The organism is Citrobacter sp. XT1-2-2, from assembly GCF_023516235.1.
GTDB classification, from domain to species: domain Bacteria; phylum Pseudomonadota; class Gammaproteobacteria; order Enterobacterales; family Enterobacteriaceae; genus Citrobacter; species Citrobacter werkmanii.
In genome coordinates this window covers 4,079,552-4,310,237 of the sequence record NZ_CP097324.1, presented here as the reverse complement: position 1 = coordinate 4,310,237, position 230,686 = coordinate 4,079,552, and the positions used below count along the sequence as shown (strand labels likewise).

General features: G+C 53.3%; 211 protein-coding genes, 3 tRNA genes, 2 pseudogenes, 1 riboswitch and 1 other annotated feature (2 of these 218 cut by a window edge). Of the genes and pseudogenes, 122 read left to right on the top strand and 94 right to left on the bottom strand.

The genetic code is table 11. The features are described from left to right. The 3 genes from mdtM to M4I31_RS20500 all read right to left on the bottom strand — a co-directional run. A protein-coding gene (gene mdtM, locus M4I31_RS20510; RefSeq protein WP_038636916.1) for a multidrug efflux MFS transporter MdtM crosses the window boundary here: on the bottom strand, positions 1-432 show its start. The gene continues 810 nt to the left of window position 1, outside the view; only the first 432 of its 1,242 coding nucleotides appear in the window; it begins with the start codon at positions 430-432; its stop codon lies beyond the left edge, outside the window. Positions 433-757: 325 nt separating this feature from the next. After that, positions 758-1,408 carry a LysE family translocator gene (locus M4I31_RS20505; RefSeq protein ID WP_085048372.1) on the bottom strand — a complete coding sequence of 217 codons (651 nt, stop codon included), beginning with the start codon at positions 1,406-1,408 and terminating at the stop codon, positions 758-760. 48 nt (positions 1,409-1,456) lie between these two features. Beyond that, the gene (locus M4I31_RS20500; RefSeq protein ID WP_085048371.1) at positions 1,457-2,272 is read right to left on the bottom strand and encodes an AraC family transcriptional regulator; all 816 of its coding nucleotides are present in this window, start codon (positions 2,270-2,272) and stop codon (positions 1,457-1,459) included. Positions 2,273-2,457: 185 nt separating this feature from the next. Here M4I31_RS20500 and M4I31_RS20495 point away from each other — a divergent pair. Beyond that, positions 2,458-2,859: pseudogene (locus M4I31_RS20495) on the top strand (ISNCY family transposase); the annotation flags it as partial. A gap of 51 nt (positions 2,860-2,910) precedes the next feature. Here the strand turns inward: M4I31_RS20495 and M4I31_RS20490 are convergent. After that, entirely contained in the window at positions 2,911-4,323 is a 1,413-nt protein-coding gene (locus M4I31_RS20490; protein ID WP_069324124.1) for a PLP-dependent aminotransferase family protein, read from the bottom strand. Between the two features lie 176 nt (positions 4,324-4,499). Between M4I31_RS20490 and M4I31_RS20485 the strand changes: the two genes are divergently transcribed. The 4 genes from M4I31_RS20485 to M4I31_RS20470 all read left to right on the top strand — a co-directional run bounded on the left by M4I31_RS20485 (position 4,500) and on the right by M4I31_RS20470 (position 7,405). Next, complete coding sequence (locus M4I31_RS20485) at positions 4,500-4,664, top strand: DUF1127 domain-containing protein (protein WP_069324123.1); 165 nt, start codon at positions 4,500-4,502, stop codon at positions 4,662-4,664. 148 nt (positions 4,665-4,812) lie between these two features. Next, the gene (locus tag M4I31_RS20480; RefSeq protein ID WP_085048370.1) at positions 4,813-5,277 is read left to right on the top strand and encodes a MarR family winged helix-turn-helix transcriptional regulator; all 465 of its coding nucleotides are present in this window, start codon (positions 4,813-4,815) and stop codon (positions 5,275-5,277) included. A gap of 6 nt (positions 5,278-5,283) precedes the next feature. Beyond that, the gene (locus M4I31_RS20475) at positions 5,284-6,351 is read left to right on the top strand and encodes an HlyD family secretion protein (RefSeq protein ID WP_085048369.1); all 1,068 of its coding nucleotides are present in this window, start codon (positions 5,284-5,286) and stop codon (positions 6,349-6,351) included. After that, the gene (locus M4I31_RS20470) at positions 6,341-7,405 is read left to right on the top strand and encodes a DUF2955 domain-containing protein (protein ID WP_085048368.1); all 1,065 of its coding nucleotides are present in this window, start codon (positions 6,341-6,343) and stop codon (positions 7,403-7,405) included. The genes M4I31_RS20475 and M4I31_RS20470 overlap by 11 nt, the downstream gene beginning before the upstream one ends. 99 nt (positions 7,406-7,504) lie before the next feature. Here M4I31_RS20470 and yjiA read toward each other — a convergent pair whose 3' ends face one another. The 4 genes from yjiA to M4I31_RS20450 form a co-directional block, all read right to left on the bottom strand. Then, positions 7,505-8,461 (bottom strand): GTPase, encoded by a 957-nt coding sequence (yjiA, locus tag M4I31_RS20465; protein WP_085048367.1) that lies wholly within the window; start codon positions 8,459-8,461, stop codon positions 7,505-7,507. Between the two features lie 12 nt (positions 8,462-8,473). After that, entirely contained in the window at positions 8,474-8,668 is a 195-nt protein-coding gene (locus M4I31_RS20460; protein ID WP_003830038.1) for a YbdD/YjiX family protein, read from the bottom strand. 50 nt (positions 8,669-8,718) lie between these two features. Continuing rightward, on the bottom strand, positions 8,719-10,869 hold the full coding sequence (btsT, locus tag M4I31_RS20455; protein WP_038636946.1) for a pyruvate/proton symporter BtsT: 2,151 nt from the start codon (positions 10,867-10,869) through the stop codon (positions 8,719-8,721). Between the two features lie 289 nt (positions 10,870-11,158). Further along, positions 11,159-11,701, bottom strand: a complete 543-nt coding sequence (locus tag M4I31_RS20450) for a hypothetical protein (protein WP_069324113.1) — start codon at positions 11,699-11,701, stop codon at positions 11,159-11,161. A 190-nt stretch (positions 11,702-11,891) separates the two neighbouring features. Between M4I31_RS20450 and tsr the strand changes: the two genes are divergently transcribed. Continuing rightward, entirely contained in the window at positions 11,892-13,553 is a 1,662-nt protein-coding gene (gene tsr / locus M4I31_RS20445; RefSeq protein WP_038636951.1) for a methyl-accepting chemotaxis protein, read from the top strand. A 39-nt stretch (positions 13,554-13,592) separates the two neighbouring features. On the opposite strand, the gene M4I31_RS20440 is transcribed toward tsr, so the two are convergent. The 3 genes from M4I31_RS20440 to M4I31_RS20430 form a co-directional block, all read right to left on the bottom strand. Next, positions 13,593-14,108: a GNAT family N-acetyltransferase gene (locus M4I31_RS20440; protein WP_085048366.1), complete on the bottom strand. Its 516-nt coding sequence runs from the start codon at positions 14,106-14,108 to the stop codon at positions 13,593-13,595. 52 nt (positions 14,109-14,160) lie between these two features. Next, complete coding sequence (locus tag M4I31_RS20435) at positions 14,161-15,522, bottom strand: MFS transporter (RefSeq protein ID WP_038636957.1); 1,362 nt, start codon at positions 15,520-15,522, stop codon at positions 14,161-14,163. A gap of 214 nt (positions 15,523-15,736) precedes the next feature. Next, positions 15,737-16,651 (bottom strand): GntR family transcriptional regulator, encoded by a 915-nt coding sequence (locus tag M4I31_RS20430; protein WP_038636960.1) that lies wholly within the window; start codon positions 16,649-16,651, stop codon positions 15,737-15,739. A gap of 137 nt (positions 16,652-16,788) precedes the next feature. Here M4I31_RS20430 and M4I31_RS20425 point away from each other — a divergent pair, with 137 nt between their 5' ends. After that, positions 16,789-17,811: a zinc-binding alcohol dehydrogenase family protein gene (locus tag M4I31_RS20425; protein WP_069324110.1), complete on the top strand. Its 1,023-nt coding sequence runs from the start codon at positions 16,789-16,791 to the stop codon at positions 17,809-17,811. Positions 17,812-17,824: 13 nt separating this feature from the next. Then, the gene (locus M4I31_RS20420) at positions 17,825-19,270 is read left to right on the top strand and encodes a tagaturonate reductase (RefSeq protein ID WP_085048365.1); all 1,446 of its coding nucleotides are present in this window, start codon (positions 17,825-17,827) and stop codon (positions 19,268-19,270) included. Positions 19,271-19,313: 43 nt separating this feature from the next. Here M4I31_RS20420 and opgB read toward each other — a convergent pair whose 3' ends face one another. From opgB to M4I31_RS20390, 6 genes are all read right to left on the bottom strand, one after another. Next, the gene (opgB, locus tag M4I31_RS20415) at positions 19,314-21,605 is read right to left on the bottom strand and encodes a phosphatidylglycerol--membrane-oligosaccharide glycerophosphotransferase (RefSeq protein WP_085048364.1); all 2,292 of its coding nucleotides are present in this window, start codon (positions 21,603-21,605) and stop codon (positions 19,314-19,316) included. A gap of 230 nt (positions 21,606-21,835) precedes the next feature. Next, positions 21,836-22,327 carry a DUF2501 domain-containing protein gene (locus M4I31_RS20410; protein WP_038636977.1) on the bottom strand — a complete coding sequence of 164 codons (492 nt, stop codon included), beginning with the start codon at positions 22,325-22,327 and terminating at the stop codon, positions 21,836-21,838. 70 nt (positions 22,328-22,397) lie between these two features. Beyond that, on the bottom strand, positions 22,398-23,135 hold the full coding sequence (gene dnaC / locus M4I31_RS20405; protein ID WP_038636979.1) for a DNA replication protein DnaC: 738 nt from the start codon (positions 23,133-23,135) through the stop codon (positions 22,398-22,400). 2 nt (positions 23,136-23,137) lie between these two features. Continuing rightward, a complete protein-coding gene (dnaT, locus tag M4I31_RS20400; protein ID WP_006686572.1) occupies positions 23,138-23,677 on the bottom strand; it encodes a primosomal protein DnaT in 540 nt (179 codons plus the stop codon). 121 nt (positions 23,678-23,798) lie between these two features. Then, a complete protein-coding gene (locus M4I31_RS20395; RefSeq protein ID WP_038636981.1) occupies positions 23,799-24,272 on the bottom strand; it encodes a threonine/serine exporter in 474 nt (157 codons plus the stop codon). Beyond that, positions 24,263-25,039 (bottom strand): threonine/serine exporter ThrE family protein, encoded by a 777-nt coding sequence (locus M4I31_RS20390; protein ID WP_085048363.1) that lies wholly within the window; start codon positions 25,037-25,039, stop codon positions 24,263-24,265. The genes M4I31_RS20395 and M4I31_RS20390 overlap by 10 nt, the downstream gene beginning before the upstream one ends. A 452-nt stretch (positions 25,040-25,491) precedes the next feature. Here M4I31_RS20390 and M4I31_RS20385 point away from each other — a divergent pair, with 452 nt between their 5' ends. Next, positions 25,492-26,217, top strand: a complete 726-nt coding sequence (locus tag M4I31_RS20385; RefSeq protein ID WP_038636985.1) for a response regulator transcription factor — start codon at positions 25,492-25,494, stop codon at positions 26,215-26,217. Then, positions 26,178-26,855, top strand: a complete 678-nt coding sequence (gene bglJ / locus M4I31_RS20380) for a DNA-binding transcriptional activator BglJ (RefSeq protein WP_085048362.1) — start codon at positions 26,178-26,180, stop codon at positions 26,853-26,855. The genes M4I31_RS20385 and bglJ overlap by 40 nt, the downstream gene beginning before the upstream one ends. Before the next feature lie 57 nt (positions 26,856-26,912). Here bglJ and M4I31_RS20375 read toward each other — a convergent pair whose 3' ends face one another. Next, on the bottom strand, positions 26,913-27,371 hold the full coding sequence (locus M4I31_RS20375; RefSeq protein ID WP_038636987.1) for a YbaK/EbsC family protein: 459 nt from the start codon (positions 27,369-27,371) through the stop codon (positions 26,913-26,915). 235 nt (positions 27,372-27,606) lie between these two features. On the opposite strand from M4I31_RS20375, the gene M4I31_RS20370 reads away from it, so the two are divergent. Beyond that, positions 27,607-27,747 (top strand): hypothetical protein, encoded by a 141-nt coding sequence (locus tag M4I31_RS20370; protein ID WP_170973693.1) that lies wholly within the window; start codon positions 27,607-27,609, stop codon positions 27,745-27,747. After that, a complete protein-coding gene (locus M4I31_RS20365; RefSeq protein WP_032940335.1) occupies positions 27,737-29,080 on the top strand; it encodes a PTS sugar transporter subunit IIC in 1,344 nt (447 codons plus the stop codon). Before M4I31_RS20370 ends, M4I31_RS20365 begins: the two co-directional genes overlap by 11 nt. A 29-nt stretch (positions 29,081-29,109) precedes the next feature. Here M4I31_RS20365 and fhuF read toward each other — a convergent pair whose 3' ends face one another. After that, the gene (gene fhuF, locus M4I31_RS20360; RefSeq protein WP_038636988.1) at positions 29,110-29,898 is read right to left on the bottom strand and encodes a siderophore-iron reductase FhuF; all 789 of its coding nucleotides are present in this window, start codon (positions 29,896-29,898) and stop codon (positions 29,110-29,112) included. A 108-nt stretch (positions 29,899-30,006) separates the two neighbouring features. Continuing rightward, on the bottom strand, positions 30,007-31,083 hold the full coding sequence (locus M4I31_RS20355; RefSeq protein ID WP_085048361.1) for a GGDEF domain-containing protein: 1,077 nt from the start codon (positions 31,081-31,083) through the stop codon (positions 30,007-30,009). Between the two features lie 251 nt (positions 31,084-31,334). Here M4I31_RS20355 and M4I31_RS20350 point away from each other — a divergent pair, with 251 nt between their 5' ends. Then, complete coding sequence (locus M4I31_RS20350) at positions 31,335-31,571, top strand: DUF1435 domain-containing protein (RefSeq protein WP_074458506.1); 237 nt, start codon at positions 31,335-31,337, stop codon at positions 31,569-31,571. 36 nt (positions 31,572-31,607) lie between these two features. On the opposite strand, the gene M4I31_RS20345 is transcribed toward M4I31_RS20350, so the two are convergent. The 4 genes from M4I31_RS20345 to rsmC form a co-directional block, all read right to left on the bottom strand. After that, positions 31,608-31,693 (bottom strand) — tRNA-Leu (locus M4I31_RS20345). 32 nt (positions 31,694-31,725) lie between these two features. Then, positions 31,726-31,812, bottom strand: a tRNA-Leu gene (locus M4I31_RS20340). 28 nt (positions 31,813-31,840) lie between these two features. Continuing rightward, positions 31,841-31,927: transfer RNA gene (locus M4I31_RS20335), tRNA-Leu, on the bottom strand. A gap of 222 nt (positions 31,928-32,149) precedes the next feature. Beyond that, the gene (gene rsmC, locus M4I31_RS20330) at positions 32,150-33,181 is read right to left on the bottom strand and encodes a 16S rRNA (guanine(1207)-N(2))-methyltransferase RsmC (RefSeq protein ID WP_085048360.1); all 1,032 of its coding nucleotides are present in this window, start codon (positions 33,179-33,181) and stop codon (positions 32,150-32,152) included. A gap of 103 nt (positions 33,182-33,284) precedes the next feature. Here rsmC and holD point away from each other — a divergent pair, with 103 nt between their 5' ends. From holD to M4I31_RS20290, 8 genes and pseudogenes are all read left to right on the top strand, one after another. Continuing rightward, positions 33,285-33,698, top strand: a complete 414-nt coding sequence (gene holD, locus M4I31_RS20325; RefSeq protein WP_038636992.1) for a DNA polymerase III subunit psi — start codon at positions 33,285-33,287, stop codon at positions 33,696-33,698. After that, positions 33,667-34,113, top strand: coding sequence for a ribosomal protein S18-alanine N-acetyltransferase (gene rimI / locus M4I31_RS20320; protein WP_085048359.1), 447 nt, complete (start codon positions 33,667-33,669; stop codon positions 34,111-34,113). The genes holD and rimI overlap by 32 nt, the downstream gene beginning before the upstream one ends. 14 nt (positions 34,114-34,127) lie before the next feature. Then, entirely contained in the window at positions 34,128-34,808 is a 681-nt protein-coding gene (gene yjjG / locus M4I31_RS20315) for a pyrimidine 5'-nucleotidase (protein ID WP_008786125.1), read from the top strand. Between the two features lie 92 nt (positions 34,809-34,900). Continuing rightward, on the top strand, positions 34,901-36,490 hold the full coding sequence (gene prfC / locus M4I31_RS20310) for a peptide chain release factor 3 (protein ID WP_006686587.1): 1,590 nt from the start codon (positions 34,901-34,903) through the stop codon (positions 36,488-36,490). A gap of 306 nt (positions 36,491-36,796) precedes the next feature. Then, positions 36,797-37,414 (top strand): molecular chaperone OsmY, encoded by a 618-nt coding sequence (gene osmY, locus M4I31_RS20305; RefSeq protein WP_085048358.1) that lies wholly within the window; start codon positions 36,797-36,799, stop codon positions 37,412-37,414. A gap of 127 nt (positions 37,415-37,541) precedes the next feature. Beyond that, positions 37,542-37,703: a DUF1328 domain-containing protein gene (locus M4I31_RS20300; protein WP_003019081.1), complete on the top strand. Its 162-nt coding sequence runs from the start codon at positions 37,542-37,544 to the stop codon at positions 37,701-37,703. Positions 37,704-37,824: 121 nt separating this feature from the next. Further along, positions 37,825-38,898: a patatin family protein gene (locus M4I31_RS20295; protein ID WP_085048357.1), complete on the top strand. Its 1,074-nt coding sequence runs from the start codon at positions 37,825-37,827 to the stop codon at positions 38,896-38,898. After that, positions 38,849-39,673, top strand: a pseudogene (locus M4I31_RS20290) (metal-dependent hydrolase). Before M4I31_RS20295 ends, M4I31_RS20290 begins: the two are co-directional and overlap by 50 nt. A gap of 64 nt (positions 39,674-39,737) precedes the next feature. On the opposite strand, the gene M4I31_RS20285 reads toward M4I31_RS20290, so the two are convergent. Together M4I31_RS20285 and M4I31_RS20280 are read right to left on the bottom strand one after the other, a co-directional pair. Next, a complete protein-coding gene (locus M4I31_RS20285) occupies positions 39,738-40,601 on the bottom strand; it encodes a YjjW family glycine radical enzyme activase (protein WP_085048355.1) in 864 nt (287 codons plus the stop codon). After that, the gene (locus M4I31_RS20280) at positions 40,573-42,123 is read right to left on the bottom strand and encodes a YjjI family glycine radical enzyme (RefSeq protein WP_069324100.1); all 1,551 of its coding nucleotides are present in this window, start codon (positions 42,121-42,123) and stop codon (positions 40,573-40,575) included. Before M4I31_RS20280 ends, M4I31_RS20285 begins: the two co-directional genes overlap by 29 nt. Positions 42,124-42,384: 261 nt before the next feature. Between M4I31_RS20280 and deoC the strand changes: the two genes are divergently transcribed. The 4 genes from deoC to deoD all read left to right on the top strand — a co-directional run bounded on the left by deoC (position 42,385) and on the right by deoD (position 46,699). After that, the gene (gene deoC, locus M4I31_RS20275) at positions 42,385-43,164 is read left to right on the top strand and encodes a deoxyribose-phosphate aldolase (protein ID WP_201746098.1); all 780 of its coding nucleotides are present in this window, start codon (positions 42,385-42,387) and stop codon (positions 43,162-43,164) included. Between the two features lie 107 nt (positions 43,165-43,271). Next, positions 43,272-44,594, top strand: coding sequence for a thymidine phosphorylase (gene deoA / locus M4I31_RS20270; protein ID WP_069324099.1), 1,323 nt, complete (start codon positions 43,272-43,274; stop codon positions 44,592-44,594). 51 nt (positions 44,595-44,645) lie between these two features. Beyond that, positions 44,646-45,869: a phosphopentomutase gene (deoB, locus tag M4I31_RS20265; protein ID WP_042312511.1), complete on the top strand. Its 1,224-nt coding sequence runs from the start codon at positions 44,646-44,648 to the stop codon at positions 45,867-45,869. Between the two features lie 110 nt (positions 45,870-45,979). Next, a complete protein-coding gene (gene deoD / locus M4I31_RS20260; protein WP_000224864.1) occupies positions 45,980-46,699 on the top strand; it encodes a purine-nucleoside phosphorylase in 720 nt (239 codons plus the stop codon). A gap of 87 nt (positions 46,700-46,786) precedes the next feature. Here deoD and lplA read toward each other — a convergent pair whose 3' ends face one another. Further along, on the bottom strand, positions 46,787-47,803 hold the full coding sequence (gene lplA, locus M4I31_RS20255; RefSeq protein ID WP_085048353.1) for a lipoate--protein ligase LplA: 1,017 nt from the start codon (positions 47,801-47,803) through the stop codon (positions 46,787-46,789). A gap of 15 nt (positions 47,804-47,818) precedes the next feature. Beyond that, entirely contained in the window at positions 47,819-48,454 is a 636-nt protein-coding gene (locus M4I31_RS20250; protein WP_038637011.1) for a YtjB family periplasmic protein, read from the bottom strand. A 116-nt stretch (positions 48,455-48,570) separates the two neighbouring features. Here M4I31_RS20250 and serB point away from each other — a divergent pair, with 116 nt between their 5' ends. From serB to nadR, 3 genes are all read left to right on the top strand, one after another. After that, the gene (gene serB / locus M4I31_RS20245; RefSeq protein ID WP_038637014.1) at positions 48,571-49,539 is read left to right on the top strand and encodes a phosphoserine phosphatase; all 969 of its coding nucleotides are present in this window, start codon (positions 48,571-48,573) and stop codon (positions 49,537-49,539) included. A gap of 60 nt (positions 49,540-49,599) precedes the next feature. Beyond that, positions 49,600-50,982 carry a DNA repair protein RadA gene (radA, locus tag M4I31_RS20240; RefSeq protein WP_003829944.1) on the top strand — a complete coding sequence of 461 codons (1,383 nt, stop codon included), beginning with the start codon at positions 49,600-49,602 and terminating at the stop codon, positions 50,980-50,982. A gap of 140 nt (positions 50,983-51,122) precedes the next feature. Next, a complete protein-coding gene (nadR, locus tag M4I31_RS20235; RefSeq protein WP_085048352.1) occupies positions 51,123-52,355 on the top strand; it encodes a multifunctional transcriptional regulator/nicotinamide-nucleotide adenylyltransferase/ribosylnicotinamide kinase NadR in 1,233 nt (410 codons plus the stop codon). A gap of 81 nt (positions 52,356-52,436) precedes the next feature. Here the strand turns inward: nadR and ettA are convergent, their stop codons facing one another. Beyond that, positions 52,437-54,104 (bottom strand): energy-dependent translational throttle protein EttA, encoded by a 1,668-nt coding sequence (gene ettA / locus M4I31_RS20230; RefSeq protein ID WP_038637020.1) that lies wholly within the window; start codon positions 54,102-54,104, stop codon positions 52,437-52,439. 207 nt (positions 54,105-54,311) lie between these two features. On the opposite strand from ettA, the gene sltY reads away from it, so the two are divergent. Then, the gene (gene sltY, locus M4I31_RS20225; RefSeq protein ID WP_085048351.1) at positions 54,312-56,249 is read left to right on the top strand and encodes a murein transglycosylase; all 1,938 of its coding nucleotides are present in this window, start codon (positions 54,312-54,314) and stop codon (positions 56,247-56,249) included. Between the two features lie 89 nt (positions 56,250-56,338). Then, on the top strand, positions 56,339-56,665 hold the full coding sequence (gene trpR, locus M4I31_RS20220; protein ID WP_003837292.1) for a trp operon repressor: 327 nt from the start codon (positions 56,339-56,341) through the stop codon (positions 56,663-56,665). Between the two features lie 55 nt (positions 56,666-56,720). On the opposite strand, the gene yjjX is transcribed toward trpR, so the two are convergent. Next, a complete protein-coding gene (gene yjjX, locus M4I31_RS20215) occupies positions 56,721-57,236 on the bottom strand; it encodes an inosine/xanthosine triphosphatase (RefSeq protein ID WP_038637026.1) in 516 nt (171 codons plus the stop codon). A gap of 52 nt (positions 57,237-57,288) precedes the next feature. Here yjjX and gpmB point away from each other — a divergent pair, with 52 nt between their 5' ends. After that, entirely contained in the window at positions 57,289-57,936 is a 648-nt protein-coding gene (gene gpmB / locus M4I31_RS20210; RefSeq protein ID WP_069324097.1) for a 2,3-diphosphoglycerate-dependent phosphoglycerate mutase GpmB, read from the top strand. Here the strand turns inward: gpmB and robA are convergent. Next, entirely contained in the window at positions 57,933-58,802 is an 870-nt protein-coding gene (gene robA, locus M4I31_RS20205; RefSeq protein ID WP_061382877.1) for an MDR efflux pump AcrAB transcriptional activator RobA, read from the bottom strand. The two genes, gpmB and robA, sit on opposite strands and share 4 nt — an antisense overlap. Positions 58,803-59,013: 211 nt before the next feature. Here robA and creA point away from each other — a divergent pair, with 211 nt between their 5' ends. From creA to creD, 4 genes are read left to right on the top strand one after another with little or no spacing between them, the layout of a single operon-like run. Next, positions 59,014-59,487 carry a protein CreA gene (gene creA, locus M4I31_RS20200; RefSeq protein WP_038637033.1) on the top strand — a complete coding sequence of 158 codons (474 nt, stop codon included), beginning with the start codon at positions 59,014-59,016 and terminating at the stop codon, positions 59,485-59,487. Between the two features lie 12 nt (positions 59,488-59,499). Next, on the top strand, positions 59,500-60,189 hold the full coding sequence (creB, locus tag M4I31_RS20195) for a two-component system response regulator CreB (protein WP_085048350.1): 690 nt from the start codon (positions 59,500-59,502) through the stop codon (positions 60,187-60,189). Next, positions 60,189-61,613 (top strand): two-component system sensor histidine kinase CreC, encoded by a 1,425-nt coding sequence (creC, locus tag M4I31_RS20190; protein WP_085048349.1) that lies wholly within the window; start codon positions 60,189-60,191, stop codon positions 61,611-61,613. Before creB ends, creC begins: the two co-directional genes overlap by 1 nt. 57 nt (positions 61,614-61,670) lie before the next feature. Next, on the top strand, positions 61,671-63,032 hold the full coding sequence (gene creD / locus M4I31_RS20185; RefSeq protein ID WP_085048348.1) for a cell envelope integrity protein CreD: 1,362 nt from the start codon (positions 61,671-61,673) through the stop codon (positions 63,030-63,032). 60 nt (positions 63,033-63,092) lie between these two features. On the opposite strand, the gene arcA is transcribed toward creD, so the two are convergent. Beyond that, positions 63,093-63,809, bottom strand: a complete 717-nt coding sequence (gene arcA / locus M4I31_RS20180; RefSeq protein ID WP_001194359.1) for a two-component system response regulator ArcA — start codon at positions 63,807-63,809, stop codon at positions 63,093-63,095. A 95-nt stretch (positions 63,810-63,904) separates the two neighbouring features. Between arcA and yjjY the strand changes: the two genes are divergently transcribed. From yjjY to thrC, 6 genes are all read left to right on the top strand, one after another. After that, on the top strand, positions 63,905-64,045 hold the full coding sequence (gene yjjY, locus M4I31_RS20175) for a protein YjjY (RefSeq protein ID WP_042998021.1): 141 nt from the start codon (positions 63,905-63,907) through the stop codon (positions 64,043-64,045). 398 nt (positions 64,046-64,443) lie between these two features. Further along, on the top strand, positions 64,444-65,130 hold the full coding sequence (locus M4I31_RS20170) for a tRNA/rRNA methyltransferase (RefSeq protein ID WP_085048347.1): 687 nt from the start codon (positions 64,444-64,446) through the stop codon (positions 65,128-65,130). A gap of 206 nt (positions 65,131-65,336) precedes the next feature. Further along, positions 65,337-65,463 (top strand) — a sequence feature (Thr leader region). Then, complete coding sequence (gene thrL, locus M4I31_RS20165; RefSeq protein ID WP_032337689.1) at positions 65,342-65,407, top strand: thr operon leader peptide; 66 nt, start codon at positions 65,342-65,344, stop codon at positions 65,405-65,407. (Overlaps the previous feature by 66 nt.) 23 nt (positions 65,464-65,486) lie before the next feature. After that, entirely contained in the window at positions 65,487-67,949 is a 2,463-nt protein-coding gene (gene thrA / locus M4I31_RS20160) for a bifunctional aspartate kinase/homoserine dehydrogenase I (protein WP_085048346.1), read from the top strand. Between the two features lies 1 nt (position 67,950). Next, positions 67,951-68,880, top strand: coding sequence for a homoserine kinase (gene thrB / locus M4I31_RS20155; RefSeq protein ID WP_038637046.1), 930 nt, complete (start codon positions 67,951-67,953; stop codon positions 68,878-68,880). 3 nt (positions 68,881-68,883) lie between these two features. Continuing rightward, positions 68,884-70,170: a threonine synthase gene (thrC, locus tag M4I31_RS20150; RefSeq protein WP_069324092.1), complete on the top strand. Its 1,287-nt coding sequence runs from the start codon at positions 68,884-68,886 to the stop codon at positions 70,168-70,170. Between the two features lie 84 nt (positions 70,171-70,254). Here the strand turns inward: thrC and yaaA are convergent, their stop codons facing one another. Together yaaA and M4I31_RS20140 are read right to left on the bottom strand one after the other, a co-directional pair. Further along, positions 70,255-71,028 carry a peroxide stress protein YaaA gene (yaaA, locus tag M4I31_RS20145; protein ID WP_085048345.1) on the bottom strand — a complete coding sequence of 258 codons (774 nt, stop codon included), beginning with the start codon at positions 71,026-71,028 and terminating at the stop codon, positions 70,255-70,257. A 77-nt stretch (positions 71,029-71,105) separates the two neighbouring features. Further along, positions 71,106-72,536 (bottom strand): sodium:alanine symporter family protein, encoded by a 1,431-nt coding sequence (locus M4I31_RS20140; RefSeq protein WP_085048344.1) that lies wholly within the window; start codon positions 72,534-72,536, stop codon positions 71,106-71,108. A gap of 274 nt (positions 72,537-72,810) precedes the next feature. Between M4I31_RS20140 and tal the strand changes: the two genes are divergently transcribed. The 3 genes from tal to M4I31_RS20125 all read left to right on the top strand — a co-directional run bounded on the left by tal (position 72,811) and on the right by M4I31_RS20125 (position 75,894). Continuing rightward, on the top strand, positions 72,811-73,764 hold the full coding sequence (gene tal / locus M4I31_RS20135) for a transaldolase (RefSeq protein WP_005124064.1): 954 nt from the start codon (positions 72,811-72,813) through the stop codon (positions 73,762-73,764). A gap of 110 nt (positions 73,765-73,874) precedes the next feature. Beyond that, positions 73,875-74,462, top strand: coding sequence for a molybdopterin adenylyltransferase (mog, locus tag M4I31_RS20130; RefSeq protein ID WP_003018973.1), 588 nt, complete (start codon positions 73,875-73,877; stop codon positions 74,460-74,462). Between the two features lie 124 nt (positions 74,463-74,586). Beyond that, the gene (locus M4I31_RS20125) at positions 74,587-75,894 is read left to right on the top strand and encodes an MFS transporter (RefSeq protein WP_038637058.1); all 1,308 of its coding nucleotides are present in this window, start codon (positions 74,587-74,589) and stop codon (positions 75,892-75,894) included. A 34-nt stretch (positions 75,895-75,928) separates the two neighbouring features. Here the strand turns inward: M4I31_RS20125 and satP are convergent, their stop codons facing one another. The 3 genes from satP to M4I31_RS20110 form a co-directional block, all read right to left on the bottom strand. Beyond that, on the bottom strand, positions 75,929-76,495 hold the full coding sequence (satP, locus tag M4I31_RS20120) for an acetate uptake transporter (protein ID WP_006686623.1): 567 nt from the start codon (positions 76,493-76,495) through the stop codon (positions 75,929-75,931). A 148-nt stretch (positions 76,496-76,643) separates the two neighbouring features. Next, positions 76,644-77,357 carry an acidic protein MsyB gene (msyB, locus tag M4I31_RS20115; RefSeq protein WP_038637060.1) on the bottom strand — a complete coding sequence of 238 codons (714 nt, stop codon included), beginning with the start codon at positions 77,355-77,357 and terminating at the stop codon, positions 76,644-76,646. Positions 77,358-77,389: 32 nt separating this feature from the next. Then, positions 77,390-77,794 carry a DUF2541 family protein gene (locus tag M4I31_RS20110; protein ID WP_085048343.1) on the bottom strand — a complete coding sequence of 135 codons (405 nt, stop codon included), beginning with the start codon at positions 77,792-77,794 and terminating at the stop codon, positions 77,390-77,392. Between the two features lie 384 nt (positions 77,795-78,178). Between M4I31_RS20110 and dnaK the strand changes: the two genes are divergently transcribed. From dnaK to nhaR, 4 genes are all read left to right on the top strand, one after another. After that, positions 78,179-80,101, top strand: coding sequence for a molecular chaperone DnaK (gene dnaK, locus M4I31_RS20105; protein ID WP_038637064.1), 1,923 nt, complete (start codon positions 78,179-78,181; stop codon positions 80,099-80,101). Positions 80,102-80,188: 87 nt separating this feature from the next. Further along, the gene (dnaJ, locus tag M4I31_RS20100; protein WP_032940353.1) at positions 80,189-81,322 is read left to right on the top strand and encodes a molecular chaperone DnaJ; all 1,134 of its coding nucleotides are present in this window, start codon (positions 80,189-80,191) and stop codon (positions 81,320-81,322) included. A gap of 208 nt (positions 81,323-81,530) precedes the next feature. Further along, positions 81,531-82,697 (top strand): Na+/H+ antiporter NhaA, encoded by a 1,167-nt coding sequence (nhaA, locus tag M4I31_RS20095; protein WP_038637066.1) that lies wholly within the window; start codon positions 81,531-81,533, stop codon positions 82,695-82,697. 38 nt (positions 82,698-82,735) lie between these two features. Then, positions 82,736-83,635 (top strand): transcriptional activator NhaR, encoded by a 900-nt coding sequence (nhaR, locus tag M4I31_RS20090; RefSeq protein ID WP_085048342.1) that lies wholly within the window; start codon positions 82,736-82,738, stop codon positions 83,633-83,635. Between the two features lie 58 nt (positions 83,636-83,693). On the opposite strand, the gene rpsT is transcribed toward nhaR, so the two are convergent. Further along, a complete protein-coding gene (gene rpsT, locus M4I31_RS20085) occupies positions 83,694-83,957 on the bottom strand; it encodes a 30S ribosomal protein S20 (protein ID WP_038637070.1) in 264 nt (87 codons plus the stop codon). Between the two features lie 105 nt (positions 83,958-84,062). On the opposite strand from rpsT, the gene M4I31_RS20080 reads away from it, so the two are divergent. From M4I31_RS20080 to M4I31_RS20040, 9 genes are all read left to right on the top strand, one after another. Further along, the gene (locus tag M4I31_RS20080) at positions 84,063-84,278 is read left to right on the top strand and encodes a DUF2575 family protein (RefSeq protein ID WP_071888087.1); all 216 of its coding nucleotides are present in this window, start codon (positions 84,063-84,065) and stop codon (positions 84,276-84,278) included. Positions 84,279-84,285: 7 nt separating this feature from the next. After that, complete coding sequence (gene ribF / locus M4I31_RS20075; protein ID WP_038637072.1) at positions 84,286-85,224, top strand: bifunctional riboflavin kinase/FAD synthetase; 939 nt, start codon at positions 84,286-84,288, stop codon at positions 85,222-85,224. Positions 85,225-85,261: 37 nt separating this feature from the next. Beyond that, positions 85,262-88,078: an isoleucine--tRNA ligase gene (gene ileS / locus M4I31_RS20070; RefSeq protein WP_069324086.1), complete on the top strand. Its 2,817-nt coding sequence runs from the start codon at positions 85,262-85,264 to the stop codon at positions 88,076-88,078. Beyond that, positions 88,078-88,575, top strand: coding sequence for a signal peptidase II (lspA, locus tag M4I31_RS20065; RefSeq protein WP_003018932.1), 498 nt, complete (start codon positions 88,078-88,080; stop codon positions 88,573-88,575). Before ileS ends, lspA begins: the two co-directional genes overlap by 1 nt. A gap of 117 nt (positions 88,576-88,692) precedes the next feature. Then, the gene (gene fkpB / locus M4I31_RS20060; protein ID WP_038637078.1) at positions 88,693-89,142 is read left to right on the top strand and encodes an FKBP-type peptidyl-prolyl cis-trans isomerase; all 450 of its coding nucleotides are present in this window, start codon (positions 88,693-88,695) and stop codon (positions 89,140-89,142) included. A 1-nt stretch (position 89,143) separates the two neighbouring features. After that, a complete protein-coding gene (gene ispH, locus M4I31_RS20055; RefSeq protein ID WP_038637079.1) occupies positions 89,144-90,094 on the top strand; it encodes a 4-hydroxy-3-methylbut-2-enyl diphosphate reductase in 951 nt (316 codons plus the stop codon). A gap of 65 nt (positions 90,095-90,159) precedes the next feature. Then, on the top strand, positions 90,160-91,074 hold the full coding sequence (rihC, locus tag M4I31_RS20050) for a ribonucleoside hydrolase RihC (RefSeq protein ID WP_085048341.1): 915 nt from the start codon (positions 90,160-90,162) through the stop codon (positions 91,072-91,074). Positions 91,075-91,171: 97 nt separating this feature from the next. Then, the gene (locus M4I31_RS20045) at positions 91,172-91,735 is read left to right on the top strand and encodes a glucose-6-phosphate isomerase family protein (RefSeq protein WP_085048340.1); all 564 of its coding nucleotides are present in this window, start codon (positions 91,172-91,174) and stop codon (positions 91,733-91,735) included. Then, a complete protein-coding gene (locus M4I31_RS20040) occupies positions 91,728-92,510 on the top strand; it encodes a glucose-6-phosphate isomerase family protein (RefSeq protein ID WP_085048339.1) in 783 nt (260 codons plus the stop codon). The genes M4I31_RS20045 and M4I31_RS20040 overlap by 8 nt, the downstream gene beginning before the upstream one ends. 111 nt (positions 92,511-92,621) lie before the next feature. Here M4I31_RS20040 and M4I31_RS20035 read toward each other — a convergent pair whose 3' ends face one another. Genes M4I31_RS20035 through M4I31_RS20015 form a run of 5 tightly spaced genes read right to left on the bottom strand, consistent with a single transcriptional unit; the run spans position 92,622 to position 96,932 of the window. Next, positions 92,622-93,440: a PTS system mannose/fructose/sorbose family transporter subunit IID gene (locus tag M4I31_RS20035; RefSeq protein WP_016151643.1), complete on the bottom strand. Its 819-nt coding sequence runs from the start codon at positions 93,438-93,440 to the stop codon at positions 92,622-92,624. Then, the gene (locus M4I31_RS20030; protein ID WP_085048338.1) at positions 93,440-94,237 is read right to left on the bottom strand and encodes a PTS sugar transporter subunit IIC; all 798 of its coding nucleotides are present in this window, start codon (positions 94,235-94,237) and stop codon (positions 93,440-93,442) included. Before M4I31_RS20030 ends, M4I31_RS20035 begins: the two co-directional genes overlap by 1 nt. 10 nt (positions 94,238-94,247) lie before the next feature. After that, the gene (locus M4I31_RS20025) at positions 94,248-94,742 is read right to left on the bottom strand and encodes a PTS sugar transporter subunit IIB (protein ID WP_042312435.1); all 495 of its coding nucleotides are present in this window, start codon (positions 94,740-94,742) and stop codon (positions 94,248-94,250) included. 11 nt (positions 94,743-94,753) lie between these two features. After that, positions 94,754-95,182, bottom strand: coding sequence for a PTS sugar transporter subunit IIA (locus tag M4I31_RS20020; protein WP_085048337.1), 429 nt, complete (start codon positions 95,180-95,182; stop codon positions 94,754-94,756). Between the two features lie 4 nt (positions 95,183-95,186). Then, positions 95,187-96,932 (bottom strand): class I mannose-6-phosphate isomerase, encoded by a 1,746-nt coding sequence (locus tag M4I31_RS20015; RefSeq protein WP_085048336.1) that lies wholly within the window; start codon positions 96,930-96,932, stop codon positions 95,187-95,189. Positions 96,933-97,120: 188 nt separating this feature from the next. On the opposite strand from M4I31_RS20015, the gene M4I31_RS20010 reads away from it, so the two are divergent. The 5 genes from M4I31_RS20010 (at position 97,121) to caiF (ending at position 104,600) form a co-directional block, all read left to right on the top strand. Beyond that, positions 97,121-98,128, top strand: a complete 1,008-nt coding sequence (locus tag M4I31_RS20010) for a LacI family DNA-binding transcriptional regulator (RefSeq protein ID WP_085048335.1) — start codon at positions 97,121-97,123, stop codon at positions 98,126-98,128. Positions 98,129-98,261: 133 nt separating this feature from the next. Further along, the gene (gene dapB, locus M4I31_RS20005; RefSeq protein WP_038637087.1) at positions 98,262-99,083 is read left to right on the top strand and encodes a 4-hydroxy-tetrahydrodipicolinate reductase; all 822 of its coding nucleotides are present in this window, start codon (positions 98,262-98,264) and stop codon (positions 99,081-99,083) included. Positions 99,084-99,538: 455 nt separating this feature from the next. Next, positions 99,539-100,687 (top strand): glutamine-hydrolyzing carbamoyl-phosphate synthase small subunit, encoded by a 1,149-nt coding sequence (gene carA / locus M4I31_RS20000; RefSeq protein WP_038637089.1) that lies wholly within the window; start codon positions 99,539-99,541, stop codon positions 100,685-100,687. 18 nt (positions 100,688-100,705) lie between these two features. Beyond that, positions 100,706-103,930, top strand: coding sequence for a carbamoyl-phosphate synthase large subunit (carB, locus tag M4I31_RS19995; RefSeq protein ID WP_085048334.1), 3,225 nt, complete (start codon positions 100,706-100,708; stop codon positions 103,928-103,930). 274 nt (positions 103,931-104,204) lie between these two features. After that, positions 104,205-104,600 carry a carnitine metabolism transcriptional regulator CaiF gene (caiF, locus tag M4I31_RS19990; RefSeq protein ID WP_038637093.1) on the top strand — a complete coding sequence of 132 codons (396 nt, stop codon included), beginning with the start codon at positions 104,205-104,207 and terminating at the stop codon, positions 104,598-104,600. A gap of 76 nt (positions 104,601-104,676) precedes the next feature. Here caiF and caiE read toward each other — a convergent pair whose 3' ends face one another. From caiE to caiT, 6 genes are all read right to left on the bottom strand, one after another. Beyond that, positions 104,677-105,273, bottom strand: a complete 597-nt coding sequence (gene caiE, locus M4I31_RS19985; RefSeq protein ID WP_085048333.1) for a carnitine operon protein CaiE — start codon at positions 105,271-105,273, stop codon at positions 104,677-104,679. 60 nt (positions 105,274-105,333) lie between these two features. Then, a complete protein-coding gene (gene caiD, locus M4I31_RS19980; RefSeq protein ID WP_085048332.1) occupies positions 105,334-106,119 on the bottom strand; it encodes a crotonobetainyl-CoA hydratase in 786 nt (261 codons plus the stop codon). A 53-nt stretch (positions 106,120-106,172) separates the two neighbouring features. Then, on the bottom strand, positions 106,173-107,726 hold the full coding sequence (caiC, locus tag M4I31_RS19975) for a crotonobetaine/carnitine-CoA ligase (RefSeq protein ID WP_085048331.1): 1,554 nt from the start codon (positions 107,724-107,726) through the stop codon (positions 106,173-106,175). A gap of 62 nt (positions 107,727-107,788) precedes the next feature. After that, positions 107,789-109,006, bottom strand: coding sequence for an L-carnitine CoA-transferase (caiB, locus tag M4I31_RS19970; protein ID WP_038637101.1), 1,218 nt, complete (start codon positions 109,004-109,006; stop codon positions 107,789-107,791). An 82-nt stretch (positions 109,007-109,088) separates the two neighbouring features. After that, the gene (gene caiA, locus M4I31_RS19965; protein ID WP_003018898.1) at positions 109,089-110,231 is read right to left on the bottom strand and encodes a crotonobetainyl-CoA dehydrogenase; all 1,143 of its coding nucleotides are present in this window, start codon (positions 110,229-110,231) and stop codon (positions 109,089-109,091) included. A gap of 34 nt (positions 110,232-110,265) precedes the next feature. Beyond that, positions 110,266-111,783 (bottom strand): L-carnitine/gamma-butyrobetaine antiporter, encoded by a 1,518-nt coding sequence (gene caiT, locus M4I31_RS19960; RefSeq protein ID WP_038637104.1) that lies wholly within the window; start codon positions 111,781-111,783, stop codon positions 110,266-110,268. Positions 111,784-112,263: 480 nt separating this feature from the next. On the opposite strand from caiT, the gene M4I31_RS19955 reads away from it, so the two are divergent. The 9 genes from M4I31_RS19955 to folA all read left to right on the top strand — a co-directional run bounded on the left by M4I31_RS19955 (position 112,264) and on the right by folA (position 120,592). Further along, positions 112,264-113,034 carry an electron transfer flavoprotein FixA gene (locus tag M4I31_RS19955; protein ID WP_085048330.1) on the top strand — a complete coding sequence of 257 codons (771 nt, stop codon included), beginning with the start codon at positions 112,264-112,266 and terminating at the stop codon, positions 113,032-113,034. Positions 113,035-113,049: 15 nt separating this feature from the next. Next, a complete protein-coding gene (locus M4I31_RS19950) occupies positions 113,050-113,991 on the top strand; it encodes an electron transfer flavoprotein subunit alpha/FixB family protein (protein WP_085048329.1) in 942 nt (313 codons plus the stop codon). Positions 113,992-114,040: 49 nt separating this feature from the next. After that, complete coding sequence (locus M4I31_RS19945; protein ID WP_038637107.1) at positions 114,041-115,327, top strand: FAD-dependent oxidoreductase; 1,287 nt, start codon at positions 114,041-114,043, stop codon at positions 115,325-115,327. Next, the gene (fixX, locus tag M4I31_RS19940; protein ID WP_000203731.1) at positions 115,324-115,611 is read left to right on the top strand and encodes a ferredoxin-like protein FixX; all 288 of its coding nucleotides are present in this window, start codon (positions 115,324-115,326) and stop codon (positions 115,609-115,611) included. The genes M4I31_RS19945 and fixX overlap by 4 nt, the downstream gene beginning before the upstream one ends. A 146-nt stretch (positions 115,612-115,757) precedes the next feature. Continuing rightward, the gene (locus tag M4I31_RS19935; RefSeq protein WP_085048328.1) at positions 115,758-117,101 is read left to right on the top strand and encodes an MFS transporter; all 1,344 of its coding nucleotides are present in this window, start codon (positions 115,758-115,760) and stop codon (positions 117,099-117,101) included. A gap of 90 nt (positions 117,102-117,191) precedes the next feature. Then, entirely contained in the window at positions 117,192-117,425 is a 234-nt protein-coding gene (locus M4I31_RS19930) for a YgdI/YgdR family lipoprotein (protein ID WP_003018880.1), read from the top strand. A gap of 103 nt (positions 117,426-117,528) precedes the next feature. Then, positions 117,529-118,059 (top strand): glutathione-regulated potassium-efflux system oxidoreductase KefF, encoded by a 531-nt coding sequence (gene kefF / locus M4I31_RS19925; RefSeq protein WP_038637110.1) that lies wholly within the window; start codon positions 117,529-117,531, stop codon positions 118,057-118,059. Beyond that, on the top strand, positions 118,052-119,914 hold the full coding sequence (gene kefC, locus M4I31_RS19920) for a glutathione-regulated potassium-efflux system protein KefC (RefSeq protein WP_085048327.1): 1,863 nt from the start codon (positions 118,052-118,054) through the stop codon (positions 119,912-119,914). Before kefF ends, kefC begins: the two co-directional genes overlap by 8 nt. Before the next feature lie 198 nt (positions 119,915-120,112). Then, the gene (folA, locus tag M4I31_RS19915; RefSeq protein ID WP_003018873.1) at positions 120,113-120,592 is read left to right on the top strand and encodes a type 3 dihydrofolate reductase; all 480 of its coding nucleotides are present in this window, start codon (positions 120,113-120,115) and stop codon (positions 120,590-120,592) included. Positions 120,593-120,682: 90 nt separating this feature from the next. Here folA and apaH read toward each other — a convergent pair whose 3' ends face one another. From apaH to lptD, 6 genes are read right to left on the bottom strand one after another with little or no spacing between them, the layout of a single operon-like run. Continuing rightward, positions 120,683-121,531, bottom strand: a complete 849-nt coding sequence (gene apaH, locus M4I31_RS19910) for a bis(5'-nucleosyl)-tetraphosphatase (symmetrical) ApaH (RefSeq protein WP_038637114.1) — start codon at positions 121,529-121,531, stop codon at positions 120,683-120,685. Positions 121,532-121,541: 10 nt separating this feature from the next. After that, complete coding sequence (gene apaG, locus M4I31_RS19905; RefSeq protein ID WP_038637116.1) at positions 121,542-121,919, bottom strand: Co2+/Mg2+ efflux protein ApaG; 378 nt, start codon at positions 121,917-121,919, stop codon at positions 121,542-121,544. Between the two features lie 2 nt (positions 121,920-121,921). Then, on the bottom strand, positions 121,922-122,743 hold the full coding sequence (rsmA, locus tag M4I31_RS19900; RefSeq protein WP_005124503.1) for a 16S rRNA (adenine(1518)-N(6)/adenine(1519)-N(6))-dimethyltransferase RsmA: 822 nt from the start codon (positions 122,741-122,743) through the stop codon (positions 121,922-121,924). Further along, positions 122,736-123,728 carry a 4-hydroxythreonine-4-phosphate dehydrogenase PdxA gene (pdxA, locus tag M4I31_RS19895; RefSeq protein WP_085048326.1) on the bottom strand — a complete coding sequence of 331 codons (993 nt, stop codon included), beginning with the start codon at positions 123,726-123,728 and terminating at the stop codon, positions 122,736-122,738. The genes rsmA and pdxA overlap by 8 nt, the downstream gene beginning before the upstream one ends. Beyond that, a complete protein-coding gene (surA, locus tag M4I31_RS19890) occupies positions 123,728-125,014 on the bottom strand; it encodes a peptidylprolyl isomerase SurA (protein ID WP_038637121.1) in 1,287 nt (428 codons plus the stop codon). Before surA ends, pdxA begins: the two co-directional genes overlap by 1 nt. Positions 125,015-125,066: 52 nt before the next feature. Then, entirely contained in the window at positions 125,067-127,424 is a 2,358-nt protein-coding gene (gene lptD, locus M4I31_RS19885; protein WP_085048325.1) for an LPS assembly protein LptD, read from the bottom strand. 255 nt (positions 127,425-127,679) lie between these two features. Between lptD and djlA the strand changes: the two genes are divergently transcribed. Beyond that, positions 127,680-128,495: a co-chaperone DjlA gene (djlA, locus tag M4I31_RS19880; RefSeq protein ID WP_003845702.1), complete on the top strand. Its 816-nt coding sequence runs from the start codon at positions 127,680-127,682 to the stop codon at positions 128,493-128,495. 173 nt (positions 128,496-128,668) lie between these two features. Here djlA and rluA read toward each other — a convergent pair whose 3' ends face one another. The 3 genes from rluA to polB form a co-directional block, all read right to left on the bottom strand. Then, a complete protein-coding gene (gene rluA / locus M4I31_RS19875) occupies positions 128,669-129,328 on the bottom strand; it encodes a bifunctional tRNA pseudouridine(32) synthase/23S rRNA pseudouridine(746) synthase RluA (RefSeq protein WP_038637129.1) in 660 nt (219 codons plus the stop codon). A gap of 11 nt (positions 129,329-129,339) precedes the next feature. After that, positions 129,340-132,246 carry an RNA polymerase-associated protein RapA gene (gene rapA, locus M4I31_RS19870; protein ID WP_038637132.1) on the bottom strand — a complete coding sequence of 969 codons (2,907 nt, stop codon included), beginning with the start codon at positions 132,244-132,246 and terminating at the stop codon, positions 129,340-129,342. A 176-nt stretch (positions 132,247-132,422) separates the two neighbouring features. Beyond that, entirely contained in the window at positions 132,423-134,774 is a 2,352-nt protein-coding gene (polB, locus tag M4I31_RS19865; RefSeq protein WP_085048324.1) for a DNA polymerase II, read from the bottom strand. A 597-nt stretch (positions 134,775-135,371) separates the two neighbouring features. Between polB and M4I31_RS19860 the strand changes: the two genes are divergently transcribed. Then, positions 135,372-135,755: a DUF4751 family protein gene (locus tag M4I31_RS19860; RefSeq protein ID WP_069324070.1), complete on the top strand. Its 384-nt coding sequence runs from the start codon at positions 135,372-135,374 to the stop codon at positions 135,753-135,755. Positions 135,756-135,797: 42 nt separating this feature from the next. Here the strand turns inward: M4I31_RS19860 and araD are convergent, their stop codons facing one another. From araD to araB, 3 genes are all read right to left on the bottom strand, one after another. After that, positions 135,798-136,493 carry an L-ribulose-5-phosphate 4-epimerase gene (araD, locus tag M4I31_RS19855; protein ID WP_085048323.1) on the bottom strand — a complete coding sequence of 232 codons (696 nt, stop codon included), beginning with the start codon at positions 136,491-136,493 and terminating at the stop codon, positions 135,798-135,800. A 97-nt stretch (positions 136,494-136,590) separates the two neighbouring features. Next, positions 136,591-138,093 (bottom strand): L-arabinose isomerase, encoded by a 1,503-nt coding sequence (araA, locus tag M4I31_RS19850; protein ID WP_069324068.1) that lies wholly within the window; start codon positions 138,091-138,093, stop codon positions 136,591-136,593. A 10-nt stretch (positions 138,094-138,103) separates the two neighbouring features. Further along, positions 138,104-139,813 (bottom strand): ribulokinase, encoded by a 1,710-nt coding sequence (gene araB, locus M4I31_RS19845; RefSeq protein WP_085048322.1) that lies wholly within the window; start codon positions 139,811-139,813, stop codon positions 138,104-138,106. 340 nt (positions 139,814-140,153) lie between these two features. Between araB and araC the strand changes: the two genes are divergently transcribed. Together araC and M4I31_RS19835 are read left to right on the top strand one after the other, a co-directional pair. Next, complete coding sequence (araC, locus tag M4I31_RS19840) at positions 140,154-140,999, top strand: arabinose operon transcriptional regulator AraC (protein WP_006686679.1); 846 nt, start codon at positions 140,154-140,156, stop codon at positions 140,997-140,999. A 119-nt stretch (positions 141,000-141,118) separates the two neighbouring features. After that, complete coding sequence (locus tag M4I31_RS19835; RefSeq protein ID WP_085048321.1) at positions 141,119-141,886, top strand: DedA family protein; 768 nt, start codon at positions 141,119-141,121, stop codon at positions 141,884-141,886. Positions 141,887-141,924: 38 nt separating this feature from the next. Here the strand turns inward: M4I31_RS19835 and thiQ are convergent, their stop codons facing one another. The 4 genes from thiQ to sgrR all read right to left on the bottom strand — a co-directional run bounded on the left by thiQ (position 141,925) and on the right by sgrR (position 147,141). After that, positions 141,925-142,632, bottom strand: coding sequence for a thiamine ABC transporter ATP-binding protein ThiQ (gene thiQ, locus M4I31_RS19830; RefSeq protein WP_085048320.1), 708 nt, complete (start codon positions 142,630-142,632; stop codon positions 141,925-141,927). Beyond that, positions 142,616-144,226 carry a thiamine/thiamine pyrophosphate ABC transporter permease ThiP gene (gene thiP, locus M4I31_RS19825; protein WP_038637161.1) on the bottom strand — a complete coding sequence of 537 codons (1,611 nt, stop codon included), beginning with the start codon at positions 144,224-144,226 and terminating at the stop codon, positions 142,616-142,618. Before thiP ends, thiQ begins: the two co-directional genes overlap by 17 nt. Then, positions 144,202-145,185, bottom strand: a complete 984-nt coding sequence (gene thiB, locus M4I31_RS19820; protein WP_085048319.1) for a thiamine ABC transporter substrate binding subunit — start codon at positions 145,183-145,185, stop codon at positions 144,202-144,204. The genes thiP and thiB overlap by 25 nt, the downstream gene beginning before the upstream one ends. A gap of 30 nt (positions 145,186-145,215) precedes the next feature. Further along, positions 145,216-145,438, bottom strand: a riboswitch (TPP riboswitch). Between the two features lie 47 nt (positions 145,439-145,485). Next, positions 145,486-147,141, bottom strand: coding sequence for an HTH-type transcriptional regulator SgrR (sgrR, locus tag M4I31_RS19815; RefSeq protein ID WP_038637166.1), 1,656 nt, complete (start codon positions 147,139-147,141; stop codon positions 145,486-145,488). A 99-nt stretch (positions 147,142-147,240) separates the two neighbouring features. Between sgrR and sgrT the strand changes: the two genes are divergently transcribed. Together sgrT and M4I31_RS19805 are read left to right on the top strand one after the other, a co-directional pair. Continuing rightward, positions 147,241-147,363 carry a glucose uptake inhibitor SgrT gene (sgrT, locus tag M4I31_RS19810; protein WP_016151681.1) on the top strand — a complete coding sequence of 41 codons (123 nt, stop codon included), beginning with the start codon at positions 147,241-147,243 and terminating at the stop codon, positions 147,361-147,363. A gap of 115 nt (positions 147,364-147,478) precedes the next feature. Beyond that, positions 147,479-148,657, top strand: coding sequence for a sugar efflux transporter (locus tag M4I31_RS19805; protein ID WP_085048318.1), 1,179 nt, complete (start codon positions 147,479-147,481; stop codon positions 148,655-148,657). Positions 148,658-148,697: 40 nt separating this feature from the next. On the opposite strand, the gene leuD is transcribed toward M4I31_RS19805, so the two are convergent. From leuD to leuL, 5 genes are all read right to left on the bottom strand, one after another. Then, a complete protein-coding gene (gene leuD / locus M4I31_RS19800; RefSeq protein ID WP_085048317.1) occupies positions 148,698-149,303 on the bottom strand; it encodes a 3-isopropylmalate dehydratase small subunit in 606 nt (201 codons plus the stop codon). Between the two features lie 10 nt (positions 149,304-149,313). Further along, the gene (gene leuC, locus M4I31_RS19795; RefSeq protein ID WP_085048316.1) at positions 149,314-150,714 is read right to left on the bottom strand and encodes a 3-isopropylmalate dehydratase large subunit; all 1,401 of its coding nucleotides are present in this window, start codon (positions 150,712-150,714) and stop codon (positions 149,314-149,316) included. A gap of 2 nt (positions 150,715-150,716) precedes the next feature. Continuing rightward, complete coding sequence (gene leuB, locus M4I31_RS19790; protein ID WP_006686687.1) at positions 150,717-151,808, bottom strand: 3-isopropylmalate dehydrogenase; 1,092 nt, start codon at positions 151,806-151,808, stop codon at positions 150,717-150,719. Further along, a complete protein-coding gene (gene leuA / locus M4I31_RS19785; protein ID WP_085048315.1) occupies positions 151,808-153,379 on the bottom strand; it encodes a 2-isopropylmalate synthase in 1,572 nt (523 codons plus the stop codon). The genes leuB and leuA overlap by 1 nt, the downstream gene beginning before the upstream one ends. Before the next feature lie 89 nt (positions 153,380-153,468). Beyond that, positions 153,469-153,555 carry a leu operon leader peptide gene (leuL, locus tag M4I31_RS19780; protein ID WP_048998978.1) on the bottom strand — a complete coding sequence of 29 codons (87 nt, stop codon included), beginning with the start codon at positions 153,553-153,555 and terminating at the stop codon, positions 153,469-153,471. A gap of 654 nt (positions 153,556-154,209) precedes the next feature. On the opposite strand from leuL, the gene leuO reads away from it, so the two are divergent. The 23 genes from leuO (at position 154,210) to mutT (ending at position 181,412) form a co-directional block, all read left to right on the top strand. Beyond that, positions 154,210-155,157, top strand: a complete 948-nt coding sequence (gene leuO, locus M4I31_RS19775) for a transcriptional regulator LeuO (RefSeq protein WP_038637183.1) — start codon at positions 154,210-154,212, stop codon at positions 155,155-155,157. A gap of 318 nt (positions 155,158-155,475) precedes the next feature. Continuing rightward, positions 155,476-157,200: an acetolactate synthase 3 large subunit gene (gene ilvI / locus M4I31_RS19770; protein WP_071888094.1), complete on the top strand. Its 1,725-nt coding sequence runs from the start codon at positions 155,476-155,478 to the stop codon at positions 157,198-157,200. A 2-nt stretch (positions 157,201-157,202) separates the two neighbouring features. Continuing rightward, positions 157,203-157,694, top strand: a complete 492-nt coding sequence (gene ilvN / locus M4I31_RS19765) for an acetolactate synthase small subunit (protein ID WP_003829566.1) — start codon at positions 157,203-157,205, stop codon at positions 157,692-157,694. 255 nt (positions 157,695-157,949) lie between these two features. Then, positions 157,950-158,954, top strand: a complete 1,005-nt coding sequence (cra, locus tag M4I31_RS19760) for a catabolite repressor/activator (protein WP_038637189.1) — start codon at positions 157,950-157,952, stop codon at positions 158,952-158,954. 613 nt (positions 158,955-159,567) lie between these two features. Then, positions 159,568-160,026, top strand: a complete 459-nt coding sequence (mraZ, locus tag M4I31_RS19755; RefSeq protein WP_038637194.1) for a division/cell wall cluster transcriptional repressor MraZ — start codon at positions 159,568-159,570, stop codon at positions 160,024-160,026. A gap of 1 nt (position 160,027) precedes the next feature. Beyond that, positions 160,028-160,969: a 16S rRNA (cytosine(1402)-N(4))-methyltransferase RsmH gene (rsmH, locus tag M4I31_RS19750; protein WP_042312345.1), complete on the top strand. Its 942-nt coding sequence runs from the start codon at positions 160,028-160,030 to the stop codon at positions 160,967-160,969. Continuing rightward, positions 160,966-161,331 (top strand): cell division protein FtsL, encoded by a 366-nt coding sequence (gene ftsL, locus M4I31_RS19745; protein WP_006686695.1) that lies wholly within the window; start codon positions 160,966-160,968, stop codon positions 161,329-161,331. The genes rsmH and ftsL overlap by 4 nt, the downstream gene beginning before the upstream one ends. 15 nt (positions 161,332-161,346) lie before the next feature. Next, complete coding sequence (gene ftsI, locus M4I31_RS19740) at positions 161,347-163,113, top strand: peptidoglycan glycosyltransferase FtsI (protein WP_038637202.1); 1,767 nt, start codon at positions 161,347-161,349, stop codon at positions 163,111-163,113. Next, positions 163,100-164,587 carry a UDP-N-acetylmuramoyl-L-alanyl-D-glutamate--2,6-diaminopimelate ligase gene (gene murE / locus M4I31_RS19735; RefSeq protein WP_085048314.1) on the top strand — a complete coding sequence of 496 codons (1,488 nt, stop codon included), beginning with the start codon at positions 163,100-163,102 and terminating at the stop codon, positions 164,585-164,587. Before ftsI ends, murE begins: the two co-directional genes overlap by 14 nt. Continuing rightward, entirely contained in the window at positions 164,584-165,942 is a 1,359-nt protein-coding gene (murF, locus tag M4I31_RS19730; protein WP_085048313.1) for a UDP-N-acetylmuramoyl-tripeptide--D-alanyl-D-alanine ligase, read from the top strand. Before murE ends, murF begins: the two co-directional genes overlap by 4 nt. After that, positions 165,936-167,018, top strand: a complete 1,083-nt coding sequence (mraY, locus tag M4I31_RS19725) for a phospho-N-acetylmuramoyl-pentapeptide-transferase (RefSeq protein WP_016151694.1) — start codon at positions 165,936-165,938, stop codon at positions 167,016-167,018. The genes murF and mraY overlap by 7 nt, the downstream gene beginning before the upstream one ends. Before the next feature lie 2 nt (positions 167,019-167,020). Next, complete coding sequence (murD, locus tag M4I31_RS19720; protein ID WP_085048312.1) at positions 167,021-168,337, top strand: UDP-N-acetylmuramoyl-L-alanine--D-glutamate ligase; 1,317 nt, start codon at positions 167,021-167,023, stop codon at positions 168,335-168,337. Next, complete coding sequence (ftsW, locus tag M4I31_RS19715) at positions 168,337-169,581, top strand: cell division protein FtsW (protein WP_038637214.1); 1,245 nt, start codon at positions 168,337-168,339, stop codon at positions 169,579-169,581. The genes murD and ftsW overlap by 1 nt, the downstream gene beginning before the upstream one ends. Next, entirely contained in the window at positions 169,578-170,645 is a 1,068-nt protein-coding gene (gene murG / locus M4I31_RS19710) for an undecaprenyldiphospho-muramoylpentapeptide beta-N-acetylglucosaminyltransferase (RefSeq protein WP_038637216.1), read from the top strand. The genes ftsW and murG overlap by 4 nt, the downstream gene beginning before the upstream one ends. A gap of 51 nt (positions 170,646-170,696) precedes the next feature. Then, positions 170,697-172,172 carry a UDP-N-acetylmuramate--L-alanine ligase gene (gene murC, locus M4I31_RS19705; RefSeq protein ID WP_085048311.1) on the top strand — a complete coding sequence of 492 codons (1,476 nt, stop codon included), beginning with the start codon at positions 170,697-170,699 and terminating at the stop codon, positions 172,170-172,172. Beyond that, entirely contained in the window at positions 172,165-173,085 is a 921-nt protein-coding gene (locus tag M4I31_RS19700; RefSeq protein WP_085048310.1) for a D-alanine--D-alanine ligase, read from the top strand. Before murC ends, M4I31_RS19700 begins: the two co-directional genes overlap by 8 nt. 1 nt (position 173,086) lies before the next feature. Then, a complete protein-coding gene (ftsQ, locus tag M4I31_RS19695; RefSeq protein WP_038637223.1) occupies positions 173,087-173,920 on the top strand; it encodes a cell division protein FtsQ in 834 nt (277 codons plus the stop codon). Next, positions 173,917-175,179, top strand: a complete 1,263-nt coding sequence (gene ftsA, locus M4I31_RS19690) for a cell division protein FtsA (RefSeq protein WP_003018755.1) — start codon at positions 173,917-173,919, stop codon at positions 175,177-175,179. Before ftsQ ends, ftsA begins: the two co-directional genes overlap by 4 nt. 62 nt (positions 175,180-175,241) lie before the next feature. Further along, complete coding sequence (gene ftsZ / locus M4I31_RS19685; RefSeq protein ID WP_003018753.1) at positions 175,242-176,393, top strand: cell division protein FtsZ; 1,152 nt, start codon at positions 175,242-175,244, stop codon at positions 176,391-176,393. Between the two features lie 100 nt (positions 176,394-176,493). Beyond that, the gene (gene lpxC / locus M4I31_RS19680; RefSeq protein ID WP_085048309.1) at positions 176,494-177,411 is read left to right on the top strand and encodes a UDP-3-O-acyl-N-acetylglucosamine deacetylase; all 918 of its coding nucleotides are present in this window, start codon (positions 176,494-176,496) and stop codon (positions 177,409-177,411) included. A gap of 282 nt (positions 177,412-177,693) precedes the next feature. Beyond that, a complete protein-coding gene (gene secM, locus M4I31_RS19675; protein ID WP_038637228.1) occupies positions 177,694-178,200 on the top strand; it encodes a secA translation cis-regulator SecM in 507 nt (168 codons plus the stop codon). A 60-nt stretch (positions 178,201-178,260) separates the two neighbouring features. Further along, on the top strand, positions 178,261-180,966 hold the full coding sequence (secA, locus tag M4I31_RS19670; RefSeq protein ID WP_038637231.1) for a preprotein translocase subunit SecA: 2,706 nt from the start codon (positions 178,261-178,263) through the stop codon (positions 180,964-180,966). 56 nt (positions 180,967-181,022) lie between these two features. Next, positions 181,023-181,412: an 8-oxo-dGTP diphosphatase MutT gene (gene mutT, locus M4I31_RS19665; RefSeq protein WP_038642991.1), complete on the top strand. Its 390-nt coding sequence runs from the start codon at positions 181,023-181,025 to the stop codon at positions 181,410-181,412. Between the two features lie 90 nt (positions 181,413-181,502). Here mutT and yacG read toward each other — a convergent pair whose 3' ends face one another. Genes yacG through coaE form a run of 3 tightly spaced genes read right to left on the bottom strand, consistent with a single transcriptional unit; the run spans position 181,503 to position 183,070 of the window. Further along, positions 181,503-181,697: a DNA gyrase inhibitor YacG gene (gene yacG / locus M4I31_RS19660; protein ID WP_003018740.1), complete on the bottom strand. Its 195-nt coding sequence runs from the start codon at positions 181,695-181,697 to the stop codon at positions 181,503-181,505. A 9-nt stretch (positions 181,698-181,706) separates the two neighbouring features. Continuing rightward, complete coding sequence (zapD, locus tag M4I31_RS19655; protein ID WP_038637234.1) at positions 181,707-182,450, bottom strand: cell division protein ZapD; 744 nt, start codon at positions 182,448-182,450, stop codon at positions 181,707-181,709. Next, entirely contained in the window at positions 182,450-183,070 is a 621-nt protein-coding gene (gene coaE, locus M4I31_RS19650; RefSeq protein WP_038637237.1) for a dephospho-CoA kinase, read from the bottom strand. The genes zapD and coaE overlap by 1 nt, the downstream gene beginning before the upstream one ends. 225 nt (positions 183,071-183,295) lie before the next feature. Here coaE and M4I31_RS19645 point away from each other — a divergent pair, with 225 nt between their 5' ends. After that, positions 183,296-184,339: a GMP reductase gene (locus M4I31_RS19645; protein WP_085048308.1), complete on the top strand. Its 1,044-nt coding sequence runs from the start codon at positions 183,296-183,298 to the stop codon at positions 184,337-184,339. 34 nt (positions 184,340-184,373) lie between these two features. Here M4I31_RS19645 and hofC read toward each other — a convergent pair whose 3' ends face one another. The 4 genes from hofC to nadC form a co-directional block, all read right to left on the bottom strand. Next, positions 184,374-185,576, bottom strand: coding sequence for a protein transport protein HofC (hofC, locus tag M4I31_RS19640; RefSeq protein ID WP_085048307.1), 1,203 nt, complete (start codon positions 185,574-185,576; stop codon positions 184,374-184,376). Further along, the gene (gspE, locus tag M4I31_RS19635; RefSeq protein ID WP_085048306.1) at positions 185,566-186,948 is read right to left on the bottom strand and encodes a type II secretion system protein GspE; all 1,383 of its coding nucleotides are present in this window, start codon (positions 186,946-186,948) and stop codon (positions 185,566-185,568) included. Before gspE ends, hofC begins: the two co-directional genes overlap by 11 nt. Before the next feature lie 9 nt (positions 186,949-186,957). Further along, positions 186,958-187,395, bottom strand: coding sequence for a prepilin peptidase-dependent pilin (gene ppdD / locus M4I31_RS19630; protein WP_085048305.1), 438 nt, complete (start codon positions 187,393-187,395; stop codon positions 186,958-186,960). A 224-nt stretch (positions 187,396-187,619) separates the two neighbouring features. After that, a complete protein-coding gene (gene nadC, locus M4I31_RS19625; protein ID WP_085048304.1) occupies positions 187,620-188,513 on the bottom strand; it encodes a carboxylating nicotinate-nucleotide diphosphorylase in 894 nt (297 codons plus the stop codon). 87 nt (positions 188,514-188,600) lie between these two features. Here nadC and ampD point away from each other — a divergent pair, with 87 nt between their 5' ends. Beyond that, positions 188,601-189,164 (top strand): 1,6-anhydro-N-acetylmuramyl-L-alanine amidase AmpD, encoded by a 564-nt coding sequence (gene ampD, locus M4I31_RS19620; protein WP_038637254.1) that lies wholly within the window; start codon positions 188,601-188,603, stop codon positions 189,162-189,164. Then, entirely contained in the window at positions 189,161-190,015 is an 855-nt protein-coding gene (gene ampE / locus M4I31_RS19615) for a beta-lactamase regulator AmpE (protein ID WP_069324048.1), read from the top strand. Before ampD ends, ampE begins: the two co-directional genes overlap by 4 nt. Before the next feature lie 91 nt (positions 190,016-190,106). Here ampE and M4I31_RS19610 read toward each other — a convergent pair whose 3' ends face one another. The 3 genes from M4I31_RS19610 to aroP all read right to left on the bottom strand — a co-directional run bounded on the left by M4I31_RS19610 (position 190,107) and on the right by aroP (position 193,994). Beyond that, positions 190,107-191,057 (bottom strand): family 43 glycosylhydrolase, encoded by a 951-nt coding sequence (locus tag M4I31_RS19610; RefSeq protein ID WP_085048303.1) that lies wholly within the window; start codon positions 191,055-191,057, stop codon positions 190,107-190,109. Continuing rightward, positions 191,057-192,463: a glycoside-pentoside-hexuronide (GPH):cation symporter gene (locus M4I31_RS19605; RefSeq protein ID WP_038637261.1), complete on the bottom strand. Its 1,407-nt coding sequence runs from the start codon at positions 192,461-192,463 to the stop codon at positions 191,057-191,059. Before M4I31_RS19605 ends, M4I31_RS19610 begins: the two co-directional genes overlap by 1 nt. A gap of 157 nt (positions 192,464-192,620) precedes the next feature. Continuing rightward, complete coding sequence (gene aroP / locus M4I31_RS19600; RefSeq protein WP_087857667.1) at positions 192,621-193,994, bottom strand: aromatic amino acid transporter AroP; 1,374 nt, start codon at positions 193,992-193,994, stop codon at positions 192,621-192,623. Between the two features lie 565 nt (positions 193,995-194,559). Here aroP and pdhR point away from each other — a divergent pair. From pdhR to traT, 6 genes are all read left to right on the top strand, one after another. Next, a complete protein-coding gene (pdhR, locus tag M4I31_RS19595) occupies positions 194,560-195,324 on the top strand; it encodes a pyruvate dehydrogenase complex transcriptional repressor PdhR (protein ID WP_003018699.1) in 765 nt (254 codons plus the stop codon). A 162-nt stretch (positions 195,325-195,486) separates the two neighbouring features. Next, positions 195,487-198,150 (top strand): pyruvate dehydrogenase (acetyl-transferring), homodimeric type, encoded by a 2,664-nt coding sequence (gene aceE / locus M4I31_RS19590; RefSeq protein ID WP_038637266.1) that lies wholly within the window; start codon positions 195,487-195,489, stop codon positions 198,148-198,150. Between the two features lie 14 nt (positions 198,151-198,164). Continuing rightward, positions 198,165-200,057 (top strand): pyruvate dehydrogenase complex dihydrolipoyllysine-residue acetyltransferase, encoded by a 1,893-nt coding sequence (aceF, locus tag M4I31_RS19585; RefSeq protein WP_085048302.1) that lies wholly within the window; start codon positions 198,165-198,167, stop codon positions 200,055-200,057. Between the two features lie 175 nt (positions 200,058-200,232). Further along, complete coding sequence (gene lpdA, locus M4I31_RS19580; RefSeq protein WP_003018686.1) at positions 200,233-201,657, top strand: dihydrolipoyl dehydrogenase; 1,425 nt, start codon at positions 200,233-200,235, stop codon at positions 201,655-201,657. A 269-nt stretch (positions 201,658-201,926) separates the two neighbouring features. Beyond that, positions 201,927-202,211 (top strand): hypothetical protein, encoded by a 285-nt coding sequence (locus M4I31_RS19575; protein WP_060855471.1) that lies wholly within the window; start codon positions 201,927-201,929, stop codon positions 202,209-202,211. Between the two features lie 208 nt (positions 202,212-202,419). Continuing rightward, on the top strand, positions 202,420-203,151 hold the full coding sequence (gene traT / locus M4I31_RS19570) for a conjugal transfer complement resistance protein TraT (RefSeq protein WP_038637274.1): 732 nt from the start codon (positions 202,420-202,422) through the stop codon (positions 203,149-203,151). Between the two features lie 61 nt (positions 203,152-203,212). Here traT and M4I31_RS19565 read toward each other — a convergent pair whose 3' ends face one another. Together M4I31_RS19565 and M4I31_RS19560 are read right to left on the bottom strand one after the other, a co-directional pair. Beyond that, positions 203,213-204,007, bottom strand: coding sequence for a DUF2950 family protein (locus tag M4I31_RS19565; RefSeq protein ID WP_085048301.1), 795 nt, complete (start codon positions 204,005-204,007; stop codon positions 203,213-203,215). 10 nt (positions 204,008-204,017) lie between these two features. Further along, complete coding sequence (locus M4I31_RS19560) at positions 204,018-205,619, bottom strand: DUF3300 domain-containing protein (protein WP_085048300.1); 1,602 nt, start codon at positions 205,617-205,619, stop codon at positions 204,018-204,020. A gap of 448 nt (positions 205,620-206,067) precedes the next feature. Here M4I31_RS19560 and acnB point away from each other — a divergent pair, with 448 nt between their 5' ends. From acnB to M4I31_RS19530, 6 genes are all read left to right on the top strand, one after another. Next, a complete protein-coding gene (gene acnB, locus M4I31_RS19555; protein ID WP_085048298.1) occupies positions 206,068-208,665 on the top strand; it encodes a bifunctional aconitate hydratase 2/2-methylisocitrate dehydratase in 2,598 nt (865 codons plus the stop codon). Between the two features lie 174 nt (positions 208,666-208,839). Continuing rightward, positions 208,840-209,202, top strand: coding sequence for a protein YacL (yacL, locus tag M4I31_RS19550; protein WP_038637284.1), 363 nt, complete (start codon positions 208,840-208,842; stop codon positions 209,200-209,202). Positions 209,203-209,382: 180 nt separating this feature from the next. After that, positions 209,383-210,336: a 2-keto-3-deoxygluconate permease 1 gene (locus M4I31_RS19545; protein ID WP_038637287.1), complete on the top strand. Its 954-nt coding sequence runs from the start codon at positions 209,383-209,385 to the stop codon at positions 210,334-210,336. Beyond that, complete coding sequence (locus tag M4I31_RS19540) at positions 210,333-211,604, top strand: D-threonate kinase (protein ID WP_085048297.1); 1,272 nt, start codon at positions 210,333-210,335, stop codon at positions 211,602-211,604. The genes M4I31_RS19545 and M4I31_RS19540 overlap by 4 nt, the downstream gene beginning before the upstream one ends. Continuing rightward, positions 211,594-212,577: a D-threonate 4-phosphate dehydrogenase gene (locus M4I31_RS19535; protein WP_085048296.1), complete on the top strand. Its 984-nt coding sequence runs from the start codon at positions 211,594-211,596 to the stop codon at positions 212,575-212,577. Before M4I31_RS19540 ends, M4I31_RS19535 begins: the two co-directional genes overlap by 11 nt. Before the next feature lie 9 nt (positions 212,578-212,586). Continuing rightward, the gene (locus tag M4I31_RS19530) at positions 212,587-213,354 is read left to right on the top strand and encodes a DeoR/GlpR family DNA-binding transcription regulator (protein WP_038637298.1); all 768 of its coding nucleotides are present in this window, start codon (positions 212,587-212,589) and stop codon (positions 213,352-213,354) included. A gap of 10 nt (positions 213,355-213,364) precedes the next feature. Here M4I31_RS19530 and M4I31_RS19525 read toward each other — a convergent pair whose 3' ends face one another. After that, complete coding sequence (locus M4I31_RS19525) at positions 213,365-213,712, bottom strand: YacC family pilotin-like protein (RefSeq protein WP_003018667.1); 348 nt, start codon at positions 213,710-213,712, stop codon at positions 213,365-213,367. Positions 213,713-213,865: 153 nt separating this feature from the next. Between M4I31_RS19525 and cueO the strand changes: the two genes are divergently transcribed. Both cueO and M4I31_RS19515 read left to right on the top strand, forming a co-directional pair. Further along, on the top strand, positions 213,866-215,476 hold the full coding sequence (cueO, locus tag M4I31_RS19520; RefSeq protein WP_085048295.1) for a multicopper oxidase CueO: 1,611 nt from the start codon (positions 213,866-213,868) through the stop codon (positions 215,474-215,476). Positions 215,477-215,598: 122 nt separating this feature from the next. Beyond that, positions 215,599-216,120: a hypothetical protein gene (locus M4I31_RS19515; protein WP_085048294.1), complete on the top strand. Its 522-nt coding sequence runs from the start codon at positions 215,599-215,601 to the stop codon at positions 216,118-216,120. 35 nt (positions 216,121-216,155) lie between these two features. Here the strand turns inward: M4I31_RS19515 and M4I31_RS19510 are convergent, their stop codons facing one another. Beyond that, the gene (locus tag M4I31_RS19510; RefSeq protein ID WP_085048486.1) at positions 216,156-218,546 is read right to left on the bottom strand and encodes a glucose/quinate/shikimate family membrane-bound PQQ-dependent dehydrogenase; all 2,391 of its coding nucleotides are present in this window, start codon (positions 218,544-218,546) and stop codon (positions 216,156-216,158) included. A gap of 203 nt (positions 218,547-218,749) precedes the next feature. On the opposite strand from M4I31_RS19510, the gene hpt reads away from it, so the two are divergent. Further along, a complete protein-coding gene (hpt, locus tag M4I31_RS19505) occupies positions 218,750-219,286 on the top strand; it encodes a hypoxanthine phosphoribosyltransferase (protein ID WP_042312274.1) in 537 nt (178 codons plus the stop codon). 93 nt (positions 219,287-219,379) lie between these two features. Here the strand turns inward: hpt and can are convergent, their stop codons facing one another. Beyond that, complete coding sequence (gene can / locus M4I31_RS19500; RefSeq protein ID WP_038637306.1) at positions 219,380-220,042, bottom strand: carbonate dehydratase; 663 nt, start codon at positions 220,040-220,042, stop codon at positions 219,380-219,382. Positions 220,043-220,150: 108 nt separating this feature from the next. Here can and M4I31_RS19495 point away from each other — a divergent pair, with 108 nt between their 5' ends. From M4I31_RS19495 to M4I31_RS19480, 4 genes are all read left to right on the top strand, one after another. Next, the gene (locus tag M4I31_RS19495) at positions 220,151-221,077 is read left to right on the top strand and encodes an ABC transporter ATP-binding protein (protein WP_038637310.1); all 927 of its coding nucleotides are present in this window, start codon (positions 220,151-220,153) and stop codon (positions 221,075-221,077) included. Beyond that, positions 221,074-221,844, top strand: a complete 771-nt coding sequence (locus M4I31_RS19490; protein ID WP_038637314.1) for an ABC transporter permease — start codon at positions 221,074-221,076, stop codon at positions 221,842-221,844. Before M4I31_RS19495 ends, M4I31_RS19490 begins: the two co-directional genes overlap by 4 nt. A gap of 103 nt (positions 221,845-221,947) precedes the next feature. Beyond that, entirely contained in the window at positions 221,948-222,388 is a 441-nt protein-coding gene (locus M4I31_RS19485) for a PTS sugar transporter subunit IIA (protein ID WP_038637318.1), read from the top strand. Between the two features lie 66 nt (positions 222,389-222,454). Next, on the top strand, positions 222,455-223,684 hold the full coding sequence (locus M4I31_RS19480) for a polysaccharide deacetylase family protein (protein WP_085048293.1): 1,230 nt from the start codon (positions 222,455-222,457) through the stop codon (positions 223,682-223,684). Between the two features lie 6 nt (positions 223,685-223,690). Here M4I31_RS19480 and panD read toward each other — a convergent pair whose 3' ends face one another. The 9 genes from panD to thpR form a co-directional block, all read right to left on the bottom strand. Next, positions 223,691-224,071, bottom strand: coding sequence for an aspartate 1-decarboxylase (panD, locus tag M4I31_RS19475; RefSeq protein WP_023178331.1), 381 nt, complete (start codon positions 224,069-224,071; stop codon positions 223,691-223,693). Positions 224,072-224,165: 94 nt separating this feature from the next. Further along, complete coding sequence (gene panC / locus M4I31_RS19470; RefSeq protein WP_085048292.1) at positions 224,166-225,020, bottom strand: pantoate--beta-alanine ligase; 855 nt, start codon at positions 225,018-225,020, stop codon at positions 224,166-224,168. Between the two features lie 11 nt (positions 225,021-225,031). Next, the gene (panB, locus tag M4I31_RS19465) at positions 225,032-225,823 is read right to left on the bottom strand and encodes a 3-methyl-2-oxobutanoate hydroxymethyltransferase (RefSeq protein ID WP_023993177.1); all 792 of its coding nucleotides are present in this window, start codon (positions 225,821-225,823) and stop codon (positions 225,032-225,034) included. A 120-nt stretch (positions 225,824-225,943) separates the two neighbouring features. Beyond that, positions 225,944-226,435, bottom strand: coding sequence for a 2-amino-4-hydroxy-6-hydroxymethyldihydropteridine diphosphokinase (gene folK, locus M4I31_RS19460; protein ID WP_085048291.1), 492 nt, complete (start codon positions 226,433-226,435; stop codon positions 225,944-225,946). A 110-nt stretch (positions 226,436-226,545) separates the two neighbouring features. Beyond that, a complete protein-coding gene (gene pcnB / locus M4I31_RS19455; protein WP_204525718.1) occupies positions 226,546-227,940 on the bottom strand; it encodes a polynucleotide adenylyltransferase PcnB in 1,395 nt (464 codons plus the stop codon). Between the two features lie 71 nt (positions 227,941-228,011). Next, the gene (gene gluQRS, locus M4I31_RS19450; protein ID WP_085048290.1) at positions 228,012-228,908 is read right to left on the bottom strand and encodes a tRNA glutamyl-Q(34) synthetase GluQRS; all 897 of its coding nucleotides are present in this window, start codon (positions 228,906-228,908) and stop codon (positions 228,012-228,014) included. Between the two features lie 70 nt (positions 228,909-228,978). Next, complete coding sequence (dksA, locus tag M4I31_RS19445; protein WP_003018625.1) at positions 228,979-229,434, bottom strand: RNA polymerase-binding protein DksA; 456 nt, start codon at positions 229,432-229,434, stop codon at positions 228,979-228,981. A 177-nt stretch (positions 229,435-229,611) separates the two neighbouring features. Continuing rightward, complete coding sequence (sfsA, locus tag M4I31_RS19440; protein ID WP_038637342.1) at positions 229,612-230,316, bottom strand: DNA/RNA nuclease SfsA; 705 nt, start codon at positions 230,314-230,316, stop codon at positions 229,612-229,614. Between the two features lie 15 nt (positions 230,317-230,331). Further along, on the bottom strand, positions 230,332-230,686 hold the 3' portion of the coding sequence (thpR, locus tag M4I31_RS19435; RefSeq protein WP_038637344.1) for an RNA 2',3'-cyclic phosphodiesterase. 176 nt of this gene lie beyond the right edge of the window; only the last 355 of its 531 coding nucleotides appear in the window; its start codon lies beyond the right edge, outside the window; its stop codon occupies positions 230,332-230,334.

Here is a 230,686-nt window from a genome sequence, read left to right as displayed (position 1 = left end):
TACCGCCATCAGCTTAATAGCCTTTGTTTGCCCAAATGCCTCCTGCACCGTGACATAGCCGACGGTGGCGATAAAACAGATGCTGGTGCCCTGCACAAAACGGGCGACCAGAAATTGCGTCATCGAGGTGGTGAACAATGTGGCAGCGCAGGCGAGCGTAAAAATTAGCGCTCCCGCAATCAGTACCGGACGGCGGCCAATCCGATCGGAAAGCGGTCCTAACAACCATTGCAGCGCCATACCACCAGCCAGATAGAGACTGACCGCCGCGGGCGCCAGACTGACATCGGCGTTGAAATCGCGTACGACATTAATGATGCCGGGCTGGATCAAGTCCGTCGACAGATAGGCGGCGAAATCATACAAAATCAACGCAATAGGAAAAAATAGCGTCGTAGCGCGTTGGGAGAAAAACGCGAGAATCCGTTGCATAAAACAGCTCCTTGTCGGGAGAAAACCCTCAACGGGAATAGCGAAATTCAATACCGTCTTTGAGACGTCAGGCCGATGACAGAATAAAAGCAGACTGCAAATGTACTGAATTTCATGTAATCAAAAACGCTGTCGGCGTGAAGCGCAAACAGGAGAAACGCTCACTAACGCAGGGTCAGAAAGCGTAACGATTACAGGTAACAATCAGCACATCGCACCTCAAGAAGAGTAAGTTGAACGGGTAGCAACCATTTGCAGTGTAATGTGGATTGGATATTAATTAAACGAGTTTATCCGGTTTATTTGCAGATAATCGCCACGTTTATCAGAGTAAGATGTTTTGCAAAAAACGCAGCGCGATGGCACAACCGAAGATGATCAGCACGCCGCCGGCGATACGCTCTACCCACAATATTCCTCTGGTTAAGCGTCGCTGGATCTGCGGTAAACCGATGAACATGACGATCAACAGATCCCAGAACAGCACCACGCTGGTCATCCATATCCCGCTCATGCTTTGTTGCAGCAACGTCACCGACGGGCCGAGCAGGGCGGTCATTAGCGCCAGATAAAACAACGCATTTTTAGGGTTGAGTAGTGACGAAGCTAACCCCAGCAGCAGCTGTTTGCCAAATCCTGGGCAGGTCGACTGGGCGTCTGCTCCGGTCAGAGTTTGTGGGCGGCTGCGTATCAGCAGACTGCCAATCCACAATAAATAGAGTGCGCCCAATAGCTCAATAACTGTAAACAGCAGAGGAAGCTGACGCAGGATCCCCCAACCGATAATCGCCAGCAGGATATACAGCCCGTTGCCGATGGCGATCCCCACGCACAGCCCGGCGCTGCCGCGCATCCGGTAACGTACGGCATAGCCGACCAGTAAAAAGAAGTCCGGACCCGGGCTGAGGAGTGCGACAAAATGCGCCAGCGCCAGCGCGGGAAACGCAGACGGAAAAAGTTCAGCAAGCAGTGACATAGTGACCTCAGAGCAGGAATCCGAGTTCACCCTACGCCTGATGCCGCGCTAATTATTGTCTGATATTGATCGTCCTAATGCATACTGACGCGGTGTAGCCGCGGTGTAGCGCACAAAGGTGCGATGGAAATGGCTTTGGTCGGCAAACCCGCTCTGGTAGCCGACATCCGCAATTTCGTCCCCGGCCCGCAGCCGCTGGCGGGCATAGTTAACTCTCAGGATATTCAGATAACTCCCCGGCGTCAGGCCGGTGTCCTGCTTAAAGTTACGGATCAGCGTCTCTTTACGCATGTGGCATTCATAAGCCAGATCGTCCAGCGAGGGGGGCGCAAACAAACAGGACTGCAACCGTTCACGCAGATACGCGCTGGCAGCGCTAAGGTTTTCCGCTTTTACCGATTGCAAGGGCAGCGAGCGCAGCAGTGCCTGCGCGGCATCGGTTATCTGTGTCGTTTGTTGCCGCTGCATGAGCGCCACGAGGCGCAAATAGCGCTGGAATAATTGCGGATCGCGGATAACGGGATTACGTGGGTAAAGCTGCTGATTGCTGCTCAGCGCAGGCAGATGGGCCAGGCACCACCGGGCATCAAGATAGAGCATATGGTAACTGCGAAACCGCCCATTAACGGGGTTACAGCTGTGAGGTGCCAGCGATGGGATCACAATGAGGTCGCCTGAGCTCAGGAGGTATTCTTTGCCATCACACTGGCAGCACGTCTCACCTTCAAGAATTGCTCCAACCGAGAGCTGAGAATGATGATGACGTTTATAGGCTTGATGACTACGCCAGGTGCTGCGCAGCTCCAGCCACGGCAACTGCGCGTCACGCCAGAACGATTGTGGAATATCCCGGGTATGCGTCACATCGCGCCCTCCATGAAAGTGATGATTTGTTATAGCACAGGGCGTGCGATGAAAAAGCGGGAATGTGCATTGAGGTCGTGATTCTGCGTGATACGTTCCAGATAAATGCGGACGTTACAAAGGGACGTTTTTATCTCTGAAATCGCCTCGCAAAGAAAGAAAGTTGCAGGTGAGGGGGTGGCGTCCTTATGGGGCTTGTTGAACAAATTGTTTCCCTGCTACTTACTGGACTGACTAATGACAGCCAGATAAAGACGCTGTTTAATTATATTTTGCAAACTGGCGATGCACCTCGATTCAGTGAGTTTATTCGTGGGGTTGCCGAACGTTCACCGCAACATAAGGAGCATTTGATGACGATCGCGGACAGATTGCATGAGGCAGGTTTTCAAAAAGGATGGCTAAAAGGTCTGCAGGAAGGTAAACAAGAAGGTAAACAGGAAGGTAAACAAGAAGGGCTGATAGAGGGGCAGCGAACTGAGGCGCTCCGTATTGCTTGCACCATGCTGGCAGATGGCATCGATATCAGCACGGTACAAAAAATTACCCGACTTTCCGCTGAGGATATCCAGGGGTTAAGCCATTAGAGATGACTTAAACCGTGCATTCGCCTGCCCAGCAGCATCGGGTATACCGACTTACTCTATCGCCACCTTTACCGCCTCGCCGAGCTTTTGCATGACTTCCCGATGCTTCTCGTCTGGCGGCAACGCACAATTGATGCGTACGCAGTTGCGGTATTTACCGGATGCGGAGAATAGCGAGCCAGGCGCGACCTGGATTTTCAGGCGACAGAGCTGTTTGGCGACGCAGACCATATCGACCTGCTGTGGTAATTCAACCCACAGCATAAAGCCACCTTTCGGCCGGGTGACGCAGATCCCGCAGGGGAAATATTCCCGTACCCAGCAGGTATAGATCTCCATATTCCGCTGGTAGATCTGACGCATACGGCGAACATGACGATGATAATGCCCCTCGCGCACGAAGGTGGCGGCCGCCAGCTGTGTAGCAGGAACGTTAGTGCCGATGACGGCATATTTCATATGCAGAAATTTATCATGATAACGACCGGGAATAACCCAACCGACGCGCAATCCCGGCGCCACGGATTTGGTAAATGAGCTGCACAGTAGCACCCGACCGTCGCTGTCCCAGGAATGGATTGTGCGCGGACGTGGATATTCTGTAGCCAGCTCTCCGTACACATCATCTTCAAAAATAACAATATCGTGCTGCTGGGCGAGGGCGAGCACAGCGCGTTTACGCGCATCCGGCATAATAAAGCCGAGCGGGTTGTTGCAGTTAGGAACCAGGATCACCCCTTTAATCGGCCACTGATCCAGCGCCAGTTCCAGCGCTTCAATGCTGATCCCGGCATCCGGATCGGTCGGGATCTCAATAACTTTGATCCCTAATCCGCGTAGCAGCTGCATTGTGCCGTAGTAGGCGGGAGATTCAACGGCGACAATATCGCCAGGCTGGCAGACCGTTAGCAGCGCCAGCGACATTCCGCTCTGGCTGCCATTAGTGATCACAATATCATCCGCATTGACGATCGAACCGCCGTCCAGCATGAGCCGGGCAATCTGTTGACGCAATTCCCGACAGCCAGGTAATTCATCGTAGCCCAGAACCGCCTTGAGATTATGCTGCGCCACGCGGCTGAGTTCGCGCCACAGTGGCTTCAGGCTGGGTTGATTGATATCGGGCACGCCACTGCTAAAAGGGATTATCGATTTGTCCGCATGACCTGCCAGCATGTCCAGCACCTGATCCCACTGGGTTATCTCGACCGGACGCTGCACCGGACGCGACATCGGCGGCACCGGCGGTTGTGCTTTTTGTGGCGCGACAAAATAACCGGAACGCGGCTGCGGCGTGATCAGCTGTAGTTGTTCCAGCGTCTGATAGGCCTGCTGGACGGTACTGATACTGACCCCATGCTCCTGACTCAGGCTGCGCACCGAAGGCAATTTTTCGCCATGGCGATACAGCCCCTGCTCAATGCGTTCGGCCAGCAGATTGGCCAGATGTTGGTAACGCGTCATGCTGTATCCCTCATGGGTACCATACAGATAAAAAAACCAGTACAGATTGGCGTGAAAAAAGCGATGCAGAACTCTTTTTAACCAATCTGTATGTTAAATAAAAGTACTTTGTGAGTCTGTATTGTTCAGGCCCAAATCCGTGAAGATAAAGCCTCTGGCAAGGCGGGAGGCAAGGTATGGAATTTCATGAGAATAAAGCAAAGCAGCCGTTCATTGGGTTTGTACTGATCTGGCGGGCATACAAAGCATGGCGGCTACGGGCGCAAACTCGGTGTCTGTTGCAACAGATGAGCGATGAGCGGCTGCGTGACGTCGGGCTGCGACGCGATCAGGTGGAGTAATTATTTTCTATCGACAGAGGCCGGGTGTTAGCGCATTCGGCCTCTTTTATATTCACGGTGTTTATCAATTTATGCTTGTTGATAGTCTGTTTCTTGATACTTACCATGATAAGTATTATTTTCTTCTCAGCAATGAGGAAAAAGAAACATGACTGAAGATGAACTGTTTGCCCGCCGTCCGATGGGGATGCGCATGGCGATGGTGGTACGCCAGTGGCGGGCCATTATTGATGCTGCCATCACCGATACAGGCCTGACGCAATCAAGCTGGACGGTATTGATGCAGCTGTATCAACTGGGAGACAACGTCTCGGTCAGTGAACTGGCCCAGGTGCAGGGCATTGAACTGCCGCCGCTGATGCGTACCCTCACGCTACTGGAAAAGCAGGGCTACCTGCTGCGTTCCACATCGCCTTATGACAAACGCATCCGACTGTTAACGCTGACCGCGCAGGGCCGCACAAGGCTTGAAGTACTTAACCGGGTGATTGAGACATACCAGTATCGCGTCACCTGTACCATTCCTGAAGCGGAGCTTGCCGCCTTCAGCGCGACGTTAAATCAACTCGCCTGCAATTTGCGGACAATCCGCGAAGAAGACAATCAACACTAAAAAACTATGATGACCCCAGAACAAAAATTTGCCCGTTGGGTAAGGGTGAGTATTGCCGCTTTCCTGGTAATATTCGCCTGGTTTATCGTTGCCGATATCTGGATCCCGCTGACGCCGGACTCCACGGTGATGCGCGTGGTAACACCCGTTTCCTCACGCGTTTCCGGCTATGTCTCGCAGGTGCATGTACATAACAATAGCCGGGTCAAAAAGGGCGATTTGCTGTACGAACTGGATCCGACGCCGTTTATCAATAAGGTCGAGGCGGCGCAGATTGCCCTTGAGCAGGCGAAGCTGAGCAACCAGCAATTAGATGCGCAGATCGCCTCTGCGCGTGCCAACCTGCGCACCGCGCAATTCAACGCCCGTAACGATAAGACCACCTTTGACCGCTATCAACGCCTGAGCGCCATGCAGAATGTGTCGCAATCCGATCTCGACAAGGTGCGCACCGCCTGGCAGACCAGCGAGCAGTCGGTGGCGGCGCTCAACGCCAGTATTCAGAACCTGCTGATCCAGCGCGGCGAGCGCGATGACAAGCGCAACGTGACGCTGCAAAAATACCGTAACGCGCTGGAAGAGGCGCAACTGAACCTTGGCTGGAGCAAAGTGTATGCAGAAACTGATGGCACGGTAAGCAATCTCCAGCTTAGCCCCGGACTGTACGCCACCGCCGCCACGCCGCTGCTGGCGCTGGTCAGCCACCAGACCGATATCGTGGCCGACTTTCGCGAGAAAAGCCTGCGCCATACTCGCGTGGATACCGATGCCGCCGTGGTGTTCGACGCCATGCCGGGCAAGGTTTTTTCTGCCCGCGTTACCAGCAGCGATGCCGGTATTCTGGCGGGCCAGGAGCAGGTTAACGGCCAGCTGTCGCAGCCGGAACAGTCAACCCGTTGGGTGCGCGATGCCCAGCGTATGCGTATTCATGTGGCGCTGAACGAACCGCTCGACACGCCGTTACCGACCGGCGCGCGCGCCACGGTACAGCTGTATAACAGCGAGGGGATGTTCGCCCGTACCTTTGCCGGGGCGCAAATCCACCTCGTTAGCTGGCTGCATTATGTCTATTAACACGCTGGCCCATGTCTTTACGCCGCACGGGAATATTGTCTACACCGCCAATGATTTTCGCCAGACCCTGCGTATCTCCGTTGCCGGGACAATCGCGCTGAGCATCTCAACCTTCTACAACGTGCAGTACGGCGTATTTTTTGTGGTTTATCCGCTGATGCTGCTGTCGCTGGTGCCGGTATTCAACCGCCATGTGGCAACACAGTTTGTGTTCAGCGCGGCAGTAAACTGTGTTGAAATGGTGCTGATCGTCGGCTATCTCTCACAGTGGCCGCTGATCATGACGCTGGTGGCGTTCGGCCTGTACGTGATGCGTTTTCGTTTTATGAGCAAAGGGCCACTGTTTCTGCTCGGTTCGATGGGCGTGGTATGCCAGAGCACGATGCTCAATTTTATGAGCTATCCCACCACCAACTGGCATACGCTGATGTTCTCCAATATGGAGGCCTGCGTCATGGCGGTGGCGCTGAGCGCGCTGCTGCATTATCTGATCCCGGACGTGGAACCCCGCCAGCCGCCGCCGCGCATTGAAAAAGATGCCGCCCGGGTGCGCCACGAGTCGCTGCTTTCCGGCACGGTGGCGACGATGATTTTTGTGGTCTTCCAGATCTGCGATTTGAGTGATTCGCTGTCAGCTCTGATGGCGGGCATTTTGATCCTGTTTCCGATGCACTATCGCGGGGCGGTGATTAGCTCGATCTGGCGTGTGGTCGGCGTGGTGCTGGCCTGTCTGTATATTCTGCTGGTGCAACTGCTTATCTATGATTTCAGCAACCATATGCTGCTGATGATGCCGCTGATCGGTCTCGGGCTGGCGTTCAGCGCCCGCCTGCACGTCATGGAAAAAGTCGGCGCGGGCGTGGGGTTTGCCAGCATCACCACCATCGGCATTATGTTTGGCCAGAACCTGCACCCGGATCAGGACCTGGTGTTCAGCGATCTGTACCGCATCACCTCCGTCACCGTCGCGCTGGTGGCAACGTTAACCATGGTGTTTCTGGTGCACCGGGTGTTGAACTGCTTTGCCGCGACACGGTTTGTGATTACCGAGTGAGTAGGGGAATGCCGGATGGCGGCTACGCCTTATCCGGCCTACGAGGAGCGGGATTTCCAGGCCCGGTCACATCGCGTCACCGGGCAATTCAGCAGGGGATTACTTCTTCAATCCCGCAAATGCGGCTCTGATCTCATCTTCCGGCAACTGAATGCCAATAAACACCAGCAGGCTGTGCGGCGTTTCGTCGCCCCACGGGCGGTCCCAGTCGGCGCTGTACAGGCGCTGGACGCCCTGGAACAGCAGGCGGTTGGGCTCGCCTTCAATCCACAGCATGCCTTTGTAGCGCAGCAGCTTCTCGGCGGATTCCAGCAGCAGGTTTTCCATTACGCGCGACACGTCGCTGATGTTCACCGGATAATCCAGTTCGACGACGATCGAGGAAATATCGTTTTGCTTGTCAGCGATAAAGTGGAAGCGCGGTTTGGCGCTGATCACGTTCTCTTCCAGCATAAAACCGTTGGTGTCGAACAGCAGCGAAAGATCGATGTCGCCATGCGTCACGGTGTAAATCGGCGCACGGGCGTTGATGCGCGTCAGGCGCTCACGCAGTTTCTCGCTTTCACCTGCGACGTCGGTTTTGGTCAGCAGGATGCGGTCAGCATAGCCGACCTGCGACTGGGCGATGGTGAACTGGTTCATCTGATCGTCAGCATGCACCGCGTCAACCAGCGCAATCACGCCGTCCAGCAGGTAGCGTTCGCAAATCACTTCATGGGAGAAAAAGGTCTGGATAATCGGGCCGGGGTCGGCCATGCCGGTGCACTCGATCACCAGACGGTCAAAATTGATAGTGCCTTTGTCGAGGTTGTCGAGCAGGTCTAACAAGGCATCTTCCAGCTCACTGGAGCGGGTACAGCAAATGCAGCCGTTGGTCAGGGTCTTAATCTGCGTGGCGCGGTCGCCGATCAGCTGATCGTCCACTGAGACTTCGCCGAATTCATTTTCGATAACGGCAATCTTGTAACCGTGCTGCTCGTTGAGAATATGGCGTAGCAGGGTGGTTTTACCCGCGCCAAGAAAACCGGTGAGTAGGGTAACTGCAATCGGGGTCATTTACTTCTCCTTCTAACAGCAACTGCTTCCGCCGCTACCGTAGCGGGCTTCCTGGCGCTCGCGGAAGAATTCTTCGTAGGTCATGTACGGCTTATCGGGATGGTTGGTCTTCATGTGCTCGACGTAGTTGTCGTAGTCCGGAATGCCAATCAGCATCTTCGCCGCCTGACCGAGATATTTTTTAGCTTGCCCTAAAGTACCAAACATAAACAATCCTGATAAGCGAAAAGCCCCGCCGAAGCGGGGCTGAATACGTCTTAGTGGTGTGACGAGGTCTTCACGCCGCCTTCCGGCACCGGTACATACGGCGTCTCTTTATCGGAGCGGCCGTTGATGGCGCGGGCTTTCTGCCAGGTACGGAACCCGTAGAAAATGATGCTGTACACCACCACCAGGAACAGAATACTCAGACCTGCGTTGGTGTAGTTGTTGACGACGATATGGTTCATATTGGCAATCTGCTGAGCGGTCAGTTCGCCGCCGTTAGCAATCTTCTCTTTGTACTGATTCGCCATAAAGAAGAAGCCTTCCATCTGCGGGTTGGTGCTGAACAGTTTCAGACCCAGCGCCCAGGTGGTGCAGATCAGCAGCCATACTGCCGGAACCACGGTAACCCAGATGTATTTGGTGCGCTGCATTTTAACCAGCACCACGGTGCCGAGAACCAGCGCCACGGCAGCCAGCATCTGGTTAGAGATACCGAACAGCGGCCACAGGCTCTTAACGCCGCCCAGCGGGTCAACCACGCCTTGATACAGCAGGTAACCCCACAGGCCTACGCAGCCTGCAGTACCGATGACACCCGCCACCAGAGAGTCGGTTTTCTTCAGGAACGGGACGAAGTTACCCAGTAAATCTTGCAGCATAAAGCGGCCAGAACGGGTACCGGCATCCAGTGCGGTCAGGATGAACAGTGCTTCAAACAGAATACCGAAGTGGTACCAGAAACCCATGTCAGCCATCGGCAGTACTTTGTGGAACACGTGAGCGATACCCACAGCCAGCGTCGGCGCGCCACCTGCGCGGTTCAGAACGGACGGTTCACCGATGTCTTTCGCGGTCTGCAGGATCTGCTCAGGCGAAATCACGAAGCCCCAGGAGCTGACGGTCGCCGCCGCATGTGCGGTGACGTCTTTCAACTGCGCCATAATCAGTGGCGCGTTCTCACCGCTCATTTCATGCAGGTTCGGCATGGTGATGCCAAGGCCCGCAGGCGGGGTGTTCATCGCGAAGTACAGACCCGGTTCGATGATGGAGGCGGCAACCAGCGCCATAATCGCCACGAAGGATTCCATCAGCATTGCGCCATAGCCAATGAAACGCGCGTCGGTTTCACAAGCCAGCAGCTTCGGCGTGGTACCGGAAGCAATCAGCGCGTGGAAGCCAGATACCGCACCACAGGCGATGGTGATGAACAGGAACGGGAACAGTGCGCCTTTCCACAGCGGGCCAGTACCATCAACGTACTGCGTCATCGCCGGCATTTTCAGTTCCGGGTTGAGGATAACAATCCCCACCGCCAGGCCGACGATAACGCCGATTTTCAGGAAGGTCGCCAGATAGTCGCGCGGGGCGAGGATCAGCCATACCGGCAGCAGCGCAGAGATAAACGCGTAACCGATCAGGGTAAAGGTGATGGTGGTGTCTTTAAAGGTTAGCGCCGGGCCCCAGAACGGATCGTGCGCAATCACGCCGCCGAAGTAGATTGAAGCTACCAGCAGCACAATACCAATTACCGACACTTCGCCCACACGGCCTGGGCGCAGGAATCGCATGTAGATCCCCATAAACAGCGCAATCGGTACGGTTGAGCAGACGGTGAAGACACCCCACGGGCTTTCCGCCAGCGCTTTCACCACGATCAGCGCCAGTACCGCCAGGATGATGATCATGATTAAGAAGCAGCCGAACAGGGCAATGGTTCCCGGGATTGGGCCCATCTCTTCTTTGATCATCTCGCCCAGAGAGGCACCGTTACGGCGGGAAGAGATAAACAGCACCATGAAGTCCTGTACCGCACCGGCCAGCACGACGCCTGCCAGCAGCCATAGCGTACCGGGCAGGTAGCCCATCTGCGCAGCCAGTACCGGTCCGACCAGCGGACCTGCACCTGCGATAGCGGCAAAGTGGTGCCCAAACAATACGTTACGGTTAGTAGGAACGTAGTTCAGACCATCATTGTTGATGACCGCTGGCGTAGCGCGCGTCGGGTCAAGTTTCATCACTTTCTGGGCGATGTACAGACTGTAGTAACGATAGGCCACCAGATAAACAGAAACTGAGGCCACCACGATCCACAGGGCACTAATGTGCTCACCCCGACGTAATGCCACTACCGAGAGGCAGAATGCACCGATGATTCCGAGAATCACCCAGGGTATGTGCTTGAATATCTTTTTCGTATCCATAGTAAAACCTGGTATCTAATTAATAATTGGCCGAAGCCGCGTGGGTTTGATCTTGTGTTTGAGGAGGTAAATTGACTGCTATGTTGGAGGGATCTTGCCAGAGAATTACGCGCGTAAAGTAAGGTAAATAAGTGAGCGGTTGTATGTCAGCTTAAGCGGTCTCAAATGTCAGTGAGCGGTTAGCAATGAGGGTGAATGGGGGAGTTTATGTGATTGAGATCACGGCATTATAGTGTTCGCTTGCCTAAATGCCGTGTTTCCCCACTGACACAGTATCTGACTGAGATACTTAGATGACGATATAACAGTAAGGCGTTTGTTCGATGTCTCTTAACAACACATGTTTCTTACGTGATTTAGTCAGGTAATATTTTTCATCCAGATAGTGGTCAATAAGTTCATCGAGGCGCTCTTTGTCTATGCGGGGTGTTACCCCGAGCGTCCAGAAGCTACGCAGCTCTAATTCTGAACGTTTGATTTTGGCGCTTTTAACCAAATCCGCAATCATATTTCTGACGCAACTTGTCGGATCCTGGTTCTGCTTGAGTTCAAGTGCAATGTAGCTGTCCTGAGTCCAGCCTTTTTTCCGCAACAAGAAATCTGCACGTACAGACAAACGCTGTGGATTTTTCCGCAGATCGCAGGCGAGAGTTTGTTCACGCCACCATTCATGACCCGTCGAAGCCAAAAGATTGGCAAATTCTATCTGCATCCAGACTTCCCAACCGGAGATGTTGTACTGATCGATGATATTAAGTTTTTGGCGAATATCTTCACGTTCAAAAAAGTGGTGCGCGAGGGTGGATAGGTGATCAAAATCGCGATTCAACATACAAGCATCCTTTCCTTAAAAACGGGAATCCTACACCTAAGACGCAATGGAACGAGTAATTTTTTGCGTAATTTGTCATAGGGAACGAAATTTAATGCGGAAACGATAATTATGTAGCAATTGCTGGCACCATAAAGTTTTCTCTTTCCAGGCCGAAAACCAGAGTATCTGTCTAGCGGAAAGAGAAAACATGTTAAAACGAATGAAGATTGTTACCAGCTTACTGCTGGTATTGGCGCTATTTGGCCTTTTACAGCTCGCCTCAGGCGGCTTGTTTTTTAACTCACTGAAGAATGACAAAGAGAACTTTACCGTTCTGCAAACCATTCGCCAGCAGCAGTCTGCGCTGAACGCTACCTGGGTTGAGCTACTGCAAACGCGTAATACCCTGAACCGGGCGGGGATTCGCTACATGATGGATCAGAGCAACATCGGCAGCGGCGCGACCGTTGCAGAACTGATGCAGGTGGCGAGCAATGCCCTGAAGCTGACCGAAAAAAACTGGGCGATTTACGAGTCGCTTCCGCGCGATCCGCGTCAAAGCGAAGCCGCGTTCCAGGAGATCAACCGCACCTATGACATCTATCACGGCGCGCTGGCGGAGCTGATCCAGTTACTGGGTGAAGGCAAGATCAACGCGTTTTTTGATCAACCGACTCAGAGCTATCAGGACGGTTTTGAGAAGCAGTACATGAGTTACATGCAGCAGAACGATCGCCTGTATGACATCGCGGTTGAGGACAATAACGCTTCCTATAGCCAGGCGATGTGGGTGCTGGTGTGTGTACTGATTACCGTGCTGGCCGCTATCGTTGCGGTGTGGTTTGGTATCAAACTGACGCTGATCTCTCCGATGAACCGCCTGATTGAAAGCATTCGTCATATCGCCAGCGGCGATTTGGTGAAGCGTATTGAGGTGGAAGGTTCCAACGAGATTGGACAGCTGGCGGAAAGCCTGCGTCACATGCAGGGTGAACTGATGAACACCGTGGGTGACGTGCGTAACGGCGCTAACGCGATTTACAGCGGCGCCAGCGAGATTGCGATGGGCAACAACGATCTCTCCTCGCGTACCGAGCAGCAGGCGGCTTCTCTGGAAGAAACGGCGGCCAGCATGGAACAGCTGACGGCGACCGTGAAGCAGAACGCCGAAAACGCGCGTCAGGCCAGCCATCTGGCGCTGAGCGCTTCAGAAACCGCGCAGAAAGGCGGTAAAGTGGTTGATAACGTGGTGCAAACCATGCGCGACATCGCTTCCAGTTCGCAGAAAATCGCCGATATTATTAGCGTTATCGACGGTATTGCCTTCCAGACCAATATTCTGGCGCTCAACGCCGCGGTAGAAGCCGCACGTGCGGGCGAGCAGGGGCGTGGTTTTGCAGTGGTTGCGGGTGAAGTGCGTAACCTGGCCCAGCGTAGTGCGCAGGCCGCGCGCGAGATCAAGAGCCTGATTGAAGACTCGGTCAGCCGTGTGGATGTGGGGTCTACGCTGGTGGAAAGCGCCGGTGAAACCATGGATGAGATCGTCAATGCGGTAACCCGCGTGACCGATATCATGGGTGAAATTGCCTCCGCCTCTGATGAGCAGAGCCGCGGCATCGACCAGGTGGGTCTGGCCGTTGCAGAGATGGATCGCGTGACGCAGCAGAACGCCTCGCTGGTGGAAGAATCCGCCGCTGCCGCCGCGGCACTGGAAGAGCAGGCCAGCCGTCTGACCCAGGCCGTAGCCGTGTTCCGTATTCAGCATGACCAGCAGCGCGCGCGCGACGTTGCCGCCGCTAAACCAGTTTCAACGGTCCAGCCGCGTAAAGCAGCGGTAACTGATGCCGGGGATAACTGGGAAACGTTCTAAGCCTGTGATGCCCGATAAGGCGTAGCCGCCATCGGGCAATCAACGCAGCATCAGGCGCATGGCGCAGCGTCGTTCGTACGTCTGCCCGTGCGCCACCTCTTCAGCTCTTTTTTCGCGCAATTCCGGCGAAAGCGTCTCGTCAGCCAGCATTTCAAAACCCAGTCGCGCATACAATGGCGCATTCCATGGCACATCGCGGAAAGTGGTCAGCGTCAGTGACGTATAACCTTTCTCGCGAGCCTGCTCGGCAACATAGCCAATCAATCTGCGCCCAATTCCTTTTCCCTGCCACTCCAGATGCAGCGACAGTTCAGCAATAAACAGCGATGACCCCAGCGTTTCGGCTACCAAAAAACCGACCGGATGCTCATCGACCTGCGCCAGCCAGCTCATGCCAGCGGCAGCAAATGCCCGATGCTGAGCAGCCGATATAATCTGGTCGTCAGCAATCCACGCCAGGTCGGGGATGAGTAAAAAACGTTGCCCCGCAGATCGTTCGATGGCGGGAAGAGCGGCAGTTTCTGCCAGAGTCGTGGCGCGCAAGATAATGTTCATACGTGGAGCATAACATGCCCGATAAGCGCGGTGTTATCGGGCATCTGGAGGATTAATCTTTACGCGGATCGCTAATGGGCTGGCGCACCAGGATGATGTAGGCGAGGGCGCCCACCATGGTGACGCAACCGCAGATAATCAGCGCCAGGCGGAAAGAGTTAGTGGTATCCACAATAAAGCCGGTAACGATCGGCGCGAAGGACGCGCAGATAAAACTGGCAAAGTTCTGGATACTGCCTACGGAGGCGGTCATACGTGAGGCGACGGCGACGTGGATCAAGCCCCAGCAGGAGGTTCCGGCGAAGTGGATACAGAACAGCGCCATACCGATCAGTAACACCGCGGTCATTGACGTTGTCGCCTGCGGTACCACGAAGGTGAAGGCTGCAGAGCAGAACATCCCGGCGATAATACAAATCTTCCGGCTCTTAATCGGTGCCATACCGCCTTTCACCAGCCAGTCGGTGACAAAACCGTTAATCAGCATGCCAGCTGCGCCAAACAGGAACGGAATGGCCGCCATTAAGCCGGTGCTTTTTAAATCCAGATTGTAGGAGGTCTGCAGGTAGCCCGGCAGCCAGGCCAGGTATAACCATGCGGTGTAGTTGATGCCGCTAAAGCCCAGCATCATGCCCCACATGGTACGGTTGCGGAACAGGCTGCGCCATTCGGCAAAGCTCAGCGGATCGCGGCGGGCATTGACGCTGCCGGCGTTCAGGTAAGCCTGTTCTGTGGCGCTCAGATCAATCTGCTCGCGGTTGCGATACAACATGTACCAGCCGATGGCGAGGAAAATGCCCAGCACGCCGATGGTAATAAACATCCAGCGCCAGCCCATAACCAGCATCATTGCAGCCAGAATCGGTGGACTAATGGCGACGCCGATGGTGGAGGCGGCGTTAAATAAACCCATGGGGCGGCCGCGCTCTTTGATGTTAAACCAGTCGTTGATGACTTTTACGCCGCACGGGTTCATGGGCGCTTCGCCGATCCCCATGCCAATACGCACCAGCACAAACTGAGTGAAGCTGTGTACCATCCCGGACAGCGCCTGAAACAGCGACCAGAAGAACATCCCGAGTCCTAACATAATGCGCGGACCCTTGCGATCCAGCAGCGGGCCGCAGGGCAGTTGTGCAATACCGTAAGCGAGAGAGAAGACCGACAGCAGGACGCCGATTTGCGTGGCGCTCAGCCCCAGTTCTTCCCGAATTGTTAAGTTGGCGACTGATAATGAACTACGGTCGAGGTAATTAATCACCGCAGCAAAAAATAATAAAATCATAGCTGTGGTCTGAATACGTTTAATTCGGCTACTGCGTTGTACCATGCCCTCAGGCGGAACATTAATATCCGCTGATGACGACGTGTCAAACGAAGAACTCGGGTCGAGGGTAATATTATTTTTTTCCACGCCGGACTCCTGAACCTCAATAATTTATTTTCACACAGCAGTGGGCTGTGCAGTATTGAAAAAATACCAGTGATGAATCAATTTACTCATCACCGCTCACAAAAGTTTTTAATGCAGTCGACTTAGCGTGAGCATAGGCAAGAGGTATTTTTCAGGGGTTTATATTTTTATAAAATCGTGCTCCCGGTAATGGTTTGCTGTTTTTTATCGGTACTTAATGCGCGGCAGCGCTACTTTGATTGATGGAGCGGATCATCGATTGTTTGGCTGTATTCAAATGGTTACATAGCGCCAGGGTGGCATCCAGGTCGCTGCGGCAGATCAGCGCGCTGAGGATAGTCATATGCTCATCGATGGCAATGATATTGCGCTGTTTAAGATCGCTTTCATCCCACTGATAGTGGAAGTGGAAAATCACGGAGATGATTTCAAGTGATTGATTAAAAAATATATTGTCGGCAGCAGAGAGCAGTAAAGCATGAAACTCACGGTCTAACTGCGAGAACATACGAAAGCTGCTGCCGATGCTGTCGCGCAGGATGCGATGGCGCTCCAACAGCGTTTTGGCCTGCAGCCAGCGCGGGTCATCATCGGGCAGATTGAGGAAATGCTGTAAAGAATGGGTCTCAAGCATTTCTCTGAGTTCAAACAGCTGTTCCGCATAGGCCTGATCGAACTGCTTCATGCTCCACTGACCGCGTTTTTCGTTTTTAATCAGGTTGTAACGTTCGAATTTTAAAAGATATTCCCGCACAACTACCGGACTGACGCCTGCGGCTCTGGCAAGCTGCAGTTCGGAGAAACTTTCGCCTGCGCGCAGTTGGCGCTGGTTGATCATGGTGAAAAAAGCCTGCTCGAAGATCCGGTTTTGCTCGGTCATGGAGGCGGTGGTGCAGGCAAAACCGTCGTCATGGTCAGGTTTACGCACGATGACATAGTGGCTGCCGACCTGCGTCAGTACGCCGCATTCGCTTAAATGGCTCAGCATATGGCGCACGGTGGTGCGACTGATGTTGTACATCTCGGCCAGCGCGCTTTGCGACGGAAGTGGGGAAGGGATATGACCACGCGCCATATCATCGATTATTTGGTTAATCACATTGTGGCGTAAGTTCTGTGAACGGCTCATGGCGTCTCCTTTTTCGCTATTAAAACCCGATTTAAAACATTTTTATGCGCTGAGATTCACAGATTACGTTTCCGCTTTCTCCGGTTTTTTTATTTTCGTCGATATCTGAGGCAACAAAAAAACAGGAGAGCAGAATCATGTCTACGATGAATACGTTGATTTGCCAGGAACCTAAAAAATTAGTCTGGAAAGAGCGTGAAATACCTGTTCCGGGTGAGGGTGAGGCATTAATTAAAATTAAGTCGGTGGGGATTTGTGGCACCGATATTCATGCCTGGGGCGGCAATCAACCTTTTTTCAGCTATCCACGTGTATTAGGCCATGAAATATGTGGGGAAATTGTCGGGCTGGGTAAAAATATACAAAATCTGAAAAATGGCCAGCAGGTGGCGGTTATTCCTTACGTGGCCTGTCAGCAGTGTCCGGCATGCCAGAGCGGGCGCACCAACTGCTGCGAGAATATTTCAGTGATTGGCGTGCACCAGGATGGCGGCTTCAGCGAATACTTGTCCGTGCCGGTGACCAACCTGCTGGATGCGCAGGGCATTGACCCGCAGGCGGCGGCGTTGATTGAGCCTTATGCCATCAGCGCACATGCGGTACGTCGGGCGGCGGTAGCGCCGGGTGAGCAGGTGCTGGTGGTCGGTGCCGGTCCGATTGGTCTGGGCGCGGCGGCGATTGCCAAAGCCGATGGCGCGCAAGTGGTGGTGGCGGATACCAGCCCCGCGCGCCGGGAGCATGTGGTTTCCCGACTGGATCTTCCGGTTATCGATCCGTCTGCTGAAGATTTTGATGCGCAATTGCGCGCTCAGTTTGGCGGCTCGCTGGCGCAAAAGGTCATTGATGCCACGGGGAATCAGCATGCGATGAACAACACGGTGAATTTGATTCGCCATGGCGGCAGCATCGTTTTCGTTGGGCTGTTTAAAGGCGATTTACAGTTCTCCGATCCTGAGTTCCACAAGAAAGAGACCACCATGATGGGCAGTCGCAACGCGACCCCGGAAGATTTTGCCAAGGTGGGCCGCCTGATGTCGGCAGGCAAACTGACCGCCGACATGATGCTCACGCACCGTTACGCGTTTGCCCAACTTGCAGAGATCTACGAGCGGGACGTGATTAACAACCGGGAACTGATTAAAGGCGTGATCACGTTCTGAGAGGATAAGTGTGATGAAAACATTGAATCGACGTGATTTTCCGGGGGCGAGCTACCCAACGCGCGTAATCCAGTTTGGTGAAGGTAATTTTCTGCGGGCGTTTGTCGACTGGCAACTGGATATCCTTAATGAGAAAACGGATCTCAATGCTGGCGTGACCATCGTTCGCCCGATTAATACCGATTTTCCGCCGTCGCTGAATGCTCAGGATGGGTTATATACCACGCTTATTCGTGGGTTGAACGAGCTGGGCGAGGCGGTAAGCGAGGCGCGGCTGATTCGTTCGGTGAATAACGAAATCAACCCGTACAAGGATTTCGCGGCGTATCTGACGCTGGCGCACAATGCGGACATCCGCTTTGTGTTTTCGAACACCACTGAAGCCGGGATTAGCTATCACGCGGCGGACCGTGTGGATGATGCCCCGCCGGTGAGTTTTCCGGCCAAACTGACGCGACTGCTGCTGGAGCGCTTTAACCATTTTGCGGGGGCGGTGGATAAGGGCTGGGTGATTATTCCTTGCGAACTGATCGACTATAACGGCGATGCGCTTAAAACGCTGGTGCTGCAGTATGCGCAGGACTGGCAGCTTCCTGCGGCGTTTGCCGATTGGGTGGAAACGGCGAATACCTTCTGTTCCACGCTGGTTGACCGCATTGTTACCGGCTACCCGCGCGAAGAAGCCGCCGCGCTGGAAGCTACGCTTGGCTATCACGATGCATTTCTCGATACCGCGGAACACTTTTATCTGTTCGTGATTCAGGGACCTGTATGGCTGGCTGAAGAGTTAAAGCTGGCGCAATGCCCTCTGAATATCCGAGTAGTAAACGATATTAAGCCGTACAAGGAACGTAAGGTCGCGATTCTGAACGGCGCGCATACGGCACTGGTGCCGGTTGCCTGGCTGTGCGGGCTGGATACCGTTGGCGAAGCGATGCAGGATGCCGATGTCCGCCGTTTTGTCGAGCGGGCGATTAGCGAGGAAATTATACCGGTATTGGATCTCGATGCCGATGAACTGCGAGAATTTGCCGGTGCGGTGAGCGGGCGTTTTCAGAACCCCTACATTCGCCATCAATTACTTTCCATCGCGCTTAACGGCATGACCAAATTCCGCACCCGTATATTGCCGCAGCTGCTGGCGGGCCAGCAAAATGGATGTTGGCCTGTGCGCTTAACCTTCGCTCTGGCCGCGCTGTTGGCGTTTTATCGCGGTGAACGGGCCGGGGAAGGCTATCCATTGCAGGATGACGAGCAGTGGATAAATCTGTATGCCAGCCTGTGGCCGCAAGTTGGCAATGATTTAACGCTGCGGGAACTGGTGAATGCAGTGCTCGGCGAGGCCGCGCACTGGGGGGAAGATTTAACGTTATTGCCAGGTCTTGCTGAGCAGGTGACAGCCAACCTGGAAATGATTCTGGTGCAGGGTATGCGTCAGGCGGTGAACTGTCTGGAATAAGGTTGCCATGCAGCGCCCGGAGTGGTGTTGGGCGCTGTTTTTTTTAACCCTGAGCTGCCACCACTTTGATTTCAACCATCCCGATCCCCAGCTTCCGCGGCGAGTGGCCGAGAATATTGCCCTCGTTGGTGGCAACCGGATCGGGTGGGATAATCACCAGCGTATTGGCATCTGCCGGGTTTTCAAAATGTAAGGTAGTGGTGCTGATATCATGGCTTAACACCAGCGTCTGTTCTTCATTGCCAACGCGCACGGGTATCGGGCGATTGGCGTTATCGCCATAGGCTTTGGCGGTGATGACCAGATCGAATTTTTTCGGCAATGGCGCTTTGTATTCGATTTTTACCTCTTCACTGAGCTGCGCATTGGACCAGCGTCCCCAGGATTCGGGGCGTGAAATACCACTAAATTGTTTCACCTCTTCCGGCGCGCCCGCCACGTTAAAGACGAAGCTGTCGGCTTTGTAGCGAATATCGTTATCGACAATTTTCAGCGTATCGACGTTTCCTTTGTAGCGCTCCATGTCGATCACCGTGTCTTTAAAGACGGTTTTGCTTTTCCATTTGGCTTTGTCAACGTGCTGCACAATTTGTTGCCCGCCCAGTTGCCCCTGAGAGACGCACCAGTCGGTGGAAAGCGCCAACTCCGGCGCCCACAGCTGCGCCATTTTGTAGCAGCGATCGACCCAGACAAAGTTATCGCGCGGCGCGAAATCCGCCAACTGGAAGCGCAACGGCGCCGAGTATTCGCTTTCTGGTAGTGGTTCGACGCGTTTATCCGATACGCGCAGCAGCAGTGGCAGGCGGAAATGACTGCCGGAGAACGCGATCATGTTCTTGTCCTGGTCAATGGTGAACTCTTTCATCTCTTTCGGGAAATTCCACAGGCGGATGATATCGGGCTTCCACGCCAGCATTTTTTCTTTGATGTTGAGGAACACTTCCGACACGGATTCGCCCGACAAACTGCTGCGGCCAAGGCCGATAAAGTTATCGCCGCCCAGAATATCCAGCACCGTTGCGCCGTTATCCATCGTGTTACGTTTCACCGCCAGCGTATCCTGTTGCGGTTGGTCGCCGCGTAGCACGAAGAACAGGTTGTTGCGGTCCTGCTTGTTCAGATACTTCCAGGCGGTGTTGTTCATTGCCAGATGATCGGAAGAAACCACGATCACGGTATCTTTAAACCACGGGGATGCTTTGATTTTATTAATAAATTCAGCGATGTTTTCCTGACTGCAGCTCACCGCGCTGAAGGACTGATTGGCCTTACCGTCGATGTCATAACGTTTACGGTTACAGCTACGAGAGATAAAACCATCCGGATGATGGGTATCCACGGTCAGGGTAAACAGTGAAAAACGTTGTCCTGAACGCGATAGTTCTTCAAATTTTTTCCATGCTTCGTCCAGCACGGTGTCATCGTAAAAGCCCCAGTCGTTACGATATGCGGGATCCGCTACCACGCTTTTTAACTCTTCTGCGCCGTACAGATGATCAAACCCGTGAGATTTCAGGAACACATCCTTCCCGGCAAAGCGCAGGTTGGCCCCCTGCACAAAGTAGTTTTGGTAGCCGGAGTTTTTCAGGATATCGCCGAGACAGATATTGTTGGGGAAAAAGCTGGAAACCGATGCCGAGGCGTTGCCTTCAAATGGCGCAAATAACGGGATGCCACATTGCGAAGCGACCATGCCAGCGATGGTGTAATCCGTCCCTGGTAGCTGCATGGTGTTGCTGAAATCCATGCCTTCGTTTTTCAACGCACCGAGCTCCGGGGTCAGATCCGGGAACGCCTCGTTATTAAAGTAGGTGCGTTCGAGACTTTCGCCGTAGATATAAACCAGGTTCAGCTTCGGATGAGGGATGGTTTTCGACGGCTCTTTATAATAGGTCAGGAAATCCGGATCGCCATCGCGCGACTGAGATTTCACCAGTTCAGTTATCTGGTGAAACGCCGGGCTGGCGTCAACGGAGGCCAGCGCCAGCAGCAGGGCCAGTAGGCTGTAACCCACGTGATGCGGGTGATGGCGACGGCGGCGAAGGATCCAGCCGAGGGCGACGAAGACGGTTGTCAGCGCCAGCGCAATGCCGACGCCAGGCAGAATATATTTCCCGATACCTGCGCCGGTCAGGCTGTTGGTCAGAGTATAAAGCACCGCGTCGTTGATTCCGTCGCCGGTGAAATAGTCACTGGCATACAGTGTGATATTCAAGACAATAAAAATCCCCAGCACCGTTAACGTGGCGGCAAACCACCAGGTATTGCGACCCGCTTTCCAGGCATAAATCAGCACTGAAGCGAGAAACAGAGTGATGGAGATTAATTCTGACACGGTCGATCCTCAGTAAACCGGGCACATGCCTGGCAGGCTAATCATTTGGTGAGAGAACAATGTAATAGCGTTGTTATATTGCTGCAATTGTAGTGACATTAAATTACGTTGTTATTCAGAATTGGTTTAGATATGCGCGTTTTTGGCGGGTAATTACGGCTTTCGTGATGGCGGTCTGTATCGGCAGGAATAGGGGGATGCCGCGCAGGGGATACGCGGCATTTAATGCCTCAGGAAATGAAGTTCATACCCTGTTTTAACACCAGATCGCAGGCCTTGGTTTTTACCTGCTTCGCCAGCGAGCTATTACCAATCGTGTTCAGGTCCAGCTGTTGGCCATCTTTGGCGTTGAGCAGGCCCTGAATGCCGTCCATGTAATTGGTGTCTTGTTTCTGCTCTGGGGCACTGAGGCCGAGTTTATCCAGCACCTGGTTTTTGACGTTTTGCGCGTCGGTGACCGAGGCCAGTTTCTGTTTGGCGCAATAGTCCAGGATCCCGGCGGCGTTATTCATGCTGCTTGAGGTCAGTGACTGATTGCTGCCATTCAGCAGACTGGTCAGGGAGGAGAGCGACGAGCTGCCCTGCGAGCCGGAGCTTTGTTTGCTCAGTTCGCTGGCCGCGCTGGAGAGCGAGTCCTGCCAGGAGGCGGCAAAAACGCTGGTGGAGATGAGCGTACTGGCGGCAAGCGCACAGCACAGCAGACGTTTGGTTGTTTTCATCATTATATGCAACTCGTGTTATGCCTTTTCAGCGCAGTATAGCGCTGGCAGCTTTATGAGTGGTCCTAATACGTTAATACTCTTTTCCTGTTACCCGGCTACGGTAGCTGTCCCAGTTAAAAATCACCCACAGGCTGTTACCGAGACGCATGCGATCCATCACGCGCTCACCCAGCAGTTTGTTCATTTCATCCATATTGCTGTTGGTTAACATACCGGTCGGGCGTTTTGAGGACGATCGGCGATCGACGATCTGATTGATGATCACTTTTTCATAGCGGGATTCGGTCTGCATGCCGATCTCATCGATCACCAGCAGATCTACATTGCTAAGATCGTTGAGCAACTGTTCTTCGCTGGTTTCACGGTTACTAAAGGTTTCTTTCATCGCCGACATGATATCAGCCACGGTAATGATCAGTACCGACTTACCGCGGAGCAGCAGTTCGTTGCAGATAGCTGCCGCCAGATGGTTTTTGCCGGTGCCGGGTTTGCCCGAGAAAATAAAGCTGGCGATGTTGCCGTCAAACTCATCAACGTACTGGCGGGCTTTGCTCAGGGCGTTCATCTGACCTTCGCATTCCACCCGATAGTTATCGAATGAACAGTTTTGGTGCAGCGGACGGATACCGGAGCGGTTGAATGTGCGCTGCATTTTCATGGCCCGGTTTTCGCGGGCCAGCGCTGCGGCACGAATTTCACCTTGCTCTTTTTGCCATGCCAGTAGCTCTTCGCCCGTTTTAAAGGCAGGCTCGACATTGGGCGGCATCATTTTTTGCAGACGTTTCATCAGATCGCCAACGTTTTTCATCGTTATCCTCTAAAACCTGGTGGAATATGGCTGTCAGGTTCGCTGACACTGTTCACATCGCGCTTTGGCATTCCGCCATTGCTGGCCCGGCCAATCTGGATGCTACGCGCCAGTTTTTGCTGCCACTGAATATGGTGAAAGACTTTGCCTTCGGCCTGCCAGTAGGCGACGAATGAGGCCAGTTCCTCGGCGGTGACCGGTTCTCTTAACGCCACGCCCCACAGAGCGGCCTGGCGCTGAAAGTCGGCATCGGGCTGCCAGTCAGCGTACATCGCAAATTTCCCCATTGGCACGGCCACGGGCGCAGCTTGCGGCTCTTCATAAAATTGCGCATCCAACGTCACATCGCTTCCTGGACGTGACAGCTTCTCTTCAAGCGCCAACAACTGAGCCAGTCGCGCAGGCGTCAGCGCGTAAAACGCTGGCGCATTGTTGGCGAATACCGCTACGGCGCCACCCGCAGACTTTGCCAGTACCGCGTGGTGATCGTGTAGTAAGGCGTCAATGCTGATGACGTCCGGCGTCAAAATTTTGCAGGGCATAATGTTTCTCAAAACTGAACAACAACCGAGAAGGGACTGCTTTTATAGTAACACAGAGAACCAGGAGAGCAGCAGATGAGGGGGAGATTCCCCCTCTGCGAGGCGCTAAGAAATTACCGCGCTAGACGCGTGGGCGTTTGCGATACAGCCATAAGCCTGGTACGGATAAGCCGATAGAGAGCGCGCCGACAATCGATGAAGCTTTCAGGAAATTGGTCAACAGGGTGATCATCAGCGCTTCGCTGTAGCCGAAATGGCCGATTTTTACCGCGGAGATCATGGCGGTGTAGGCGGAGATCCCGGGAAACATCGGGATCACAGCCGCAACGGTGAAGACCTTAGGATGCGCCAGATACCAGCGCGACCACTGGATCCCAATGCAGCCAATCAGCAGCGACGCCATGAAGGTTGACCATTCAATATTAAACCCTGCGCTCATCATCACCATTCGTGAACCGTGGCCCAGCGCGCCGAGTAACGCACACCAGGGAAGCGCGCGGTGCGGGACGTTAAACACCATGGCAAAGCCCAGAGCCGGGATCGCCGACAGGATCATGTCCTGTATCAGCGCCAGAATGAAATCGATCACGCCCATCCGCGCAGCCCCCATAAGGTCATCGACATAACCACCCCAATGCAGGTTGCCAACGTCAGGAGACTGGCAATGGCCCAGCGAGCGAGCCCGGTATTAATGTGCCCCTTAAACATATCCGCGACAGAGTTGATCAACGGAAAACCCGGAACCAGCAGCAGCACGCTGGCAGCCATGGCGATGGTTGGGGTGTGATTAAAGGTCGGCAGCGTCAGCAACAGGCCGGATATTGTGGTCGCCACAAAGGCGGTGATACAAAAGTTGATTTGCGGGTGCAAATGCCGTGACGCCAGAATCTGGCGGATATACATCGCCACCATGCTGGCGAAAAAGGTGATCACCGCGCCGTCCCATCCGCCGTTATTGAGTTTGCAAAAGCAGGCGCAGGACAAACCGACCATCAATGCGACCAGCCATCTTGGATAGCGTAGCGGCTTAATCTGGCTGAAGCGCTTCTCAACGCCTTTTATATCCAGTAGTTTGTGTTCCGCTAAAATAACGATGTGCTGCACTTCCGTCACGACGTGCATGTTAATGCCGCGATCATGATTTTTTCGGGTCGACGTCAGGCATTGTCCATCTTTAATGGTGGTCAGGACAATCGCGTTAGAGGAGATGGCGCTTTCTACGCTATCCATGCCAAGCGCCAGGCCGAGGCGAGTGGATAGCTCGTCAACCAGCGCGCTTTCTGCACCATGCTGGAGTAAAAAAAGCCCACATTGTATACATAACCGTGTAACCGTTCGCTGTGACGACTGCTCTGTTTGCATGGTTCGCTCTGACTGAAAAGGATCTCATTGAATAGTGAATGTCTTCTTTTTATCATGAAGCATGAGCCAGTTGGCTCTGGCAAGATCAATCTTTGTGTTGAAAAAAGACGCAGGTCGTACTCGCTTACATGCCTTACCTGCTAATCAATAAAAACAGTATCACATGATAAGATAGTTTTATTTATCAGGATGGCAAATACGTAAGCAATTCTAACGTTCTATTTTAGTTCTTTTAATTGTACATAGAATGTATTTATGCGTAATTTTGTAATAACGGTTCAATAGTTTGACGCTATTGGGATTATAGCGCCATTATTTTAATGTTTGAATGAAATCCAAGGATAAACAATTCACCTCGTCTATTGTTTAGGGTTTTCCTGTTAATTAATACGTTTAATTTATCAGGGATCTTCTAATAAATGCGAATACGGACTGGTGAATGTGGAGGGGATATGTTGCCAGGACGCTGCAAAAACGCAATTATTATTAGCAAATTACCGATCGTACAAACTGGGCTTAAAGGTGTAATGCAAGAACAGTTTGCTGATTACGAATTGACTTACTGTCGTTCTGTTGAAGAACTAACATTGTTGCAGTTGCGGTGCGCTGATTTGGTGATTGCTGATTTATCAGCAGACTGCAATCATCCTCGCTCAGTTTGCGAACAATTTTATTCTTTATTATCTCAATACCGTGATATTCATTGGGTGTTTCTTGTATCTCGTGTTTTTTACCCTCTCGCCATCGAACTGCTGATGTGCCCGATCAGTTCGCTGTTATCTGATGCTGAGCCGATTGAAAGTTTAGTGAATGTAATTCACGCGGGAAATACCCGAGCTGAGAGGATAAGTAAATCTCTGATTTCCCCTCCCGTAATGCCAGAGTTGGCTGACAATAGCGCCCGCTCAATTGCACTTACTCTCTCGGAGAGGAAAGTGCTGAGACTCCTGGGAAAAGGTTGGGGAATTAACCAGATTGCATCGTTACTTAAGAAAAGTAATAAAACAATCAGCGCCCAAAAGAACAGCGCCATGCGTCGCTTATCAATACATAGCAATGCAGAAATGTACGCATGGATAAATAGTTCTCAAGGATCGCGAGAACTGAATTTACCTTCAGTATATGGGGAGACCACGGAATGGAAAGCAGAAGCATTAAAAGAAACGTCGCACTTGTAGAAAAATGTGCGATGAGTCGCGTGGGTATTGAGAGTTTATTTAATACCATGCCGGATGACCAATACGCACTTCATCCCTTTTCGAACCAGCCTGCCTTTAGTCAGGCGATGTTAAAAATGTCATTTTCGGCAGTAATTTTTTCTCTTTCTGCTATCAGAACCGATCGCAGAGCAGGACTCGCCTATCTGACGGAGATGGCGATAAATTTTCCTCGCATCAGGCGTGTGGTGATTGCCGATGACGATGCTGAGGCACGTTTAATTGGCTCTCTGTCACCATTGCCGCTGGATGGGGTCGTTAGCAAAGCCTCTTCGTTAACTGTGCTGCAGGAAGCTTTGTTTACGTCGTTGAATTGCCCTACCCGGACAACCGAAAGCGCGAAAAACCATTGGTTTATCAATCAAAGCCGTGTGCTTAGCCCCACAGAACGAGAAATACTGCGTTTTATGTCAAATGGCTATTCGATGCCGCAGATTGCCGTTCAGCTTGAACGGAATATTAAAACCATTCGGGCGCATAAATTTAACGTAATGTCCAAGCTGGGCGTGAGCTCAGATGCGGGTTTACTGGATGCTGCCGATATCCTGCTGTATCTGCGTGCAGGCGAACCGACACCCATTCTTCAAGCGGCGTCGTGACGGTCAACGTAGACGTATTTTGTGTCGGGTTCAGTCACCGACCCGGGGCGTGAAACATCATTGGCACACATCAACCCAGGTGGCTGACGTTAGCTCAGCCATCCTTTCCGGCGTGATGCGAACCGCGCTGTGAATGGCTCCTGCCGCAGGCAGCACTTCAGCATAGTGCTTCAGAGAGACATCGCAATAAACCGATATCGGTGTTTCCAGCCCGAAAGGACAAACGCCGCCAACGGGGTGACCCGTCGCATTCACGACCTCATCACTACTCAGCATACGGGCTTTGGCGCCGAATGTGCTCTTTAGCTTTTTATTATCCAGCCGGGCATCGCCTTTGGCGACGACCAGAATGATGTCGTTCTTTACTTTTAGCGAAAGTGTTTTCGCGATCTGACCGGGTTCGACATTATGGGCTTTTGCTGCCAGCTCGACGGTTGCCGTGCTCTGATCTAATTCGATGATCTCAATATCTGGGGCATGTTGCGCCAAAAATTGGCGTACTGATTGCAAACTCATTCTTCTCTCCAAATCGCCTACGGGCAGCTCCATACAGCAGAAAACCGCATGGCGTAATTTGTCATAGGGGCAAGCTCGCTGTAAATATTTTATTGTAACAACATGGCAACATTGGCAGTTTTTCGATCATCTTCACAATCAAAGAAACCGGTTACAGTAACCGGTTGCAGAATGTTGAAATGACGATTAATACTGAAGTTGTCACTTCCTCTGTATCACATAATAAGAGCCATCTATGAAACTTAACTCAAAATGCAGTAGCGCTGGTGTTCTTCCCGGCACGGTTGCGAAAAAGTGTAATGAGCTTTGCGTGGTGGTGTTGATGCCTGCATGGCCGCAGGGTTTTGCGCAACGGGAGAGCGGCTATGTCTACTAATCATGCTGTGTTTAATGTGATTTTCCGCTTTGTTGAAAACTACGTCAGCCCTGTCGCCGGACGAATCTCTTCACAACGTCATGTGATGGCAATCCGTGATGGGTTTATTTCGGCTATGCCCTTTATGATCGTCGGTTCATTTCTGCTGGTTTTCGCCTACCCGCCATTTTCTCCTGATACCACATGGGGATTTGCCCGTGCATGGCTGGATATGGCAAAACAGTTTGAAGGCCAGATCCTCACTCCGTTTGATATGACGATGGGGATCATGTCGGTCTACATCTGTGCGGCTATCGCTTATAACCTGGGTAAGCACTATGTGAAGTCGCATCAGTTAGATCCGTTTATGTGCGCAATGCTGTCCATCATGGCTTTTTTGCTGATTGCTGCGCCGAAAACCAAAGGCGCGATGCCCGTCGATAGCCTGGGTGGGACGGGGATTTTCACTGCTATCCTCGTGGCGATTTACTGTGTGGAAATGATGCGTTTCCTGAAGGCGCACAACATCGGCATCCGTTTACCCGATCAGGTGCCGCCAATGATCAAAAACTCCTTCGATCTGCTGATCCCGGTGCTGGTGGTGGTGCTAACGCTGTACCCTCTGAGCCTGGTGATACAGTCGCAGTTTGACATGCTAATTCCGCAGGCCATTATGGCCATCTTTAAACCACTGGTATCCGCTGCTGATTCTCTCCCGGCGATACTACTGGCCGTGCTGATTGGTCATCTACTGTGGTTTGCTGGGATCCATGGTGCGGCGATTGTGTCGGGGATGCTGCAAATGTTCTGGCTAACCAATCTCGGAATGAATCAGTCGGCGCTGGCACAGGGCGCGCCTTTGCCACATATCTTTATGGAAGCATTCTGGACGTTTTTCATCGTGGTTGGTGGGTCCGGCGCGACGATGGGGTTAGTGATTTGCTATCTGCGCAGCCGTTCGGCTCATTTACGCTCGATTGGGCGTTTGAGTGTGGTCCCCAGCATTTTTAATATTAACGAACCGGTGATTTTCGGTACGCCGATTGTTATGAACCCGGTGTTCTTTATCCCATTCCTGCTGGCCCCGATGGTGAATGCGGTGCTGGCCTGGGCGGCGATGAAGCTGGATTTAATTGGACGGGTGATTTCCGTCGTTCCCTGGACGGCCCCGGCACCGGTTGGCGCGGCATGGGCGTTAGGCTGGGATTATCGCGCGGCCATCCTGGTCGTCCTGCTGGCGTTGGTGTCGGCGATCATCTATTTCCCATTCTTTAAGGTCTATGAAAAGCAGCTATTGGCGCAGGAAAAAGAAGAAGCACAGCGTATAGAAGAGGAAAACCAGCAGGTTGCATAAATTGTTGACGAGGGGCTACGGCTCCTCGCTTACTTCAGCGTACAGTCACCGCATTGCTGAACGTCGGGCAGGCGGTAACGCTGGCAGCAGGTTCTGCGCACCAGTAATCCTTCGCGTGGAACAACGGTACGCCACAACGGATTATCCTGACCGCAGGAGAGTTGTTTCTCAAAAAAGCAGGTTTGCCGCAGTGAGTTCAGCAGCTCTTCACCTAACAATGGCTTCATTTCCGTTAAATACCAGTGAATTAAATATCCGGTATTGCTCCAGATAAGCCTGGCGTTGATCTCGCCCGTTGCTTCCAGCGCCTGCACAACCGGCGTTAGTGCCGAGAGAATCAGCGTTTCCATGCGTTGTTGAGGCGACAGGGCTGTAGTCTGGTGATCCTGGTGGACGTCAATCCAGAAGCAGGCTGCACGGCCCGTTTCGTGAAACTCAACGCGCATGTGTTCCGGTGAGACGTCAATGGCCTCTTTTTGTGTTAGCAGGGCTACCATGAGTGGGGGCATCATCAGCCCGATATACCATTGCGCCCAGAGAGAAATCAGCGGCTTATTTTCGCGTGTCAGCGTGGGCTGGTTGCGATAGATATGGTCTGAATAAACGGCCAACAGCGAACTGAGCGTCGCTGGTTGCGTCCATTCATGTAGCGTCATCGCGCCCGGTACGGGGATTTCGTCAAGACGAATAAAGTCCAGCAGGTGCTCACGAGTTTGGGCTATCGTTTCGCGTACAGCAGCAGCCAGCGAGGGCATCTTTGCTGGAAGGTGGCTACGCCAGATGACATCTTCAACGATCGGTGCGGAACGATAAGCCATGGGAATATAAGGATGTTAATCTAAATGATAATGATTTCTAATCCTATAGTTGACGATGAACGATGGCAAGATCTTTGTCGCGATGACGGATGCCACCGCACAGATAGCTCAGAGTGAAGGGCGGTTTACCCTCAGCTCATCGCTGACCAGCGTGTTGTTACGCCCAAGATTTTTCGCCTCGTACAGGGCTTTATCCGCTCTGGCGATAGCGGCCTCAATATCCTGCTCTACCAGCGGCGCAATGCCGATACTGACGGTCACGTTGGTTGCCACGTTTTCGTTAAACATGTGGGGGATTTTAAGGTCGTACACTTTCTGACGAATACGCTCGGCGGCGGCCTGTGCCTGCTGCGGATCGATCGCGGTCAGCAAAACCATGAATTCTTCGCCGCCGAATCGCGCCACCACATCCCGGGAGCGTACGGAATCACGAATGGCGGCTGAGACGCGGATCAGCGCCTGGTCGCCCATCATATGCCCGTAATGATCGTTATAGGCTTTGAAGTGGTCGATATCCAATAACAGCACGTAGTGTTTCGAGTTGCTCAGCGCCAACAGCGTATCGAGTCTGTGTTGCAGTCCCCGGCGGTTATACAAACCGGTAAGCGGGTCAAGCATGCTGAGTCCGTTGAGCGTTTCCCGTTCCTCAAGCAGTTTGTACATCAACTGCTGGGCGAAACCATCGTAGCGCTTTTGTATCACATGTTGGATGGCGATCCCGGCCATCGGTAACGCCATAAAATAGAAAATTCGTAAACTATGCTCGTTGCCGCTAAGCCATAAACAGACGGCGACGGAGGGGAGAGAATGAAGCGTAAACGCGATGATATTATTGGCGAAAGCAATAGATCCAATAAACAGCACGCTGAGCAGTGCGATTAACAGAAAATAATAGTCATTATGACCGAGTGAGGAATATTTCTGAAAAATATGGAATGCCCATAACAAGCCAAAGATTATTGAAATAAAAGGGAGATTAATTTTTTTATCCGTGTATTTCCCATGCCATATAAGCAGCAGCGTACTGGTGATCAGTATCAGCAGAGCCGGTACAGATAAGGCTTTGACGGCAAAAAGTGGGAAAAAAAGCGTAAACAGCGCGGAGACTGCGTTGAGAAGCAGAAACAAACGCAAAGAGAGTTGATATTTTTTAGTGCGCAGAGTTCGCCAGGATTGTACTGTCATAGTAAATATTGTTAGTTATCTGTAATATACGAAGATGTGTTGGTAAATAAAACAAATAACGAACGGGGTATCATTCGCTGAGGTCTTTATTTTTAGTTGAAGCGTTAACCGGCGAGCAATTTATCACCTTAGATTATTCATGTCATCAATCGTTAAGTAAAACTCATATAATTGATAGTGCCTCCCAGCTGACAAATGAGAAAATATATCATATGATATTGGTTATCATTATCAATGTCGTAGGTGGAACCATGTTGCAACGTACGCTGGGCAGTGGATGGGGAGTTCTGCTGCCGGGGATACTCATTGCCGGGATGGCATTTACCGACCTGTCGGTCAATGTATGGAAGGTAATGATTGTATTAGGATTACTATTGACTTCGCTCATGTTATACCACAAGCGCTTACGGCATTTTATTCTGTTACCTTCATGTGCAGCGCTGATTGGCGGCATTGTGCTGGTAATGATGAACTGGAATCAGGGATAAGCAAAACAGGGGAAAAAGAGAAGGAAATAAGATAATTGGTGCGAGGGGGGGGACTCGAACCCCCACATCCTAAGGACACTAACACCTGAAGCTAGCGCGTCTACCAATTCCGCCACCTTCGCACAGTCATCTTATTTTTTTGATATCGCCTCGTTGGTGCGAGGGGGGGGACTTGAACCCCCACGTCCGAAAGGACACTAACACCTGAAGCTAGCGCGTCTACCAATTCCGCCACCTTCGCCCAGTGCGAGCAATATCAACGTGGATTATGGTGCGAGGGGGGGGACTTGAACCCCCACGTCCGAAAGGACACTAACACCTGAAGCTAGCGCGTCTACCAATTCCGCCACCTTCGCATACCATCGACACTCAAAAAGTATCGTTACCACGGAGGCGAATTCTAGAGATTTTATGCAGGGCGTCAACAGTTAATTATCGAACTTAACGTGATTGCCGAAAAAAAAGGCGTTTCTACGGTTTTTGGCGTTTTATCCAGGCCGGATAAGCAATAGCGCTATCCGGCGTTGCTCAGTGTCACGTCTGGCGGCAGCGTAAATGCCTGATCCAGCCTTGATCAGTTAGGCTTTTTTCGCCTGACGCGTCATGATGGTGCGATAGACCTTGAAGCGTCCGGTCTGTGCGATAACTTCATGGAATCCGAATACCTCATCCAGCACTTTCGGATAGGGCAGGAAGGCGTTCGCCACGATACGCAGTTCACCGCCGCTGTTGAGATGACGCACCGCGCCGCGAATCAGCGTTTGCGCGGCATCGAGGCTGGTCTGCATCCCATCATGGAACGGTGGGTTGGAGATGATCATATCAAAGCGGCCCGTAACGTCAGAAAAAACGTTGCTGGCGATCACATCACCTTCAATACCGTTGGCGGCAAGCGTGGCGCGGCTGGCTTCAACAGCGGCTGCACTTACATCACACAGGGTTAAGCGGACTTTGGGCGAATGGCTGGCTAAAGCGACGGAGAGTACGCCTGCGCCACAACCGACATCCAGAACTTTACCTTTGGTATGCGGCGTCAGTGTGGAGAGCAGCAATTGGCTGCCAACATCCAGGCCGTCACGGCTGAATACGCCCGGCAGCGTTTTGATGGTCAGATTATCAACCTGATATTCATCCCAGTATTTTTCTGCATCAAAGACCGGCTGTTTTTCCAGACGACCGTGGTACAGGCCACAGCGACGCGCGCTGTCGACTTTATTCAGCGGTGCGTATTCGGCCAGCATCTGCTCTGCGCTACGTACGCCGCTGCGGTTCTCACCCACAACAAAAACATCGCTGCCCACCGGTAACAGCGACAAAATGTTCATCAGCTGGAACTGCGCTTCCGGCTTATTCTTCGGCCAGTAGTAGATTAGCGTATCGCTATCGGCAACGTCATCGGCCTTAGCGACGAGGCTGAAACGGACGTTGTCACCCATCTGGCGGTTCAGCACCTGCCAGTGGTGAAGTTGTTGAGTGTGCGCACGGCGGGCGGCGCTTTCGAAGTGGGCAGGCAGATCATCCTGCAAATCACCGGCAAACAGAATACGGCTTTGTTCGAAATCATCACTGTGGCGCAGCAAGACTTCACTTGCCGGGGTAAAAGCAGACATGGAGTGCTCCTTAAATTGTACAGCCGGGGATTATAGTTGTTTGATGGCACGGATTCGACAAATTTGCTATATTTGCGCCCCTGATAGACAGGAGTGTTTCGCTATGACATCCCGACGAGACTGGCAGTTACAGCAACTGGGCATTACGCAGTGGTCGCTGCGTCGTCCTGGCGCACTGCAGGGCGAAATCGCGATCTCCATTCCTGCGCATATCCGTTTAGTGATGGTTGCTGCACAGCTACCCGCGCTAACCGAACCGTTAATGAGCGATATTTTACGCGCAATAACCGTCAGCCCGGATCAGGTTTTACAATTGACGCCTGACCGTGTCGCCATGCTGCCGCAGGGCAGTCGCTGTAATAGTTGGCGGCTGGGAACCGAAGAGCCACTGCTGCTGGAAGGCGCTCAGGTCGAGAGTCCTGCGTTTAATGAATTACGGGAAAACCCCGCGGCCCGCGCCGCGTTATGGCAACAAATCTGCGCATATGAACACGATTTCTTCCCTCGAACCGACTGATTTACCTGCAGCATTTCAGATTGAAAAACGCGCCCACGCTTTTCCGTGGAGTGAAAAAACATTTGCCAGCAACCAGGGCGATCGCTACCTCAATTTTCAGTTGAGGGTTGACGACGTGATGGCCGCCTTTGCGATTACGCAGGTGGTGCTGGATGAAGCTACGCTGTTCAATATCGCCGTCGATCCTGACTTTCAGCGCCAGGGCCTGGGGCGCGAGCTACTGGAGCACCTGATCGATGAGCTGGAAAAGCGCGGCATTTTGACGCTGTGGCTGGAAGTGCGCGACTCAAATGCTGCCGCTATCGCGCTGTATGAAAGCCTGGGCTTTAACGAGGCGACGATCAGGCGCAATTATTATCCGACGGCCGATGGTCATGAAGACGCCATTATCATGGCATTGCCAATCAGCATGTAAGACAAGGTGTAATGATGAAGAAGTGGGACTGGATTTTCTTTGATGCCGACGAAACGCTGTTTACGTTTGACTCGTTTACCGGCTTACAGCGGATGTTTCTCGACTATAGCATTACCTTTACCGCTGAAGATTTTCAGGACTACCAGGCCGTGAATAAACCGCTATGGGTGGATTATCAAAACGGCGCGATTACGTCATTACAATTGCAGCATGCCCGTTTCCAGAGCTGGGCTGAACGCCTGAAGGTCGAACCAGGCCAGCTTAATGACGCATTTATCAATGCGATGGCTGAGATCTGCTCGCCGTTGCCAGGGGCGGTCTCTCTGCTCAATGCGATTCGTGATAAAACGAAAATTGGCATCATTACTAACGGCTTTACGGCGTTGCAGCAAATCCGCCTTGAGCGGACGGGGCTGCGCGACTATTTCGATCTGCTGGTGATTTCTGAGCAGGTTGGGGTGGCAAAACCCGATCCCCGTATTTTTGACCATGCGCTGGAGCAGGCGGGCAATCCTGACCGTTCCCGCGTGCTGATGGTGGGCGATACCGCAGAGTCCGATATTCTTGGCGGCATTAACGCCGGGCTATCCACCTGCTGGCTAAATACGCACCATCGCGAGCAGCCAGCAGGCATTCAGCCGACCTGGACGGTCGCGTCATTAAGCGAACTGGAGCAGCTCCTGTGTAAACACTGATTGCCTCCCCCCCGTTGATGGGTAAAATAGCCGCAATTTTTCGTATTCAACTTGCACGGCCCGTTGCCGTGCTTACCTAAGAAGATTTGACTATGACGTTGTCTCCTTATTTGCAAGAGGTGGCCAAACGCCGCACTTTTGCCATTATTTCTCACCCGGATGCCGGTAAAACGACCATTACTGAAAAGGTGCTGTTATTCGGACAGGCGATTCAGACCGCCGGTACGGTAAAAGGCCGTGGCTCCAGCCAGCATGCGAAATCTGACTGGATGGAGATGGAAAAGCAGCGTGGTATCTCCATTACCACCTCTGTGATGCAGTTTCCATATCACGACTGCCTGGTGAATCTGCTGGACACCCCGGGGCACGAAGACTTCTCCGAAGATACTTACCGTACCCTGACGGCGGTGGACTGCTGTCTGATGGTTATCGACGCCGCGAAAGGCGTTGAGGATCGTACCCGCAAGCTGATGGAAGTTACCCGTCTGCGCGATACGCCGATCCTGACCTTTATGAACAAACTCGACCGTGACATCCGTGACCCGATGGAGCTGCTGGATGAAGTCGAGAACGAGCTGAAAATCGGCTGTGCGCCGATCACCTGGCCGATTGGCTGCGGGAAGCTGTTCAAGGGCGTTTATCACCTTTATAAAGACGAAACTTACCTGTACCAGACGGGTAAAGGCCACACCATTCAGGAAGTGCGCATTGTTAAGGGGCTGAATAACCCGGAACTCGATGCCGCCGTGGGCGAAGATCTGGCGCAGCAACTGCGCGACGAGCTGGAGCTGGTGCAGGGCGCGTCTAACGAGTTCGACCATGATCTGTTCCTCGCGGGCGAAATCACCCCGGTCTTCTTCGGTACCGCGCTGGGTAACTTTGGCGTTGACCATATGCTGGACGGCTTAGTGGAGTGGGCGCCTGCGCCGATGCCGCGTAAAACTGATACCCGCACCGTGGAAGCCTCAGAAGAGAAGTTCACCGGCTTCGTGTTTAAAATCCAGGCCAACATGGATCCGAAACACCGTGACCGCGTGGCGTTCATGCGCGTGGTTTCCGGTAAGTACGAGAAAGGCATGAAAATGCGTCAGGTGCGCATTGGTAAAGACGTGGTGATCTCCGATGCGTTGACCTTTATGGCCGGTGACCGTTCTCATGTGGAAGAAGCGTATCCGGGCGATATTCTCGGTTTGCACAACCATGGCACTATTCAGATCGGCGATACCTTCACCCAGGGTGAAATGATGAAGTTCACTGGTATTCCGAACTTCGCGCCGGAGCTGTTCCGTCGTATTCGCCTGAAAGATCCTTTGAAGCAGAAACAGCTGCTGAAAGGGCTGGTTCAGCTGTCGGAAGAGGGGGCGGTGCAGGTCTTCCGTCCAATTGCTAATAACGATCTGATCGTGGGCGCTGTTGGTGTGCTGCAGTTCGACGTGGTGGTTTCGCGTCTGAAGAGCGAGTACAACGTTGAAGCGATTTATGAGTCGGTCAACGTGGCGACCGCGCGCTGGGTAGAATGTTCTGACGTGAAAAAATTCGAAGAATTTAAGCGTAAAAACGAAGTTCAGCTGGCGCTGGACGGCGGCGATAACCTCACCTATATCGCACCGACCATGGTTAACCTGAATCTCACCCAGGAACGTTACCCTGACGTTCAGTTCCGCAAAACGCGCGAACACTAATCGCCTCCCAGGGCACGGTATTCGCCGTGCCCTGCAACTTTCCCTGTCTTTTAAATCCCTTGCGGAATGTTCTTAAAACCTCTCGTTTTTCTGTTGTTTGCCTGTTTTTTAGTCAATCCGGACTGCGATCACGAAATCCTGAACTATATTTAACAATGTGATGACATAAATATCGGCGTTAAATGCTTTTTAGGCTGCCTGTTGCAGCTTCTATTGCTGATATTTATTCCACTTACAAGATTAGTTGCTGGTTAACGCCGTTTACGGCAGACCATCGCTTTTAGCAAAACATACAGGAATACATCGATGACAATGACAGGACTTAAGATTTCTAAAACGCTGCTGGCCGTGATGCTGACCTCCGCTGTTGCAACGGGTTCTGCTTTTGCAGAAAACGTCACGACGGATAAAGCGCAATCTGGTGTCGAAAGTGCGGGGCAGAAAGTCGATAGCTCTATGAACAAAGTCGGTAATTTCATGGATGACAGCACTATCACAGCAAAAGTAAAAGCTGCGCTGGTGGATCACGAAAGCATCAAGAGCACCGATATTTCTGTGAAAACAGACCAGAAAGTGGTGACGTTAAGCGGGTTTGTTGAAAGCCAGGCACAGGCTGAAGAAGCCGTGAAAGTGGCCAAAGGCGTTGAGGGCGTAACCTCAGTGAGCGACAAACTACACGTACGCGACAGCAAAAGCACATCCGTAAAAGGCTATGCGGGCGACACGGCAACCACCAGCGAAGTTAAAGCAAAACTGCTGGCTGATGACATTGTCCCTTCCCGTAAAGTGAAAGTAGAGACCACTGATGGAGTGGTTCAACTTTCCGGCACCGTTGACTCAAAAGCACAAAGCGATCGTGCTGAGAGCATCGCCAAAGCCGTTGATGGCGTGAAAAGCGTCAAAAACGACCTTAAAACTCAGTAATTCGACTTAATTCGTCCTCCTGACGTTTGTCGGGAGGCGTGTTGTGCACCACACTAAAAATATCGCCGATGAGCAGCCTGAGCGCTCATAACAAGCGGTGACATTAACTATGGTAAAGGAGAAGCGCATGTTTCGATGGGGCATCATATTTCTGGTTATCGCGTTAATTGCCGCCGCACTGGGTTTTGGTGGACTGGCTGGTACCGCTGCAGGCGCAGCGAAAATTGTTTTCGTGGTGGGGATCATTCTGTTTCTGGTCAGCCTGTTTACAGGGCGTAAACGACCCTAGTCAGTAAACCGTAAAGATAACTTGCTACCAAGCCAGTCCAGTGGACTGGCTTTTACGGTTTTAGCGTCAGGCAATTTGCGTTACTTTGTTGTTCCAGTACAAAAATAACAGGAAGGCAGAGGTGGGGCAGAGAATACCCGTCACGCTCGGTAATATTGCGCCGTTATCGTTACGTCCGTTTCAACCAGGCAGTATGGCGCTGGTGTGTGAGGGTGGGGGACAAAGAGGAATCTTTACCGCTGGCGTACTGGATGAGTTCATGCGTGCGCAGTTCAATCCCTTTGACCTTTACTACGGGACGTCCGCCGGGGCGCAAAACCTTTCAGCCTATCTGTGTAACCAGCCCGGTTACGGACGTAAAGTCATTATGCGTTACACCACCCGCCGTGAGTTTTTTGACCCGGTGCGCTTTGTGCGCGGGGGAAACTTAATCGATCTCGACTGGCTGGTGGATTCGACCTCATCCCAGATGCCGCTGGCGATGGATAACGCCGAGCGTCTGTTTGCCTCTGGGAAAGCGTTTTATATGTGCGCCTGCCGGGGTGATGATTATACGCCTGGTTATTTTTCGCCAAACCGGCAAAACTGGCTCGATCTCATTCGCGCCTCCAGCGCTATTCCGGGATTCTACCGCACTGGCGTTGCGCTGGACGGTGTGAACTATCTGGACGGGGGAGTCAGCGATGCCATACCCGTACAGGAAGCGGCGAAGCATGGCGCAAAAACGCTGGTGGTGATCCGCACTGTGCCTTCGCAAATGTACTACACCCCGCAGTGGTTCAAACGTATGGAGCGCTGGCTGGGCGAAAGCAGTCTGCAACCGTTGCTGAATTTGGTCCAGCACCATGAAGCCAGCTATCGCGCGATCCAGAATTTTATTGAAAAGCCTCCGGGTAAGCTGCGAATCTTTGAGATCTATCCGCCTAAACCGCTCCACAGCATGGCGCTGGGAAGCCGTATTCCGGCGCTGCGAGAAGACTATAAGACCGGGCGTTTGTGTGGTCGTTACTTCCTGGCCACCGTCGGCAAGTTGTTGGCGAAAAACGCGCCATTGCCTCGTCAGACGCCGAAGATTGTCGTGCCGGGACCGGTGGTGGTTCCTCCCGCACCGGTGGCCAACGATGCCCACGCGCCCGTGGTGACCAATGCGCCTCAGGCTAACGATACAACGTTTGATAGCGAGGATCTGGCGTGAGTTTTCGTTCATTGATACACATTGTCACTTTGATTTCCCGCCGTTTACCGATGATGAGCCCGCCAGCATTCAACGTGCCGCGCGCGGTCGGTGTGAAATTGCATCATTGTTCCGGCGACGCAGGCGGCAAACTTTTCCCCGCGTACTGGCGTTAGCGAAAAGTATCCGCCGTTGTTTGCTGCTTTGGGTCTGCATCCCATTGTTATTGAACAACACGGTGATGACAGTCTGGACCAACTGCAGCAGGCGCTGGATACGCGCCCGCAAAAGCTGGTAGCCGTAGGCGAGATTGGACTGGACCTTTATCGGGACGATCCCGCAATTTGATAAACAAGAACGGGTGCTGGACGCGCAGCTTAAACTGGCGAAGCGTTACGAACTGCCGGTGATCCTGCATTCGCGACGGACTCACGACAAGCTGGCGATGCATCTGAAACGCCATGCTCTGCCACGAACCGGCGTGGTGCATGGTTTTTCCGGGAGTCTGCAGCAGGCGCAACGCTTTGTGCAACTGGGGTACAAAATTGGCGTTGGCGGCACCATTACCTATCCACGCGCCAGTAAAACCCGTGAGGTGATGGCGCAATTGCCGCTGGAATCACTCCTGCTGGAAACCGATGCGCCGGACATGCCGCTCAATGGTTTTCAGGGGCAGCCCAATCGCCCCGAGCAGGCCCTCAGAGTGTTTGAGACATTATGCGAACTGCGTCAAGAGCCTGCGGACATGATAGCAGATGCGCTGTATCGCAATACGACCGCGTTGTTTAATGTGTGATTGTTGGGCCCGGATGGCGGCTGTGCCTTATCCGGCCTACCTATGATGTCGTCGCATTCGGTAATCACAGATACAGCGCCGGGAAAATCAGGTTATCCACCCCACGCTCGCGCAATCCTGCCGCCAGTTGCTCCACATCCTCTGGCGTTGCGCTCGGCCAGTCTTTTGCTTCGCCATACACCCCATGCGCATGAAAGGCATTCAGTCGCACCGGTACCTCGCCTGACTGCTTAATGAACGCCGCCAGCGCATCAATATGCTGCAAATAATCCACCCGATCGGGGATCACCAACAGGCGTAGCTCAGCAAGCTTGCCCTGCCTTGACAGAAAGGTAATGCTTTGTTTAATCAGCGTATTATCTCGACCGGTAAGCTGGCGATGGCACGTGCTATCCCAGGCTTTTAAATCGAGCATTACCCCGTCGCACACCGGCAATAGTTTTTGCCAGCCGGTTTCGCTCAGCATGCCGTTGCTGTCGACCATGCAGGTCAGATGTTGCAGCAGAGGATCGCTTTTGAGCGCGGTAAACAGCGCCACAATAAACGGCAACTGGGTAGTCGCTTCACCACCGCTGACCGTAATTCCCTCAATAAACAGGGCTGCCTTGCGAATATGCTGCAGCACCTGATCAACGCTCATGGTTTGCGCCATCGGCGTCGCCTGCTGCGGGCACAGGCGCAGGCAGGTGTCGCACTGCTGACACACATCGGACTGCCACCATACTTTTCCTGCACTCAGGCTTAGCGCTTCATGCGGGCAATGCAGCACACATTCTCCGCAGTCGTTGCAGCGCCCCATCGTCCATGGATTGTGGCAGTTCTTACAGCGCAGATTACACCCTTGCAGGAACAGAGCCAGGCGGCTGCCCGGCCCGTCGACGCAGGAGAAAGGGATCAGTTTACTTACTGAAGCGCATCTGCTGTTCATGGCTTATCACACGAGGTTGTCGTTCCAGAATGCGCGTATTGCGTGCGGCCTCTTCACCAAGCCAGGTGGTGTTAGTGCGAGATCCTTCGGCACGATATTTTTCCAGATCCGACAGGCGCACCATATAGCCCGTGACGCGGACCAGATCGTTGCCGCTCACGTTGGCGGTGAATTCACGCATTCCGGCTTTAAACGCGCCGAGGCACAGTTGCACCAGCGCCTGTGGATTACGCTTGATGGTTTCATCCAGCGTCAGGATATCGCTGATCCCGGCGTGATAATATGCGTGATGCGGCGCGACGGTTTGCAAGTGGGTGATCGGGTCAGGTTCATCACCATAAGGCAGACGCGCGCCGGGCGTGGTGCCGATGTCAGAACTGATCCCCGACTGTGCATGCAGCATCGCGCGCTGCTGCCAGCCATACTTCACCGGCGTGCGTTCGACAAACTCCGCCAGTTGGGCGCTAATGCGATACCCGAGCTGATTGGCGAACGCATCTTTCCCGTAGCGGGCGCTTTGTCCTGCCTTTTCGCACAGCAGGTTTACCGCTTCCGCCAGACCATACATCCCGAACATCGGCACAAAACGTTCGGGATCAATCAACCCTTCCTGCACGAGGAAGCTATTCTCAAAGAAATGTGATTTCGTGTAGAGGAATTCACATCGTGAATCAATGATGGCGATTTGCTGCTGGCAGTAGTGCGGTAGGGTGCGTGTAAAGAAGTCATCGACAGAGGTGCTGCGCTCTGCGATGGCTTTCAGATTGAGCCTGACCAGCGTGCTGCCGCCCCCGGCGAGCGGTAAAGAGTTGTAACAACTCACGACGCCATACTGACCTTTTGTGAAAATTTTATCATTTACGGGGCCGTTGGATATGTGCGGCTTACTGCACTCGCAGATATTTTGCGCCACGTTGAGCAGCAGATCATCAGGGGTAATTTGCGGATCATAAATGAATGTCAGATTCGGTGAAACCTGCTTTAACTCTGCATCTGCACGTAAAATTGCGCGGGTGACTGGCGTATCGGCAGGGCCGATATTGGCATGCATAAACGCGTCTGGCAGGGTTCTGTCGAGATAACGCCAGAAACGTTTTATTCGAATATCGATCTCTTCTTGTGTTAGAATTCTAACATACGGTTGCAACAGAGCGTCGAGCTGACCGAGGTAGACCGGCATCGAGGTCACTGACGGAACGTGGTGGTACAGGATGGTGAGCAAGGACAGCGCATCATCAAGGTCGCTGGCGCCTTCAAGCTCCAGCCATGAGGAACCGTTGGCCAAAAAACGCGCGTAATCAGGCAGCACATAGCGCGGTTTGAACGGGGCATGACCTTCGTACATATCGCAGATCACCCCGTCATCCAGCGCCTGGCGGGCCTCAGCGGACAGTGGCGGATAAGGCAGCGCGTTTTCAGCCTCCAGCGCCAAAAAGTGGCGTTTCTGCTCAGGGCTGAGCGTCGGGCTGGTCACGATTTGTTGGCACCGCTGTTGCAGCGCGAATTCGCTTGAAGTGGGCATCGTTGGTTCCTTTATGTGCCGAAGGTATAGCGCCATTGTAGAAAGCTATGCCGCCGCAACCTTTGATCCGGATGCGTCTGATGCCACCGCACCTGCTGTGTAAAGGTGAATTATTTGAAGCAGATCTCATTAGAGTAATGCAAATCTGTATGTGGTTTTCATTAACTGTGATGTATATCGAAGTGTAATCGCGAGCGGATGTTAGAATACTAACAAACTCGCAAGGTGAAATTTTATACGGCGATGCCGTTGGAGAATGTTATGACCGATTTAACAGCAAGCAGCCTGCGTGCACTGAAACTGATGGATCTGACCACCCTGAATGACGACGACACCAATGAAAAAGTGATCGCGCTGTGTCATCAGGCGAAGACCCCGGTTGGCAATACGGCAGCAATTTGCATCTATCCACGTTTCATTCCTGTTGCGCGTAAGACCCTGAAAGAGCAGGGCACACCGGATATCCGTATTGCCACCGTCACCAACTTCCCGCACGGCAATGACGACATTGAGATCGCGCTGTCTGAAACCCGCGCGGCGATTGCCTACGGTGCTGACGAAGTTGACGTGGTGTTCCCGTATCGTGCGCTGATCGCGGGTAATGAGCAGATTGGTTTTGATCTGGTTAAAGCCTGTAAAGATGCATGTGCGGCAGCAAATGTGCTGCTGAAAGTGATCATCGAAACTGGTGAGCTGAAAGAAGAAGCCCTGATTCGCAAAGCGTCTGAAATTTCTATCAAAGCGGGTGCTGATTTCATCAAAACGTCTACCGGTAAAGTACCGGTCAATGCGACGCCGGAAAGCGCACGCATCATGATGGAAGTGATCCGTGATATGGGCGTTTCTAAAACCGTTGGTTTCAAACCCGCTGGCGGCGTGCGTACTGCAGAAGATGCACAGCAGTTCCTGGCGATTGCTGACGAACTGTTTGGTGCTGACTGGGCAGATTCCCGCCATTACCGTTTTGGCGCATCCAGCCTGCTGGCGAGCCTGCTCAAAGCGCTGGGTCACGGCGACGGTAAGAGCGCAAGCAGCTACTAAGTTTGAATTGCCCATCGTAGGCCGGATAAGGCGTAAGCCGCCATCCGGCATCAATACGACTAGCCGGGGAGCGCACTGCTTACCCGGCCCATAATCGGGAGGTTACCGTGTTTCTCGCACAAGAAATTATTCGTAAAAAACGTGATGGTCATGCGCTGAGCGATGAAGAAATTCGTTTCTTTATCAATGGGATTCGCGACAACACCATCTCTGAGGGGCAAATCGCCGCCCTGGCGATGACCATTTTCTTCCACGATATGACAATGCCTGAGCGAGTTTCGCTGACCATGGCAATGCGTGATTCAGGAACCGTGCTGGACTGGAAAAGCCTGCAACTGAACGGCCCGATTGTGGATAAACACTCTACCGGCGGCGTGGGCGACGTAACGTCGCTGATGTTAGGCCCGATGGTGGCAGCCTGTGGCGGCTATATTCCGATGATTTCCGGGCGCGGCCTGGGTCATACCGGCGGTACGCTCGATAAACTGGAAGCGATTCCTGGGTTTGATATCTTCCCGGACGACGCGCGTTTCCGTGAAATTATTAAAGACGTGGGTGTGGCGATTATTGGGCAAACCAGCTCGCTCGCACCGGCGGATAAACGTTTTTATGCCACCCGCGATATTACCGCGACGGTGGATTCCATCCCGCTGATTACCGGCTCTATCCTGGCGAAAAAGCTGGCGGAAGGGCTGGATGCGTTGGTGATGGATGTGAAAGTAGGCAGCGGCGCGTTTATGCCGACCTATGAACTTTCTGAAGCCCTTGCCGAAGCAATTGTCGGCGTGGCGAACGGGGCGGGTGTACGTACCACCGCGCTGTTAACCGATATGAACCAGGTGCTGGCTTCCAGCGCAGGTAACGCGGTAGAAGTCCGTGAGGCTGTCCAGTTCCTGACAGGTGAATACCGTAATCCACGTTTGTTAGATGTCACCATGGCGCTGTGCGTGGAAATGCTGATCTCCGGCAATCTGGCGAAAGATGACGCCGAAGCCCGTGCGAAATTGCAGGCGGTGCTGGACAACGGTAAAGCGGCGGAAATTTTTGGCCGTATGGTTGCGGCGCAGAAAGGCCCGACCGACTTCGTCGAAAACTATGCGAAGTATCTGCCGACGGCAATGCTCAGCAAAGCGGTATATGCTGATACTGAGGGCTTTGTCAGCGCGATGGATACCCGCGCGTTGGGTATGGCAGTCGTTTCCATGGGCGGTGGACGCCGTCAGGCATCGGATACCATCGATTACAGCGTCGGCTTTAGCGACATGGCCCGTTTGGGCGACAGCGTAGACGGACAGCGTCCGCTGGCAGTGATCCACGCGAAAGATGAAGCCAGTTGGCAGGAAGCGGCGAAAGCGGTCAAAGCGGCAATCAGCCTTGACAATAAAGCGCCAGAAATTACACCGACAGTCTATCGTCGTATAACCGAATAACTGTATACTGATCTGATCGCTTTTTTGCGGCGCAGATGTATGGAGAACAAGATGAAACGTGCATTTATTATGGTGCTGGACTCCTTTGGTATTGGTGCGACTGAAGATGCGGATCGCTTTGGCGACGTAGGCTCAGACACTATGGGACACATTGCAGAAGCCTGTGCGAAAGGTGAGGCTGACAATGGTCGCAAAGGCCCACTGAATCTGCCTAACCTGACCCGTCTGGGCCTGGTGAAAGCTCACGAAGGTTCTACCGGTAAAATTGCTGCTGGTATGGACGGTAATGCGGAAGTCATTGGCGCCTACGCATGGGCGCATGAACTCTCTTCCGGGAAAGATACGCCGTCTGGCCACTGGGAAATCGCCGGAGTGCCGGTTCTGTTTGACTGGGGTTACTTTAGCGACCACGAAAACAGCTTCCCGCAGGAACTGCTGGATAAGCTGGTAAAACGTGCCAACCTGCCGGGTTACCTCGGTAACTGCCACTCTTCCGGTACCGTGATTCTGGATCAACTGGGCGAAGAACATATGAAAACCGGGAAGCCGATTTTCTATACCTCCGCTGACTCCGTGTTCCAGATTGCCTGTCATGAAGAGACCTTTGGCCTGGATAAACTCTACGAGCTGTGTGAAATCGCGCGTGAAGAGCTGACCGAGGGTGGTTACAACATCGGTCGTGTTATCGCGCGTCCGTTTATCGGTGATAAAGCCGGTAACTTCCAGCGTACCGGTAACCGTCACGACCTGGCCGTTGAGCCGCCAGCGCCGACCGTGCTGCAGAAACTGGTTGACGAGAAAAAAGGTCATGTTGTCTCTGTCGGTAAGATCGCGGATATTTACGCCAACTGCGGTATCACCAAAAAAGTGAAAGCGACCGGCCTGGATGCGCTGTTCGACGCCACGATTAAAGAGATGAAAGAAGCGGGTGACGAGACCATTGTCTTCACTAACTTCGTGGACTTCGACTCTTCCTGGGGGCACCGCCGCGACATTGCGGGCTATGCTGCTGGTCTGGAACTGTTTGACCGTCGTCTGCCGGAGCTGATGGAACTGGTGGGTGAAGATGACATTCTGATCCTCACCGCCGACCACGGCTGCGACCCGAGCTGGACCGGTACCGACCATACCCGTGAGCACATTCCGGTGCTGATCTACGGTCCGAAAGTGAAACCGGGCTCTTTAGGTCACCGTGAAACCTTCGCGGATATCGGCCAGACGCTGGCGAGCTACTTCGGTACGTCGCCAATGGACTACGGTAAAAACATGCTGTAATGCCCGTTGCCGGATGGTGCTACGCTTATCCGGCCTACCAGGAATCGTTTGTAGGCCGGATAAGGCGCAGCCGCCATCCGGCAAAAACAACAATGTAAAAGGAACTGAAGATGGCAACTCCACATATTAATGCAGAAATGGGTGATTTCGCTGACGTCGTATTGATGCCGGGCGACCCGCTGCGTGCAAAACATATTGCTGAAACTTTCCTCGAAGATGTTCGTGAAGTGAACAACGTTCGCGGCATGTTAGGTTTCACCGGTACTTACAAAGGCCGTAAGATTTCTGTTATGGGCCACGGTATGGGTATCCCATCCTGCTCCATCTACACCAAAGAGCTGATCACCGATTTCGGCGTGAAGAAAATCATTCGCGTCGGCTCCTGCGGCGCTGTGCGTATGGACGTCAAACTGCGCGACGTGGTGATCGGTATGGGCGCCTGCACCGACTCCAAAGTGAACCGTATCCGTTTTAAAGATCATGACTTTGCGGCTATCGCTGACTTTGACATGGTACGTAACGCGGTTGATGCGGCAAAAGCGCTGGGCGTTGACGCGCGCGTAGGCAACCTGTTCTCCGCTGACCTGTTCTACTCTCCGGACGGCGAAATGTTCGACGTGATGGAAAAATACGGCGTACTGGGCGTGGAAATGGAAGCGGCGGGCATCTACGGCGTTGCTGCTGAGTTTGGTGCGAAAGCGCTGACCATCTGCACCGTGTCCGACCATATTCGTACCCACGAGCAGACCACGGCCGCTGAGCGTCAGACGACCTTCAACGACATGATCAAGATCGCGCTGGAATCTGTTCTGCTGGGCGATAAAGAGTAAGACTGTGTGATGCCCGGTGGCGCTGCGCTTACCGGGCCTCGCGATCGTAGGCCGGATAAGGCGTAGCCGCCATCCGGCTTTTTTTTATTAACGCACCGCTCCGGCAATCCACGCCGACAGTTCTTGTAGTTCTTTTTCTTGCTCCGGGAAATCAACCAGCAGCGCCTCGCACTCCTGTTGCAGCATATCCGCGCGATACAAACACCCTTGCAACCGCCCCGCCAGCGCTTCCAGTGGCGCGGGATTGAGGCTGTCGGTAAAGACCTGTGCACGGGTGATATGACCTTTTTCGACGTCGAAGTGTAGCTCGACGCCGCCCCAGGTGAAACGCTCGTCCAGCAGATGGCTGAACGCTGGCGCCTGGCCGAAATTCCACTCCCAACTGCTCTGGCGCGCAAAGGTTTCGGCAAAATTCGGCAGATCCGGCGTTTTATCCGGGGATATTACTTCTGCTTCGACGCGCTCGCCGTAATGGGCGAAAAAGGCGTCCGTGACCGCCTGACAGACCTGTTCATGGGTGATGCCCGGTAATAGCTCGGTAAGATTGGCCACGCGGGAGCGAACGGAGGTAATCCCTTTCGCCGCGAGTTTCTTTTTATCCGGATTCAGATAGTTCGCCAGGCGGCTGAGGTCTGCATTCAGCAGCAGCGTACCGTGATGGAAGCCGCGATCTTTGGTTTCGCGATAGGCTGAACCAGAGACTTTGCGATCGCCGTCCGGCGTTTTCACCACCAGATCGTTGCGTCCCGAAGCATCGGCCATAACGCCCAATGAATTCAGTGCATTGAGTACGATAGCGGTAGAGATAGTTTTGTCGTATTCCGGTTTGCCGGCCATAAAGGTAAAGCAGGTATTGCCTAAATCATGGAACACCGCGCCGCCGCCGCTGCTGCGACGGGCGAGCCGCACGTTATCCTCTTCCATACGACGGGTATTACACTCTTTCCATGGGTTTTGCGCCCGGCCAATCACCACCGTATCGGCGTTACGCCATAAGAACAGAACGCGTTGCGTAGCGGGCATCTGGCGAAATATGCACTCTTCAACCGCCAGGTTAAACCACGGATCGTAAGAGTCTGAGATAAGCAGGCGCAGGGTAGTCATAGCGATTTCCTTTTCTTAATCATCTTTATCTTCTTCCTGCACCGGTTTGTTGGCGGTAAGCAGGAACGGCGATTGTTGCCAGCGGGTGCGCTTACCTTGCAGTAAGGTGCGGGTCAGCACCACGCCAATCGCCAGTGACAGGAGCAGCATAAGGCGTAGAATGTTGGTGGTGTTATCCACCTGTTTGGCCTCGGTGGCGAGCGTGTGGGTATCCAGCGTCAGGCGCAGATAGCCCAGTGGACCATTTTTGCCTTGAATGGGTTCGACAATCTGCTGGTTAAAATAGCCCCCGGCTTTTTTACCGTCCAGCGCCAGTCGGTCACGAACGTTGACGCTCTCACCGGTACGAGTAATCAGGTCTCCCTGTTCATCGTACACGCCCGCATCCAGAATACGGCTGCTTTCCGTCAGTTGCGTGAGCACTGCTTTAATGCGCTTTTCATCCGGCGTTTCGGTATGCATCAGCGGCGCGACGTTTAATGCGACCTGACGTGCCAACGTACGGGCCAGCTCTTCCAGTTGCGGATTACGTTGTTGCTGGTGGCTTTGACTAAACCAGGATGCGCCCTGCATCAGGGCGACGAGCAGCGCCAGGCAGGACAATACAATCACTGCACGATGTAGTCGGAATTTCAGTTTTGTGCGAGCCATATTCCACCTGCTGAAAATTTGAGACTTAATGTTGCCAGAAGCGCTGGTTACAGGGTAGCCTCATGCGTTATTTTCCCCTGGATGATTCCGACCCGAACGATTTTACAGGAGCTTTAATGCCTAACATTACCTGGTGCGATCTACCTGAAGATGTCTCTCTGTGGCCAGGTCTGCCCCTCTCTTTAAGTGGCGATGAAGTCATGCCGCTGGATTACCACGCGGGCCGTAGTGGCTGGCTGCTGTATGGTCGCGGGCTGGATAAACAACGTCTCACGCAATACCAGAGCAAACTGGGCGCGGCGATGGTGATCGTGGCCGCCTGGTGCGTTGAGGATTATCAGGTGATTCGCCTGGCGGGTTCGTTAACGCCGCGTGCGGCAAAACTGGCGCATGATGCCAAACTGGATGTTGCGCCACTCGGCAAGATTCCACATCTGCGTACGCCGGGTTTGCTGGTGATGGATATGGATTCAACGGCGATCCAGATCGAGTGCATTGATGAAATCGCGAAGCTGGCCGGCACCGGCGAGATGGTTGCCGAAGTCACTGAACGTGCGATGCGCGGTGAACTGGACTTTACCGCCAGCCTGCGCAGCCGTGTGGCAACGCTGAAAGGCGCGGATGCCAATATTTTGCATCAGGTACGCGAAAATTTACCGCTGATGCCTGGTCTGACTCAACTGGTGTTGAAGCTGGAAACGCTGGGCTGGAAAGTGGCTATCGCCTCCGGCGGGTTTACCTTCTTTGCGGATTATCTGCGTAATAAGTTACGTCTGACGGCGGCTGTAGCAAACGAGCTGGAGATCATGGACGGGAAATTTACCGGCAATGTGATTGGCGATATCGTCGATGCGCAATACAAAGCCAATACGCTGACCCGTCTGGCGCAAGAGTATGAGATCCCGATGGCGCAGACGGTGGCGATCGGCGACGGCGCGAACGATCTGCCGATGATTAAAACCGCAGGGTTGGGCATTGCGTATCATGCCAAACCCAAAGTGAATGAAAAGACAGAGATTACTATCCGTCACGCCGATCTGATGGGGGTGTTCTGCATTCTCTCCGGCAGTATGAACCAGAAATAGTGTTGATGCCGGATAAGCGTCAGCGCCATCCGGCAAAAGCGTTAACGAAAGAGGTAAAACGTGGCAAAAGCTCCAAAACGCGCCTTTGTTTGTAATGAATGCGGGGCCGATTACCCGCGCTGGCAGGGGCAATGCAGCGCCTGTCAGGCCTGGAACACCATTACCGAGGTGCGCCTTGCCGCGTCGCCGACGGTGGCGCGTAACGAGCGGCTCAGCGGCTATGCCGGGAATGCGGGTGTCGCAAAAGTGCAGAAGCTGTCTGACATCAGCCTTGAGGAATTGCCGCGTTTTTCTACCGGATTTAAAGAGTTTGACCGCGTGCTGGGCGGTGGGGTGGTACCTGGCAGCGCTATTCTGATTGGCGGTAACCCTGGCGCGGGCAAATCGACGTTGCTGCTGCAAACGCTGTGCAAGCTCGCCGAGCAGATGAAAACGCTGTACGTCACCGGCGAAGAGTCGCTACAGCAGGTGGCGATGCGCGCGCATCGGCTTGGCCTGCCGACGGCGAATCTGAACATGCTGTCGGAAACCAGCATCGAACAAATTTGCCTGATTGCCGAAGAAGAACAGCCGAAGCTGATGGTGATCGACTCCATTCAGGTGATGCACATGGCGGATATTCAGTCTTCGCCGGGCAGCGTGGCGCAGGTGCGCGAAACGGCCGCTTATCTGACGCGCTTTGCCAAAACGCGCGGCGTGGCGATTGTGATGGTAGGTCATGTGACGAAAGACGGATCGCTGGCCGGGCCAAAAGTGCTGGAGCACTGTATCGACTGCTCGGTGCTGCTCGACGGCGATGCCGACTCCCGTTTCCGTACCCTGCGTAGCCATAAAAACCGCTTTGGCGCGGTGAATGAGCTGGGCGTCTTTGCCATGACCGAGCAGGGCCTGCGTGAAGTCAGCAACCCTTCCGCTATCTTCTTAAGCCGTGGCGATGAGGTCACTTCCGGTAGTTCGGTGATGGTGGTCTGGGAAGGTACGCGTCCGCTGCTGGTAGAGATTCAGGCGCTGGTCGATCACTCAATGATGGCGAACCCGCGTCGCGTGGCGGTCGGTCTGGAACAGAACCGTCTGGCGATTCTGCTGGCGGTGCTGCATCGTCACGGCGGCTTGCAGATGGCGGATCAGGATGTGTTCGTCAACGTGGTCGGTGGTGTCAAAGTCACCGAAACCAGCGCCGATCTGGCGCTGCTGCTGGCAATGGTCTCCAGCTTACGTGACAGACCGCTACCGCAGGATTTAGTGGTCTTTGGCGAAGTGGGACTGGCGGGCGAGATTCGCCCGGTGCCGAGCGGCCAGGAACGTATTTCTGAAGCGGCGAAGCATGGCTTCCGTCGGGCGATTGTGCCTGCCGCCAACGTCCCGAAAAAAGTGCCGGAAGGGATGCAGGTTTTTGGCGTTAAAAAGCTTGCAGATGCGTTAAGCGTGTTTGACGACTTATAATCCTCTGTATGCAGTGATGTTGTATAATTTGCCGGATGGCGACGCAATGCGTCTTATCCGGCCTACGGATTGATGTTGTAGGCCTGATAAGCGAAGCGCCATCAGGCAGTGTTACGCGATTTTTCCAGCAGGAGGCTCTTGTGTCATCGTTCGACTATCTCAAAACCGCCATAAAGCAAAAGGGCTGTACCCTGCAACAGGTGGCGGATGCCAGTGGCATGACCAAGGGATATTTAAGCCAACTGCTGAATGCCAAAATCAAAAGCCCCAGCGCGCAAAAGCTGGAGGCGCTGCACCGTTTTCTCGGGCTGGAGTTTCCGCGCCAGCAGAAAAATATCGGTGTGGTATTCGGTAAGTTTTATCCGCTGCACACCGGCCACATCTATCTTATCCAGCGTGCCTGTAGTCAGGTCGATGAGCTGCATATCATCATGGGTTATGACGATACGCGCGATCGCAGCCTGTTTGAAGACAGCGCCATGTCGCAACAGCCGACGGTGCCCGATCGTTTACGTTGGCTGCTGCAAACATTTAAATATCAGAAAAATATCCGAATTCATGCCTTCAACGAAGAGGGCATGGAGCCGTATCCGCACGGTTGGGATGTGTGGAGCAACGGCATCAAAACGTTTATGCAGGAGAAGGGGATCCTGCCAAACTGGATCTACACCTCTGAAGAGTCAGATGCCCCGCAGTATCTGAAACATCTGGGGATCGAAACGGTGCTGGTGGATCCGAAACGGACGTTTATGAGCATCAGTGGCGGGCAAATCCGCGAAAACCCGTTTCGCTATTGGGAGTATATTCCCACCGAAGTGAAGCCGTTTTTCGTGCGCACCGTGGCGATCCTTGGCGGGGAGTCGAGCGGAAAATCCACGCTGGTGAACAAGCTCGCCAATATCTTTAACACCACCAGTGCGTGGGAATACGGGCGTGATTACGTCTTCTCCCATTTGGGCGGCGACGAGATGGCGTTGCAATATTCCGACTACGATAAGATTGCCCTCGGACAAGCGCAATACATTGATTTTGCTGTCAAGTATGCCAATAAAGTGGCGTTTATCGATACCGATTTCGTGACCACTCAGGCATTCTGTAAAAAGTACGAAGGGCGTGAACACCCGTTTGTGCAGGCGCTGATTGATGAGTACCGTTTTGACCTGGTGATCCTGCTGGAAAACAACACCCCATGGGTGGCGGATGGTTTGCGTAGCCTTGGCAGCTCGGTTGACCGAAAAGCGTTTCAGTCGCTGCTGGTCGAGATGCTGCAGGAAAACAATATCGATTTCGTGCACGTTCAGGAACCTGACTACGATGGTCGATTCCTGCGCTGCGTGGAGCTGGTGAAAGAGTTGATGGGCGAGCAGAGATAGGTTAAATGCCGGATAGCGCCGCGCTTATCCGGCCTGGAAGTTGCATTAACCTCGTAGACCGGATACGGCGCTTAACGGTAATTACTTAGAAATACGCTTGTACTTGATACGCTTCGGCTCCAGAGCATCGGCGCCCAGCGTGCGTTTCTTATACTCTTCGTATTCGGTAAAGTTACCTTCGAAGAACTCAACCTTACCTTCATCCTGGTAGTCCAGAATGTGGGTGGCGATACGGTCGAGGAACCAACGGTCGTGCGAGATAACCATCGCGCAGCCCGGGAACTCCAGCAGGGCGTTTTCCAGCGCGCGCAGGGTTTCGATATCCAGGTCGTTGGTCGGTTCATCGAGCAGCAGCATGTTGCCGCCAACCTGCAGTAGCTTCGCCAGGTGCAGACGACCGCGCTCACCGCCGGACAGTTCGCCCACGCGTTTACCCTGATCCACGCCTTTGAAGTTAAAGCGGCCTACGTAGGCGCGGCTTGGCATTTCGGTGTTGCCGATCTTCATGATATCCAGCCCGCCGGAAACTTCTTCCCACACGGTTTTGCTGTTATCCATTGCGTCACGGAACTGGTCAACGGAGGCCAGCTTCACGGTTTCGCCCAGCGTGATGGTGCCGCTGTCAGGCTGTTCCTGGCCGGACATCATGCGGAACAGCGTCGATTTACCCGCGCCGTTCGGACCGATGATGCCGACGATAGCGCCTTTCGGTACCGAGAAGCTCAGGTCGTCGATCAGCACGCGATCGCCGTAGGATTTACGCAGATTGCTGACCTCAACGACTTTATCGCCCAGACGAGGTCCAGGTGGAATAAACAGTTCGTTGGTTTCGTTACGCTTCTGGTATTCGGTGTTATTCAGCTCTTCAAAGCGCGCCAGACGGGCTTTGCCCTTAGACTGGCGGCCTTTCGCGCCCTGACGCACCCACTCCAGCTCTTTCTCGATAGATTTACGACGAGCGGCTTCCTGAGAAGCTTCCTGCGCCAGACGCTGATCTTTCTGCTCCAGCCAGGAGGAGTAGTTGCCTTCCCATGGAATACCTTCGCCGCGGTCCAGCTCCAGAATCCAACCCGCAACATTGTCGAGGAAGTAACGGTCGTGGGTAATCGCCACGACGGTACCCTCGAAGTCGTGCAGGAAGCGTTCCAGCCAGGCGACGGATTCGGCATCCAGGTGGTTGGTTGGTTCGTCGAGCAGCAGCATGTCTGGTTTTTCCAGCAGCAGGCGGCACAGCGCGACGCGGCGGCGTTCACCACCGGAAAGGTTCTCGATTTTGGCATCCCAGTCCGGCAGACGCAGGGCGTCAGCGGCACGCTCGAGCTGCACGTTCAGGTTATGGCCGTCGTGCGCCTGAATAATCTCTTCAAACTTGCCCTGCTGCGCGGCCAGTTTATCGAAGTCGGCGTCCGGTTCTGCGTACTTGGCATACACTTCATCCAGGCCTTTCAGGGCGTTAACGACTTCGGCCACCGCTTCTTCAACAGACTCACGGACGGTGTGTTCCGGGTTCAGTTTTGGTTCCTGCGGCAGGTAGCCGATTTTAATGCCCGGCTGTGGGCGAGCTTCGCCTTCGATTTCGGTATCAATGCCGGCCATGATGCGCAGCAGGGTAGATTTACCCGCGCCGTTCAGACCGAGTACACCGATTTTGGCGCCAGGGAAGAAGCTCAGTGAGATGTTTTTAAGAATATGACGTTTCGGCGGAACGACTTTGCCGACACGATGCATGGTATAAACGAATTGAGCCACGTGGACTTCGCCTCTTTTATAGTGATGAATAGAGTTATCAAAAGCGAAGTGTAGCCTTTTTCATTGCCCAATCCCAGCCAGCAGATCTCACTCGCAACAAAAGTAAAAAAGTGTCCGTGACGTGGCGCATTCTGCAATGTCTGGTTAGCATGAATGAATTAAGCGGCATGATGCTGCACAGACGTAACATGACAAGAGGAAGAGCTTGTGGACAAAGCCAAACAATTTACCTGGCGCCTGCTGGCGGCCAGCGTATGTCTGCTGACGGTCAGTCAAGTGGCGCGAGCCGATTCCCTGGATGAGCAGCGCAATCGCTATGCGCAAATTAAGCAGGCCTGGGACAACCGACAGATGGATGTCGTAGAGCAGATGATGCCCGGCCTGAAGAACTATCCTCTGTATCCCTATCTGGAATATCGTCAGATTACTGACGATCTGATGAATCAGCCGACCATTACCGTCACCAATTTTGTGCGCGCCAACCCGACGCTGCCCCCGGCGCGTACTCTGCAATCGCGTTTTGTGAATGAACTGGCGCGACGGGAAGACTGGCGTGGACTGCTGGCGTTTAGCCCGGAAAAACCGGGCACCACGGAAGCGCAATGTAACTATTACTTCGCGAAATGGAGTACCGGACAAACCGAAGAGGCCTGGCGGGGCGCGAAAGAGCTGTGGCTGACCGGGAAAAGTCAGCCGAACGCCTGTGACAAATTATTCGGCGTGTGGCGCGCCTCAGGCACTCAGGATCCGCTGGCTTATCTGGAGCGTATTCGTCTGGCGATGAAAGCGGGCAATACGGGGCTGGTCACCGCGCTGGCCGGGCAAATGCCTGGGGAATATCAGACGATTGCGTCGGCAATCATCGCGCTGGCTAACGATCCAAACACCGTAATGACCTTTGCGCGCACCACTGGTGCAACGGATTTCACCCGGCAGATGGCGGCGGTGGTTTTTGCCAGCGTGGCGCGTCAGGATGTCGAAAACGCCCGCCTGATGATCCCCTCTTTGGTGCAGGCGCAGCAGTTAAATGACGAGCAGACTCAGGAGCTGCGCGACATCGTCGCCTGGCGTCTGATGGGCAATGACGTCACCGACGAACAGGCGAAATGGCGTGATGATGCGATTATGCGCTCAAATTCCACCTCGCTTGTGGAGCGTCGCGTGCGGATGGCGCTGGGAACTGGCGATCGTCGCGGCCTGAATACCTGGCTGGCGCGTCTGCCGATGGATGCAAAAGAAAAAGACGAGTGGCGCTACTGGCAAGCGGATCTGCTGCTGGAGCGCGGACGCGAGGCAGAAGCGAAAGAGATCCTGCATCAACTCATGCAGCAACGCGGTTTCTACCCGATGGTGGCGGCGCAACGCCTCGGTGAAGAGTACGAGCTGAAGGTGGATAAAGCGCCAGCGAACGTTGACTCTGCGCTGACTCAGGGACCGGAAATGGCGCGCGTACGCGAGCTGATGTATTGGAATCTGGATAATACCGCGCGCAGTGAATGGGCAAATCTGGTCACCAGCCGCACCAAGTCCGAGCAGGCGCAGCTGGCGCGCTACGCGTTTAACAATCATTGGTGGGATCTGAGCGTACAGGCGACGATCGCCGGTAAACTGTGGGATCATCTGGAAGAGCGCTTCCCGCTGGCCTATAAAGATCTGTTTACCCGCTATACCAGTGGGAAAGATATTCCGCCAAGTTATGCGATGGCGATCGCGCGTCAGGAAAGCGCCTGGAACCCGAAAGTGAAATCGCCGGTTGGCGCCAGTGGGCTGATGCAGATTATGCCGGGCACCGCGACGCACACGGTGAAAATGTTCTCGATTCCGGGTTACAGTAGTCCGAGTCAACTGCTGGATCCTGATACCAACATCAACATTGGCACCAGCTATTTGCAGTATGTTTATCAGCAATTTGGCAATAACCGCATCTTTGCATCGGCGGCCTATAACGCCGGACCGGGGCGCGTGCGCACCTGGCTGGGCAATAGCGCAGGTCGGATCGATGCCGTGGCGTTTGTCGAAAGCATTCCGTTCTCAGAGACGCGTGGTTATGTGAAGAATGTGCTGGCTTACGATGCGTACTATCGTTATTTCCTTGGCGATAAACCGGAGCTGATGAGCGACGCAGAATGGCAACGTCGTTACTGATCGTATCGGTTGTGTTATGCTATTGTACTCGTTAAAGAGTACAAAAGGGGGAGGCAAGCACGCTTCCCCCACAACGATGGCGATATCTTATGACTCAGCAATCACCCTATTCAGCAGAGATGGCAGAACAGCGTCACCAGGAGTGGTTACGTTTTGTCGACTTACTTAAACACGCCTATGAGCAAGATTTACATCTGCCGCTACTCAATTTGATGTTGACGCCGGATGAGCGCGAAGCGTTGGGCACGCGCGTGCGTATCATTGAAGAGCTGTTGCGCGGCGAGATGAGCCAGCGCGAGCTGAAAAATGAGCTTGGGGCGGGCATCGCCACCATTACGCGCGGTTCGAACAGCCTGAAATCCGCGCCGGTGGATCTGCGCCAGTGGCTGGAGCAGGTACTGCTCGGGAAAAATTGATCCGCCGGATGCGGCTTTGCCTTATCCGGCCTACGATTGAACATCCGGCACAATGCTATAAATACACCGCGTTATGAAACGGACTAAGCGCCAGAATGACCGCCTGATGGTAAACGCTTGAGCGCGTCAGCTTACCCGCGGTAAATACGCCAATCGCGCCCTCTTTACGACCAATCTCATCAATGCCTGTGTACTGCGACATCACCGGGCCAAGCGCTTCCCCCTGGCGGACTCTATCGAGAATAACGGCGGGCAGCGGCAGCGTGGCCGATCGCGCTTCACCGCGCTGAACGCCGTTATCAATCACCACCCAACTGAAAGTGGCGTCATCGTCAATTCCAGCTTCGATGGCTACCCAGAAATCAGCTTGTGGATGCAGGCGGCGCGCATTATCCACGCGATTTCGTGCGCCAGTGCGCGTTTCCTGGCTTCCAAAAGGCTGTTCCGGTACGCCGCTCTCGACGGCGACGGGTTCGATATGGCAGGATCCTTCCCCGAAAATCTCTTCAAATGCCCGGAGAATTGCCTGAATTTTGGCAGGATTGGTGGTAGCAGAGATAACCTTGTGCATAATAAAGCTCAGTTTGAAAATTCATCGCATCGCAGTATAACGGAAAAAAAGCATGTTACAGGTATACCTTGTTCGCCATGGTGAAACGCAGTGGAACGCCGAGCGACGTATTCAAGGCCAGTCAGACAGCCCACTGACCGCTAAAGGTGAGCAGCAGGCCATGCAGGTTGGTGAACGCGCCCGCTCGTTGGGTATTACGCATGTCATCAGTAGTGATTTAGGTCGTACACGACGCACAGCAGAAATCATCGCTCAGGCTTGTGGTTGTGATATCACTTATGACTCCCGGCTGCGTGAACTGAATATGGGCGTGCTGGAAAAACGTCATATCGACACGCTGACGGCTGAAGAAGAGGGCTGGCGTCGTCAGTTGGTGAACGGTACGGTTGATGGGCGTATTCCGGAAGGGGAATCGATGCAGGAGTTGAGCGATCGCGTCAACGCGGCGCTGGCAGCCTGCCTGGACCTTCCGCAGGGGAGCCGCCCACTGTTGGTGAGCCACGGGATCGCGCTGGGCTGCCTGGTGAGTACGATTCTGGGATTGCCGGCATGGGCCGAACGTCGCCTGCGTCTGCGCAATTGCTCTATTTCCCGCGTTGATTACCAGGAAAGTTTATGGCTTGCGCCGGGATGGGTGGTTGAAACGGCAGGGGACATCTCACATCTGGACGCCCCTGCGTTGGATGAGCTGCAGCGTTAGCGGCGAATTGGTATCAGGAATTCGCAGCGCAGGTTGATCGGGCGATCTCCCGCTTTGGCATCTTCTGCCGGGTAGTATCGCTCGATATCCTGCCCTTTACGGCGGGTCAGGTTTAGCATCGGCATGCAGGTGCCGTACACCGTCAGGATAAACTCCTGTACGCCGGTCCCCAGCCCTTCATAGGTAAACATTACGTACTCGCCGCCCTGCAGCAGGATAGGCTGCGCCGCCGGTACATAGCCATTGGCTTGTTCCGGCGTCAGTGCCGTGGTGTAAAACACTTCCTGTTCGTCGTCCTTTTCAATGCTCGGACGCGTTTCGTTCAGCCCGTACAGCACCGGCGGGATTGAAGGCGCATGGCCAAGGAAGTCGCGCCAGAACTGAATACGCATTTCATGACGGAAATCTGAAATCTGTTCCAGCGAGCAGGAATAGCTTTGCGTGGTGCCCAGCAGTTGCGTATCTTCCAGCGTCACAAACTCGTGCGCAGGCATAGCAAATTCACCGAGTCGCATTGGCGGGCGAATACCAAAAGCGCTCCATTCCGGCGAGCGGCGATACAGCGCTGGCGTCTGAGAAAACTGTTTCTTGAACGCGCGGGTAAAGGTTTGTTGAGAGTCGAAGCGGTATTGCAGGGCAATATCCAAAATAGGGCGCGCAGTCAGGCGAAGCGCCACTGCGGATTTCGATAAACGACGGGCGCGGATATAGGCGCCAATAGCATGGCCCGTCACGTCCTTAAACATTCTCTGCAGGTGCCACTTGGAATAGCCTGCTTTTGCCGCCACATTGTCAAGCGACAAAGGCTGATCCAGATGACCTTCCAGCCAGATTAATAGGTCGCGAATAATGCCAGCCTGATCCATAAAATATCCTCATCCTTTCAACAACGAGTACCTGACGTCAGGTATGAGGATAATAGCATTTTTTGTTGTTTTAGCATTCAGTGTTTTTTTTGCTCATAAATGCTTTTTTTGGACATTCGAAAGCGTGATTATTGTAATCCTGTGATCTGTATACGTTTTATCTTAGAATGTCGAATAATTACCCAGAGTAACTTTTAAGAATGGTAACAATATGAAATATAAGAGCTTAGCCATTTCCTCAATTTTGCTGATGTTGGCGCAAGTCGCCCATGCGGAGCAGATTGGATCTGTCGATACGGTGTTCAAAATGTTTGGACCGGACCATAAAATTGTGGTCGAGGCGTTTGACGATCCGGATGTGACCAATGTGACCTGCTACGTGAGTCGTGCCAAGACCGGCGGCATCAAAGGTGGGTTGGGGCTGGCTGAAGATACCTCTGATGCCGCTATCTCCTGCCAGCAGGTAGGACCGGTGGAACTGAGCGACAGAATCAAGAACGGTAAAGCACAAGGCGAAGTGGTGTTTAAAAAACGGACCTCGCTGGTGTTTAAGTCCTTACAGGTCGTACGTTTTTATGACGCAAAACGTAATGCGCTGGCCTATCTGGCCTATTCAGATAAAGTGGTTGATGGATCGCCCAAAAATGCCATCAGCGCTGTGCCCATTATGCCGTGGCGGCAATAACAAGGAAGCAAAATGCAACAGCCGTTGATCTGGTTGGTTGAGGATGAGCAGGGCATCGCGGATACGCTTATTTACATGCTGCAGCAGGAAGGCTTTCGCGTAGAAGCGTTTGAGCGCGGGCTGCCGGTGCTGGAAAATGCGCGCCAGAGATGCCCCGATGCGATAATTCTGGACGTCGGCCTGCCGGATATCAGTGGTTTTGAGCTGTGTCGACGCCTGCTGGAACGTCATCCGGCGCTGCCGATCCTTTTTCTCACCGCGCGCAGCGATGAAGTGGACCGCCTGCTGGGGCTGGAGATCGGCGCGGATGATTATGTTGCCAAACCCTTCTCGCCGCGTGAGGTGTGCGCCCGCGTACGTACACTGCTGCGGCGGGTGCAAAAATTCGCCTCTCCTTCCACAACGACGCGCTGCGGGGATTTTGAGCTTAATGAGCTGGCCGCGCAGATTACCTGGTTCGGTATACCGTTAACTCTGACGCGCTATGAATTCCTGTTGCTGAAAACACTGCTGATGTCGCCGGGGCGCATTTACTCTCGCCAGCAATTGATGGATTTAGTCTGGGCCGATGCGCAGGACACCTTCGACAGAACGGTCGATACCCACATCAAAACGCTGCGAGCCAAACTACGGGCGATCAACCCTGATATCTCGCCCATTAATACGCATCGCGGTATGGGATACAGCCTGAGGAGCGTCTGATGCGCATTGGTATGCGTTTGCTGCTCGGCTATTTCCTGATTGTCGCCGTTGCCGCCTGGTTCGTGTTGTCGATCTTTGTGCAGGAAATTAAGCCTGGCGTCCGCCGGGCGACTGAAGGCACATTGATTGATACCGCCACGTTGCTGGCTGCGCTGGCGCGTGATGATTTACTCTCTGACGCTCCCGCCAACGGTAAGCTGGCGCAAGCATTTTCCCAACTGCATAACCGCCCATTCCGTGCCAATATCAGCGGCATTAACAAAGTGCGTAATGAATACCATGTCTATATGACGGACGCGCAGGGTAAGGTGCTGTTTGATTCCGCTAACAAAGCGCTCGGCCAGGACTATTCCCGTTGGAATGACGTGTGGTTAACGTTGCGTGGGCAGTATGGCGCCCGCAGTACGTTGCAAAATCCGAACGATCCGGAAAGTTCGGTAATGTACGTTGCCGCGCCGATCGTTGACGGCGGGCGTATTATCGGGGTGCTTAGCGTTGGCAAACCCAATGCAGCGATGGCGCCGGTGATTAAACGCAGTGAACGGCGGATGCTGTGGGCCAGCGCGGTATTGCTGGGGATCGCCTTAGTGATTGGCGCGGGGATGGTATGGTGGATCAACCGTTCTATTGCCCGACTGGCGCGCTATGCCGATTCCGTTACTGAGAATCGCCCCGTCCCACTACCTGATTTAGGCAGCAGTGAGCTACGTAAACTGGCGCAGGCGCTGGAAAGTATGCGTCTGAAGCTGGAGGGCAAGAATTATATTGAGCAGTACGTTTATGCGTTAACGCATGAACTCAAAAGTCCTCTGGCGGCCATTCGCGGCGCGGCGGAAATTTTGCGCGAAGGCCCGCCGCCGAACGTGGTGGCGCGTTTTACCGATAATATTCTGGTACAAAATGCGCGCATGCAGGCGCTGGTTGAAACCTTGTTACGCCAGGCGCGCCTGGAGAATCGCCAGGACATTACGTTGACGCCGGTGGCGGTAGATGCGCTGTTTGCCCAGCTTAAAGAGGCCCGGAGCGTGCAACTGGCGGCAAAAAACATCACGCTGACCATTATGCCTTCATCGCTTAGCATTGATGCCGATCCCGCGCTGCTGGAGCAGGCATTGGGGAATTTGCTCGACAACGCCATCGACTTTACGCCACAGGACGGGACGATTGTGCTCAGTGCGCATCAGCACGAGGATCAGGTCACGTTGCAGGTTACCGACAGCGGCAGCGGGATCCCTGACTTTGCGTTGCCGCGTATTTTTGAACGCTTCTACTCGCTGCCCCGTGAAAATGGGCTTAAGAGCAGTGGATTGGGACTGGCGTTTGTCAGTGAGGTTGCGCGACTGCATGCTGGCTCGGTGACCTTACGCAATCGACCGGAAGGTGGGGCCCAGGCTTCGTTTACGCTTCACCGTCACTTCACATAACTTCAAATTCCCCGCACATAGCTGTTCTACCTTGCTGGTATTGCAAAGGAGAACGCTATGTTGAAATCACCCCTGTTCTGGAAAATCGTCACCTTAGGTGGCGCCATGCTGTTGCTGTTAATTCCCCTGACAATGGTCAGGCAGATAATCGTTGAGCGATCGGACTATCGCCATGACGTTGAAGATGCAATCCGCCAGAGCACCAGCGGACCGCAAAAGATGGTCGGCCCGTTGATTGCCGTTCCGGTGACGGAACTTTATACCGAGCTGGAAGAGGGGAAAGAGGTCCAGCGTAAACGCAGCTATATCCATTTCTGGCTACCGGAATCGTTGGTCGTCGAGGGAAGCCAAAACGTTGAAGCGCGTAAAATTGGTATTTATGAAGGCCAGGTCTGGCATAACGATTTGGCGGTGAAAGCCGAGTTTAACGCTGAACGTTTGAGTGATTTAAACCATCCTAATGTCAGTATCGGCAAACCGTTCATAGTGGTGGGCGTGGGGGATGCGCGTGGGATCGGCGTGGTGAAATCCCCCATGGTTAACGGCACGTCGCTGGTCGTGGAGCCAGGAACGGGTCTGGCGGGTCGTGCTCAGGGGATCCATATTCCGCTACCCAACGCGAGCTGGGCAGCGCAAAATCTCAGCATGGCGCTGTCGCTTAATTTGAGCGGAACCGGCGACTTCTCCGTCGTTCCGGTTGGCCGTAACAGTGAAATGACCTTAACCAGCAATTGGCCGCATCCCAACTTTCTTGGAGATTTTCTTCCGGCTAAGCGCGAAATCAGTGAGTCTGGATTCAATGCCCAGTGGCAAAGCAGTTGGTTTGCTAATAACCTCGGCGAACGCTTTGACGGCGAAAAGATTGGCTGGGAGGGAATGCCTGCATTTAGCGTTGCTGTCGCCACGCCTGCGGATCAATATCAATTGACGGACAGGGCGACAAAATATGCCATTTTGCTGATTGTGCTGACCTTTATGTCTTTCTTTGTGCTTGAAAGCATGACCAGCCTTCGACTGCACCCGATGCAGTACCTGCTGGTGGGGTTATCGCTGGTGATGTTTTATCTGTTGCTGCTGGCGTTGTCAGAACACATTGGTTTTACCGCCGCGTGGATTACGGCAAGCCTTGTGGGCGCATTGATGAACGGTGTATATCTGCAGGCGATATTACAGGGTTGGCGCAAGAGTATTTTGTTCACCGTAGCGCTGCTGGGGCTGGATGGCGTGATGTGGGTGTTGCTCCGTTCGCAGGACAGTTCTTTACTGCTTGGCACCAGCGTGCTGTTATTCGCGCTGTGTGGCGTGATGTTCCTGACGCGTCATCTTGACTGGCACTCGCTGGCGCAGCCAAAACCAACGTCGAAAGCGCTTCCTGAGCCGCAACCCGATGAGAGTGATGAATTACGTATATGGAAATAGCGGAGCGGTGAAATGAAAAACGGCGCATAAAGCGCCGTTTTTATACATGTAAGGATCGAATTAATCCTGCAGGTCGCCGCAGAAACGGTAGCCTTCACCGTGGATGGTAGCGATGATTTCTGGCGTATCCGGCGTTGATTCGAAATGTTTACGAATGCGGCGGATAGTCACGTCAACGGTACGGTCATGTGGCTTCAGTTCGCGACCGGTCATTTTTTTCAGCAGTTCTGCGCGAGACTGGATTTTGCCAGGATTCTCACAGAAGTGAAGCATGGCGCGGAATTCGCTGCGTGGCAGTTTATACTGCTCGCCATCAGGACCAATCAGAGAGCGGCTGTTGATGTCCAGCTCCCAGCCATTGAACTTGTAGCTCTCGACGCTACGGCGTTCTTCGCTGACGGTACCCAGATTCATGGTACGCGACAGCAGGTTACGAGCACGGATAGTCAGTTCGCGCGGGTTAAACGGTTTGGTGATGTAATCGTCGGCGCCGATTTCGAGGCCGAGAATTTTATCGACTTCGTTATCACGGCCCGTCAGGAACATCAGCGCAACGTTAGCTTGTTCGCGGAGTTCGCGTGCTAACAGAAGGCCATTTTTCCCAGGCAGATTGATATCCATAATCACAAGGTTGATGTCATATTCAGAGAGAATCTGATGCATTTCCGCGCCATCTGTCGCTTCGAATACATCATAGCCTTCTGCTTCGAAAATGCTTTTCAACGTGTTGCGTGTTACTAACTCGTCTTCAACGATAAGAATGTGCGGGGTCTGCATGTTTGCTACCTAAATTGCCAACTAAATCGAAACAGGAAGTACAAAAGTCCCTGACCTGCCTGATGCATGCCGTAAATTAACATGATCGGCGTAACATGACTAAAGTACGTAATTGCGTTCTTGATGCACTTTCCATCAACGTCAACAACATCATTAGCTTGGTCGTGGGTAGTTTCCCTCTGGACCCGACAGTGTCAAAAACGGCTGTCATCCTAACCATTTTAACAGCAACATAACAGGCTAAGACGTACCGGACACCCAATAAAACTACGCTTCGTTGACATATATCAAGTTCAATTGTAGCACGTTAACAGTTTGATGAAATCAACGCATCCAAATGTTTGCTTTCATCACAAAATTGCAATATTACAACTAGTTGCACGAGCTAATTAATAAATGTAATGAATCCAACCAATGCTATCCATTTTAAATTAAATTATCATGGATAAACAGCAGGATATGCAACTTCTGTTAACATAAAAAGCAATAGTACAGGTTGGAAATAGTTTAGCATTTTTTATTAGATGCGAAATCCTTTTTCAGTGATTTCTGTTAAAAATATGTAAATTCGCGCTGCGTAATATGTTGATGTGCGTCACATTATTACCTGCCGACTGGCCAAAAGAGTATCGAAATGCGTTTAACAATTATTCTGGTTGCCCCTGCCAGAGCGGAAAATATTGGTGCGGCTGCCCGCGCGATGAAGACCATGGGATTCACTCAATTGCGGATCGTGGACAGCGAGGCCCACCTGGAGCCAGCAACGCGATGGGTCGCACATGGATCGGGCGACATTATTGATAATATTAGCGTTTTTCCAACGCTAGCCGAAGCGTTGCACGATGTTGATTTTACCGTTGCGACCACGGCGCGCAGTCGGGCGAAGTTTCATTATTACGCCACGCCGGTCGAACTCGTTCCTCTGTTGCAGGAAAAATCCGCGTGGATGGATCACGCCGCGCTGGTGTTTGGGCGCGAAGATTCCGGGCTGACCAACGAAGAATTAGCGCTGGCGGATATCCTTACTGGGGTACCAATGGTGGCTGACTACCCTTCACTCAATCTGGGGCAGGCGGTGATGGTGTATTGCTATCAATTAGCAGGTTTAATACAACAACCGGCCAAAAATAATGAGGTGACGGATGAACTTCAGTTGCAGGCGTTGCGCGCGCGCGTTTTACGTTTATTAGCCACGCTGAACGTTTCTGACGACATCAAACTCACCGACTGGCTGCAACAGCGAATGGGCTTATTAGGGCAGCGTGACACGGCAATGCTGCACCGTTTTTTACATGATATAGAAAAAAACATAACAAAATAAAATGCTGGTTAATGTTTTATCATTGGCTTTTTGTTTTGGTTTCAAGTGGGTCGGACATGCTGTATTGGTTGAAAGTAAAAGGGCAAGCAGTGGCTCATGAACAAGTTTCGGAATGTGATCAATTTAAAAATTTATTGACTTAGGTCAGCAGATACTTTAACCCTAAAAGAATACAAGACAGACAGATAATAATTACAGAGCACACAACATCATGAAACGCATCAGCATCACCATTACCACAACCATCACCATTACCACAGGTAACGGTGCGGGCTGACGCGTACAGGAAACACAAGAAAAAGCCCGCACCTAAACAGTGCGGGCTTTTTTTTCGACCAAAGGCAATGAGGTAAACCATGCGAGTGTTGAAGTTCGGCGGTACATCAGTGGCAAATGCAGAGCGATTTCTGCGGGTTGCCGACATTCTGGAAAGCAATGCCAGACAGGGGCAGGTCGCGACCGTTCTCTCTGCCCCTGCCAAAATTACCAACCATCTGGTGGCGATGATTGAAAAGACCATCGGTGGTCAGGATGCTTTAGCCAACATCAGCGATGCCGAACGCATTTTCTCAGAGCTTTTAGCTGGTCTTGCCGCCGCGCAGGCGGGTTTCCCGCTGGCTCCGCTCAAAGCCTTGGTTGAACAAGAATTTGCTCAGATTAAGCACGTCTTGCACGGTATCAGCCTGTTGGGGCAGTGCCCGGACAGCATCAATGCCGCGCTTATCTGCCGTGGCGAAAAAATGTCGATCGCCATCATGGCTGGCCTGCTGGAAGCGCGCGGGCACAACGTGACGGTCATCGACCCGGTTGAGAAACTGCTGGCGGTTGGCCATTACCTCGAATCTACTGTTGATATCGCCGAGTCTACGCGCCGCATTGCCGCCAGCCGTATTCCAGCGGACCATATGATTCTGATGGCCGGATTTACCGCCGGGAATGAAAAAGGTGAGTTAGTGGTGCTGGGGCGTAATGGCTCTGACTACTCCGCCGCCGTACTGGCCGCCTGTTTGCGTGCGGACTGTTGCGAGATCTGGACCGATGTCGACGGCGTATATACCTGCGATCCGCGTCAGGTACCCGATGCCCGACTGCTGAAGTCGATGTCTTATCAGGAAGCGATGGAGCTTTCTTACTTCGGCGCTAAAGTACTACATCCGCGCACCATTACCCCTATTGCCCAGTTCCAGATCCCGTGCCTGATTAAAAATACCGGCAATCCGCAAGCGCCCGGTACGCTGATCGGTGCCAGCAGTGATGACGATGACTTGCCGGTAAAAGGCATTTCTAACCTCAATAACATGGCGATGTTTAGCGTCTCCGGCCCAGGAATGAAAGGTATGGTGGGCATGGCGGCGCGCGTTTTCGCCGCGATGTCGCGTGCAGGCATCTCGGTGGTGCTGATCACGCAATCCTCTTCTGAATACAGCATCAGCTTCTGTGTCCCGCAGGGCGACTGCGCGCGTGCGCAGCGCGCGATGCAGGATGAATTCTATCTCGAGCTGAAAGAAGGTCTGCTGGAGCCGCTGGCGGTGACTGAGCGTCTGGCTATCATCTCGGTGGTTGGCGATGGTATGCGCACGTTGCGCGGCATCTCGGCGAAATTCTTTGCCGCGCTGGCTCGCGCGAACATCAATATCGTGGCGATCGCCCAGGGGTCTTCTGAGCGTTCTATTTCGGTGGTGGTAAACAACGACGACGCCACCACCGGCGTACGCGTGACCCATCAGATGCTGTTCAACACCGACCAGGTGATTGAAGTGTTTGTGATTGGCGTCGGTGGGGTGGGCGGTGCGCTGCTGGAGCAGCTTAAACGTCAGCAAACCTGGCTGAAAAACAAGCATATCGATTTGCGCGTGTGCGGCGTGGCGAACTCGAAGGCACTGCTGACCAACGTCCACGGTCTGAATCTGGAAAACTGGCAGTCTGAGCTGGAGTGTGCGAAAGAGCCTTTCAACCTTGGGCGTTTAATTCGTCTGGTGAAAGAATATCATCTGCTCAATCCGGTGATTGTCGACTGTACCTCAAGCCAGGCGGTGGCGGATCAGTATGCCGACTTCCTGCGCGAAGGCTTCCATGTGGTCACCCCGAACAAAAAGGCCAATACGTCGTCGATGGATTACTACCATCAACTGCGTTTTGCTGCGGCGAAGTCGCGACGTAAATTCCTGTACGACACCAACGTGGGCGCGGGCTTGCCGGTTATTGAAAACCTGCAAAACCTGCTCAGCGCAGGCGATGAACTGCAACGATTCTCCGGCATCCTTTCCGGTTCGCTGTCGTTTATTTTTGGCAAGCTGGATGAAGGCATGAGCTTCTCGCAGGCGACCACTATGGCGCGTGAGCTGGGCTATACCGAGCCCGATCCGCGTGATGATCTTTCCGGTACAGATGTGGCGCGTAAGCTGCTGATCCTGGCCCGTGAAACCGGCCGTGAGCTGGAGCTGTCTGACATTGTCATTGAACCGGTCCTGCCAACAGAATTTGATGATTCCGGTGATATTCCCGCGTTTATGGCGAAGTTGTCGCAACTGGATGACGCCTTTGCCGCGCGCGTGGCGAAAGCTCGTGATGAGGGGAAAGTATTGCGCTATGTTGGCAATATTGAAGAAGACGGTGTCTGTCGCGTGAAAATTGATGCAGTAGACGGCAACGATCCGCTGTTCAAAGTGAAAAACGGTGAAAACGCGCTGGCGTTCTATAGCCATTACTATCAGCCGTTACCGTTGGTGCTGCGCGGATACGGCGCAGGTAATGACGTAACGGCGGCGGGCGTATTTGCCGACCTGCTACGTACCCTTTCATGGAAGTTAGGAGTCTGACATGGTAAGAGTTTATGCCCCGGCTTCCAGCGCCAATATGAGCGTCGGATTTGATGTTCTCGGGGCGGCGGTAACCCCCGTAGACGGTTCGCTATTGGGTGATGTGGTCTCTGTTGAGCCAGCCGACCAGTTCAGTCTGAATAATCTTGGGCGCTTTGCTGACAAACTGCCTTCTGAGCCGCGAGAAAATATCGTCTATCAGTGCTGGGAGCGGTTCTGTCAGGAGCTGGGTAAAACCGTTCCGGTGGCAATGACGCTGGAAAAAAATATGCCGATTGGCTCCGGGTTAGGTTCCAGCGCCTGTTCCGTTGTGGCGGCGTTAGTCGCCATGAACGAGCACTGTGGGAAACCGCTCAACGACACGCGCCTGTTGGCGATCATGGGAGAGCTGGAAGGACGTATCTCCGGCAGTATTCATTACGATAATGTTGCCCCGTGCTTTTTGGGCGGTATGCAGTTAATGATCGAAGAAAACGGCATTATCAGCCAGCAGGTGCCAGGCTTTGATGAGTGGCTGTGGGTACTGGCGTATCCGGGGATTAAAGTGTCGACGGCGGAAGCGCGGGCCATTTTACCTGCGCAGTATCGCCGTCAGGACTGCATCGCCCACGGGCGGCATCTGGCAGGGTTTATCCATGCCTGCTATTCCCGTCAGCCTCTTCTGGCCGCGAAGCTGATGAAAGATGTCATCGCTGAGCCGTATCGTACCCGCTTGCTGCCAGGCTTCAGCCAGGCGCGTCAGGCGGTAGCGGAAATCGGCGCGTTGGCCAGCGGGATCTCCGGGTCAGGACCGACGCTGTTCGCCTTGTGCGATAAGCCGGATACGGCGCAGCGTGTTGCAGACTGGCTGGCTAAACATTATCTGCAAAATCAGGAAGGCTTTGTTCATATTTGCCGGTTGGACACGGCAGGCGCACGGGTACTGGGATAATCAATGAAACTCTATAATCTGAAAGATCATAACGAACAGGTCAGCTTTGCGCAGGCCGTCACGCAAGGGCTTGGCAAGAATCAGGGGTTGTTTTTTCCGCACGATCTGCCGGAATTCAATCTGACAGAAGTGGATGAGATGCTGAACCAGGACTTCGTTAGCCGCAGCGCTAAGATCCTTTCCGCATTTATTGGCGACGAGATCTCGCAGGAGATCCTGGAAGAGCGCGTACGCGCGGCGTTTGCGTTCCCGGCGCCGGTTGCTCAGGTTGCAGCGGACATTGGCTGTCTGGAGCTGTTCCACGGTCCTACACTGGCATTTAAAGACTTTGGCGGGCGCTTTATGGCGCAGATGCTGACGCACATCAGCGGCGACAAACCGGTAACGATTCTGACGGCGACCTCCGGCGATACCGGTGCTGCGGTGGCGCATGCGTTTTATGGTCTGCCGAACGTTCGCGTGGTGATCCTCTACCCGAACGGCAAGATCAGCCCATTACAGGAAAAACTGTTCTGTACGCTGGGCGGTAACATTGAAACCGTCGCTATTGATGGTGATTTTGATGCTTGCCAGGCGTTGGTGAAACAGGCGTTTGATGACGAAGAACTGAAGGTAGCGCTGGGGCTGAATTCGGCTAACTCAATCAATATCAGCCGTCTGCTGGCGCAAATCTGTTACTACTTTGAAGCTGTGGCTCAACTGCCGCAAGAAGCGCGCAACCAGCTGGTTATTTCCGTTCCCAGCGGCAACTTTGGCGATCTGACCGCCGGACTGCTGGCGAAATCGCTGGGCTTGCCGGTGAAGCGCTTTATTGCGGCGACCAACGTCAACGATACGGTTCCACGCTTCCTTGCAGAAGGCGAGTGGGCGCCGAAGGCGACGCAGGCGACGTTATCCAACGCGATGGATGTCAGCCAGCCGAACAACTGGCCGCGTGTGGAAGAACTGTTCCGCCGTAAAATCTGGCGTCTGAATGAGCTGGGGTATGCCGCCGTTGACGATGCTACCACTCAGGATACGATGCGCGAGCTGCATGAAATGGGGTACACCTCAGAACCGCATGCGGCGGTGGCTTACCGTGCGCTGCGTGACCAGTTGAATCCTGGCGAGTATGGCTTGTTCCTCGGCACCGCGCATCCGGCGAAGTTTAAGGAAAGCGTTGAAGAGATTCTTGAGCTTACGCTGGCTCTGCCAAAAGAGCTGGCGGAGCGCGCTGATTTGCCGCTGCTCTCTCATCACCTGCCTGCTGATTTTGCTGCGCTGCGTAAGCTGATGATGACCCGCGGTTAAAGGTGGTGCCCGCTGGCGCTGTGCTTAGCGGGCCTGCAAAACCTGTAGGCCGGATAAGGCGTTAGCCGCCATCCGGCATGTACACTACTGCTCGTGGCGTTTAAACACCAGTTCGCCATTCCCTGACGCTTCTTCATCAAAGAAATAGCCTTCACTGGTAAATGCCGTCAGTTGCTCTGGCTGAGTTAAGCGATTTTCAATGATGTAGCGGCTCATCAGGCCACGCGCTTTTTTGGCATAAAAGCTGATGACTTTGAACTTACCGTTCTTCTCATCGAGGAAGACTGGTTTGATAAGTTCGGCGTTCAGCTTTTTCGGCTTCACAGATTTAAAATATTCATCTGATGCGAGGTTAATCACCACGCTGTCGCCTTGCGCTTCCAGCGCTTCGTTAAGTTTGTCGGTGATGGTATCGCCCCAGAACTGGTAAAGATCTTTCCCCTTTGGATTGGCCAGACGAATGCCCATCTCCAGACGGTAAGGCTGCATCAAATCCAGCGGACGCAACACGCCGTACAGCCCGGACAACATGCGTAAATGCTGCTGAGCGAAGTCAAAATCCGCTTCGCTGAAGGTTTCAGCCTGCAGCCCGGTATAAACGTCGCCTTTAAACGCCAGAATAGCCTGACGCGCATTCTCCGGTGTGAAATCGGGCTGCCAGTCATGGAAACGGGTGGCGTTCAGATCCGCCAGCTTGTCGCTAATTCCCATCAGCTTGCCAATCTGCGGCGCGGAGAGTTGTCGCGCCACGTGAATAAGCTGCTGCGAGTGATCCAGCAGTTCGGGCAGCGTGTGGCGTGTGGTTGCCAGAGGACTTTGGTAGTCGAGCGTTTTTGCAGGTGAAATCAGAATCAGCATATCCAGTCCTTGCAGGAAATTTACTGCGACTTTAGCAAAAAAATGGACAGAATTGATCGATGGTTGCGATTGCCGCGTTAATCACGCGGCGTTTCATCCCAGCTTTCGGGCGCAAGCTGCTGCCTGATATCAGGATAACGGCGCGGATCAAATTCCGGGCGCACCCCGAGTTTACGCTGGCGCAGATAGTCGCTGGCGAGGGTATGGACAACCGGTGAGAGCAGTAAAATCGCCGTCAGGTTAGTGATGGCCATACAGGCCATGATGATGTCAGCAAGTTGCCAGAGCAGCGGGAAGCTGAGTAATGTGCCGCCGACAACGGTGCTCACGGTCGCGATACGTAATAGCCAAATTACCCGGATATTGTCCAGCTTCAGGAAAATAAGGTTGTTTTCCGCATAGATGTAGTTGGCGACGATAGAGCTAAAGGCAAACAGGATCACAATAAAGGCGACGAATCCGGCGCCCCATTCACCCGTCAGCGAGACCATCGCTCTTTGCAGCAACTGGATGCCTTCAATGGGTATAGAACTGGTGCCATTACCCGCCAGCAGAACGATCATCGCACTGGCCGTACAAAGAATCAGCGTATCGCCTAAAACACCGATCATTTGCACAATGCCTTGTGCCGCAGGATGCGGAGGCCATGACGCAGCCGAGGCGGCGGCGTTCGGGGTTGAGCCCATTCCGGCCTCATTCGAGAACATACCGCGTTGAAAGCCGCTGGCAATGGCCTGGCTTAGCGTATACCCGGCGGCGCCGGCGGCGGCTTCCTGCCAGCCAAAGGCACTTTTAACGATGGTTATGATAATGTCGGGAAGCTGAGCGAAATGCCAAAGGCAGATGACGAGGCTACAACCGACCCACAACAGAGCCATCACCGGAACAAACCATTGCATCAGACGGGCAACGCCTTTAATACCGCCGACGATGACCAGTAATGATGCGATAGCCAGGGCGATACCGGAGAAGAGAGGAGGGATATCGAAAGCAAAAGCAAGTGCGCGCGAGACCGAGTTTGCCTGCACGCTGTTAAAAATCAGTCCATATGCGATGAGTAAAAAGATGGCAAAAAGCACGCCCATCCAGCGCATACCCAGTCCACGCGCCATATACCACGCAGGACCGCCGCGAAACTGTCCCTTGCTGTCGCGTTCTTTATACAGTTGCGCAAGTGAGCATTCGGCAAACGAGGTTGCCATCCCAATGACTGCCGAGACCCACATCCAGAAAACGGCTCCCGCGCCGCCTGCGGCGATTGCCAACGCCACGCCCGCCAGATTTCCGCTGCCGATCCGCGCGGCAAGACTGGTGCATAAAGCCTGAAAGGAAGTTAAACCGCCCGGTTGCGGGCTGATGCTGTTTTTAAGACTTCTGCCAAACTGGCGAATGTAGCGAAACTGGATGAACCCCGTACGCCAGGTGAACCAACATCCTGCGCCAAGCAGGAGGTAGATCATTACCGAGCCCCAGAGTATTTCATTAATAAATGCGAAAAAATCAGGCATTAACATCCCTCTTGTTGATGCCGGTAAGCGCGAATAATCCCATGTAAGCGCTACCAATTATCGACCAGTATATACCTTCTAAGTAGATTGATTACGCGAGTTTATCATAACAACAGGTATATCCCTTAATTGCGCATCTCAGGCTTTGAGCTGCGTAATCAGGGCTGAGCGGCAGGTCGGACAATACAGGCGGTTGCGCTGAGAGTGCGTCGTGCTATCATCAGGGAAGATCGGTTACATCCCCCTAACAAGCTGTTTAAAGAGAATCACTATCATGACGGACAAATTGACCTCCCTTCGTCAGTTCACCACAGTAGTGGCCGACACCGGAGACATCGCGGCAATGAAGCTGTATCAGCCTCAGGATGCCACAACTAACCCTTCTCTCATTCTTAACGCAGCGCAGATCCCGGAATATCGCAAGCTGATTGATGACGCTGTAGCCTGGGCTAAGCAGCAGAGCAACGACCGCGCGCAGCAGGTCGTCGACGCGACCGACAAACTGGCGGTAAACATTGGTCTGGAGATCCTGAAACTGGTCCCGGGTCGCATTTCCACAGAAGTTGACGCTCGCCTGTCCTACGACACCGACGCATCCATCGCGAAAGCAAAACGTCTGATTAAACTGTACAACGATGCTGGCATCAGCAACGATCGCATTCTGATCAAACTGGCTTCAACCTGGCAGGGCATTCGTGCCGCTGAGCAGCTGGAAAAAGAAGGCATCAACTGTAACCTGACTCTGCTGTTCTCTTTCGCGCAGGCGCGCGCTTGTGCAGAAGCTGGCGTATACCTGATTTCTCCGTTCGTTGGTCGTATTCTTGACTGGTACAAAGCCAACACCGACAAGAAAGAGTATGCACCGGCAGAAGATCCGGGCGTGGTTTCCGTAACGGAAATCTACGAGTACTACAAACAGCACGGTTACGAAACCGTAGTTATGGGCGCGAGCTTCCGTAACATCGGTGAAATCATCGAGCTGGCGGGCTGCGATCGTCTGACGATTGCACCGGCGCTGCTGAAAGAGCTGGCGGAAAGCGAAGGCGCTATCGAACGTAAACTGTCCTTCTCTGGCGAAGTGAAAGCGCGTCCTGCACGTATCACTGAAGCTGAGTTCCTGTGGCAGCACAACCAGGATCCAATGGCTGTAGACAAACTGGCGGACGGTATCCGTAAGTTTGCTGTAGACCAGGGCAAACTGGAAAAAATGATCGGCGATCTGCTGTAATCATTTCGGCGTGGCCCTGACAGGGGTCACGCTACCTCTTCTGAAACCTGTCTGTCCTTCCTTTCGCAGTGTATCATTCTGTTTAACGAGACTGTTTAAACGGAATAATCATGAATACTTTACGCATTGGCCTGGTGTCCATTTCTGATCGTGCTTCCAGCGGCGTTTACCAGGATAAAGGTATCCCGGCCCTTGAAGAGTGGCTGGCATCAGCCCTAACAACCCCTTTTGAGCTGCAAACACGGCTGATCCCGGATGAACAGGCGATCATCGAACAAACCTTATGCGAGCTGGTTGATGAAATGAGCTGTCATCTGGTACTGACGACCGGCGGAACGGGGCCGGCACGTCGCGACGTAACGCCAGACGCTACGCTGGCCGTAGCCGACCGCCAGATGCCTGGTTTTGGTGAGCAAATGCGCCAGATAAGTCTGCACTTTGTGCCAACCGCAATCCTTTCCCGTCAGGTTGGCGTGATTCGCAAACAGGCGCTGATCCTGAATCTGCCTGGGCAGCCGAAATCGATCAAAGAAACGCTGGAAGGCGTGAAAGATGCCGATGGTAAGGTCATCGTGCCAGGCATTTTTGCAAGTGTACCGTATTGTATACAGCTGTTAGATGGGCCTTATGTCGAGACTGCACCGGCAGTAGTAGCATCTTTTCGCCCTAAAAGCGCGATCCGCGATACAAATGCCTGAAAGTAGCCTGGTCGTGATATAAGTAACAATGAAGGTGGAGTATTGAATTGTTTACGATATAGTAATTTTTGATTTACATATATCGACAGACATATTCAATTACTCCACTGACTCATGGTTTGCTATGTCACAACACACTCGACCCCTGAATCGCCAGGATTATAAAACCCTTACGCTTGCTGCCCTCGGCGGGGCGCTTGAGTTTTATGATTTCATTATCTTCGTCTTCTTTGCCGCGGTTGTTGGCGAACTTTTCTTCCCGGCCGATATCCCTGAATGGCTACGTCAGGTTCAAACTTTCGGCATTTTTGCCGCCGGATACCTGGCGCGTCCATTGGGCGGCATCATTATGGCGCATTTTGGCGACCTGGTCGGACGCAAGAAAATGTTTACCCTGAGCATTTTGTTGATGGCGATACCGACGCTGGCGATTGGCTTGTTGCCTACCTATGCCTCAATGGGGATCCTCGCGCCGTTACTGTTATTACTGATGCGCATTTTGCAGGGCGCAGCCATTGGGGGCGAAGTGCCGGGGGCGTGGGTGTTCGTGGCGGAACACGTACCGGAGCGTCGCATCGGTATCGCCTGCGGCACGCTGACTGCCGGGCTTACTGTGGGGATTCTGTTGGGGTCGGTTGTTGCAACGCTGGTGAACACCAGCCTGACGCAGCAAGCGGTGCATGACTACGGCTGGCGTATTCCTTTCCTGCTGGGCGGCGTGTTTGGGCTGGTGGCGATGTATCTGCGCCGCTGGCTGCAGGAAACGCCCATCTTCCTCGAAATGCAGCAGCGTAAGGCGTTGGCGCAAGAGCTACCGGTAAAGTCGGTGGTGAGCAAACATAAAAAAGCGGTGGTCATTTCCATGCTGCTGACCTGGCTGTTATCGGCCGGGATCGTGGTGGTGATCCTGATGTCGCCAGTCTGGCTGCAGAAACAGTATGGCTTTGCGCCAGCATTGACATTACAAGCCAACAGTGTCGCGACCATTATGCTGTGCGTCGGTTGTCTGCTGGCCGGGTTTATTGTCGACCGGGTTGGCGCCAGCAAAACCTTTATTGTCGGTAGCCTGCTACTGGCCTGTTCGAGCTGGCTTTTCTATCATCTGACCGGTAGCCATCCTCAGCATTTGTTCTTGTTGTATGGGCTGGTGGGCTTGTGCGTTGGCGTGGTGGGGGCTGTGCCTTATGTCATGGTACGAGCGTTTCCAGCGGAAGTCCGCTTTACCGGCATCTCGTTTTCTTACAACGTTTCGTACGCCATTTTTGGTGGTCTGACGCCAATCGCTGTGACGATGTTAATGAGCGTGTCGCCAATGGCTCCTGCCTGGTATGTACTGGCGTTATCGCTGGTGGGGTTAGGGCTGGGGATTTGGCTGCGACAGGATATTTATCATCGCGATACCAGCGTGCAGGGAGAGTTACAGCGCTTGTAAGGAATATCCCCCCGTCCGGGGGGATAGCGTCAGATTAGTGCGCTTCACCAATCGGCAGGATGGTACGGCCAAACTGTTCGTTCAGCACTTCGCCCATCGCCAGGTAAATGGCGCTTGCACCACACACTAAGCCAACCCAGCCAGCAACATGGATGATCGCTTCGTTACCTGCAATGTTGCCTACGGCCAGCAGCGCGAACAGCACCGTCAGGCTCAGGAAGACAAACTGCAGCGCACGCGCAGCTTTCAGCGTGCCGAAGAACATGAACAGTGTGAACACGCCCCACAGACCCAGGTATACGCCCAGGAACTGGCCGTTGGTTGCATCCGCCAGGCCCATTTTCGGCATGATCAGGATCGCAACCAGCGTCAGCCAGAACGAGCCGTAGGAGGTAAAGGCGGTTAAACCGAAGGTGTTGCCTTTTTTATATTCCAGCAGCCCGGCAAAAATTTGCGCGATACCGCCGTAGAAAATGCCCATCGCCAGAATAATAACGTCAAAGGCGAAGAAACCCGCGTTATGCAGGTTAAGCAGAATGGTGGTCATGCCAAAGCCCATCAGGCCCAGCGGTGCCGGATTAGCCAACTTAGTGTTGCCCATAATTCCTCAAAATCATCATTGATTGAATGGTGAAATAGTTTCCCCGAATAACGATCACTGTCTTCGGGGCGCGGCATGATAATCAGGGGAAAGCGGACTGTCTATGATCTAACAAAGGGAAAATGAATTATTTTCCCTGTGATGGACATCACGCTTGTGTGTTGTTGATCATTCTTCGCAGACAGGCGATTTGTAGCACCGCCGGAATCGTCACGCGATAGGCGCTGCCGCTCACCGCTTTAACCCCGTTTAAAGCCGCGCCGACCGGGCCGCCAAGCCCTGCGCCGCGTAGCAATCCATGCCCGATGACGCTAACTGCGGCATGGGTACGCAGGATCTGCGTAAGCTGACCGGAGAGCAAATGAGCAACGCCAGTCGCCAGATGGCGATCCTTCATTAATAGCGGCAGTAACTCTTCCAGTTCAGAGACTTTTGCCTCAACGGCCTGCAAAAATTCCTGCTTATGGTCCGCATCCATTTTTTGCCAGGCATTCCGTAGAAAGTGTTCCAGCAAATACTGTTCAATTTCATACGTGGGCATCGCTTTGTCGGCTTTAAGCTTCAGGCGCTTCGAAACATCCAGCAAAATCGCCCGATACAGCTTTCCATGGCCACGAAGTTTATTGGCAATGCTGTCGCCACCATAATGCTGAAGTTCGCCGGCGATCAGTTGCCAGTTGCGGCGGTGCTGTTCCGGGTGTCCTTCCATCGATTTAAATAATTCGTTGTGGCTCAGAACGCTCGACAGACGGGCTTTCCCTTTTTCATTATGCGTTAACAGGCGAGTAATCGTGGCGAGTTGTTCCTCACTGCAATGCTGCAGAAAGTCGAGGTCGTCGTCATGCAAATACGTGACATTCATGTTTTCTATGGCTTCTGAATAAAAGGGCGGAATTAGTCGTCGCCGATGACTTTAAGCGTCGCCATGTCAGAGGAGTTTACCGACTGGCCTGAAAAAGTGATTTTGGATACGCAGCGTTTATTGTCGTTGTCGCTATTAATATTGATCCAATTAGTGGTTTGTCCCTCTTTAATGGATGACGGGACGTTCAGGCTTTGGCTGGAGGTGCGCGCAGCTTTGAAGTAAACGGATGCGCCGTTAAGGTTAATATCGCCTCGATCGGCGGTGAGTTGAATACGCTTCACCACCCGACAAACGGGAATTTTGAGCGTGAGATCGTTAGTTGCGTTGCGCGGCATCGCAATCATCCCCAGAACTTTATGATCGTTAGCGTGAGCGGCGCTGCTCAACAGCAGGCCCATAAGCAGGGTGGCGGAAAGGGTTAAAACGGATTTCATGAAATTTCTCTTTGACGGCTGCAAAAGTGCGTGGCTTCGCGCTAGTTTACCGCCGACAGAAAAACGATTCATTCACGTAATCTTTTCTTTTTATTACAATTTTTATGTGAATAACAGCGCTTTATTAATTGGTTTTATGAATTAATTTTGATTGGCGATTATTCATTTTTTGTAGTTTTGTGCCTTTTTTCGGCAAATTTATTGCTTCTGCGCTAAAAAAATTTTTCATGCCCCCCTTGATGAAGTGGGTTACGACCCCACTTAGTAGTCAACCGCAGTGGTGAGTCTGAAAAAAAACGATTCAGGGTAGTTGAAACCGCACGTTTCGCCCTTATTACAGATTCACAACCACATGATGACCGAATTTTTAGTGGAGACGTTTAGATGGGTAAAATTATTGGTATCGACCTGGGTACTACCAACTCTTGTGTAGCGATTATGGATGGCACTACTGCACGTGTGCTGGAGAACGCCGAGGGCGATCGCACCACGCCTTCTATCATTGCTTATACCCAGGATGGTGAAACTCTGGTTGGTCAGCCGGCTAAACGTCAGGCAGTGACAAACCCGCAAAACACCCTGTTTGCGATTAAACGCCTGATTGGCCGCCGCTTCCAGGACGAAGAAGTACAGCGTGATGAAGCCATCATGCCGTACAAAATCATCGGTGCTGACAACGGTGATGCCTGGATTGACGTAAAAGGTCAGAAAATGGCACCGCCGCAGATCTCTGCAGAAGTGCTGAAGAAAATGAAGAAAACGGCTGAAGATTACTTGGGTGAACCGGTAACTGAAGCGGTTATCACCGTACCTGCATACTTTAACGATGCTCAGCGTCAGGCAACCAAAGACGCCGGCCGTATCGCAGGTCTGGAAGTAAAACGTATCATCAACGAACCAACCGCAGCTGCACTGGCTTACGGTCTGGATAAAGAAGTCGGCAACCGTACTATCGCGGTTTATGACCTCGGTGGTGGTACTTTCGATATCTCTATTATCGAAATCGACGAAGTTGACGGCGAAAAAACCTTCGAAGTTCTGGCAACCAACGGTGATACCCACCTGGGTGGTGAAGACTTCGACAGCCGTATGATCAACTACCTGGTTGACGAGTTTAAGAAAGATCAGGGTATCGACCTGCGTAATGACCCGCTGGCGATGCAGCGTCTGAAAGAAGCCGCTGAGAAAGCGAAGATCGAGCTGTCTTCCGCTCAGCAGACCGACGTGAACCTGCCGTACATCACTGCAGACGCGACTGGTCCGAAACACATGAACATCAAAGTGACCCGTGCGAAACTGGAAAGCCTGGTTGAAGACCTGGTTAACCGTTCTATCGAGCCGCTGAAAGTTGCTCTGCAGGACGCTGGCCTGTCTGTTTCTGATATCAACGACGTTATTCTCGTTGGTGGTCAGACGCGTATGCCGATGGTGCAGAAGAAAGTTGCTGAATTCTTCGGTAAAGAGCCGCGTAAAGACGTTAACCCGGACGAAGCCGTGGCAATCGGTGCTGCCGTTCAGGGTGGTGTATTGACGGGTGATGTGAAAGACGTACTGCTGCTGGACGTTACCCCGCTGTCTCTGGGTATCGAAACCATGGGCGGCGTGATGACGCCACTGATCGCGAAAAACACCACCATCCCGACCAAGCACAGCCAGGTGTTCTCTACCGCTGAAGACAACCAGTCTGCGGTAACCATCCATGTGCTGCAGGGTGAACGTAAACGTGCTGCCGATAACAAAGATCTGGGTCAGTTTAACCTGGATGGTATCAGCCCGGCTCCGCGCGGTATGCCGCAGATCGAAGTTACCTTCGATATCGATGCCGACGGTATCCTGCACGTTTCCGCGAAAGACAAAAACAGCGGTAAAGAGCAGAAGATCACCATCAAGGCTTCTTCTGGTCTGAACGAAGAAGAAATCCAGAAAATGGTTCGCGAAGCAGAAGCGAACGCAGAGTCTGACCGTAAGTTCGAAGAGCTGGTTCAGACTCGTAACCAGGGCGACCATCTGCTGCACAGCACTCGTAAGCAGGTTGAAGAAGCAGGCGACAAGCTGCCGGCTGACGACAAAACTGCCATTGAGTCTGCACTGACCGCGCTGGAAACGTCTCTGAAAGGCGAAGACAAAGCGGATATCGAAGCGAAAATGCAGGCGCTGGCTCAGGTTTCCCAGAAACTGATGGAAATCGCGCAGCAGCAGCACGCACAGCAGCAGGCTGGTGCAGCAGGCGCTGATGCTTCTGCAAACAATGCGAAAGATGACGACGTTGTCGACGCTGAGTTTGAAGAAGTGAAAGACAAAAAATAATCGCCCTGATGCAGGGTAGTTAATCGGCACGGGCGTAGAGGTTTCCTCTTCGCCCGTGCTTGTATGTTAAGGGGCTTAAAAAAACCAATGGCAAAGCAAGACTATTACGAGATTTTAGGCGTTTCCAAATCAGCGGAAGAGCGTGAAATCAAAAAGGCCTACAAGCGCCTGGCCATGAAATATCACCCGGATCGCAACCAGGGTGATAAAGAGGCTGAAGCCAAGTTTAAAGAGATCAAAGAAGCGTACGAGATCCTGACCGATGCGCAAAAACGCGCGGCTTACGATCAGTACGGTCATGCCGCGTTTGAGCAAGGCGGCATGGGCGGCGGCGGCGGTTTTGGCGGCGGGGCTGACTTCAGCGATATCTTTGGTGACGTGTTTGGCGATATCTTTGGCGGCGGTCGTGGTCGTCAGCGCGCCTCACGTGGTGCTGATTTACGTTACAACATGGATCTCACTCTGGAAGAAGCCGTGCGTGGCGTCACCAAAGAGATCCGTATTCCGACGCTGGAAGAGTGTGACGTCTGCCATGGCAGCGGCGCGAAGTCAGGTACTCAGCCGCAAACCTGTCCAACCTGTCACGGTTCCGGCCAGGTGCAGATGCGCCAGGGCTTTTTTGCCGTACAGCAGACCTGTCCACATTGTCAGGGTCGCGGTACGCTGATCAAAGATCCGTGCAACAAATGTCACGGTCATGGTCGCGTTGAGAAAAGCAAAACGCTGTCCGTCAAAATCCCGGCAGGCGTTGATACCGGCGACCGTATTCGTTTAGCAGGTGAAGGTGAAGCCGGTGAGCATGGCGCGCCAGCAGGCGATTTATACGTTCAGGTGCAGGTAAAACAGCACCCAATTTTTGAGCGTGAAGGCAATAACCTGTACTGCGAAGTACCGATTAACTTTGCGATGGCAGCGCTGGGCGGCGAGATTGAAGTCCCGACGCTGGACGGTCGCGTGAAGTTGAAGATTCCGGGCGAGACGCAGACCGGCAAACTGTTCCGCATGCGTGGAAAGGGCGTCAAGTCTGTACGCGGTGGCGCTCAGGGCGATCTGCTGTGTCGTGTCGTTGTTGAAACCCCAGTGGGTCTGAACGACAAGCAGAAGCAGTTGCTGAAAGACCTGCAGGACAGTTTTGGCGGCCCGACCGGCGAGCAAAACAGCCCGCGCTCCAAAAGCTTCTTCGACGGCGTGAAGAAGTTCTTTGACGATTTGACCCGCTAATTCTCTCGACTCAATATTTGATAAAAAGCCTGGGACTGAAAAGTTTCAGGCTTTTTTATTTCTGTTTTCCGTTCGGAAAATCTTTTTTAATTTCAGTCTATTTGTTCGTAAAAACCGATCTATCTATCATGAATAATCTAATTTTAACGAGCTTTTTGAGGGTGTAAGATAGTATTTACGAAGTATTCACCCAATAGAGAGAATAAAAGTGAAACATCTGCATCGTTTTTTTAGTAGTGATGCCTCGGGGGGCATCATCCTGATCATCGCAGCCGTCATCGCTATGTTGATGGCAAATATCGGGGTCACCAGTGGATGGTACCATGCCTTTCTGGAAACGCCCGTTCAACTGCGGGTTGGCGCGCTTGAGATCAACAAAAATATGCTGCTGTGGATCAACGACGCGTTGATGGCGGTGTTCTTCTTGTTGATTGGTCTGGAGGTAAAGCGCGAGTTAATGCAAGGCTCGCTGGCCAGTCTGCGTCAGGCGGCATTTCCGATCATTGCCGCTATCGGGGGGATGATTGTCCCGGCGCTGCTGTATCTGGCATTCAACTATGCTGACCCTATTACCCGTGAAGGGTGGGCGATCCCGGCTGCAACGGATATCGCTTTTGCATTAGGCGTGCTGGCACTGTTGGGCAGTCGTGTTCCATTGGCGCTGAAAATCTTCCTCATGGCGCTGGCGATTATCGATGATCTTGGCGCTATCGTGATCATCGCGCTGTTCTACACCAGCGATCTCTCGCTGCTGTCGCTGGGCGTTGCCGCGTGTGCCATTCTCGTCCTGGCGGCCTTGAATCTGTGTGGCGTGAGACGTACCGGGATTTATATTCTGGTGGGCGTGGTGCTGTGGACGGCAGTTCTGAAGTCCGGTGTGCATGCGACGCTGGCGGGCGTGATCGTCGGTTTCTTCATTCCGTTAAAGGAAAAACACGGACGTTCACCGGCAAAGCGTCTGGAGCATGTTTTGCATCCGTGGGTGGCATACCTGATCCTGCCGCTGTTTGCCTTCGCTAACGCGGGTGTTTCACTGCAGGGTGTCACCATTGATGGGCTGACCTCCGTATTACCGCTGGGGATTATTGCAGGTCTGTTGATCGGTAAACCGCTGGGTATCAGCCTGTTTTGCTGGCTGGCGTTACGCTTAAAGCTGGCGCAATTACCTGAAGGAACGAATTTCCAGCAGATCATGGCGGTCGGGATTCTGTGCGGTATTGGCTTTACGATGTCGATTTTCATCGCCAGCCTGGCGTTTGGTAATGTCGATCCTGAGCTGATTAACTGGGCGAAACTGGGGATCCTGATTGGCTCCTTGCTGTCGGCGGTAATTGGTTATTGCTGGTTACGCACCCGGTTAAACGCATCCGCCTGACAGGATAACCCTTTCGTGACAATTTTCAGGGAGAGAGTATGTCTCATATAAATTACAACCACCTGTATTACTTTTGGCATGTCTATAAAGAAGGTTCGGTGGTTGGTGCAGCAGAAGCGCTTTATCTGACACCGCAGACCATTACCGGGCAGATCAAAGCGCTTGAAGAACGTTTACAAGGAAAGTTGTTCAAGCGGAAGGGGCGTGGGCTGGAGCCAAGCGAGTTAGGCGAGTTAGTCTTTCGTTATGCGGATAAAATGTTCACGTTAAGCCAGGAAATGCTGGATATCGTGAACTACCGCAAAGAGTCTAACTTGCTGTTTGATGTCGGCGTGGCGGATGCGCTATCCAAACAGTTGGTCAGCCGTGTGTTGAATGCCGCGGTGGTGGAAGATGAACAAATCCATCTGCGCTGTTTTGAATCAACGCACGAGATGCTGCTGGATCAACTCAGTCAGCATAAGCTGGATATGATTATCTCTGACTGTCCGATTGATTCTACGCAACAGGAAGGGTTGTTCTCGGTGCGCATAGGCGAATGCGGCGTAAGTTTTTGGTGCACCCAGCCTTTGCCTGAGAAGCCGTTTCCGGCCTGTCTGGAAGAGCGCAGATTGCTGATCCCTGGACGTCGTTCGATGCTCGGTCGTAAGCTGTTGAACTGGATTAACTCACAAGGCTTGCATGTTGAAATCCTCGGCGAATTTGATGACGCAGCACTGATGAAAGCTTTTGGTGCAACGCATAACGCTATTTTCGTTGCCCCGACGCTCTATTCGAACAATTTCTATGCCGACGATTCAATTGTGGAGATTGGGCGCGTGGAGAATGTGATGGAGGAATATCACGCTATATTTGCGGAAAGAATGATCCAGCATCCGGCGGTGCAGCGTATTTGTAATGCGGACTACTCGGCGCTCTTTACGCCAATGAACAAATGACAGCCATAAAAAAACCCGCTTGCGCGGGTTTTTTCACAAAGCGACAACAAGCAGGTGATTAAGCCAGTTTGTTGATCTGTGCAGTCAGGTTTGCTTTATGACGTGCAGCTTTGTTTTTGTGGATCAGACCTTTAGCAGCCTGACGGTCCACGAGTGGTTGCATTTCGTTAAATGCTTTCAGTGCAGTAGCTTTGTCGCCAGCTTCGATAGCTGCGTATACTTTCTTGATGAAAGTACGCATCATAGAGCGACGGCTAGCGTTGTGCTTGCGGGCCTTTTCAGACTGAACGGCGCGCTTCTTAGCTGATTTGATATTAGCCAAGGTCCAACTCCCAAATGTGTTCTATATGGACAATTCAAAGGCCGAGGAATATGCCCTTTTAGCCTTCTTTTGTCAATGGATTTGTGCAAATAAGCGCCGTTTAAATTGCAGCACTCGTTGCGTAGTGATGGCGCAGGATTCTACCAGCTTGCGTGGCGTGAATACAGCTTTTCCACGAGAAAAATTGCATTGGATTGCCCGTTAAGGTCTGCAATTTGTTTCATAACAATGAAAACCATCCTCTTTCTGTTTCGGAGAAACAATCGCCGGTTAACCTTGACCGCGGTACAGGGTATACTTTCACGATTTTCACTGTTTTGAGCCAGACATGAAGCTGATACGAGGCATACATAATCTCAGCCAGGCCCCGCACGGGTGTGTGCTGACTATTGGTAATTTCGACGGCGTGCACCGTGGTCACCGTGCGTTGCTGCAGGGCTTACGGGAAGAAGGGCGCAAACGCAATTTGCCGGTGATGGTGATGATTTTCGAGCCACAGCCATTAGAGCTGTTTGCAACGGACAAGTCACCTGCGCGCCTTACTCGCCTGCGAGAAAAACTGCGTTATCTGGCGGAGTGTGGCGTAGATTACGTATTGTGCGTGCGTTTTGACAGGCGCTTCGCGGCATTAACGGCGCAGACTTTTATCAGCGATCTGCTGGTTAAGCGCCTTGGTGTACAATTTCTCGCCGTTGGCGATGATTTCCGCTTTGGCGCTAGCCGTGCGGGCGATTTCTTGTTATTACAGGAAGCGGGCGCTGAGTATGGCTTTGATATCACCAGTACCCAAACCTTCTGTGAAGGCGGTGTTCGTATCAGCAGCACCGCGGTACGTCAGGCGCTGGCTGAAGATAACCTGCAGTTGGCCGAAAGCCTGCTTGGGCACCCTTTTACCATCTCAGGACGGGTGGTGCATGGTGACGAGTTAGGACGCACCATTGGCTTTCCGACGGCAAACTTACCGCTTCGTCGCCAGGTTTCTCCGGTGAAAGGGGTTTATGCGGTTGAAGTTATGGGGCTGGGTGACAAACCTTTTCCCGGTGTTGCCAACATCGGCACCCGCCCGACGGTAGCCGGCGTACGTCAGCAGTTGGAAGTGCATCTACTGGACGTTGTAATGGACCTCTATGGTCGCCATATAGATGTAGTGCTGCGTAAAAAAATTCGCAGCGAGCAGCGATTTGCTTCGCTGGATGAACTAAAAGCGCAGATTGCGCGTGATGAGTTGACTGCCCGCGATTTTTTTGGGCTAACAAAACCGGCTTAATGCCTATACGAGTTTTAAATACGGAACCGAGAATCTGATGAGTGACTATAAATCAACCCTGAATTTGCCGGAAACAGGGTTCCCGATGCGCGGCGATCTCGCCAAGCGTGAACCGGGAATGCTGGCGCGTTGGACTGATGATGACCTGTACGGCATCATTCGTGCGGCCAAAAAAGGCAAAAAAACCTTCATTCTGCATGATGGCCCTCCTTATGCGAATGGCAGCATTCATATTGGTCACTCGGTTAACAAGATTCTGAAAGACATTATCGTGAAGTCCAAAGGACTCACGGGCTATGACTCGCCTTACGTTCCGGGCTGGGACTGCCACGGTCTGCCGATCGAGTTGAAAGTAGAGCAGGAATATGGCAAACCGGGCGAGAAGTTCACCGCCGCTGAGTTCCGCGCTAAATGCCGTGAATACGCTGCTACACAGGTTGACGGTCAGCGTAAAGACTTTATCCGTCTTGGCGTGCTGGGCGATTGGTCGCATCCGTACCTGACCATGGACTTCAAAACCGAAGCCAACATCATTCGCGCGCTGGGTAAAATCATCGGCAACGGTCACCTGCATAAGGGTGCGAAGCCGGTGCACTGGTGCGTTGACTGCCGTTCCGCGCTGGCGGAAGCGGAAGTTGAGTATTATGACAAAACCTCCCCGTCCATCGACGTGGCGTTCCACGCCGCCGATCAGGACGCGGTGAAAGCGAAATTTGCCGTTTCTGACGTTAACGGCCCGATCTCGCTGGTTATCTGGACCACCACCCCGTGGACGTTGCCGGCGAACCGCGCGATCTCCCTGGCGCCTGATTTTGACTATGCGCTGGTGCAGATCGACGGCCAGGCCGTGATTCTGGCGAAAGATCTGGTTGAAAGCGTCATGCAGCGCATTGGCGCGGCTGACTACACCATTCTGGGCACCGTTAAAGGCGCTGAGCTGGAACTGCTGCGTTTTACCCATCCGTTTATGGGTTTTGACGTACCGGCGATTCTGGGCGATCACGTCACGCTGGATGCAGGTACCGGGGCGGTACATACCGCGCCTGGCCACGGCCCGGACGACTATGTCATCGGTCAAAAATACGGTCTGGAAGTGGCGAACCCGGTGGGTCCGGACGGCGCTTATCTGGCGGGCACCTACCCGACCCTGGACGGTGTGAACGTCTTTAAAGCCAACGATATTGTTGTCGCTCTGCTGAGCGAAAAAGGCGCGTTGCTGCACGTCGAGAAGATGCAGCATAGCTATCCGTGCTGCTGGCGCCACAAAACGCCGATCATCTTCCGGGCGACCCCGCAGTGGTTCGTGAGCATGGATCAGAAAGGCCTGCGCGCGCAGTCCCTGAAAGAGATCAAAGGCGTGCAGTGGATCCCTGACTGGGGCCAGGCGCGTATCGAATCCATGGTTGCCAACCGTCCTGACTGGTGTATCTCCCGTCAGCGTACGTGGGGTGTGCCGATGTCTCTGTTCGTTCACAAAGACACCGAAGAGTTGCATCCGCGCGCTATCGAACTGATGGAAGAAGTGGCTAAACGCGTTGAAATTGACGGCATCCAGGCGTGGTGGGATCTCGATCCGAAAGATATCCTCGGCGACGAAGCTGACCAATATGTCAAAGTCCCGGATACGCTGGACGTTTGGTTTGACTCTGGTTCCACCCACTCATCTGTCGTAGACGTGCGTCCTGAATTTGCCGGTCACGCAGCGGATATGTATCTGGAAGGCTCTGACCAGCACCGTGGCTGGTTCATGTCATCTCTGATGATCTCCACCGCGATGAAAGGCAAAGCGCCGTATCGCCAGGTACTGACTCACGGTTTCACCGTGGATGGTCAGGGCCGTAAGATGTCCAAGTCTATCGGTAACACCGTTTCTCCGCAGGACGTGATGAACAAACTCGGCGCGGATATTTTGCGTCTGTGGGTGGCGTCTACCGACTACACCGGTGAAATGGCGGTTTCTGACGAAATTCTGAAACGTGCTGCCGACAGCTATCGTCGTATCCGTAACACCGCACGCTTCCTGCTGGCGAACCTGAACGGGTTCGATCCGGTAAAAGACATGGTGAAACCGGAAGAGATGGTGGTGCTGGACAGGTGGGCTGTTGGCTGTGCGCAAGCGGCACAGGAAGAGATCCTGAAAGCTTACGAAGCCTATGACTTCCACGAAGTAGTGCAGCGCCTGATGCGTTTCTGCTCCGTCGAAATGGGTTCGTTCTATCTCGACATCATCAAAGACCGCCAGTACACCGCGAAAGCGGAAAGCCGGGCGCGTCGTAGCTGCCAGACTGCGCTGTTCCATATCGCAGAAGCGCTGGTTCGCTGGATGGCGCCGATCATGTCCTTCACCGCGGATGAAATCTGGGGTTACCTGCCGGGCGAACGTGAAAAATACGTCTTTACCGGTGAATGGTACGAAGGCCTGTTTGGCTTAGGTGAAACCGAAGCGATGAACGATACCTTCTGGGACGAGCTGCTGAAAGTACGCGGCGAAGTGAACAAGGTCATCGAGCAGGCGCGTGCGGATAAGAAAGTCGGTGGTTCTCTGGAAGCGGCAGTCACCCTGTACGCTGAACCAGAACTGGCGGCGAAATTGACCGCGCTCGGCGAAGAGTTGCGCTTTGTGCTGCTGACCTCTGGTGCGAGCGTTGCGGAGTTTGCCGAGGCGCCAGCTGATGCTCAGCAGAGCGAATTGCTCAAAGGTCTGAAAATCGTACTGAGCAAAGCCGAAGGTGAGAAGTGCCCGCGCTGCTGGCATTACACTACCGACGTCGGCCAGGTGGCGGAACATGCAGATATCTGCGGACGCTGTGTCAGCAACATCGCCGGTGATGGCGAACAACGTAAGTTTGCCTGATGAGTAAGCCTCTTTGTTCAACAGGACTACGCTGGCTGTGGCTGGTGGTAGTCGTGCTGATTATCGATTTAGGCAGCAAGTACCTGATCCTCCAGAATTTTGCTCTGGGGGATACGGTATCGCTGTTCCCGTCGCTTAATCTGCACTACGCGCGAAACTATGGCGCGGCGTTTAGCTTCTTAGCCGACAGCGGCGGCTGGCAACGTTGGTTTTTTGCCGGTATCGCTATTGGTATCTGCGTCATCCTGATGGTGATGATGTATCGCTCGAAGGCGACGCAGAAGCTGAACAACATCGCGTATGCGTTAATCATTGGCGGTGCGCTGGGCAATCTGTTCGATCGCCTGTGGCACGGCTTCGTGGTTGATATGATTGACTTTTACGTTGGCGACTGGCATTTCGCGACATTCAATCTGGCTGATACGGCAATCTGTATCGGCGCGGCATTGATTGTTCTCGAAGGCTTCTTACCGTCGAAAGAGAAAAAAGCCGCATAAAAAAATGCCGGATGGCGCTATGCTAATCCGGCTTACAATCTATCGCGAACCTTGTAGGCCCGGTAAGCGTAGCGCTACCGGGCAAACAGGCGGCAGCAATTTTAAAGAGCAACCTGCATGTCTAAATCAGTACAGAGTAACAGTGCGGTGCTGGTGCACTTCACCCTTAAGCTCGACGATGGCTCCACCGCAGAGTCAACCCGCAATAACGGCAAGCCTGCGCTGTTTCGCCTGGGCGATGGTTCTCTGTCTGAAGGACTGGAACAACACCTGCTGGGGCTAAAAGAGGGTGATAAAACCACTTTTTCCCTGGAGCCGGATGCCGCCTTTGGCGTGCCAAGCCCGGACTTGATTCAGTATTTCTCGCGTCGGGAATTTATGGACGCGGGCGAGCCAGAAATTGGCGCTATCATGCTCTTTACCGCAATGGACGGCAGTGAGATGCCTGGCGTGATTCGTGAAATCAACGGTGACTCGATCACGGTTGATTTCAACCATCCGCTGGCCGGGCATACCGTTCATTTTGATATTGAAGTGCTGGAAGTCGAACCAGTACTGGAGGCGTAAAATGCAGATCCTGTTGGCTAACCCGCGCGGTTTTTGCGCTGGCGTAGACCGCGCTATCAGCATTGTAGAAAACGCGCTGGCTATTTATGGCGCGCCGATTTATGTCCGTCATGAGGTGGTGCATAACCGCTATGTGGTGGATAGCCTGCGCGAGCGCGGCGCTATTTTTATTGAGCAAATCAGTGAAGTGCCTGACGGCGCGATCCTGATCTTCTCCGCCCACGGTGTCTCTCAGGCGGTACGTAACGAAGCCAAAGGTCGTGATCTCACGGTTTTCGACGCCACCTGTCCGTTAGTCACCAAAGTGCATATGGAAGTGGCGCGCGCCAGCCGTCGCGGTGAAGAGTCAATTCTGATTGGTCACGCCGGGCACCCGGAAGTCGAAGGCACAATGGGCCAGTACAGTAACCCACAGGGGGGGATGTATCTGGTTGAATCACCGGAAGATGTACTGAAACTGACCGTGAAGAATGAAGGTAAATTGTCCTTCATGACACAGACCACGCTTTCCGTTGACGACACTTCTGACGTCATTGACGCGCTGCGCCAACGCTTCCCGAAAATTGTCGGGCCGCGCAAAGATGATATCTGTTATGCCACCACCAACCGTCAGGAAGCGGTTCGCGCGCTGGCGGAACAGGCTGATGTGGTGCTGGTGGTCGGCTCGAAAAACTCCTCTAACTCCAACCGTCTGGCTGAACTGGCCCAGCGAATGGGGAAAGCGGCGTATTTGATTGACGATGCGACCGACATCCAGGAAGCGTGGGTAAAAGACGCTAAGTGCGTAGGCGTGACGGCCGGAGCCTCGGCGCCGGATATCCTGGTGCAAAACGTGATCGCTCGCCTGCAGGAACTTGGCGGTGGAGAGGCTATCCCACTGGAAGGCCGTGAAGAAAATATTGTTTTCGAAGTGCCCAAAGAGCTGCGTGTGGATGTTCGTGAAGTAGAGTAAGTCTTTCACGATACGATTATGAGAAGATGCCAGACTTAACGTCTGGCATTTTTTATGGAGAAACCATGCGCTTACCGATCATTCTTGATACCGATCCCGGCATTGATGATGCCGCCGCTATTGCCGCCGCGCTGTTTGCCCCTGAGCTGGATCTGCAACTCATGACCACGGTAGCAGGCAATGTTTCGGTGGAAAAAACCACCCGTAATGCGTTGCAACTGCTGCACTTCTGGAGCGCGGATATTCCGCTGGCGCAAGGGGCATCAATGCCGCTGGTGCGACCGCTGCGTGACGCCGCTTCCGTCCACGGTGAGTCCGGTATGGAGGGGTATGAATTTGTCGAACATGACCGTCAGGTAATGGCAAAACCTGCCTTCCAGGCGATTCGCGATGTGCTGATGCATGCCCCACAGCCCGTGACGCTGGTGGCGATTGGTCCGCTGACCAACATTGCGCTGCTGCTGACCCATTATCCTGAATGCATATTCAATATTCACCGTCTGGTGATTATGGGCGGCTCAGCCGGGCGCGGGAACTTTACGCCAAATGCCGAATTTAATATTGCTATCGATCCCGAGGCCGCCGCGAAAGTTTTCCAGAGCGGGCTGGAGATCGTGATGTGTGGGCTGGATGTCACTAATCAGGCCATGCTGACGCCGGAGTATCTGGCGACGCTTCCCGCGCTCAATAAGACCGGCAGCATGCTGCACGCACTATTTAGCCATTACCGCAGCGGCAGTATGAATACAGGACTGCGGATGCATGATCTGTGCGCGATTGCCTGGCTGGTGCGCCCGGAACTCTTTACTCTGCAGCCGTGCTTCGTGGCGGTGGAAACTCAGGGGGAATATACCTCGGGTACCACGGTGGTGGATATTGAAGGGCGTTTGGGGCATCCGGCAAATGCCCAGGTTGCACTGGATCTTGACGTTGAGGGGTTCCAGCAGTGGGTGGCAGAGGTGCTGGCGCTGGCGCCTTGAGGCTGTGATCCGGCCCGCAATATGCAGACAGAATTAGCAGGTTAATCGATTAATCTGCTAATCTTATTCTGTTGTTCTCCTCGGGCCGGAGACACATATGAACCTTTCTTTTATCCAGCCACCGCAGGTGGCGTGGGCAAGCGGCGCATTAGCCGATGGCCCATTATTGCGTAAATCCACCCGCATTCAGGATCTTACTGACGTTTTTGCCGATGAAAAGGCCCGCCAGCAACTGTCAGGCGAGCAGGTCGTATATGATGTTGAGATGCTGGATTCGTCCCCCGCAGAAGGCGAACTCTACACCGGCGTTACCCATCTTTATCCTGGCCGGATCGGCAGCGAGTATTTTATGACCCGTGGGCATTTCCATGCGCGTCGCGAACAGGGTGAGGTTTATTTTGGTCTGCGCGGCACGGGTTTACTGCTGTTGCAACCTGAGCAGGGCGAGGCGCGACTGGAAAAGGTATTTGCCGGATCCGTCCACATTATCCCCGGCTTTACCGCACACCGGTTAATTAATACTGGGGAAGAAATTCTGTCGGCGCTCGCCGTATGGCCTGGGATTGCAGGCCATGATTATGCGGCGCTGTCCAGGGGGTTCAGAATAAGAGTCTTTGAGGAAAATAAGACGATTCAGGCGAAGGAGGTACAGAATGGCTGATTTAGCACATTCTTACGGCCTGGATATGAGGGTTCATCACCATCCGCTTGGCTTTAGCTATGGGGATGAGGTCACAGGGCCGATGCCGGAGATTCGCCGACTCGATCACATTCGCCCCTCACTGCGCGATCCGCATTGTGACGGGCCGGAAGAAGTGTATGCCATTGCAATGGATGTGGCACGAATGCAGGATCGCGAAGAGCTGAAAAAGCGGATGTTGTTGTTTGGCGTGGTGACTTATGCGGCGGGGCAGTTGGGGGAAGAGCCGGTGCGTAGCCAGGGGCATATTCATCGTATCAGCCAGCACAGCGGCTGGTCCCCGCCGGAGCTTTACGAAATCTGGCAGGGAAAAGCAATAATCTATATGCAGGAGTATGTCGAGGACGATCCCGGGCGTTGTTTTGCTGTGATTGCCGGCCCCGGTGAAAAAGTGCTGGTTCCGCCCGGTTGGGGGCATGCGACTATATCCGCAGACCCGAATGTACCGTTAACTTTTGGCGCGTGGTGCGATCGTGAATATGGTTTTGAGTACGAGGCCGTTCGTGCGCATAAAGGGTTGGCGTGGTACCCGTTATTACAGGGCAACCATGTTATCTGGCAGCATAATTCGCGGTACATTCCCGGAAGATTACACGCCGTTACGCCCCGACAATATACGGAATTCTCGATTACTTCCGCCCCTGTTTACCAGCAATTTATCGAGGACCCGGCGCGTTTTCAATTTATCTCACGCCCGGATAAATGTGCTGAGTTGTGGCAAAACTTCCATCCATAAAGAGCCGGGGCCATAGCCCCGGTACTGGTTTTGCCTGGCCTACAAACTGAAAAACTCGGTACAGTACAGTAGGCCGGATAAGCGTATGCGCCATCCGGCAAATGACAGGCACTACCCTGCAAACAGGCCTGTCGCAACGCCGAGCGCCGCCAGTATCAACAGTAAAATCATCGCTTTTACTGGCGACACACCACGCTTGGCCATCAGATACCAGGTGCCCAATACAACAATCAGCGGCAATAGCTGCGGGAAGATTCCGTCCAGCATCTGTTGCACATGAATATTTACCCCATCCTTGGTGATAAATTCCAGCCCGGTGCCAAGTTTAACGTAGCTCGCCGCTACGCCACCCATAACAAACACACCCAACAATGATAACGCTTCACGCAGGCGGGCAGATTTACTGCTCACCAGCATTTCCACCGAACCGGACCCCATTTTGTAGCCTTTGAGGAACAAAAACCATGAGCCAGGAATAATGATTGCCAGCCAGGCGACGGTATAAAACAGCGGTCCCAGAATGTTACCGCCAGCCGCCAGGGCCATACCGATACTGAGCAGGATTGGGATCAGCATGCCCGGGATCATCGAATCGCCGATCCCGGCTATAGGGCCCATCAGTCCAACCTTCAGGGTATTGATCGTTTCCCCATCGATCGGCTCACCGTTCGCTTTTTTCTCTTCCAGCCCCAGCACCATGCCATTTACGATCGCGCCTATCTGCGGCTCCGTATTATAAAACGAGGCGTGACGGCGCAGCATTTCAGTACGTTGGGCGGCGTCGGGATAGAGCTTTTTCGCCACCGGGAGCATACTCAGGCAAAAGCCAAAAGATTCCAGACGTTCAAAGCTCATGGATGACAAGTTGTGCATCATCCATGCACGCCAGCAGCGGCGAAGATCTTTACGCGTAAGTGTACGTTCTTCCATCAGAATTCATCCTCATCATCAACGACCGACTGTGCATGCGTAGTCTGTGGCGGTTCTGGTTTGTAGTTGTAATGGATCAACGCCAACAGCGAACCGACGATCACCAGCGCGACCATGTTGAGTTTTAAAAAGACGATGCAGACAAAACCGACGAGAAAGTAGATCAGCATGGTGTAGTTTTTGATGATCTGCTTAAGCAAAATCGCGATCCCGACGGCGGGTAAAATGCCGCCCAGTACGTTCATCGTCGACAGGACAATTTTCGGTAAACTGTCCATGAAACCGCTGATGTACTGCGCTCCAAAGTAGACCGCAATGAAGGTTGGTACAAAACGCAGGACAAAGTTTGTCACCTGCGGCCAGATAGCGCTGTTCAGGTAAATGCCGCGTTCATCGCCCCGTTCCAGCGCCACGTCGGCCCGGTGATTCCAGAAGGAGTTCAGTACCATCATCGCGTTAAATAAAATGGTCCCGGCAATACCGATGGTTGCCGCCAGCGCGACCGCCACCTCTGGGCCTTTTCCCGAAAGGATCCCTAAAGCAATTGCCGGGTAAGCAACAAAGTTGAGGTCAGCCGGCATGGAGCCGCCGGGCGTTACCATCGCGATATAGACCGCCTGAACCGCGACGCCAATCATGATCCCGGTTTTAATGTCGCCAAGGATAATCCCGACCAACATTCCGGAAATCAGCGGACGGGTGATCAGATACCAGCCGCCAGTCAGTCCCAGCATCCAGGGGCTGCTGAGGGCGCCGAGATAGCAAAGTATGCCAATCAACGTAGCTTCGATAATCATCGTGCGCTCCTTATTTCAGCTTCTGACGTGCGTCCTGCCAGCTGTAGCAACTGGCGTCAGGGACCAGGCGAAACTCTACCAGGTGCCCATGTTGCGTCAACCAGTCAAAGGCGGCTATTTCCTCGCCATTCACCGACTGATTTGGGCCGATGGTAGTGGTATCGGCACGGGCGCTCATCGGACCTACATTAATCTTGCCGTTGGCATTTTTCAGGCTGATGCCAGCTTCTTCAATGCGTTTTAGCGTGACGGGCGATTTACCAATGACGAAATAACGCTTCTCGCTGGCAATGACTTTCGGCAGTTTTTCAATCGCGGTGGCGGTATCAAACAACCAGACTTTTGTGTCCTGCACGGCGCCTTTCATCACCGAAGAGAGCAGAGGGTCGGCCGCGACGGCGTCGTCTATCGCGACAATTCCGTCACAGGGCAGCTCTTTGGCCCAACGTGTCACGAGCTGCCCATGGATTACGCGGTCATCGATACGTACAAAAGAAATACTCATAGTGGTTTCCTTTAAAAATCGTCGGACTGAACGGATAAAACCGGGGCGGCTTTAATCAGCGTAGGTACCGTCAACGCCAACAGCTCGACGGCTGCGGCGTGAACATCCGTTAAATGGCAGATCTCCTCGCTTTGTAACAGCATCGGGAAGTTGACACCCGCGACAACGGCAACGGGAGGAACCGTTTGTGCAGAAAACGCATGGTGGCAGGCGACATTCCACGGCGTACCGCTTTGCATGTCACATAGCACCAGAACGCCGTCAGCGTCTTTCCCGGCACTTGCGAGAACATGAGAGAACGTCTGTTTAAACCCTTCGATACCCGCCTGTTCACTCAGCGTGACGGGGTAAACATGCGGTAATTCTCCGTAAACCATGCGACCGCTGGCGAGAAGCGCTTCTGCCAGGGGACCATGGGTGGCAACAATAACGTTAATCATGCGCTTATCCTCTAACCCAGGCTTTAATCGTGGCAAGCTGTTGGCCGATACCCTTGCCAAACGGCGAAATGCGGTACTCTCCAACGGCGGCCGGGATAATAAAGGTTTCTGCATAGTTGACGACAAACGGGGCAAATGCGCCGCTCGGGCTTTCAACAACGGCCTGCGCACCTTCGACCAGGTTCAGGACGTTTACGCCGCCATGGGTATGGTGTGTGACCGGTGCCGTAAACCAATGGCGGCGCGTTTCAATAAACTCGCGCTCGTGCATTCCGGTTCTTTCTTCCCGCCAACCTTCCCCTTCGGCGATAGGTTCAATACGGTTGACCAGGTTGTCATGTACCCATTGCGTGTCACGCTGCCAGTCAATCACCTGCTGACCGTGATCCAGATGGACCGGGCGCGGTAAGCCGTCTAGCCCTAAACGTCCCCAATCCCACAGTTTAAAGGTGAAGATATAGGGCGTTGCGCTGATCTCCAGCACCATGGTTCCTGCACCCGAGCAGTGGACGGTTCCTGCGGGGATCAGAAAGTGATCGTGTTTATGCGCAGGGATCTGATTAACGAACCGCGTATCATCAAAGGTTTTTTCACCACGGCCCGCGGCTCGGAGCTCGTCGAGCATGTCCTGTGGCGCGATCCCGGTTTTAGTGCCGAGATACACCACGGCGTCCGGCTCGGCTTCGAGAATGTAATAGCTCTCATCCTGGGTATAGTGCATACCAAACTGTTGCTGAATGTACTCAGTGAGCGGATGAACCTGAAAGCTCAAATTCTGGCCGCCAATGGTATCAAGGAAGTCAAAACGAATCGGGAATTCCGCACCAAAACGTGCGTGAACTTTCTCGCCCAGCAGGGGGCGGGGATAGGTTAGCACCAGATCCTGAGAGGGGATCTCGATCCGCACGTTGCCAAAACGCAGTAACAGGCTGTTTTCCTCGGGCACGCAATCAAAACACCACGCGTAATTGGGGGCTGAGGGATCGAGATCGAAGTGTTGTTTCATCCATTGCCCACCCCAAACGCCTGGGTCGAAGAAAGGGGCAACGCGAAACGGTTGTTTAGTCGTTTGTTGCAAACCGGCGCGCAACGCGTCGCCGCTGACCATTGCGGGATGATTTTCTACAGTGGTATCAAGCAAATAATCGGTGCGTTTGAGTAACGGCGTTTTGTGCCGGTCGAAGACTCGCCATTCAATGAAGAAAGCGCGTTTGTACCGACGAAGAATATCTTCATCCTGGTTTTTCGCCCCCCAGTTCCCCAACCCGTCATGGCGCATACGCTGTTGAATTTCCCAACGCGGAAGATCGGCATAAACCAGTATGTCACCCGGGTGTGCCAGCGTCGCGCCGGGTCCGTACACCACGACCAGACCTTCGGCAACGGCATCAATCTGTTGGCGGAGCTGACTGAGCTTGTCACTATCAAAAAACTCATTCAGGTGATGGCAGGAAAGGACGCCGAATACGCGATCGTCGGTAAGGTTTCGCGCCAGTAACTCATGCAGAGCCTGCTCATCTCTGCGGGCGGATTCAATATTCAGCACCAGCGCGGTATCTAACGTCGTGACAAGCTGTTGTTCCAGTTCTTCAAGCCGCACGCCCGGATAGCAATCCACGATCAATACGGTTTTGGCTGCTGCAGAAACCCTGGTGTTAAGCACAGAATGGATCGCCGCCCAACCCTGCCAGGCATGCTCGTCATAGCCCTGAACGTTAACCTCAGGGAATTTATTATAGGTTGTCGTCATTTTCTTTCTCCGTGTTGGCTAATTTAAGATTAATCGATTAACCTTATTTTCATAGTGTGGTTAACGCGATTAACCCGGCATATTCAGAATCAAAAGCGGTGAAAAGCGCGTTAGCGTGATGTGAATCACACGTATAAAGGCAATATTTCGGTTATTCGATTAACCTTCGATAAAAATCAGGAGCAGGTATGACCACAGTCACGTTGGCGCAGGTAGCTGAGCGCGCGGGAGTCTCCACGGCGACCGTGTCGATGGTATTGCGTAACCGGGGGCGAATTTCTCAGGCTACACGCGAACGGGTGCTTAAAGCGCTGGATGATGCTGGCTATGTATATAATCAAACCGCCGCTAATCTGCGTAACCGGAGCAGTAATCAGGTTGGATTGTTGCTCCACGATATCACCAACCCTTTTTACGGCGAGATGACTGCAGGGCTAAGCCATGAGATGGAACGGCATGACCTGTTGTTGTTTCTGGCAAATAGCGAAGAGTCAGGAGAACGGCAGCAAAAATTTGTCGACTCGTTGATGCGCAATAATGCTTGCGGCATGGTGCTCTGCGCGGCGCGCGAGACGCCGTCATCCTTTTTTGAAGCGCTGAAAAGGCGCAATATTCCCGCCATTATGGTCGTCCGTCCGCTAAGCGATCCTGATTTTGATTTTGTCGGAACCGATAACTTTCTCGGTACGCAAATGGCCACCACCCATTTAGTCAAAATGGGGCACAAGAATATTGCGTTTATTGGGGGGACGCCTGGTTCCGGCAGTCGGACACAGCGCATTGGTGGTTTCACCAGCACATTGCTGGAGCACGGAATATCGCCGAATCCAGAATGGATCGTGGCTACGCAGGCCAGCCAAATTGATGGCGCAAAAGTAGCGGAGTCTCTTCTTCTGCGTTACCCGCAAATTACCGCCGCCGTATGTTATCAGGATATTGTTGCGCTTGGGGTCATGCAGGCGCTACGTAAAATGGGGCGGGAACCTGGGCGGGATTTTGCGCTGGTGGGGTTTGATGACATCACCGAAGCGGCGCTGGTACAACCTGCGCTTACCACCGTGTCGGTGGCGGCAAAAGAGATCGGTCGTAAGGCCGGAGAGCTGCTCTATAGCCGTATTCAGGGAAATGACGAACCGCCGAAACGTATTATCCTGCCGCCAGCGCTGGTAGTCAGAGAATCATGTGGTTTTTGCTGATCGTCATGCCTTTTACTGATATCTCTGCCTGTTTATCATTAAATTCTAATTATCGACGTTTTCGGCTGGCGGCGCAGCGATGCGCTGGTTACTCTGAAAACGATTTACGCAAAATTAACAAAAGAGAATAGCTATGCATGATGCACAAATCCGCGTTGCCATCGCGGGAGCCGGAGGACGCATGGGGCGTCAGTTAATTCAGGCCACACTTGGCATGGATGGCGTACAGCTTGGCGCGGCGCTGGAGCGCGAAGGCTCTTCCTTACTGGGAAGCGATGCCGGAGAGTTGGCGGGAGCCGGGAAAACGGGTGTTACCGTACAAAGCAGCCTTGAGGCGGTGAAAGATGATTTCGATGTTTTCATCGATTTCACGCGACCGGAAGGTACGCTGACGCATCTGGCGTTTTGCCGCCAGCACGGTAAGGGAATGGTGATTGGTACCACCGGGTTCGATGATGCCGGTAAACAGGCTATTCGCGATGCCGCGCAGGAGATTGCTATCGTCTTCGCTGCGAATTTTAGCGTCGGCGTTAACGTCATGCTGAAACTGCTTGAGAAAGCAGCAAAAGTGATGGGGGACTACACCGATATTGAGATTATCGAAGCGCATCACCGCCACAAAGTGGACGCCCCATCGGGGACCGCGCTGGCGATGGGTGAGGCGATCGCCGGAGCGTTGGATAAAGATCTGAAAGACTGCGCTGTCTACTCGCGCGAAGGTTATACCGGCGAGCGTGTGCCGGGCACTATTGGTTTTGCGACCGTACGCGCCGGTGACATTGTCGGCGAACATACCGCGATGTTTGCCGATATTGGCGAGCGTATTGAAATCACCCATAAAGCGTCCAGCCGCATGACTTTTGCCAATGGCGCAGTGCGATCAGCGGTTTGGCTGAAATCTAAGTCAAATGGTCTTTTTGATATGAAAGATGTACTTGATTTACGCAGTTTATAGATTTTATTACCCTTCGTGATGTGGTTATGGTAATCATAATTATTTGATTACATGGGGCAATATTTTATTGCCCTTTAATTTTTTGGCTTTTGGTTTTATTTTTTATCTAAGCTGGTTTTTATATATGTTTTTATGCTTCATTTTGTTATATGAATGTAAATTTTGACCAAGTGGTCCACTTTTCTCTCTCGCTGCTCCCCTTTTTACACTCTTTATCTACCGCAAGCGTTTTCCACCCTGAGTTAGCTGATCTTTTTGCCTGTTAAATCGAGTGATTTATCCCAGTGGCGTAAAATAATAATAAAAATTGCCCTTTTGGGTAGACTTTTACGTGGGCTATCTCTAGAATGCCGCCGTTTGCCAGAAATCCATAGGTAAGCAAATTTGCATTGATTCATGAGGTGTTAATGAATTAATATGCAAATAAAGTGAGTGAATATTCTCTGGAGGGTGTTTTGATTAAGTCAGCGCTATTGGTTCTGGAAGACGGAACCCAGTTTCACGGTCGGGCCATAGGGGCAACAGGTTCGGCGGTTGGGGAAGTCGTTTTCAATACTTCAATGACCGGTTATCAAGAAATCCTCACTGATCCTTCCTATTCCCGCCAAATCGTCACTCTTACTTATCCTCATATCGGTAATGTCGGCACCAATGAAGCCGATGCAGAATCTTCTCAGGTACATGCGCAAGGCCTGGTCATCCGCGACCTGCCGCTGATTGCCAGCAACTACCGCAACACCGAAGACCTCTCTTCTTACCTCAAGCGCCATAATATTGTGGCGATTGCCGATATCGATACCCGTAAGCTGACGCGACTGCTGCGCGAGAAGGGTGCTCAGAACGGCTGCATCATTGCAGGCGATAATCTGGATGCTGCGCTGGCCTTAGAAAAAGCCAAAGCGTTCCCGGGCTTAAATGGGATGGACCTGGCAAAAGAAGTGACCACCGCTGAATCCTACAGCTGGACTCAGGGTAGCTGGACGCTTTCGGGTGACCTGCCGGAAGCCAAGTCTGCAGAAGAGCTGCCGTTCCACGTGGTGGCCTACGATTTTGGCGCCAAGCGCAACATTCTGCGTATGCTGGTGGATCGCGGCTGCCGCCTGACGGTGGTACCGGCGAAAACCTCTGCGGAAGACGTTCTGAAGATGAATCCGGACGGTATCTTCCTGTCTAACGGCCCAGGTGACCCGGCCCCGTGCGACTACGCCATCGAAGCGATTGAGAAATTCCTCCAGACCGACATTCCGGTATTTGGCATCTGCCTCGGCCATCAGTTGCTGGCGCTGGCGAGCGGTGCGAAGACCATCAAGATGAAATTTGGTCACCACGGTGGTAACCACCCGGTGAAAGACATGGATAAGAATGTGGTGATGATTACCGCGCAGAACCACGGCTTTGCGGTGGATGAAGACTCGCTGCCAGCCAACCTGCGCGTGACCCACAAGTCCCTGTTCGACGGTACCCTGCAAGGGATTCACCGTACCGATAAACCGGCGTTCAGCTTCCAGGGCCACCCGGAGGCGAGCCCAGGCCCGCATGATGCGGCGCCGCTGTTCGACCACTTTATCGAGCTTATTGAGCAATACCGTCAGTCCGCGAAATAATCAGGAGTAATAAAAGCCATGCCAAAACGTACAGACATAAAAAGTATCCTGATTCTGGGCGCGGGCCCGATTGTTATCGGTCAGGCGTGTGAGTTTGACTACTCCGGCGCCCAGGCGTGTAAAGCGCTGCGCGAAGAGGGTTACCGCGTTATTCTGGTGAACTCTAACCCGGCAACCATTATGACCGACCCGGAAATGGCCGATGCGACCTACATCGAGCCGATCAATTGGGAAGTGGTACGCAAAATCATCGAAAAAGAGCGTCCGGATGCGGTTCTGCCAACCATGGGCGGCCAGACCGCGCTGAACTGCGCGCTGGAGCTGGAGCGTCAGGGCGTGCTGGAAGAGTTCGGTGTAACCATGATTGGTGCGACCGCTGATGCGATTGATAAAGCAGAAGACCGCCGTCGTTTCGACGTGGCGATGAAGAAAATCGGCCTCGACACCGCGCGTTCCGGTATCGCGCACACCATGGAAGAAGCGCTGGCGGTTGCCGCTGACGTGGGCTTCCCGTGCATCATCCGTCCATCTTTCACCATGGGCGGCACCGGCGGCGGTATCGCCTACAACCGTGAAGAGTTCGAAGAAATCTGCGAACGCGGCCTGGACCTCTCGCCAACCAACGAGCTGCTGATTGATGAATCGCTGATCGGCTGGAAAGAGTACGAGATGGAAGTGGTGCGTGATAAGAACGACAACTGCATCATCGTCTGCTCTATCGAAAACTTCGATGCGATGGGCATTCACACCGGTGACTCGATCACTGTTGCTCCGGCGCAGACCCTGACCGACAAAGAATACCAAATCATGCGTAACGCCTCGATGGCGGTACTGCGTGAAATCGGCGTAGAAACCGGTGGTTCCAACGTTCAGTTCTCGGTGAACCCGAAAGATGGTCGTCTGATCGTTATCGAAATGAACCCGCGCGTCTCCCGCTCCTCGGCGCTGGCTTCCAAAGCCACCGGCTTCCCGATTGCCAAAGTGGCGGCCAAACTGGCGGTGGGTTACACCCTCGACGAACTGATGAACGACATCACCGGTGGCCGTACTCCGGCCTCCTTCGAGCCGTCTATCGACTACGTTGTCACCAAGATTCCACGCTTTAACTTCGAAAAATTCGCTGGCGCTAACGACCGACTGACCACGCAGATGAAATCCGTCGGCGAAGTGATGGCGATTGGCCGCACGCAGCAGGAATCTCTGCAGAAAGCGCTGCGCGGCCTGGAAGTGGGCGCCACCGGCTTCGACCCGAAAGTCAGCCTCGACGATCCGGAAGCGCTGACCAAAATCCGTCGCGAGCTGAAAGACGCGGGCGCCGAGCGTATCTGGTACATCGCTGATGCCTTCCGCGCCGGTCTCTCCGTCGACGGTGTCTTCAACCTGACCAACATCGACCGATGGTTCCTGGTACAAATCGAAGAGCTGGTGCGCCTGGAAGAGAAAGTGGCGGCAGTGGGCATCAACGGCCTCGACGCTGATTTCCTGCGTCACCTGAAGCGTAAAGGCTTTGCCGATGCGCGTCTGGCTAAGCTGGCGGGCGTGCGCGAAGCGGAAATCCGCAAGCTGCGCGACCAGTACAACCTGCACCCGGTCTACAAACGCGTGGATACCTGCGCGGCGGAATTCGCCACCGATACCGCTTACATGTACTCCACCTATGAAGAAGAGTGCGAATCTAACCCGTCCGTTGACCGCGACAAAATTATGGTCCTCGGCGGCGGCCCGAACCGTATCGGCCAGGGTATCGAATTTGACTACTGCTGCGTCCATGCCTCGCTGGCGCTGCGCGAAGACGGTTACGAGACCATCATGGTCAACTGTAACCCGGAAACTGTCTCTACCGACTACGACACCTCCGACCGTCTGTACTTCGAGCCGGTAACGCTGGAGGACGTACTGGAAATCGTGCGCATCGAGAAGCCGAAAGGCGTCATCGTGCAGTACGGCGGCCAGACCCCGCTGAAACTGGCGCGTGAACTGGAAGCCGCAGGCGTACCGGTTATCGGTACCAGCCCGGACGCGATTGACCGCGCGGAAGACCGTGAACGCTTCCAGCACGCGGTTGACCGTCTGAAGCTGAAACAGCCAGCCAACGCCACCGTGACCGCCATTGAACAAGCGGTTGAGAAGGCGAAAGAAATTGGCTACCCGCTGGTGGTGCGCCCGTCCTACGTACTGGGCGGCCGCGCGATGGAAATCGTCTACGACGAAGCCGACCTGCGTCGCTACTTCCAGACCGCGGTTAGCGTCTCCAACGACGCGCCGGTGCTGCTGGACCGCTTCCTCGACGATGCCATCGAAGTGGACGTTGACGCCATCTGCGACGGCGAAATGGTGCTGATTGGCGGCATCATGGAGCACATCGAGCAGGCGGGCGTACACTCCGGCGACTCCGCCTGTTCTCTGCCAGCCTACACGCTGAGCAAGGAAATTCAGGATGTGATGCGCCAGCAGGTGCAGAAGCTGGCCTTCGAACTGCAGGTGCGCGGCCTGATGAACGTGCAGTTTGCGGTGAAAGACAACGAAGTCTACCTGATTGAAGTCAACCCGCGTGCGGCGCGTACCGTACCGTTCGTCTCCAAAGCCACCGGCGTACCGCTGGCGAAAGTGGCGGCGCGCGTGATGGCTGGCAAATCGCTGACCGAGCAGGGCGTGACCAAAGAAATTATCCCGCCGTACTACTCGGTGAAAGAAGTGGTGCTGCCGTTCAACAAATTCCCGGGCGTTGACCCGCTGTTAGGGCCAGAAATGCGCTCTACCGGGGAAGTGATGGGCGTGGGCCGTACCTTCGCGGAAGCGTTCGCCAAGGCACAGCTGGGCAGTAACTCCACGATGAAGAAACAGGGCCGTGCGCTGCTCTCGGTTCGCGAAGGCGACAAAGGGCGCGTCGTGGACCTGGCCGCTAAGCTGCTAAAACAGGGCTTCGAGCTGGATGCGACTCACGGTACCGCGATTGTGCTGGGTGAAGCCGGTATCAACCCGCGTCTGGTGAACAAGGTGCATGAAGGTCGTCCGCACATTCAGGACCGTATCAAGAATGGCGAATATACCTACATTATCAACACCACCGCAGGTCGTCAGGCGATTGAAGACTCCAAGCTGATTCGCCGCAGCGCCTTGCAGTACAAAGTGCATTACGACACCACCCTGAACGGCGGTTTCGCAACGGCCATGGCGCTGAATGCGGATGCCACCGAGAAGGTGACCTCGGTGCAGGAAATGCACGCGCAGATCAATAAATAATAAACAGAAGGTCCGGTGATATTTGCGTTAACCGGATCTGCAATATAAATTTGAAACGGTTCCTGAGAAGGAGCCGTTTTTTTTACCCTATCAGGTCATCCCTGGAGATGTCCGTTTCCTTAACCACATTTTCAATGTAATAAGCACGATATTGCTCACACTAATCAACATTCAAGTCGCATACTATCTTTATATCCACAATTTTAATATGGCTTAGTTTTTATTAATTTGGACAGGCCGTAGCCAGATTTTTAATTTGTGAAATGGTGTGCTTATGTGTGAAAAATATGTTGAAAGACCGCTTTATTTGTTAATTGCTGACTGGATGATGGCAGAGGACCGATGGATCACTGCCAAGGAGATTTCCCGTCAATTTGATATTGAACACTGCAAAGCAATTAATACGCTCTCCTATATTCTGTCAGAAGTTGGGGAAATTGTTTGTGAAGTGAAGATGATCCCTAACCAGATTGCAGGACGAGGCTGTCAGTGCCAGCGTCTGGTGAAAGTCGTGAGTATTGATTCTCATCTCTATCGCCGATTGAATCATAATTTGCAGGAAAGAAAAGTGAGTGTGGCGAAAGCGCCGCGACTGTCTGCCGTTCCCCCAACAGAGCTCAACCGTGAGCAGAAATGGCAGATGATGCTGTCAAAAAGTATGCGTCGCTAATGGTTAGTTTGCCTGATGGCAGCGTTAACGGGGATTGACGCGTAGGCCGGATAAGCGTCAGCGCATCCGGCATCAATTATTGGGCTGATTTTGGCTTCACGTCCGTCGTGCCTTTCAGGCGCGGCCGGTTTTTTTCGACCTGGGTTAACGGCTTCGTTTCAGATAGTCCCGTTCGACAGCGGACCGCAAGATCCTGATATTCTTTGGTGTTGAGGCGTTTCCAGTGCAGCTCCTGTTCTGTGACCTGGCGTAGTACTCGCGCAGGTGAACCCACCAGCAGTTGCCTTGCCTCACCCTGAAATCCGGCTTTGACGAAACTCATGGCGGCGACAATGCTCTCTTCGCCAATCACTGCGCCGTCCATAATCACGCTGTTCATGCCGACCAATGCGTCCCGGCCCACCACGCAGCCATGCAAAATAGCGCCGTGGCCGATATGGCCGTTCTCATGCACGACGGTATCGGTATCGCAGTAGCCATGCATAATGCAGCCATCCTGCAGATTAGATCCTGCCTTAAGGAGCAGGCGCCCATAATCCCCACGCAATGACGCGAGTGGGCCAATATAAACACCAGCACCCACGATGACATCGCCAATCAGCACGGCGCTGGGATGGACAAACGCGTCCGGGTGTACCACCGGGATCAGTCCTTCAAAGGCGTAATAGCTCATGGTTGTACCTCGGTTTTTTTGCCGGACGACGGCGTAAACACCTTATCCGGCATAGTCACATTAACGACCTTTCCACACCGGATCGCGTTTTTCGGCAAATGCCTGCGGTCCTTCGAGCGCATCTTCCGAATGCAGTACCGACGGATAATGCTTCAGTACGCCGCTGCGGATGTAGCGGTAGCCTTCTTCTACCGGCATTTCGCTAGTCGCACGATAAATCTCTTTCAGCGCCGCGATCGCCAGCGGGGCGCTATTAACCAGTTGTTGCGCCAGTTCGCGCGCGCTATCCATCAGTTCGCTCTGGCTGACAACGCGGTTCACGATCCCCCAACGCAGCGCTTCTTCGGCGCTCATTCGTCTACCGGTCATCACCATTTCGTTGACGATAGCCGGTGGCAACAGCTTAGGCAGGCGCAAAACGCCGCCGCTGTCAGGCACGATGCCGAGCTTGGCTTCCGGTAGCGCGAAGCTGGCGTTTTCCGCGCAGACAATAAAGTCCGCTGCCAGCGCCAGCTCAAAACCGCCGCCAAACGCATAGCCGTTTACCGCGGCGATGACCGGCTTATCCAGATCAAATATTTCAGTTAAACCGGCAAAGCCGCCGGGACCAAAATCGGCATCCGGCGCTTCACCTTCCACTGCCGCTTTTAAGTCCCAGCCAGCAGAAAAGAATTTCTCCCCGCCGCCAGTAATGATTGCTACGCGTAATTCCGGATCGTCACGGAAATTAAGAAAAGCCTGGCCCATTGCAAAGCTGGTTTTGGCGTCAATGGCATTGGCTTTAGGTCGGTCGAGGGTAATTTCCAGGATCGGGCCATTACGGGTCAGATGTAATGATTCACTCATGGTTCATCTCCAGATAAATAGTTTCCCGGCGGGAGGGATTCCTGCCGGAAGGTTTATTTCAGATTTTTTTTGATTATTTTTCCTGAACAGTTGCGCGGCAGGTCGGTTCTGATCTCCATAAAAGAGGGAACCTTGAATTTCGCCATATTGTTTTCGCAGAAGCTGAAAAACTCGGCTTCGCTTAATGTTTCACCTTCATTAAGGACAATAAACGCTTTAATGGCTTCATCACGGATCGCGTCTTTAATACCAACAACCACAATGTCCTGAATTTTCGGATGCGCAGAAATAATATTTTCCAGCTCGACGCAGGAGACATTTTCCCCGCCGCGTTTAATCATGTTGCAGCGTCTGTCGACAAAATAGAAATAGCCATCCTCATCCTGGTAACCCGAATCACCGGTATGTAACCAGCCCTCTGGTTCCAGCGCCCTGGCGGTTGCTTCCGGCTGCATGTAATACTCTTTGAAGATGGTCTTGCCGGGGACGCCTTTAATACAGATTTCGCCAATTTCTCCGGCGGGGAGCGGGCGATTTTGATCGTCGCGAATTTCAGCTTCATAGCTAAATCCCACGCGACCAATGGAAGGCCAGCGTCGTTTGTCTCCGGGACGGTCGCCAATAATTCCGACAATGGTTTCAGTCATACCATAAGAGGTCAGCAGCCTGACGCCAAAGCGTTCGATAAAGGCGTCTTTTTCCTGCGCGGATAGATTGAGATAGAACATCACTTCGCGCAGCTGATGCTGCCTGTCCGTTGGCGCGGCGGGCTGGACCATCAGCGTGCGGATCATCATCGGGATGCACTCGGTCACCGTCGCCTGATATTTACGTACCTGATCCCAGAATGCCCGGGCGCTGTACTTCTCCAGGAGCACAAAGGTGCTGCCGGCGGAAAAGGCCGGCATTGCGGCGGTACACTGACAGTCGATATGAAAAGCGGGCATCACCGTCATGTATACGTCATCATCGCGCAGGGCGATTTGCCAGGCAGAGTAATAGCCCGCAAAGCGCAGGTTATAATGGGTAATCACCACCCCTTTTGGACGCGAGGTGGTACCGGAGGTAAACAGAATTTCCGCCGTATCGTCAGTGGATAACGCAGGCGTATAGCACAGGGTGGTCGACTGACGAGCCTGCAGTTGGGTAAAGTGGCTCACGCCATCGTCAGCCGGAAGCTGCTCGCCAATCAGACAGATATGATTAAGCGGAGTGCTATTTTCCTGGCGTATTTCACGGTACATAGGATAAAACTGGGCGCTGGTAACCAGCAGGCTCACCTGGCTGTTTTGCAGGATCCAGGCACTTTCTTCGCCCAGTAAGCGAGCATTAATCGGCACCATAATGGCGCCGATTTTTGCCAGTCCAAACCAGCAAAAGATGAATTCCGGACAGTTATCCAGATGCAGTGCGACCCTATCGCCCTTGCGGATCCCTAAGGAATGAAAAAGGTTCGCCGTGCGATTAATCTCTTCATTGAGCGAGGCATAGCTAAATTGCCGAACGATTCCTTCACAGGATTCGAAAATTAACGCCGTTTTATTTCCGTACACCCCGGCCAGGTCGTCCCACATCTGACGTAAGTTTTGTCCGCCAACGATATCCATATTGCTTTATCCACTGAAATCAGGCGTGAGCGCTAACCCACGAGCGGGTTAGCGCGTCGCGTTTATTCCTCAACCCTGGCCAGGCCTTTGCCGACCAGCTCATTTATGTCTGCTTCGCTATAACCAATGTTTTTCAGAATGGCGGCGGTATCCATGCCGTGTGATGGCATGCCACGCCAGATTTTCCCCGGGTTGTTTTTAAATTTCGGCATGATGTTCGGCCCTTTGCAGGTGCGGCCGTCCATTGTTTGCCACTGAGTAATGGATTCGCGGGCAACGTACTGCGGATTGCCTTCCAGTTCCGGAATGGTTAGCACCTTCGCACAGGCGATATTCAGCTCAGCAAAGCGCGCCTGGACTTCGGCGATGGTATGCGCTGCCAGCCAGGCGTCCAGTTTCTCTTCGACGAGCGGGCCGTAAGGGCATTCCACGCGATGGATTAGCTGCGTGCCTTCCGGAACTTCCGGCGTACCGAGAATGTGGGCCAGGCCTATATCTTTAAAACACTCGTTGATTTGCGTGATGCCGACCAACTCCATGACGATGTAACCATCGGCGCATTTATACAGGCCGCAACCGGCGTAGTAGGGATCTTTCCCTTTCGTCATACGTGGACAGATTTCGCCGCCGTTGAAGTAGTCCATCATGAAGTACTGACCCATGCGCAGCATCACTTCGTACATGGCGATATCGATGCTTTCACCTTTACCCGTTTCGCGCACTTTGTGCAGGGCCGCCAGCGCCGCTGTCGTTGCGGTCATCCCGGAGAAGTAATCCGCGGTATACGGGAAGGCTGGCATCGGTTGGTCAACGTCGCCGTTTTGGATCAGATAACCACTGAACGCCTGCGCGATAGTGTTATACGCCGGAAGATTGGTGTACTCCTCCGTACCAAACTGGCCAAAACCGGAAAGGTGGGCAATGACCAGTTTCGGGTTATGTTCCCACAGCACTTCATCAGTAATACCGCGGCGTGCAAAGGCCGGGCCTTTACTGGCTTCAATGAAAATATCGGTGGTTTCCATCAGTTTCAGAAACGCTTCCCGACCTTCATCTTTGAAAATATTGAGCGACAGGGCGTGCAGGTTGCGGCGTGAGAGCTGCGGGTAGTTAGGCTGTACGCGGATGGTATCGGCCCATGCGACGTTTTCAATCCAGATAACCTCGGCGCCCCATTCGGCGAACATCTGTCCGGCGAACGGACCGGCGATTTCGATCCCTGAAAAAACAACGCGTACTCCAGCAAGAGGGCCAAAGGTTGGCATTGGTAAATGATTCATAATTTTTCTCCTGGCATTTATGGGGGCCACGTAGGCCGGATGGCGACGCGAGCGTCTCATCAGGCCTACAGGTTGCGCCGTTCTATCGGTATTGCTTGAGTACCGCACGGCCTAACGTCAGGATCTGCATTTCATCAGAACCACCAGAAACGCGGTCAACACGCAGGTCACGCCAGAAACGCGTGATGCGGTGGTTGCCCGCGATACCAACACCTCCCAGTACCTGCATGGCGGTGTCTACCACTTCAAACGCGGCGTTGGCGCAGAAGTATTTGCACATTGCCGCGTCGCCGGAGGTAATAGTGCCGTTATCTGCTTTCCACGCGGCTTCCAGCAGCATGTTTTTCATGGAGTTCAGTTTGATCGCCATATGCGCAAACTTCTCCTGAATCAGCTGGAAACGGCCAATAGTTTCACCAAACTGCACGCGCTGATTAGCGTAACGCGCGGCATCTTCAAAAGCGCACATTGCGGTGCCGTAGTTGGTCAGCGCGACGAGGAAGCGCTCATGGTCAAACTCTTCTTTCACGCGGTTGAAGCCGTTACCTTCCCGACCGAACATGTCTTTTTCGTCCAGTTCAACGTCGTCAAAGGTGATTTCACAGCAGCTATCCATGCGCAGACCGAGTTTCTCCAGTTTGTTGACCTTGATACCCGCTTTGCTCATGTCGACAAACCATTCGGTGTAAACAGGCTTATCCGGCGATGCACCGTCTCTCGCCATGACCACGATGTACGGGGTATAGGCGCTACTGGTGATAAAGCACTTACTGCCATTAAGGTAAACCTTACCATTTTTGCGTGTATAAGTGGTTTTCAGACTGCCGACATCCGATCCCGCTCCCGGTTCGGTGATAGCAGAGTTCCACATCTGCTTACCGGTACCCTGGAACGCCATGATTTTATCAATTTGCTCCTGAGTCCCTTCACGCAGGAAAGTGTTAAAACCTCCCGGCAATTGGTACAACACGTAAGTTGGTGCGCCAAGACGTCCCAGCTCCATCCAGACGGCGGCGACGGTAACAAAACCCGCTTCCAGACCGCCATGTTCTTCCGGGATCAGCAGGCTATCAATGCCCATATCCGCCAGCGCTTTTACAAAACGCTCAGGGTAGACGCTGTCACGATCGCACTCGGCAAAATAAGCTTCCCAGTTCTCACTGGCCATCAGTTCACGAATACCGGCGACAAACAGTTCCTGCTCGTCATTTAAGTTGAAATCCATCTTTCAGCCTCTTGATCAATTGGGTTAATAAGAATTACTTGTCTTTCCAGTGCACTTTGGCGTCTTTAATAAAGGACAGCGTCACCATAATGTTGACGAAGAACAGCGGGCATCCTCCGGCGATAATTGCGGTCTGAATCGGCTTCAACCCACCCAGCGCCAGCAGAACGATACCGATGATGCCGACCAGCACCGACCAGCCGATACGCACTAACAGAGGCGGTTCTTCACCATCGCGAACTTCGCGACAGGTGGACATCGCCAGGGTGTAAGAGCAGGCGTTAATCAGCGTTACGGTGGCGATAAAGCAGAGGATAAAGAAACCCCACATGGTGGCGGTGCTGAGCGGTAAGGCGGCCCAGGTTTCGATAATGGCGCGCGCCACGCCGTGTTGTTCAATCAACTGCGGAATGTTGAGGATGTTTTTATCCATCAGCAGCAGCGTGTTGCTGCCAAGGACAGTCCACAGGATCCAGGTAGACGCGGTCAGGCCCAGTACCATCCCGAAGCACAGTTCGCGTACGGTGCGACCACGAGAAATACGGGCCAGGAAGATACTCATCTGGATGGCGTAAATTACCCACCACGCCCAGTAGAAAACGGTCCAGCCCTGCGGGAAGCCGCCTTTACCGATGGCATCGGTATAGAACAGCATCCGTGGCAGATGCATCAGCAACATCCCGACGGAGTCGGTGAAGTAGTTCATGATGAAGCTGGCGCCGCTGACGATAAACACCCAGCCGAGCATCAGGAAGCTCAGATAACTACGTACGTCACTGGCGATCTTGACCCCTTTTTGCAGGCCACAGGCCACGCAAATGGCGTTCAGAATGATCCAGCAGGTAATGATGATGGCGTCGAGTTGCAGCGTATGTGGAATACCGAACAGGTACTGCATACACTCGGTGACCAGCGGGGTAGCCAGACCGAGGCTGGTGCCCATTGCGAAGATCAGCGCCACCAGGTAGAAGTTATCAACGATGGTACCGAACAACCCTTTCGCATGTTTCTCACCGACGAGCGGTACCAGCGTGGAGCTGGGACGGATGACATCCATCTTACGTACAAAGAAGAAGTAGGCGAAGGCTACAGAAAGGAAGCTATAGGTTGCCCACGGCAGCGGCCCCCAGTGGAACAGGCTGTACGCCAGACCTATCTCTTTCGCGCCCGTGGAATTTGGTTCCAGGCCGAACGGCGGTGTGGAGATATAGTAGTAGATCTCAATAGAGCCCCAGAACAGCACCGCAGCGGATGTACAGGACGCGAACATCATAAAAATCCAGCTGGCGGTGCTAAACTCCGGTTTTTCGTCACCTAATCTCTTTTTGGCATAGGGGCCAAAAACCAGCCAGAACCAGCCGAATAGCATGATGACCATATACCATTCAAATGCCCATCCCCAGACGTTGGTGACATAACTGAATACCGCATTAATAACGACGTTAGCGGCATCAAGATCTCTTACTGTTAGCCAGCAAAGTATTCCGACAATTATTAATGGCGGAAAAAAAACCTTCGGTTCAATTCCCGATTTTCTCTTTTCATTTTTCATAAGTGAATTCCAGTGTGAAAACGAAATTTATTTAGCGTGCCCGTTTTTGAACGTTTGTTTATTTATTATTAATGGTTTGTTGATAACTTATTAACCTCTGGGACACCTCAACGAGTAACTCATAATGGGTATTCATTTCGCGTGATTCTGTTACTTTGATCACACTTTTTGGTGCTGGTTATTTTGTCTTGAAATGTCTATTTTTTGTTTATAAATCATATAGTTGACATTGGTTTTTTAACTTTTTTAAGTGTCTGGTGTTCAATATTGTTGAACCAGCAAGCAATATTGAAAATTTTCATATTTGACGTGTTTCTTTCAATATTGGTGAGGCATGTAACACTATTGAAAGTTACGAATTTCAATGTGTGACATTTTCAATATTGGTGATTAAGGTTTTATTTCCGAATTAAAGAGCGTGATATCTGTATTTAACACCGCCGATATAAATACGTTTCCTTCATGATTTCTGGAGATGCAATGAAGATAATTACTTGCTACAAATGCGTACCTGATGAACAGGATATTGCGATTAATAATGCTGATGGTTCACTCGATTTCAGCAAAGCGGATGGCAAAATCAGCCAATATGATCTGAATGCAATTGAAGCAGCTTGCCAGTTAAAACAGCAGGTGGGAGAAGCTCAGGTTGTCGCCATGAGCGTTGGCGGCAAAGCGCTGACTAATGCAAAAGGGCGCAAAGATGTTCTTTCTCGTGGCCCTGATGAACTGATTGTGGTGATTGACGATCAATTTGAGCAGGCGCTGCCGCAACACACCGCTACCGCGCTGGCCGCCGCGGCGCAAAAATCAGGTTTCGATCTGCTTATTTGCGGCGACGGTTCTTCCGATCTTTATGCTCAGCAGGTTGGTTTGCTGGTAGGCGAAGCGCTGAACGTTCCGGCGATTAACGGCGTGAGTAAGATCCTCTCTCTTACTGACAGTACGCTGACGGTAGAACGCGAACTGGAAGATGAAGTTGAAACGCTGAGCATCCCGCTCCCGGCGGTGATCGCGGTTTCCACCGACATCAACACTCCACAAATCCCTTCGATGAAAGCCATTCTTGGCGCGGCGAAAAAACCGGTTCAGGTCTGGTCGCCTGCGGATATCGGGCTGAACAGCGTACCCGCGTATTCCGTACAACAGGTTGCCGCACCGAAGCAGCGCGAGCGTCAGCGTGTGGTGATTGAAGGTGACGGTGAAGAACAAATCGCCGCGTTTGTCGAGAATCTGCGCAAAATCATTTAATTATCAGGGGATGTTATGAACAAATTTTCCAGTGTCTGGGTATTCAGCGATACCCCTTCTCGTCTGCCCGAACTGATGAGTGGCGCGCAGGCTGTAGGTGAAAAAGTTAACGCGTTCGTACTGAACGAAGCGGATAGCGCGACAGCATGTCATTTGGGCGCGGATCATGTCTGGCTGCTCAGCGGCAAACCAGAAGACCGCATGATCGAAGACTACGCTGATGTGATGGCTGAGACTGTTCGTCAGCATAGCGAGGGCGGCGCGGTACTGCTGCCGAATACGCGCCGGGGCAAACTGTTGGCGGCAAAGCTGGGCTTTCGCTTGTCGGCTGCGGTTTCCAACGACGCCAGCGAAGTCGCCCTGCAGGATGGAAAAGCGGCGGTTAAGCATATGGTCTACGGCGGTCTGGCGATAGGGGCAGAAACCATTGCTTCGCCGTTTGCCGTGATCACGCTCAGCAGCGGAACGTTTGACGCACAAGACCCGGACACTTCTCGCAGCGGTGAGATGCACACCGTGCAGTGGCAGGCTCCGGCCAATGCTGTGACCCGCACCGCAACCCAGGCACGTCAGAGCAACAGCGTCGATCTCGATAAAGCGCGTCTGGTGGTCAGTGTGGGACGCGGTATAGGCAGCAAAGAGAATATCTCGCTGGCCGAAGCGCTGTGCCAGACGATTGGCGCTGAGCTGGCCTGTTCTCGCCCGGTAGCGGAAAACGAGAAGTGGATGGAGCACGAGCGCTACGTCGGTATCTCCAACCTGATGCTCAAGCCTGAACTGTATCTGGCGGTGGGGATCTCCGGGCAGATCCAACACATGGTCGGCGCCAACGGCGCGCAGACGATTTTCGCCATCAATAAAGATAAAAATGCGCCGATCTTCCAGTATGCGGATTTTGGCATCGTTGGCGATGCGCTGAAGATCCTGCCTGCGCTGACGGCTGCCTTAGCGCGATAAATCATTTCGGGCAGGATGCGAAGGTATCCTGCCGCTGACAGGAGTACGTATGTCCGAAGATATCTTTGATGCCATCATCGTGGGTGCAGGTCTGGCCGGTTCGGTTGCGGCGCTGGTGCTTGCTCGCGAAGGTGCACAGGTGCTGGTTATCGAGCGCGGCAATTCTGCTGGCGCGAAGAATGTCACCGGTGGGCGTCTGTATGCGCATAGCCTGGAACGCATCATTCCCGGCTTTGCGGATCAGGCCCCCATTGAACGCATGATCACCCACGAAAAACTCGCCTTTATGACCGACAACGGGGCGATGACTATCGATTACTGCAATGGTGAAGAGGCCGCCGCGTCGCAGGTTTCTTATTCCGTCTTGCGCAGTAAATTTGACGCCTGGCTGATGGAGCAGGCCGAAGAGGCGGGGGCGCAACTGATCACCGGTATTCGCGTCGATAACGTCGTTCAGCGCGAGGGTAAAGTCGTGGGCGTGGAAGCCGATGGCGATATTCTGGAAGCCAAAGTCGTGATCCTCGCCGACGGGGTGAATTCTCTGCTGGCTGAAAAGCTGGGCATGGCCAAGCGTGTTGAGGCATCGCATGTTGCCGTCGGCGTGAAGGAACTGATCGAATTGCCGAAGTCGGTAATTGAAGATCGTTTCCAGCTACAGGGCAACGAAGGCGCCGCCTGTCTGTTTGCCGGGGCGCCAACCGATGGTCTGATGGGCGGTGGCTTCCTGTATACGAATGAAACAACACTTTCTCTGGGGCTGGTCTGCGGTCTTCATCATCTGAAAGACGCGAAAAAATCGGTCCCGCAAATGCTGGAAGATTTCAAACAGCATCCGGCAGTCGCTCCGCTGATCGCTGGTGGCAAGCTGGTGGAATATGCCGCGCACGTTGTACCCGAGGCGGGAATGAATATGCAGCCTGAACTGGTGGGCGATGGCGTACTGATTGCCGGCGACGCTGCCGGTATGTGTATGAACCTCGGCTTTACCATCCGTGGTATGGATCTCGCCATATCCGCAGGCGAAGCGGCGGCGAAGACGGTGCTTTCGGCGATGAAGCGCGACGATTTTAGCAAGCAGTCGCTGGGTGAATACCGTCAGCATCTGGACGAAGGTCCGATGCGCGATATGCGCATGTATCAGAAACTGCCGGCTTTTCTTGATAATCCCCGCATGTTTACCGCTTATCCCGAAATGGCGGTCAGTATCGCGCGCGACCTGTTCACCGTGGATGGCTCCGCTCCGGTGCCAATGCGTAAAAAAATCCTGCGCCATGCGAAGAAAGTGGGCTTCATCAACCTGATGAAAGATGGCCTGAAAGGAGTGACCGTATTATGACATCTCCCGTCAATGTGGACGTCAAACTGGGCGTCAATAAGTTCAATGTGGATGAAGATAGCCCACACATCATTCTCAAAGCCGATCCTGATAAACAGGCGCTGGAGGTGCTGATTAAGGCCTGTCCGGCGGGACTGTATAAAAAGCAGGACGACGGTAGTGTTCGTTTTGATTACGCCGGGTGCCTGGAGTGCGGAACGTGCCGGATCCTCGGCCTTGATACGGCGCTGGAGAAATGGGAATACCCACGCGGGACGTTTGGCGTGGAGTTCCGCTACGGCTAATAAGTACGAGGTTGTGCACCCGTAGGCCGGATAAGATGCGGTAGCATCGCCATCCGGCAATCATGTGGTGCCATGCCGGATGGCGGCGTAAACGCCTTATCCGGCCTACAGATGACGCTTTGCCCGTGTTGAAACAGGACATCACCATGCAGCAGCCCAGGAACTTTGATGACATCAAATTTACCTCTATTCACCGCAGGATAATGCTATGGGGAAGCGGTGGGCCGTTTCTGGATGGTTATGTGCTGGTAATGATTGGCGTGGCGCTGGAACAACTCACGCCAGCATTGAAACTGGATGCTCAGTGGATTGGCTTGCTGGGTGCGGGCACGCTGGCCGGACTGTTTGTTGGTACGTCGTTGTTTGGCTACATTTCCGATAAGGTCGGGCGGCGAAAAATGTTTATTATCGATATCATCGCCATTGGCGTGATATCGGCAGCGACCATGTTCGTTACCTCGCCCGTTGAACTCCTGGTGATGCGTGTGTTGATCGGCATTGTGATTGGCGCCGATTACCCGATCGCCACCTCGATGATTACCGAATTTTCCAATACCCGCCAGCGTGCCTTCTCTATCGGTTTTATCGCGGCTATGTGGTATGTCGGCGCAACCTGTGCCGATCTGGTCGGTTACTGTTTGTATGATGTTGAGGGCGGATGGCGCTGGATGCTAGGTAGCGCGGTGATCCCTTGTATTTTGATCCTGATTGGACGCTTCGACCTGCCTGAATCGCCGCGCTGGCTGCTGCGTAAGGGGCGGGTGAAAGAGTGCGAGGCGATGATGATCAAGCTGTTCGGCGAACCGGTGGTGTTCGATGAAGAAGCGCCGCAGGAGACGCGTTTTCTCCAGCTGTTTAATCGTCGTCATTTCCCGTTTGTGCTGTTTGTTGCCGCCATCTGGACCTGTCAGGTGATCCCGATGTTCGCCATCTATACCTTTGGCCCGCAGATTGTTGGGCTACTGGGACTGGGTGCCGGGAAAAGCGCCGCGTTGGGCAACGTGGTGATTAGCTTGTGCTTTATGCTGGGGTGTATTCCGCCGATGTTTTGGCTCAATAGCGCGGGGCGGCGACCGCTGTTGATTGGCAGCTTTATTATGATGACGCTGGCGCTGGCCGTACTGGGGTTAATTCCTGATATGGGGGCGTGGCTGGTGGTGCTGGCCTTTGCCGTATACGCATTTTTCTCTGGTGGTCCGGGGAATCTGCAGTGGCTATATCCCAACGAACTGTTTCCTACCGATATTCGCGCGTCTGCCGTCGGGGTGATTATGTCGTTAAGCCGCATCGGGACCATTGTTTCCACCTGGGCGCTACCGGTGTTCATTAGCAAATACGGCATCAGTAATGTCATGCTGATGGGGGCCGGGATTTCGCTGATTGGCCTGCTCGTGTCCATTGCTTTTGCACCAGAAACACGCGGCCTGACGTTGTCTCAAACCAGTCAGATGACGATTCGCAGTAAGCCCGTGACCAGGGCAGGCTATTAGGAGTGTTCTGTATTTTCCCTGTAACTCAGTCAGTTAGCCTACAGTTAATCTATATTTCACTGAAAACGACTGAAAAGCAGGGAGAACACCATGCAAAAACATATCCTGATCACCTCTATTTTTACCGCAGCAGCACTGTTTACCGTCGCCGGTTGTTCCTCAAACCAGGCGGTGAAAACCACCGACGGCAAAACCATCGTTACCGACGGCAAACCGCAAGTGGATGATGATACTGGCCTGGTGTCATATAAAAATGCGCAAACAGGTAAGACGGAGCAGATTAACCGCGACCAGGTTAAAGATATGAGTGAGCTGGACAACTAACTCAGATTTTTCCATTTATCTACTCAATAATATTGACTGTTAGCCTGTGGATTAACTGACTAAACTCACTGTTATTACAATAATGCAGTGACACAGGCTAATCATGATTCTCATCATTTATGCGCATCCCTATCCGCAGCATTCGCATGCGAATAAGCGGATGCTTGATCAGGCAAGGACGCTGGAGGGTGTGGAGATCCGCTCGCTCTACCAGCTCTACCCCGATTTCAATATCGATATTGCCGCTGAACAGGATGCGTTGGCACGCGCTGATTTAATTATCTGGCAGCATCCTATGCAGTGGTATAGCACGCCTCCGTTACTCAAATTGTGGATGGATAAAGTCCTCTCTCACGGCTGGGCCTATGGCCATGGCGGAACAGCGCTGCACGGTAAACATCTGCTGTGGGCTGTGACGACCGGCGGCGGTGAAAACCACTTTGATATCGGCTCCCATCCTGGCTTTGATGTACTTTCTCAGCCCCTACAGGCAACGGCTTTATATTGCGGCCTCAAATGGCTGCCGCCGTTTGCGATGCACTGTACGTTTATTTGCGATGATGAAACGCTGCAGGCGCAGGCGCGCCACTATAAACAGCGTCTGCTGGAGTGGCAGGAGGTGCATCATGGATAGTCATACGCTGATACAGGCGCTGATTTACCTCGGTTCGGCGGCGCTGATTGTCCCCATCGCCGTACGGCTGGGCTTAGGGTCAGTGCTGGGCTATCTCATCGCCGGGTGCATCATCGGTCCTTGGGGCTTGAGGCTGGTGACAGATGCCGAATCAATCCTCCATTTTGCCGAGATCGGCGTGGTGCTGATGCTGTTTGTCATCGGCCTGGAACTGGATCCGCAACGTTTGTGGAAGCTGCGAGCCTCGGTGTTTGGCGGTGGTGCATTACAAATGGTGGTTTGCGGGGGGCTGATCGGTCTGTTCTGTATGTTCCTCGGCCTGCGCTGGCAGGTAGCGGAACTGATCGGCATGACGCTGGCGCTTTCCTCAACGGCCATCGCTATGCAGGCGATGAATGAACGTAACCTGATGGTGTCGCAACTCGGACGCAGCACATTTGCCGTGCTGCTGTTCCAGGATATCGCCGCTATTCCACTGGTCGCGATGATCCCATTACTCGCGGCGAGCGGCGCATCGACAACGCTTGGGGCGTTTGCGCTCTCTGCGCTTAAGGTGGCGGGGGCACTGGTGCTGGTGGTGCTGTTAGGTCGCTATGTGACGCGTCCCGCCTTACGTTTTGTTGCCCGTTCAGGCCTGCGGGAAGTGTTTAGCGCCGTCGCGCTATTCCTCGTTTTTGGCTTCGGTCTGCTATTGGAAGAGGTCGGACTGTCGATGGCGATGGGGGCGTTCCTGGCCGGTGTGCTGCTGGCCAGTTCTGAGTATCGCCACGCGCTGGAAAGCGATATTGAACCGTTCAAAGGACTGTTGCTGGGACTGTTCTTCATCGGCGTGGGGATGTCTATCGATTTTGGCACGCTGGTAGATAACCCATTACGCATCGTTATTCTGCTGGTCGGTTTCCTGGTTATCAAAACCGTCATGCTGTGGCTGATAGCGAAACCGTTGCAGGTGCCGAATAAGCAACGTCGCTGGTTTGCCGTATTATTAGGGCAGGGCAGTGAATTTGCCTTCGTGGTGTTTGGCGCGGCGCAAATGGCAGACGTGCTTGATCCTGATTGGGCGAAATCGCTGACCCTGGCTGTCGCGTTGTCGATGGCGGCGACGCCGATTTTACTGGTGATTTTGACACGACTGGAAAAATCAGCGACCGGTGAAGAGCGGGAAGCGGATGAAATCGACGAAGAACAACCGCGAGTGATCATCGCCGGGTTTGGGCGATTTGGTCAGATTACCGGTCGTTTACTGTTGTCGAGCGGCGTCAAAATGGTGGTTCTTGATCATGACCCGGACCATATCGAAACGCTACGTAAATTCGGCATGAAGGTTTTCTATGGCGATGCGACCCGGATGGATCTGCTGGAGTCTGCAGGGGCGGCTAAAGCTGAAGTCATTATTAACGCCATTGACGATCCGCAAACCAGCCTGCAATTAACCGAAATGGTGAAGGAGCATTTCCCTCATCTGCAAATTATTGCCCGCGCGCGCGATGTGGATCATTACATTCGCCTGCGCCAGGCAGGGGTGGAAATGCCGGAACGTGAAACCTTTGAAGGCGCGCTGAAGACCGGGCGTCTGGCGCTGGAAGGTCTTGGGCTTGGTCGCTATGAAGCGCGTGAGCGGGCCGACGTATTCCGCCGCTTCAATATGCTCATGGTTGAGGAGATGGTGAAAGGGGAAAATGACGCGATTTCCCGCGCAGCGGTTTATAAACGCACCAGCGCAATGCTGAGTGAAATTATTGCGGAAGATCGCCAACACTTATCGTTAATTCAACGCCATGGCTGGCAAGGCACGGACGAAGGTAAACATACGGGCGACGTCGCCGATGAGCCGGAAGTGAAACCGTCAGCATAGAGTAAAAAATGTGATGTTCTGCAAACTTTACTGCTAATTGGCTGTTTTTGAACTACTGTAATGCTGGCGTACCACCTTAAATAGGTCGGTTCGCCAGCAGAACGGAAAATTTTCATGCTCATCCTCTTTCCGCCAGTCGACGAAAGATTGCGCTTTCCGTATAGTGGCGACAATTTTTTTGTATCCGGGAAACATTCAATGATCAGTCTGATTGCGGCGTTAGCGGTAGATCGCGTCATCGGTATGGAAAACGCCATGCCATGGAACCTACCTGCCGATCTCGCCTGGTTTAAACGTAATACCTTAAACAAGCCGGTTGTCATGGGACGCCATACCTGGGAATCCATCGGGCGACCGTTGCCAGGGCGTAAAAATATTGTCATCAGCAGCAAGCCAGGCACCGACGATCGCGTGCAGTGGGTGAAGTCTGTTGATGAAGCAATAGCGGCCTGCGGCGATGAACCTGAAATTATGGTGATTGGCGGTGGACGCGTGTATGAGCAGTTCCTGCCGAAAGCGCAAAAACTGTATCTGACACACATTGATGCGGAAGTTGAAGGGGATACGCATTTCCCGGACTACGAACCGGACGACTGGGAATCGGTGTTTAGCGAATTTCACGATGCCGACGCACAAAACTCCCACAGCTACTGCTTCGAGATTCTGGAACGTCGTTAATACCGTAAGCGCCGGATGGCGGCGAAACGCCTTATCATCCAGCTAATGTAGGCCGGATAAGGTGCGAGCACCGCATCCGGCAAACGACTATCAGGCGTTGACCGCCTCGCCGGGATCCAGATTCAGATGGCGATTTGATGGCTGTACAAAGTACCGTTTGTCTTCCCAGCGCAGACAGGTGAGGTCTCCCCCCCAGCAACATCCCGTATCCAGCGCGTAGATACCTTCAGGCGTGCCTTTCCCCTCCAGCGATGCCCAGTGCCCGAAAGCAATGCTATAGGCTTCACTGACCGGTCCAGGAATGGCAAACCAGGGCTTCAGTGGGGCTGGCGCATCTTCTGGCGACTCTTTGCTGTACATATCCAACTGACCGTTGGGGAAGCAGTAGCGCATGCGGGTAAATGCGTTGGTAATAAAACGCAGGCGCGCCAGTCCCGTGAGTTCCGGTGTCCAGTTGTTTGGCATGTCGCCATACATGGCGTCGAGGAAGAAGGGATAAGAGTCGCTCGACAATACGGCTTCAACATCGCGGGCGCAATTCCTCGCTGTCTGCAGATCCCATTGTGGGGTAATACCGGCATGCGCCATCACCAGCTTCTTCTCTTCATCAATCTGCAAGAGCGGCTGGCGGCGTAACCAATTAAGTAACTCATCCGCGTCCGGTGCTTCGAGCAGCGGTGTGAGCCGGTCTTTCGGTTTGTTACGACTGATACCGGCAAATACGGCCAGCAGGTGCAAATCGTGATTGCCAAGGACTAACCGCACGCTATCGCCCAGCGATTTCACGTAGCGTAAAACGTCCAGAGAGCCCGGCCCACGCGCGACCAGATCGCCAGTGAGCCATAGGGTGTCTTGTTCGGGGTTGAAGTCTACCTGGTGCAGCAAGGCGATCAGTTCATCGTAACAACCGTGAACGTCGCCAATAAGGTATGTCGCCATAGTTATTGTTTTAGTGAATGAGTGTTGGAACGGCGAGCCGAAACACGGGAATGTCGATGGTAAAGGCGATGCCTTGTTCATCGATCATTTCGTAATGACCCTGCATGGTGCCCAGCGGTGTTTCAATTACCGCTCCGCTGGTGTACTGATACTCTTCGCCAGGTGCGATGTGGGGCTGAACGCCAACCACACCTTCGCCCTGAACTTCGGTTTCGCGGCCATGACCATTAGTGATCAACCAATAACGCCCCAACAGCTGCACAGGCGCTCGCCCCAAATTGCGGATAGTCACGGTATAAGCAAAAACGTAACGTTCATCATCAGGTGAGGATTGCGCCTCAATGTAGACGCTTTGTACCTGAATGCACACTCGGGGCGAATTGATCATCTTTAACTCTCCTTCGATGGCGCGTTTTCTGACAGATAGTTAGCCATCCGGCAGTATTGCGCGACAGAGATATTTTCCGCTCGCATCGCCGGATCAATACCCAGCTCGGTCAGGACCTCAACGCTAAACAGGTTGCCGAGGCTGTTACGTACCGTTTTACGGCGCTGATTAAACGCTTCGGTGGTAATACGGCTCAGCACGCGGACATCTTTAACCGGGTACGGCATCGTCGCATGAGGAACCAGACGCACAACGGCGGAATCGACTTTAGGCGCAGGCGTGAATGCGGATGGCGGTACTTCGAGTACCGGGATCACATTGCAATAATATTGCGCCATGACGCTTAATCGACCATACGCTTTACTGTTTGGCCCTGCAACCAGACGATTGACCACCTCTTTTTGCAACATGAAATGCATGTCGGCAATGGCATCAGTATAGGTAAAAAGATGGAACATCAGCGGCGTGGAGATATTGTACGGCAGGTTACCGAAAACGCGCAGCGGCTGGCCCATCGTTTGTGCGAGTTCGCCGAAGTTCATCGTCATGGCATCTTGCTGATAAATCGTCAGCTTTGGCCCTAAAAACGGGTGAGTTTGCAGGCGCGCGGCAAGGTCCCGGTCCAGTTCAATGACCGTGAGCTTGTCCAGACGTTCGCCTACTGGCTCGGTCAATGCTGCCAGGCCCGGGCCGATTTCGACCATTGCCTGACCCTTCTGCGGATTGATAGCAGAGACAATACTTTCGATCACAAACTGATCGTTAAGGAAGTTTTGCCCGAAACGTTTACGGGCTAAGTGGCCCTGATGGACTCGATTATTCATTAGTATTAACAATCATTTTGATGGCGAGATTAAGCGCCGTAATAAAACTGCCGACATCTGCTTGCCCACGACCCGCAAGTTCAAGCGCGGTGCCGTGATCGACAGATGTGCGAATAAAGGGCAGGCCCAGCGTGATATTCACCCCGCGACCAAATCCCTGGTATTTTAGCACGGGGAGGCCCTGATCGTGGTACATTGCCAATACGGCATCCGCGTGGTCGAGATATTTGGGCTGAAACAGCGTATCTGCTGGCAGTGGGCCGTTTAGTTTCATCCCCTGCGTACGCAGTGCATCGAGGACGGGAATGATGGTGTCTATCTCTTCCGTCCCCATATGACCGCCTTCACCAGCATGCGGGTTAAGACCACACACCAGAATATGCGGATCGGCAATGCCGAACCTGGTGCGTAAATCATGATGCAGAATGCTGATCACTTCCTGCAACAGGGCGGGCGTAATGGCGTCGGCAACGGCTCTGAGCGGCAAATGCGTGGTGGCCAGCGCCACGCGCAGCTCCTCCGTCGCCAGCATCATCACCACTTTCTTCGCCTGTGAGCGCTCTTCAAAAAACTCGGTATGCCCGGTAAACGGCACGCCAGCGTCATTGATTACGCCCTTGTGGACCGGACCGGTAATCAGCGCCGCGAATTCACCTTGCAGACAACCATCACAGGCGCGAGCCAGCGTATCCACGACATATTGCCCATTTTCTACCGCCAACTGACCTGCGACTACAGGCGCTCGTAGCGCAATCGGTAACAGCGTCAACGTACCTGCTGATTGCGGTCTGGCTGGAGTATCTGAAGAGTAGGGGAGGAGTGAAAGCGGTAAACCGAGCATCGCTGCCCGGTCACTGAGAAGAGCGGCATCCGCACAGACGACGAGTTCTACGGGCCACTCACGCTGTGCGAGCTGAACCACGAGGTCTGGGCCAATCCCGGCGGGTTCGCCGGGAGTGATGACAACGCGTTGAATACGAGTCATTAGTTGCTCAGAATTTTAACGTATGCGCTGGCGCGCTGTTCCTGCATCCAGGTCGCTGCTTCTTCCGAGAATTTACGGTTCATCAGCATACGGTAGGCACGGTCTTTCTGCGCTGCGTCAGTTTTATCCACATTACGCGTGTCCAGCAGTTCGATCAGATGCCAACCGAAAGAGGAATGCACCGGGGCGCTCATCTGGCCTTTGTTAAGTTTGGTCAGCGCATCGCGGAAAGCAGGATCGAAAATATCCGCTGCAGCCCAGCCCAGATCGCCGCCCTGGTTGGCAGAACCGGGATCCTGAGAAAACTCTTTTGCTGCTGCCGCGAAGGTGGTTTTACCACTCTTAATATCTGCCGCGATTTGTTCCAGCTTCAGACGCGCCTGTTGATCGGTCATGATCGGCGATGGCTTCAGCAGAATATGGCGGGCGTGCACTTCAGTCACGGAGATGCTCTGGCTTTGACCACGCATGTCGTTGACTTTCAGGATGTGGAAACCCACGCCTGAACGAATAGGGCCGATGATATCGCCTTTCTTCGCGGTGCTTAACGCCTGAGCAAAGATGCCCGGCAGTTCCTGAATACGTCCCCAACCCATCTGGCCACCTTTCAGCGCCTGCTGATCGGCGGAGTAAGTGATGGCCAGTTTGCCGAAATCGCTACCGTTACGCGCTTCATCAACAACAGAGCGTGCCTGGCTTTCAGCCGCGTTTACCTGCTCTGACGTTGGGTTTTCCGGTAATGGGATCAGAATGTGGCTCAGGTTCAGCTCGGTGCTGGCATCGTTTTGGTTGCCAACCTGCTGCGCCAGGGCATCCACTTCCTGCGGCAGAATGGTGACGCGACGGCGAACTTCGTTGTTACGCACTTCGGAGATGGTCATTTCTTTGCGGATCTGGCTACGATAGGTCGAATAGCTCAAGCCATCCTGTGCCAGACGGCTGCGCATCTGATCCAGCGTCATGTTGTTCTGCTTGGCGATGTTGGCGATAGCCTGATCCAACTGCTCGTCAGAAATTTTCACCCCCATCTTCTGACCCATCTGCAGGATGATTTGATCCATGATCAAACGTTCCAGGATCTGATGACGCAGCGTGGCGTCGTCTGGTAACTGCTGACCAGCTTGACCCGCATTAAGTTTTACTGACTGCATTAAGCCATCGACGTCGCTTTCCAGAACGACGCCGTTATTGACGACGGCTGCGACTTTATCGACTACCTGTGGGGCAGCGAAACTGGTATTCGCGATCATGGCGATACCGAGAAGCAGCGTTTTCCAGTTCTTCATACTTTTTCCATTTCAATTAACCGCAATGCGGATTACGTGTAAATTAATCAGATCATAAAGCGCTTTGATACGGCAAAATGTTCGAACGCAACATTTGGTTGGTGCCGAGACCGTAGTTGGAGCTCAGGCCGCGGAGTTCGATATTAAAGCCGATCGTGTTGTCATAAATTGCATGTTGCTGGGTGTTATCCCAACCGTTCAGCTTACGTTCGTAGCCGAAGCGAATGGCGTAACAGCAGGAGTTGTACTGTAAGCCCAGCATAGAGTCTGCTTCTTTGTTCACGTTGGTATCGAAGTAGTAAGCACCGACAATCGACCAGCGATCGGCGATCGGGAAGCTTGCCACTGCGCCCACCTGCGAAATCCCGTTCTTATACTGATCGGCCGTCGAGTAGTAAGAAGGCAGGGTTGCCTGGATATACTCTGAACTGGCATAACGGTAGTTCAACTGCAGCATACGGTTTTCGTCGCGGCGGTATTCGATACTGCTGCTGCTGGTGGCGATGCTATCCAGACGCGTGTCGTACTGAATCCCACTACGCAAACCCCAGCGATCGGAGATGCGCCAGTAGGTGTCTCCCGCCCAGACCAGCGAACCCGTTTTGTCGTCATTCTCCCATTTAATGTTGTCATCGCCAGTGCGAGACTCAGTGAAATAGTAGATTTGACCCACAGAAATATTAAAACGTTCAACGGCCGCGTCATCATAAACGCGAGATGTGACCCCGGTCGTTACCTGGTTAGCGGAAGCAATACGGTCCAGACCGCCATAAGTACGGTCACGGAACAGGCCGCTGTAGTCAGATTGCAGCAGGGACGAGTCATAGTTATAGATATGGCTTTGGTCGCGATACGGGACGTACAGGTACTGGGCGCGCGGCTCCAGCGTCTGGGTATATCCCGGCGCCAGCATTTGCATATCACGCTCGAATACCATCTTGCCGTCAACTTTAAACTGCGGCATGACGCGGTTGGCGGAATCATCCAGCTTGGTGTTTTGCGGGTTACTGTTGTACCAATCCAGATTGGTCTGCTGATAGTGCGTAGCCAGCAGTTTCGCTTCGGTATTGATACTGCCCCAGTTATTCGACAACGGCAGGTTGATGGTCGGTTCAAGGTGAACACGCGTTGCTTCTGGCATGTTGTCATTGGTGTTAACGAAATGGACCGCCTGGCCATAAATACGGGTATCAAACGGACCGACGTCATTCTGGTAATAGTTGACGTCTAACTGCGGCTGCGCAGAGTAACTGTTACTGTTTGCGGAATCGAAGACCTGGAACTGCTTGGTCGAAACCGTGGCGTCAAAGTTCTGTACCGCATAGCCGACGCTGAATTTCTGCGTGGCGTAGCCGTCGGTACTGGAGCCGTATTTGTTATCAAAATCATTAAAGTAACTGGTGTCGCTGACCTTGGTGTAGTCGACGTTGAAACGCCACACCTGGTCCATGACGCCAGAGTGCTGCCAGTAGAACAGCCAGCGGCGTGAGTTGCTGTCCTTCGGATTATCATCTTCGTACACTTTATCGGAGTTCAGATAGTCGAACTCCATCAGGCCTGCGCCCGCCTGGGTGAGGTAGCGGAATTCGTTCTCCCACATGATGCCGCCACGACGGTGCATATAATGCGGCGTGATGGTGGCGTCCATATTGGGCGCAATGTTCCAGTAGTACGGGAGGTAGAACTCAAAATAGTTATTAGTAGAGTATTTTGCGTTCGGGATCAGGAAACCGGAACGGCGCTTATCGCCGACGGGCAACTGTAAATAGGGGCTGTAAAAGACCGGAACCGGACCCAGTTTAAACCGGGCGTTCCAGATTTCCGCGACCTGTTCTTCACGATCGTGGATGACTTCGCTACCGACGACGCTCCAGGTATCCGAACCGGGCAGACAGGAGGTAAAACTACCGTTTTCCAGAATGGTATAACGGTTTTCCCCACGCTGTTTCATCAGATCGGCTTTCCCGCGTCCCTGACGACCTACCATCTGGTAATCCCCCTCCCAGATATTGGTATCTTTGGTATTCAGATTAGACCAGCCCTTCGGTCCCTTCAGAATCACCTGATTGTCATCGTAATGAACATTACCCAACGCATCGACGGTTCGTACTGGCTCCGGCTGGCCTTCTGCTTGCTTCTGGTGAAGCTGAACTTCGTCGGCCTGCAGGCGGCTATTACCCTGCGCAATATCCACGTTGCCGGTAAACACCGCGTCATCCGGGTAATTCCCTTTCGCGTTGTCGGCATTAATGGTGACGGGTAATTCATTGGTTTCGCCCTTCACCAGAGGACGGTTATAGCTCGGCACGCCCAGCATACACTGTGAGGCGAGATCGGCTGCCAGGCCCTGTTGGCTATAAAGGGCGCTGGCAATCATGGTGGCCAGAAGAGTGGGAATACGTTTTTTCATACGTTGTATTTATTGTTCCATCATCGGTAGCGTCGCGCGTGACAAACGGTCACAGCCTAACTTATCTCATCTTCACTGCGCTAGTGTTAATCCTGCCCATTTAGGCATCCGTGGTGTTAGGCACGGCATTGAATGACAGGTATGATAATGCAAATTATAGGCGATGTCCCACAATTGACCGCAGCCGTAAAACGGTAAAAGCAGCTTATATTGTGGGACATAGCCTGGCTGAGAGCACAAAGATTTGGGGAGTCTATGCAGTATTGGGGAAAGATAATTGGTGTAGCCGTGGCTTTAATGATGGGCGGCGGCTTCTGGGGTGTGGTTCTGGGCCTGTTAGTCGGCCACATGTTCGACAAAGCCCGCATGCGCAAAATGGCGTGGTTTGCCAACCAACGTGAACGCCAGGCGCTTTTTTTTGCCACCACTTTTGAGGTGATGGGACATCTGACCAAATCCAAAGGTCGCGTCACGGAAGCCGATATTCATATCGCCAGCCAGTTGATGGATCGGATGAATTTGCACGGTGATTCCCGTACTGCCGCGCAACACGCCTTCCGGGTGGGAAAATCAGACAATTACCCGTTACGTGAAAAGATGCGTCAGTTTCGCAGCGTCTGTTTTGGTCGATTCGATCTGATCCGCATGTTTCTGGAGATTCAGATCCAGGCGGCATTTGCCGACGGGTCATTGCACCCTAACGAGCGTGAAGTGCTGTATGTGATTGCTGAAGAGTTGGGGATTTCGCGCACCCAGTTTGATCAGTTTCTGCGCATGATGCAGGGCGGGGCACAGTTCGGCGGCGGATATCAGCAGCAGTCCGGTGGTGGCGGCTGGCAGCAGGCGCAACGAGGCCCGACGCTGGAAGACGCCTGCAATGTTCTCGGTGTAAAAACAACCGACGATGCGACCACCATTAAGCGCGCTTATCGTAAACTAATGAGCGAACACCATCCGGACAAACTGGTCGCGAAAGGTTTACCGCCAGAAATGATGGAGATGGCTAAGCAGAAGGCGCAGGAAATTCAGAAGGCGTATGAGCTAATCAAAGAACAGAAAGGCTTCAAGTAAATATACACGGCATCCTTCAAGCTGCCTCTTTGTTGGCTGCACTGTGAAACCCCAGTCACATAGTTATCTATGCTCCTGGGGATTTCTTCGTTTGCCGCCTCGATGCATCTCGAATGATTTGTGTCTATAAATAGAGACACAAAGCAAAAACGAAATGCGTCCCCAGCAACGTTTTAAAAATCCGCCGGGACTTTAAACGTCATGCTGTTGCCGTATGCGGGATGAGTGATGGTTAACATCTCTGCGTGCAGCAGCAGGCGTGGCGCTAACGCCAGGGCTTCTGGCGGAGCGTAGAAGCGGTCGCCGAGGATCGGATGTCCTAATGCCAGCATATGCACACGCAACTGGTGGGAGCGTCCGGTTATGGGTTTGAGCACCACCCGGGCGGTGTTATCCGCCGCGAACTCGACCACTTCATACTCGGTCTGCGCGGATTTCCCGGTCTCATAACACACTTTCTGCTTTGGTCGGTTCGGCCAGTCGCAAATCAGCGGTAAATCAACCAGTCCCTCGGCAGGCGCCGGATGTCCCCATACGCGTGCGACATACTGCTTTTTCGGTTCGCGCTCGCGAAACTGGCGTTTGAGTTCACGCTCTGCCGCTTTAGTTAGCGCGACTACAATCACGCCGCTGGTTGCCATATCCAGACGATGTACGGATTCAGCCTGTGGGTAGTCGCGTTGAATACGCGTCATCACGCTGTCTTTGTGCTCATCCAGACGACCCGGCACGGACAACAAGCCGCTCGGCTTGTTGACCACCATAATGTGCTCATCCTGATACAGGATAACCAGCCAGGGTTCCTGCGGCGGATTGTAGTTTTCCATCCCCATGTATGGCTCCGTTACTGGTGCGTCACGACGATCAGACGCAGGGCATCCAGACGCCAGCCCGCCTGCTCCAGGCTTTCCAACACCTGCTGGCGGTTGCTTTCAATGGCGCTCAGTTCGTCATCACGGATGTTCGGGTTAACGGCACGTAGGGCTTCCAGACGCGACAGTTCTGCTGTCAGCTTCTCATCCGCTTCTTTGCGCGCCGCATCGATCAGCGCACGGGCGGATTTTTCCACCTGCGCTTCACCCAACTGCAGGATGGCATGAACATCCTGCTGCACTGCGTTGACCAGTTTGCTGCCGGTGTGGCGGTTAACGGCGCTGAGCTGACGGTTAAAGGTTTCGAATTCAACCTGCGCGGCAAGGTTATTGCCGTTTTTATCCAGCAGCATGCGTACCGGCGTTGGCGGCAGGAAGCGGTTCAACTGCAGCTGTTTCGGCGCTTGCGCCTCTACAACGTAAACCAGTTCAACCAGCAGAGTGCCGACCGGTAACGCTTTGTTTTTCAATAAAGAAATAGTGCTGCTTCCGGTGTCGCCGGACAGGATCAGATCCAGACCATTGCGGATCAGCGGATGCTCCCAGGTAATAAACTGCGCGTCTTCACGCGACAGGGCGACATCACGTTCAAACGTAATGGTGCAGCCATCTTCCGGCAGGCCAGGGAAATCCGGTACCAGCATATGATCGGACGGCGTCAGTACGATTAAATTGTCGCCACGGTCATCCTGATTAATACCGACGATATCAAACAGGTTCATGGCAAAGGCGATCAGGCTGGTGTCGTCATCCTGCTCTTCAATACTTTCGGTAAGTTGCTGAGCTTTTTCACCACCATTGGAGTGAATTTCCAGCAGGCGATCGCGGCCTTGCTCCAGTTGGGCTTTCAGCGCCTCGTGCTGCTCACGGCAGGTTTTGATCAGGTCATCAAAGCCATCGGTATTTTCCGGCTCAGCCAGGAAGCCGATCAGATTGTTGTATACCGTGTCATAGATAGTACGTCCGGTTGGGCAAGTGTGTTCGAACGCATCCAGACCTTCGTGGTACCAGCGCACCAGCACGGATTGCGCGGTTTTTTCCAGGAATGGTACGTGGATCTGAATATCATGTGCCTGGCCGATACGGTCCAGACGACCAATACGCTGTTCCAGCAGGTCCGGGTTGAACGGTAGGTCGAACATCACCAGGTTGCTGGCGAACTGGAAGTTACGCCCTTCTGAGCCGATTTCAGAACACAGCATCACCTGGGCGCCGCTATCTTCTTCGCTAAACCAGGCCGCCGCGCGGTCACGTTCAATAATCGACATTCCTTCATGGAACACGGCGGCGCGGATCCCTTCGCGTTCGCGCAGGACCTGCTCCAGTTGCAGCGCGGTGGTCGCTTTCGCGCAGATAACCAGCACTTTTTGCGAACGGTGGCTAGTCAGGTAGCCCATCAGCCATTCCACGCGCGGATCGAAGTTCCACCAGGTGCCGGTGTCGCCTTCGAATTCCTGATAAATCTGTTCCGGGTAGAGCATGTCGCGAGCCCGGTCTTCCGCACTCTTACGCGCGCCCATAATGCCGGAGACTTTTATCGCGGTCTGGTATTGGGTCGGCAACGGTAATTTGATGGTATGCAGTTCGCGTTTCGGGAAGCCTTTCACACCGTTACGGGTGTTACGGAACAGCACACGGCTGGTGCCATGGCGGTCCATCAGCATCGAAACCAGTTCCTGACGCGCGCTCTGGGCGTCTTCGCTGTCGCTGTTTGCTGCCTGCAATAATGGCTCAATATCCTGCTCGCCAATCATGTCGCCTAACATGTTCAGCTCATCGTTACTCAGCTTATTGCCAGCCAGTAGCATGGCGACGGCATCAGCGACCGGACGGTAATTTTTTTGCTCTTCAACAAACTGGGCGAAATCGTGGAAACGGCTTGGATCCAGCAGGCGCAGACGTGCAAAGTGGCTTTCCATACCCAGTTGTTCTGGCGTAGCGGTCAGCAGCAGGATACCCGGTACGCGCTCAGCCAGCTGTTCAATGGCCATATATTCGCGGCTGGGCGCATCTTCGCTCCACACCAGGTGATGGGCTTCGTCGACAATCAGCAGATCCCATTCGGCGTCACACAGGTGCTCCAGACGCTGTTTACTGCGACGGGCAAAGTCCAGCGAACAGATAACTAACTGTTCGGTTTCAAATGGGTTGTAGGCGTCGTGTTGCGCTTCTGCATAACGCTCATCATCGAACAGCGCAAAACGCAGGTTGAAACGGCGCAGCATTTCGACCAGCCACTGGTGCTGTAGCGTCTCCGGGACGATGATCAGTACGCGTTCAGCGGCGCCGGAAAGCAGTTGCTGATGCAGGATCATCCCGGCCTCAATGGTTTTACCTAAACCCACTTCGTCAGCCAGCAAAACGCGCGGGGCGTGACGACGACCAACATCATGAGCAATGTTGAGCTGGTGGGGGATCAGGCTGGTACGTTGGCCGCGCAAACCACTCCATGGCATACGGTACTGTTCGCTCTGAAATTTACGCGCGCGATAGCGCAGCGCAAAGCGGTCCATACGGTCAATCTGACCGGCAAACAGGCGATCCTGTGGTTTGCTGAATACCAGTTTACTGTCGAGCAACACTTCACGCAGCGTTACACCGGTTTCTTCGGTATCAAGGCGGGTTCCGATATAGGCAAGCAGGCCGTTTTCTTCTTTTACTTCATCGACATGCAGTTGCCAGCCTTCATGGCTCGTTATCGTATCGCCAGGATTGAACATCACGCGGGTCACGGGAGAATCACTGCGCGCATACAGACGGTTTTCGCCCGTCGATGAGAAAAGTAAAGTGACGGTTCGCGCATCCATGGCGACAACAGTACCAAGTCCCAGTTCGCTTTCTGTATCGCTGATCCAGCGTTGACCAAGTGTAAAAGGCATATATGTTCGGCTCTATATCTTTAATTGCAGGCAATACTCGTCATTTTCCGGGCTAACCCGGTTTTTGAGAGCATACGACCCCGCTACCAGGCTAATAAATCAGTGGTAGTGGTGTTAAATGGGTCCAGGAATGGAAAGGGCGCTATGGTACTGGATGGCGGCGGTTTCGTCACGCGTCAAAATAACCCCAGTTGCCCTGTGAGTAGTGTAGCAAAGTTATCATCGATAAAGGGAAGTATTCCCTCGGCAACCGGTTGTATCTGACGGGTCAGATAGTGCTCATAATCGAGAGCAGATTGCTGATAATCCACAGGTTCAGGGCCGTTTACTGTCCAGACATATTTAATGGTGCCACGGTTTTGGTACTGTGGCGCGCGACCTCGTTTTATATTCTGTTCATCAGCCAGTCGTGCCGCGCGGACGTGTGGCGGAACATTACGCTGGTATTCACTTAACGGGCGGCGCAGGCGTTTGCGGTACACCAGTTGTGCATCCAGTTCACCTGCCATCAGACGGTCGATGGTCTCGCGGACAAACTTCTGATACGGCTCGTTACGAAAAATTCGCAGGTACAGCTCCTGCTGGAATTGTTGCGCCAGCGGTGTCCAGTCGGTGCGAACCGTTTCCAGCCCCTTAAACACCATGCGTTGTTCAGCCCCTTCCTGAATCATCCCGGCGTAACGCTTTTTACTACCGGTATCCGCACCGCGAATAGTCGGCATCAGAAAGCGACAAAAGTGGGTTTCAAACTCCAGCTCCAGAGCGCTGGTCAGATTTTGTTGCTTTAGCGATTGCGCCCACCACGAGTTGACATGGCATACCAGTTCTCGGCCAATCCGGGCGGCATCATCTTCTGAGTGCGCCTTTTTAAGCCAGACAAAGGTTGAGTCGGTATCACCATAGATGACATCGTAGCCTTGGGCCTCAATTAACGCTTTGGTCTGGCGCATGATCGCATGGCCGCGCATCGTGATTGATGAGGCCAGTCTCGGGTCGAAAAAGCGACAGGCGGTAGTACCCAGTACGCCGTAAAACGCATTCATGATAATTTTCAGCGCCTGCGAGAGCGGTTTATTCCCGTGGCGTTTTGCTTCTTCACGCCCGTGCCAGATCTGAGTAACGATCTCCGGCAGGCAGTGTTTTTCGCGTGAGAACCAGGCGTCAAGAAAACCTTCGGTGCTGTGCTCCCGATCCGGGTGCGCCATCCCTTCGATAAGCCCCACCGGATCGATCAAAAATGTACGAATAATTGAGGGGTACAGGCTTTTGTAATCCAGCACCAGAACGGAGTCGTACAATCCCGGGCGCGAGTCCATCACATAGCCGCCGGGGCTGGCGTGCGCGGGAACTTCCCCCAGATTTGGCGCCACGTAACCCGCCCGGTGCATGCGCGGAAGGTAAAGGTGGCCGAAGGCGGCAACCGAACCACCGTGACGGTCGACCGGTAGACCGTTGACCGTCGAGCGCTCCAGCAGAAAAGGCATGATCTCGGTTTTATGAAAAATACGCGTGACCAGCTCACAGTCTTTGAGATTGTAGGTGGCGAGCGCGGGTTTATCCTGGGCAAACCGACGGTCAATTTCGTCCATTCGGTCCCACGGGTTATCAATCGATTTTCCTTCGCCCAGCAATTCTTGCGACACCGTTTCCAGCGAGAATGACGAGAAATTCCAGAATGCGGATTTGAGCGCTTCAATGCCGTCAATGATCAGTCGACCTTTGGCCTGCGCGAAGAACACGCCGTTTTTGAAGCCATGCTCGCGCCACTCCAGTTCGCTATTATCACGACCAAAACGCAGGGGGATGCGATAACGTTCGGCATGCTTTTGCAGGACGCGTAAATCGAATTGCACCACGTTCCAGCCAATGATGACATCGGGATCATGACGGGCAATCCAGTCGTTGAGCTTTTCCAGCAACTGCGGTCGGCTAGCCACGTACTCAAGTTCAAAATCCAGCGCCGAGGCATCGCCGTTTGCCGGGCCGAGCATGTAGACAATACGCTGCCCGCAGCCTTCAAGACCGATGCAGTAGAGTTCACCATGCCGCGTGGTTTCGATATCCAGCGATACCCATTTTAGCGGCGGTCGATAGTCCGGGTTTGGCTTCAGGCGGGCATTAATCAGCGTGCCGTTATGTTTGTCGCCTTCGACCCAGATCGGGGACGTGATAAAGCGCTCCATCAGATATCGCTCTGGCGGGCGTACGTCAGCCTCATAAACGGTGATGTCGTTTTCGCGCAGGAGTTTTTCCAGCCGCATAAGCTGGCGGTGGGAGCGGCAATACAGACCCGACACGGGCTGGCGGTGGAAATCTTGTAGCTGAAGCGGCGTCAGGCGATAGCCGTTCTCTGTACGTAATAATGATGTAACGCGCGGAACCTGACTGCCAGGTATAAACGCGACGGATTCCTGAGGCGCGAGCGTGACCAGCAGCGGCCCGTCGTCTGTCGCCAGCCAGAATGAGACCTCAGTTCCCTGCGGGGTGTCCCGCCAGTGCCGGGTTAAAATAAAGCCTGCCTGCGCCACGCTGTGTATCCATTAAAAAACCAGGCATGATTATAGCCTGGATTGCACGATTGTACTGTTATTTTGTACAGTTGTAAGATAAAAGTCGCGGTAAGACGCAGTCGCAGTGACAGTAAAATTCTTTTCGGGTACAAAATTTCAGTGTCGAACTATTTAATTTATGAATACAGTTTCTGGTTATACTTCCGTAAATTATTTGATTAGTCTGTTTTGATTATTTATTTAAATTACTACTTTTTGATTATGTGTTTTCCATAAATTGATAGTCTGCTTCAGGAGTTTTTTCACATTTTCAGAATAGTGCTCAACCCATTCTGTTACTTACCCCTCGGTTCAGAAAAAATTACACTTTTTTTAATTTGTTTTTATTCATGGTTAGTGTAACTATTTTAATCGAAGCATTCGGGTTGTCAGGTTGAATATAATATATATTATTGGATTACTATTGTCTGGATAAAAACAGATTTTCGGTACGATTTCGTCGGGAATATCTCTCTGCATAATTTGATTTTTATCTCCTGATGTAATTTTTATTCATCTGGCGGCTCGGGTGTTTTATATCAATAGCTTGGGTGTGTTGTGAAATGGAGAGGTGTTATGAATGTTTATACTCAGGCGTTACAGGTAGGATATGACCACTATTTATTTGTTAATACTCAGCTATGTAACCCGACTATTAAGTCGGTAAGTCAATACATTGAGTATAGAACATGGTCAGGTCAAATCTGGCGCTCTGAGATTATTGATCGTGGGAATGCCTTCTTTCACTGGCAAGGACAGGACAGAATAAATGGGCATCGTGATACGGTTATTAATTATCTGTTGAACGGCCAACGCTGGCAGTCAACAATTGCAGATTATATTTTCTTTCATTCTCTGGATGGCGAAGAGGCGCTGGGACATTATGATAATGTGATTAAATACGTTTGTGCTAATAATTGTGTGTATCGAAGTACGTTTGCGGAATATATAACTCAATAATAAGAAGGCGCGTCATTGTTTCCGGACGCGCCTGGCGTCATTTCACTGACCGTAATAGGCTTTTGCGCCATGTTTACGCAGGTAGTGTTTATCCAGCAGGGTTTGTTGCATATCCGGCAACTGCGGCGCGAGTTGGCGGCAGAATATCCCCATATAGGCGACTTCTTCCAGCACGATGGCGTTATGCACCGCATCTTCGGCATTTTTTCCCCAGGCGAACGGACCGTGAGAGTGCACCAGTACGCCTGGCATCTGCGCTGCGTCAATCCCTTGTTTCTCAAAGGTTTCAACGATCACATTACCGGTTTCCCACTCATACTCGCCGTTGATTTCGTCCTCGGTCATTTTACGTGTGCAGGGAATGGTGCCGTAGAAATAGTCTGCATGGGTGGTGCCTGTCGCCGGAATCGACTGACCCGCCTGCGCCCAGATTGTCGCGTGGCGCGAGTGGGTATGAACAATGCCGCCAATGGTCGGGAATGCCTGATATAACAAACGGTGCGTTGGGGTATCGGAGGAGGGCTTTTTCGTGCCTTCAACGACTTCCCCGGTGGCGATACTGACAACAACCATATCGTCTGCGGTCATGACGCTGTAATCGACACCGGAAGGTTTAATCACAAACACGCCGCGTTCGCGATCGACGGCGCTAACGTTACCCCAGGTCAGCGTCACCAGGTTGTGCTTGGGCAGTGCCAGATTCGCTTCCAGTACCTGACGTTTAAGATCTTCTAGCATGTAAACTCCTGAATGCCGGATGGCGTTTCGCTTATCCGGCCTACGGTGATTTGTAGGCCCGGTAAATGAAATGCCACCGGGCAATCCGTTTCACCAATTAACGTTTGAACCCGTAATACACTTCGTTCCAGCGCAGCGCGTCCTTAAAGGCCGGCAGACGGGTCTCGTTATCGATCACTGCGATCTCGATATCGTGCATTTCAGCGAACTGGCGCATATCGTTCAGATCCAGCGCATGGCTGAAGACGGTGTGGTGCGCGCCGCCGGCAAGGATCCAGGCCTCAGATGCGGTTGGTAGATCCGGCTGGGCCTTCCACAATGCGTTAGCCACCGGCAGTTTCGGCAGGTCGTGCGGCGTTTGCACCGTGTCGATGCAGTTAACCAGCAGGCGATAACGATCGCCGAGATCGATCAGGCTGGCGACCACTGCCGGGCCGGTTTTGGTGTTGAAGATCAGACGGGCAGGATCGTCTTTACCGCCAATGCCGAGGTGCTGAACGTCGAGGATCGGTTTCTCTTCCACAGCGATTGACGGGCACACTTCCAGCATGTGTGAGCCGAGCACCAGATCGTTGCCTTTCTCGAAGTGGTAGGTGTAATCCTCCATAAATGAGGTGCCGCCCTGCAGACCGGTTGACATCACCTTCATGATGCGAAGCAGAGCGGCGGTTTTCCAGTCGCCTTCGCCCGCAAAGCCGTAGCCTTGCTGCATCAGACGCTGTACGGCCAGACCCGGAAGTTGTTTCAGGCCGTGCAAATCTTCAAATGTCGTCGTGAAGGCGTGGAATCCGCCCTGCTCAAGGAAGCGCTTCATTCCCAGTTCAATTCGGGCGGCTTCCAGTACGTTCTGACGTTTCTCACCATGGACTTGTGTGGCCGCCGTCATGGTGTAGGTGCTTTCATACTCGTCGATCAGCGCGTTGATTTCGCCGTCACTAATTGCGTTCACTACCTGCACCAGGTCGCCCACGGCCCAGGTATTTACCGAGAAGCCGAATTTGATCTGTGCGGCAACCTTATCGCCGTCAGTGACCGCTACTTCACGCATGTTGTCGCCAAAACGGCAGACTTTCAGATGGCGGGTATCCTGTTTGGACACCGCCTGGCGCATCCAGGAGCCAATACGCTCGTGCGCCTGCTTATCCTGCCAATGGCCGGTGACCACGGCGTGCTGCTGACGCATACGCGCACCGATGAAGCCGAATTCGCGACCGCCGTGTGCGGTCTGGTTCAGGTTCATAAAGTCCATATCAATGCTGTCCCACGGCAGGGCGGCGTTGAATTGGGTGTGGAACTGCATCAGCGGCTTATTGAGGATAGTCAGACCGTTAATCCACATTTTGGCTGGAGAGAAGGTGTGCAGCCAGACCACCAGACCTGCGCAGCGATCGTCATAGTTGGCATCACGACAGATAGCGGTAATTTCGTCAGGTGAAGTACCCAGCGGTTTTAACACCAGTTTGCAGGGCAGGTTAGCTTCCGTATTCAGTGCGTTAACAACGTGCTCGGCATGTTGGGTTACCTGACGCAGGGTTTCCGGGCCATACAAGTGCTGGCTACCAATCACAAACCACACTTCATAGTTATTAAAAATTGTCATTGTCGTGTCCTTAATGAGTCAGGGTTGCCAGGTCTACCGGGGCTTGTTGCGCCGGAGCGGCAGTCGGAAGGTATTGTTGTTCAGCGCTTACCGCCCACTGCTGGTAGCGGCGGTAAAGTTGTTCAAAACGTTGAGCCTGTTCTGGACGAGGTTGCATCGTCTTTTCTACTGCGCTCGCCATGTGTTGCTGGGCGGCTGGAATGTCTGCATGGACCTGCGCGGCAACGGCGGCGAAGATAGCCGCACCGAGCGCGCAGCACTGGTCTGAAGCGACAATCTGCAGCGGACGGTTTAGCACGTCGCAGCAGGCCTGCATGATGACCGGGTTTTTACGCGCGATACCGCCGAGCGCCATGACGTTGTTAACCGCAATGCCTTGTTCGGTGAAGCATTCCATGATGGCGCGCGCGCCAAAGGCCGTGGCGGCGATCAGACCACCGAACAGCGCTGGCGCATCGGTTGCCAGATTCAGGTCGGTAATGACGCCTTTCAGACGCTGGTTGGCATTCGGCGTACGACGACCATTAAACCAGTCGAGCACCACCGGCAGGTGATCCAGCGACGGATTTTTCGCCCAGGCTTCGGTGAGCGCTGGCAGCAGCTGTTTTTGGCTGGCTTTAATCTGGGTTTTCAGTTCCGGGTGCTGCGCGGCAAGCTGTTCCAGCGGCCAGCTCAACACGCGGCTAAACCAGGCATAGATGTCGCCGAAAGCAGATTGCCCCGCTTCCAGACCGATAAAATGCGGCACCACGCTGCCATCAACCTGCCCGCAAATGCCTTTCACCGCGCGTTCGCCAACGCTGTGTTTATTGGCAATCAGAATGTCGCAGGTAGACGTGCCGATGACTTTCACCAGCGTATTGGGCTGTGCGCCTGCGCCGACCGCGCCCATATGGCAGTCAAAAGCGCCGCCTGAAATCACCACGCTTTCCGATAGACCCAGGCGCTGCGCCCACTCGGCACACAGAGTGCCAACCGGCAGGTCCGCCGTGAAGGTGTCGCTAAACATTGGGTATTGCAGATGGCGGTTGAGGATGGGGTCGAGTTCGTCAAAGAAACTGGCTGGCGGCAGCCCCCCCCAGCTTTCATGCCACAGGGATTTATGCCCGGCGCTGCAGCGACCGCGACGAATATCCTGGGGGCGCACAGTATTGGAGAGCAGGGCCGGAACCCAGTCACACAGCTCAATCCATGAGACCGCCGCCTCGGCGACCGCGTGGTCCTGGCGAGTCACGTGCAGGATTTTTGCCCAGAACCATTCGCTGGAATAAATACCGCCAATATAGCGGGAGTAATCGATCTTGCCTGGCGTGTGGCACAGGCGAGTAATTTCTTCGGCTTCTTCTACCGCAGTGTGATCTTTCCACAGAACAAACATAGCATTCGGGTTTTCCGCAAACTCCGGGCGCAGCGCCAGTACGTTGCCGTCGGCATCGATAGGCGCCGGGGTTGAGCCGGTACTGTCAACGCCAATCCCGACCACTTCTGCGCGTTGTTCCGCGCTCAGTTCGGCGAGTACGGTTTTCAGCGCCGCTTCCATGGATTCAATGTAGTCGCGCGGATGATGGCGAAACTGGTTGTTTGGGCCGTCGCAAAACTGCCCTTCCTGCCAACGTGGGTACCACTCAACGCTGGTGGCGATTTCTTCACCAGTGGCACATTCCACCGCCAAAGCGCGTACCGAATCACTACCAAAATCGAGGCCAATTGCAATCGCCATCGTCTTACTCCATCCAAAAATACGGGTATGGATAAACAGTAGTGACCAGGGATAAAAACCGTCAGGCAGGATTCGCTAATCTTATGGACTAAAATGCTGTGGCATCACAAAGTGTGACGCCGTGCAAATAATCAATGTGGACATTTCTGCCGTAGTTATAGACACTTTTGTTAGCCGATTTTGACGTTGGCGTGGTACATGTTTTTTACAAATTGCTTTTCACAAGCGGGGTTGATGGTCCATTACCGCAAACAACTGTGGCCCGCCGGGACGACGGCGATGATGTCTGGCGTAATATGGACAAATTGTTTCTTAGCAGAACCCAGGGAGTATTGAAATTATGGCTGAAACGCAAAACGATCCCCTCCTGCCGGGCTATTCGTTTAACGCACATTTGGTGGCTGGATTGACCCCCATTGAGGCGAACGGATACCTGGATTTTTTTATCGACCGGCCGCTGGGGATGAAAGGCTATATCCTCAATCTCACTATTCGTGGGGAAGGGGTCATTAATAATCAGGGCAAGCAGTTTGTCTGTCGACCTGGCGATATTTTGCTGTTTCCGCCTGGCGAAATTCACCACTACGGACGCCATCCTGACGCCAGCGAGTGGTATCACCAGTGGGTCTACTTCCGGCCACGCGCTTACTGGCAGGAGTGGCTGGCCTGGCCGGCCATTTTTGCCCAGACCGGTTTCTTTCGCCCTGATGAAGCGCATCAACCGCATTTCAACGAACTGTTTGGGCAGATCATCAATGCCGGGCAGGGAGAGGGACGCTATTCCGAACTGCTGGCGATTAATTTGCTGGAGCAATTGTTACTCCGACGTATGGAAGCCATTAATGAGTCGCTGCACCCGCCAATGGACAACCGCGTTCGTGATGCCTGTCAGTACATTAGCGATCATCTGGCGGACAGCAATTTTGATATTGCCAGCGTCGCACAGCACGTCTGCCTGTCGCCTTCCCGTTTGTCACACCTGTTCCGCCAGCAATTGGGCATCAGCGTATTAAGCTGGCGTGAGGATCAGCGAATCAGTCAGGCGAAGCTACTGCTGAGTACCACACGAATGCCTATCGCCACGGTGGGTCGCAACGTCGGCTTTGATGACCAGCTCTATTTCTCTCGCGTTTTCAAAAAATGTACCGGCGCCAGTCCGAGCGAGTTCCGTGCTGGATGTGAATAAAAAGTGAATGATGTGTCCTGAAAGTTGTCATAACTGGCAATCTATTCAGACAATTGATGGCTTGACGAAGTTGAGAAGGGTTATCAAAATCCCTGCTTCGTAAATCTGACGGACACATTATGCAAGCATTGCTGGAACACTTTATCCTCCAGTCCGCCCTGTACTCTCTGATCGCCGTACTTTTGGTGGCCTTTTTGGAGTCTCTGGCGCTGGTTGGTCTGATTCTGCCTGGCACCGTGATGATGGCGGGGCTGGGGGCGCTGATTGGCAGTGGCGAACTGAATTTCTGGCATGCCTGGCTTGCGGGTATCGTTGGTTGCCTGTTGGGGGATTGGATCTCCTTCTGGTTGGGCTGGCGCTTTAAAAAGCCGCTGCACCGTTGGTCGTTCATGAAAAAGAACAAGGCGCTGCTGGATAAAACCGAGCATGCGCTGCATCAGCACAGCATGTTTACCATTCTGGTGGGCCGTTTTGTCGGCCCAACGCGTCCGCTGGTGCCGATGGTGGCGGGTATGCTGGATCTGCCTGTCGCAAAATTTATAGTCCCGAATATTATTGGCTGCGTGCTGTGGCCGCCGTTCTATTTCCTGCCGGGTATTTTGGCGGGCGCGGCAATCGATATTCCTTCCGATATGCAGAGCGGAGATTTCAAATGGCTGCTGCTGGCGACGGCGTTGCTGCTGTGGGTTGGAGGCTGGTTATGCTGGCGGCTGTGGCGCAGCGGCAAAGCGGCAGTCGATCGTTTAACTGCGTATTTCCCCCGCAGCCGTTTACTGTATCTGGCGCCGTTGACGCTCGGGATCGGCGTGGTCGCGCTGGCGGCGCTGTTGCGTCACCCGCTGATGCCGGTGTATATCGATATTCTGCGCAAAGTTGTGGGTTACTAACGATTCCCTTGCCGGATGACGGCTTCGCCTTATCCGGCCTACGAAATATGAGGCTTGATGCCTAACAGCGCTGAGGCGCTGGCTTGACCGCTTAGTAGCTCGTCTGTTTTGCCTTGCCACGCAATGCGTCCGTCGGCGACCACGATTGACCGGGGCGCAATTCGCGCCGCATCTTCGACGCTGTGGGAAACCATCAGCAGCGTAAGCTGCTTATCACGGCAGACCTCGGCGACCAGGGTTAACATCTCCTGACGCAGCGCGGGATCGAGCGCAGAGAACGGTTCATCGAGCAGCAATATGGGTTGCTCGCGCACCAGACAACGCGCCAGCGCCACACGTTGTCGCTGGCCGCCGGAAAGCTCACCGGGGAGTCGCTCCAGCAGTGAATCGAGCCCCATTTGCCGGGCGATGTTGTGCATTTTCTCCCGCTGAAGCGCGTTCAGTTTTAAACCCGGATCAAGACCCAGGCCGATGTTTTGCCACACGCTCAGATGGCTGAACAGATTGTTTTCCTGAAACAGCATGGAAACGGGACGACGCGAAGGGGGCGTTGCGGTGTGATCTTCACCTTCAATCATCATTGTGCCGCTGGCAGGCGCAAGAAAGCCGGCAATCAGATTCAATAGCGTACTTTTCCCGGCGCCGCTGGGTCCGAGTATTGCGACCTGCTCACCGCGCGAGACCGACAACGTAAAGCGCATGGGCAAATGGTGGTAAAGCCATGTGATATCAATCAGTTTTAACATTTCTACCCGGCAATTTCTCAATAACGGTAAACAGCGTAAAACACAGGATCAGCAGCAAGAGCGCCGTAACCGCGCCATCCTGACTGCGATAAGATCCAATCTGCTGATATAGATAAAACGGCAAGGTGCGGAAATCCTCATTGCCAAATAACGCCACCACGCCAAAATCGCCAATCGACAGTACGCAGGCAAAAGCCATCGCCTGCGCCAGCGGACGTTTCAGTGCCCGCAGTTCAACCACTTTCAGCCGCGACCATCCCTCAATTCCCAACGACTGGCACAACATACTGTAGCGTGCGGTCACGTCACGCATTGGGTTTTCCAGTACCTTCAGCGCGTAAGGGATCGCCATCAGCGCGTTGGTGAAAATCACAATGCCGTCGGCGGATTCGGGGAGACCAACTGTGTTATTGAGCAGCAGAAAGAAGCCGGTTGCCAACACGATGCCCGGCATGGCGAGGATCATCATGCCGCTAAGCTCCAGTACCTGGCCTGCCAGCACCTGCTGTCGGGCGCGCAGTTCGCGACTGCTCCATAACAGCATCATGGTGAGTATCACGCACAATGCCCCTGCCGCCAGCGCGATGCGCAGTGAAGTTCCCAACGCCTGCCACAGAACCGGCTGCATAAGCACATCCAGAACCTGGCGGTTAAGACCATCGACAATCACTGCCAACAGCGGCGGCAGCAACAGCAACAGGGCCAGGAAAATCAGCAACGAGTCTGCCAGACGGCTGTGCAGACGATCGTCGGGATCGCGCCAGCCCTGAACCAGCGTGGTGCCGGGCGCAATAGCGCGGCTCAGGCGTTGACTGAGGAGCACCAGCGCTAAACAACACAGCATCTGGATCAACGCCAGCATAGCGGCACGGGCGGGATCGTAATCGAAATTCAGCGCCTGATAGATAGCCAGCTCAATGGTGGTGGCCTGCGGCCCGCCACCCAGCGACAAAACGGTGGCGAAGCTGGCGAAGCACAGCATAAAGATGAGCGCGGCGACGGGAAGGATCTGACGGCGTAACCATGGCCATTCGACAAAGCGGAAGAAATGCCAGCCGCGAATACCCAACTGAGCGGCTAACTGTCGCTGTTCACCGGGAATATTTTCCAGCGACTGCAACAGCAGACGGCTGGCCATCGGCAGATTGAAAAAAACGTGCGCCAGCAGAATACCCTGCAAACCGTACGGCGAAAACGTCCACTCCAGCCCGAATATCTGCCAGAGTGAGGCTAACCAGCCCTGACGGCCATACACGCTGAGAATGCCAAAGACCGCGACCAACACCGGCAGGATTAGCGTCATCGCGCACAGGCGTAGCAGCGCCAGACGTCCGGGGAAACGGCGGCGATAAAGTGCTCTGGCAAGGAAAATTGCCGGGACAACCGACAACACTGCGGATAAAAAAGCCTGCCAGAAAGAAAAACGCACCACGTGCCACAGGTAGTCGTCTCGCCACAGCGAGAGCCATTCTCCTTGTGGGGCGTTAAACCATAGCGCCAGAAACGCGGCCAGGGCTACTGCGACCATCAGCGTGGCGGCAGAAAGCCCTGGAACCAGCCAGCCGGGAATTAACGGCTGACGGCGCGTTGCCATTCGCTAATCCATGTCTGACGCTGAGCCGCAACCTGCTGCGGGGTAAATTCCAGCGCGGTGGCCGGTTTCTTCAGTTGCTCAAATCCTGATGGGAGAGCAACCTGCGTCACCGGATACATCCAGTTGCCGGTCGGAATGGCATTCTGGAATGCCGGAGACACCATAAACTTGAGGAACTTCTCAGCCAGTTCCGGCTGCTTGCTGGCCGCGGTGCGGGCGGCGACTTCCACCTGCAAATAGTGACCTTCACTAAAGTTGGCGGCGGCGTAGTTATCTTTTTTCTCGTCAATGATGTGATAGGCCGGAGAGGTGGTGTAGCTCAGTACCAGATCGCTTTCACCTTTCAGGAACAGGCCGTAGGCTTCGCTCCAGCCCTTGGTGACGGTGACGGTTTTGGCTGCCAGTTTCTGCCACGCCTCCGGTGCTTTGTCGCCATAGACTTTTTGCATCCATAACAGCAGGCCCAGCCCTGGCGTGCTGGTGCGTGGATCCTGATAAATGACGCGCCATTTCTGATCGCTTTCGACCAGTTCTTTCAGGCTCTTTGGCGGATTTTTCAGCTTGTTTTTATCATAGACAAAAGCGAAGTAGCCGTAATCAAACGGGACAAAGATGTCATTTTTCCAGCCGCCGGGTACGTCAACGGCGTCGTTTGCGACATTGCTCTTGGCGAACAGTTTGGTTTGCGTGGCGGCTTCCAGCAGGTTGTTATCCAGTCCCAGCACGACGTCGGCTTTGCTGTTTTTTCCTTCCATGCGCAGGCGGTTAAGCAGCGAGACGCCATCTTCCAACGCGACCAGCTTCAGTTCGCAGTTGCAGTCAGCTTCAAAGGCTTTTTTGATTGTCGGGCCAGGCCCCCAGTCCGCAGCGAACGAATCGTAGGTATAGACGGTCAGTACCGGTTTGGCGAAGGCAGGCACTGCGCACAGCAGTAAAAGCGGAAGACATTTTTTAAACACTTTGCACCTCAAGAGTTGGGTGGCAAAGGACTTGAGATAAGCCTCAAATCCCTTCGCCGGCATTATCCGGATCAGGTTCGACGGGTATCTCTCAGCCCATACACTTCATCATTCACGCTGCCTCTGTGTTGGCTGCGCTCGCTCACCCCAGTCACATAGTTATCTATGCTCCTGGGGATTCACTCGCTTGCCGCCTTGAGGCATCATGAATGATTTTGTGTATGTTTTTTATTTAGCACCCCGTTGAGAACGGCGTTAGTGTAGTGATTTTGTTGCCGGGCAGCAATTAAGAGCTGGCTCTTAGGGATCCGGCGGCGCAAACCATGCCGATTTAAAATCAAACCAGCCGAGGGTATTCATGCGTAGCCCGCGCATACTGCGCTGGCCCTGAATGATCAGCCAGTGGTGGATCAACGGCACAATAGCCTTTGTGGCGAGCAGCTGTTGGCACCATGCCGCCAGGCTCATTTCACCGGTTCGCCAACGGGCGGCATCGTTTTCCCAGTCGCGCGAGATACAGTTTTGCAGCAGCGGGACTTCGCACAAATGCGCGAACAGCGAGAAATCCAGCGGGAGGGTAAAGTTGGCGCTGTTGAGCCAGATATCACTGACTATTTCACCTGCATGCCACTGATCGTAGTCGATCTCCTGAATGTTTAGCTGTACCTGATGCTGCGCCAGCAACGTTTTCATGATCTGCGCGATAATCCGATGTTCGATGTGATCGCGATAGTAGGTGAGCGTTAGCGTTTCCAGCCCGGCCGGTTTTTCACCATGCCCGGGTTTGGCGTGGTGCCAGCGGGGGAGTAACCCATAGGCGGGAAACCACAGTCTCTGGTACTGTTCGTCGGCGTGACAGATTAAATTGGTTGGCGAGAGAACGCGGCTTGCCCACTCGCGAACCTCCTGATTAGCACCACGATGGGTGCGTGTATCAAACAACAGGTAGTAGCAGCCTTCTTCCAGTCGACTTTCAATCGCCTTTTCATCCTCCGTGGGACCTTTTAGTGTCAACCCGCCGCCCGGCTCTTCGCCGATGTCAGGTAATACCCAAACGTTAACTTCATCGATCAGCGCCCGGTAGCCGAAGTAATCATCAAATGCGCGAATTTTCAGTTGGTTATTAGTATTGCGCATCACGGCATATGGGCCGGTGCCAATCGGATGGCTGGAGAAGTTATTTAGCGTTTCCCATTCTCGCGGCAGGATCATGGCGGGGACTTGCCCCAGTAGCCAGGGAAGCCAGCGGTCCGGTTGGGCAAGATGGATATCCAGCGTCCAGGCGGTGGGCGAGACGATTTGCGTAATGTGCGAATACAGCGGCAGCGCGTTGATGCGCTGTAGCGAAGTAATGACATCCTCCATTTCCAGCTCACGGCCATGATGAAAATGGATCCCCGGGCGCAGGAAGAATCGCCAGTGTAAAGGCGAAATCTGCTGCCAATGATGCGCAATGTCGGCTTCCAGTTCCCCATTTTCCTCATTTACCAGAATTAAGGAACTGAAGATTTGTCGGGCAATATGGGTTTCGGAGCGGCGTAACGCCGTACCGGGGAGCAGATTGCGCATAGGGCGATAATAGAGGACGCGCATGATGTGCCGCCCCTGGCGAAAACTGCGTCCCAGGTGGGAAACCAGCATTTGTCTGACAGCCGTTTTATCACCGACCAGTTGCACCAGTTGATCGATACGATCCTGTTCCAGCAGGTCTTCTGCCCGCTGCTGCTGGAGCGCCAGCCCGGTATAGAGAAATGTCAGGCGCGAGCGTTTACCCCGCCCAACTTCGGCTTCCCACGTTAACCAGCCGCGATCCTGCATGGTATTAAGCAGGGTGCGCATATGACGGCGCGAGCAGCTCAGCAGCTCCGCCAGTTCGTTTAGCGTCGTGTCTTGCGTTTTGCCGTCACAGCATTGCCACAGACGGATGAACTGTTGTTGCAAACGACCAGAAGACATAAAAGGGGAACTCCTGCGGAAAACTCAGCAATTTTATTATCCCTATATTAAGCCAATAATAGATTCCGATGAAGCGATGAGACAACGAAGGGGTCATCTATGCGTCAGTTCTGGTTGAAGTACTTTACTGCGACGGAAAAATCGTCCTGGTTGGCTTGCCTGAGCGCACCGCAGCGCTTAAAGATGCTTGAAGAACTGATGCAGTGGGAGGTGACAGCCTGACCTCCGAATTGCGAGTTGCAGACATCATGTGTGACTGAGTATTGGTGTTAATCGCCGCGCCAGCAGGTATTATCTGCTGGCTTTTTTCGTTTCAGCTGCGCTTAAAAGGAAAGATATGCTCTGGATTATGACCATGGGACGGCGCCTTAACGGCGTTTACGCGGCATTTATGCTGGTCGCTTTTATGATGGGTGTGGCCGGGGCGTTGCAGGCCCCCACGCTGAGCCTGTTTCTGAGCCGTGAAGTCGGGGCGCAGCCATTTTGGGTCGGGCTGTTTTATACCGTCAACGCTATTGCCGGGATCGGGGTCAGCCTTGGTCTGGCGAAACGATCCGACAGTCAGGGCGATCGGCGAAAACTGATCATGTTCTGTTGTCTGATGGCAATCGGCAACGCGCTGCTGTTTGCCTTTAATCGCCACTACCTCACGCTGATCACCTGCGGTGTGCTGCTGGCTTCGCTGGCAAATACCGCCATGCCGCAGCTGTTTGCGCTGGCGCGGGAATATGCCGATAGCTCGGCGCGTGAAGTGGTGATGTTTAGCTCGGTGATGCGTGCGCAGCTTTCGTTGGCGTGGGTGATTGGGCCGCCGCTGGCTTTTATGCTGGCGCTGAATTACGGCTTCACGGCGATGTTTTCCATTGCCGCAGGCATTTTTGCCATCAGCCTGGTGCTGATCGCGCTGATACTGCCATCTGTGGCTCGGGTGGAGCAACCTGTCGATGTGCCGCTGGAACAGGCCAGCGGTTGGCAGGACAAAAATGTACGCATGCTGTTTATTGCCTCTACGCTGATGTGGACCTGCAACACCATGTACATCATCGATATGCCGCTGTGGATTAGCCTTGAGCTGGGCTTGCCGGACAAGCTGGCCGGGATCCTGATGGGTACCGCGGCCGGGCTGGAAATTCCGGCGATGATTCTGGCGGGCTACTACGTGAAACGCTTTGGTAAGCGGCGCATGATGATCGCGGCCGTGGCGGCGGGCGTACTGTTTTATCTTGGTCTGATCTTCTTTCACAGCCGCACGGCGCTGCTGGTCCTGCAACTGTTTAACGCGGTATTTATCGGCATTATCGCCGGAATAGGAATGCTGTGGTTTCAGGATCTGATGCCGGGGCGTGCGGGATCGGCGACCACATTGTTTACCAACAGTATTTCAACGGGCGTGATTCTGGCGGGAGTGATTCAGGGAGCGGTGGCGCAGAGCTACGGGCATTTTGCCGTTTACTGGGTGATTGCGGCGATTTCGGTGGTCACGCTGGTGATGACCGGGCGGGTGAAGGACGTCTAATCATGTTGCCGGATGCGCAACGCATCCGGCGTCACAATGACTAGCGCATAAACGCGGGCTGCCTGTCTTCGTATTCGGTGATGGCGGCTTCGTGCTGCAGCGTCAGCCCGATGCTATCCAGACCGTTCAGCATGCAGTGGCGGCGGAAGTCATCGATCTTAAAGCTGTAGGACTTATCGCCCGCTTTGACGACCTGCGCCACCAGATCCACTTCAAATGTAATCCCCGGATTGGCTTTCACCAGGGTAAACATTTCATCGACCTGCGCGTCGCTCAGGGTTACCGGCAGCAGTTGGTTGTTGAAACTGTTGCCGTAGAAGATGTCGGCGAAGCTTGGCGCGATCACTACTTTAAAGCCGTAGTCGGTCAGCGCCCACGGCGCATGTTCGCGTGAAGAGCCGCAGCCAAAGTTTTCCCGTGCCAGCAGAATCGACGCGCCTTTATATTCCGGAAAGTTCAGCACAAATTCTGGATTTGGCTGTTGACCCTTTTCGTCCAGGAAACGCCAGTCGTTAAACAGATGGGCGCCAAAACCGGTGCGTGTGACCTTCTGCAAAAACTGTTTCGGGATAATTGCATCGGTATCGACGTTGGCGGCATCCAGTGGGACAACCAGGCCGGTATGCTGGGTAAATTTCTCTGCCATGGTAGTTTCCTTATTTGATGCTGCGAATGTCGGCGAAGTGGCCGGTAACGGCGGCGGCGGCGGCCATCGCCGGGCTGACTAAATGCGTGCGGCCACCGCGGCCCTGACGACCTTCAAAGTTACGGTTGCTGGTGGATGCGCAGCGCTCGCCTGGGTTCAGGCGGTCATTATTCATGGCCAGGCACATGGAACAGCCCGGTAAGCGCCATTCAAATCCTGCTTCGATAAAGATCTTGTCCAGACCTTCCGCTTCCGCCTGCGCTTTCACCGGACCAGAGCCTGGCACCACCAGTGCCTGTACGCCCGGCGCGACTTTGCGCCCTTTGGCGATTTCCGCCGCGGCGCGTAAATCTTCAATGCGCGAGTTGGTGCAGGAACCGATAAACACTTTATCGATAGCCACTTCTGTTAACGGAATGCCCGGTTTCAGCCCCATATACGCCAGCGCTTTTTCCGCCGATGCGCGCTCAACGGGATCGGTAAATGATGCCGGATCGGGAATATAATCGTTCACCGAGATCACCTGACCCGGATTCGTTCCCCAGGTTACCTGCGGCGCGATCTCTTCTGCTTGCAGAGTGACGACGGTATCAAACGTTGCGCCGTCGTCGGTTTGCAGCGTTTTCCAGTACTCAACCGCGTGGGCAAAATCCTCGCCCTTCGGTGCGTGTAAACGACCTTGCACATAGTTAAAGGTGGTTTCATCCGGTGCGACCAGACCCGCTTTGGCCCCCATTTCAATGGCCATGTTACACAGGGTCATGCGGCCTTCCATGCTCAGCGCACGGATGGCTTCGCCGCAAAATTCAACCACGTGCCCGGTACCGCCCGCGCTACCCGTTTTACCGATAATCGCCAACACGATATCTTTCGCCGTGATGCCCGGCGCGGCCTGGCCGTTGACTTCAATCTTCATGGTTTTGGCGCGACCCTGTTTCAGGGTTTGCGTTGCCAGCACGTGTTCAACTTCTGAAGTGCCAATACCGAACGCCAGCGCGCCGAATGCGCCGTGGGTGGCGGTGTGGGAGTCGCCACAGACGATGGTCATTCCCGGCAAGGTCACGCCTTGCTCAGGCCCCATCACGTGGACAATACCCTGATACGGGTGATTCAGGTCGTACAGTTCAACGCCAAATTCATTGCAGTTTTTGATCAGTTCCTGCATCTGAATACGCGCCATTTCGCCGGAGGCGTTAATGTCTTTGGTCTGCGTTGAGACGTTGTGGTCCATGGTGGCGAAGGTTTTACCCGGCTGGCGCACCTGACGGCCATGCGCGCGCAGACCATCAAACGCCTGCGGGGAGGTGACTTCATGCACCAGATGGCGGTCGATATACAGCAGCGGGGTTTCGTTTTGCGCCTCAAAGACTACGTGCGCATCAAATAATTTTTCGTATAACGTTTTGGCCATGATTACACCCCTTCTGCGACGTAACGGGCAATGATGTCGCCCATTTCATCGGTACCGACTGCGGCAGCGCCACGGGCCAAATCACCAGTGCGAATGCCTTCTTCTAATGCGCGGTTAATGGCGCTCTCAATTGCGGTTGCCGCATCGTTGGCATCCAGGCTGTAGCGCAGCAGCAGCGCCAGCGACAGGATCTGGGCGATAGGGTTAGCAATATTTTTCCCGGCGATATCCGGGGCGGAGCCGCCAGCAGGCTCGTACAGACCAAAACCTTGCTCGTTCAGGCTGGCGGATGGCAACATCCCCATTGAACCGGTGATCATGGCGCACTCGTCAGACAGAATGTCGCCAAACAGGTTGGAGCACAGCAGGACGTCGAACTGGGAAGGATCTTTGATCAACTGCATTGTCGCGTTGTCGATGTACATATGCGCCAGTTCAACGTCCGGGTATTCATTGGCAATTTCATTGACGATTTCACGCCACAGAATAGAGGTTTGCAGCACGTTAGCTTTATCAATCGACGTGACTTTACGGCGACGTTGGCGAGCTGACTCAAACGCGATACGGGCAATACGTTCGATCTCGAAACGGTGATATACCTCGGTATCAAATGCTTTTTCATGTTGCCCGCTGCCTTCGCGGCCTTTTGGCTGACCGAAGTAGATCCCGCCGGTCAGTTCACGCACGCACAGGATGTCGAAACCGTTAGCGGCGATATCGGCGCGCAGAGGACAAAACGCTTCCAGCCCCTGGTACAGCTTTGCCGGACGCAGATTGCTGAATAATTTGAAGTGCTTACGCAATGGCAGCAGCGCACCGCGTTCAGGCTGCTGGTTTGGCGGCAGGTTTTCCCATTTCGGACCGCCAACGGAGCCAAACAGAATGGCGTCAGCTTGCTCACAGCCTTCAACCGTAGCCGGCGGCAGCGGCTGACCGTGGTTATCAATGGCGGCGCCACCCACGTCGTAGTGGCTGGTGGTAATGCGCATGTTAAAACGGTGGCGAATTGCGTCCAGTACTTTCAAGGCTTGCGCCATCACTTCCGGGCCAATACCGTCACCCGGCAAAACAGCAATATGGTAATTCTTCGACATCACACGGTTTCCTTGTTGTTCTCGTTGTTCTGAGCTTTGCGTTGCAATTCTTTTTCGACTTCTTCGGCGCGCCAGATATTGTTCAGCACATGGACCATCGCTTTGGCGGAAGACTCGACGATATCCGTTGCCAGACCGACGCCGTGGAAGCGGCGACCGTTATAGTTGGCGACGATATCCACCTGACCCAGCGCATCTTTACCGTGCCCTTTGGCGGTCAGGCTGTATTTCACCAGTTCGACGTTGTATTCCGTTACGCGGTTGATGGCCTGATAAATGGCATCAACCGGGCCGTTACCGTTCGCCGCTTCGGCTTTGACGTCTTCACCGCAGGCCAGCTTGACGGAGGCAGTAGCAATGTCATTTGAGCCGGATTGCACGCTGAAGTAATCCAGACGGAAATGTTCTGGCTCTTCCTGCTGTTTGTTAATAAAGGCCAGCGCTTCCAGGTCATAATCAAATACCTGACCTTTTTTATCCGCCAGCTTCAGGAAAGCGTCGTACAGGTTGTCCAGATTATATTCACTCTCTTTATAGCCCATCTCATCCATGCGGTGTTTCACCGCGGCGCGTCCGGAACGGGAGGTCAGGTTCAACTGTACCTGATTCAGGCCGATGGATTCAGGCGTCATGATTTCGTAGTTTTCACGATTTTTCAGTACGCCGTCCTGATGAATGCCGGAGGAGTGAGCAAAGGCGCCGCTACCGACAATCGCTTTGTTAGCCGGAATGGGCATGTTACAGATTTGGCTCACTAACTGGCTGGTACGCCAGATCTCCTGATGATTAATGCGGGTCTGTACGTTCAGGATATCTTTGCGCACTTTGATCGCCATGATCACTTCTTCCAGGGAGCAGTTACCAGCGCGTTCGCCGATACCGTTCATCGCGCCTTCCACCTGGCGCGCTCCGGCGTGAACGGCAGCCAGCGCGTTGCCGACGCCCAGGCCTAAATCATCATGGGTGTGTACGGAGATGATGGCTTTATCGATATTCGGTACGCGTTCATACAGACCGGAAATGATTGCGCCAAATTCGAAAGGCATGGTGTAACCGACGGTATCGGGAATATTGATGGTTTTGGCACCCGCATTAATGGCGGCTTCTACTACGCGAGCCAGGTCTGCGATAGGAGTACGGCCAGCGTCTTCGCAGGAGAATTCCACGTCATCCGTGTAATTACGCGCTCGCTTAACCATATAGATAGCTCGCTCGATCACCTCATCCAGCGTGCTGCGTAATTTTGTTGCGATATGCATCGGCGAGGTGGCGATAAACGTATGAATGCGGAAAGCTTCAGCGACCTTCAGGGATTCAGCTGCAATATCGATATCTTTTTCAACGCAGCGCGCTAAGGCGCAAACGCGGCTGTTCTTAACCTGACGAGCAATGGTCTGTACTGATTCAAAGTCACCTGGTGAAGAGACCGGGAAACCCACTTCCATCACGTCAACGCCCATACGCTCAAGGGCCAGCGCAATCTGCAGTTTTTCTTTCACACTCAGGCTTGCCTGTAACGCCTGTTCTCCGTCGCGTAAGGTGGTATCGAAAATAATGACTTGCTGGCTCATGGTTTAGGTCCTTGGTCTTTAGGGCGCCTTGCTTCGAGCATAAAAAAACCCGCGCAACGGCGCGGGTTTCTGTCTTAACTGGAGCTGACTTAATGCTGAATGTCGTCCACCAGTCTACCGCGCAACGAAGATGCGTTTAGTAGTAGTAGACCGTTGAAACGAGCAATGTAAGTCATCAATTAAGCTCCAGGCGAATGCGATATGCTTTTAGTGGTACTGGATATGAACTCCGATGTCAACCCCATCCCTTGTAAATGCCCCTGTAGCAGATAAAAGTTTAGGCAAAACTTAAGCGAATTGTGCTGAATTTGTTGGCGTATATAAAATTAATCTGCTGATGCTTGTACATAATTTTCATGGTTTGACATATTTAAGCATATTTATTCGCATTTATTGTAACGGTTCGTTGAAGTCGATGGCGCGATTAAGATTTTATATCTTTATGATTTGTCTGTTTTTATAGCAATACTGAATAGATCGGGGCACAGCGGAAGGACATGATTGATAAATTAATGTTAACTTTTAATGTATTAATAATATAAACATTTAATTAAAACTTAAATATACATTCATGATGTGTATGATTGTATATTCGCCATGCTTATGGTTATATTGTTTTTGAAATTTAAACATATGAATCATCGTGCAGTGACCTCTGCCACACTGCGCTCGCATTGCTGTTTTGTTCATTTAGGTTTGTACCTTTATGTTTTCCTAATTTTAATGTTTTTCCTTTTTCTTATTTTATATGCATGGTAAATCATATTAGCGGAGGTTATTTCTTTACTCCGTCTGGGAAAAGGGAGTTTAGAGTGACAGTGGAGTTAACTATGCCAGAAGTAAAAATAATAGATAAACCCAATCTTTTAGAGCCAGGAAAACCGCAACTTCGCATGGTTGACCTTAATCTTTTAACCGTTTTTGATGCGGTAATGCAGGAACAGAATATTACCCGCGCTGCGCATACTCTGGGGATGTCGCAACCAGCGGTCAGTAATGCGGTAGCGCGCCTCAAGGTCATGTTTAATGATGAGCTTTTTGTTCGTTATGGTCGGGGGATCCAGCCGACAGCAAGAGCTTTCCAGCTATTTGGTTCCATTCGTCAGGCATTGCAATTAGTGCAAAACGAACTGCCTGGATCGGGTTTTGAACCAGCCAGCAGTGAACGTGTTTTCAATCTCTGCGTATGCAGCCCATTAGATAATATCCTGACATCGTTGATTTATAATCGGGTTGAACAGGTCGCGCCAAACATTAATGTCATATTTAAGTCTTCACTTAATCAAAATACCGAGCATCAGCTGCGTTATCAGGAAACAGAGTTTGTTATTAGCTATGAAGAATTCCGTCGTCCAGAATTCTCAAGTATTCCGTTATTCAATGATGAAATGGTATTAGTGGTAAGCAAAAAGCATCCGCGCATTAGTGGTCCATTATTGGAAAACGATGTTTATAATGAGCAACACGCGGTGGTTTCGCTGGATCGCTTCGCATCTTTCAGTCAGCCGTGGTATGACACGCCGGATAAACAATCCTGCGTCGCTTACCAGGGCATGGCATTAATTAGCGTTCTTAATATTGTGTCGCAAACGCATCTGGTCGCTATTGCGCCACGTTGGTTGGCAGAAGAGTTCGCTGATTCTTTAGAACTTCAGATATTACCTTTACCTTTAAAATTGAACAGCCGTACATGTTATCTTTCCTGGCATGAAGCTGCAGGCCGGGATAAAGGACATCAATGGATGGAAGAGCTGTTAGTCTCCATCTGTAAGCAATAGCATTCAGCAGAACAAGCCGGATAATACATCTGGTTTGTTCTGCTTTTTTATTTGTATGTAAAATTTTATGCTGAAATCCACTTTCCAGGATTAGCTAACAGTGTAAAAAAATAGAGTAATAGCTGTAAGTCCCCCTTTTTAAGCGATTATTTATCATATCATTTACTTATCCTGGTTTAATTCTCCATTAAATCGACGCTTTCCTCCGTTTTATTCTTATTTGCTCTGAGGCTACTCCAGCGGAGTCAATTGCCATGCGTCATCGTCAGCGGTTAATGTGTTGTTAAACCGTTATTCATTATAAGAGTGAGGCAAGCCATGGAGATGTTGTCTGGAGCCGAGATGGTCGTCCGATCGCTCATCGATCAGGGTGTAAAGCAGGTATTCGGTTATCCCGGGGGGGCCGTCCTCGATATTTATGATGCGTTGCATACGGTCGGTGGTATTGATCATGTGCTGGTTCGTCATGAGCAGGCCGCGGTACACATGGCTGATGGCCTTGCGCGCGCCACGGGGGAGGTGGGCGTCGTATTAGTCACTTCAGGACCCGGCGCTACCAACGCGATTACCGGGATTGCAACGGCTTACATGGATTCCATTCCGCTGGTGATCCTCTCCGGGCAGGTCGCAACGTCGCTGATTGGCTACGATGCCTTCCAGGAGTGCGACATGGTGGGCATATCCCGCCCGGTGGTGAAGCACAGCTTCCTGGTCAAACAAACAGAAGACATCCCACAGGTGCTAAAAAAGGCCTTCTGGTTGGCGGCAAGCGGTCGTCCGGGGCCTGTTGTGGTCGATTTGCCGAAGGATATTCTGAATCCCGCCAGGAAACTGCCTTACAGCTGGCCGGAGTCGGTGAGTATGCGTTCGTATAATCCGACGACTACCGGACATAAAGGACAGATAAAACGTGCTCTGCAGACGTTAGTCGCGGCTAAAAAACCGGTTGTGTACGTGGGTGGTGGCGCCGTTAATGCCGCCTGCCATGAGCAGTTGTGCCAGATCGCTGAAGCTCTTAACCTGCCTGTTGTTTCCTCGCTGATGGGGTTAGGCGCGTTTCCGGCAACACATCGCCAGGCGTTGGGAATGCTGGGCATGCATGGAACTTATGAAGCAAACATGACCATGCATCATTCCGATGTGATCTTTGCCGTCGGCGTGCGCTTTGACGATCGAACAACCAATAATCTGGCAAAATATTGTCCAAATGCGACCGTGCTGCATATCGACATCGATCCGACCTCTATTTCGAAAACCGTCACTGCGGATATTCCAATTGTCGGCGATGCTCGTCTGGTACTTGATCAGATGCTCGAACTGCTGGAGCAGGAGAAATCTCAGCAGCCGCTGGATGATAACCGTGACTGGTGGCAACAGATTGAACACTGGCGCGCTCGTCAGTGCCTGAAATATGACACGCAAAGTGAAAGCATTAAGCCACAGGCGGTGATTGAAACCATCTGGCGTCTGACGAAAGGGGATGCGTATGTGACCTCTGATGTTGGTCAGCATCAGATGTTTGCCGCACTCTACTACCCGTTCGATAAACCACGCCGTTGGATTAACTCCGGCGGTCTCGGCACCATGGGATTTGGTTTACCTGCGGCGCTAGGCGTAAAAATGGCATTGCCTGAGGAAACGGTGGTGTGCGTGACCGGGGATGGCAGCATTCAGATGAACATCCAGGAACTGTCGACGGCGCTGCAGTACGAGCTGCCGGTACTGGTGCTCAACCTGAACAACCGCTATCTCGGCATGGTCAAACAGTGGCAGGACATGATCTACTCCGGACGTCATTCACAATCTTATATGCAGTCGCTGCCCGATTTTGTGCGCCTTGCCGAGGCTTATGGGCATATTGGTATCCAGATTAACCATCCTGAAGAACTGGAAAGCAAACTGAGTGAAGCGCTGGAGCATGTGCGCAACCGTCGTCTGGTGTTTGTCGATGTCACCGTTGATGGCAGCGAGCATGTTTACCCGATGCAGATTCGTGGGGGCGGTATGGATGAAATGTGGTTAAGTAAAACGGAGAGGACCTGATTATGCGCCGGATATTATCGGTATTGCTGGAAAATGAGTCGGGTGCCTTGTCGCGTGTGATAGGCCTTTTCGCCCAGCGTGGATACAATATTGAAAGCCTGACCGTCGCGCCCACTGACGATCCAACCTTATCGCGAATGACGATTCAAACGGTAGGGGATGAGAAAGTCCTGGAGCAGATCGAAAAGCAGCTACACAAACTGGTGGATGTTCTGCGCGTGAGCGAACTGGGGCAGGGCGCCCATGTTGAACGCGAGATCATGTTGGTGAAAATCCAGGCCAGCGGCTATGGTCGGGAGGAGGTGAAACGCAACACGGAGATTTTCCGCGGGCAAATCATCGACGTCACGCCGTCCATCTACACCGTACAGTTGGCGGGCACCAGTGATAAGCTGGATGCGTTCCTGGCAACATTACGTGAAGTCGCCAAAATTGTAGAGGTAGCCCGTTCTGGCGTGGTGGGGCTTTCTCGCGGCGATAAAATCATGCGCTAATAGTCGACTGTAGGCCTGATAAGCACAGCGCCATCAGGCATCATCGCGGAGGCCATGCCGGATGACGGCGTAAACGCCTTATCCGGCCTGGAGGGTTTTCGCTGATGCTATCTGTTGCGCTTTTTTTTTGCGAAATCAGCAGTAACCAGAGACAAAAGCGGTTGCCGCAGTCATTATTCTGCGCTTAGATGTTAAGAAACTTAACCCATGCCATCACAAAGGTTATGGTTTGTACATTTTACGCAAGGGGCAATTGTGAAACTGGATGAAATCGCTCGGTTGGCCGGCGTTTCGCGAACGACTGCAAGCTACGTTATTAATGGCAAAGCAAAGCAATATCGCGTAAGCGACAAAACGGTTGAAAAAGTCATGGCGGTGGTGCGTGAGCATAATTACCACCCGAATGCCGTGGCGGCCGGGTTGCGTGCTGGACGCACACGCTCTATCGGGCTGGTGATCCCGGATCTTGAGAACACAAGCTATACCCGGATTGCAAACTATCTGGAGCGCCAGGCGCGTCAGCGCGGGTATCAACTGTTGATTGCCTGCTCTGAAGATCAGCCTGATAACGAAATGCGCTGTATTGAGCATCTTTTACAACGCCAGGTTGATGCCATCATTGTATCGACTTCCTTGCCGCCAGAACATCCGTTCTATCAGCGCTGGGCAAACAGTTCATTCCCGATTGTGGCGCTGGACCGTGCGCTGGATCGCGAACATTTCACCAGCGTCGTGGGCGCGGACCAGGATGATGCGGAAATGCTGGCGCAGGAGTTACGTAAATTCCCTGCAGAAACCGTACTTTATCTGGGCGCGCTGCCTGAATTATCCGTCAGCTTCCTGCGTGAGCAGGGCTTCCGTACCGCGTGGAAAGACGATCCGCGTGACGTTCATTTCCTTTACGCCAACAGCTATGAGCGGGAAGCGGCCGCGCAGCTCTTTGATAAATGGCTGGAAACGCATCCCATGCCTCAGGCGCTGTTTACCACGTCGTTTGCTCTGTTGCAGGGGGTGATGGATGTGACCCTGCGTCGCGATGGGCAGTTGCCGTCTGATTTGGCGATAGCGACTTTTGGCGATCACGAACTGCTCGACTTCCTGCAGTGTCCGGTGCTCGCGGTGGCGCAACGCCATCGCGATGTAGCTGAACGTGTGCTGGAGATTGTGCTGGCAAGTCTGGATGAGCCGCGTAAACCCAAACCTGGGTTAACGCGTATACGGCGTAATCTGTACCGTCGCGGTATTCTGAGCCGTAACTAAGTTGCCTCATTTGGTGACGTCAACGGGATAAGCCTCTGACGTCATCAAATATTCTATTCTCAGAAATAACCTCATTATAATTAAGAATATTCTTTAGAATTATCTGAAATTGATTCTTGAATTATGCCGAATTAAAAATGCAACTCTCCATTTTTGGGTTATTGAAGCGTAAAGATGCGTTACGGTTGTATTATTTTGTTACATGCTTGTAGGGATTTGCCGAATTAACAAACACTTTGCTGCCCTATGGCGACAACCTCACGCTTACCTCGCTCCTGCACGGCATACAGACTGATTAACTGGTACTGTTATCTCGCTGCATATTGTCCTAAAATGCCGCTCGCGTCGCAAACTGACACTTTATATTTTCTTTTGATGATATTCGGTTGTTTTAAACAATCATGAGTTGTTGGATTTTTTTCTTACAAATATTCATGACGTTAATTTGCTTCGTTTGCTGTACGGAATTTGTTCAACGCTGATATTAGCTGTAAACAATGTGTTTTTTGCTCCGCTTAGCGCCGTGACTTGCTTGACAAGGTTTTCCTCCGCTCCGTAAACTCCTTTAAGTGGGATTTTGTGGGATAAAGTGGTAATCGGGGGTGAGACTGGCATGTTCCGGGGAGCAACGTTAGTTAATCTCGACAGTAAAGGGCGCTTATCGGTGCCCACCCGTTATCGGGATCAACTGCTCGAGTGCGCTACCGGTCAAATGGTTTGCACCATTGACATCCATCACCCGTGCCTGCTGCTGTACCCCCTGCCTGAATGGGAAATTATCGAGCAGAAGTTATCGCGTCTGTCGAGCATGAATCCAGTTGAGCGTCGCGTACAGCGCCTGTTGTTGGGGCATGCCAGCGAATGTCAGATGGATAGCGCTGGCCGATTATTGATAGCGCCGATTCTGCGGCAACACGCGGGGCTAACGAAAGAAGTGATGCTGGTTGGGCAGTTCAATAAGTTTGAGCTGTGGGATGAAACGACCTGGTATCAACAGGTCAAGGAAGATATCGACGCTGAGCAGTCTGTTACCGGCGCGCTGTCGGAACGATTGCAGGATTTGTCTCTATAAAATGATGGAAAATTATAAACATACAACGGTGTTGCTGGATGAAGCCGTCAACGGCCTGAATATTCGTCCAGACGGCATCTACATTGACGGGACATTTGGTCGCGGTGGTCATTCACGTCTGATCCTCTCCCAGCTTGGCGAAGAGGGACGTTTACTGGCTATCGATCGCGATCCGCAGGCTATTGCCGTTGCACAGACGATTACCGATCCCCGTTTCTCCATCGTTCATGGACCATTCTCTGCGCTGGCTGACTATGTCGCCGAGCGCGGACTTACCGGTAAGATCGACGGGATTCTTCTCGATCTTGGCGTTTCTTCCCCGCAGCTTGATGATGCGGAGCGCGGTTTCTCGTTTATGCGTGACGGTCCGTTGGATATGCGTATGGATCCAACACGCGGTCAGTCCGCAGCCGAATGGCTGCAAACCGCCGATGAAGCGGACATTGCCTGGGTGATTAAAACCTTTGGCGAGGAGCGCTTTGGTAAACGCATTGCTCGCGCCATCGTCGAGCGCAATCGCATCGAACCGATGACCCGCACCAAAGAGCTGGCGGAAGTGATTGCGGCGGCAATGCCGGTGAAAGACAAATTCAAACATCCCGCGACCCGTACCTTCCAGGCGGTGCGCATCTGGGTGAACAGTGAACTGGAGGAGATAGAGCAGGCGCTAAAAAGCTCGCTCAGCGTGCTGGCACCAGGTGGTCGCCTTTCGATTATCAGTTTCCATTCGCTTGAAGACCGTATTGTGAAACGCTTTATGCGCGAACAAAGCCGTGGTCCTCAGGTTCCGGCTGGAATACCGATGACGGAAGCGCAGATCAAAAAGCTGGGCGGCCGTGAGTTAAGAGCACTAGGCAAGATGATGCCGGGTGAAGAAGAGGTAGCTGAAAATCCTCGTGCCCGTAGTTCAGTTCTGCGTATTGCAGAGAGGACGAACGCATGATCAGCAGAGTGACAGAAGCCCTTAGCAAAGTTAAAGGATCGATAGGAAGCAACGAGCGCCATGCCTTGCCTGGCGTGATCGGTGACGATCTTTTGCGGTATGGGAAGCTGCCACTCTGCCTGTTCATTTGCATTATTTTGACGGCGGTTACCGTCGTGACAACCGCCCACCATACGCGGTTACTGACCGCGCAGCGTGAGCAGTTGGTTCTGGAGCGAGATGCGTTGGATATCGAATGGCGCAACTTGATCCTTGAGGAGAACGCGCTCGGCGACCATAGCCGTGTTGAACGGATCGCAACGGAAAAGCTGCAAATGCAGCATGTTGATCCCTCACAAGAAAATATTGTAGTACAAAAATAAGGATAAACGCGACGCATGAAAGCAGCGGCAAAAACGCACAAACCAAAACGCCAGGAAGAACAAGCCAACTTTGTCAGTTGGCGTTTTGCGTTACTGTGCGGCTGTATTTTGCTGGCACTGGGTTTCCTGCTGGGACGCGTCGCCTGGCTGCAAATCATCGCGCCGGATATGCTGGTGCGTCAGGGCGACATGCGCTCCCTGCGCGTACAGGAAGTCTCTACATCGCGCGGGATGATTACCGACCGTTCGGGCCGTCCGCTGGCGGTGAGTGTTCCGGTGAAGGCGATTTGGGCCGACCCGAAAGAGGTGCATGACGCAGGCGGCGTGAGCGTTGGTGAACGCTGGAGAGCGCTGTCGACCGCGCTTAATCTCCCGCTCGACCAGCTGGCTTCCCGTATTAACGCCAACCCGAAAGGGCGCTTTATCTATCTGGCGCGTCAGGTTAACCCTGACATGGCCGACTACATCAAAAAACTCAAGCTGCCAGGCATTCACCTGCGTGAAGAATCCCGTCGTTACTATCCTTCCGGAGAAGTGACCGCTCACCTCATTGGCTTTACTAACGTTGATAGCCAGGGGATTGAAGGCGTTGAGAAGAGCTTCGATAAGTGGCTCACCGGACAGCCGGGCGAACGTATCGTACGTAAAGACCGCTATGGCCGCGTAATTGAAGATATCTCCTCTACCGACAGCCAGGCGGCGCACAACCTTGCGCTGAGCATTGATGAGCGTTTACAGGCGCTGGTCTACCGTGAACTGAATAATGCCGTCGCGTTCAACAAAGCGGAATCCGGCAGCGCCGTGCTGGTGGATGTCAACACCGGTGAAGTGCTGGCGATGGCGAACAGCCCGTCCTACAACCCCAATAATCTCTCCGGTACGCAAAAAGATGTCATGCGTAACCGTACCATTACCGACGTGTTTGAACCGGGTTCTACCGTCAAACCAATGGTGGTAATGACGGCGCTGCAGCGTGGAGTGGTACGCGAAAATACCGTACTCAATACGATTCCTTACCGAATTAATGGTCACGAAATCAAAGACGTGGCGCGTTATAGCGAATTGACCCTTACCGGGGTTTTGCAGAAGTCGAGTAACGTCGGTGTTTCTAAGCTGGCGTTAGCGATGCCGTCCTCAGCGTTAGTAGATACTTACTCACGTTTTGGGCTGGGAAAAGCGACCAATTTGGGGTTGGTCGGAGAACGCAGTGGCTTATATCCTCAAAAACAACGGTGGTCTGACATAGAGAGGGCCACCTTCTCTTTCGGCTATGGGCTAATGGTAACCCCGTTACAGTTAGCGCGAGTCTATGCAACGATCGGCAGCTATGGCGTTTATCGCCCGCTGTCGATTACCAAAGTTGACCCTCCTGTTCCGGGCGAGCGTATTTTCCCGGAAGCGACCGTTCGTACCGTGGTGCACATGATGGAAAGCGTAGCGCTGCCCGGCGGCGGCGGCGTGAAGGCGGCGATTAAAGGCTATCGCATCGCCATCAAAACCGGTACGGCGAAAAAAGTAGGGCCGGATGGTCGCTACATCAACAAATACATTGCTTATACCGCAGGCGTTGCGCCTGCGAGTCAGCCGCGCTTCGCGCTGGTTGTTGTTATCAACGATCCGCAGGCGGGTAAATACTACGGTGGCGCCGTTTCCGCGCCGGTCTTCGGTGCCATCATGGGCGGCGTACTGCGCACCATGAACATCGAACCGGATGCGCTGGCAACGGGCGATAAAAGTGAATTTGTGAATAATCAAGGCGAGGCAACAGGTGGCAGATCGTAATTTGCGCGACCTTCTTGCTCCATGGGTGCCGGGTGCACCGGAGCGAGCACTGCGGGAGATGACGCTCGACAGCCGTGTGGCTGCATCGGGCGATCTCTTTGTCGCAGTATTGGGTCATCAGGCGGACGGGCGTCGGTATATCCCGCAGGCGATAGCGCAAGGTGTGGCTGCCATTATTGCAGAAGCAAAAGATGAAGCGACTGATGGTGAAATCCGTGAAATGCACGGCGTTCCGGTTATCTATCTCAGCCAGCTTAATGAGCGTTTATCTGCACTGGCGGGCCGTTTTTACCACGAGCCTTCTGAAAAAATGCGTCTGGTTGGCGTGACCGGGACCAACGGTAAAACGACCACTACTCAATTGCTGGCGCAGTGGAGCCAACTGCTGGGTGAAACCAGCGCGGTGATGGGAACCGTTGGCAATGGTCTGTTGGGCAAAGTGATTCCAACAGAAAATACCACCGGTTCAGCCGTTGATGTCCAGCATGTGCTGGCGGGGCTGGTTGCACAGGGCGCCACGGTTGGCGCGATGGAAGTCTCTTCCCACGGTCTGGTTCAGCATCGCGTCGCGGCGCTGAAGTTTGCCGCATCAGTGTTTACTAACTTAAGCCGTGACCATCTCGACTACCACGGTGACATGGAACATTACGAAGCCGCGAAATGGCTGCTGTACTCCACGCACCATTGCGGTCAGGCCATCGTCAATGCGGATGATGAGGTCGGTCGTCGCTGGCTGGTCAAACTTCCGGATGCGGTGGCCGTTTCGATGGAAGACCACATCAACCCGAACTGTCATGGTCGTTGGTTAAAAGCCGTTGAGGTGAAGTATCACGACAGCGGGGCAACGATTCGCTTTACCTCCTCATGGGGGGAAGGCGAAATTGAAAGCCGCCTGATGGGCGCGTTTAACGTCAGCAATCTGCTGCTGGCGCTGGCAACGCTGCTGGCGCTGGGATATCCGTTAGCTGATTTACTAAAAACAGCGACACAATTGCAACCGGTTTGCGGGCGCATGGAAGTATTCAGCGCGCCGGGCAAAACCACCGTGGTGGTTGATTATGCCCATACGCCGGATGCGCTGGAAAAAGCGCTGCAGGCGGCGCGTCTGCACTGTACCGGCAAACTGTGGTGCGTCTTTGGCTGCGGTGGCGATCGTGACAAAGGCAAACGTCCGCTGATGGGCGCGATTGCCGAACAATTTGCTGATGTGGTCGTGGTGACCGATGACAACCCGCGTACCGAAGAACCGCGCGCCATCATCAACGACATTCTGGCGGGGATGCTGGATGCCGGACAGGCGAAGGTGATGGAAGGTCGCGCCGAAGCAGTGACTAACGCCATCATGCAGGCGAAAGAAAACGATGTGGTGCTGGTGGCCGGGAAAGGGCACGAAGACTACCAGATCGTTGGTTCACAGCGTCTCGACTATTCTGACCGCGTCACGGCAGCGCGTCTGCTGGGGGTGATCGCATGATTAGCGTAACGCTCAGCCAACTGGCGGAAATCCTCTGTGGCGAACTAAAAGGGGGCGACCTGACCCTCGATGCAGTGACAACCGATACGCGTAAAGTGACGCCGGGATGCCTGTTTGTGGCGCTGAAAGGCGAACGCTTTGATGCCCACGATTTTGCCGACAAGGCGAAAGACGGGGGAGCAGGCGCGCTGTTAGTCAGCCGTCCACTCAATATTGATTTACCGCAGGTTATTGTAAAAGACACCCGTCTGGCGTTCGGCGAACTGGCAGCGTGGGTTCGCGCCCAGGTTCCGGCGCGCGTGGTCGCGCTGACCGGCTCATCCGGCAAAACGTCTGTTAAAGAGATGACGGCATCCATTCTGAGCCAGTGTGGCAACACCCTATACACCGCGGGCAATCTGAACAACGACATCGGTGTACCGATGACGTTGCTGCGCTTAAACAACGATTACGACTATGCCGTGATTGAGCTCGGCGCCAATCATCAGGGCGAAATCGCCTGGACCGTTGGCCTGACGCGTCCGGAAGCGGCGCTGGTGAACAATCTTGCTGCCGCGCATCTGGAGGGTTTCGGCTCTCTGGCGGGCGTTGCGAAGGCTAAAGGTGAGATTTTTGGCGGTCTGTCAGCGAATGGCATCGCCATCATGAACGCTGATAACAACGACTGGCTGAACTGGCAGAGCATCATTGGCGATCGCAAAGTCTGGCGCTTCTCCCCGAATGCGGCCAACAGCGATTTTTCGGCGGCTAACGTTCACGTGACCTCGCACGGTACGGAGTTTTCGCTGCGCACGCCAACCGGAAGCATTGATGTTCTGCTGCCGTTGCCGGGTCGTCACAACATTGCCAACGCCCTGGCGGCGGCTGCGCTCTCTATGGCGGTAGGCGCGACGCCTGAGGCGATCAAAGCGGGCCTGAAAGATCTGCAAGCGGTACCGGGGCGTCTGTTCCCGATTCAACTGGCAGAAAATCAGCTGCTGCTGGACGACTCCTACAACGCTAACGTCGGCTCGATGACCGCAGCGGTACAGGTGCTGTCCGAAATGCCGGGCTACCGTGTGCTGGTGGTGGGCGATATGGCAGAGCTTGGCGCGGAAAGCGAAGCATGTCACGTACAGGTAGGTGTTGCTGCGAAAAACGCGGGCATCGACCGTGTACTGAGTACAGGGAAACTGAGTCAGGCAATTAGCGACGCCAGCGGCGTTGGTGAGCATTTTGCGGATAAAACCGCGCTGGTCGCTCATCTCAAGGCGCTGATTGCGGAACATCAGATCATGACGATTTTAGTGAAGGGTTCACGTAGTGCCGCCATGGAAGAGGTAGTACGCGCATTACAGGAGAATGGGACATGTTAGTTTGGCTGGCCGAACATTTGGTCAAATATTATTCCGGCTTTAACGTCTTTTCCTATCTGACGTTTCGCGCCATCGTCAGCCTGCTGACCGCGCTGTTCATCTCTTTGTGGATGGGCCCGCGCATGATCGCCCGCCTGCAAAAAATGTCCTTTGGACAGGTCGTACGTAACGACGGCCCGGAATCACACTTTAGTAAACGCGGTACGCCGACCATGGGCGGGATCATGATCCTTACCGCGATTGTTATCTCCGTGCTCCTGTGGGCATACCCGTCGAACCCATACGTCTGGTGCGTGCTGGTGGTATTGGTCGGTTACGGGATTATTGGTTTTGTCGATGACTACCGCAAAGTGGTACGCAAAGACACTAAAGGACTGATCGCGCGCTGGAAATATTTTTGGATGTCGGTGATTGCGCTGGGCGTAGCCTTTGCGCTGTACCTGGCGGGGAAAGATACCCCGGCGACCGAACTGGTCGTGCCGTTCTTTAAAGACGTGATGCCGCAACTGGGACTGTTCTACGTCCTGCTGGCGTACTTCGTCATTGTGGGTACCGGTAACGCGGTCAATCTCACCGATGGTCTGGATGGCCTGGCGATTATGCCGACCGTGTTCGTGGCTGCGGGTTTTGCGCTGGTGGCATGGGCGACCGGGAACATGAACTTCGCTAACTATCTGCACATTCCGTATTTACGCCATGCCGGCGAACTGGTGATCGTCTGTACGGCGATTGTCGGCGCGGGGTTAGGCTTCCTGTGGTTTAACACCTATCCGGCGCAGGTCTTTATGGGCGACGTCGGATCGCTGGCGCTGGGCGGCGCGCTGGGCATTATTGCCGTGCTGCTGCGTCAGGAGTTCCTGCTGGTGATCATGGGCGGCGTATTCGTCGTAGAAACGCTGTCGGTCATTCTGCAGGTCGGTTCCTTTAAGCTGCGCGGACAGCGCATCTTCCGTATGGCGCCGATTCACCACCACTATGAACTGAAAGGCTGGCCGGAACCGCGCGTGATTGTGCGCTTCTGGATTATTTCGCTGATGCTGGTGCTGATTGGCCTGGCAACGCTGAAGGTACGTTAATCATGGCTGATTACCAGGGTAAAAAAGTCGTCATTATCGGTCTGGGTTTGACCGGGCTGTCCTGCGTGGATTTCTTCCTGGCGCGTGGCGTGACGCCGCGCGTGATGGATACCCGCGCGACGCCGCCGGGCCTGGATAAATTACCGGAAGCGGTTGAGCGTCATGTTGGCAGCCTGAATGATGACTGGCTGCTGGACGCCGATCTCATCGTCGCCAGCCCTGGTATTGCCCTGGCGCACCCTTCACTGAGCGCCGCCGCCGATGCGGGGATTGAAATTGTCGGTGACATTGAGCTGTTTTGTCGCGAAGCACAGGCGCCGATCGTCGCGATCACCGGCTCTAACGGTAAGAGCACGGTTACCACGCTGGTTGGCGAAATGGCAAAAGCAGCAGGCGTTAACGTCGGCGTAGGCGGAAACATTGGCCTGCCAGCACTGATGTTACTGGATGCCGAGCGTGAGCTATATGTGCTTGAGCTATCCAGCTTCCAGCTTGAAACGACCTCCAGCTTACAGGCCGTAGCCGCCACCATTTTGAATGTCACCGAAGATCATATGGACAGGTATCCGTTTGGCTTGCAGCAGTATCGTGCGGCCAAACTGCGCGTTTATGAGAATGCGAAAGTCTGTGTGGTCAATGCGGATGATGCGCTGACCATGCCGGTTCGTGGCGCAGATGAGCGTTGTGTGAGCTTCGGTGTCAACATGGGGGACTATCACCTTAATCGTCAGCAGGGCGAAACCTGGCTGCGGGTGAAGGGTGAAAAAGTTCTCAACGTGAAAGAGATGACGCTTACCGGCCAGCATAACTATACCAACGCTCTGGCAGCGCTGGCGCTGGCTGATGCAGCGGGTCTGCCGCGGGCGTCAAGCCTGAAAGCGCTGACCACCTTTACCGGACTGGCGCATCGTTTCCAGTTGGTACTGAATCATAACGGTGTGCGTTGGATCAACGATTCAAAAGCGACCAACGTCGGCAGTACTGAAGCGGCGCTGAATGGCCTGCATGTTGACGGTACGCTGCACCTGCTGCTGGGCGGCGACGGGAAATCTGCTGACTTTATGCCGCTGCAACGTTACCTCACCGGCGACAACATCCGTCTGTACTGCTTTGGCCGTGATGGCGCGCAGCTTGCGGCACTGCGACCTGAGGTTGCCGAACAAACCGAAACCATGGAGCAGGCAATGCGTCTGCTCGCGCCGCGCGTGAAGCCGGGTGATATGGTGCTGCTGTCGCCAGCGTGTGCCAGCCTCGATCAGTTCAAGAACTTTGAGCAACGCGGTGACGTCTTTACGCGTCTGGCGAAGGAGTTGGGTTGATGCGTTTATCTCTCCCTCGCCTGAGAATGCCGCGCTTACCGGGACTGGGTGTCCTGGCGTGGATCTTCGCGGCACTCAAAGGCTGGGTGATGGCTTCGCGCGATAAAGACGCGGACAGCCTGATCATGTATGACCGCATGCTGCTGTGGCTGACCTTCGGTCTGGCGGCAATTGGTTTCATCATGGTGACATCGGCATCAATGCCGGTAGGACAACGTCTGGCGGGAGACCCCTTCCTGTTTGCTAAACGTGACGCGCTGTACATCTTCCTGGCGTTCTGTTTGGCGATGGTCACGCTGCGTCTGCCGATGGCGTTCTGGCAGAAGTACAGCACTACGATGCTCATCGCCTCGATCATCATGCTGCTGATCGTGTTGGTGGTGGGGAGCTCCGTTAACGGGGCATCGCGCTGGATTGCTCTGGGGCCGCTGCGTATTCAGCCTGCGGAATTTACCAAGCTGTCGCTGTTCTGTTATCTCGCCAACTACCTGGTACGCAAGGTGGATGAAGTGCGAAACAACCTGCGCGGCTTCCTGAAACCGATGGGCGTGATCCTGGTGCTGGCCGTATTACTGCTGGCGCAGCCTGACCTCGGTACGGTAGTGGTGCTGTTTGTCACCACGCTGGCGATGCTGTTTCTTGCCGGGGCTAAATTGTGGCAGTTCATTGCGATTATCGGCATGGGGATATCGGCGGTCGTGCTGCTGATCCTTGCCGAACCGTATCGTATTCGTCGCGTAACCTCTTTCTGGAATCCATGGGAAGATCCGTTCGGCAGCGGATACCAGTTGACGCAATCGCTAATGGCGTTTGGCCGTGGTGAGGTTTGGGGGCAAGGGTTAGGCAACTCAGTCCAAAAACTGGAGTATTTACCGGAGGCGCACACCGACTTCATCTTCGCCATCATTGGGGAAGAACTGGGTTATATCGGTGTGGTATTGGCACTTTTAATGGTATTCTTCGTCGCTTTTCGCGCGATGTCGATTGGCCGTAAAGCGCTGGAAATTGACCACCGTTTTTCAGGCTTTTTAGCCTGCTCCATCGGGATCTGGTTTAGCTTCCAGGCGTTAGTAAACGTCGGCGCGGCGGCAGGTATGCTGCCAACCAAAGGCCTGACGCTGCCGCTTATTAGTTATGGTGGTTCCAGTTTGTTGATAATGTCGACGGCCATCATGTTTTTGTTACGTATTGATTATGAAACGCGTCTGGAAAAAGCCCAGGCGTTTACACGAGGTGCACGATGAGTGGTCAACCGAAGCGGTTAATGGTGATGGCAGGCGGTACCGGCGGGCATGTGTTCCCGGGACTGGCGGTCGCGCACCATTTAATGGCCCAGGGCTGGCAGGTTCGTTGGCTGGGCACCGCCGATCGTATGGAAGCGGACTTAGTGCCGAAGCATGGCATTGAAATTGACTTTATTCGCATCTCCGGTCTGCGTGGCAAAGGCGTTAACGCACTGCTTGCCGCACCCGTGCGTATTTTTAACGCCTGGCGTCAGGCGCGCGCCATCATGAAGCAATTCAAGCCTGATGTGGTGCTCGGTATGGGCGGCTACGTGTCAGGTCCTGGCGGCTTGGCCGCATGGTCATTAGGTATTCCGGTCGTACTGCATGAGCAGAACGGCATTGCGGGATTAACCAATAAATGGCTGGCAAAGATTGCAACGAAGGTTATGCAGGCTTTCCCCGGCGCTTTCCCGAATGCGGAAGTGGTCGGGAACCCGGTACGCACGGACGTGCTGGCGCTGCCATTACCCGAAGCGCGTCTGGCTGGACGTGAAGGCCCGGTTCGTGTGCTGGTAGTCGGTGGTTCTCAGGGCGCGCGCGTTCTCAACCAGACGATGCCGCAGGTTGCCGCAAAGCTTGGCGAGGCGGTGACTATCTGGCACCAGAGCGGTAAAGGTGCGCAACAAACCGTTGAACACGCTTATGCCGAGGTCGGACAACCGCAGCACAAGGTCACTGAGTTTATTGATGATATGGCCGCCGCTTATGCATGGGCGGATGTTGTAGTGTGCCGTTCCGGCGCGCTGACGGTGAGTGAGATTGCCGCCGCAGGCTTACCTGCGCTGTTTGTGCCGTTCCAGCACAAAGACAGACAGCAGTACTGGAATGCGTTGCCGCTGGAAAAAGCGGGCGCCGCCAAAATTTTAGAGCAACCACAGTTTACTGTGGATGCCGTCGCCAGCACCCTTGCCGGGTGGTCGCGAGAAACTTTATTAACCATGGCAGAACGTGCGCGCGCCGCATCCATACCGGATGCCACCGAACGCGTTGCAAATGAAGTGAGCCGGGCTGCCCGGGCGTAATTGTGGTGATGCCTTTTGCATCGCATGAACTAAGAAGTTAATGGCTAAAGAATGAATACACAACAACTGGCAAAACTGCGTTCCATCGTGCCCGAAATGCGTCGCGTTCGGCACATTCACTTTGTCGGCATCGGTGGTGCTGGTATGGGCGGTATTGCCGAAGTTTTGGCCAATGAAGGTTATCAGATCAGCGGTTCTGACTTAGCGCCAAATCCGGTGACGCAGCAGTTGACGAATCTCGGTGCCACGATTTTCTTCAACCATCGTCCGGAAAACGTACGCGATGCGAGCGTGGTAGTGGTCTCCAGCGCCATTTCTGCGGATAACCCGGAAATTGTTGCGGCGCATGAAGCGCGCATTCCTGTTATCCGTCGCGCTGAAATGCTGGCGGAGTTAATGCGTTTTCGTCACGGCATCGCCATTGCCGGGACGCACGGTAAAACCACGACCACGGCGATGGTCTCCAGTATTTACGCGGAAGCGGGGCTGGATCCGACCTTTGTTAACGGTGGTCTGGTGAAGGCCGCAGGCGTTCATGCACGTCTGGGTCATAGCCGTTATTTGATTGCCGAAGCGGACGAGAGCGATGCGTCGTTCCTGCATTTGCAGCCGATGGTAGCGATTGTCACCAATATCGAAGCCGACCATATGGATACCTACCATGGCGACTTCGAAAATTTAAAGCAGACGTTTATTAATTTCCTGCATAACTTGCCGTTTTATGGTCGTGCGGTGATGTGCGTTGACGATCCGGTGATCCGCGAACTGCTACCGCGAGTTGGCCGTCAAACCACAACCTATGGTTTCAGTGATGATGCCGATGTGCGCGTTGAAGATTACCAGCAGATCGGCCCGCAGGGTCACTTCACCCTGGTGCGTCAGGGGATGGCCGAACTACGCGTAACGTTGAACGCGCCGGGCCGCCACAATGCGCTGAACGCGGCTGCCGCGGTAGCGGTCGCAACGGAAGAAGGTATTGAAGACGACGCGATCCTGCGCGCGCTGGAAAGTTTCCAGGGTACCGGACGCCGTTTTGACTTCCTCGGCGAATTCCCGCTTGAGCCGGTTAACGGTAAAGCCGGGACCGCGATGCTGGTTGATGATTACGGCCATCACCCAACGGAAGTGGATGCCACGATTAAAGCCGCGCGCGCGGGCTGGCCGGACAAAAATCTGGTGATGCTGTTCCAGCCGCATCGGTATACGCGTACGCGCGATTTGTACGACGACTTTGCCAACGTGCTGACTCAGGTTGATGCGCTGTTGATGCTGGATGTATACGCCGCGGGCGAAGCCGCCATTCCAGGCGCAGACAGCCGCTCGCTGTGCCGTACTATTCGTGGTCGCGGTAAGATCGATCCTATTCTGGTATCCGATCCGGCCCAGGTGGCAGAAATGTTGGCACCGGTATTAACCGGCAACGATCTGATTTTGGTGCAAGGTGCTGGAAATATCGGCAAAATTGCGCGTTCCTTAGCTGAAATCAAACTGAAGCCGCAAAATCCGGAGGAAGAACAACATGGCTGATAAAATCGCGGTCCTGTTAGGGGGCACCTCCGCAGAACGAGAAGTGTCGCTGAACTCTGGCGCGGCTGTGCTCGCCGGGTTGCGTGAAGGCGGCGTGGATGCCCATCCGGTTGACCCTAAAGAGGTTGATGTCACTCTTCTGAAATCAATGGGTTTTCAGAAGGTGTTTATTGCGCTGCACGGCCGTGGCGGTGAAGATGGCACGTTGCAGGGCATGCTGGAGCAAATTGGCCTGCCTTATACCGGCAGCGGCGTCATGGCTTCCGCGATTTCGATGGACAAACTGCGCAGCAAGCTGCTGTGGCAGGGCGCAGGTTTACCCGTCGCGCCATGGGTTGCGTTGACCCGCGCTGAGTTCGAAAAAGGTCTTAGCGATGAGATAGTTGCAAAAATTTCTGCGTTAGGTTTACCGCTGATTGTGAAGCCAAGCCGTGAAGGTTCCAGCGTAGGGATGTCAAAAGTTGAAGAAGAAAATGCTTTGCAGGGTGCATTAGCATTGGCTTTTCAGCATGATGAAGAAGTACTGATTGAAAAATGGCTCAGTGGCCCGGAATTTACCGTTGCGATACTCGGCGAAGAAATTTTACCGTCAATACGTATCCAACCCGCGGGAACCTTCTATGATTATGAGGCGAAGTATCTCTCTGATGAGACACAATATTTCTGCCCTGCAGGTCTGGAAGTCGAGCAAGAGGCCCAATTACAGGATTTAGTCCTGAAAGCGTGGACCGCCTTAGGCTGTAAAGGTTGGGGGCGCATTGACGTCATGCTGGACAGCGATGGCCAGTTTTATCTGCTGGAAGCCAATACCTCTCCGGGTATGACCAGCCACAGCCTGGTGCCGATGGCGGCGCGTCAGGCGGGTCTGAGCTTCTCGCAGTTGGTGGTAAGAATTCTGGAGTTGGCGGACTGATATGTCGCAGGCTGCGCTGAACACGCGAAACGGTGATGAAGAAGACGTAAATTCCTCACGCCGCAATAATGGAACGCGTCTTGCAGGAATACTGTTCCTGCTGACAGTGCTGTGCACCGTGTTTGTCAGCGGCTGGGTCGTGTTGGGATGGATGGAAGATGCGCAGCGTTTGCCGTTGTCAAAACTGGTGTTAACCGGCGAACGGCATTACACGCGCAATGATGATATCCGTCAGTCCATTCTGGCGCTGGGCGCGCCGGGAACCTTTATGACCCAGGATGTGAACATCATCCAGAGTCAGATTGAACGCCTCCCGTGGATTAAACAGGCGAGCGTCAGAAAGCAATGGCCTGATGAATTGAAGATTCATCTGGTTGAATATGTGCCAATTGCGCGTTGGAATGACCAGCACATGGTGGATGCTGAAGGCAATACGTTCAGCGTCCCATCCGGTCGGGCCAATAAGCAGGTATTACCCATGTTGTACGGACCGGAAGGCAGCGCAAGTGAAGTGCTGCAAGGGTTCCGCGATATGGGGCAGGTGCTGGCTAAGGATAGATTCACCCTGAAGGAAGCGGCGATGACCGCGCGTCGTTCCTGGCAGTTGACGCTAAATAACGATATTAAGCTCAATCTGGGCAGGGGCGATACGATAAAACGTTTGGCTCGCTTTGTGGAACTCTACCCGGTTTTACAGCAGCAGGCGCAAACCGATGGCAAACGGATTAGCTACGTTGATTTGCGTTATGACTCAGGAGCGGCAGTAGGCTGGGTTCCCTTGCCTCCTGAGGAATCTAATCAGCAACAGAATCAGGCACAGGCAGAACAACAATGATCAAGGCGACGGACAGAAAACTGGTAGTTGGACTGGAGATTGGCACCGCGAAGGTAGCCGCTTTAGTAGGGGAAGTTCTGCCCGACGGTATGGTCAATATCATTGGCGTGGGCAGTTGCCCATCGCGAGGTATGGATAAAGGCGGGGTGAATGACCTTGAGTCAGTGGTGAAATGCGTACAGCGCGCCATTGACCAGGCTGAGCTGATGGCAGATTGCCAGATATCCTCGGTGTATCTGGCGCTTTCCGGCAAACACATTAGCTGTCAGAATGAAATTGGTATGGTGCCCATTTCCGAAGAGGAAGTGACGCAGGAAGATGTGGAAAACGTCGTACATACGGCAAAATCCGTACGCGTGCGCGATGAACATCGTGTTCTGCACGTTATTCCGCAGGAATACGCCATTGACTACCAGGAAGGTATCAAAAATCCGGTAGGTCTTTCCGGCGTACGTATGCAGGCAAAAGTGCATCTTATTACCTGCCACAACGACATGGCGAAGAATATTGTCAAAGCCGTTGAACGTTGTGGTCTGAAAGTTGACCAACTGATTTTCGCCGGACTGGCAGCCAGTTATTCCGTGTTGACGGAAGATGAACGTGAACTGGGTGTCTGCGTGGTAGATATTGGTGGTGGTACAATGGATATCGCCGTTTATACTGGCGGGGCGTTGCGCCATACCAAAGTGATCCCTTATGCAGGGAATGTGGTGACCAGCGATATCGCGTATGCCTTTGGTACGCCGCCGAGCGATGCTGAAGCCATCAAAGTACGTCATGGCTGCGCGCTGGGCTCCATCGTCGGTAAAGACGAGAGCGTTGAGGTGCCAAGCGTGGGCGGTCGTCCGCCGCGTAGCCTGCAGCGTCAGACTTTGGCAGAGGTCATTGAGCCGCGTTATACCGAGCTGCTCAACCTGGTCAACGAAGAAATTTTGCAATTACAAGAACAGCTTCGCCAGCAGGGGGTGAAACATCATCTGGCGGCGGGGATTGTGTTAACCGGTGGCGCAGCGCAAATTGAAGGTCTTGCAGCCTGCGCACAGCGCGTGTTCCATACGCAAGTCCGTATTGGCGCACCGCTGAATATTACCGGTCTGACGGATTATGCCCAGGAGCCGTATTATTCAACGGCGGTGGGGCTGCTTCACTACGGGAAAGAGTCCCATTTGAGTGGTGAGGCTGAAGTTGAAAAACGCGTAACGGCGTCAGTTGGCTCGTGGATTAAACGACTCAATAGCTGGCTGAGAAAAGAGTTTTAATTTTTAAAGAGACCGACGCACATTAAAGGTCTCAGGCGACAGGCACAACGGAGAGAGAAACTATGTTTGAACCTATGGAACTAACCAATGACGCGGTGATTAAAGTCATCGGCGTCGGCGGCGGCGGCGGTAATGCCGTTGAACACATGGTGCGCGAGCGCATCGAAGGTGTTGAATTCTTTGCGGTGAATACCGACGCTCAGGCGTTGCGTAAAACGGCGGTTGGACAGACCATTCAAATTGGTAGCGGCATCACCAAAGGTCTGGGCGCGGGTGCAAACCCGGAAGTCGGTCGTAATGCGGCAGACGAAGATCGTGAAGCTCTGCGTGCAGCGCTTGACGGTGCAGACATGGTGTTTATCGCAGCAGGTATGGGCGGCGGTACCGGAACCGGTGCAGCGCCAGTGGTTGCTGAAGTGGCAAAAGATTTAGGTATCCTGACCGTTGCTGTCGTGACTAAGCCTTTCAACTTTGAAGGCAAGAAGCGTATGGCATTCGCGGAGCAGGGCATCACCGAACTGTCCAAACACGTGGACTCTCTGATCACTATCCCGAACGATAAACTGCTGAAAGTGCTGGGCCGTGGTATCTCCCTGCTGGATGCGTTTGGCGCAGCGAACGACGTGCTGAAAGGCGCAGTCCAGGGTATCGCTGAACTGATCACGCGTCCGGGCCTGATGAACGTCGACTTTGCAGACGTGCGCACCGTGATGTCCGAAATGGGCTATGCGATGATGGGCTCCGGCGTGGCAAGCGGTGAAGACCGTGCGGAAGAAGCGGCTGAAATGGCTATCTCTTCCCCGCTGCTGGAAGATATCGATCTGTCTGGCGCGCGCGGCGTGCTGGTCAACATTACTGCGGGCTTCGACCTGCGTCTGGATGAATTCGAAACCGTCGGTAACACCATCCGTGCCTTTGCATCGGATAACGCGACCGTGGTTATCGGTACCTCTCTGGACCCGGATATGAACGACGAACTGCGCGTGACCGTTGTTGCGACTGGAATTGGTATGGACAAGCGTCCTGAAATCACTCTGGTAACCAACAAGCAGGTCCAGCAGCCGGTAATGGATCGTTACCAGCAGCACGGTATGGCGCCGTTGACGCAAGAGCAAAAACCGGTTGCGAAAGTGGTTAACGACAATACGCCGCAAACCACCAAAGAGCCGGATTATCTGGATATCCCTGCGTTCCTGCGTAAGCAAGCTGATTAAGAATTAGCTGGAATTTGGGAATTGTGGCTCTTTGTGCTAAACTGGCCCACCGAATGTATAGTACACTTCGGTTGGATAGGTAATTTGGCGAGATTATACGATGATCAAACAAAGGACTCTTAAACGTATCGTTCAGGCGACTGGCGTCGGTTTGCATACCGGCAAAAAAGTCACCCTGACATTACGCCCTGCGCCGGCCAACACCGGGGTCATCTATCGTCGCACCGACTTGAATCCTCCGGTAGATTTCCCGGCCGATGCCAAATCTGTGCGTGATACCATGCTCTGTACGTGTCTGGTCAACGAGCATGATGTACGGATTTCAACCGTTGAGCACCTTAACGCTGCTCTGGCGGGCTTAGGTATCGATAACATCGTTATTGAAGTTAACGCCCCGGAAATCCCGATTATGGATGGCAGTGCCGCTCCGTTCGTTTATCTGCTGCTTGATGCGGGTATTGAAGAACTGAGCAGCGCCAAAAAATTTGTTCGCATCAAAGAGACCGTTCGTGTCGAAGATGGCGATAAGTGGGCTGAGTTTAAGCCGTACAATGGTTTCACGTTGGATTTCACCATCGACTTTAACCATCCGGCAATCGACTCCAGCACGCAGCGCTACGCGATGAACTTCTCTGCGGATGCGTTCATGCGCCAGATCAGCCGCGCGCGTACTTTCGGCTTCATGCGTGATATCGAATATCTGCAGTCCCGCGGCCTGTGCCTGGGCGGCAGCTTCGATTGTGCCATCGTTGTTGACGATTATCGCGTATTGAACGAAGACGGCCTGCGTTTTGAAGACGAATTCGTTCGTCACAAAATGCTCGACGCGATTGGTGACTTGTTCATGTGTGGTCACAACATTATTGGTGCATTCACCGCGTATAAATCCGGTCATGCATTGAATAACAAATTGTTGCAGGCGGTCCTGGCGAAACAGGAAGCCTGGGAATATGTGACCTTCCAGGACGATGCAGAACTGCCGTTGGCGTTCAAAGCACCTTCGATCGTACTGGCATAACGACATACGCTGTCGCATAAATTCGACTGGTTAATCTGGCACTCTCTCCGGCCAGGTGAACCAGTCGTTTTTTTATTTTCCGATTGCAAACCACCTTCCCTGAAGCGACTTTCTCCCCACCGGCAGAGTAAAATAGCGTTCGATCGCTGCTTTCTTAAGCATATTTACCCGCGACTTGCGTCATTACTGCTGTGGTGCGAACGCATTAATGGTAATATTTGTGCGCAAAAAATGGTTTTGCATATGTAACCCCAAACGCAGGGTATATCAGGTGGCAATAACGTGAGTGGAATACTGACGCGCTGGCGACAGTTAGGCAGACGGTACTTCTGGCCGCATCTCCTGTTGGGGATGGTCGCGGCTAGTTTTGGCCTGCCCGCGCTCGGTAATGCTGCTGAACCTAATACTCCCGCGAAGGCGACCGCCAGCAATCACGATCAAGGCGCTAAAGTTAACTTTAACCAGCTTGCTTTGCTGGAAGCGACCAATCGCCGCCCGAATTTTACCGTCGACTACTGGCATCAGCATGCTATTCGTACGGTTATTCGCCACCTTTCTTTTGCTATGGCTCCTCAGGCGCTGCCCGTTGCCGAAGAGCCGTTGCCAATCCAGGCGCACCATCTTGCGTTATTGAATACGCTCAGCGCGATGCTGACGCAAGAAGGCAGACCGCCGGCGACCGTGAGTCGCGTGACATACTCTCATTTTACCTCTCAGGCCGCGTTTAGCGTTCCGGTCTGGATCAGCCAGCTGCAGGGTATCCGCGCTGGCCCTCAACGCCTCAGCTAAAAAAGAACCTTCCAACTTATAATTTTTGACTCCGCACCGCGGGGCGTTTGAGATTTTATTATGCTAATCAAATTATTAACAAAAGTATTCGGTAGCCGTAACGAACGTACGCTGCGTCGTATGCGTAAAGTGGTCAATGTCATCAACGCCATGGAACCGGAGATGGAAAAACTCTCCGATGATGAGCTGAAAGCAAAGACCGCGGAATTCCGCGCCCGTCTGGAAAAAGGCGCCAGCGTTGAGAGCCTGATCCCGGAAGCGTTCGCGGTGGTTCGCGAAGCGAGTAAGCGTGTGTTCGGCATGCGCCACTTCGACGTTCAGCTGCTGGGCGGTATGGTGCTTAACGATCGCTGCATCGCGGAAATGCGTACCGGTGAAGGTAAAACCCTGACCGCAACGCTGCCGGCGTACCTGAACGCGTTAAGCGGGAAAGGCGTACACGTGGTTACCGTGAACGACTACCTGGCCCAGCGTGACGCCGAAAATAACCGCCCGCTGTTTGAATTCCTCGGCATGACTGTCGGTATCAACATGTCTGGCCTGCCAGCGCCAGCTAAGCGTGAAGCTTATAATGCCGATATTACCTACGGTACCAACAACGAATACGGCTTTGACTACCTGCGTGACAACATGGCGTTTAGCCCGGAAGAGCGTGTTCAGCGTAAACTGCACTATGCGTTGGTCGATGAAGTCGACTCCATCTTGATCGATGAAGCGCGTACGCCGCTGATCATTTCCGGTCCGGCTGAAGACAGCTCGGAAATGTATAAAAAAGTGAACAAAATCATCCCGCATCTGATCCGTCAGGAGAAGGAAGATTCCGACACTTTCCAGGGTGAAGGCCACTTCTCCGTTGATGAGAAAGCGCGCCAGGTTAACCTGACCGAACGTGGTCTGGTGCTGATTGAAGAACTGCTGGTGAACGAAGGCATTATGGATGAGGGCGAGTCGCTGTACTCTCCGGGCAACATTATGCTGATGCACCACGTGACTGCCGCACTGCGCGCGCACGTGCTGTTTACCCGTGACGTCGACTACATCGTGAAAGATGGCGAAGTTATCATCGTCGACGAACACACTGGTCGTACGATGCAGGGGCGTCGCTGGTCCGATGGCCTGCACCAGGCTGTTGAAGCGAAAGAAGGCGTGGAAATCCAGAACGAAAACCAGACGCTGGCATCCATTACCTTCCAGAACTACTTCCGTTTGTACGAAAAACTGGCCGGTATGACCGGTACTGCAGACACTGAAGCGTTTGAATTCAGCTCCATCTACAAACTGGATACCGTGGTCGTTCCGACCAACCGTCCGATGATCCGTAAGGATTTACCGGATCTGGTGTACATGACCGAAGCGGAAAAAATTCAGGCGATTATTGAAGATATTAAAGAGCGTACCGCTAATGGCCAGCCGGTGCTGGTGGGTACTATCTCCATTGAAAAATCGGAAGTGGTCTCTAACGAGCTGACCAAAGCAGGCATTAAGCACAACGTGCTGAACGCCAAGTTCCACGCCAGCGAAGCGGATATCGTCGCCCAGGCGGGTTATCCGTCAGCCGTCACTATTGCGACAAACATGGCGGGTCGTGGTACCGATATCGTGCTGGGTGGTAGCTGGCAGGCGGAAGTTGCCGAGCTGCAAGACCCAACTCCGGAACAGATCGCCCAGATCAAAGCTGATTGGCAGGTTCGTCATGACGCGGTGTTAGCGGCCGGCGGTTTACATATTATCGGCACTGAGCGTCATGAATCTCGTCGTATCGATAACCAGCTGCGTGGTCGTTCCGGTCGTCAGGGGGATGCGGGTTCGTCTCGTTTCTACCTGTCGATGGAAGATGCGCTGATGCGTATTTTTGCCTCTGACCGCGTGTCCGGCATGATGCGTAAACTGGGTATGAAGCCGGGTGAAGCGATTGAACACCCATGGGTGACGAAAGCGATTGCAAACGCGCAGCGTAAAGTGGAAAGCCGCAACTTCGACATTCGTAAGCAACTGCTGGAATATGATGACGTTGCTAACGATCAGCGCCGCGCAATCTACACCCAGCGTAACGAACTGCTGGATGTCTCTGACGTTAGCGAAACCATTAACAGCATCCGCGAAGACGTCTTCAAAGCGACGATTGATGCCTATATTCCGCCGCAGTCTCTGGAAGAGATGTGGGATATTCCGGGTCTGCAGGAGCGCCTGAAAAACGACTTTGATCTGGATATGCCGATTTCAGAGTGGCTGGATAAAGAACCTGAGCTGCACGAAGAAACGCTGCGCGAACGTATTCTGGCAAACGCGGTAGAAGTTTATCAGCGTAAAGAAGAAGTTGTGGGCGCAGAGATGATGCGTCACTTCGAAAAAGGCGTGATGCTGCAAACGCTCGACTCGCTGTGGAAAGAGCACCTGGCGGCGATGGATTACCTGCGTCAGGGTATCCACCTGCGTGGTTACGCGCAAAAAGATCCGAAGCAGGAATACAAGCGTGAATCCTTCTCTATGTTTGCATCAATGCTGGAATCACTGAAGTATGAAGTGATCAGCACCCTGAGCAAAGTTCAGGTACGTATGCCAGAAGAAGTAGAAGCGATGGAGCAGCAGCGTCGTGAAGAAGCTGAGCGTTTAGCGCAGATGCAGCAGTTGAGCCATAAAGGCGACGATGCCGCCGCGGCAGAAGAGATGGCAGCACAAACCGGCGAGCGTAAAGTGGGTCGTAACGATCCGTGCCCTTGCGGTTCCGGCAAAAAATACAAACAGTGTCATGGCCGTCTGAGCTAAGAAAATAACTTATTGAAAAGGCGCAGACTTCTGCGCCTTTTTTATGGACGATGAAAATGAAAAAATTGCAGATCGCCGTCGGGATTATTCGTAACCAGCACAATGAAATTTTTATCACCCAGCGTGCGGCGGATGCCCATATGGCAAATAAGCTGGAATTCCCCGGCGGGAAAATTGAAGCGGGTGAAACGCCTGAGCAGGCGCTGATTCGCGAACTACAGGAAGAAGTTGGGATCACACCGACTCAGAATTCACTGTTCGAAAAGCTGGAGTATCAGTTTCCGGACCGGCACATTACGCTGTGGTTCTGGCTGGTGGAAAGCTGGGAAGGCGAACCGTGGGGAAAAGAGGGGCAACCGGCGCAGTGGATTGCGCAAGATGCTCTGAATGTGGAGGACTTCCCGCCCGCGAATGCCCCGGTAATTGAAAAGCTGATTGCGGGCTAAGGGTGTTCGTAGGCCTGATAAGCGCAGCGCCATCAGGCAAAACAACATACAACGCCGGATGCGGCGTTGCTTTATCCCGTTTTAGCAGAATTATTTCTGCTCTTCACTCCAGTCGTCGCTTTCCGACAGATCGCCAGAGCTGGGGATACGTTTCTCTTCTGCGGCCCACTCACCCAGATCGATTAACTGGCAGCGTTTGCTGCAGAATGGGCGAAACGGACTGACTTCAGCCCACACCACGGGTTTACCGCAGGTTGGGCAGTTGACGATGGTTTGTTCAGACATGTTGACTCCTTAACAGCACGCCAGATCAAAATCGAGACGCTCAGGCACCTGGCCATTCTCGCTATCCAGCGGCATAAAACGAATGGCAAAACGGCTCTTATGACCAGAAATTTGCGGATAAAGCTGCGAATCCAGCGGCAGCTGCAAGCGCAGCAAATCGGCATCTTCGCCGTTGTCCTGGTAAAAACCATTCAGGCTGGTTTGTTTACGAAACGGCGCCGAGTTACGAATTAAATCCAGCACCAGCGACAACGCCTGGTTGAGTGGATTCAGGCTGGCAAGCCAGGTTTCAACCTGCGCGTCGCGTTGCGGCTGTGGTAAATGTAACCAGATATGCAGGGTGGGGAGATCGAAACTGCAGCATCCGCCAGGAATGCTTAAACGCTGACGCACGAGGCCAATCAGGCGATCTTCACGCAGCGTTTGTCCAATGCGTGGGGCCGAAATCAGAATGCTGCCCGCGCTTTTTAACTGTTGGCGCAATGCGTCGATTCTGCTTTGATCGACGCCGGGAACTTCAACCCAGGCCTGGAGTTTACGCTGTTGTCGTTCAAGTTCTTTCAGGAGTTCGGTGCGAACTTCACCGCGTTCAAAGACATCCAGTAAATCGCCGATATTACGGAAAAAATGCAGTGCGCCTGCATGGTCTGCAATAGGTAAATTAACGGAGAGCTGTTGGATCAAAAACTCTATGCGCAGCCATGTACGCATCTTCTCATTGAGAGGGTGTTCAAAAAGGACCTGGGTGTGCATTACGGTTTTTCCTGTGAGACAAACTGCAACGCGCATTGCAAATAGAGCGCGTGCAGGCGGGCGACATCCGAGGCGATGGCTTCCGGTGCGCCATTATTATCAATAACATCGTCTGCCACGGCCAGACGCGCTTCACGCGTAGCCTGGGCAGCAAGAATTTTTTCAACATGCTCGCGCGTCACATCATCACGCTGCATGGTTCGTCTGAGCTGGGTCTCGGGGGTGACATCCACCACCAGCACGCGGTTGGCTTTTTTATACAGCGAATTCTCTACCAGCAACGGGACAACCCATAACAGATAGGGCGAGGTCGCTTGATCAAACTGACGCTGTGTTTCCTGCTGAATAAGCGGATGGAGCAGCGCATTTAGCCAGCTTTTTTCCTCAGGATTGGAAAAAATACGTTCGCGTAAAATGCGTCGCTGTAGCGACCCGTCCGCGGCTATCACGTCGGAACCAAAATGTTCTTCAATCGCCATGAGGGCAGGCGTACCTGGTTCAACCACCTGACGCGCAATGATATCTGCATCAATCACGTTTATTCCGAGGTCAGCGAACGCATTTGCAACGGTGCTTTTACCACTGCCAATGCCGCCGGTTAAGGCTACTGTATACCTCATAGATGCAGGTCCTGGAGTTTAAGTTTGATTATCAAACAGTTAAAAGTTAAGCGCGCGAAGGCGAGGCTGCTGCAGGATTAACCTACTATTCGCCAGGTAAATTTATGGGATTGTAGCGTAAAAAAAGAGAATTTCGCAGTCTTGCGCGGCATTGATTAGTGCGTATGATAGCGTCACTGGAGTTGTGAGTTTCGATTTTTCGCCATTAACCCCAGGAATCCGCACATGCGTATCGAAGAAGATCTGAAGTTAGGTTTCAAAGACGTTCTTATCCGCCCTAAGCGTTCTACTCTCAAAAGCCGTTCCGATGTTGAGCTGGAACGTCAATTTACCTTTAAGCATTCAGGTCAGACCTGGTCCGGCGTACCAATTATCGCTGCGAACATGGACACTGTCGGGACGTTTGCCATGGCAAAGGCGCTGGCATCCTTCGACATCCTGACCGCTGTGCACAAACACTATTCTGTTGAAGACTGGTCTGCCTTTATCGCGGATAGCTCTGCCGATATCCTCCAGCATGTGATGGTTTCCACCGGCACGTCTGACGCAGATTTCGAAAAAACCAAACAGATTCTGGCGCTCAACCCGGCGCTGAACTTTATCTGCATTGATGTGGCAAATGGCTACTCTGAGCATTTTGTTCAGTTTGTGTCAAAAGCGCGTGAAGCATGGCCGACGAAAACGATCTGTGCGGGTAATGTGGTTACCGGCGAAATGTGTGAAGAGCTGATACTTTCCGGTGCGGACATTGTCAAAGTCGGTATTGGGCCTGGTTCTGTATGCACTACGCGTGTAAAAACCGGCGTTGGCTATCCGCAGCTCTCTGCAGTGATTGAATGTGCCGACGCAGCGCATGGTCTGGGCGGTATGATTGTCAGCGACGGTGGCTGCACAATGCCGGGCGACGTGGCAAAAGCATTCGGCGGCGGCGCGGACTTCGTTATGCTCGGCGGCATGCTGGCCGGTCATGAAGAAAGTGGCGGCAAAATTGTTGAAGAGAACGGTGAGAAATTCATGCTGTTCTACGGTATGAGCTCTGAATCTGCCATGACGCGTCACGTAGGTGGTGTTGCACAGTACCGCGCTGCAGAAGGTAAAACTGTTAAGCTGCCGCTGCGTGGTCCGGTTGATAATACCGCTCGCGATATCCTCGGTGGCCTGCGTTCAGCTTGTACTTATGTAGGCGCCTCCCGTCTGAAAGAGCTAACCAAACGTACAACGTTTATTCGTGTACAGGAACAAGAAAACCGCGTTTTCAATAGCCTGTAACATGATGAAGCTGGCGTGTGGTAATGCGCCAGCTTTATCCCACGCCGCTCATTGCATCTCCCAAATGGAAAATCGGTAAATACATCGCGACAACCAGCGTACCGATGATCAAACCCGTAATGACCAGTAACGCGGGCTCAAGTAGCGCAGCCAGATTTTCCGCCTGAGACAGCGTTTTCTCCCCGTGATGGTGGGCGAGATTACGCAGCATTGCATCCAGCGAGCCGGATGCTTCCCCCGTTCTTACCAGCTGTATACATAATGGACTGAATTCACCGCAATTTTTCAGCGCCAACCAGACAGGTTTCCCGGCGCTGATATCGTGATGAACCTGCGCTAAACGTTGAGACCAGAAAGGGCTGGCAAGCGTTTCTCTAACGCTCTCAAGACCCTGTAAAAAGGGAATGCCAGCGTTTTGTGTTAACGCCAGAACGGTAAAGATCTGCGTGAGTTTTTGCCCTCTGACCATTGCTCCTGTCACCGGGAGCCCAAGCAACCATTTCTGACTCAGAATGCGCCAATACGGTTTCTGTTTGATCACGTGATATGTCATAACCGAGAGCATCGTGAATGCTACCGCCAGCCACGACCATTGGCTGCTGTAGTGGGCGATGGCAATCATCCCCCGAGTGAGCGCTGGTAGTGGGGTGTTAAACGTTTGGTAGATGGCGGCAAACTCAGGGAGCACAAACTGCAGCATCGCAAATACCACTATTACCGCCATCGTGATGATGATAATCGGATAGCGCAGGGCTTTTTTAACTTTATCAGCGAGTTGCTGCTGGTTTTTTTGCTGTCTGGCGAGTTCAAAACAGCAATCATCCAGCTTACCTGTAAGCTCTCCGGTACGAATCATCGCCTGATAAAGTGGCGGAAAAACGTGTTGCCATGTTGCGAGTGAGGTGGAGAGGGAAATGCCCTGCTCCATATCGTGAGCCAGCGTGCGCAGGAGCGCCTGCCACTGGCTGCTGGGATGCTGTTCAGCCAGCAGGGTTAGCGCTGCCGAGAGTGTTAGCCCTGCTTTCAGCAAGGTTGCCAACTGATGTATGGTTTCGGCGCTTCTTTCACGGCTCCAGTGAGAGTTTTTGACATAGATACGTTTAATACGTAACGGCGTGATATGCCGCTGCTCCAGCGCTTGTATTAGCGAGAGTCGGGTATCAGCCCATAATACTCCTTCCGACGGCTCACCTTCGTTGTTAATGCCTTGCCAGCGCCAAAGCTGTTTAGCTGACATGCGGCATGCCCAGTACGCGAATAAGTTCTTCATATGTCGTTAAGCCTTGTTCGACAGCCTGACAGCCATTCTCGAAAAGCGTACGTCCCGATAGCTGAGTAACTGACTCGACCCCGTCTGCGGATGTGCCACTGGCGATGCTCTGGCGTAATGCAGGTGTTACCGGGAGCACTTCAAACAATGCGGTACGACCATAAAAGCCGTGATAACAATGTTCGCAACCAGGCGCATGCCAACGTGGCAGTGGCATGGGCCAGATGACTTTGGGGAGCGTAATGGATGTCTCCAGGCGTTGCCGGCAATGGGGGCATAGCTTTCTGACCAGGCGCTGGGCAATGACGAGCGTCAGCGCGGAGGCGATCATCCAGCGCGCAACCCCCATTTGCTGCAGGCGTACCAGCGTTTCACTGGTGGAATTAGTATGCAGTGTTGACAGAACCAGATGACCGGTTTGTGCCGCCTTAAGCGCTATTTCAGCCGTTTCGCCATCGCGGATTTCGCCGACCATAATGATGTCGGGATCCTGGCGCAGCAGAGCGCGCAATACGCCCTGAAAAGTAAGACCTGCGCGTGGGTGAATTTGTGTTTGGTTAAGGCCTGCGATGGGGATCTCTACCGGATCCTCTACGCTACAAAGATTCACCTCTGATGTATTTCGGGTTTGTAGCGCGCTGTACAGGGTGACCGTTTTACCACTCCCGGTAGGCCCGGTAACCAGAATCAGCCCTTGAGGCTGCTGCAACGCTTGCGAAAATGCTGCCAACTGCGCGTCCTGCATACCCAGCGCGGTGATATCCAGTGTCTGATCGACCTGATGAAGTAGCCGTAGTACAACCTTTTCACCCCAGCGACAGGGCAGGGTGGAGATACGAAACGAGATGGGTTGTCCTGAAATTTCAATGGTAAATTGTCCGTCTTGTGGCAGCCGGTGTTCGGCAATATCCAGGCTGCCTAATACTTTTAATCTTGCGGTGATAGCGATGCCCATCTCAGTTGTGACTTCCGGCAAAGCGTGTAATACGCCATCCACGCGTAATCTGATCTGATAGCGATGTTCCGCTGGTTCAAAGTGAATATCAGAAGCCCGTTGCGCCAGGGAGGATTGAAACGTCTGATTCAGCAACCCAGCTGCGGTGGCGCTGCTTTCAGACACTACGACCGGTAACATTTTCTGTGGCGTATGCGTGTGGCCTTCCATTTGCTGGCGCGTCCAGCAAACAATGTCGATACGTCGGGTGGTGGCAAAATGCAGGGCGTCCAGCAGCTCATGGGACGGTGCATCCACCACGGCGATGTGCACTACTTCATTGTCTGCATCGAGTAATATTCCCTGATAACGTTGGCATAGCGCCGTGAGTTGCGTGGTATTCATCTCTTTTCCTTAGTACGTGTCGAAGCGGAAAACGTCTTCGCAAGCCTGTTGTAGGGCGCTGTCATTTGGAATGGCGCAGTTACGGCTCCAGCCGGTAATACCGTTGGCATTGTCCCAACCCGGCGTCATCGTGATGCTTAGCCCATTCAGGCTTTCCTGGCCTGTGAGGCTGACAACGCCTTTTTCAACCCTCATGCCTGAGACATAACGGGTGGTTGTGGGGGAGGGAATACCATTGGTCCCGGCATCGCAAGTCTCTGTTCCACCATGCTCCAGCGCACAGAGCTCGACCGCAGTGCGATAGGGGACAAAGGTTTGCAGCATGTCTGTCAGGGCGGCTTTGCGTAGATAGTTTTGATAAGCCGGAATGCCGATGGCGCTAAGAATGGCAATGATGCCAATGACCACCATCAGTTCGATAAGCGTGAAGCCTCGTTGTTTATCCATTGTTGATTCGCTCCTGAGTTAGCTGGCGCCACTTTGGCAAATCGAACGGATCTTAGGCGAGAGACAAAAAACAGAACGGGAAAGCGGGTTCAGAGGATTTTTACGAAATTACAGGATCAGACAATGTATTTGCGAAGGGACTCGAAGAAACTGCCGGATGACGGCGTAAATGCCTTATCCGGCTGGGGGAGGCCCGATAAGCGAAGCGCCATCGGGCCTTGCAATTAACGAAAACGCATGGAGAGATCGAGCGCGCGGACGTGCTTGGTCAGTGCGCCAACGGAGATAAAGTCCACACCGGTTTCGGCAAATTCGCGCAGCGTTTCATGGGTGACGTTACCCGAGACTTCCAGACGCGCCTGGCCGTTGGTGCGTTTTACCGCTTCGCGCATTTGCTCAGTTTCGAAGTTATCGAGCATGATGATGTCCGCCCCGGCTTTCAGTGCGTCGTCCAGTTCTTCCAGGCTTTCAACTTCAACTTCAACGGGCACATCCGGATGCAACCAGAAGGCTTTTTCAACGGCCTTACGTACCGAACCAGAAGCAATAATGTGGTTTTCTTTAATCAGGAAGGCGTCAGAAAGCCCCAGGCGATGATTCGCGCCGCCGCCGCATAACACGGCATATTTCAGGGCGGTACGCAGTCCTGGCAGCGTTTTACGTGTATCCAGTAGTTGGGTTTTTGTCCCCGCCAGCAGATCGACGTATTTACGCACCTCGCTCGCCACGCCCGAAAGCGTCTGTACAAAATTAAGCGCGGTACGTTCGCCGGTCAGCAGTACGCGGGAAGGGCCGTCCAGCTCAAACAGCGGTTGATTAGCCTTAATGCTGTCGCCATCTTCGACATGCCAGGTGATGTTGACATCATCGCCAGCCAATTGAATAAAGACCTCTTCCACCCAACGTTTCCCGCAAAAAACGCCATTTTCTCGGGTAATCACGGTGGCGTGGGAACGCATATCTTCGGGTAAAAGCTGTGCGGTGATATCGTTATTGGCATCAACTTCTCCGCCTAAATCTTCGCGCAGTGCCTGAGCTACAGCGGCAGGGATATCCAGATTTATGCGTTCCAACAGCGCGTCACGTCGGTAGTCAGGGTTATAGCGGCGAGGCGGCATGATAAAACTCCAAATTGCTAACGAATCATAAGGTAGAAACATGCTACCCTGAACCTGGTATGAGCACCACCAATAAGGAGATTCTGCATGTTGTTAGACGAGGGCTGGCTGGCAGAGGCGCGACGCGTTCCCTCTCCTCATTACGATTGCCGCCCGGATGACGAAACCCCTTCTCTGCTGGTGGTGCATAATATCAGTCTGCCGCCCGGCGAGTTTGGCGGCCCGTGGATAGACGCGTTATTTACCGGCACGATTGATCCCAAGGCCCATCCTTTTTTTGCTGAGATCGCCCATTTGCGCGTCTCAGCCCATTGTTTGATCCGCCGTGATGGTGAGATTGTGCAGTACGTCCCTTTTGATAAACGCGCCTGGCATGCTGGCGTGTCAAATTATCAGGGGCGTGAGCGCTGTAATGATTTTTCAATTGGTATTGAGCTGGAAGGAACGGATACGCTGGCCTATACCGATGCACAGTATAAGCAACTGGCCGCCGTGACGAATGCACTGATTACGCGTTATCCGGCCATTGCCAACAATATGACTGGACACTGTAATATTGCCCCCGAACGTAAGACCGATCCCGGGCCGTCTTTTGACTGGGCAAAATTTCGCGCCCTGGTCACCCCCTCGTCGCACAAGGAGATGACATGACGTTGTTTACAACATTACTGGTGTTGATTGTTGAACGCTTGTTTAAGCTGGGTGAGCACTGGCAGCTTGATCATCGGGTGGAAGCTTTTTTCCGCAGAATTAAGCACTTCTCGATGATGCGTACGGTGGGCATGACCCTGATTGCAATGGGGCTGACATTCCTGCTGCTGCGCGCGGTTCATGGGCTGCTGTTTAACGTTCCGTTGCTGGTGGCGTGGATCTTAATTGGCTTGCTGTGCATCGGCGCAGGCAAGGCGCGTCTCCACTATCATGCCTATTTGCAGGCGGCCGCTCGCGATGACGCACATGCTCGTGAGGCGATGGCCAGCGAGCTGACGCTTATACATGGGGTTCCGCCGGATTGCGATGAGCGAGAGTTCTTGCGCGAGCTGCAGAACGCGTTGTTATGGAACAACTTCCGCTTTTATCTGGCGCCGTTATTCTGGTTGATTGTCGGTGGTCCTTGGGGACCGGTGACGCTGGTTGGTTATGCCTTTTTACGCGCCTGGCAGTCCTGGCTGGCGCGCTATCAGACGCCGCATCAGCGTCTGCAATCGGGTATTGATGCGATCCTGCATGTGCTGGACTGGATCCCGGTTCGTTTGGCTGGCGTAGTCTATGCGTTGCTGGGACACGGCGAGAAAGCGTTGCCGGCCTGGTTTGCCTCACTGGCGGATCTGCATACTTCGCAATATCAGGTGTTAACGCGTCTGGCGCAGTTCTCTCTGGCGCGTGAACCGCATACTGATAAAGTCGAAACGCCAAAAGCGGCTGTTTCAATGGCGAAGAAGACCTCTTTTGTGGTGGTGGTGATTATCGCGTTGCTCACCATTTATGGCACATTAGTGTAGCGTTGTGCCGGATGGCGCTAACGCTTATCCGGCCTGGAATGGAAAACGTGTAGGCCCGGTAAGCATTAGCGCCACCGGGCAGTGCAACGGCTTAGATCGTATCAGCAGGCGGGATGCCAAAATCGGGCATCCCGTTTTCGTCCCAGCGCACCAGTTTCAGACGTGTATGGCGGTTTGGATCGTACAACGGATCGCCTTCAATCTCGGTGTAATTTCTCGCGTGGTACACCAGTACATCTTCACCATCCGGCGTTTGCGTAAAACTGTTGTGTCCCGGTCCATACTGGCGATTTTCATAGCTGGTGGTAAAGACCGGGCGCGGTGATTTATGCCAGTTCTGCGGGGTGAGCGGATCATCGTTGAGGCCAATCCACAGTAACCCCATACAGTAATTCTCATCGGTGGCGCTGGCCGAATAGCTGATAAACAGCTTGTCGCCATGCACCATGACTGCCGGACCCTCGTTGACCCAGAAACCCCGGCATTCCCAGTCATACTCAGGATGGCTGAGCATGACCGGCTCGCCTTTAATCGTCCATGGGTTTTCCAGCTCTGCGAGATAAATATTGGAATTTCCGGCGATATCTGGCGATTTCTGTGCCCACAAATACCACTGTTTCCCCTGATGATTAAAGGTGGTGGCGTCCAGGGCGAAGGTATCAAACTGCGTTTTAATCTGGCCTTTCTCTGTCCACTTGCCGGTCAACGGATCGGCGTCTGCGCACTCCAAGGCAAACATGCGGTGCTGGAACATCCCCAGCTTATCAAGCGCCTGAGTATGGGTAGCGGCAAAATAGATGTACCACTTGCCTGCCAGATGATGAAGTTCCGGCGCCCAGATGAGTTGGCTCATAGGACCATTTTCCGGCTTACGCCAGACGACAACAGGAGTGGCGGAGCGCAATCCCTCCAGAGAGTCGGCCCGACGAATCTCCAGTCGGTCATATTCTGGCACTGACGCAATGAAATAGTAGTGGCTACCGTCGCGTAAGATAAACGGATCGGCGCGTTGTTCGATAAAGGGATTTGGCCACTGTTTCATTAGGCTTTCCTTACGGGTTCAGTCGTTTTTATATCGTGGTATTCATTGAGTTCACGGTAGTTGGTACGGCGTTTTTCCAGATCGGTCTGGATTTGCTGCATAAACTCGCGGTCAACTTTTAGCAGGCGAACCACGCCTGCGGTAATCAGATAACCTACGCCAGGTATGATGGTGAACAGCAGCATAATACCGTTAATGGCGGAGTCGCTTTGCGCTTTCGCCCCTGCGTCGTAGCCGTACCAGGAGAGCAGGAAGCCTACCATCGCCCCGGCAATTGCCAGGCCCAGCTTGAGGAAAAACAGGTTACCGGAGAAACTGATCCCGGTGATGCGCTTACCGGTTTTCCACTCGCCGTAGTCATCGACATCCGCCATCAACGACCAGTGCAGCGGGGAAGGGATCTGATGCAGGACGTTGAGCAGGAAGTAGAGCACCATAATCATCATGGTGGCTTTCGGGTCGAAGAAATAAAATGCAGCGGAGAAAATCGCCAGGATGATGTTGGTCCAGAAGAACACCTTCAGTTTGCACCAGCGATCGGTTAATACCTTCGCCAGCATGCTGCCGATCATCATGCCGACGACGCCGAGGCTGATAAACAACGTGGCGAACTGCGTGCTTTGTTGCATAACCCACGTAACGTAGTACATGGTGGCGGCCATGCGAATAAAGCCCGGGCAGACGTTGCACAGGGTTAACAGCAGGATTTTTACCCACTGGTCGTTCTTCCACACGTCTTTCAGGTCGGCTTTTAAATCGTCGTTAGTCTGCACGGCGGGGCGAACGCGTTCACGGACTGATGCAAAGCAAAACAGGAACATACACATGCCGATGAAGGCGAGTACCGCCATCGCCATCTGATACCCTTTAGCTTTGTCTTCCCCGCCAAACCAGTCGGCCATCGGCAGCAGGGTAAGGGAGAGCAGCAGGGTTGCGATTCCTACCAATACAAAGCGATATGACTGGCAGGCGACGCGTTCCTTGGGATCGTTGGTGATAACGCTGCCGAGCGAGCAGTAGGGAATGTTGATCGCCGTATAGGTAATAGAGAGCAGGAAGTAGGTGACGAAGGCATAGATAACCTTGCTGTTATACGTCCACTCAGGGGTGGTAAACATAAGCACGCTGAATAATGCGTAAGGGAAAGCCATCCACAAAAGCCATGGACGAAATCGACCATATTTACTGCGTGTGCGGTCGGCCATCGCGCCCATTATAGGGTCGGTAACGGCATCGATAACGCGTACTGAGAGCAGTAATACGCCGACCAGGGCAGGCGCAAGACCAAAAATATCGGTGTAAAAATAGTTAACAAACAACATGATGGCGCCAAAGATGATGTTGCATCCGGCGTCGCCCATTCCATAGCCGATCTTTTCTTTCACCGTGAGCTTACTGGTTTCCATCAACTGCACTCCATTAATGAGATATGGAGAGAATTATTGTCTGGTACCGGTGTTTTTACGTTGCAGGATAACGCCGCTGATATGGACGAAACAGTCGTGAGTGGGAAAGTGTGAGGCAGGTAACAACCCCCACCTGGTCCAGGTGGGGGAGGGAAGTTTAATGCGCTTTAACCGCGCGGGCCGTTTTCTGCTTGCACAGATAGCCGATGCCAAGAATACCAATCCATACCGGGATTAAGTACACCGAGATCGCCATGCCCGGCGTCATCAGCATAATCACCAGCACTGCGGCCATGAACAGCAGGCATACCCAGTTACCCAGCGGGTAGAACAGCGCCGGGAAGCGGGTGGTTACGCCCTGCTGCTGTTTGGCTTTGCGGAACTTCATGTGCGCCAGGCTGATCATCGCCCAGTTGATCACCAGGGCGGAAACCACCAATGCCATCAGCAGGCCAAAGGCGGATTCCGGCGCCAGATAGTTGATCAGCACGCACAGAGCCGTTACCAGCGCGGAGACAAGAATAGTGTTCACCGGTACGCCGCGCTTGTCGACGTTCATCAGCGCTTTCGGCGCATTACCCTGCTGCGCCAGACCGAACAGCATACGACTGTTGCAGTATACGCAGCTGTTATAGACAGAAAGGGCGGCGGTCAACACCACGATGTTCAGCGCATTGGCAACAAAGGTGTCGCCCAGCTCGTGGAAAATAAGGACAAACGGGCTGGTATCAGCGGTGACGCGCGTCCACGGCATCAGGGAAAGCAGAACCGCCAGCGAACCGACATAGAAAATCAGGATACGGTAGATAACCTGGTTAGTCGCTTTGGGAATGCTTTGCTCCGGGTTATCGGCTTCAGCCGCGGTGATGCCGACCAGTTCCAGCCCACCAAAGGAGAACATGATAATCGCCATCATCATCACCAGACCGGTGAAGCCGTGCGGCAGGAATCCCCCCTGGCTCCACAAGTTGCTGACGGTGGCCTGTGGGCCGCCGTTGCCGCTAAACAGCAGCCAGCCGCCGAACAGGATCATGGCGACTACGGCGATGACTTTAATAATGGCAAACCAGAACTCCATCTCGCCAAACACCTTCACGTTGGTCAGGTTGATGGCGTTGATCAGCACGAAGAAGGCCGCCGCAGAAACCCAAGTTGGGATCTCCGGATACCAGAACTGAATGTATTTACCTACGGCAGTTAGCTCTGCCATGGCAACCAAAACGTACAGTACCCAATAGTTCCAGCCGGAAGAGAAACCCGCGAAACCGCCCCAGTATTTATAGGCAAAGTGGCTAAAGGAGCCTGCAACCGGCTCTTCAACGACCATTTCACCGAGCTGGCGCATGATCAAAAAGGCGATAAAGCCGGCAATAGCGTAACCCAGGATAATCCCCGGTCCTGCAGACTGGATAACGGATGCGCTACCGAGGAATAACCCGGTACCAATCGCGCCACCCAGCGCGATTAGCTGTATATGGCGGTTTTTAAGGCCGCGCTTGAGCTGATCGCCATGCGGTTGACTTTCCATCATTAAACCTCGTGTGTGGTTTTACTCTTCATAATTTCGAGTACTTATTTTTTGAACTACGCAGCAATGCGTGTGTAAGTTTGCAATTCCGTTTGTTGTATTAATTTGTTTACAGATGCCAATAAGGAAATGTTGCCTAAATACTTTTGTCTTTAACAGAATAATGTTATGCGGGCGCGAATGCACCTGCTTTATGCGAGGGCGTTGACGAGTTGAATAAAAAGAAACCATTTGTAAATGCGAGTTTAACTACCACAAAATTTCCATTATGAATTTTTATTCATAAATTTTGCTTATTAAATCGATAATTAAGTGGGTGAATCGGTTCAGATAATATATTTTTTCGTTTAAATTAGGTTAAAACTACCCCGTGGTGGGTAAATTTAACATTTGTGCATAGTTACATGTTTGAAACGTTATTTCTGTAATGTTGTTAAAATATGCCTCCTTTACTGATTTCAATCAAAACCTGTATGGACAGAAGGTGAATACTTTGTTACTTTAGCGTCAAGAACATGAAATTGGTAAGACCAATTGACTCCGGGCAAATGGCTTAAGACAGGAAATCATGGCCTACAGCAAAATCCGCCAACCAAAACTCTCCGATGTGATTGAGCAGCAGCTGGAGTTTTTAATTCTTGAGGGGACACTTCGCCCCGGAGAAAAACTCCCACCGGAACGCGAGCTGGCAAAACAGTTCGACGTCTCCCGCCCCTCCTTACGCGAGGCGATCCAACGCCTTGAAGCGAAGGGGTTACTGCTTCGTCGTCAGGGCGGCGGCACTTTTGTACAGAGCAGCCTGTGGCAAAGCTTTAGCGACCCACTGGTAGAGCTGCTCTCTGACCATCCTGAATCCCAGTTTGACCTGCTTGAGACGCGCCATGCGTTGGAAGGTATTGCAGCCTATTACGCTGCACTGCGCAGCACGGATGAAGACAAAACGCGTATCCGTGAACTCCACCATGCGATCGAGCTTGCGCAACAGTCCGGCGATCTGGACGGCGAATCCGATGCCGTACTCCAGTATCAAATTGCTGTCACCGAAGCCGCACACAATGTGGTGCTGCTCCATCTGCTAAGGTGTATGGAGCCGATGCTGGCCCAGAACGTTCGGCAAAACTTCGAATTGCTGTATGCGCGTCGCGAGATGCTGCCGCTGGTAAGCAGTCATCGTACCCGTATCTTTGAAGCAATCATCGCCGGGAAGCCTGAAGAGGCGCGTGAAGCGTCTCACCGTCACCTGGCGTTTATCGAAGAGATTTTACTGGACAGAAGCCGTGAGGAAAGCCGTCGAGAACGCGCCTTACGCCGTCTGGAGCAACGAAAGAATTAGTGATTTTTCTGGCAGAACGTTAACCAGAAGATGTTGTAAATCAAGCGCGAACTAAAAGCGCGGCAACTAAACGCAGAACCTGTCTTATTACGCTCTCTGGCGAGAACGTAATGGGACAGGTTCCAGATAACTCAACGTATTAGATAGATAAGGAATACCCCCATGTCAGAACGTTTCCCAAATGACGTGGATCCGATCGAAACTCGCGACTGGCTACAGGCGATCGAATCGGTCATCCGTGAAGAAGGTGTTGAGCGTGCTCAGTATCTGATCGACCAACTGCTTTCAGAAGCGCGCAAAGGCGGCGTGAAAGTAGCGGCAGGTGCAGGGGCCAGCAATTATGTCAACACTATTGCCGTTGAAGATGAGCCGGAATACCCGGGTAATCTGGATCTGGAACGTCGTATCCGTTCTGCTATCCGCTGGAACGCCATCATGACCGTACTGCGTGCGTCTAAAAAGGACCTTGAGCTGGGTGGCCACATGGCATCCTTCCAGTCCTCCGCAACGGTATATGATGTTTGCTTCAACCACTTCTTCCGTGCACGCAACGAGCAGGATGGCGGCGACCTGGTATACTTCCAGGGTCACATCTCTCCGGGTATCTACGCACGCGCATTCCTGGAAGGTCGTCTGACCGAAGAGCAGATGAACAACTTCCGCCAGGAAGTTCACGGCAAAGGCCTGTCTTCCTACCCGCACCCGAAACTGATGCCGGAATTCTGGCAGTTCCCGACCGTTTCTATGGGTCTGGGCCCAATCGGTGCTATCTACCAGGCTAAATTCCTGAAATATCTGGAACACCGTGGCCTGAAAGATACCTCTAAACAAACCGTTTACGCCTTCCTCGGCGACGGCGAGATGGATGAGCCAGAATCTAAAGGTGCGATCACTATCGCGACCCGTGAAAAACTGGACAACCTGGTCTTTGTTATCAACTGTAACCTGCAGCGTCTTGACGGCCCGGTCACCGGTAACGGCAAGATTGTTAACGAACTGGAAGGCATCTTTGCAGGTGCTGGCTGGAACGTTATCAAAGTCATGTGGGGCGGTCGTTGGGATGAGCTGCTGCGTAAAGACACCAGCGGTAAACTGATCCAACTGATGAACGAAACCGTTGACGGCGACTACCAGACCTTCAAATCCAAAGATGGCGCATACGTACGTGAGCACTTCTTCGGTAAATACCCGGAAACCGCAGCCCTGGTTGCTGACTGGACCGATGAGCAGATTTGGGCTCTGAACCGTGGTGGTCACGATCCGAAGAAAGTCTACGCTGCACTGAAAAAAGCGCAGGAAACCAAAGGCAAAGCAACTGTAATCCTCGCCCATACCATTAAAGGTTACGGCATGGGTGACACTGCTGAAGGTAAAAACATCGCTCACCAGGTTAAGAAAATGAACATGGACGGCGTGCGTTATATCCGCGACCGTTTCAACGTTCCAGTGACCGATGAGCAGGTTGAAAACCTGTCTTACATCACCTTCCCGGAAGGTTCAGAAGAGCACACCTATCTGCACGCCCAGCGTCAGAAACTGCATGGCTACCTGCCTGCTCGTCAACCGAACTTCACCGAGAAGCTGGAACTGCCGGCTCTGGAAGACTTCGGTGCGCTGCTGGAAGAGCAGAACAAAGAAATCTCCACCACTATCGCGTTCGTTCGTGCCCTGAACGTGATGCTGAAGAACAAGTCGATCAAAGATCGTCTGGTTCCGATCATCGCTGACGAAGCGCGTACTTTCGGTATGGAAGGTCTGTTCCGTCAGATCGGTATCTACAGCCCGAACGGCCAGCAGTACACCCCGCAGGACCGTGAGCAGGTTGCTTACTATAAAGAAGACGAGAAAGGTCAGATCCTGCAGGAAGGTATCAACGAACTGGGTGCCGGCGCATCCTGGCTGGCTGCTGCGACTTCTTACAGCACCAACGATCTGCCGATGATTCCGTTCTACATCTACTACTCCATGTTCGGGTTCCAGCGTATCGGCGACCTGTGCTGGCAGGCAGGCGACCAGCAGGCTCGCGGCTTCCTGATTGGTGGTACTTCCGGTCGTACTACGCTGAACGGCGAAGGTCTGCAGCACGAAGATGGTCACAGCCATATTCAGTCTCTGACTATCCCGAACTGTATCTCTTACGATCCGTCTTACGCGTACGAAGTTGCGGTCATCATGCACGATGGTCTGGAGCGTATGTACGGTGAGAAACAAGAGAACGTTTACTACTACATCACCACCCTGAACGAAAACTACCACATGCCGGCAATGCCAGCAGGCGCCGAGGAAGGTATCCGTAAAGGTATCTACAAACTCGAAACCCTCGAAGGTAAGAAAGGTAAAGTTCAGCTGCTGGGCTCCGGTTCTATCCTGCGTCACGTGCGTGAAGCTGCCCAGATCCTGGCGAACGACTACGGTGTGGGTTCTGACGTGTACAGCGTAACCTCCTTCACTGAACTGGCGCGTGATGGCCAGGATTGTGAGCGCTGGAACATGCTGCACCCGATGGAAACGCCGCGCGTTCCATACATCGCTCAGGTAATGAACGACGCACCGGCAGTAGCATCTACTGACTATATGAAACTGTTTGCCGAACAGGTTCGTACTTATGTACCGGCTGATGATTACCGCGTACTGGGTACTGACGGCTTCGGTCGCTCTGACAGCCGTGAAAACCTGCGTCACCACTTCGAAGTTGATGCTTCCTACGTGGTTGTAGCGGCCCTGGGCGAACTGGCTAAACGTGGCGAAATCGATAAGAAAGTGGTTGCTGACGCAATCACCAAATTCAACATCGATGCAGATAAAGTTAACCCGCGTCTGGCGTAAGAGGTAAAAGAATAATGGCTATCGAAATCAATGTACCGGACATCGGGGCTGATGAAGTTGAAATCACCGAGATCCTGGTCAAAGTGGGCGACAAAGTTGAAGCTGAACAGTCGCTGATCACCGTAGAAGGCGACAAAGCCTCTATGGAAGTTCCGTCTCCTCAGGCTGGTATCGTTAAAGAGATCAAAGTCTCTGTTGGCGATAAAACTGAGACCGGCAAACTGATCATGATTTTCGATTCCGCCGACGGTGCAGCAACTGCTGCACCTGCTCCGGCAGAAGAGAAGAAAGAAGCGGCTCCGGCAGCAGCACCTGCTGCGGCAGCGGCGAAAGAAGTACACGTACCGGACATCGGCGGCGACGAAGTCGAAGTGACCGAAGTGATGGTTAAAGTGGGCGACACCGTTGCGGCTGAGCAGTCTCTGATCACCGTTGAAGGCGACAAAGCCTCTATGGAAGTTCCGGCGCCGTTCGCAGGCACCGTGAAAGAGATCAAAATCAGCACTGGCGACAAAGTGTCTACCGGCTCCCTGATTATGATCTTTGAAGTAGCAGGCGAAGCTGGTGCGGCTGCCCCGGCGAAAGCTGAAGCGGCTCCAGCAGCAGCTCCGGCTCCGGCAGCCTCTGGCTCGAAAGAAGTTAACGTGCCGGACATCGGTGGTGATGAAGTTGAAGTCACTGAAGTGATGGTTAAAGTGGGCGATAAAATTGCCGCTGAACAATCACTGATCACCGTTGAAGGCGACAAAGCGTCAATGGAAGTTCCGGCGCCGTTCGCGGGCACCGTGAAAGAAATCAAAATCAGCACCGGCGACAAAGTGAAAACCGGTTCTCTGATTATGGTCTTCGAAGTTGAAGGCGCAGCGCCTGCGGCCGCTCCGGCTAAACAAGAAGCGGCGGCTCCGGCTCCTGCGGCGAAAGCTGAGAAGCCAGCAGCTCCAGCTGCAAAAGCGGAAGGTAAATCTGACTTCGCTGAAAACGACGCTTACGTCCACGCGACTCCGCTGATTCGCCGCCTGGCGCGCGAGTTTGGTGTGAACCTGGCGAAAGTGAAAGGTACCGGTCGTAAAGGTCGTATCCTGCGTGAAGACGTTCAGGCTTACGTGAAAGACGCGGTTAAACGCGCCGAGTCTGCACCGGCAGCATCTGCTGGCGGCGGTATCCCGGGCATGCTGCCCTGGCCGAAAGTGGACTTCAGCAAGTTTGGTGAAATCGAAGAAGTGGAACTGGGCCGTATCCAGAAAATATCTGGGGCGAACCTGAGCCGTAACTGGGTGATGATCCCGCACGTTACGCACTTTGATAAGACCGATATCACCGATCTGGAAGCGTTCCGTAAACAGCAGAACGCCGAAGCTGAAAAACGTAAACTGGACGTGAAATTCACCCCAGTGGTCTTCATCATGAAAGCCGTTGCCGCCGCTCTGGAACAGATGCCGCGCTTCAACAGCTCTCTGTCCGAAGATGGTCAGCGTCTGACCCTGAAGAAATACATCAACATCGGCGTTGCGGTAGATACCCCGAATGGTCTGGTTGTTCCGGTCTTCAAAGACGTGAACAAGAAGAGTATTACCGAGCTGTCTCGTGAGCTGACCACCATCTCCAAGAAAGCGCGTGATGGCAAGCTGACTGCTGGCGAAATGCAGGGCGGTTGCTTCACCATCTCCAGCATCGGTGGCCTGGGTACTACCCACTTCGCGCCGATTGTTAACGCGCCGGAAGTGGCGATCCTCGGTGTCTCCAAGTCCGCAATGGAGCCAGTGTGGAACGGTAAAGAGTTTATGCCGCGTCTGATGATGCCGATTTCGCTCTCCTTTGACCACCGCGTAATCGACGGTGCGGATGGTGCGCGCTTTATCACCATCATCAACAACATGCTGTCTGACATTCGCCGCCTGGTGATGTAAGCGAAAAAGCCGGCCCGACGGCCGGCTTTTTTCTGGTAATCTCATGAAGTCAGTGAGGTTATTGTGCGAAAGACAAATCGGTTGCCGTTTGTTGTTTCAAAATTGTTAACAATTTTGTAAAATACGGGCGGATAGAACGACCCGGTGGACGACGGGTATAAATTAAGAGGTCATGATGAGCACTGAAATCAAAACTCAGGTCGTGGTACTTGGGGCAGGCCCTGCAGGTTACTCTGCTGCCTTCCGTTGCGCAGATTTAGGTCTGGAGACCGTCATCGTAGAACGTTACAGCACCCTCGGCGGTGTTTGTCTGAACGTCGGCTGTATCCCTTCTAAAGCGCTGCTGCACGTAGCTAAAGTTATCGAAGAAGCCAAAGCGTTGGCTGAACACGGTATCGTTTTTGGCGAGCCGAAAACCGATATCGACAAGATTCGTACCTGGAAAGAAAAAGTTATCACTCAACTGACCGGCGGTCTGGCTGGTATGGCTAAAGGCCGTAAAGTGAAAGTGGTTAACGGTCTGGGTAAATTTACCGGGGCGAACACCCTGGAAGTTGAAGGCGAAAACGGCAAAACCGTGATCAACTTCGACAACGCGATCATCGCGGCGGGTTCCCGTCCGATCGAACTGCCGTTCATTCCGCATGAAGATCCGCGCGTGTGGGACTCCACTGACGCGCTGGAACTGAAAACGGTTCCTAAGCGCCTGCTGGTTATGGGCGGTGGTATCATCGGTCTGGAAATGGGTACCGTGTACCATGCGCTGGGTTCAGAGATCGACGTAGTTGAAATGTTCGATCAGGTTATCCCGGCTGCCGATAAAGACGTGGTTAAAGTCTTCACCAAGCGCATCAGCAAGAAATTCAACCTGATGCTGGAAACCAAAGTGACCGCCGTTGAAGCGAAAGAAGACGGTATCTACGTTTCCATGGAAGGCAAAAAAGCGCCTGCTGAAGCACAGCGTTACGATGCCGTGCTGGTGGCTATCGGTCGTGTACCGAACGGCAAAAACCTCGATGCGGGCAAAGCTGGCGTGGAAGTTGACGACCGTGGCTTCATCCGCGTTGACAAACAGCTGCGCACCAACGTGCCGCACATCTTTGCTATCGGCGATATCGTAGGTCAGCCGATGCTGGCGCATAAAGGTGTTCACGAAGGTCACGTTGCCGCTGAAGTTATCGCCGGTAAGAAACACTACTTCGATCCGAAAGTTATCCCATCCATCGCGTACACTGAACCAGAAGTTGCATGGGTTGGTCTGACTGAGAAAGAAGCGAAAGAAAAAGGCATCAGCTACGAAACCGCCACCTTCCCGTGGGCTGCTTCGGGCCGTGCTATCGCTTCTGACTGCGCAGACGGTATGACCAAACTGATTTTCGACAAAGAATCTCACCGTGTGATCGGTGGGGCGATTGTCGGTACCAACGGCGGCGAGCTGCTGGGTGAAATCGGTCTGGCGATCGAAATGGGTTGTGACGCTGAAGACATCGCGCTGACCATCCACGCGCACCCGACGCTGCACGAGTCCGTCGGTCTGGCTGCCGAAGTGTTCGAAGGTAGCATCACCGACCTGCCGAACCCGAAAGCGAAGAAAAAGTAATTTTTCCGAAATGATAAAAAGCGGCTGAATGGCCGCTTTTTTTATGTGTTTGTTACAAAATAGTGTCAAAGTCTGGCAAAAATTAAGGTAAATCGCCGAATTGCCAGAAAATGTTTTTTCCCGTACTGCACGATACGCCCCAACCGCATGAAATCGGGATTCCAAATCAACACCCTGTTTCACAAGAAATAAATCACCTTATCTTGTCATTAGATGAAACTAATAACCCTCTAAACTAATAGCGTGATAACAAATTGAGAGGGGAAATGATGAAACGTTTTTTAAAAGCAGCAGTAATGACTACCGTGTTTATTTCCGGCATGGCGCTGGCGCAGGATGCCGTCATCCCATGGGCTACCAACAGCGGTGGTACCGAAAGCACGCATATTGCGGCAATGGGACAAAATTTGAATGCGCAGCATCAGCAGATTAGCCAGACACAGGAAGGTGTATGGGCAACAAACTCTGGCAGCATTCGGGCTGATGAAGTAGCACTTACCAGCACGAAGCCGGCGTTTAAAGGTTATCCTGAATTAATGCCGCATCAGAATTAACTCTCCCGCTCACGTCAGACACATCTTCGCTGACGTGAGCGTCTGGGCAATGACGCCAATCCCAAACTACCAGTTCTGGTAGTCATCTTATTGATATTTCCGCTAAAAAAAATTGCGCAACTGCCGATACTTTTTTCGCCATTGTGTGGCTACTGGCCGCGCGCTTAAGAGGCTCTGGACTCTTTATTACACGAAAAAAGGAAAAAACATGTCTTTAAAAAAAATCGCGGTTGTTGGCATGGTTGTCGCGACAATGACCCTGACCGGGTGTGGCGCCATGACCACCGCCGTTAAAAAACGTAATCTTGAAGTGAAAACGCAGATGAGTGAGACCATCTGGCTGGAGCCTTCCAGCGAGAAGACCGTCTACATTCAGGTGAAAAACACTTCCGATAAAGACATGAGCAATCTGCAAACCCTGCTGGCAAATGACCTGTCGGCTAAGGGCTATAAAGTGACCAGTTCGCCGGATAACGCTTACTACTGGGTGCAGGCGAACGTACTGAAAGCGGACAAAATGGATCTGCGCGAAGCTCAGGGCTTCCTGAAGACCGGTTATGAAGGGGCGGCGATGGGGGCAGCTTTAGGTGCGGGGATTACCGCCTATAACAGTAACTCCTCCGGCGCGGCGCTGGGCGTTGGCCTGGCAGCGGGACTGATCGGTATGGCTGCTGATGCGATGGTGGAAGACGTAAACTACACCATGGTCACTGACCTGCAAATCTCCGAGCGCAGCAAAGCGAAAGTGACAACGGATAACGTTGCCGCGCTGCGTCAGGGGACGTCCGGCATCAAGCTGCAAACCAGCACTGCGCAGGGCGATCGCGCAAAATACCAGACTCGTGTTGTTTCAAATGCGAATAAGGTAAACCTGAAGTTCGAAGAAGCGAAGCCGGTTCTGGAAGCTCAACTGGCGAAATCTGTCGCTAACATCCTGTAATTTGTTGCGAGTTGCCGGGGGGCTACGCTTACCCGGCAACTCATCCTTCGACTCTGGGGATTCAGGGCGCGACAGGCTGCCAGGTTTTATCCAGGTGGTAGGCGGTTAACGCCTGTGCTTTTTGCTGCGACTCCTCGCCAAGATCCGCCTGATAGACCTTGTCATCACCGTTAACCATAAAGCTCATCACGCCAGTATGATCGTAGCTAACGGGCCAGGCAACCATCGCAAAGCCGCTGGTTTTGTCGGGAAGAATACGGAAATGATAACCGTGATAGCCTGTACCGGGTTCCTGCGGACTGAAGGCTGGTCCAAGCGGGCTTGGCGCTTCACCGGGTGAAACGGGCCAGTACAGACCATCTTTTTTCCCTTCAGAGCTGACAATCTTTTGTGCGTACGTCTGGTTCATCGCAAAGTAGCTTTGCTGAGCATCGACGTAGGCATGTAACGCCTCGATGGCAGCGAGTTCGTTGCGCCCAATCTCTCGGGTCAGGATCTCTTCGGCCGCTTCCTTAATATCAAATTGCCAGCCAGAGGTGGTTTTAACCACCGGGATCGGCAGTTGCCAGTCGCTGTCTCCGACAACAAGATGCGCGGTATTACCGTCGACAACGGTGTTATGGCGAACCTTCCAGTCGCGCAGGAAGCGATCAACCGCATCAGGATCGACGCCTTCCGGCGGCAGAAACTCGCGCCAGTTTTCCCCGAGCAGGTTGTTCATCGCACTTTCATTTTGCTCACTAATAGCGTTTGCCAGCGCATCGGTGGCCTGGTCTGGCGTGCTGAAGGATTGCTGCGCCATCGCGGTGGCCGAAACCATGAACAACACCATTCCACTGAGTAGTTTATTTTTCATGTCGGTTCCCTTAACGATGACGGAATTCACGGTGTTCAGCACGACCGCCGGATAGCTGGCGAGATGGCTGGTTGCGGGCGAACTGCCTGCTTTGGGCCCCTCGCTGCTGCTGCGCCTGCCAGCTGGCAGAGCGACTGTCATTGCCGCTCAGCGCATTGGCGCGCGGCTGGCTGGTCCGTTGCTGAAAATTATGTTGCTGTATATTGCGTTGCTGCGCCGGTTGCGTGATCCGTTTCTCCTGGCGCTGGGCGGCAGCCTGGCGATTTTCACGCTGCTGAGTGTTTGCCCGTTGCGCCGTTTGCGGTTTGGTATCGTAACCGCGGTAGTTATTACGCTGAGAAATTTGCTTCAGTTGTTGACTGGATGCCTGACGCTGGGCGTCTCTCGTGCCCGTACGCACCGTTTGCGGGAATGTTTTCCCCGTTGATTTTTCCATCTGGCTCAGGGCTGCCTGACGCTGGCTATCACGGTTGACCGGTCGTTGCTGGGTTGAGCTTAAGCCCGTTGCCGTGTTAGTGGAGTGAAAGCGGTTATTGAGCTGGCTATTAGGGTACGGCACACCCTCGCGATAGGCCGGGTTGTGCTGCCAGTTACGGTTGGCGTCTGTTAGCCGTTGCCCGCTGATTTTATTGAAGTTATCAACGTTGATATTGATGTTGTTATCGCCGTTGCGGTTATACCCGCCATGGTTATCCCAGTCATCGTGATGATGGTGGTCCCAGTCATCGTCATCATCCCAGTCGATGTTGCTGAAAATGGCATAGGTTGTGGCGACACCGAGGCTGAAGCCTAAACCGTTCACGAAGCTGTTGCCAAACTGCTCGCCGGGCGTTGGCGGCAGATAGGTTGGCGGATAGGCGGTATTGGGCCAGGTGCCGTAAACCGTGTTCGGGTTATAGGTGGGGACGTACACCACCTGTGGATCGGCGGATTCAATTTTGATAATCGTTGGGCTTGTCGTGGCGGTCATGGTAGTAGAACTGGTTGTTGACTCGCTGGTGACGGTTTTAGCCGGTGCCGCTTTTGTCACAGTAGTGACGGTCTGTTGCGGTGTCGATTGCAACGCCCCGGTTTGTTGCGCCAGCGCGCGCAGGCGTTGTACGGAGTCCATGACGTCTTTCGGTTGCGCAAGGAAAGCGTCACCCAGGCTTTGTACCCACGGCGGATTTTCACCCATCAGTGACATTAACTGTGGAAAGGCAACCAGCGATTTCACGCTGGGATCCCAGGGTTGACCAGCAACGGCCTGAATGGCGGCATCGCCCTGCATCTTGGGATTATCTTTTGACCACTGCGCGGCCTGGATGACGTTAGCCGGATAGGTTGAGGCCATCAAAATTTGTGACAGCAGTGAATCCGGATAGAGCGCGATAGGCGCCACCCACTGATCGATTTGCGCAGCCGAGTATGTCGGCGCGGCAGCAGGCGCAGGTTGGTCAACGGGAGCAGGGGCCGCTACGGGAGCTGGTGCCGGCGTTGAAGGTTGTTGTGCGACGGGGGCCGGCGCAGCGGGCTCCGTTACGCGACTTTTAACGAACATCACGCCAGAGGCGGCAAACAACCCGGCACTGCACAGAAGAACAAGCAGATGTGGCTTAAATGGCAACTTCATAAAATGACTCCAACGAGACAAGCGCTGTGCCGTGAGGCGTTCCTGTTGCCGCGAGTATCATGCACCCGTGTTTGACAGTTTTGACTTTTATTGGGGATTCAGCCGGCAGGTCCGGAAAAAGAGTGTGAGTATTTATTACACAATTATATCTGACGGCTAAAAAAACGCTGGAAAATTCAGCATGTCACGCTTGAAAATCAACCGCTTTACGGCGCCCTTTATCCCTCTGAAATGCGTCCCGCCTCGCCGCTACACCATTCTTAACGATTCAGCCAATTTTTTATGTTGCTTTTTTGTAAACAGATTAACACTTAAAGAAAATCCTGTTATTGTGCCTTATGCGGTACCGGGCATTTACCCTACTAACTACTGTCTCACAGGAGCGTGAAGAGAATCGCCCATCAACAAAAGCGCCGCATTATGACAATGAGAGCGAGGAGATATCGTCGTGCTAGAAGAATACCGTAAGCACGTAGCTGAGCGTGCTGCCCAGGGGATTGTGCCCAAACCTTTAGACGCAACCCAAATGGCCGCACTTGTCGAGCTGCTGAAGACCCCGCCTGTGGGCGAAGAAGAATTCCTGTTAGACCTGTTGATCAACCGCGTTCCTCCTGGCGTAGATGAAGCCGCATATGTTAAAGCCGGTTTTCTCGCTGCTGTCGCGAAAGGCGACACCACCTCCCCACTGGTCACGCCAGAAAAAGCCATTGAACTGCTGGGCACCATGCAGGGTGGTTACAACATTCATCCGCTGATCGATGCGCTGGACGACGCAAAACTGGCGCCGATTGCTGCCAAAGCGCTCTCTTCAACGCTGCTGATGTTCGATAACTTCTACGATGTAGAAGAAAAAGCCAAAGCGGGCAACGAATATGCGAAGCAGGTAATGCAGTCCTGGGCTGATGCCGAATGGTTCCTGAACCGTCCTCAGCTTGCTGAAAAAATCACCGTTACCGTCTTTAAAGTGACGGGTGAAACCAACACCGATGACCTCTCTCCGGCCCCGGATGCCTGGTCCCGCCCGGATATCCCTCTGCACGCCATGGCGATGCTGAAAAACGCCCGTGAAGGCATTGACCCGGATCAGCCGGGCGTCGTTGGCCCGATCAAACAAATCGAAGCATTACAGAAAAAAGGCTACCCGCTGGCCTACGTCGGTGATGTTGTCGGCACCGGTTCCTCCCGTAAATCGGCGACCAACTCCGTACTGTGGTTCATGGGCGATGATATCCCGCATGTGCCGAACAAGCGCGGCGGCGGTCTGTGCCTCGGCGGCAAAATTGCGCCTATCTTCTTCAACACCATGGAAGATGCGGGCGCGCTGCCGATTGAAGTCGATGTGTCGAACATGAACATGGGCGACGTGATTGACGTTTACCCTTACAGCGGTGAAGTGCGCAACCACGAAACCGGTGAGCTGCTGGCGACATTTGAACTGAAAACCGACGTGCTGATCGACGAAGTCCGCGCCGGCGGCCGTATCCCGCTGATTATCGGTCGTGGCCTGACCACCAAAGCGCGTGAAGCGCTGGGTCTGCCGCACTCAGACGTTTTCCGTCAGGCGAAAGACGTGGCGGAAAGCAGCCGCGGCTTCTCTCTGGCGCAGAAAATGGTTGGCCGCGCCTGCGGTGTGAAAGGTATCCGTCCGGGCGCGTACTGCGAACCGAAGATGACTTCCGTGGGTTCCCAGGATACCACTGGCCCGATGACCCGTGATGAACTAAAAGACCTGGCGTGTCTGGGCTTCTCTTCTGACCTGGTGATGCAGTCCTTCTGTCACACTGCGGCGTATCCGAAGCCGGTGGACGTGAACACGCACCACACGCTGCCAGACTTCATCATGAACCGCGGCGGTGTGTCGCTGCGTCCGGGCGACGGCGTTATCCACTCCTGGCTGAACCGCATGCTGCTGCCGGATACCGTCGGTACTGGCGGTGACTCCCATACCCGTTTCCCGATTGGTATTTCCTTCCCGGCGGGCTCTGGTCTGGTGGCGTTTGCTGCCGCGACCGGCGTGATGCCGCTGGATATGCCGGAATCCGTTCTGGTGCGCTTCAAAGGCAAAATGCAGCCGGGCATCACTCTGCGCGATCTGGTACACGCCATCCCACTGTATGCAATTAAACAGGGCCTGCTGACCGTGGAGAAGAAAGGGAAGAAAAACATCTTCTCTGGCCGCATCCTGGAAATTGAAGGTCTGCCGGATCTGAAAGTCGAGCAGGCGTTTGAACTGACCGACGCGTCCGCCGAGCGTTCCGCTGCCGGTTGTACCATCAAGCTGAACAAAGAACCAATTATCGAGTACCTGACCTCCAACATCGTGCTGCTGAAGTGGATGATTGCAGAAGGCTACGGCGATCGTCGTACGCTGGAACGTCGCGTGCAGGGCATGGAAAAATGGTTGGCGGATCCGCAGTTGCTGGAAGCCGATGCTGACGCGGAATACGCGGCGGTGATCGACATCGATCTGGCGGATATCAAAGAGCCGATCCTGTGTGCGCCGAACGATCCGGACGACGCGCGTTTGCTGTCCGATGTGCAGGGCGAGAAGATCGACGAAGTGTTCATCGGTTCCTGCATGACCAACATCGGCCACTTCCGCGCCGCTGGTAAGCTGCTGGATGCGCACAAAGGCCAACTGCCGACGCGCCTGTGGGTGGCTCCGCCGACCCGTATGGACGCGGCGCAGCTGACTGAAGAAGGCTACTACAGCGTGTTTGGTAAGAGCGGCGCGCGTATTGAGATTCCTGGCTGTTCCCTGTGTATGGGTAACCAGGCGCGTGTGGCTGACGGCGCAACGGTGGTATCGACCTCTACCCGTAACTTCCCGAACCGTTTAGGTACCGGGGCAAACGTCTATCTGGCTTCTGCTGAGCTGGCGGCGGTTGCTGCGCTGATTGGCAAACTGCCTACCGCGGAAGAGTATCAGACCTATGTGGCGCAGGTGGATAAGACGGCGGTGGATACCTACCGTTATCTGAACTTCGACCAGCTTTCTCAGTACACCGAGAAAGCGGACGGCGTGATTTTCCAGACCGCACTCTAATGCGCTAACGCGTTTTGTGTAAAAACGCATCAATGCCCGGAGAAGTCTGCTTCTCCGGGCATTTTTATTTCTATTCCTTATACCCGCTACGCTTTTTTTCTGCCGCGCTGCTGCGATAATTACAGCAAGGCGCAATGCGGTATTGGCGCATTGCCGGGAGCAGAGGAAGACATTATGGATTACGAATTTCTGCGCGATATTACCGGAGTGGTAAAAGTGCGTATGTCCATGGGCCACGAGGTGGTGGGGCACTGGTTTAATGAAGAAGTGAAAGAGAACCTGGCCTTACTTGATGAAGTGGAACAGGCGGCGCGTGCGGTTAAGGGCAGTGAGCGCTCCTGGCAGCGAGCAGGGCATGAATACACGCTCTGGCTGGATGGCGAAGAGGTGATGATTCGCGCCAATCAGCTTGAGTTTTCAGGCGATGAAATGGAAGAGGGGATGAGCTACTACGACGAAGAGAGCTTTTCGCTCTGCGGCGTAGAGGATTTTCTGCAAGTGGTTGCGGCGTACCGTGAATTTGTCCATCAATCCTGAGAAATTTCAGATATCAATCAAGCCGGGTGAGACGAACCCGGCTTTTTTTTCACAAAAATGATTATTTGATTTTTATTGATCATTATTAAACTGTGATCTGCCGCGTTTGCGCTTTTATTTTGATTGAATATAATCGTTATGATTTTATTTAATCACAATATAACAACAGGCGGGAAGACCATGAACATCAAGAAGGCAATAGAACGTGTACCCGGCGGCATGATGGTTGTGCCGTTGGTTATCGGTGCCATTATCAACACTTTTGCCCCGCAGGCGTTGCAGATTGGTGGATTCACCACTGCTTTATTTAAAAATGGCGCAGCTCCTCTAATTGGCGCGTTCCTGCTCTGCATGGGCGCAGGGATTAGCGTAAAGGCGGCGCCACAAGCTTTGTTACAAGGCGGTACGATTACGTTGACAAAATTACTTGTCGCCATCGCGATTGGTCTCGGGGTTGAACATCTGTTTGGCGCGGAAGGTATCTTTGGCTTAAGCGGTGTCGCCATTATTGCGGCAATGAGTAACTCCAATGGCGGGCTTTATGCGGCGCTGGTGGGGGAGTTTGGCAACGAACGTGATGTCGGTGCGATCTCTATCTTGTCGCTGAATGATGGGCCTTTCTTTACCATGATCGCATTGGGCGCGGCGGGTATGGCAAATATTCCTATCATGGCGCTGGTGGCGGTTTTGGTACCGCTGGTGGTAGGTATGATCCTCGGTAACCTCGATGCCAATATGCGTGACTTCCTGACCAAAGGCGGTCCGTTGCTCATTCCTTTCTTTGCCTTTGCGCTTGGGGCCGGTATTAACCTGGAAATGCTGCTGCAGGGCGGTCTGGCGGGCATCCTGTTGGGGGTGCTGACTACCTTTGTTGGCGGCTTCTTTAACATTCGCGCCGACCGTCTCGTCGGAGGGAGTGGTATTGCTGGCGCTGCTGCATCCAGTACTGCAGGGAACGCGGTAGCGACGCCGTTGGCGATAGCACAAGCCGATCCATCGCTGGCAGAGGTTGCTGCTGCGGCTGCGCCGTTGATCGCAGCGTCAGTCATCACGACCGCTATTCTGACGCCAATTCTTACGTCGTGGGTGGCGAAAAAGCAGGCGCGCCAGGCAGTTCAGGAGAACAAAGCATGAAAATGATCGTTATCGCCGATGATTTTACGGGGTCTAACGATACCGGCGTACAGTTGGCGAAAAAAGGCGCACGTACGGAGGTCATGCTCACACCTGCGCAGAAACCCTCTCGTCGCGCCGATGTTCTGGTCATCAACACCGAAAGTCGGGCGATGCCTGCAATGCAGGCCGCTGCAGCTGTACAACAGGCGTTAGCGCCATGGTGTGAAGAAGCGGTAACACCGCTGGTATACAAAAAAATCGACTCTACTTTCCGGGGCAATGTCGGGGCCGAAGTCACCTCAGCGATGCGTGCTGCTGGTCGGACGCTGGCCGTGATTGCGGCAGCGATCCCTGCTGCCGGGCGTACCACACAGGATGGATTATGTCTGGTACATGGCGTGCCGCTGTTAGAGACGGAATTTGCCAGCGATCCAAAAACGCCCATTCACTCTTCTCGTATTGCTGAGCTGATCGCGTTGCAAAGCGATATCCCGGTACATGAGGTGTCGCTATCGGATGTGCGTCGGGGAAGCTTAAGCGCGCTGCTTCGCGCTTTTGCGACAGAAGGCGAATGCATGGTGGTTGTGGATGCAGTGGAAGAGCGAGATCTGTCGCTAATCGCACACGCTGTTTGCGAACAAAAACAGATGCCGTTATTGGTCGGGGCGGCAGGGCTTGCCAATGCCTTACCTGCCGGAACGTTTATGCAAGAAAAGCAGGCATTACCGGTGCTGGTCGTGGCGGGCTCAATGAGCGAAGCAACGCGACGTCAGGTGGAAAAAGCGTTGTGCCAGGGCCGGGCAACGGTGGTTGAAATCGATGCCGCGCGATTGTCTGCATCGTCATTTGAGCAGGAAATGGCCTCTGTTGTTGAACAGGCTTGCGCGCAGTTGAGCCAGCAACAGCACACGATCTTGCGTACCAGTCGGCGTGCAGAAGACCGGAATATGATCGACTCGCTGTGCGCCAACCTGGGGATGAGCCGGCAACAGTTGGGAGAGCTGCTGAGTCGGCGTCTTGGAGAGATAACATTGCGGATTATTGAGCGGGCGCGTATCGGCGGTTTGTTCCTGACCGGAGGCGATATTGCTACGGCGGTCGCCAGTGCGCTGGGGGCAGAAGGGTATCGCATTCAAAGTGAGGTTGCCCCCTGTATTCCGTGTGGAACATTTGTGAACAGCGAGATTGATGACTTGCCAGTAATCACCAAAGCGGGTGGATTCGGTTCCGACACGACCCTTTGTGATGCGCTTTATTTTATTGAGGAGATGTACCGTGGTAACTAAAACTATTGCGATTACGATGGGAGATCCGGCGGGGATTGGTCCGGAAATTATTGTTAAAGCACTGCGTGAAGATGACCTTAATGGCGCCCCGCTGGTGGTGGTTGGGTGCCTGCAAACTCTGCAGCGATTACAGGCCCAGGGGCTGGCTGAAGGGGTGACATTCCGTGCAATCGAAAAGGTTGCTGATGCCCGATTCGAACCGGGTACGATTCATGTGATTGATGAACCGTTGGCGCAACCCGACGAACTGGTCCCGGGAACAGTGCAGGCGCAGGCAGGCGATCTGGCCTATCGCTGTGTAAAACGGGCGACGGAACTGGCGATGAAGGGCGATGTGCACGCTATTGCGACCGCGCCGTTGAATAAAGAAGCATTACATCTTGGCGGACACAATTATCCCGGACATACGGAACTACTGGCAACGTTGACGGAAAGTCGTGATTACGCCATGGTGCTCTACACCGACAAGCTGAAAGTCATCCATGTTTCCACGCATATTGCTTTGCGCAAATTTCTCGATACGCTCAATGGGCAACGTGTTGAAACGGTGATTGGCATTGCCGATACCTTCCTGAAGCGCGTCGGTTTTGCGCATCCGCGTATTGCCGTCGCGGGGGTGAATCCACATGCCGGTGAGAATGGCCTGTTTGGTGATGAGGAAATCCGCATTGTCGGGCCTGCGATTGAGAATATGAAAGCGAAGGGGATGAATGTATACGGACCGTGCCCGCCGGATACTGTGTTTTTGCAGGCTTATGAAGGCCAGTACGACATGGTGGTGGCGATGTATCACGATCAGGGTCATATCCCGCTTAAGTTGCTTGGTTTTTATGATGGGGTAAATATCACAGCAGGTTTGCCGTTTATTCGTACTTCAGCCGATCACGGTACGGCATTTGATATCGCCTGGACGGGAAAAGCAAAATCTGAGAGCATGGCCGTATCGATCAAACTGGCAATGCAACTGGCGTAATTTACTGTTATGAAAGGCCAACACCGTCTGGATAAGATTGTGGCGTATTTGAAAAATCATACGCTGGTTACCGTGGAGCAACTGGTTGAGGCGGTTGACGCCTCTCCAGCAACAATCAGACGCGACCTCATCAAGCTGGATGAACAGGGCGTGATCAGCCGTAGCCACGGCGGTGTTGCCCTGCGACGTTTTGAAGCGGCGCAGCCGACTACCAATGAAAAGCAACTGCGATCGCCCGCTGAGAAACGGGCGATTGCGCGTTTTGCCGCCTCAATGGTGCATGCTGGCGATGCCGTGGTGCTTGATGCCGGTACCACAATGCTGGAGCTGGCAAAATGTCTGACCCATTTGCCGCTGCGCGTCATTACTGTTGATCTGCATATTGCCCTGTTTTTGTCAGAATTCCGCCAGATAGAAGTGACGATTGTTGGTGGGCGCATTGATGACAGCAGTCAGTCCTGCATTGGTGAGTTTGGACGGAAAATGTTGCGTAGCGTCTATCCCGATATCGCCTTTATGAGCTGTAACACCTGGAGCATGGACAAGGGGGTGACCACGCCAACGGAAGACAAAGCGGGACTGAAGCAAGAAATTATCGCCAATGCGCAACGGAAGGTATTACTGGCGGATAGCAGTAAGTATGGCGCGCATTCGTTATTTAACGTCGCGCCGCTTAGCCGCTTTACTGATATTGTTACCGATGTGAATTTACCGCAAGGCGCAAAGGCTGAATTAAAAGCGCAATCCGTGGCCCTGACGCTGGTACAGCCAGAGTAACGGCGGTGGATTATTTAACGTAAGCCAACAGGCTCAGGGAATCACGCGCCAGCGCTTTGCATTTTTTTGCCGTTGGGATGCCGATACCGCTGAGATCGCGATAGCTGTCCTCACCCAGCGCCTTCATGTTGAAGGTGTCGTAATTACTCAGGTCCCACTGGTTTTGCTGGGCAAAAAAGACCAGTGCGCGACGGATCTGCCCATTTGGCAAATTCTGGTATCCACAGTCATTTTTCAGAAAAACAAAAACTGCCGTTAAATCGGCCATATCTTCGGCTTCGGACTCGCTCAGCGCGTAGCTATTTGCGCATACGGCCATCAGGCTGCCGAACAAAACTGTTCTGAAAAACGTCTTCATTGCTTCTACCACTGCATCACGGAATTTAAACGTTAGCACACTGCGAGCGAAGCGACGACCTTTATTATTAGCCGTTTACTTGACCTTCCCGTAAGGGGAAGGCTTATGCTTAAAAGATAGCCTGCTTAAGCTGCTGAATATAAGGAAGTGATTATGCAACGTCGTGACTTTTTAAAGTACTCCGTGGCGCTGGGCGTCGCGTCAGCATTACCTCTATGGAGCCGTAGCGTATTTGCCGCCGACCGTCCGGCATTGCCCATTCCAGACCTGTTAACCGCCGATGCTTCTAATCGCATTCAGTTGATTGCACAAGTCGGGCAGTCGAGCTTTGCAGGTAAAACCGCCACGACGTGGGGATATAACGGCAATTTGCTCGGACCGGCGCTAAAGCTGAACAAAGGGCAATCGGTGACGGTGGATATCCACAACCAGCTTGCCGAAGAGACGACGTTGCACTGGCACGGACTGGAAATTCCTGGTGAAGTTGACGGTGGGCCGCAAGGTATTATCCCGGCAGGCGGGAAACGCTCTGTAACTTTCACCCCGGATCAACGGGCAGCAACCTGTTGGTTCCACCCGCATCAGCATGGCAAAACCGGTCGTCAGGTGGCGATGGGGCTGGCCGGACTGGTGCTGATTGAAGATGAAGAGATTCACAAACTACTACTGCCGAAGCAGTGGGGCATAGATGATGTGCCGGTAATTATTCAGGATAAGCAGTTTTCCACCGATGGACAGATCAACTATCAACTGGACATGATGACCGCTGCCGTCGGCTGGTTTGGCGATACGCTGCTGACCAACGGCGCGATTTATCCTCAGCATGCCGCGCCGCGCGGTTGGCTGCGTTTGCGCCTGCTGAACGGGTGTAACGCTCGCTCGCTGAATATTGCCGCCAGCGACAATCGTCCTCTGTACGTTATTGCCAGCGATGGTGGACTGTTGGCGGAACCGGTCAAAGTAACTGAACTTCCTATGCTGATGGGCGAGCGCTTTGAAGTGCTGGTGGATGTGAGCGACGGTAAGGCGTTTGATCTGGTCACTCTTCCTGTCAGCCAGATGGGGATGGCGGTTGCGCCATTTGATAAGCCGCACCCAGTGATGCGCGTTCAGCCGCTGCTGATTACCGCTTCCGCAACGCTGCCTGATTCGCTGACATCCATGCCGTCATTGCCGTCACTGGATGGCCTGACGGTGCGCAAACTACAGCTATCTATGGATCCGATGCTTGACATGATGGGCATGCAAATGCTGATGAAGAAGTACGGTGGTCAGGCGATGGCGGGTATGGATCATGGGAAGATGATGGACCATATGAATAATGACAATATGGGCCACGGGAAGATGAATCATGGCAATATGAACCATGGCAACATGGGGAATATGCAGCATGGCAACATGAAGCAGGCGGGATCATTTGATTTCCATAATGCCAACCGGATTAACGGTCTGGCGTTTGATATGAATAAACCCATGTTCGCCGCGGCGAAAGGTCAGCATGAGCGCTGGGTGATTTCTGGTCAGGGCGACATGATGCTGCATCCGTTCCATATTCACGGCACCCAGTTCCGCATTTTGTCTGAGAATGGCAAAGCGCCTGCCGCGCACCGCGCGGGATGGAAGGACACGGTACGGGTAGAAGGCGGCGTCAGCGAGGTGCTGGTGAAGTTTGACCACAATGCGCCGAAAGAGCATGCCTATATGGCGCATTGCCATTTGTTAGAGCATGAAGATACCGGCATGATGCTCGGTTTTACCGTATAAACAGCGTCGGATAGCGGTGGCGCTATCCGCTAAACGTTTATTACGAAAACGGATATTACCCTATCGTCGAGTAAAAGCGTGCATATACTGAGGGAGTTAATCACTCATACCAAGAGGTATTCATGACGCTTTTCCGTAATATACTGGCAGCATCGTTTATCATGCTTTTGGCGGTCTCTGCGCAGGCCGCGATGAAGATGGAACGCCAACAGATTTCGAAACTGAATTTAAGCCTCGAAATCCCTCAGACGCTCACGCCCATGCCGGACGAGATGGCAAAAATCAAATACCCTTCCGAAAATCGTCCGCAGGTGATTTACGGTGACGAACGTGGTAAAGCGTCTTTAGGCATTACCGCCGGGCGCAACGCGCTGCCTGCCGCTCAGTTGGATATGGCAAAGGACGCGACGCTGAAAATGCTGACCAACTTCAAGCCGCAGGCGGAACCCGTCACGGTTGACGGGCATAAAGCGTGGCTGATTACCTTCCGCTCGCAAGCGCCGGATACTGAAATTCTCAACCTGCTGCTGGTTACCTCGCAAAATGAGAAAGCGGTGCAGGTCTCCTTCAATATGACCAAAGATCTGGTGTCGCAGTACCAGGACGCCGCGAAGGCTTCGCTGCTGTCACTGAAGTTTGAATAAAAAAAGCGCCCGCAACACTGCGGGCGCTTTTCATTTTACTTCGCGTCGTCCGGCAACGCGTACGCCACGATATAATCGCCCATCTTCGTGCCAAACGACCCGTGACCTCCGGCGGAGATCACCACATACTGTTTGCCATTCACTTCATAGGTCATCGGTGTCGCCTGTCCACCTGCCGGTAGACGACCTTGCCACAATTTCTCACCGTTACTCATGTTGTAGGCGCGCAGATAGTTGTCGGCGGTCGCGGCAATGAACAGCACGTTACCGGCGGTGGAAATAGGCCCCCCCAGCATTGGCATTCCCATATTGAACGGCACCTGAACCGGCATTGGGAACGGCATGCTGTCCTGCGGTGTGCCAATACGTTTTTTCCACACCACTTCATTGGTCTTCAGATCCACGGCGGAGATGTAGCCCCAGGCTGGCTGCTTACACGGCAGGCCAAATGGCGACAGGAACGGATTCAGCGTGACGCCGAACGGAACACCATACTGGGGCTGAATTCCTGATTCTGTGCCGGTGCCTTTGGCATCTTTCGGCGGCTCCATCGGATTGCCTGGGCCGCGTGGGATCAGCTTCGATACAAACGGCAAGGCCATCGGGTTGGCAATCGCCACCTGACGGTTAGGATCAACGGAGATGCCGCCCCATTCAAACATCCCCAGGTTGCCAGGGAACACCAGCGTACCCTGCTCTGAAGGCGGGGTGAAGATGCCCTCATAACGCAGTTGGTGGAACATCACGCGACACACCAACTGATCGAACATGGTGGCGCCCCACATATCCGCGCCGCTCAAATCTTTCTGCGGACGGAAGGTGAGATCGGAGAACGGCTGGGTTTTGCTGACGTAATCACCTTTGGCTGCGCCCTGCGGCACCGGTTTTTCCGGGGCAGGTACCACCAGTTCACCATTACGGCGGTCGAGCACGAAGATGTTACCGGTCTTCGCCGGTGCGTAAATGACAGGGACTTTCTGCCCTTTAACGGTGATATCCGCCAGCGTCGGCTGCGCCGGTAAGTCCATATCCCATAGATCGTGATGAACGGTTTGATAGCTCCAGGCCAATTTCCCGGTCGTGGCATTTAACGCCAGGATGGCGCTGGCATAACGTTCCTGTTCCGGCGTGCGGTTACCGCCCCAGATGTCCGGAGTGGTGACGCCCATGGGCAGATACACCAGATCCAGCTTCGCGTCATAGGCCGCAGGGGCCCAGGAGTTGGGTGAGTTAAAGGTGAACGTATGTTCATCTGACGGGATGAAATTGGGATCTTTGGCGCCTGGATCGAACGCCCACAGCAGCTTACCGGTATTCACATCGAAACCACGGATAACGCCGGAGGTTTCGCGGGTGGAGAAGTTATCGGTCACCGACCCGGCAATCACGATGGTTTTATCAGTAATGATGGGCGGCGACGTCGGCTCATACAGACCCGGCGTGGTATCCGGCATGTTGGTCTGTAAGTTAAGGATGCCTTTATTGGCGAAGGTTGCGCACAGCTTGCCGGTTTCCGCGTTCAGGGCAAACAGACGGCCATCGTTCACCGGCAGGATGATGCGGCGCGGACAGTCAGCAACCACTTCCGGGCTGGCGTTATCGGCCCGTGCTTCATGATAAGAAACGCCGCGACAGGTCACGTGCTGGAAAGAGGTGTTGGTATTGAGTTGCGGATCGAAATGCCACTTCTCTTTACCACTCGCTGCATCAAGTGCAAACAGACGCTGGTGGGCGGTACACAGATAGAGCGTATCACCAACTTTGATCGGCGTGACTTCATTGGTGATTTCACCCGGATCGTTCGGCTGTTTTAAATCACCGGTACGAAATACCCAGGCTTCTTTCAATTGATGTACGTTGTCGGCGTTAATTTGTTTTAACGGTGAGTAGCGTTGACCTTCCTGATTGCGCCCGTAAGCGGGCCAGTCCTCGTCGGCCACCGGTGAAATTGCTTCGGCCGGGGTGGTATCCGCGCTCAGCGTGCCGTGTATTTCCTGCGGATCGTTGAAACCCGCCCAGGTCAGGATCCCGCCGCTAATCAGTAGTGCGACGACCAGCGCTGTTACCGCACCGCTGGAAGGTACGAGCAGATGGCGCCAGACGAGCGGCAGAATCAGCCAGATACCGAAGAAGACCAGGATATCGCTACGCGGTGTTAATGCCCAGAAATCAAACCCAACTTCCCATACGCCCCAAATCATAGTGGCGAGAAGCAGGACGGCATACAGCCAAAGCGCGGAGCGTTGACTACGCCATAGCAGGAAGGCCACGCCGAGCATGGCCAGACCCGCAATAGGGTAATACCAGGAGCCACCGATGGCGACCAGCCAGCCTCCGCCAATCAGGAGATAGAGTCCACAAAGTGCGGCGAACAGAGCACTCAGTGTCACGATAAGTCGTTGGGATCGTACGTTGTTATTTGCCATAAAAAATACCATCACAGGTGTTATTTCTTTAATAGCAGTTAATTATAGGAGTTAAAACGCGTGATGATTGTCACACAATGAACTTTATCAACAGATGCCGCGGATGAATGCTTTTGCTGGTATACTGCGTGCCTTGCGCTTAGATGCTCGCTTATTAAAAGTAAGCATTGAGTGATTTGTTTTTAAATCATATGGTTAGAGATATGAAACATACTGTTGAAGTCATGATCCCGGAAGCGGAGATCAAAGCGCGTATTGCTGAACTGGGACGTCAGATTAACGAACGTTATAAGGACAGCGGCAGCGATATGGTGCTGGTTGGTCTGTTACGCGGCTCATTTATGTTTATGGCGGACCTGTGCCGTGAAGTGCATGTCTCCCACGAAGTCGATTTCATGACTGCATCCAGTTATGGCAGCGGAATGTCTACCACGCGTGATGTTAAAATCCTGAAAGACCTGGATGAAGACATTCGTGGCAAAGACGTGCTGATTGTTGAAGACATCATCGACTCCGGCAACACGCTGTCTAAAGTGCGTGAGATTCTGAGCCTGCGCGAGCCGAAATCCCTGGCTATCTGTACGCTGCTGGATAAACCTTCCCGTCGTGAAGTGGATGTGCCGGTTGAGTTTATCGGATTCTCTATTCCAGATGAGTTTGTGGTCGGCTACGGCATTGACTATGCCCAGCGTTATCGCCATCTGCCGTACGTTGGCAAAGTAGTGCTGCTGGACGAGTAATTGGCTGGAGTGCCTGATGGCGCTTCGCTTATCAGGCCTACGGCGCAGGTTTGTAGGCCGGGTAAGGCATAGCCGCCTCCCGGCAATGTCACATTATTTATGGTTGCAGTGTTTCTGGCTGAGGTTAGATAACCCCTGGCGATAGCGCTGCTCCAGCGTTTCGCGGCTGGTGGCGGTGACGTCGAGATCGCGCAGCAGGCCATCATGAATACCGTAGGCCCAGCCGTGAATCGTGACTTTCTGACCGCGCTTCCAGGCGGATCGCATAATCGTTGAATGACCCAGGTTATAGACCTGCTCCATGACATTCAGTTCGCACAGAGTGTCCATGCGGCGTTCCTGCGGCATTTCGCCCAGCAGTGAGCTGTGTTTAAACCAGATATCGCGAATATGCAGTAACCAGTTATCAATCAGCCCCTGTTCTTTATTTTCAATAGCCGCCTGGACGCCGCCGCATCCGTAGTGGCCGCAAATAATAATATGTTCCACTTCCAGCACATCCACCGCATACTGAACCACTGAGAGGCAGTTCAGGTCGGTGTGAATAACCAGATTGGCAACATTACGGTGGACGAATAATTCGCCCGGTTCCAGACCGGTCAATCGTTCAGCGGGAACGCGGCTATCGGAACATCCAATCCATAGAAAACGTGGATTCTGCGCATGTGTCAGCGTTTCAAAAAATCCGGGATCCTCTTCTACCAGCATCTTTGACCATAGTGCATTGTTGCTGATGAGTGTATCTATGTCTTTCATGGAGTTGTACGACCCGAAACCAGATAAATTCGATGGGCTAATATAGGGTAACTCCAGCATTAATTAAACTATATATGAAATGTCAGAACGTAAGGTAAGTAAAAAACCATGACCATTGCTCTGGAACTTCAAGAACTTAAGAAAACCTATCCCGGTGGCGTGCAGGCGCTACGCGGCATAGATTTGCAAGTCGAAGCGGGGGATTTTTATGCGCTTTTGGGACCGAATGGCGCAGGTAAATCCACCACCATCGGCATTATCAGTTCGCTGGTGAATAAAACTTCCGGACGGGTAAGCGTCTTCGGATACGATCTCGATAAAGATACGGTTAACGCTAAACGTCAGCTTGGTCTGGTGCCGCAGGAGTTTAACTTTAACCCGTTTGAAACCGTGCAGCAGATCGTGGTCAACCAGGCAGGTTACTACGGCGTTGAGCATAAAGAAGCCGTTAAGCGTAGCGAAATATATCTAAAACAGCTCGACTTGTGGGAAAAGCGTAACGAACGTGCGCGTATGCTTTCCGGCGGGATGAAACGTCGTCTGATGATCGCTCGTGCGCTGATGCATGAGCCAAAGCTGTTGATTCTCGACGAACCGACGGCGGGCGTCGACATTGAGCTACGTCGTTCAATGTGGGGCTTTTTAAAAGATTTAAATGACAAAGGCACCACAATTATTCTGACCACCCACTATCTCGAAGAAGCGGAAATGCTGTGTCGCAATATCGGTATTATTCAGCACGGCGAGCTGGTGGAAAATACCTCCATGAAGAGCCTGCTCTCTAAACTGAAATCAGAAACCTTTATTCTCGATCTGGCGCCGAAAAGCCCGCTGCCAAAACTGGAAGGGTATCAGTATCGTCTGGTTGATACCTCGACGCTGGAAGTGGAAGTTCTGCGTGAGCAAGGGGTTAACAGCGTGTTCTCACAACTGAGCGCCCAGGGTATTCAGGTATTAAGTATGCGTAACAAAGCGAACCGACTGGAAGAACTGTTTGTTTCTCTGGTGCATGAAAAACAAGGAGATCGCGCATGATGCAGCTGTATTGGGTTGCGCTGAAAAGCATCTGGGCGAAAGAGATCCACCGCTTTATGCGTATCTGGGTCCAGACTCTGGTTCCTCCCGTCATCACCATGACGCTCTATTTTATTATTTTTGGTAATTTGATTGGCTCGCGTATCGGCGAAATGCATGGTTTTAGCTACATGCAGTTTATTGTGCCGGGGCTGATTATGATGGCTGTAATCACCAACTCGTACGCTAACGTGGCATCGTCATTCTTTAGCGCCAAGTTTCAACGCAATATTGAAGAACTGCTGGTCGCTCCGGTACCGACGCACGTCATTATCGCTGGTTTTGTCGGCGGCGGCGTGGCGCGCGGGCTGTGCGTGGGCATTCTGGTTACCGCGGTGTCGCTGTTCTTTGTGCCGTTCCAGGTACATTCGTGGGTGTTTGTGGCGCTCACATTGGTGCTGACTGCGATTCTGTTCTCGTTGGCGGGCTTACTGAATGCAGTCTTCGCCAAAACCTTTGACGATATCAGCCTGATCCCAACCTTCGTACTAACACCACTGACCTACCTGGGGGGCGTATTCTATTCGTTAACGCTGCTGCCGCCGTTCTGGCAGGGGCTGTCGCACCTGAACCCAATTGTCTACATGATCAGCGGATTCCGCTACGGCTTCCTGGGTATCCATGATGTTCCGCTGGTCACCACGTTTGGCGTGCTGGTGGTGTTCATCGCGGTGTTTTATTTGCTGTGCTGGTACCTGATCCAGCGTGGACGCGGTTTGCGCAGTTAATTCTTTCTTCCTCTCTCTGCTCGGGAGAGGAAGACTTTTGACGCTTATCACCATTATGGATTTATCACATTGATAAACTACTTGCCTGCTAAGGAGGAAGGCAATGTTAGGTTGGGTAATTACCTGTCATGACGATAAGGCACAGGATATGCTGCATCGTCTGGAGCAGAAGCACGGCCCGTTGGCCCAATGCCAGGCGGTAAGTTTTTGGCGTGGGCTCAGCTCAAATATGCTGAGCCGCATGATGTGCCACGCTCTGCATGCTACTGACTCAGGCGAGGGCGTGATCTTCCTGACGGATACCGCGGGGGCCGCACCGTACCGCGTGGCCTCGTTAATGAGCCACAAACACCCTCAGTGTGAAGTGATTTCAGGTATCAGCTATTCATTGCTTGAGCGAATGCTTTCGTCACGGGAATCAATGAGCAGCTCTGCGTTTCGCGATTGCATTGTTACGCTTGGCGGGCCGGAGGTCTCAAGCCTCTGGCATCAACAACAAAAAAATCCCCCCTTCGTGTTGAAGCATGATTTGTACGAGTATTAATCGTTGGTATTGATGGCGCTTTTGCTACAATAGCCGAGGTTTCTCGCCTCGGTTCGGTTATCTCATATGGTTATGCGCGTTGTGCTTATTTTGTTGCTCCTGTCTTCTGGCAGCGTAGCTGCGGCTTTGCCTGCTCGCTACATGCAAACTACCGAAGCGGCTGCCGTGTGGGCGCAGATAGGTGACAAAATGGTGACGGTGGGGAATGTTCGCGCCGGGCAGATCCTTGCCGTAGAGCCGATAGCGGCTGACTATTACGAATTCACCTTTGGCTTTGGTACCGGGTTTATTGATAAGGGGCATCTGGAGCCTGTTCAGGGGCGGCAGAAAGTTGACGATGGTTTGGGCGATCTCAATAAACCCCTCAGCAATCAAAGCCTGATTACCTGGAAAGATACACCGGTTTATAATGCCCCGGATGTCGGTAGCGCCCCGTTTGGCGTGCTGGCGGATAATCTGCGCTATCCCATAATCAGTAAGCTTAAAGACCGACTCAACCAGACGTGGTACCAGATCCGCATTGGCGGCAGACTGGCCTATATCAGTGCTCTGGATGCGCAGGAAGACAACGGCATCCCGGTGTTAACCTATCATCATATTCTGCGTGATGAAGAGAATACCCGCTTTCGTCACACCTCCACCACAACCTCCGTACGCGCTTTTAGCAACCAGATGGCCTGGCTACACGATCGCGGCTACACGACGCTGACGATGTATCAACTGGAAGGCTATGTACGCAACAATATGAACCTCCCGGCGCGGGCGGTGGTGCTGACTTTCGACGATGGTCTGAAGTCGGTGAGTCGTTATGCTTATCCGGTGTTGAAACAGAACGGCATGAAGGCGACGGCGTTTATCATCTCGTCACGCATTAAGCGCCATCCGCAGAAGTGGGATCCGAAATCGCTACAGTTTATGAGCGTCTCTGAACTGAATGGGATCAGGGATGTGTTTGACTTCCAGTCGCATACCCATTTTTTACATCGAGTGGACGCTTATCATCGGCCGATCCTGCTGAGCCGCAACTATCACAACATTCTGTTCGATTTTGCCCGTTCGCGGCGGGCGCTGTCCCAGTTCAATCCTCACGTCCTGTATCTTTCATATCCGTTTGGCGGTTATAACGCCACGGCGGTAAAAGCGGCGGGCGATGCGGGATTTCACATGGCGGTAACCACGGTGAGAGGGAAGGTGAAGCCGGGCGATAATCCGATGCTGCTCAAAAGGCTGTATATTTTACGCACGGATTCGCTGGAAACGATGTCGCGGCTGATCGTCAATCAGCCGCAGGGGTAAGGACTATCAGGCAACCTGGACCGGAATAGCTTTCGCGGTGCGCTTCATTTCGTTGTCGCCTTCAAAGTAGGCCACTTTCGGCCGCCATGTCCGGGCTTCTTCATCAGACATGGTGACGAAGCTGGCGATAATCACAATGTCGCCAACCTCAGCGCAATGCGCCGCCGCACCGTTCACCGAGATGATTTTGGAGCCGCGTTCAGCCGCAATCGCATAGGTTGAGAAACGTTTCCCATTGGTCACGTTCCAGATATCAATCGCTTCGTTTTCCAGAATACCGGAGGCATCGAGGAAATCCTGGTCAATGGCACAGGAACCTTCGTAGTGCAGGTCCGCCTGCGTGACTTTTACGCGGTGGAGCTTGCCTTGCAGCATGGTGCGAATCATAACTTCTATACCCTGTCGTTTATCTTGGCTAAGCAGGCGTTTGTAGCCTGCTTTGGAAATTCTCAGGCAGTATTGCCCGATTTTTAACCCCTGTCTACTGGGCTAATGTAACGCTTTGATTATCGATCAAACGCGCCTGTCCCAGCCATGCGGCGACCAGAATGACCGCACGTTTGCTGTTTTCGGTGAGTTCAAGCAGCGTGTCGGCATCGCGGATCTGAATGTCGTCGGCGCGGAAGCCTTTTTCATTCAGTTCTTGCGCTGCAATGGCAATCATCTCGTCCAGGTCACGCTCACCGGCCTGTAACTTTTCGCCGATGCCGCTCATCACTTTGTATAATCCTGGGGCGATTTTACGCTGCTCTGCCGTCAGATACCCGTTACGCGAGCTGAGCGCCAGACCATCTTTGGCGCGGATAATCGGCACGCCGACTATCTCAATGTCGTAGCCCAGATCGGCGACCATTTTGCGAATCAGCGCCAGTTGCTGGAAATCCTTTTCGCCAAAGCAGGCGATATCCGGCTGGATCAGGTTGAACAGCTTGCTGACGATGGTCGAGACGCCGCGGAAGTGGCCCGGACGGCTGGCGCCTTCCAGCATGGTAGAGAGGCCGGGAACATCAACGTACGTCTGGCCTTCCAGCCCCTGCGGATAGATTTCCTCAACGGCTGGAGCAAAGACATAATCGACTTTGCGCTTGTTCAGTTTTTCACAGTCTTCCTGCAGCGTGCGCGGATAGCGCACCAAATCTTCCGGTCTGTCGAATTGCATCGGATTGACGAAAATGCTGACGATGACCACATCAGCTCGGGCTTTTGCCTCATCGACCAGTTTCATGTGGCCGTCGTGCAGATTGCCCATAGAGGGAACCAATGCGACGCGTTTGCCTTCCTGGCGCAGACGACGGATATGCTGACGCAGCAGCGGCAGGGTTTCGATAATTAACACACCTGGACTCCTTAATGGAAACTGTGTTCTTCGCCCGGATAAACGCCGGACTCCACTTCTGCCATATACTGCCGTACGGCGGCGCGCATGTCGCCCGCTTCGGCAAGGAAATTTTTCGCGAATTTTGGAATATGACCGCCGGTGATGCCAAACGCATCGTGCATTACCAGGATCTGACCATCGGTGACGTTGCCCGCGCCGATGCCGATCACCGGAATCGACAGCGCTTCAGTAACGCGCTTCGCCAGTTCAACCGGCACGCATTCCAGCACCAACAGTTGAGCGCCTGCCGCTTCTAAGGCCAGCGCGTCATCCAGCAGTACCTGCCCGGCGTCGCCGCGGCCCTGAATTTTATAGCCGCCGAAGATATTCACCGATTGCGGCGTCAGCCCCAGATGGCCACAAACCGGGACGGCGCGTTCGGTGAGCATTTTCACCGTGTCAACGAGCCATGCGCCGCCTTCAATCTTGACCATATTGGCCCCCGCACGCATCACGATGGCCGCGTTTTCAAACGCCTGTTCCGGCGTGGCATAAGCCATAAACGGTAGGTCGGAGAGCAGCAGGCAGTTCGGCGCGCCACGGCGAACGGCGCGGGTGTGGTAGGCGATATCTTCCACGGTGACCGGCAGGGTGGAGTCGTGCCCCTGAATTGTCATGCCCAGTGAGTCGCCCACCAGCATCACGTTGATGCCTTCATCGGCGAATAATTTGGCGAAGCTGTAATCGTACGCGGTAATGGTGGCGAAGCGTTTCTTTTCCTGTTTGCATTTCTGTAACAGCGAAATGGTGGTCGGTTTCATAACATTTCCTGATGATGAAAGTCATATTTACCGGCATTCTAACAGTCACATTCAGGGGGGCAATTGATTTAAGCAATCGTTTGGCGCTAAAGCAGTAAACGCTAAAGGGGAGGCTATGTTTTACCAGTGGACGGGTTTTGCCGCACCAAGATCGGTGAGATGCTGATGCAAGCTGATACCATCCGGAAAGATCAGATCAGGGGCGATCTCAAACAGCGGCCACAGCATAAAGCCCCGGTTTTTCATGTCGTAGTGCGGCACGGTCAGACGGTCGGTGTTAATCACTTCATTGCCAAACAGCATAATGTCGAGATCCAGCGTACGCGGACCCCAGCGTTCGGCCTTGCGCACACGCCCCTGCTGCAGCTCAATGCGCTGGGTATGGTTAAGCAATTCTTCTGGGGCGAGAGCGGTATCCAGCGCCACGGCGGCGTTCAGGTAATCGGGCTGATCCTGTGGGCCTAATGGCGGTGTGCGGTAAAATGAAGAGACGGCCACAATGCGGCTGTCGGGAATTTCACCGATCGCCTGTACGGCAGCATTCACCTGCTCCAGCGGGGAGGCGAGGTTGCTGCCAATAGCGATATATACCCGTCGTCTTTCAAGCTGCATCTGTGTTGGCTTTCCTCGCTCATCCCACTCACGTACTGATGTACGCTCCCGGGAGTTCGCTGTGTCGCCGCCTTGATGCAACCCGAAATCCATTGGGTATTCGCGATTGGTCACGCGGAGCCCTCGCGGCGTGGCGCGCGTTTACGTGGGCGACGATGACGACGACGTTCAGGCTCTTCATCCAGCTCGTTCAGCATGCCTTTTTGCTCCGGCGGCGCTGAAACCTGGAATTCACCCCACCATTGAGCCAGACGCTGCAGCTCGGCATTGTTTTCCACTTCTGCACGCAGGGCCAGCAGGTCGTAGGCGGCGCGGAACTTCGGATGTTCCATCAGCTTCCAGGCGCGTTTGCCCTGACGACGGGACATGCGTAACTGCAACTGCCAAATATCGCGGGTCAGCGAGGTTAATCGTTTCGGGATTGCCAGCGAGCGACAGGCTTCGTCGAGTACGTCATTCATTGCCAGTGCGAAAGCGTCGTAATAGGCCAGGCCGCTTTCTTGCGCGATTTTCTGCGCGGCTTCCAGTAACGGATACCAGAACATGGCGGCGAACAAGAACGCCGGGTTAACGCGCATATCATTGTTAATGCGGTTATCGGTATTCTTCAGCACCTGGGCGATAATGCGTTCCATCGGGCTGTCACCGTCTTCGGTGAAGTAGCGCGTAATGGTTGGGAACAACGGCTGGAACAGGCTGTACTCACGCAGTTTTTTATAGGTTTCATACCCATAGCCCGCCTGTAACAGCTTAAGCGCTTCTTCAAACAGGCGTGCGGGAGGAATGTCGTTCAACAGCGTTGCCAGACGCGGGATCGGCTCTGCGGTTTCCGGGCTGATACGCATGTCGAGCTTGGCGGCAAAGCGCACGGCGCGCAGCATACGTACGGGATCTTCGCGATAGCGCGTTTCCGGATTACCGATCAGGCGAATGATGCCTTCTTCGAGATCCTGCATGCCACCGACGTAATCACGCACGGTGAAATCGGCCACGCTGTAATACAGGCTGTTGATCGTGAAATCGCGACGCTGGGCATCTTCTTCAATGGAGCCAAAGATGTTATCGCGCAGCAGCATACCGTTTTGCCCGCGTTGCGACGTGGTGCGATCGGCTTCGCTGCCTTCATGATGGCCGCGAAAGGTCGCCACTTCGATAATTTCCGGGCCAAACATCACATGCGCAAGGCGGAAACGGCGACCGACCAGACGACAGTTGCGAAACAGTTTTCGCACCTGATCCGGCGTTGCGTTAGTGGTGACATCAAAATCTTTTGGCTTTTTGCCCAGCAAAAGATCGCGCACGCCCCCGCCAACCAGCCATGCCTCGTATCCAGCCTTATTGAGCCTGTACATTACCTTCAGGGCATTTTCACTGATATCTTTGCGGGAGATTGAGTGCTGCTCACGCGGGATTACCGTCATATGTGGACGGGCGACGGCAAGCTCGGCCTCGCGCTCCTCGCGGCTTAGCACCTTGCGGCAAAAATTAGCGACTCGGGTAAAAATAGTGCACCTCGGTAGTGTCAAACTTCAATCAGAACAAGTGTTGCTGTGTAAAAATAGCGGCTAATCATAGCTCAGCGTGGCGCATTTGAGAATGGCGTATTTACGATCGCTGATTCTGGCACCGTTGTCAGACTCCAGTTTTTGACGGCAAACTGAAGGATCTGATCGACCTGCATTTCCTGCCACGCGATATCCGCACGCTGGCCGAGAAAGCGCAGCGCGGCAATAATCACCGGACGTGGATCGCCTTGCGGCAGGGCAGGTGCATGATTTTGTTTGGAAAGTTTAGCGCCTTGTTCGTTAAGCGCCAGCGGCAGATGAATATAGTCTGGCGCCTGCCAGCCAAACTGCTGATACAACGAAATTTGCCGCACCGTCGGTTCTATGAGATCGGCGCCGCGCACAATTTCCGTCACGCCCTGGAAATGGTCATCTACCACTACCGCGAGGTTATAGGCAAACAGCCCGTCGCGGCGGTGAATAATAAAATCTTCGCCAGCAAGTTGCGGGTCAGCCTGAATTACACCGCGTAGCCGGTCAGTAAACTGCAGCACGGGGCGGCGTTGATTGATGCGGACAGCCGCCTGCTCTGGCCCGAGGCGTAACTCACGGCAGTGGCCGTCGTAAATACCGCCGACGCTTTGAATACGCGCCCGTGTACAGGTGCAGTAATAGCTCAGATCCTGCTGATGCAGCCAGCTAAGCGCCTCTCGGTAGGCGTCATGACGCTGGGACTGCCATAAAATTTCGCCATCCCAGTGCAGGCCGTAATGTTCCAGCTGACGCAGAATCGTCTCTGCAGCACCGGGAACTTCACGAGGGGGGTCAATGTCTTCAATACGTACTCGCCAGATGCCGCGCCGGGCACGGGCCTGCAGGTAGCTCCCGAGGGCGGCAATGAGTGAACCGAAGTGCAGTTCGCCGGAAGGGGAGGGGGCGAAGCGGCCAATATAGTGTGAATCGCTCATTTTGCGGACTAACAAATAATAAGGCGGGAGAAACTCCCGCCTGTAGTAAACGTGGTAAAAATGACCGGAATTAACCTGCCATTTGTTTTTCGCGGATTTCTGCCAGCGTTTTGCAGTCGATACACAGATCGGCTGTCGGACGCGCTTCCAGACGGCGAATACCAATTTCTACGCCGCATGATTCGCAGTAGCCGAAATCTTCGTCTTCTACCTTCTTCAGCGTCTTCTCGATCTTTTTGATCAGTTTGCGCTCACGGTCACGGTTACGCAGCTCAAGGCTGAATTCTTCTTCCTGCGCGGCGCGGTCCACCGGATCAGGGAAGTTAGCCGCTTCGTCTTGCATATGAGATACGGTGCGATCGACTTCATCCCTAAGTTGATTACGCCATGCCTCAAGAATACGCCTGAAGTGCGACAGCTGGGCTTCGTTCATATACTCTTCGCCCGGTTTCTCCTGGTACGGCTCCACCCCAGCGATGGCGAGAATACTCAGGGACGATGTTTTACGGTTTTGCCCTTCTTGCATGTTGCTTCTCCTTAACACGCACTATCGATCCCCATGTTCGGGGGAAAAATCAGGTCGCTATAAATAGCAGATGCTTTTCCGGATAGCAATTATCTAAACGTAACACTTGACAACCCTGTGAGGAAAAGCGTATTTGCACACGCGCCCAGAATATTAATTAACCAGATGTTTACACCATTACAAGGTAATGGGCAACGGCTCTTTAAGAGTCATACCATGGGCAGAAAGTTCCGCTTTATAAACCAGAATTTCGACCCCCTTTTGCCGAGCTTCGACCAATAATTGCGCATATTTCGTATCAATATGGCGCGCGGGTGAAAACCGTGTAATGGCTGAATGTAGCACAGCGAAAAATATCACCGCCCGCTTACCTTCAGCCGCTACGCTCATCAATTCCCGAAGATGTTTCTGACCTCGTTCAGTGATGGCATCGGGAAAATAACCCTGATCTTTTTCCGCCAACGTGACTGATTTCACTTCAATATAGCAGTCAGGTCGGGAATCCGCCTGTAACAAAAAGTCTATACGACTCCCTTCAGCGCCGTATTTTACTTCACTTTTCAATATGCTATAGCCTGAAACTTCTGAAATTAGCGACTGCTGAATCGCCTCTTTCGCTAATCTGTTCGCCCACAGCGTGTTAACACAAATAAATGCCCCGGATTGCGTTTGCGTTAATTCCCAGGTATGCGGATATTTCCGTTTGGTATTTTCTGATGTTGAATACCAGACGGTATCACCTGGCGTTGCGCATCCGGTCATCGCGCCGGTATTTGGGCAGTGTAACGTTAACGTTGTGCCATCCGGTGTGATCACATCCGCTAAAAAGCGCTTGTAGCGCTGGATGAGCGTAGCGGGTTGTAAAGGTGGAGAAAATTGCATGAACAGTCCCTTTGATTATTCAGTCAGCATCCAGCGTTGCAACTGCGTGTAACGCGTACGCCCCCGCGTGAATGTGGAGGAATAGAGCGCAAACCCGGTGACCGGGAACGACCAGCCAAAGCCGGGGGGCGGAATGGGAACCGCGTGTCCGGCATCGCGCAGCAGCGTGATATGCGGGTGAAACGGCTGCGGGCTTTGATAGCACCCGCTGCGTGAGGCCTGCGCCCGCAGCATATTCGCCAGTTGTAACAGTCCGCGCGGCGGCTGACGCATCCCCAGCCACACTACTCGCGAACGCAGCCATTGCCCGGCATCATCCAGTTTGAGCGTAAAACCGGGCTGGCGAATGCGTCCGGCTAGCTGCGACAAC

Bases quoted from the DNA above. Each gene is read 5' to 3' on its own strand.
- M4I31_RS20505 (WP_085048372.1), bottom strand. From the start codon at position 1,408: ATGTCACTGCTTGCTGAACTTTTTCCGTCTGCGTTTCCCGCGCTGGCG.
- M4I31_RS20490 (WP_069324124.1), bottom strand. From the start codon at position 4,323: ATGACGCGTTACCAACATCTGGCCAATCTGCTGGCCGAACGCATTGAG.
- M4I31_RS20485 (WP_069324123.1), top strand. From the start codon at position 4,500: ATGGAATTTCATGAGAATAAAGCAAAGCAGCCGTTCATTGGGTTTGTA.
- M4I31_RS20480 (WP_085048370.1), top strand. From the start codon at position 4,813: ATGACTGAAGATGAACTGTTTGCCCGCCGTCCGATGGGGATGCGCATG.
- M4I31_RS20475 (WP_085048369.1), top strand. From the start codon at position 5,284: ATGATGACCCCAGAACAAAAATTTGCCCGTTGGGTAAGGGTGAGTATT.
- M4I31_RS20470 (WP_085048368.1), top strand. From the start codon at position 6,341: ATGTCTATTAACACGCTGGCCCATGTCTTTACGCCGCACGGGAATATT.
- yjiA (WP_085048367.1), bottom strand. From the start codon at position 8,461: ATGACCCCGATTGCAGTTACCCTACTCACCGGTTTTCTTGGCGCGGGT.
- M4I31_RS20460 (WP_003830038.1), bottom strand. From the start codon at position 8,668: ATGTTTGGTACTTTAGGGCAAGCTAAAAAATATCTCGGTCAGGCGGCG.
- btsT (WP_038636946.1), bottom strand. From the start codon at position 10,869: ATGGATACGAAAAAGATATTCAAGCACATACCCTGGGTGATTCTCGGA.
- M4I31_RS20450 (WP_069324113.1), bottom strand. From the start codon at position 11,701: ATGTTGAATCGCGATTTTGATCACCTATCCACCCTCGCGCACCACTTT.
- tsr (WP_038636951.1), top strand. From the start codon at position 11,892: ATGTTAAAACGAATGAAGATTGTTACCAGCTTACTGCTGGTATTGGCG.
- M4I31_RS20440 (WP_085048366.1), bottom strand. From the start codon at position 14,108: ATGAACATTATCTTGCGCGCCACGACTCTGGCAGAAACTGCCGCTCTT.
- M4I31_RS20430 (WP_038636960.1), bottom strand. From the start codon at position 16,651: ATGAGCCGTTCACAGAACTTACGCCACAATGTGATTAACCAAATAATC.
- M4I31_RS20425 (WP_069324110.1), top strand. From the start codon at position 16,789: ATGTCTACGATGAATACGTTGATTTGCCAGGAACCTAAAAAATTAGTC.
- M4I31_RS20420 (WP_085048365.1), top strand. From the start codon at position 17,825: ATGAAAACATTGAATCGACGTGATTTTCCGGGGGCGAGCTACCCAACG.
- M4I31_RS20410 (WP_038636977.1), bottom strand. From the start codon at position 22,327: ATGATGAAAACAACCAAACGTCTGCTGTGCTGTGCGCTTGCCGCCAGT.
- dnaC (WP_038636979.1), bottom strand. From the start codon at position 23,135: ATGAAAAACGTTGGCGATCTGATGAAACGTCTGCAAAAAATGATGCCG.
- dnaT (WP_006686572.1), bottom strand. From the start codon at position 23,677: ATGCCCTGCAAAATTTTGACGCCGGACGTCATCAGCATTGACGCCTTA.
- M4I31_RS20395 (WP_038636981.1), bottom strand. From the start codon at position 24,272: ATGGGCGTGATCGATTTCATTCTGGCGCTGATACAGGACATGATCCTG.
- M4I31_RS20390 (WP_085048363.1), bottom strand. From the start codon at position 25,039: ATGCAAACAGAGCAGTCGTCACAGCGAACGGTTACACGGTTATGTATA.
- M4I31_RS20385 (WP_038636985.1), top strand. From the start codon at position 25,492: ATGTTGCCAGGACGCTGCAAAAACGCAATTATTATTAGCAAATTACCG.
- bglJ (WP_085048362.1), top strand. From the start codon at position 26,178: ATGGAAAGCAGAAGCATTAAAAGAAACGTCGCACTTGTAGAAAAATGT.
- M4I31_RS20375 (WP_038636987.1), bottom strand. From the start codon at position 27,371: ATGAGTTTGCAATCAGTACGCCAATTTTTGGCGCAACATGCCCCAGAT.
- M4I31_RS20370 (WP_170973693.1), top strand. From the start codon at position 27,607: ATGAAACTTAACTCAAAATGCAGTAGCGCTGGTGTTCTTCCCGGCACG.
- M4I31_RS20365 (WP_032940335.1), top strand. From the start codon at position 27,737: ATGTCTACTAATCATGCTGTGTTTAATGTGATTTTCCGCTTTGTTGAA.
- fhuF (WP_038636988.1), bottom strand. From the start codon at position 29,898: ATGGCTTATCGTTCCGCACCGATCGTTGAAGATGTCATCTGGCGTAGC.
- M4I31_RS20355 (WP_085048361.1), bottom strand. From the start codon at position 31,083: ATGACAGTACAATCCTGGCGAACTCTGCGCACTAAAAAATATCAACTC.
- M4I31_RS20350 (WP_074458506.1), top strand. From the start codon at position 31,335: ATGTTGCAACGTACGCTGGGCAGTGGATGGGGAGTTCTGCTGCCGGGG.
- rsmC (WP_085048360.1), bottom strand. From the start codon at position 33,181: ATGTCTGCTTTTACCCCGGCAAGTGAAGTCTTGCTGCGCCACAGTGAT.
- holD (WP_038636992.1), top strand. From the start codon at position 33,285: ATGACATCCCGACGAGACTGGCAGTTACAGCAACTGGGCATTACGCAG.
- rimI (WP_085048359.1), top strand. From the start codon at position 33,667: ATGAACACGATTTCTTCCCTCGAACCGACTGATTTACCTGCAGCATTT.
- yjjG (WP_008786125.1), top strand. From the start codon at position 34,128: ATGAAGAAGTGGGACTGGATTTTCTTTGATGCCGACGAAACGCTGTTT.
- prfC (WP_006686587.1), top strand. From the start codon at position 34,901: ATGACGTTGTCTCCTTATTTGCAAGAGGTGGCCAAACGCCGCACTTTT.
- osmY (WP_085048358.1), top strand. From the start codon at position 36,797: ATGACAATGACAGGACTTAAGATTTCTAAAACGCTGCTGGCCGTGATG.
- M4I31_RS20300 (WP_003019081.1), top strand. From the start codon at position 37,542: ATGTTTCGATGGGGCATCATATTTCTGGTTATCGCGTTAATTGCCGCC.
- M4I31_RS20285 (WP_085048355.1), bottom strand. From the start codon at position 40,601: ATGAACAGCAGATGCGCTTCAGTAAGTAAACTGATCCCTTTCTCCTGC.
- M4I31_RS20280 (WP_069324100.1), bottom strand. From the start codon at position 42,123: ATGCCCACTTCAAGCGAATTCGCGCTGCAACAGCGGTGCCAACAAATC.
- deoC (WP_201746098.1), top strand. From the start codon at position 42,385: ATGACCGATTTAACAGCAAGCAGCCTGCGTGCACTGAAACTGATGGAT.
- deoB (WP_042312511.1), top strand. From the start codon at position 44,646: ATGAAACGTGCATTTATTATGGTGCTGGACTCCTTTGGTATTGGTGCG.
- deoD (WP_000224864.1), top strand. From the start codon at position 45,980: ATGGCAACTCCACATATTAATGCAGAAATGGGTGATTTCGCTGACGTC.
- lplA (WP_085048353.1), bottom strand. From the start codon at position 47,803: ATGACTACCCTGCGCCTGCTTATCTCAGACTCTTACGATCCGTGGTTT.
- M4I31_RS20250 (WP_038637011.1), bottom strand. From the start codon at position 48,454: ATGGCTCGCACAAAACTGAAATTCCGACTACATCGTGCAGTGATTGTA.
- serB (WP_038637014.1), top strand. From the start codon at position 48,571: ATGCCTAACATTACCTGGTGCGATCTACCTGAAGATGTCTCTCTGTGG.
- trpR (WP_003837292.1), top strand. From the start codon at position 56,339: ATGACTCAGCAATCACCCTATTCAGCAGAGATGGCAGAACAGCGTCAC.
- yjjX (WP_038637026.1), bottom strand. From the start codon at position 57,236: ATGCACAAGGTTATCTCTGCTACCACCAATCCTGCCAAAATTCAGGCA.
- gpmB (WP_069324097.1), top strand. From the start codon at position 57,289: ATGTTACAGGTATACCTTGTTCGCCATGGTGAAACGCAGTGGAACGCC.
- robA (WP_061382877.1), bottom strand. From the start codon at position 58,802: ATGGATCAGGCTGGCATTATTCGCGACCTATTAATCTGGCTGGAAGGT.
- creA (WP_038637033.1), top strand. From the start codon at position 59,014: ATGAAATATAAGAGCTTAGCCATTTCCTCAATTTTGCTGATGTTGGCG.
- creB (WP_085048350.1), top strand. From the start codon at position 59,500: ATGCAACAGCCGTTGATCTGGTTGGTTGAGGATGAGCAGGGCATCGCG.
- creC (WP_085048349.1), top strand. From the start codon at position 60,189: ATGCGCATTGGTATGCGTTTGCTGCTCGGCTATTTCCTGATTGTCGCC.
- creD (WP_085048348.1), top strand. From the start codon at position 61,671: ATGTTGAAATCACCCCTGTTCTGGAAAATCGTCACCTTAGGTGGCGCC.
- arcA (WP_001194359.1), bottom strand. From the start codon at position 63,809: ATGCAGACCCCGCACATTCTTATCGTTGAAGACGAGTTAGTAACACGC.
- yjjY (WP_042998021.1), top strand. From the start codon at position 63,905: ATGACTAAAGTACGTAATTGCGTTCTTGATGCACTTTCCATCAACGTC.
- M4I31_RS20170 (WP_085048347.1), top strand. From the start codon at position 64,444: ATGCGTTTAACAATTATTCTGGTTGCCCCTGCCAGAGCGGAAAATATT.
- thrA (WP_085048346.1), top strand. From the start codon at position 65,487: ATGCGAGTGTTGAAGTTCGGCGGTACATCAGTGGCAAATGCAGAGCGA.
- thrB (WP_038637046.1), top strand. From the start codon at position 67,951: ATGGTAAGAGTTTATGCCCCGGCTTCCAGCGCCAATATGAGCGTCGGA.
- thrC (WP_069324092.1), top strand. From the start codon at position 68,884: ATGAAACTCTATAATCTGAAAGATCATAACGAACAGGTCAGCTTTGCG.
- yaaA (WP_085048345.1), bottom strand. From the start codon at position 71,028: ATGCTGATTCTGATTTCACCTGCAAAAACGCTCGACTACCAAAGTCCT.
- M4I31_RS20140 (WP_085048344.1), bottom strand. From the start codon at position 72,536: ATGCCTGATTTTTTCGCATTTATTAATGAAATACTCTGGGGCTCGGTA.
- tal (WP_005124064.1), top strand. From the start codon at position 72,811: ATGACGGACAAATTGACCTCCCTTCGTCAGTTCACCACAGTAGTGGCC.
- mog (WP_003018973.1), top strand. From the start codon at position 73,875: ATGAATACTTTACGCATTGGCCTGGTGTCCATTTCTGATCGTGCTTCC.
- M4I31_RS20125 (WP_038637058.1), top strand. From the start codon at position 74,587: ATGTCACAACACACTCGACCCCTGAATCGCCAGGATTATAAAACCCTT.
- satP (WP_006686623.1), bottom strand. From the start codon at position 76,495: ATGGGCAACACTAAGTTGGCTAATCCGGCACCGCTGGGCCTGATGGGC.
- msyB (WP_038637060.1), bottom strand. From the start codon at position 77,357: ATGAATGTCACGTATTTGCATGACGACGACCTCGACTTTCTGCAGCAT.
- M4I31_RS20110 (WP_085048343.1), bottom strand. From the start codon at position 77,794: ATGAAATCCGTTTTAACCCTTTCCGCCACCCTGCTTATGGGCCTGCTG.
- dnaK (WP_038637064.1), top strand. From the start codon at position 78,179: ATGGGTAAAATTATTGGTATCGACCTGGGTACTACCAACTCTTGTGTA.
- dnaJ (WP_032940353.1), top strand. From the start codon at position 80,189: ATGGCAAAGCAAGACTATTACGAGATTTTAGGCGTTTCCAAATCAGCG.
- nhaR (WP_085048342.1), top strand. From the start codon at position 82,736: ATGTCTCATATAAATTACAACCACCTGTATTACTTTTGGCATGTCTAT.
- ribF (WP_038637072.1), top strand. From the start codon at position 84,286: ATGAAGCTGATACGAGGCATACATAATCTCAGCCAGGCCCCGCACGGG.
- ileS (WP_069324086.1), top strand. From the start codon at position 85,262: ATGAGTGACTATAAATCAACCCTGAATTTGCCGGAAACAGGGTTCCCG.
- lspA (WP_003018932.1), top strand. From the start codon at position 88,078: ATGAGTAAGCCTCTTTGTTCAACAGGACTACGCTGGCTGTGGCTGGTG.
- fkpB (WP_038637078.1), top strand. From the start codon at position 88,693: ATGTCTAAATCAGTACAGAGTAACAGTGCGGTGCTGGTGCACTTCACC.
- ispH (WP_038637079.1), top strand. From the start codon at position 89,144: ATGCAGATCCTGTTGGCTAACCCGCGCGGTTTTTGCGCTGGCGTAGAC.
- rihC (WP_085048341.1), top strand. From the start codon at position 90,160: ATGCGCTTACCGATCATTCTTGATACCGATCCCGGCATTGATGATGCC.
- M4I31_RS20045 (WP_085048340.1), top strand. From the start codon at position 91,172: ATGAACCTTTCTTTTATCCAGCCACCGCAGGTGGCGTGGGCAAGCGGC.
- M4I31_RS20040 (WP_085048339.1), top strand. From the start codon at position 91,728: ATGGCTGATTTAGCACATTCTTACGGCCTGGATATGAGGGTTCATCAC.
- M4I31_RS20035 (WP_016151643.1), bottom strand. From the start codon at position 93,440: ATGGAAGAACGTACACTTACGCGTAAAGATCTTCGCCGCTGCTGGCGT.
- M4I31_RS20030 (WP_085048338.1), bottom strand. From the start codon at position 94,237: ATGATTATCGAAGCTACGTTGATTGGCATACTTTGCTATCTCGGCGCC.
- M4I31_RS20025 (WP_042312435.1), bottom strand. From the start codon at position 94,742: ATGAGTATTTCTTTTGTACGTATCGATGACCGCGTAATCCATGGGCAG.
- M4I31_RS20020 (WP_085048337.1), bottom strand. From the start codon at position 95,182: ATGATTAACGTTATTGTTGCCACCCATGGTCCCCTGGCAGAAGCGCTT.
- M4I31_RS20015 (WP_085048336.1), bottom strand. From the start codon at position 96,932: ATGACGACAACCTATAATAAATTCCCTGAGGTTAACGTTCAGGGCTAT.
- M4I31_RS20010 (WP_085048335.1), top strand. From the start codon at position 97,121: ATGACCACAGTCACGTTGGCGCAGGTAGCTGAGCGCGCGGGAGTCTCC.
- dapB (WP_038637087.1), top strand. From the start codon at position 98,262: ATGCATGATGCACAAATCCGCGTTGCCATCGCGGGAGCCGGAGGACGC.
- carB (WP_085048334.1), top strand. From the start codon at position 100,706: ATGCCAAAACGTACAGACATAAAAAGTATCCTGATTCTGGGCGCGGGC.
- caiF (WP_038637093.1), top strand. From the start codon at position 104,205: ATGTGTGAAAAATATGTTGAAAGACCGCTTTATTTGTTAATTGCTGAC.
- caiE (WP_085048333.1), bottom strand. From the start codon at position 105,273: ATGAGCTATTACGCCTTTGAAGGACTGATCCCGGTGGTACACCCGGAC.
- caiD (WP_085048332.1), bottom strand. From the start codon at position 106,119: ATGAGTGAATCATTACATCTGACCCGTAATGGCCCGATCCTGGAAATT.
- caiC (WP_085048331.1), bottom strand. From the start codon at position 107,726: ATGGATATCGTTGGCGGACAAAACTTACGTCAGATGTGGGACGACCTG.
- caiB (WP_038637101.1), bottom strand. From the start codon at position 109,006: ATGAATCATTTACCAATGCCAACCTTTGGCCCTCTTGCTGGAGTACGC.
- caiA (WP_003018898.1), bottom strand. From the start codon at position 110,231: ATGGATTTCAACTTAAATGACGAGCAGGAACTGTTTGTCGCCGGTATT.
- caiT (WP_038637104.1), bottom strand. From the start codon at position 111,783: ATGAAAAATGAAAAGAGAAAATCGGGAATTGAACCGAAGGTTTTTTTT.
- M4I31_RS19955 (WP_085048330.1), top strand. From the start codon at position 112,264: ATGAAGATAATTACTTGCTACAAATGCGTACCTGATGAACAGGATATT.
- M4I31_RS19950 (WP_085048329.1), top strand. From the start codon at position 113,050: ATGAACAAATTTTCCAGTGTCTGGGTATTCAGCGATACCCCTTCTCGT.
- M4I31_RS19945 (WP_038637107.1), top strand. From the start codon at position 114,041: ATGTCCGAAGATATCTTTGATGCCATCATCGTGGGTGCAGGTCTGGCC.
- fixX (WP_000203731.1), top strand. From the start codon at position 115,324: ATGACATCTCCCGTCAATGTGGACGTCAAACTGGGCGTCAATAAGTTC.
- M4I31_RS19935 (WP_085048328.1), top strand. From the start codon at position 115,758: ATGCAGCAGCCCAGGAACTTTGATGACATCAAATTTACCTCTATTCAC.
- M4I31_RS19930 (WP_003018880.1), top strand. From the start codon at position 117,192: ATGCAAAAACATATCCTGATCACCTCTATTTTTACCGCAGCAGCACTG.
- kefF (WP_038637110.1), top strand. From the start codon at position 117,529: ATGATTCTCATCATTTATGCGCATCCCTATCCGCAGCATTCGCATGCG.
- kefC (WP_085048327.1), top strand. From the start codon at position 118,052: ATGGATAGTCATACGCTGATACAGGCGCTGATTTACCTCGGTTCGGCG.
- folA (WP_003018873.1), top strand. From the start codon at position 120,113: ATGATCAGTCTGATTGCGGCGTTAGCGGTAGATCGCGTCATCGGTATG.
- apaH (WP_038637114.1), bottom strand. From the start codon at position 121,531: ATGGCGACATACCTTATTGGCGACGTTCACGGTTGTTACGATGAACTG.
- apaG (WP_038637116.1), bottom strand. From the start codon at position 121,919: ATGATCAATTCGCCCCGAGTGTGCATTCAGGTACAAAGCGTCTACATT.
- rsmA (WP_005124503.1), bottom strand. From the start codon at position 122,743: ATGAATAATCGAGTCCATCAGGGCCACTTAGCCCGTAAACGTTTCGGG.
- pdxA (WP_085048326.1), bottom strand. From the start codon at position 123,728: ATGACTCGTATTCAACGCGTTGTCATCACTCCCGGCGAACCCGCCGGG.
- surA (WP_038637121.1), bottom strand. From the start codon at position 125,014: ATGAAGAACTGGAAAACGCTGCTTCTCGGTATCGCCATGATCGCGAAT.
- lptD (WP_085048325.1), bottom strand. From the start codon at position 127,424: ATGAAAAAACGTATTCCCACTCTTCTGGCCACCATGATTGCCAGCGCC.
- djlA (WP_003845702.1), top strand. From the start codon at position 127,680: ATGCAGTATTGGGGAAAGATAATTGGTGTAGCCGTGGCTTTAATGATG.
- rluA (WP_038637129.1), bottom strand. From the start codon at position 129,328: ATGGGGATGGAAAACTACAATCCGCCGCAGGAACCCTGGCTGGTTATC.
- rapA (WP_038637132.1), bottom strand. From the start codon at position 132,246: ATGCCTTTTACACTTGGTCAACGCTGGATCAGCGATACAGAAAGCGAA.
- M4I31_RS19860 (WP_069324070.1), top strand. From the start codon at position 135,372: ATGAATGTTTATACTCAGGCGTTACAGGTAGGATATGACCACTATTTA.
- araD (WP_085048323.1), bottom strand. From the start codon at position 136,493: ATGCTAGAAGATCTTAAACGTCAGGTACTGGAAGCGAATCTGGCACTG.
- araA (WP_069324068.1), bottom strand. From the start codon at position 138,093: ATGACAATTTTTAATAACTATGAAGTGTGGTTTGTGATTGGTAGCCAG.
- araB (WP_085048322.1), bottom strand. From the start codon at position 139,813: ATGGCGATTGCAATTGGCCTCGATTTTGGTAGTGATTCGGTACGCGCT.
- araC (WP_006686679.1), top strand. From the start codon at position 140,154: ATGGCTGAAACGCAAAACGATCCCCTCCTGCCGGGCTATTCGTTTAAC.
- M4I31_RS19835 (WP_085048321.1), top strand. From the start codon at position 141,119: ATGCAAGCATTGCTGGAACACTTTATCCTCCAGTCCGCCCTGTACTCT.
- thiQ (WP_085048320.1), bottom strand. From the start codon at position 142,632: ATGTTAAAACTGATTGATATCACATGGCTTTACCACCATTTGCCCATG.
- thiP (WP_038637161.1), bottom strand. From the start codon at position 144,226: ATGGCAACGCGCCGTCAGCCGTTAATTCCCGGCTGGCTGGTTCCAGGG.
- sgrR (WP_038637166.1), bottom strand. From the start codon at position 147,141: ATGTCTTCTGGTCGTTTGCAACAACAGTTCATCCGTCTGTGGCAATGC.
- sgrT (WP_016151681.1), top strand. From the start codon at position 147,241: ATGCGTCAGTTCTGGTTGAAGTACTTTACTGCGACGGAAAAATCGTCC.
- M4I31_RS19805 (WP_085048318.1), top strand. From the start codon at position 147,479: ATGCTCTGGATTATGACCATGGGACGGCGCCTTAACGGCGTTTACGCG.
- leuD (WP_085048317.1), bottom strand. From the start codon at position 149,303: ATGGCAGAGAAATTTACCCAGCATACCGGCCTGGTTGTCCCACTGGAT.
- leuC (WP_085048316.1), bottom strand. From the start codon at position 150,714: ATGGCCAAAACGTTATACGAAAAATTATTTGATGCGCACGTAGTCTTT.
- leuB (WP_006686687.1), bottom strand. From the start codon at position 151,808: ATGTCGAAGAATTACCATATTGCTGTTTTGCCGGGTGACGGTATTGGC.
- leuA (WP_085048315.1), bottom strand. From the start codon at position 153,379: ATGAGCCAGCAAGTCATTATTTTCGATACCACCTTACGCGACGGAGAA.
- leuL (WP_048998978.1), bottom strand. From the start codon at position 153,555: ATGACTTACATTGCTCGTTTCAACGGTCTACTACTACTAAACGCATCT.
- leuO (WP_038637183.1), top strand. From the start codon at position 154,210: ATGCCAGAAGTAAAAATAATAGATAAACCCAATCTTTTAGAGCCAGGA.
- ilvI (WP_071888094.1), top strand. From the start codon at position 155,476: ATGGAGATGTTGTCTGGAGCCGAGATGGTCGTCCGATCGCTCATCGAT.
- ilvN (WP_003829566.1), top strand. From the start codon at position 157,203: ATGCGCCGGATATTATCGGTATTGCTGGAAAATGAGTCGGGTGCCTTG.
- mraZ (WP_038637194.1), top strand. From the start codon at position 159,568: ATGTTCCGGGGAGCAACGTTAGTTAATCTCGACAGTAAAGGGCGCTTA.
- rsmH (WP_042312345.1), top strand. From the start codon at position 160,028: ATGATGGAAAATTATAAACATACAACGGTGTTGCTGGATGAAGCCGTC.
- ftsL (WP_006686695.1), top strand. From the start codon at position 160,966: ATGATCAGCAGAGTGACAGAAGCCCTTAGCAAAGTTAAAGGATCGATA.
- ftsI (WP_038637202.1), top strand. From the start codon at position 161,347: ATGAAAGCAGCGGCAAAAACGCACAAACCAAAACGCCAGGAAGAACAA.
- murF (WP_085048313.1), top strand. From the start codon at position 164,584: ATGATTAGCGTAACGCTCAGCCAACTGGCGGAAATCCTCTGTGGCGAA.
- mraY (WP_016151694.1), top strand. From the start codon at position 165,936: ATGTTAGTTTGGCTGGCCGAACATTTGGTCAAATATTATTCCGGCTTT.
- murD (WP_085048312.1), top strand. From the start codon at position 167,021: ATGGCTGATTACCAGGGTAAAAAAGTCGTCATTATCGGTCTGGGTTTG.
- ftsW (WP_038637214.1), top strand. From the start codon at position 168,337: ATGCGTTTATCTCTCCCTCGCCTGAGAATGCCGCGCTTACCGGGACTG.
- murG (WP_038637216.1), top strand. From the start codon at position 169,578: ATGAGTGGTCAACCGAAGCGGTTAATGGTGATGGCAGGCGGTACCGGC.
- murC (WP_085048311.1), top strand. From the start codon at position 170,697: ATGAATACACAACAACTGGCAAAACTGCGTTCCATCGTGCCCGAAATG.
- M4I31_RS19700 (WP_085048310.1), top strand. From the start codon at position 172,165: ATGGCTGATAAAATCGCGGTCCTGTTAGGGGGCACCTCCGCAGAACGA.
- ftsQ (WP_038637223.1), top strand. From the start codon at position 173,087: ATGTCGCAGGCTGCGCTGAACACGCGAAACGGTGATGAAGAAGACGTA.
- ftsA (WP_003018755.1), top strand. From the start codon at position 173,917: ATGATCAAGGCGACGGACAGAAAACTGGTAGTTGGACTGGAGATTGGC.
- ftsZ (WP_003018753.1), top strand. From the start codon at position 175,242: ATGTTTGAACCTATGGAACTAACCAATGACGCGGTGATTAAAGTCATC.
- lpxC (WP_085048309.1), top strand. From the start codon at position 176,494: ATGATCAAACAAAGGACTCTTAAACGTATCGTTCAGGCGACTGGCGTC.
- secA (WP_038637231.1), top strand. From the start codon at position 178,261: ATGCTAATCAAATTATTAACAAAAGTATTCGGTAGCCGTAACGAACGT.
- mutT (WP_038642991.1), top strand. From the start codon at position 181,023: ATGAAAAAATTGCAGATCGCCGTCGGGATTATTCGTAACCAGCACAAT.
- yacG (WP_003018740.1), bottom strand. From the start codon at position 181,697: ATGTCTGAACAAACCATCGTCAACTGCCCAACCTGCGGTAAACCCGTG.
- zapD (WP_038637234.1), bottom strand. From the start codon at position 182,450: ATGCACACCCAGGTCCTTTTTGAACACCCTCTCAATGAGAAGATGCGT.
- coaE (WP_038637237.1), bottom strand. From the start codon at position 183,070: ATGAGGTATACAGTAGCCTTAACCGGCGGCATTGGCAGTGGTAAAAGC.
- M4I31_RS19645 (WP_085048308.1), top strand. From the start codon at position 183,296: ATGCGTATCGAAGAAGATCTGAAGTTAGGTTTCAAAGACGTTCTTATC.
- hofC (WP_085048307.1), bottom strand. From the start codon at position 185,576: ATGTCAGCTAAACAGCTTTGGCGCTGGCAAGGCATTAACAACGAAGGT.
- gspE (WP_085048306.1), bottom strand. From the start codon at position 186,948: ATGAATACCACGCAACTCACGGCGCTATGCCAACGTTATCAGGGAATA.
- ppdD (WP_085048305.1), bottom strand. From the start codon at position 187,395: ATGGATAAACAACGAGGCTTCACGCTTATCGAACTGATGGTGGTCATT.
- nadC (WP_085048304.1), bottom strand. From the start codon at position 188,513: ATGCCGCCTCGCCGCTATAACCCTGACTACCGACGTGACGCGCTGTTG.
- ampD (WP_038637254.1), top strand. From the start codon at position 188,601: ATGTTGTTAGACGAGGGCTGGCTGGCAGAGGCGCGACGCGTTCCCTCT.
- ampE (WP_069324048.1), top strand. From the start codon at position 189,161: ATGACGTTGTTTACAACATTACTGGTGTTGATTGTTGAACGCTTGTTT.
- M4I31_RS19610 (WP_085048303.1), bottom strand. From the start codon at position 191,057: ATGAAACAGTGGCCAAATCCCTTTATCGAACAACGCGCCGATCCGTTT.
- M4I31_RS19605 (WP_038637261.1), bottom strand. From the start codon at position 192,463: ATGGAAACCAGTAAGCTCACGGTGAAAGAAAAGATCGGCTATGGAATG.
- aroP (WP_087857667.1), bottom strand. From the start codon at position 193,994: ATGATGGAAAGTCAACCGCATGGCGATCAGCTCAAGCGCGGCCTTAAA.
- pdhR (WP_003018699.1), top strand. From the start codon at position 194,560: ATGGCCTACAGCAAAATCCGCCAACCAAAACTCTCCGATGTGATTGAG.
- aceE (WP_038637266.1), top strand. From the start codon at position 195,487: ATGTCAGAACGTTTCCCAAATGACGTGGATCCGATCGAAACTCGCGAC.
- aceF (WP_085048302.1), top strand. From the start codon at position 198,165: ATGGCTATCGAAATCAATGTACCGGACATCGGGGCTGATGAAGTTGAA.
- lpdA (WP_003018686.1), top strand. From the start codon at position 200,233: ATGAGCACTGAAATCAAAACTCAGGTCGTGGTACTTGGGGCAGGCCCT.
- M4I31_RS19575 (WP_060855471.1), top strand. From the start codon at position 201,927: ATGAAACGTTTTTTAAAAGCAGCAGTAATGACTACCGTGTTTATTTCC.
- traT (WP_038637274.1), top strand. From the start codon at position 202,420: ATGTCTTTAAAAAAAATCGCGGTTGTTGGCATGGTTGTCGCGACAATG.
- M4I31_RS19565 (WP_085048301.1), bottom strand. From the start codon at position 204,007: ATGAAAAATAAACTACTCAGTGGAATGGTGTTGTTCATGGTTTCGGCC.
- M4I31_RS19560 (WP_085048300.1), bottom strand. From the start codon at position 205,619: ATGAAGTTGCCATTTAAGCCACATCTGCTTGTTCTTCTGTGCAGTGCC.
- yacL (WP_038637284.1), top strand. From the start codon at position 208,840: ATGGATTACGAATTTCTGCGCGATATTACCGGAGTGGTAAAAGTGCGT.
- M4I31_RS19545 (WP_038637287.1), top strand. From the start codon at position 209,383: ATGAACATCAAGAAGGCAATAGAACGTGTACCCGGCGGCATGATGGTT.
- M4I31_RS19540 (WP_085048297.1), top strand. From the start codon at position 210,333: ATGAAAATGATCGTTATCGCCGATGATTTTACGGGGTCTAACGATACC.
- M4I31_RS19530 (WP_038637298.1), top strand. From the start codon at position 212,587: ATGAAAGGCCAACACCGTCTGGATAAGATTGTGGCGTATTTGAAAAAT.
- M4I31_RS19525 (WP_003018667.1), bottom strand. From the start codon at position 213,712: ATGAAGACGTTTTTCAGAACAGTTTTGTTCGGCAGCCTGATGGCCGTA.
- cueO (WP_085048295.1), top strand. From the start codon at position 213,866: ATGCAACGTCGTGACTTTTTAAAGTACTCCGTGGCGCTGGGCGTCGCG.
- M4I31_RS19515 (WP_085048294.1), top strand. From the start codon at position 215,599: ATGACGCTTTTCCGTAATATACTGGCAGCATCGTTTATCATGCTTTTG.
- M4I31_RS19510 (WP_085048486.1), bottom strand. From the start codon at position 218,546: ATGGCAAATAACAACGTACGATCCCAACGACTTATCGTGACACTGAGT.
- hpt (WP_042312274.1), top strand. From the start codon at position 218,750: ATGAAACATACTGTTGAAGTCATGATCCCGGAAGCGGAGATCAAAGCG.
- can (WP_038637306.1), bottom strand. From the start codon at position 220,042: ATGAAAGACATAGATACACTCATCAGCAACAATGCACTATGGTCAAAG.
- M4I31_RS19495 (WP_038637310.1), top strand. From the start codon at position 220,151: ATGACCATTGCTCTGGAACTTCAAGAACTTAAGAAAACCTATCCCGGT.
- M4I31_RS19490 (WP_038637314.1), top strand. From the start codon at position 221,074: ATGATGCAGCTGTATTGGGTTGCGCTGAAAAGCATCTGGGCGAAAGAG.
- M4I31_RS19485 (WP_038637318.1), top strand. From the start codon at position 221,948: ATGTTAGGTTGGGTAATTACCTGTCATGACGATAAGGCACAGGATATG.
- M4I31_RS19480 (WP_085048293.1), top strand. From the start codon at position 222,455: ATGGTTATGCGCGTTGTGCTTATTTTGTTGCTCCTGTCTTCTGGCAGC.
- panD (WP_023178331.1), bottom strand. From the start codon at position 224,071: ATGATTCGCACCATGCTGCAAGGCAAGCTCCACCGCGTAAAAGTCACG.
- panB (WP_023993177.1), bottom strand. From the start codon at position 225,823: ATGAAACCGACCACCATTTCGCTGTTACAGAAATGCAAACAGGAAAAG.
- folK (WP_085048291.1), bottom strand. From the start codon at position 226,435: ATGCAGCTTGAAAGACGACGGGTATATATCGCTATTGGCAGCAACCTC.
- gluQRS (WP_085048290.1), bottom strand. From the start codon at position 228,908: ATGAGCGATTCACACTATATTGGCCGCTTCGCCCCCTCCCCTTCCGGC.
- dksA (WP_003018625.1), bottom strand. From the start codon at position 229,434: ATGCAAGAAGGGCAAAACCGTAAAACATCGTCCCTGAGTATTCTCGCC.
- sfsA (WP_038637342.1), bottom strand. From the start codon at position 230,316: ATGCAATTTTCTCCACCTTTACAACCCGCTACGCTCATCCAGCGCTAC.